Origin of the sequence: Streptomyces bacillaris (genome assembly GCF_003268675.1) — a bacterium.
GTDB lineage: Bacteria > Actinomycetota > Actinomycetes > Streptomycetales > Streptomycetaceae > Streptomyces > Streptomyces bacillaris.
Genome location: NZ_CP029378.1, coordinates 230687 through 456224, shown reverse-complemented (window position 1 = coordinate 456224; position 225538 = coordinate 230687). Strand labels below are relative to the sequence as shown.

Annotated in this window: 198 protein-coding genes and 12 pseudogenes (2 of these 210 cut by a window edge); 107 read left to right on the top strand and 103 right to left on the bottom strand. The window is 72.7% G+C overall.

Features of this window, described 5'->3' with window-relative positions; all coding sequences use genetic code 11:
* The 3 genes from DJ476_RS02045 to DJ476_RS02035 all read right to left on the bottom strand — a co-directional run.
* A protein-coding gene (locus tag DJ476_RS02045) for an MMPL family transporter (protein ID WP_318294297.1) crosses the window boundary here: on the bottom strand, positions 1-1310 show its 5' portion. The gene continues 895 nt to the left of window position 1, outside the view; only the first 1310 of its 2205 coding nucleotides appear in the window; its start codon is at positions 1308-1310; the stop codon falls past the left edge of the window.
* Positions 1311-1578: 268 nt separating this feature from the next.
* Positions 1579-2094: a MarR family winged helix-turn-helix transcriptional regulator gene (locus DJ476_RS02040; protein ID WP_112489657.1), complete on the bottom strand. Its 516-nt coding sequence runs from the start codon at positions 2092-2094 to the stop codon at positions 1579-1581.
* A 112-nt stretch (positions 2095-2206) separates the two neighbouring features.
* Positions 2207-2785: a fasciclin domain-containing protein gene (locus DJ476_RS02035; RefSeq protein ID WP_019764534.1), complete on the bottom strand. Its 579-nt coding sequence runs from the start codon at positions 2783-2785 to the stop codon at positions 2207-2209.
* A 521-nt stretch (positions 2786-3306) separates the two neighbouring features.
* Here DJ476_RS02035 and DJ476_RS02030 point away from each other — a divergent pair.
* Positions 3307-4149: a DUF1206 domain-containing protein gene (locus DJ476_RS02030; RefSeq protein ID WP_112489656.1), complete on the top strand. Its 843-nt coding sequence runs from the start codon at positions 3307-3309 to the stop codon at positions 4147-4149.
* Positions 4150-4197: 48 nt separating this feature from the next.
* On the opposite strand, the gene DJ476_RS02025 is transcribed toward DJ476_RS02030, so the two are convergent.
* Complete coding sequence (locus DJ476_RS02025) at positions 4198-4782, bottom strand: DUF4383 domain-containing protein (RefSeq protein WP_103417729.1); 585 nt, start codon at positions 4780-4782, stop codon at positions 4198-4200.
* A gap of 79 nt (positions 4783-4861) precedes the next feature.
* Positions 4862-5584, bottom strand: a complete 723-nt coding sequence (locus tag DJ476_RS02020; protein ID WP_112489655.1) for an RNA polymerase sigma factor — start codon at positions 5582-5584, stop codon at positions 4862-4864.
* A 179-nt stretch (positions 5585-5763) separates the two neighbouring features.
* Here DJ476_RS02020 and DJ476_RS02015 point away from each other — a divergent pair, with 179 nt between their 5' ends.
* The gene (locus DJ476_RS02015) at positions 5764-6753 is read left to right on the top strand and encodes a MerR family transcriptional regulator (protein ID WP_112489654.1); all 990 of its coding nucleotides are present in this window, start codon (positions 5764-5766) and stop codon (positions 6751-6753) included.
* Here DJ476_RS02015 and DJ476_RS02010 read toward each other — a convergent pair.
* Positions 6740-7750 (bottom strand): helix-turn-helix domain-containing protein, encoded by a 1011-nt coding sequence (locus DJ476_RS02010; protein WP_112489653.1) that lies wholly within the window; start codon positions 7748-7750, stop codon positions 6740-6742. The genes DJ476_RS02015 and DJ476_RS02010 overlap by 14 nt on opposite strands.
* 140 nt (positions 7751-7890) lie before the next feature.
* On the opposite strand from DJ476_RS02010, the gene DJ476_RS02005 reads away from it, so the two are divergent.
* A complete protein-coding gene (locus DJ476_RS02005; protein WP_112489652.1) occupies positions 7891-9027 on the top strand; it encodes a saccharopine dehydrogenase family protein in 1137 nt (378 codons plus the stop codon).
* A gap of 4 nt (positions 9028-9031) precedes the next feature.
* On the opposite strand, the gene DJ476_RS02000 is transcribed toward DJ476_RS02005, so the two are convergent.
* Together DJ476_RS02000 and DJ476_RS01995 are read right to left on the bottom strand one after the other, a co-directional pair.
* Positions 9032-9556 carry a hypothetical protein gene (locus tag DJ476_RS02000; protein WP_112489651.1) on the bottom strand — a complete coding sequence of 175 codons (525 nt, stop codon included), beginning with the start codon at positions 9554-9556 and terminating at the stop codon, positions 9032-9034.
* A gap of 82 nt (positions 9557-9638) precedes the next feature.
* Positions 9639-10843 (bottom strand): annotated as a pseudogene (locus DJ476_RS01995) (cysteine desulfurase-like protein).
* Positions 10844-11470: 627 nt separating this feature from the next.
* Between DJ476_RS01995 and DJ476_RS01990 the strand changes: the two are divergent.
* From DJ476_RS01990 to DJ476_RS01965, 6 genes are read left to right on the top strand one after another with little or no spacing between them, the layout of a single operon-like run.
* On the top strand, positions 11471-12481 hold the full coding sequence (locus tag DJ476_RS01990) for a sterol desaturase family protein (RefSeq protein ID WP_103417722.1): 1011 nt from the start codon (positions 11471-11473) through the stop codon (positions 12479-12481).
* A 10-nt stretch (positions 12482-12491) separates the two neighbouring features.
* Positions 12492-21884, top strand: a complete 9393-nt coding sequence (locus tag DJ476_RS01985; protein WP_112489650.1) for a non-ribosomal peptide synthetase/type I polyketide synthase — start codon at positions 12492-12494, stop codon at positions 21882-21884.
* Entirely contained in the window at positions 21874-23574 is a 1701-nt protein-coding gene (locus DJ476_RS01980; protein WP_112489649.1) for a phytoene desaturase family protein, read from the top strand. Before DJ476_RS01985 ends, DJ476_RS01980 begins: the two co-directional genes overlap by 11 nt.
* Positions 23571-25295 carry a phytoene desaturase family protein gene (locus tag DJ476_RS01975; protein WP_112489648.1) on the top strand — a complete coding sequence of 575 codons (1725 nt, stop codon included), beginning with the start codon at positions 23571-23573 and terminating at the stop codon, positions 25293-25295. Before DJ476_RS01980 ends, DJ476_RS01975 begins: the two co-directional genes overlap by 4 nt.
* The gene (locus DJ476_RS01970; protein WP_070202047.1) at positions 25292-26347 is read left to right on the top strand and encodes an MDR family NADP-dependent oxidoreductase; all 1056 of its coding nucleotides are present in this window, start codon (positions 25292-25294) and stop codon (positions 26345-26347) included. Before DJ476_RS01975 ends, DJ476_RS01970 begins: the two co-directional genes overlap by 4 nt.
* 49 nt (positions 26348-26396) lie before the next feature.
* Entirely contained in the window at positions 26397-27578 is a 1182-nt protein-coding gene (locus tag DJ476_RS01965; protein ID WP_112489647.1) for a cytochrome P450, read from the top strand.
* Between the two features lie 34 nt (positions 27579-27612).
* Here the strand turns inward: DJ476_RS01965 and DJ476_RS01960 are convergent, their stop codons facing one another.
* Together DJ476_RS01960 and DJ476_RS01955 are read right to left on the bottom strand one after the other, a co-directional pair.
* Positions 27613-28332 (bottom strand): hypothetical protein, encoded by a 720-nt coding sequence (locus tag DJ476_RS01960; RefSeq protein WP_112489646.1) that lies wholly within the window; start codon positions 28330-28332, stop codon positions 27613-27615.
* 252 nt (positions 28333-28584) lie between these two features.
* Complete coding sequence (locus tag DJ476_RS01955) at positions 28585-29166, bottom strand: TetR/AcrR family transcriptional regulator (RefSeq protein WP_112489645.1); 582 nt, start codon at positions 29164-29166, stop codon at positions 28585-28587.
* 198 nt (positions 29167-29364) lie between these two features.
* On the opposite strand from DJ476_RS01955, the gene DJ476_RS01950 reads away from it, so the two are divergent.
* The 4 genes from DJ476_RS01950 to DJ476_RS01935 are packed head-to-tail and all read left to right on the top strand — an operon-like array spanning position 29365 to position 34199.
* Positions 29365-29940 carry a 2Fe-2S iron-sulfur cluster-binding protein gene (locus tag DJ476_RS01950; protein ID WP_103417715.1) on the top strand — a complete coding sequence of 192 codons (576 nt, stop codon included), beginning with the start codon at positions 29365-29367 and terminating at the stop codon, positions 29938-29940.
* A complete protein-coding gene (locus DJ476_RS01945) occupies positions 29937-30929 on the top strand; it encodes an FAD binding domain-containing protein (protein ID WP_112489644.1) in 993 nt (330 codons plus the stop codon). Before DJ476_RS01950 ends, DJ476_RS01945 begins: the two co-directional genes overlap by 4 nt.
* Positions 30926-33076 (top strand): xanthine dehydrogenase family protein molybdopterin-binding subunit, encoded by a 2151-nt coding sequence (locus DJ476_RS01940; protein ID WP_112489643.1) that lies wholly within the window; start codon positions 30926-30928, stop codon positions 33074-33076. Before DJ476_RS01945 ends, DJ476_RS01940 begins: the two co-directional genes overlap by 4 nt.
* Positions 33069-34199 (top strand): XdhC family protein, encoded by a 1131-nt coding sequence (locus tag DJ476_RS01935; RefSeq protein WP_112489642.1) that lies wholly within the window; start codon positions 33069-33071, stop codon positions 34197-34199. Before DJ476_RS01940 ends, DJ476_RS01935 begins: the two co-directional genes overlap by 8 nt.
* A gap of 24 nt (positions 34200-34223) precedes the next feature.
* Here DJ476_RS01935 and DJ476_RS01930 read toward each other — a convergent pair whose 3' ends face one another.
* Complete coding sequence (locus tag DJ476_RS01930; RefSeq protein ID WP_103417712.1) at positions 34224-34496, bottom strand: DUF3253 domain-containing protein; 273 nt, start codon at positions 34494-34496, stop codon at positions 34224-34226.
* A gap of 181 nt (positions 34497-34677) precedes the next feature.
* Here DJ476_RS01930 and panD point away from each other — a divergent pair, with 181 nt between their 5' ends.
* Both panD and DJ476_RS01920 read left to right on the top strand, forming a co-directional pair.
* The gene (panD, locus tag DJ476_RS01925) at positions 34678-35103 is read left to right on the top strand and encodes an aspartate 1-decarboxylase (RefSeq protein ID WP_018487362.1); all 426 of its coding nucleotides are present in this window, start codon (positions 34678-34680) and stop codon (positions 35101-35103) included.
* Positions 35104-35152: 49 nt separating this feature from the next.
* Entirely contained in the window at positions 35153-35506 is a 354-nt protein-coding gene (locus DJ476_RS01920; RefSeq protein WP_112489641.1) for a GNAT family N-acetyltransferase, read from the top strand.
* Between the two features lie 42 nt (positions 35507-35548).
* Here DJ476_RS01920 and DJ476_RS35295 read toward each other — a convergent pair whose 3' ends face one another.
* Both DJ476_RS35295 and DJ476_RS35290 read right to left on the bottom strand, forming a co-directional pair.
* On the bottom strand, positions 35549-36304 hold the full coding sequence (locus tag DJ476_RS35295) for a PIG-L family deacetylase (RefSeq protein ID WP_318294861.1): 756 nt from the start codon (positions 36302-36304) through the stop codon (positions 35549-35551).
* Positions 36305-36493: 189 nt separating this feature from the next.
* Positions 36494-36736: pseudogene (locus DJ476_RS35290) on the bottom strand (NUDIX domain-containing protein); the annotation flags it as partial.
* Between the two features lie 302 nt (positions 36737-37038).
* Here DJ476_RS35290 and DJ476_RS01910 point away from each other — a divergent pair.
* The gene (locus tag DJ476_RS01910; protein WP_053558226.1) at positions 37039-37251 is read left to right on the top strand and encodes a hypothetical protein; all 213 of its coding nucleotides are present in this window, start codon (positions 37039-37041) and stop codon (positions 37249-37251) included.
* A gap of 77 nt (positions 37252-37328) precedes the next feature.
* Here the strand turns inward: DJ476_RS01910 and DJ476_RS01905 are convergent, their stop codons facing one another.
* From DJ476_RS01905 to DJ476_RS01885, 5 genes are all read right to left on the bottom strand, one after another.
* Positions 37329-38705, bottom strand: a complete 1377-nt coding sequence (locus tag DJ476_RS01905; RefSeq protein WP_404827445.1) for a type III PLP-dependent enzyme domain-containing protein — start codon at positions 38703-38705, stop codon at positions 37329-37331.
* 79 nt (positions 38706-38784) lie between these two features.
* Positions 38785-39582, bottom strand: a complete 798-nt coding sequence (locus DJ476_RS01900; RefSeq protein WP_112489639.1) for a family 1 encapsulin nanocompartment shell protein — start codon at positions 39580-39582, stop codon at positions 38785-38787.
* On the bottom strand, positions 39582-40655 hold the full coding sequence (locus DJ476_RS01895) for a Dyp-type peroxidase (RefSeq protein WP_112489638.1): 1074 nt from the start codon (positions 40653-40655) through the stop codon (positions 39582-39584). The genes DJ476_RS01900 and DJ476_RS01895 overlap by 1 nt, the downstream gene beginning before the upstream one ends.
* Before the next feature lie 141 nt (positions 40656-40796).
* Entirely contained in the window at positions 40797-42239 is a 1443-nt protein-coding gene (gndA, locus tag DJ476_RS01890; RefSeq protein ID WP_103417707.1) for an NADP-dependent phosphogluconate dehydrogenase, read from the bottom strand.
* Positions 42240-42347: 108 nt separating this feature from the next.
* The gene (locus DJ476_RS01885) at positions 42348-42935 is read right to left on the bottom strand and encodes a DUF5709 domain-containing protein (RefSeq protein WP_103417706.1); all 588 of its coding nucleotides are present in this window, start codon (positions 42933-42935) and stop codon (positions 42348-42350) included.
* 212 nt (positions 42936-43147) lie between these two features.
* On the opposite strand from DJ476_RS01885, the gene DJ476_RS01880 reads away from it, so the two are divergent.
* From DJ476_RS01880 to DJ476_RS01870, 4 genes and pseudogenes are all read left to right on the top strand, one after another.
* Entirely contained in the window at positions 43148-44074 is a 927-nt protein-coding gene (locus tag DJ476_RS01880; RefSeq protein WP_208853467.1) for a hypothetical protein, read from the top strand.
* Positions 44075-44181: 107 nt separating this feature from the next.
* The gene (locus DJ476_RS34360) at positions 44182-44322 is read left to right on the top strand and encodes a hypothetical protein (protein ID WP_162638583.1); all 141 of its coding nucleotides are present in this window, start codon (positions 44182-44184) and stop codon (positions 44320-44322) included.
* A gap of 264 nt (positions 44323-44586) precedes the next feature.
* The gene (locus tag DJ476_RS01875; protein ID WP_112489637.1) at positions 44587-46062 is read left to right on the top strand and encodes a UDP-N-acetylmuramoyl-L-alanyl-D-glutamate--2,6-diaminopimelate ligase; all 1476 of its coding nucleotides are present in this window, start codon (positions 44587-44589) and stop codon (positions 46060-46062) included.
* A 134-nt stretch (positions 46063-46196) separates the two neighbouring features.
* A pseudogene (locus DJ476_RS01870) lies at positions 46197-46593 on the top strand (carboxylesterase family protein); the annotation flags it as partial.
* A gap of 40 nt (positions 46594-46633) precedes the next feature.
* Here DJ476_RS01870 and DJ476_RS01865 read toward each other — a convergent pair.
* From DJ476_RS01865 to DJ476_RS01855, 3 genes are read right to left on the bottom strand one after another with little or no spacing between them, the layout of a single operon-like run.
* Positions 46634-47758 (bottom strand): MerR family transcriptional regulator, encoded by a 1125-nt coding sequence (locus DJ476_RS01865; RefSeq protein ID WP_112492405.1) that lies wholly within the window; start codon positions 47756-47758, stop codon positions 46634-46636.
* Between the two features lie 34 nt (positions 47759-47792).
* Positions 47793-48350, bottom strand: coding sequence for a ferredoxin (locus DJ476_RS01860; protein ID WP_103417703.1), 558 nt, complete (start codon positions 48348-48350; stop codon positions 47793-47795).
* 60 nt (positions 48351-48410) lie between these two features.
* The gene (locus DJ476_RS01855; RefSeq protein ID WP_167480362.1) at positions 48411-49442 is read right to left on the bottom strand and encodes an SCO7460 family lipoprotein; all 1032 of its coding nucleotides are present in this window, start codon (positions 49440-49442) and stop codon (positions 48411-48413) included.
* Between the two features lie 287 nt (positions 49443-49729).
* Here DJ476_RS01855 and DJ476_RS01850 point away from each other — a divergent pair, with 287 nt between their 5' ends.
* From DJ476_RS01850 to DJ476_RS01830, 4 genes and pseudogenes are all read left to right on the top strand, one after another.
* The gene (locus tag DJ476_RS01850) at positions 49730-50896 is read left to right on the top strand and encodes a S1 family peptidase (RefSeq protein WP_112489635.1); all 1167 of its coding nucleotides are present in this window, start codon (positions 49730-49732) and stop codon (positions 50894-50896) included.
* Between the two features lie 451 nt (positions 50897-51347).
* Positions 51348-51961, top strand: a pseudogene (locus DJ476_RS01845) (hypothetical protein).
* Positions 51962-52229: 268 nt separating this feature from the next.
* Positions 52230-53909 (top strand): galactose-binding domain-containing protein, encoded by a 1680-nt coding sequence (locus tag DJ476_RS01835; RefSeq protein ID WP_318294294.1) that lies wholly within the window; start codon positions 52230-52232, stop codon positions 53907-53909.
* Between the two features lie 180 nt (positions 53910-54089).
* Complete coding sequence (locus tag DJ476_RS01830; protein WP_103417698.1) at positions 54090-55061, top strand: alpha/beta fold hydrolase; 972 nt, start codon at positions 54090-54092, stop codon at positions 55059-55061.
* A 78-nt stretch (positions 55062-55139) separates the two neighbouring features.
* On the opposite strand, the gene DJ476_RS01825 is transcribed toward DJ476_RS01830, so the two are convergent.
* Genes DJ476_RS01825 through DJ476_RS01810 form a run of 4 tightly spaced genes read right to left on the bottom strand, consistent with a single transcriptional unit; the run spans position 55140 to position 59732 of the window.
* Positions 55140-56498, bottom strand: coding sequence for a GH1 family beta-glucosidase (locus DJ476_RS01825; protein WP_112489633.1), 1359 nt, complete (start codon positions 56496-56498; stop codon positions 55140-55142).
* 20 nt (positions 56499-56518) lie between these two features.
* On the bottom strand, positions 56519-57358 hold the full coding sequence (locus DJ476_RS01820) for a carbohydrate ABC transporter permease (protein ID WP_103417696.1): 840 nt from the start codon (positions 57356-57358) through the stop codon (positions 56519-56521).
* A gap of 40 nt (positions 57359-57398) precedes the next feature.
* On the bottom strand, positions 57399-58409 hold the full coding sequence (locus tag DJ476_RS01815) for a carbohydrate ABC transporter permease (protein WP_112489632.1): 1011 nt from the start codon (positions 58407-58409) through the stop codon (positions 57399-57401).
* 12 nt (positions 58410-58421) lie between these two features.
* Positions 58422-59732, bottom strand: a complete 1311-nt coding sequence (locus DJ476_RS01810; protein WP_112489631.1) for an ABC transporter substrate-binding protein — start codon at positions 59730-59732, stop codon at positions 58422-58424.
* Between the two features lie 142 nt (positions 59733-59874).
* Here DJ476_RS01810 and DJ476_RS01805 point away from each other — a divergent pair, with 142 nt between their 5' ends.
* Positions 59875-61224: an ROK family transcriptional regulator gene (locus DJ476_RS01805; RefSeq protein ID WP_112489630.1), complete on the top strand. Its 1350-nt coding sequence runs from the start codon at positions 59875-59877 to the stop codon at positions 61222-61224.
* Positions 61225-61311: 87 nt separating this feature from the next.
* On the opposite strand, the gene DJ476_RS01800 is transcribed toward DJ476_RS01805, so the two are convergent.
* Positions 61312-62469: a LacI family DNA-binding transcriptional regulator gene (locus DJ476_RS01800; protein WP_112489629.1), complete on the bottom strand. Its 1158-nt coding sequence runs from the start codon at positions 62467-62469 to the stop codon at positions 61312-61314.
* Between the two features lie 299 nt (positions 62470-62768).
* Here DJ476_RS01800 and DJ476_RS01795 point away from each other — a divergent pair, with 299 nt between their 5' ends.
* Positions 62769-64160, top strand: coding sequence for a transglycosylase family protein (locus tag DJ476_RS01795; RefSeq protein ID WP_112489628.1), 1392 nt, complete (start codon positions 62769-62771; stop codon positions 64158-64160).
* On the opposite strand, the gene DJ476_RS01790 is transcribed toward DJ476_RS01795, so the two are convergent.
* Entirely contained in the window at positions 64130-65380 is a 1251-nt protein-coding gene (locus tag DJ476_RS01790; protein WP_404827443.1) for a DMT family transporter, read from the bottom strand. The two genes, DJ476_RS01795 and DJ476_RS01790, sit on opposite strands and share 31 nt — an antisense overlap.
* A 237-nt stretch (positions 65381-65617) precedes the next feature.
* Between DJ476_RS01790 and DJ476_RS01785 the strand changes: the two genes are divergently transcribed.
* A complete protein-coding gene (locus DJ476_RS01785) occupies positions 65618-66313 on the top strand; it encodes a (2Fe-2S)-binding protein (protein ID WP_103417689.1) in 696 nt (231 codons plus the stop codon).
* A 55-nt stretch (positions 66314-66368) separates the two neighbouring features.
* On the opposite strand, the gene DJ476_RS01780 is transcribed toward DJ476_RS01785, so the two are convergent.
* Positions 66369-66740 carry an STAS domain-containing protein gene (locus DJ476_RS01780; protein WP_381247987.1) on the bottom strand — a complete coding sequence of 124 codons (372 nt, stop codon included), beginning with the start codon at positions 66738-66740 and terminating at the stop codon, positions 66369-66371.
* A gap of 214 nt (positions 66741-66954) precedes the next feature.
* A complete protein-coding gene (locus tag DJ476_RS01775; protein ID WP_103417687.1) occupies positions 66955-67470 on the bottom strand; it encodes a MarR family winged helix-turn-helix transcriptional regulator in 516 nt (171 codons plus the stop codon).
* A gap of 86 nt (positions 67471-67556) precedes the next feature.
* Here DJ476_RS01775 and DJ476_RS01770 point away from each other — a divergent pair, with 86 nt between their 5' ends.
* Positions 67557-68735 carry a PP2C family protein-serine/threonine phosphatase gene (locus tag DJ476_RS01770; protein ID WP_103417686.1) on the top strand — a complete coding sequence of 393 codons (1179 nt, stop codon included), beginning with the start codon at positions 67557-67559 and terminating at the stop codon, positions 68733-68735.
* A gap of 78 nt (positions 68736-68813) precedes the next feature.
* On the opposite strand, the gene DJ476_RS01765 is transcribed toward DJ476_RS01770, so the two are convergent.
* The 5 genes from DJ476_RS01765 to DJ476_RS01745 form a co-directional block, all read right to left on the bottom strand.
* Positions 68814-69269 carry an ATP-binding protein gene (locus tag DJ476_RS01765; protein ID WP_103417765.1) on the bottom strand — a complete coding sequence of 152 codons (456 nt, stop codon included), beginning with the start codon at positions 69267-69269 and terminating at the stop codon, positions 68814-68816.
* 96 nt (positions 69270-69365) lie between these two features.
* Complete coding sequence (locus DJ476_RS01760) at positions 69366-69809, bottom strand: response regulator (RefSeq protein WP_070202113.1); 444 nt, start codon at positions 69807-69809, stop codon at positions 69366-69368.
* A complete protein-coding gene (locus DJ476_RS01755; protein WP_404827581.1) occupies positions 69806-71380 on the bottom strand; it encodes an ATP-binding protein in 1575 nt (524 codons plus the stop codon). The genes DJ476_RS01760 and DJ476_RS01755 overlap by 4 nt, the downstream gene beginning before the upstream one ends.
* A gap of 110 nt (positions 71381-71490) precedes the next feature.
* Entirely contained in the window at positions 71491-72723 is a 1233-nt protein-coding gene (locus DJ476_RS01750) for a PP2C family protein-serine/threonine phosphatase (RefSeq protein WP_112489625.1), read from the bottom strand.
* A 233-nt stretch (positions 72724-72956) separates the two neighbouring features.
* Positions 72957-73853: an RNA polymerase sigma factor SigF gene (locus DJ476_RS01745; RefSeq protein WP_112489624.1), complete on the bottom strand. Its 897-nt coding sequence runs from the start codon at positions 73851-73853 to the stop codon at positions 72957-72959.
* 231 nt (positions 73854-74084) lie between these two features.
* Between DJ476_RS01745 and DJ476_RS01740 the strand changes: the two genes are divergently transcribed.
* Together DJ476_RS01740 and DJ476_RS34355 are read left to right on the top strand one after the other, a co-directional pair.
* Positions 74085-75569, top strand: coding sequence for an SDR family oxidoreductase (locus tag DJ476_RS01740; protein WP_112489623.1), 1485 nt, complete (start codon positions 74085-74087; stop codon positions 75567-75569).
* A gap of 382 nt (positions 75570-75951) precedes the next feature.
* Positions 75952-76128: a hypothetical protein gene (locus tag DJ476_RS34355; protein ID WP_015612873.1), complete on the top strand. Its 177-nt coding sequence runs from the start codon at positions 75952-75954 to the stop codon at positions 76126-76128.
* 15 nt (positions 76129-76143) lie between these two features.
* Here DJ476_RS34355 and DJ476_RS01735 read toward each other — a convergent pair whose 3' ends face one another.
* Genes DJ476_RS01735 through DJ476_RS01725 form a run of 3 tightly spaced genes read right to left on the bottom strand, consistent with a single transcriptional unit; the run spans position 76144 to position 78970 of the window.
* On the bottom strand, positions 76144-77595 hold the full coding sequence (locus DJ476_RS01735; protein ID WP_112489622.1) for a lipase maturation factor family protein: 1452 nt from the start codon (positions 77593-77595) through the stop codon (positions 76144-76146).
* Positions 77596-77624: 29 nt separating this feature from the next.
* Complete coding sequence (locus DJ476_RS01730; protein WP_103417681.1) at positions 77625-78137, bottom strand: DUF1990 family protein; 513 nt, start codon at positions 78135-78137, stop codon at positions 77625-77627.
* Positions 78134-78970, bottom strand: a complete 837-nt coding sequence (locus DJ476_RS01725) for a YndJ family protein (RefSeq protein ID WP_103417680.1) — start codon at positions 78968-78970, stop codon at positions 78134-78136. Before DJ476_RS01725 ends, DJ476_RS01730 begins: the two co-directional genes overlap by 4 nt.
* A gap of 192 nt (positions 78971-79162) precedes the next feature.
* Between DJ476_RS01725 and DJ476_RS01720 the strand changes: the two genes are divergently transcribed.
* From DJ476_RS01720 to DJ476_RS01705, 4 genes are all read left to right on the top strand, one after another.
* Entirely contained in the window at positions 79163-80344 is a 1182-nt protein-coding gene (locus tag DJ476_RS01720) for a DUF6777 domain-containing protein (protein WP_112489621.1), read from the top strand.
* A gap of 98 nt (positions 80345-80442) precedes the next feature.
* Positions 80443-82509, top strand: a complete 2067-nt coding sequence (locus tag DJ476_RS01715; RefSeq protein ID WP_112492403.1) for a SpoIIE family protein phosphatase — start codon at positions 80443-80445, stop codon at positions 82507-82509.
* A 133-nt stretch (positions 82510-82642) separates the two neighbouring features.
* A complete protein-coding gene (locus tag DJ476_RS01710) occupies positions 82643-84025 on the top strand; it encodes a wax ester/triacylglycerol synthase family O-acyltransferase (RefSeq protein ID WP_112489620.1) in 1383 nt (460 codons plus the stop codon).
* 36 nt (positions 84026-84061) lie between these two features.
* Positions 84062-84922, top strand: a complete 861-nt coding sequence (locus tag DJ476_RS01705) for an Fpg/Nei family DNA glycosylase (RefSeq protein WP_103417677.1) — start codon at positions 84062-84064, stop codon at positions 84920-84922.
* A 76-nt stretch (positions 84923-84998) separates the two neighbouring features.
* On the opposite strand, the gene DJ476_RS01700 is transcribed toward DJ476_RS01705, so the two are convergent.
* On the bottom strand, positions 84999-85640 hold the full coding sequence (locus DJ476_RS01700) for a zf-HC2 domain-containing protein (RefSeq protein ID WP_112489619.1): 642 nt from the start codon (positions 85638-85640) through the stop codon (positions 84999-85001).
* Between the two features lie 71 nt (positions 85641-85711).
* Between DJ476_RS01700 and DJ476_RS01695 the strand changes: the two genes are divergently transcribed.
* From DJ476_RS01695 to DJ476_RS01680, 4 genes are all read left to right on the top strand, one after another.
* On the top strand, positions 85712-86464 hold the full coding sequence (locus tag DJ476_RS01695; RefSeq protein ID WP_070202124.1) for a LytR/AlgR family response regulator transcription factor: 753 nt from the start codon (positions 85712-85714) through the stop codon (positions 86462-86464).
* 86 nt (positions 86465-86550) lie between these two features.
* On the top strand, positions 86551-86913 hold the full coding sequence (locus tag DJ476_RS01690; protein ID WP_053558193.1) for a hypothetical protein: 363 nt from the start codon (positions 86551-86553) through the stop codon (positions 86911-86913).
* Positions 86910-88412 (top strand): sodium/solute symporter, encoded by a 1503-nt coding sequence (locus DJ476_RS01685; protein ID WP_103417675.1) that lies wholly within the window; start codon positions 86910-86912, stop codon positions 88410-88412. Before DJ476_RS01690 ends, DJ476_RS01685 begins: the two co-directional genes overlap by 4 nt.
* Positions 88409-89629, top strand: coding sequence for a sensor histidine kinase (locus DJ476_RS01680; protein ID WP_112489618.1), 1221 nt, complete (start codon positions 88409-88411; stop codon positions 89627-89629). Before DJ476_RS01685 ends, DJ476_RS01680 begins: the two co-directional genes overlap by 4 nt.
* 82 nt (positions 89630-89711) lie before the next feature.
* Here DJ476_RS01680 and DJ476_RS01675 read toward each other — a convergent pair whose 3' ends face one another.
* Positions 89712-90233, bottom strand: coding sequence for a hypothetical protein (locus tag DJ476_RS01675; RefSeq protein ID WP_103417673.1), 522 nt, complete (start codon positions 90231-90233; stop codon positions 89712-89714).
* 113 nt (positions 90234-90346) lie between these two features.
* On the opposite strand from DJ476_RS01675, the gene DJ476_RS01670 reads away from it, so the two are divergent.
* Positions 90347-90544, top strand: a complete 198-nt coding sequence (locus tag DJ476_RS01670) for a zf-HC2 domain-containing protein (protein ID WP_018487408.1) — start codon at positions 90347-90349, stop codon at positions 90542-90544.
* Here the strand turns inward: DJ476_RS01670 and DJ476_RS01665 are convergent.
* Complete coding sequence (locus DJ476_RS01665) at positions 90478-91050, bottom strand: sigma-70 family RNA polymerase sigma factor (protein ID WP_103417672.1); 573 nt, start codon at positions 91048-91050, stop codon at positions 90478-90480. The two genes, DJ476_RS01670 and DJ476_RS01665, sit on opposite strands and share 67 nt — an antisense overlap.
* Positions 91051-91329: 279 nt before the next feature.
* On the opposite strand from DJ476_RS01665, the gene DJ476_RS01660 reads away from it, so the two are divergent.
* Positions 91330-92541, top strand: coding sequence for a CapA family protein (locus tag DJ476_RS01660; RefSeq protein WP_112492402.1), 1212 nt, complete (start codon positions 91330-91332; stop codon positions 92539-92541).
* 18 nt (positions 92542-92559) lie between these two features.
* Here the strand turns inward: DJ476_RS01660 and DJ476_RS01655 are convergent, their stop codons facing one another.
* Positions 92560-93021: a universal stress protein gene (locus tag DJ476_RS01655; RefSeq protein ID WP_103417671.1), complete on the bottom strand. Its 462-nt coding sequence runs from the start codon at positions 93019-93021 to the stop codon at positions 92560-92562.
* Between the two features lie 140 nt (positions 93022-93161).
* On the opposite strand from DJ476_RS01655, the gene DJ476_RS01650 reads away from it, so the two are divergent.
* Complete coding sequence (locus DJ476_RS01650; RefSeq protein ID WP_112489617.1) at positions 93162-94013, top strand: polysaccharide deacetylase family protein; 852 nt, start codon at positions 93162-93164, stop codon at positions 94011-94013.
* A gap of 64 nt (positions 94014-94077) precedes the next feature.
* Here the strand turns inward: DJ476_RS01650 and DJ476_RS01645 are convergent, their stop codons facing one another.
* The gene (locus DJ476_RS01645) at positions 94078-94740 is read right to left on the bottom strand and encodes a class F sortase (protein ID WP_112489616.1); all 663 of its coding nucleotides are present in this window, start codon (positions 94738-94740) and stop codon (positions 94078-94080) included.
* A 348-nt stretch (positions 94741-95088) separates the two neighbouring features.
* On the opposite strand from DJ476_RS01645, the gene DJ476_RS01640 reads away from it, so the two are divergent.
* Positions 95089-95568, top strand: a complete 480-nt coding sequence (locus DJ476_RS01640) for a hypothetical protein (protein ID WP_019763728.1) — start codon at positions 95089-95091, stop codon at positions 95566-95568.
* 94 nt (positions 95569-95662) lie between these two features.
* Here the strand turns inward: DJ476_RS01640 and DJ476_RS01635 are convergent, their stop codons facing one another.
* The 3 genes from DJ476_RS01635 to DJ476_RS35285 form a co-directional block, all read right to left on the bottom strand.
* On the bottom strand, positions 95663-96235 hold the full coding sequence (locus DJ476_RS01635; RefSeq protein ID WP_112489615.1) for a hypothetical protein: 573 nt from the start codon (positions 96233-96235) through the stop codon (positions 95663-95665).
* A gap of 194 nt (positions 96236-96429) precedes the next feature.
* Positions 96430-97194 carry a bestrophin-like domain gene (locus DJ476_RS01630; protein WP_112489614.1) on the bottom strand — a complete coding sequence of 255 codons (765 nt, stop codon included), beginning with the start codon at positions 97192-97194 and terminating at the stop codon, positions 96430-96432.
* A gap of 28 nt (positions 97195-97222) precedes the next feature.
* A complete protein-coding gene (locus tag DJ476_RS35285) occupies positions 97223-97357 on the bottom strand; it encodes a hypothetical protein (RefSeq protein ID WP_275428503.1) in 135 nt (44 codons plus the stop codon).
* A gap of 41 nt (positions 97358-97398) precedes the next feature.
* On the opposite strand from DJ476_RS35285, the gene DJ476_RS35075 reads away from it, so the two are divergent.
* The 4 genes from DJ476_RS35075 (at position 97399) to DJ476_RS01610 (ending at position 102283) form a co-directional block, all read left to right on the top strand.
* Entirely contained in the window at positions 97399-97674 is a 276-nt protein-coding gene (locus DJ476_RS35075; RefSeq protein WP_162638581.1) for a hypothetical protein, read from the top strand.
* A 413-nt stretch (positions 97675-98087) separates the two neighbouring features.
* Positions 98088-99056, top strand: a complete 969-nt coding sequence (locus DJ476_RS01620) for an SCO0930 family lipoprotein (protein WP_103417667.1) — start codon at positions 98088-98090, stop codon at positions 99054-99056.
* A 237-nt stretch (positions 99057-99293) separates the two neighbouring features.
* Entirely contained in the window at positions 99294-100112 is an 819-nt protein-coding gene (locus DJ476_RS01615; RefSeq protein WP_103417666.1) for an SAM-dependent methyltransferase, read from the top strand.
* Positions 100109-102283: a putative bifunctional diguanylate cyclase/phosphodiesterase gene (locus DJ476_RS01610; protein WP_053558185.1), complete on the top strand. Its 2175-nt coding sequence runs from the start codon at positions 100109-100111 to the stop codon at positions 102281-102283. The genes DJ476_RS01615 and DJ476_RS01610 overlap by 4 nt, the downstream gene beginning before the upstream one ends.
* An 86-nt stretch (positions 102284-102369) precedes the next feature.
* Here DJ476_RS01610 and DJ476_RS01605 read toward each other — a convergent pair whose 3' ends face one another.
* Positions 102370-103266 carry a LysR family transcriptional regulator gene (locus DJ476_RS01605; protein ID WP_112489613.1) on the bottom strand — a complete coding sequence of 299 codons (897 nt, stop codon included), beginning with the start codon at positions 103264-103266 and terminating at the stop codon, positions 102370-102372.
* A gap of 131 nt (positions 103267-103397) precedes the next feature.
* Between DJ476_RS01605 and DJ476_RS01600 the strand changes: the two genes are divergently transcribed.
* The 3 genes from DJ476_RS01600 to DJ476_RS01590 are packed head-to-tail and all read left to right on the top strand — an operon-like array spanning position 103398 to position 106760.
* Positions 103398-104066: a succinate dehydrogenase cytochrome b subunit gene (locus DJ476_RS01600; protein WP_112489612.1), complete on the top strand. Its 669-nt coding sequence runs from the start codon at positions 103398-103400 to the stop codon at positions 104064-104066.
* Position 104067: 1 nt separating this feature from the next.
* Complete coding sequence (locus DJ476_RS01595; protein WP_103417663.1) at positions 104068-106017, top strand: fumarate reductase/succinate dehydrogenase flavoprotein subunit; 1950 nt, start codon at positions 104068-104070, stop codon at positions 106015-106017.
* A complete protein-coding gene (locus DJ476_RS01590) occupies positions 106014-106760 on the top strand; it encodes a succinate dehydrogenase/fumarate reductase iron-sulfur subunit (protein WP_019766846.1) in 747 nt (248 codons plus the stop codon). Before DJ476_RS01595 ends, DJ476_RS01590 begins: the two co-directional genes overlap by 4 nt.
* 59 nt (positions 106761-106819) lie before the next feature.
* On the opposite strand, the gene uvrA is transcribed toward DJ476_RS01590, so the two are convergent.
* Together uvrA and DJ476_RS01580 are read right to left on the bottom strand one after the other, a co-directional pair.
* Positions 106820-109273: an excinuclease ABC subunit UvrA gene (uvrA, locus tag DJ476_RS01585; RefSeq protein ID WP_112489611.1), complete on the bottom strand. Its 2454-nt coding sequence runs from the start codon at positions 109271-109273 to the stop codon at positions 106820-106822.
* Between the two features lie 40 nt (positions 109274-109313).
* Positions 109314-110537 carry an MFS transporter gene (locus DJ476_RS01580; RefSeq protein WP_103417661.1) on the bottom strand — a complete coding sequence of 408 codons (1224 nt, stop codon included), beginning with the start codon at positions 110535-110537 and terminating at the stop codon, positions 109314-109316.
* A 56-nt stretch (positions 110538-110593) separates the two neighbouring features.
* On the opposite strand from DJ476_RS01580, the gene DJ476_RS01575 reads away from it, so the two are divergent.
* Entirely contained in the window at positions 110594-111163 is a 570-nt protein-coding gene (locus tag DJ476_RS01575; protein WP_206608331.1) for a CGNR zinc finger domain-containing protein, read from the top strand.
* A 35-nt stretch (positions 111164-111198) separates the two neighbouring features.
* Here DJ476_RS01575 and DJ476_RS01570 read toward each other — a convergent pair whose 3' ends face one another.
* The gene (locus DJ476_RS01570) at positions 111199-112209 is read right to left on the bottom strand and encodes an MsnO8 family LLM class oxidoreductase (RefSeq protein ID WP_112489610.1); all 1011 of its coding nucleotides are present in this window, start codon (positions 112207-112209) and stop codon (positions 111199-111201) included.
* 211 nt (positions 112210-112420) lie between these two features.
* On the opposite strand from DJ476_RS01570, the gene DJ476_RS01565 reads away from it, so the two are divergent.
* A complete protein-coding gene (locus DJ476_RS01565; protein ID WP_112489609.1) occupies positions 112421-112909 on the top strand; it encodes a phosphatase domain-containing protein in 489 nt (162 codons plus the stop codon).
* A gap of 22 nt (positions 112910-112931) precedes the next feature.
* Here the strand turns inward: DJ476_RS01565 and DJ476_RS01560 are convergent, their stop codons facing one another.
* Positions 112932-113147: a dodecin gene (locus DJ476_RS01560; RefSeq protein ID WP_019766825.1), complete on the bottom strand. Its 216-nt coding sequence runs from the start codon at positions 113145-113147 to the stop codon at positions 112932-112934.
* A gap of 204 nt (positions 113148-113351) precedes the next feature.
* On the opposite strand from DJ476_RS01560, the gene DJ476_RS01555 reads away from it, so the two are divergent.
* From DJ476_RS01555 to DJ476_RS01545, 3 genes and pseudogenes are all read left to right on the top strand, one after another.
* Positions 113352-114605, top strand: coding sequence for an extracellular solute-binding protein (locus tag DJ476_RS01555; RefSeq protein WP_103417657.1), 1254 nt, complete (start codon positions 113352-113354; stop codon positions 114603-114605).
* A 290-nt stretch (positions 114606-114895) separates the two neighbouring features.
* Entirely contained in the window at positions 114896-115726 is an 831-nt protein-coding gene (locus DJ476_RS01550; RefSeq protein ID WP_070202144.1) for a GNAT family N-acetyltransferase, read from the top strand.
* Positions 115723-116592: pseudogene (locus DJ476_RS01545) on the top strand (lysophospholipid acyltransferase family protein); the annotation flags it as partial. The gene DJ476_RS01550 and the pseudogene DJ476_RS01545, both read left to right, overlap by 4 nt.
* Before the next feature lie 156 nt (positions 116593-116748).
* Here the strand turns inward: DJ476_RS01545 and egtD are convergent.
* From egtD to egtA, 4 genes are read right to left on the bottom strand one after another with little or no spacing between them, the layout of a single operon-like run.
* Positions 116749-117711, bottom strand: coding sequence for an L-histidine N(alpha)-methyltransferase (gene egtD, locus DJ476_RS01540; protein WP_112489608.1), 963 nt, complete (start codon positions 117709-117711; stop codon positions 116749-116751).
* Positions 117708-118463, bottom strand: coding sequence for an ergothioneine biosynthesis protein EgtC (gene egtC / locus DJ476_RS01535; RefSeq protein ID WP_112489607.1), 756 nt, complete (start codon positions 118461-118463; stop codon positions 117708-117710). The genes egtD and egtC overlap by 4 nt, the downstream gene beginning before the upstream one ends.
* Positions 118463-119839, bottom strand: coding sequence for an ergothioneine biosynthesis protein EgtB (gene egtB, locus DJ476_RS01530; RefSeq protein WP_112489606.1), 1377 nt, complete (start codon positions 119837-119839; stop codon positions 118463-118465). The genes egtC and egtB overlap by 1 nt, the downstream gene beginning before the upstream one ends.
* The gene (gene egtA / locus DJ476_RS01525; protein ID WP_112489605.1) at positions 119836-121185 is read right to left on the bottom strand and encodes an ergothioneine biosynthesis glutamate--cysteine ligase EgtA; all 1350 of its coding nucleotides are present in this window, start codon (positions 121183-121185) and stop codon (positions 119836-119838) included. Before egtA ends, egtB begins: the two co-directional genes overlap by 4 nt.
* Before the next feature lie 148 nt (positions 121186-121333).
* On the opposite strand from egtA, the gene DJ476_RS01520 reads away from it, so the two are divergent.
* Positions 121334-122167, top strand: coding sequence for a TIGR02452 family protein (locus DJ476_RS01520; protein ID WP_103417652.1), 834 nt, complete (start codon positions 121334-121336; stop codon positions 122165-122167).
* Between the two features lie 137 nt (positions 122168-122304).
* Here DJ476_RS01520 and DJ476_RS01515 read toward each other — a convergent pair whose 3' ends face one another.
* Positions 122305-122772 carry a type II toxin-antitoxin system PemK/MazF family toxin gene (locus tag DJ476_RS01515; protein WP_112489604.1) on the bottom strand — a complete coding sequence of 156 codons (468 nt, stop codon included), beginning with the start codon at positions 122770-122772 and terminating at the stop codon, positions 122305-122307.
* Positions 122773-122903: 131 nt separating this feature from the next.
* Between DJ476_RS01515 and DJ476_RS01510 the strand changes: the two genes are divergently transcribed.
* On the top strand, positions 122904-123926 hold the full coding sequence (locus DJ476_RS01510; RefSeq protein WP_103417650.1) for a LacI family DNA-binding transcriptional regulator: 1023 nt from the start codon (positions 122904-122906) through the stop codon (positions 123924-123926).
* 54 nt (positions 123927-123980) lie between these two features.
* Entirely contained in the window at positions 123981-124247 is a 267-nt protein-coding gene (locus DJ476_RS01505; protein WP_112489603.1) for a hypothetical protein, read from the top strand.
* A 110-nt stretch (positions 124248-124357) separates the two neighbouring features.
* Here the strand turns inward: DJ476_RS01505 and trxA are convergent, their stop codons facing one another.
* Positions 124358-124759, bottom strand: coding sequence for a thioredoxin (trxA, locus tag DJ476_RS01500; protein ID WP_070202152.1), 402 nt, complete (start codon positions 124757-124759; stop codon positions 124358-124360).
* Between the two features lie 116 nt (positions 124760-124875).
* Between trxA and DJ476_RS01495 the strand changes: the two genes are divergently transcribed.
* Positions 124876-126303, top strand: a complete 1428-nt coding sequence (locus tag DJ476_RS01495; RefSeq protein ID WP_112489602.1) for a dihydrolipoyl dehydrogenase family protein — start codon at positions 124876-124878, stop codon at positions 126301-126303.
* A 10-nt stretch (positions 126304-126313) separates the two neighbouring features.
* On the opposite strand, the gene DJ476_RS01490 is transcribed toward DJ476_RS01495, so the two are convergent.
* Positions 126314-127369, bottom strand: a complete 1056-nt coding sequence (locus DJ476_RS01490; protein ID WP_318294286.1) for an ABC transporter ATP-binding protein — start codon at positions 127367-127369, stop codon at positions 126314-126316.
* Positions 127370-127446: 77 nt separating this feature from the next.
* Between DJ476_RS01490 and DJ476_RS01485 the strand changes: the two genes are divergently transcribed.
* Positions 127447-127743, top strand: coding sequence for a hypothetical protein (locus tag DJ476_RS01485; RefSeq protein WP_208853466.1), 297 nt, complete (start codon positions 127447-127449; stop codon positions 127741-127743).
* 117 nt (positions 127744-127860) lie between these two features.
* Here DJ476_RS01485 and ddaH read toward each other — a convergent pair whose 3' ends face one another.
* Entirely contained in the window at positions 127861-128673 is an 813-nt protein-coding gene (gene ddaH / locus DJ476_RS01480) for a dimethylargininase (protein ID WP_112489601.1), read from the bottom strand.
* A gap of 18 nt (positions 128674-128691) precedes the next feature.
* The gene (locus DJ476_RS01475) at positions 128692-129636 is read right to left on the bottom strand and encodes a methionyl-tRNA formyltransferase (RefSeq protein ID WP_103417645.1); all 945 of its coding nucleotides are present in this window, start codon (positions 129634-129636) and stop codon (positions 128692-128694) included.
* A 214-nt stretch (positions 129637-129850) separates the two neighbouring features.
* Between DJ476_RS01475 and DJ476_RS01470 the strand changes: the two genes are divergently transcribed.
* Both DJ476_RS01470 and DJ476_RS01465 read left to right on the top strand, forming a co-directional pair.
* Positions 129851-131434 carry an amidohydrolase gene (locus DJ476_RS01470; protein WP_112489600.1) on the top strand — a complete coding sequence of 528 codons (1584 nt, stop codon included), beginning with the start codon at positions 129851-129853 and terminating at the stop codon, positions 131432-131434.
* A gap of 250 nt (positions 131435-131684) precedes the next feature.
* Positions 131685-132884: an MraY family glycosyltransferase gene (locus DJ476_RS01465; protein ID WP_103417643.1), complete on the top strand. Its 1200-nt coding sequence runs from the start codon at positions 131685-131687 to the stop codon at positions 132882-132884.
* Between the two features lie 104 nt (positions 132885-132988).
* Here the strand turns inward: DJ476_RS01465 and DJ476_RS01460 are convergent, their stop codons facing one another.
* Entirely contained in the window at positions 132989-133876 is an 888-nt protein-coding gene (locus DJ476_RS01460; protein WP_103417642.1) for a glycosyltransferase family 2 protein, read from the bottom strand.
* Between the two features lie 133 nt (positions 133877-134009).
* On the opposite strand from DJ476_RS01460, the gene DJ476_RS01455 reads away from it, so the two are divergent.
* From DJ476_RS01455 to DJ476_RS01445, 3 genes are all read left to right on the top strand, one after another.
* Positions 134010-136178, top strand: a complete 2169-nt coding sequence (locus tag DJ476_RS01455) for a PI-PLC domain-containing protein (RefSeq protein ID WP_112489599.1) — start codon at positions 134010-134012, stop codon at positions 136176-136178.
* Positions 136179-136330: 152 nt separating this feature from the next.
* On the top strand, positions 136331-137350 hold the full coding sequence (locus DJ476_RS01450; RefSeq protein ID WP_318294285.1) for a metallophosphoesterase family protein: 1020 nt from the start codon (positions 136331-136333) through the stop codon (positions 137348-137350).
* The gene (locus tag DJ476_RS01445; RefSeq protein WP_103417640.1) at positions 137347-138084 is read left to right on the top strand and encodes a 4'-phosphopantetheinyl transferase family protein; all 738 of its coding nucleotides are present in this window, start codon (positions 137347-137349) and stop codon (positions 138082-138084) included. The genes DJ476_RS01450 and DJ476_RS01445 overlap by 4 nt, the downstream gene beginning before the upstream one ends.
* Here the strand turns inward: DJ476_RS01445 and DJ476_RS01440 are convergent.
* Positions 138072-138743, bottom strand: coding sequence for a histidine phosphatase family protein (locus DJ476_RS01440; protein ID WP_112489598.1), 672 nt, complete (start codon positions 138741-138743; stop codon positions 138072-138074). The genes DJ476_RS01445 and DJ476_RS01440 overlap by 13 nt on opposite strands.
* A 265-nt stretch (positions 138744-139008) precedes the next feature.
* Here DJ476_RS01440 and DJ476_RS01435 point away from each other — a divergent pair, with 265 nt between their 5' ends.
* The 4 genes from DJ476_RS01435 to DJ476_RS01420 all read left to right on the top strand — a co-directional run bounded on the left by DJ476_RS01435 (position 139009) and on the right by DJ476_RS01420 (position 141852).
* On the top strand, positions 139009-139239 hold the full coding sequence (locus DJ476_RS01435; protein ID WP_019761602.1) for a CbtB domain-containing protein: 231 nt from the start codon (positions 139009-139011) through the stop codon (positions 139237-139239).
* 71 nt (positions 139240-139310) lie between these two features.
* Positions 139311-140078 (top strand): CbtA family protein, encoded by a 768-nt coding sequence (locus DJ476_RS01430; RefSeq protein WP_112489597.1) that lies wholly within the window; start codon positions 139311-139313, stop codon positions 140076-140078.
* Between the two features lie 198 nt (positions 140079-140276).
* Positions 140277-141086: an SDR family oxidoreductase gene (locus tag DJ476_RS01425; RefSeq protein WP_241565525.1), complete on the top strand. Its 810-nt coding sequence runs from the start codon at positions 140277-140279 to the stop codon at positions 141084-141086.
* A 40-nt stretch (positions 141087-141126) separates the two neighbouring features.
* Positions 141127-141852, top strand: a complete 726-nt coding sequence (locus DJ476_RS01420) for a TetR/AcrR family transcriptional regulator (RefSeq protein ID WP_112489596.1) — start codon at positions 141127-141129, stop codon at positions 141850-141852.
* Between the two features lie 47 nt (positions 141853-141899).
* Here the strand turns inward: DJ476_RS01420 and DJ476_RS01415 are convergent, their stop codons facing one another.
* Positions 141900-142589, bottom strand: coding sequence for a hypothetical protein (locus DJ476_RS01415; protein WP_112489595.1), 690 nt, complete (start codon positions 142587-142589; stop codon positions 141900-141902).
* Between the two features lie 134 nt (positions 142590-142723).
* A complete protein-coding gene (locus DJ476_RS01410; protein WP_103417635.1) occupies positions 142724-143083 on the bottom strand; it encodes a tetratricopeptide repeat protein in 360 nt (119 codons plus the stop codon).
* Positions 143084-143248: 165 nt separating this feature from the next.
* Here DJ476_RS01410 and DJ476_RS01405 point away from each other — a divergent pair, with 165 nt between their 5' ends.
* The gene (locus DJ476_RS01405; RefSeq protein WP_103417634.1) at positions 143249-144214 is read left to right on the top strand and encodes a pirin family protein; all 966 of its coding nucleotides are present in this window, start codon (positions 143249-143251) and stop codon (positions 144212-144214) included.
* Between the two features lie 466 nt (positions 144215-144680).
* Here the strand turns inward: DJ476_RS01405 and DJ476_RS01400 are convergent.
* A pseudogene (locus DJ476_RS01400) lies at positions 144681-145207 on the bottom strand (transposase family protein); the annotation flags it as partial.
* Positions 145208-146048: 841 nt separating this feature from the next.
* Positions 146049-146627, bottom strand: a complete 579-nt coding sequence (locus tag DJ476_RS01390) for a TetR/AcrR family transcriptional regulator (RefSeq protein WP_112489594.1) — start codon at positions 146625-146627, stop codon at positions 146049-146051.
* A gap of 69 nt (positions 146628-146696) precedes the next feature.
* Here DJ476_RS01390 and DJ476_RS01385 point away from each other — a divergent pair, with 69 nt between their 5' ends.
* Positions 146697-147590 (top strand): NADP-dependent oxidoreductase, encoded by an 894-nt coding sequence (locus DJ476_RS01385; RefSeq protein WP_112489593.1) that lies wholly within the window; start codon positions 146697-146699, stop codon positions 147588-147590.
* A gap of 20 nt (positions 147591-147610) precedes the next feature.
* Here DJ476_RS01385 and DJ476_RS01380 read toward each other — a convergent pair.
* Positions 147611-148577: pseudogene (locus tag DJ476_RS01380) on the bottom strand (glutaminase).
* A gap of 211 nt (positions 148578-148788) precedes the next feature.
* Complete coding sequence (locus DJ476_RS01375; RefSeq protein ID WP_103421581.1) at positions 148789-149061, bottom strand: hypothetical protein; 273 nt, start codon at positions 149059-149061, stop codon at positions 148789-148791.
* 139 nt (positions 149062-149200) lie between these two features.
* On the opposite strand from DJ476_RS01375, the gene DJ476_RS01370 reads away from it, so the two are divergent.
* Positions 149201-149890, top strand: coding sequence for a nucleotidyltransferase domain-containing protein (locus DJ476_RS01370; protein WP_112489592.1), 690 nt, complete (start codon positions 149201-149203; stop codon positions 149888-149890).
* Positions 149891-149919: 29 nt separating this feature from the next.
* Here DJ476_RS01370 and DJ476_RS35070 read toward each other — a convergent pair.
* From DJ476_RS35070 to DJ476_RS01350, 3 genes and pseudogenes are all read right to left on the bottom strand, one after another.
* Positions 149920-150812, bottom strand: a pseudogene (locus DJ476_RS35070) (PEP-utilizing enzyme); the annotation flags it as partial.
* Between the two features lie 95 nt (positions 150813-150907).
* Entirely contained in the window at positions 150908-151291 is a 384-nt protein-coding gene (locus tag DJ476_RS01355; protein ID WP_112489590.1) for a hypothetical protein, read from the bottom strand.
* A gap of 89 nt (positions 151292-151380) precedes the next feature.
* The gene (locus DJ476_RS01350) at positions 151381-151884 is read right to left on the bottom strand and encodes an EndoU domain-containing protein (RefSeq protein ID WP_146066269.1); all 504 of its coding nucleotides are present in this window, start codon (positions 151882-151884) and stop codon (positions 151381-151383) included.
* A gap of 1404 nt (positions 151885-153288) precedes the next feature.
* On the opposite strand from DJ476_RS01350, the gene DJ476_RS01345 reads away from it, so the two are divergent.
* The gene (locus tag DJ476_RS01345; protein ID WP_112489589.1) at positions 153289-153675 is read left to right on the top strand and encodes a TOBE domain-containing protein; all 387 of its coding nucleotides are present in this window, start codon (positions 153289-153291) and stop codon (positions 153673-153675) included.
* A 24-nt stretch (positions 153676-153699) separates the two neighbouring features.
* Here the strand turns inward: DJ476_RS01345 and DJ476_RS01340 are convergent, their stop codons facing one another.
* Complete coding sequence (locus DJ476_RS01340) at positions 153700-158121, bottom strand: molybdopterin-dependent oxidoreductase (RefSeq protein WP_112489588.1); 4422 nt, start codon at positions 158119-158121, stop codon at positions 153700-153702.
* Positions 158122-158674: 553 nt separating this feature from the next.
* Here DJ476_RS01340 and DJ476_RS01330 point away from each other — a divergent pair.
* Positions 158675-160288: an alpha/beta hydrolase gene (locus tag DJ476_RS01330; RefSeq protein ID WP_112489586.1), complete on the top strand. Its 1614-nt coding sequence runs from the start codon at positions 158675-158677 to the stop codon at positions 160286-160288.
* 181 nt (positions 160289-160469) lie between these two features.
* Here the strand turns inward: DJ476_RS01330 and DJ476_RS01325 are convergent.
* Positions 160470-160799: pseudogene (locus tag DJ476_RS01325) on the bottom strand (cupin domain-containing protein); the annotation flags it as partial.
* Here DJ476_RS01325 and DJ476_RS01320 point away from each other — a divergent pair.
* From DJ476_RS01320 to DJ476_RS01300, 5 genes and pseudogenes are all read left to right on the top strand, one after another.
* Positions 160796-161143 (top strand): annotated as a pseudogene (locus tag DJ476_RS01320) (ABC transporter substrate-binding protein); the annotation flags it as partial. The pseudogenes DJ476_RS01325 and DJ476_RS01320 sit on opposite strands and share 4 nt — an antisense overlap.
* Positions 161144-161399: 256 nt before the next feature.
* A complete protein-coding gene (ssuE, locus tag DJ476_RS01315) occupies positions 161400-161975 on the top strand; it encodes an NADPH-dependent FMN reductase (protein ID WP_103421574.1) in 576 nt (191 codons plus the stop codon).
* A 112-nt stretch (positions 161976-162087) separates the two neighbouring features.
* A complete protein-coding gene (locus DJ476_RS01310) occupies positions 162088-163707 on the top strand; it encodes an adenosine deaminase family protein (protein WP_103421573.1) in 1620 nt (539 codons plus the stop codon).
* An 81-nt stretch (positions 163708-163788) separates the two neighbouring features.
* Positions 163789-164292, top strand: coding sequence for a nuclear transport factor 2 family protein (locus DJ476_RS01305; RefSeq protein WP_103421572.1), 504 nt, complete (start codon positions 163789-163791; stop codon positions 164290-164292).
* Positions 164289-165461 carry an MFS transporter gene (locus tag DJ476_RS01300; RefSeq protein WP_103421571.1) on the top strand — a complete coding sequence of 391 codons (1173 nt, stop codon included), beginning with the start codon at positions 164289-164291 and terminating at the stop codon, positions 165459-165461. Before DJ476_RS01305 ends, DJ476_RS01300 begins: the two co-directional genes overlap by 4 nt.
* Positions 165462-165696: 235 nt before the next feature.
* Here DJ476_RS01300 and fecE read toward each other — a convergent pair.
* Positions 165697-165783, bottom strand: a pseudogene (gene fecE, locus DJ476_RS35995) (Fe(3+) dicitrate ABC transporter ATP-binding protein FecE); the annotation flags it as partial.
* A gap of 128 nt (positions 165784-165911) precedes the next feature.
* Positions 165912-166055 (bottom strand): annotated as a pseudogene (locus DJ476_RS35990) (ATP-binding cassette domain-containing protein); the annotation flags it as partial.
* A gap of 616 nt (positions 166056-166671) precedes the next feature.
* Here DJ476_RS35990 and DJ476_RS01290 point away from each other — a divergent pair.
* Entirely contained in the window at positions 166672-167115 is a 444-nt protein-coding gene (locus DJ476_RS01290; RefSeq protein ID WP_103421570.1) for a subtilase-type protease inhibitor, read from the top strand.
* On the opposite strand, the gene DJ476_RS01285 is transcribed toward DJ476_RS01290, so the two are convergent.
* The 5 genes from DJ476_RS01285 to rpmG all read right to left on the bottom strand — a co-directional run bounded on the left by DJ476_RS01285 (position 167103) and on the right by rpmG (position 170729).
* Complete coding sequence (locus DJ476_RS01285) at positions 167103-168740, bottom strand: MFS transporter (RefSeq protein WP_112489585.1); 1638 nt, start codon at positions 168738-168740, stop codon at positions 167103-167105. The two genes, DJ476_RS01290 and DJ476_RS01285, sit on opposite strands and share 13 nt — an antisense overlap.
* 66 nt (positions 168741-168806) lie before the next feature.
* Entirely contained in the window at positions 168807-169058 is a 252-nt protein-coding gene (gene rpsR / locus DJ476_RS01280) for a 30S ribosomal protein S18 (RefSeq protein WP_103421569.1), read from the bottom strand.
* A 48-nt stretch (positions 169059-169106) separates the two neighbouring features.
* Positions 169107-170264 carry a CobW family GTP-binding protein gene (locus tag DJ476_RS01275; protein ID WP_112489584.1) on the bottom strand — a complete coding sequence of 386 codons (1158 nt, stop codon included), beginning with the start codon at positions 170262-170264 and terminating at the stop codon, positions 169107-169109.
* Entirely contained in the window at positions 170261-170515 is a 255-nt protein-coding gene (locus DJ476_RS01270; protein ID WP_053558093.1) for a type B 50S ribosomal protein L31, read from the bottom strand. The genes DJ476_RS01275 and DJ476_RS01270 overlap by 4 nt, the downstream gene beginning before the upstream one ends.
* A 49-nt stretch (positions 170516-170564) precedes the next feature.
* Positions 170565-170729: a 50S ribosomal protein L33 gene (gene rpmG, locus DJ476_RS01265; RefSeq protein ID WP_019762863.1), complete on the bottom strand. Its 165-nt coding sequence runs from the start codon at positions 170727-170729 to the stop codon at positions 170565-170567.
* A 69-nt stretch (positions 170730-170798) separates the two neighbouring features.
* Between rpmG and rpmB the strand changes: the two genes are divergently transcribed.
* A complete protein-coding gene (rpmB, locus tag DJ476_RS01260; RefSeq protein ID WP_019762862.1) occupies positions 170799-171035 on the top strand; it encodes a 50S ribosomal protein L28 in 237 nt (78 codons plus the stop codon).
* Positions 171035-171340, top strand: coding sequence for a 30S ribosomal protein S14 (gene rpsN / locus DJ476_RS01255; protein ID WP_028417929.1), 306 nt, complete (start codon positions 171035-171037; stop codon positions 171338-171340). Before rpmB ends, rpsN begins: the two co-directional genes overlap by 1 nt.
* Before the next feature lie 83 nt (positions 171341-171423).
* Here the strand turns inward: rpsN and rpmF are convergent, their stop codons facing one another.
* Both rpmF and DJ476_RS01245 read right to left on the bottom strand, forming a co-directional pair.
* Positions 171424-171594 carry a 50S ribosomal protein L32 gene (rpmF, locus tag DJ476_RS01250; RefSeq protein ID WP_093754369.1) on the bottom strand — a complete coding sequence of 57 codons (171 nt, stop codon included), beginning with the start codon at positions 171592-171594 and terminating at the stop codon, positions 171424-171426.
* 121 nt (positions 171595-171715) lie between these two features.
* Complete coding sequence (locus tag DJ476_RS01245; RefSeq protein ID WP_112489583.1) at positions 171716-172981, bottom strand: hypothetical protein; 1266 nt, start codon at positions 172979-172981, stop codon at positions 171716-171718.
* Positions 172982-173156: 175 nt separating this feature from the next.
* On the opposite strand from DJ476_RS01245, the gene DJ476_RS01240 reads away from it, so the two are divergent.
* The 11 genes from DJ476_RS01240 to DJ476_RS01195 all read left to right on the top strand — a co-directional run bounded on the left by DJ476_RS01240 (position 173157) and on the right by DJ476_RS01195 (position 186680).
* Positions 173157-174140 (top strand): ABC transporter substrate-binding protein, encoded by a 984-nt coding sequence (locus tag DJ476_RS01240; RefSeq protein WP_112489582.1) that lies wholly within the window; start codon positions 173157-173159, stop codon positions 174138-174140.
* Positions 174141-174172: 32 nt separating this feature from the next.
* Positions 174173-175279, top strand: a complete 1107-nt coding sequence (locus tag DJ476_RS01235) for a FecCD family ABC transporter permease (RefSeq protein ID WP_112489581.1) — start codon at positions 174173-174175, stop codon at positions 175277-175279.
* Positions 175276-176331, top strand: a complete 1056-nt coding sequence (locus DJ476_RS01230) for a FecCD family ABC transporter permease (RefSeq protein ID WP_112489580.1) — start codon at positions 175276-175278, stop codon at positions 176329-176331. The genes DJ476_RS01235 and DJ476_RS01230 overlap by 4 nt, the downstream gene beginning before the upstream one ends.
* A gap of 17 nt (positions 176332-176348) precedes the next feature.
* Positions 176349-177272 carry an ABC transporter ATP-binding protein gene (locus DJ476_RS01225; RefSeq protein WP_241565786.1) on the top strand — a complete coding sequence of 308 codons (924 nt, stop codon included), beginning with the start codon at positions 176349-176351 and terminating at the stop codon, positions 177270-177272.
* A gap of 68 nt (positions 177273-177340) precedes the next feature.
* Positions 177341-177475 carry a streptamidine family RiPP gene (gene amiA, locus DJ476_RS35280; protein ID WP_018487574.1) on the top strand — a complete coding sequence of 45 codons (135 nt, stop codon included), beginning with the start codon at positions 177341-177343 and terminating at the stop codon, positions 177473-177475.
* 129 nt (positions 177476-177604) lie between these two features.
* Positions 177605-178489, top strand: a complete 885-nt coding sequence (locus DJ476_RS01220) for a hypothetical protein (RefSeq protein ID WP_112489579.1) — start codon at positions 177605-177607, stop codon at positions 178487-178489.
* The gene (locus DJ476_RS01215; protein ID WP_112489578.1) at positions 178486-180060 is read left to right on the top strand and encodes a CocE/NonD family hydrolase; all 1575 of its coding nucleotides are present in this window, start codon (positions 178486-178488) and stop codon (positions 180058-180060) included. The genes DJ476_RS01220 and DJ476_RS01215 overlap by 4 nt, the downstream gene beginning before the upstream one ends.
* Positions 180057-181424: a YcaO-like family protein gene (locus DJ476_RS01210; RefSeq protein WP_208853465.1), complete on the top strand. Its 1368-nt coding sequence runs from the start codon at positions 180057-180059 to the stop codon at positions 181422-181424. The genes DJ476_RS01215 and DJ476_RS01210 overlap by 4 nt, the downstream gene beginning before the upstream one ends.
* Before the next feature lie 14 nt (positions 181425-181438).
* The gene (locus DJ476_RS01205; protein ID WP_112489576.1) at positions 181439-182839 is read left to right on the top strand and encodes a nitroreductase family protein; all 1401 of its coding nucleotides are present in this window, start codon (positions 181439-181441) and stop codon (positions 182837-182839) included.
* Positions 182836-184575 (top strand): ABC transporter ATP-binding protein/permease, encoded by a 1740-nt coding sequence (locus DJ476_RS01200; RefSeq protein ID WP_112489575.1) that lies wholly within the window; start codon positions 182836-182838, stop codon positions 184573-184575. The genes DJ476_RS01205 and DJ476_RS01200 overlap by 4 nt, the downstream gene beginning before the upstream one ends.
* Entirely contained in the window at positions 184572-186680 is a 2109-nt protein-coding gene (locus DJ476_RS01195; protein WP_112489574.1) for an ABC transporter ATP-binding protein, read from the top strand. The genes DJ476_RS01200 and DJ476_RS01195 overlap by 4 nt, the downstream gene beginning before the upstream one ends.
* On the opposite strand, the gene DJ476_RS01190 is transcribed toward DJ476_RS01195, so the two are convergent.
* The 3 genes from DJ476_RS01190 to DJ476_RS01180 form a co-directional block, all read right to left on the bottom strand.
* Positions 186568-189057, bottom strand: a complete 2490-nt coding sequence (locus DJ476_RS01190) for a SpoIIE family protein phosphatase (protein ID WP_318294278.1) — start codon at positions 189055-189057, stop codon at positions 186568-186570. The two genes, DJ476_RS01195 and DJ476_RS01190, sit on opposite strands and share 113 nt — an antisense overlap.
* A 330-nt stretch (positions 189058-189387) precedes the next feature.
* Positions 189388-190647: a glycoside hydrolase family 26 protein gene (locus DJ476_RS01185; RefSeq protein WP_103421850.1), complete on the bottom strand. Its 1260-nt coding sequence runs from the start codon at positions 190645-190647 to the stop codon at positions 189388-189390.
* Between the two features lie 124 nt (positions 190648-190771).
* Positions 190772-192046, bottom strand: coding sequence for a cytochrome P450 (locus DJ476_RS01180; protein WP_112489573.1), 1275 nt, complete (start codon positions 192044-192046; stop codon positions 190772-190774).
* Between the two features lie 214 nt (positions 192047-192260).
* Between DJ476_RS01180 and DJ476_RS01175 the strand changes: the two genes are divergently transcribed.
* Together DJ476_RS01175 and DJ476_RS01170 are read left to right on the top strand one after the other, a co-directional pair.
* Entirely contained in the window at positions 192261-192731 is a 471-nt protein-coding gene (locus DJ476_RS01175) for a tyrosinase family oxidase copper chaperone (RefSeq protein ID WP_103421848.1), read from the top strand.
* 91 nt (positions 192732-192822) lie between these two features.
* Positions 192823-193686, top strand: coding sequence for a tyrosinase family protein (locus tag DJ476_RS01170; protein ID WP_103421847.1), 864 nt, complete (start codon positions 192823-192825; stop codon positions 193684-193686).
* Between the two features lie 68 nt (positions 193687-193754).
* Here DJ476_RS01170 and DJ476_RS01165 read toward each other — a convergent pair whose 3' ends face one another.
* The 16 genes from DJ476_RS01165 to DJ476_RS01090 all read right to left on the bottom strand — a co-directional run bounded on the left by DJ476_RS01165 (position 193755) and on the right by DJ476_RS01090 (position 209903).
* Positions 193755-194036 (bottom strand): chaplin, encoded by a 282-nt coding sequence (locus DJ476_RS01165; RefSeq protein ID WP_103421846.1) that lies wholly within the window; start codon positions 194034-194036, stop codon positions 193755-193757.
* A 139-nt stretch (positions 194037-194175) separates the two neighbouring features.
* Positions 194176-195324, bottom strand: a complete 1149-nt coding sequence (locus DJ476_RS01160) for a GNAT family N-acetyltransferase (protein WP_103421845.1) — start codon at positions 195322-195324, stop codon at positions 194176-194178.
* Entirely contained in the window at positions 195321-195998 is a 678-nt protein-coding gene (locus tag DJ476_RS01155; RefSeq protein ID WP_019765654.1) for a YveK family protein, read from the bottom strand. The genes DJ476_RS01160 and DJ476_RS01155 overlap by 4 nt, the downstream gene beginning before the upstream one ends.
* Complete coding sequence (locus tag DJ476_RS01150) at positions 195995-197131, bottom strand: glycosyltransferase (protein ID WP_112489572.1); 1137 nt, start codon at positions 197129-197131, stop codon at positions 195995-195997. Before DJ476_RS01150 ends, DJ476_RS01155 begins: the two co-directional genes overlap by 4 nt.
* Positions 197128-197940 carry a polysaccharide deacetylase family protein gene (locus DJ476_RS01145; RefSeq protein ID WP_103421842.1) on the bottom strand — a complete coding sequence of 271 codons (813 nt, stop codon included), beginning with the start codon at positions 197938-197940 and terminating at the stop codon, positions 197128-197130. The genes DJ476_RS01150 and DJ476_RS01145 overlap by 4 nt, the downstream gene beginning before the upstream one ends.
* The gene (gene murJ / locus DJ476_RS01140; RefSeq protein ID WP_112489571.1) at positions 197930-199813 is read right to left on the bottom strand and encodes a murein biosynthesis integral membrane protein MurJ; all 1884 of its coding nucleotides are present in this window, start codon (positions 199811-199813) and stop codon (positions 197930-197932) included. Before murJ ends, DJ476_RS01145 begins: the two co-directional genes overlap by 11 nt.
* Positions 199810-201177 carry an O-antigen ligase family protein gene (locus DJ476_RS01135; protein WP_112489570.1) on the bottom strand — a complete coding sequence of 456 codons (1368 nt, stop codon included), beginning with the start codon at positions 201175-201177 and terminating at the stop codon, positions 199810-199812. The genes murJ and DJ476_RS01135 overlap by 4 nt, the downstream gene beginning before the upstream one ends.
* A 2-nt stretch (positions 201178-201179) precedes the next feature.
* Positions 201180-202661 carry a sugar transferase gene (locus DJ476_RS01130; protein ID WP_103421839.1) on the bottom strand — a complete coding sequence of 494 codons (1482 nt, stop codon included), beginning with the start codon at positions 202659-202661 and terminating at the stop codon, positions 201180-201182.
* The gene (locus tag DJ476_RS01125; RefSeq protein ID WP_167480417.1) at positions 202658-203824 is read right to left on the bottom strand and encodes a glycosyltransferase; all 1167 of its coding nucleotides are present in this window, start codon (positions 203822-203824) and stop codon (positions 202658-202660) included. Before DJ476_RS01125 ends, DJ476_RS01130 begins: the two co-directional genes overlap by 4 nt.
* Before the next feature lie 325 nt (positions 203825-204149).
* Positions 204150-204752 carry a cysteine hydrolase family protein gene (locus tag DJ476_RS01120; RefSeq protein ID WP_112489568.1) on the bottom strand — a complete coding sequence of 201 codons (603 nt, stop codon included), beginning with the start codon at positions 204750-204752 and terminating at the stop codon, positions 204150-204152.
* A gap of 184 nt (positions 204753-204936) precedes the next feature.
* On the bottom strand, positions 204937-205986 hold the full coding sequence (locus DJ476_RS01115; protein ID WP_112489567.1) for a polyprenyl synthetase family protein: 1050 nt from the start codon (positions 205984-205986) through the stop codon (positions 204937-204939).
* Positions 205983-207122 carry a tetratricopeptide repeat protein gene (locus tag DJ476_RS01110; RefSeq protein WP_112489566.1) on the bottom strand — a complete coding sequence of 380 codons (1140 nt, stop codon included), beginning with the start codon at positions 207120-207122 and terminating at the stop codon, positions 205983-205985. Before DJ476_RS01110 ends, DJ476_RS01115 begins: the two co-directional genes overlap by 4 nt.
* Positions 207123-207378: 256 nt before the next feature.
* On the bottom strand, positions 207379-207744 hold the full coding sequence (locus DJ476_RS01105; RefSeq protein ID WP_103420091.1) for a VOC family protein: 366 nt from the start codon (positions 207742-207744) through the stop codon (positions 207379-207381).
* Between the two features lie 106 nt (positions 207745-207850).
* Positions 207851-208534, bottom strand: coding sequence for a TetR/AcrR family transcriptional regulator (locus DJ476_RS01100; RefSeq protein WP_112489565.1), 684 nt, complete (start codon positions 208532-208534; stop codon positions 207851-207853).
* Entirely contained in the window at positions 208531-209211 is a 681-nt protein-coding gene (locus DJ476_RS01095; RefSeq protein WP_053558067.1) for a DUF4166 domain-containing protein, read from the bottom strand. Before DJ476_RS01095 ends, DJ476_RS01100 begins: the two co-directional genes overlap by 4 nt.
* Entirely contained in the window at positions 209208-209903 is a 696-nt protein-coding gene (locus tag DJ476_RS01090) for a hypothetical protein (RefSeq protein ID WP_103420097.1), read from the bottom strand. The genes DJ476_RS01095 and DJ476_RS01090 overlap by 4 nt, the downstream gene beginning before the upstream one ends.
* Before the next feature lie 148 nt (positions 209904-210051).
* Here DJ476_RS01090 and DJ476_RS01085 point away from each other — a divergent pair, with 148 nt between their 5' ends.
* From DJ476_RS01085 to DJ476_RS01075, 3 genes are read left to right on the top strand one after another with little or no spacing between them, the layout of a single operon-like run.
* Entirely contained in the window at positions 210052-210729 is a 678-nt protein-coding gene (locus DJ476_RS01085; RefSeq protein WP_112489564.1) for an ABC transporter permease, read from the top strand.
* Positions 210726-211397 carry an ABC transporter permease gene (locus DJ476_RS01080; RefSeq protein ID WP_070200274.1) on the top strand — a complete coding sequence of 224 codons (672 nt, stop codon included), beginning with the start codon at positions 210726-210728 and terminating at the stop codon, positions 211395-211397. The genes DJ476_RS01085 and DJ476_RS01080 overlap by 4 nt, the downstream gene beginning before the upstream one ends.
* Positions 211394-212374 carry an ABC transporter substrate-binding protein gene (locus DJ476_RS01075; protein ID WP_112489563.1) on the top strand — a complete coding sequence of 327 codons (981 nt, stop codon included), beginning with the start codon at positions 211394-211396 and terminating at the stop codon, positions 212372-212374. The genes DJ476_RS01080 and DJ476_RS01075 overlap by 4 nt, the downstream gene beginning before the upstream one ends.
* A gap of 4 nt (positions 212375-212378) precedes the next feature.
* On the opposite strand, the gene DJ476_RS01070 is transcribed toward DJ476_RS01075, so the two are convergent.
* Positions 212379-213278, bottom strand: coding sequence for a nitroreductase/quinone reductase family protein (locus tag DJ476_RS01070; protein ID WP_112489562.1), 900 nt, complete (start codon positions 213276-213278; stop codon positions 212379-212381).
* A 332-nt stretch (positions 213279-213610) separates the two neighbouring features.
* Here DJ476_RS01070 and DJ476_RS01065 point away from each other — a divergent pair, with 332 nt between their 5' ends.
* Positions 213611-213907, top strand: coding sequence for a DUF2087 domain-containing protein (locus DJ476_RS01065; RefSeq protein WP_112489561.1), 297 nt, complete (start codon positions 213611-213613; stop codon positions 213905-213907).
* Positions 213908-214246: 339 nt separating this feature from the next.
* On the opposite strand, the gene DJ476_RS01060 is transcribed toward DJ476_RS01065, so the two are convergent.
* On the bottom strand, positions 214247-215410 hold the full coding sequence (locus DJ476_RS01060) for a betaine/proline/choline family ABC transporter ATP-binding protein (protein WP_103420106.1): 1164 nt from the start codon (positions 215408-215410) through the stop codon (positions 214247-214249).
* Positions 215411-215574: 164 nt separating this feature from the next.
* Between DJ476_RS01060 and DJ476_RS01055 the strand changes: the two genes are divergently transcribed.
* Positions 215575-216870, top strand: a complete 1296-nt coding sequence (locus DJ476_RS01055) for an alpha/beta fold hydrolase (RefSeq protein ID WP_103420108.1) — start codon at positions 215575-215577, stop codon at positions 216868-216870.
* A 15-nt stretch (positions 216871-216885) separates the two neighbouring features.
* Here the strand turns inward: DJ476_RS01055 and DJ476_RS01050 are convergent, their stop codons facing one another.
* Positions 216886-217461 carry a rhodanese-like domain-containing protein gene (locus tag DJ476_RS01050; RefSeq protein ID WP_112489560.1) on the bottom strand — a complete coding sequence of 192 codons (576 nt, stop codon included), beginning with the start codon at positions 217459-217461 and terminating at the stop codon, positions 216886-216888.
* A 176-nt stretch (positions 217462-217637) separates the two neighbouring features.
* Between DJ476_RS01050 and DJ476_RS01045 the strand changes: the two genes are divergently transcribed.
* The 8 genes from DJ476_RS01045 to DJ476_RS01010 form a co-directional block, all read left to right on the top strand.
* A complete protein-coding gene (locus tag DJ476_RS01045) occupies positions 217638-218372 on the top strand; it encodes a PIG-L deacetylase family protein (protein WP_103420112.1) in 735 nt (244 codons plus the stop codon).
* Between the two features lie 70 nt (positions 218373-218442).
* On the top strand, positions 218443-219042 hold the full coding sequence (locus tag DJ476_RS01040) for a helix-turn-helix domain-containing protein (RefSeq protein WP_070200268.1): 600 nt from the start codon (positions 218443-218445) through the stop codon (positions 219040-219042).
* A gap of 135 nt (positions 219043-219177) precedes the next feature.
* A complete protein-coding gene (locus tag DJ476_RS01035) occupies positions 219178-220143 on the top strand; it encodes an NADPH:quinone oxidoreductase family protein (protein WP_112489559.1) in 966 nt (321 codons plus the stop codon).
* Positions 220140-221330, top strand: a complete 1191-nt coding sequence (locus DJ476_RS01030; protein ID WP_112489558.1) for an acyl-CoA dehydrogenase family protein — start codon at positions 220140-220142, stop codon at positions 221328-221330. Before DJ476_RS01035 ends, DJ476_RS01030 begins: the two co-directional genes overlap by 4 nt.
* Positions 221327-222454, top strand: coding sequence for an acyl-CoA dehydrogenase family protein (locus DJ476_RS01025; protein ID WP_112489557.1), 1128 nt, complete (start codon positions 221327-221329; stop codon positions 222452-222454). The genes DJ476_RS01030 and DJ476_RS01025 overlap by 4 nt, the downstream gene beginning before the upstream one ends.
* A gap of 136 nt (positions 222455-222590) precedes the next feature.
* Positions 222591-223106 carry a hypothetical protein gene (locus DJ476_RS01020; RefSeq protein WP_103420231.1) on the top strand — a complete coding sequence of 172 codons (516 nt, stop codon included), beginning with the start codon at positions 222591-222593 and terminating at the stop codon, positions 223104-223106.
* 158 nt (positions 223107-223264) lie between these two features.
* On the top strand, positions 223265-224881 hold the full coding sequence (locus DJ476_RS01015; protein WP_103420120.1) for an ABC transporter substrate-binding protein: 1617 nt from the start codon (positions 223265-223267) through the stop codon (positions 224879-224881).
* A gap of 23 nt (positions 224882-224904) precedes the next feature.
* Positions 224905-225538, top strand: the 5' portion of a protein-coding gene (locus DJ476_RS01010; RefSeq protein ID WP_112489556.1) for an ABC transporter permease. Its footprint extends 332 nt past the window's final position; the window shows 634 of its 966 coding nt (coding positions 1-634); it begins with the start codon at positions 224905-224907; the stop codon falls past the right edge of the window.

The following is a 225538-nucleotide window of genomic DNA, read 5'->3' as shown; positions in this document are numbered from 1 at the left end:
GCGGCCTCGCTCACCGCGTCCAGCCGGTCGGCCGCCGCGATGATCACCACCGGGTTGCCGGAGCCGCCGGGGAAGTGCTCGCTCAGCGTCTCCTGGGCGGCCACGGACGGGGCGTCGTTGACGAAGATCTCGTCCAGCGGCACGCCCTTGGAGGTGAGCGTGGGGGCGAACGCGGCACAGGCGACCAGGGCGGCGAGCGTGATCGCCCAGACCTTGCGGGGAGACCGGTCGACCAGGGCAGCCACCCTGCTCCAGATCCCGTGGCCGCCGGTTCCGTCCTCGGCCGGCCGGGGCCTGGCGGGCCAGTACGCCTTGCGGCCCAGCAGGACCAGGGCGGCGGGCAGGAAGGTGAGAGCGCTCAGGACCGAGCAGACGATCCCGATCGCACCGACCGGGCCGAGCGCCCGGTTGTTGGTCAGGTCGCTGAGGAGCAGGGCGAGGAGACCCGCGGCCACGGTCGCGGCGCTGGCCGTGATCGGCCCGAAGGACTCCCGCAGCGCGATGCGCATCGCGGCGACCCGGTCGCCCCGGACGGCGAGTTCCTCCCGGAACCGGGCGGTGAGCAGCAGCGCGTAGTCCGTCGCGGCGCCGATCACCAGGATCGACAGGATGCCCTGCACCTGGCCGTCCACCCGCACGATGTCGTGGTCCGCCAGCACATAGACGATCGCGCAGGCCAGACCGAGGGCGAAGACGGCACCGATGATGATGAGGAAGGGCAGCAGCACACTGCGGTAGACCAGTACCAGGATGACGAGCACCGTGATCAGGGCGACGCCGAGGAGCAGCCCGTCGATGCCCGCGAAGGCGTCGGACAGATCGGCCTGACTCGCGGCCGGCCCGGCGAGCTGCACCGTGGTCCCCGGCACCTCCGCACCGGCCTCCTGGACCTTCTCCAACACTGTCGGCAGTTCGTCCCCGAGGCCGGGGCTGAGCTGCACGATGCCCTGGAGCGCGAGGCCGTCCTCGGAGGGCAGCGCGGGGGAGGCCTTCCCGACGACGCCCTCGGTCCCCGCGAGCGAGGCGAGGGCACCGGTGGCGGCCTCCCGCTGGGCCTCGCTCACCGGCGATCCCTTGTCCTCCGACGTCCATACGAGGATCACCGGCACGGTCTCGTTCTGCTGGAACGCCTTCTGCGCGTCGATGACCTGGGTGGATTCGGCGTTCTGGGGCAGGAAGGAGGCCTGGTCGTTGGTGGCGACCTCGCCGAGCTTGCCCGCGTACGGACCGAGCCCACCGCCGATACCGAGCCAGGCGATCAGCAGAACGACGGGGATCAGCCAGCGGGCCGACCGTGCAGGGGTGAACATGCCTCTCCCGGGGGTGCGAGAAGTATCTCAATGACCAACAATCTCAATCGTTGAAATACATTAGCGGACGGCCGCGGGGCACGGTCACGCGGGCCCTCGCCGGGGGAGTGGGGGAGGGTGAGTTGCATACAGGGGTGCTTCTGCGGGGCGTCCCCTCATGGATGCACCCAACGGCCGGGAATCTCGGCGGCGCGCCGTACGAGGCCGAAGGATGTTCCGGGGTGAGGCGTCGTACGGGGGCGAAAATTGCTCAGCAGCCGGTCAGGTCTCAGCGGCCCGCCGGGGGAGCTTCGGACAGCTCCTCGTTCATGGCGGTGAGGAAGCGCAGGACGGTCGTCAGCTCGGCCTCGCTGAAGCGGGCCCGTGCCCGCTCGGTGGCCTCGGCGAGCGGCATGAAGTAGTCGCGGGCGGCCAGCCGGGCGCTCGCCTCGTAGTGGACGTGCACCACCCGGCGGTCGCTGCTCTCGCGGGCCCGCCGGATGTGACCGGCCCGCTCCAGACGGTCGAGGCAGGCGGTCACCGCGCCCGAGGTGAGCCCCAGATGCTCGCGCAGCGCGCCCGGCGTCAGGGGGGCGGGGGCGTCGAGAATGGCCGCCAGCGCACTCACGTCCGTGGGGTGCAACTGTTGGTGCGCGGCGAAGCCGTGGGTCATCCGGTTGATCTCGCCGTTCATCCGGCGGAGCTGGACCGCGAACGCCTGGAGACCGGCGGCGGATCCGGCTTCCGGTGCCGCCGTGGGGTCCGAGGCGCCGTTCCGGGTCTGTCGGCTGTCAGCGCTGGTCACGTACTCAGCGTATAGAACGGCAGCCCATGGCCGGTGCCCGGACCGTCACGCGGTCCGGGCACCGTTCTCCGGGCATCGGTTCTCCGGGCGTCGCCCACGGAACCGGTCGGGGTCACGACGGCGGCATGAGCACCGTGTCGATCAGGTTGACCGTGGCGTTGGCCGTCGGGACGTTACCGCAGACGATCTTCGACGAGTCGTTCACCGTGAAGTCGGAACCGGACCCCTTCACGGTGAGGTCGCTGCCCTGAAGGGTCTTGTACGTACCGTCCTCCAGCTGCTTCGTCGTCAGCTTCTCGCCCACCACGTGGTAGGTCAGCACCTTGGTCAGCTCCTCCTTGTCGTTGAGGAGCGCGTCCAGATCGGCCTTCGGGATCTTCTCGAAGGCGTCGTTCGTCGGCGCGAACACCGTGATGTTCTCGGCGTTGTTGAGGGTGTCCACGAGGCCGGCCTTCTCCACGGCGCTGACCAGGGTGGAGAGTTCGGGGTTGTTGGAGGCGGCGGTGGCGACCGGATCCTTCGCCATGCCCTCAAGGCTGCCCGCGCCCTCCGCCGGTACGGATGCGCAGGCCGGACCGAACGGCTCCGCCGGGGCCTGCGCCTGTGCCTGCGGCGCGAAGAACACCATGGAGGCGGGGAAGGCGAGCGCGGCGGCAGTCGCGGCGGTGCGTTGCAGGCGGGTGATGGTCATGATGTCTCCTCCGGCGGGGTGGGGGTGAGATATTCACGCCGTACGGCCATGGTGAGCCGTAATTCCAGTAGTCCACAGAAGGTGTCCGGGGTCAAATGCGAACCCCCCGGGGAAGGGTAATAGGATGGGTTTTCGGGGTGCCCGGCAAGGGTTTTTGGGAGAATGTCGAACGCTGTCACTCGACCCGGATTCGACGCAGAAACGACGCGGCAGGCGTGCTGGTCCGATGTGGAGGATCCTGAGGTCACGGGCGGTCTCTGTCGTGAGACGGAGCGAGGGGAATGTATTCATCGCGCGTTACTGAGGGTGATGAGTGGGTGAATTATAGCCCTGCGAACTCGGTCATGGGAAATGTCGAGGTCATGCCGCCGGGCCGCTCGTCTCGAAACGATTCATGAGTATTCTCGGCAATGGCATGCGGGCTTTCCGTGCGGTATTTTTCGCCCACCCCACCCGGCCTGTTCCTGCCCCTCCCCACACCGGCAGGAGTTGATCCGCCGGACCGGGGCAACCGGCATGACATGAATACCCGTTCAGTAGCAGCACAGGGGCGCGGCCAGGCACGGCGGGCCGCCAACAGCACCGCGGTGGAGGCCGGGGCCCGGGCCGGTTTCGGGGCTCGTGGCATCATCTACGTCCTCGTGGGCGCCCTCGCCCTGCAGATCGCGTTCTCCGGAGGCGGCGGAAAACAGGCGGACCGGGGCGGTGCGATCGCGGAGATATCGGAGAAGCCCTTCGGCCAGATCGCGCTGTGGCTGCTCGGGATCGGCCTGGTGGGCATGGCGCTCTGGCGGCTGTCCGAGGCCCTCTTCGGCCAGGCCGGCCCCGACGGTGACAAGGCCTCCAAGCGGGCCATGGCGGCAGGACGCTTCGTCTTCTACGGCTTCGCGGCCTACTCCGTCCTCTCCTTCGCCGCGGGGGAATCGGGCAGCGGCGGCGGCTCGTCCGACCAGCAGTCGCAGGACATCACGGCCAGGGTGCTGGGCTGGCCCGGCGGACAGTGGATCGTGGGAATCGGCGGGATCGCGGTCGCCTGCGCGGGGATCTGGATCGCGGTCCGGGCCATCATGCGGAAGTACCGCAAGCACCTGAAGACGACGGAGATGTCGAAGAAGGTACGCCGCGCGCTCGACATCTCCGGAGTGTTCGGCGGTACGGCGCGGGGTGCCGTCTTCGCCACCGCGGGCGGGTTCGCCGTCGCCGCCGCGGTCCAGCACGACCCCGATCAGTCCAAGGGCATGGACGACACCCTGCGCTCCTTCACCGAGACGCCCGTCGGGCCGTGGCTCCTGGTGGTCATCGCCGTCGGCCTGGTCGCCTTCGGTGTCTTCTCCTGGTTCAACGCCCGCTACCGCAAGGTGTGAGCACACACGGACGCCCCGAGGCCGTAGGGCCCCGGGGCTTCGCATCCCTCAGGCCCCGGGCAGCCGGGGCCCGGTCGACCGGGTGGCCGGGCGCGGCCCCGCGCCGCCGGTCAGCCGGGGCGGTCCGTCGGCGGCCGCGCCCCGGCGGCGGGCCGCGTCCTCACGGGCGGCCTGCTCGGGGTGGCGGCGACGCCAGTACGGGTTGTCGTGCGGCAGCCCGCCGGTGACCCGCCCGTACATCCCGAAGGTCAGGATCAGCAGCCCCATCACGAAGCTGAAGATCACGTTGGACATGCCGAAGTCCAGGATGTTGGCGCCCTTGTCCAGGATGAAGATGTGGGCGAACCCGCTGAGCAGGAAGAGCGTGCCGACCGTCATGTTCACCGTCGACGCGACGTTCCCGCCGATCACCGCTCCGGCCATCAGTACCAGGCCGACGACGACGGAGATCAGGCTCAGGAGGCCGTTCGTCGACAGCCCGGCCACCTGTGAGCCGTTCGTGTCGAAGAAGCCCAGCTGGTTGGTGAAGCCGAGGATGCCGAAGACCAGGAGGATGACTCCGCAGAGCCCCGCTCCGATCCGGTAGACGGTCGCGAGCCGGTGGTCCAGGGGGAGTTCGTCGCTCAGTATCATTGCCGTCTCCTGTTCATGGCCCCCCTGTTCAGCGCCGCCCTCCTTCGGTCGGCTCGACCGGAGAGAGCGCGGACCGCCCCTATGCGGCGGAGCTGTCTGCCGCAGGACCGTCCGTCATCGAGCGCCGGATGCGCGCCATCGCACGCCGGGCATGACTCTTCACCGTACCGAGCGGAAGCCCGGTCCGCTCGGCGATCTGGACGTGGGTGAGATCGTCGAAGAACGCCAGGCGGAGGATGTCCCGCTGGACCGGTGGCAGCTTGCGCAGTTCCTGCGAGACCAGCACCCGGTCGAGCGCCGCCTCGGGCGGCTCGGCCGTCCCGGGAGCGTCGGCGGACTCGCGCGCCGCGTGGGCGGCGGCCAGCTCCGTACGCCGGGAACGGGCCGCGTGGGCGTCCGCGATCTTGCGGCGGGCGATGCCGACCAGCCAGCCCGGCAGCGGTCCGCGGAGGGCGTGGTAGCCGTGGCGGCCCCGCCACGCGGCGAGGAAGGTCTGCTGTGCCACGTCCTCGGCCTCCCGGGCGTCTCCCAGGGACCGTGCCGCCAGCGAGTACACCAGCGCGCCCCACCGTCGGTACACGAGAGCGAAACTCTCCTCGTCGCCGCGCACGAACCCCGCGGCCAGCCGCTCCGACTCGGCCCGGTCCGAGGCCCTGCTCGAGGCGCGATCCGAAGCCCGATCCGAGGTGCGGCCCGAGGACCGGTCCGCCGCGCGGGTGGTGGGCGTCGTGACCGACGAGTACGTCGCGGGCATCGTGGCCACCACGGCCGTCGGGTCGACCGGGCTCAGGAGCGCCGTCATGTCTGTCCGTCCTCTCCGCTGCTCCGCCGCAGGTCGGCTGCCGCTCGTACGAGGACGGCAGGCGCGGTGGTCGACCGGACGGGCTGCCTTCCGGGCAGGCCCGTCACCCGTGATCACCAGGCAACCGGGCGACGAAGCTCCGGGCAACATGCATCGTTTCTGCGTCGTATGGTGGCTGTATGGACGACGCGGTCTCCACGCTCACCCAAAGGCCCGCGGTCGGTGGCCTGACCACCGGGGCGGTGGCCCGGCTGCTGGGGGTGGCACCGACGACCCTGCGCTCGTGGGACCGCCGTTACGGGATCGGCCCGGCCTCCCGTGAGGGCGGCCGGCACCGGCGGTGGACGTCGGCCGACATCCGGCTGCTGGAGTGCATGTGCGGCCTGACGAACGCCGGAATGCCCCCGGCCGAGGCCGCCCGCGCGGCCCTGGCGACCACCTCCCGGCCCGCCCCGCCTGCCGCCGGACCGGGTGAGCGGGCGGGAGGGGCGGGGGAGCGGGCCTCCCGCGCCCCCGGGGCGCTGCCGGTCGGCCGGGTCCGCCGCGAGTGCCGGGGGCTGGCCAGGGCGGCCGTCCGGCTGGACGCGCAGGCCATGGACGAACTGCTGACGGCGGCCATCGAGCGGTACGGCCTGCTCGCCGCCTGGGACTCGGTCATCATGCCGACGCTGCACGCCGTCGGCCGCAAGTGGGAGACCGCGGGCGAGCGGTACATCGAGGTCGAGCACCTGCTGTCCTGGCACGTCTCCAGCGCGCTGCGCAGGGCCGCCTCCCAGCGGGCGCCCCGCTCCGGCGCCGGGGTGTCCCTCCTGGCCTGCACCCCGGAGGAGAGCCATACGCTCGCCCTGGAGGCGCTGTCCGCCGCGCTTGCCCAACAGGGCTTGCCCGTCAGGATGTTCGGAGCCGCCCTGCCGGTGGAGGCGATGGAGGAGGCGGTACGGCGTACGGGCCCCGCGGCCGTCGTGCTCTGGGCCCAGTCCCGGGCCACGGCGAGCCGGGCGCTGGTGGCGCGAGTGGAGTCCATCGAGTGGGGTGTACGGGGAGCCCGGCGGCGGCCGGTCGTCCTCGTCGCCGGACCGGGCTGGGCCGGGCAGCTGCCACCAGGAGTCCGCCATCCGTCCGGCCTGGCCGAGGCGTTGGAGGCGCTCGCGGTCATCAGCCGTCGATGAGCCCTCGTACGGACCCGAGTCGGACCTCCGGACCGGGGTTGGTGCTGGACCGGGTATGGGACCGGGCGCGGAAGGTGCGGCGGTAGGCGTCCGGCGGGACGCCGACCGTCCGGTGGAAGTGGCGGCGCAGGGTGGTGGCGGTGCCCATGCCCGTGGCCGTCGCGATGGCGTCCACGGTGTCGTCGGTGGTCTCCAGCAACTCCTGTGCCCGGCGGATCCGTTGGGTGAGCAGCCACTGCAAGGGGGTCGTGCCGGTGGCCGACTTGAAGTGGCGCCCCAGGTGCCGCGAACTCATCCGCGCCTGCCGCGCCAGGTCCTCCACGGTGAGCGGCCGGTCCAGCCGCCGCATCACCCAGGGGAAGAGACCGTCGAGCGGATGGCCGCCCGGCGCGGGCACCGGGGTCGTGACGAACTGCGCCTGCCCGCCGTCCCGGTGGGGCGGCACGACCAGGCGGCGGGCGAGGGTGTTGGCGACCGCCGAGCCGTGGTCGAGGCGGACGAGGTGCAGACACAGGTCCATCGCGGCGGCCTTGCCCGCGGAGGTGAGAACGCCGTCGTCGTCCACGTAGAGGACATCCGGGTCGACCGTCACCCGGGGGTGGCGCTCGGCCAGCACCCGGGTGTGCGCCCAGTGCGTGGTCGCCCGCCTGCCGTCCAGCAGCCCGGCCGCCGCCAGCACGAAGGCGCCCGTACAGAGGGAGGCCACCCGTGCCCCGGCCTCATGGGCCGCGCGGACGGCGTCGACCAGCTCGGCGGGCGGGGCCCGGTCGATGTCGGCCCAGCCGGGGACGATCACGGTGTGGGCGCCCACGAGCCCGTCGAGCCCCCGGTCGGGCTCCAGCCGGAACCGCCCGGCCCGTACGGCGTCCGGCCCGCAGAGCGAGAGCCGGTACCAGGAGTCCGCTCCGTCGGGCGCATGGGACCCGAAGACCTCGCAGGCCAGGGCGAGTTCGAAGTGCAGCATGCCGTCGGTGACGGCGAGCGCGACAGCGGTCATGTCCGAAAGTGTACGGGCCATGGCGTTCCGGACCGTCGCGGTGGACGGGCGGCCCCGGCCAGGATGTCCGTGAGAGCAAGCCGGGGGCGGTGGGAAGCCTCGGCTGCGGACCATCCACGGACGAGGCAAGGGGACAACTCATGGGAACGGACCGGACGGTGGCGGTCTTCGGCGCCTACGGACACACCGGGCGGTTCGTGGTGGCGGAGCTGAGGGCGCGCGGACTCCGCCCCGTCCTCGTCGGCCGCGACCCGGACAAGCTCAAGGCGCTGGCGTACGGAATGGAGCCGTGCGGAACGGGGGCATCAGGGACCACGGTGTACGGAACGGGGCCATCAGGGGCCACGGCGTACGGAACGGAGGAGCGCGCAACCGGAACGTACACAACCCCACCCGACGTCCGTACCGCATCCGCCCACGACCCCGCCTCCATCGACCGTGCCCTCACCGGCGCGGCGGCCGTCATCAACTGCGCAGGCCCTTTCGCCACGACGGCGGCCCCCGTGATCGAGGCGGCACTCCGCGCGGGCATCCCCTATGTGGACGTGGCGGCCGAGATCGAGGCCAACCTCGACACCTTCGCGCACTACGCGGAACGGGCCCGGGAATCAGGGGCGTCGATCGTCCCGGCGATGGCCTTCTTCGGCGGCCTCGGAGACCTGCTGGCCACCGCCGCGATGGGCGACTGGGCCACGGCCGACGAGGCGCACATCGCGTACGGGCTCAGCAGCTGGCACCCCACCGCCGGGACCCGTACGGCGGGCGCGGTCTCCCGGGAGCGGCGGGGCCACGGCCGGCGCATCCGCTACACCGGCGGGCGGCTGGAGCACCGCGACGACGCCCCGCCCACCCTGGAGTGGCGCTTCCCCGAACCGCTGGGACCCCGCACGGTGATCGGGGAGTTCACGATGGCCGACGTCGTCACCGTACCGAGCCATCTGACCGTCCCCGAGGTCCGCACCTATATGACGGCCGAGGCGGCCCGCGACCTCGCCTCTCCGGACACACCGGCACCGGCGGCGGTCGACGAGCGGGGACGCTCCGACCAGACGTTCCTCGTGGACGTGGTCGTCCGCTCGGGCGGAGCCGAACGGCGGGCCGTCGCCCGGGGGCAGGACATCTACGCCGTCACCGCGCCCCTGGTGGTGGAAGCGGTTGAGCGCGTCCTGACGGGACGCACCCGCGGGGTCGGTGTCGCCTCGGCGGGGAAGATGTTCGACGCCCCCGACTTCCTCCGGGCGCTGTCCCCGCACATCACCGTCGAACTGTTCAGCTAGCAGGTCAGGGGCCGAACAGCGGCTCGTAGGGGTGCCCTTCCGACGTGAGGACGAGCACGAACTCCTCGCGCCTTCCCACCGCCACCTCCCGCAGCCGCTCCAGAGCCTCCGCGGCCGACGGAAGGGTGAGACCGAGGGCCTTCGCCGCACGGTCCCGGCGGGCCAGGAGGTCAGGCATGTCGTCCAGGTACTCGGCCGCCGGCTCCCGGCTCTCCTCGGAGGTGAACTCCTGGCAGTCGCGCCACCACGGCGCGACCAGGAGCAGCCGCAGCAGCTCGGGGAGACCGACGGCGATGAGGGCGGCACCTCCCTCGGAGTCGGCGTAGAGGACCGGACGTTCCTCGCCGCCCTCCCCGCAGAAGAAGTACGTGCCCCCGGCGCCGTCACCGGCGAAACCCTCCAGTGCGGCACCCGAGGCGAGGTGGACCTCCTCGCCGTGGTCGCCCCGGTCCAGCTCGAAGTCGCCGGGCCAGGCGAGAAGACGGGCGGCCTCGTCCTGCGCGCGGACGGCGGCGATCAACGATTCCATGAGCCGCACCTTACGACCCAGCGGCACCGCCCCCGCCGCCCCCACCCCCCGACTCCACCGAGGGAACTCCTCGGCCCGCTCCTCAGCCCAGGAACTCCGCCAGCCCCGTCAGTAGCCGCTCGACGTCGTCCGTGTCGTTGTACGGGGACAGCCCCACGCGCAGCCCGCCGTCGTCACCGAGGCCGAGGTGGCGGGAGGCCTCCAGGGCGTAGAAGGAACCGGCCGGGGCGTGGACGCCGGAGCGGGCGAGGAAGCGGTACGCGTCCGAGGCGTCCCGGCCCTCGAAGGTGAGCAGCAGCGTGGGCGTGCGCTCGGCGGCCCGGGAGCGCACCGTCACCCCGCCCAGCTCGCCCAGCGCCTTCTCCAGGGTCTCCAGCAGGGCGCTCTCGTGGGCGCCGATCGCCGTGTAGGCGGAGCGCAGCCGCTCCCGTCGTCCGGCCGCCGCGGGGCCGGAGCCCAGGTCCGCGATGAAGTCGACGGCGGCCCGGGTGGCGGCCAGCACCTCGTAGGGCAGGGTGCCCAGCTCGAAGCGTTCGGGGACGGCGTCGGTGGAGGGCACCAGCTTGTCCGGCCTCAGGGTCTCCAGCAGTTCGGGGCGGGCGGCCAGGACGCCGTGGTGGGGGCCGAAGAACTTGTACGGCGAGCAGACGAAGAAGTCGGCGCCGAGCTGTTCCACGTCCACGAAGTCATGGGCCGTCAGGTGCACCCCGTCCACATGGAAGAGCGCACCGGCCCGGTGGACCAGCTCCGCGATGGCGGGGAGGTCGGGGCGGGTGCCGATGAGGTTGGAGGCCCCGGTCACCGCCACCAGCCGGGTCCGTTCGGTCAGCAGCGCGCCGACGGCCTCGGTGGGCAGCTCTCCGGTGGCCGGGTCGAACTCCGCCCACCGCACCACCGCCCCGGCCCGCCCGGCCGCCTGCACCCAGGGCCGGATGTTGGCGTCATGGTCGAGCCGGCTCACCACCACCTCGTCGCCCGGTGCCCAACTCTGCGACAGCACACGCGATATGTCGTACGTGAGCTGGGTCGAGCTGCGTCCGAAGACGATGCCGCCCGGCTGTGCGCCCAGCAGATCCGCCAGCGCCTGCCGGAAGTCACCGACGATGGTCTCCGCGTGGACCTCCCGGGCAGGGTGGTCCCCCGGATCGACAGCGGCCGGCTCAGCGCCTCGGTGAAGGCCGCGATGACGGGGGCCGGGGTCTGCGTGCCGCCGGGCCCGTCGAAGTGTGCCGTGCCGGCCCGGAGGGCGGGGAACTGCGCGCGCACTGTGCTGACGTCGTACGTCAAGGAGACTCCCTCGCTCGGGGCGCCCGGGCCGGGTCACGGTCGTGGCGCCGACAGTTGCCTCACCGCGACTCCGCCCCGGGGCGGGTGCGCGGTTCGGCGCCGATCATCGCAGGGCGGACCCACCCGGGAAAGGGCTCCGCGCGCTGGTGTATGCGCGGGCGCACCGCCCCCGGCCCGCAGGGCGTAGCCTCTGCCGACCGCGCATGGCCCCACCCGGTCACGCTCCTTCGCGTACGGGCGGGCTTCCCGGCGCATTCGCGCGCGCCGGTCCCGTGACACAGGGATGATCCTATGAGGGAATTCCTCATATAAATTTACCCACCAATGCTTCGTAAGGGATTTCTCGCATTCCGCTTTCAACATCGGTGGTGCGCCCGGCAATTCGGCGTCGAGGTGGTGGTTAAAGGCCCTGGAATCGGAAAGGAATGATCTGGGCCGATGGAGCTGGGGGCGATCGGTTCACGCCATGGCCCGATTCCTTCTGAGTCGGGTGTCCGCAAAGTTCGGTGCATGAGCCTCCGCTCACGCCCCGGGGTGTCCACCACCCCCTCGGGCGCCCTTGAACTGCACCGATGCGATGCGAGCGGTGCTCCTTCTTCAGATCACATCACCTGTGGGGGGTCACGGATGGACGAGTACGGACGGTCCGCCGATGGCGAGATCGATTCGGTTGGCCATGCGGGCAGAGGAAATCCCAGGAACGGCGGGAATGGCGAGAAAGGCGCGGTCGGCGCGGTGGGAATCATCGCGGCCCGTGTCCTTCGTGTGGTCGCCTACCCGCTGCTCCTGCTGGCTGTTGTCTCGGTAGGTGCGGCCGCTCTGGTTCTGCGCTGGGATCCGGCCATCGTGAGCCCGCTTTTCCTCATCGGGACCCTGATGTATCTGGCCCTTCTCGAACAGCTGATTCCCTATGAGCGGAGCTGGCACCCGGGAAAGGACGAGTGGCGCTGGTACGGCGTCTACTTTCTGCTCACCATGGCCGGAAGCGGACTGGCGCAACTTCTGGTCACGGCGGCGGTGGGCTGGATCGCGGCCGACGAGCGCAGCCACCACCTCTGGGCCGAGATCCCCGGCGCCCTGCTGGCCGGATCGCTCGTCAGCTATCTGGTGCACCGGCTCGGCCACACCAGCGCCCTCCTGTGGCGGCTGCACGGAGTCCACCACGTCCCGCAGAAGGTCAATGTCGCCAACAACGGCGTCAACCACGTGCTGGACATCGTGCTCGCCCAGAGCCTCGTGCAGCTGACCCTGGCCCTGGCCGGATTCTCCCGCTCGGCCGTGCTGGTGACCGGTCTCTTCGTCGTGGCCCAGGGCTACTTCGTCCACGCCAACATCGACGTCCGCATCGGCCGGTTCAACCATCTGCTGGCCAGCCCCGAACAGCACCGCCTGCACCACAGCACCGACCTGTCCGAAGCCGGCCACTACGGCTCCGACCTCTCGTGCTGGGACCACCTCTTCGGCAGCTTCACCTGGCACCCCGGCCGTGAACCGGCCGCCGTCGGCCTCCACGACCCGGCCTCCTTCCCCGCCACCGGGGAGATCGTCGCCAGCACCCTGCACCCGTGGCGGCGCCGCCCGCCACCGGGCGACCCGGCCGGACCGGATGCCAACCCCCGAAGCTCCACCACCACGTGAGGAGTCAGACATGGCCGACGCGATCGAGACGAACACCGGCGCGTTACGTCAGAAGGTGGCGATCGTCGGTATGGGCTGCCGCTTCCCCGGCGGAGCCTCGGACCACCGGACGTTCTGGCGGAACCTGATGGCGGGCAAGGACTGCATCACGCCCACCCCGCCCGACCGGTACGACGTCACCGCACTCGGCAGCCGGTTCCGTGACAAACCCGGCCGCCTCGTCGGCGGACGCGGGGGATACATCGACGGCTTCGACGAGTTCGACCCCGCCTTCTTCGGTATCAGCCCCCGTGAGGCCGACCACATGGACCCCCAGCAGCGGAAGCTGCTGGAGGTCGCCTGGGAGACCCTGGAGGACGGCGGCCAGCGCCCCGCAGACCTGGCCGGGGAGAACGTCGCCGTCTACGTCGGCGCGTTCACCCTGGACTACAAGATCCTCCAGTTCGCGGACCTGGGCTTCACCACGCTGGCCGCGCACACCGCGACCGGCACCATGATGACGATGGTGTCGAACCGCATCTCGTACTGCTTCGACTTCCGCGGCCCCAGCCTCTCCGTCGACACCGCGTGCAGTTCCTCCCTGGTCGCCGTCCACCTCGCCTGCCAGGCGCTGGCCAGGGGCGAGACCGACCTCGCGCTGGCCGGCGGCACCCTGCTCAACCTGGCCCCCCAGTACACGATCGCCGAGACGAAGGGCGGCTTCCTCTCGACCGAGGGCCGCTCCCGTACGTTCGACGCGGGCGCCGACGGCTATGTACGGGCCGAGGGCGTCGGCCTGGTGGCGCTGAAGCGGCTGGAGGACGCCGTCCGCGACGGGGACCGCATCCACGCCGTGATCCTCGGCAGCGGGGTCAACCAGGACGGCCACACCAACGGCATCACCGTGCCCAACCCCGACGCGCAGGTCTCCCTCATCCGCCGCGTCTGCGCCGAGGCGGGCATCCAGCCCGGCGAACTCCAGTACATGGAGGCCCACGGCACCTCCACCCCGGTCGGGGACCCGATCGAGGCCAAGGCCCTGGCCCGCGCCCTGGCCATCGGACGCCGGCCGGGCAGCCGCGCGTACGTCGGCTCCGTGAAGACCAACATCGGCCACACCGAGTCCGCCGCCGGGATCGCCGGGCTCATCAAGACCGTCCTGAGCCTGAAGCACCGCCACATCCCGCCCCACATCAACCTGGAGCGCCTCAACCCCGCCATCGACCAGGCCTCCCTGCCGTACGAGATCCCCACCCGGCCCACCCCCTGGCCCGAGCACGACGGGCCCGCCCGGGCGGGCGTCAACTCCTTCGGGTTCGGCGGGACCAACGCCCATGTCGTCCTAGAGGAGGCTCCGCAGCCCGCGCAGGAGACCACGGAGGAGACCGACCCTCCCGCCGAACAGGCCTGGAGCATCCTGCCGCTCAGCGCCCGGCACCCCGACGCCCTCCCGGAGCTGGCCGCCGGGATCCACGCCGAGCTGGCCGGGGAGAACGGGCCGCCCGTGGCCCTGCCCGACCTCGGCCACACCCTGGCCCACCGCCGCCAGCACCTCCCGCACCGGCTCTCCGTCGTCCACACCTCCCGCGCCTCCCTCGACGAGGCGCTCTCCGCCCACGCGCGCGGCGAGAGCCACCCCCGGATCGTCCAGGACCGCGCGCGGGACGCCGAAGCGCGCCGCCTGGTCTGGGTCTTCACCGGCATGGGCCCCCAGTGGTGGGGGATGGGCCGCCAACTCCTGCGCGAGGAGCCCGTCTTCAGGGAAGCCGTCACCGCCTGCGACCGCGCCGTCCGGGAGTTCGCCGACTGGTCCCTGATCGAGGAGCTGACCGCCGACGAGCCCGCCTCCCGCATGGCCCAGACCTGGCTCGCGCAGCCCGCCAACTTCGCCGTACAGGTCGGCCTCGCGGCCCTGTGGAAGACGTACGGCGTGCGCCCGGACGCCGTCGTGGGACACAGCACCGGCGAGATCGCCGCCTTCTACGAAGCGGGCGTCTACTCCCTCCGTGACGCCGCCCGGATCGCCGTGCACCGCAGCCGCCTCCAGCAGACCCTGGCCGGGACGGGCACCATGCTCGCGGTGGCGCTCACGGAGGACGAGGCGGAGCGCCGCGTACGCCCCTACCGGGACCGGGTCTCGATCGCCGCCGTCAACAGCCCGACCTCCCTCACGCTGGCCGGGGACGCGGACGCCCTGGCCCTGCTGGCCGAGGAGCTGCGGGCCGAGCAGCTCTTCGCCAAGTTCCTCACCGTGGAAGTCCCGTACCACAGTGTCGGGATGGAGCGGATCAAGGACGAACTGCTCACGTCATTGGCCCCCTTGGACCCCCGCCCCGCCCGACTCCCGCTCTACCTCACCGGTGCCGAGGGCCTGGCCCGGGGCGGTGAGCTGGACGCCGCCTACTGGTGGCGGAACGTACGGGAACGGGTGCGGTTCCGGGCCGCCGTCGACCGGCTCGCCGCCGACGGCCACCACGTCTTCCTGGAGATCGGCCCGCACCCCGTCCTCGGCCACGCCATCCGCGAGTGCCTGGAGACCGCCGGGGCGTCCGGGGTGACGCTGCCCTCGATCCGCCGCCAGGAGGACGAGAGCGAGCGGTTCGCGCTCTCCCTCGCCTCGCTCCACAACCTGGGCGCCGACATCGACTGGGACGTCCTCCACCCCGCCGGGCGGCCCGTCACCCTGCCCCCGCACCCCTTCCGACGCGACCGGCACTGGACCGAACCCCCGGCTGTCGCACAGGTCCGCCTCGGCCACATCGACCACCCGCTCCTCGGCCGCCGCACCGACCGCACCGAACCGGCCTGGCAGGCCCGCCTGGACACCGAGTCCCTGCCCTACCTGGCCGACCACCGCATCCAGGACACCGTGGTGTTCCCCGCGGCCGGTTACCTCGAGATGGCGACCCAGGCCGTCCTGCGGCTCACCGGCGGGACCTCCGCCGCCCTCGCCGACATCGACCTGCGCAAGGCCCTCTTCCTCCCGGACGGCGAGGACCGGACCGTGGAGGTGGCCCTCTCCCTGGAGGACGCCGGCTTCACCATCGCCTCTCCCGCCACCGGGGACGACGGCGAGCGGACCGTCCACGCGAGCGGGGTCGTCCGCACCGGCCGGCGCCGCAGGACCGGCCCACCGCTCGACGCCGACGCGATCCGCGCCCGTACGGTCCACCGCCTCGAAGGCCCCGAGTGCTACGCCGCACTGGCCGGGCTCGGCTACCACTACGGACCCGCCTTCCGGGCCATCGAGGAGGTGTGGATCGGCCCCGGAGAGGTCCTCGCCCGGATCCGCCCGCCCGCGACGGTCGACGCCGCCGGCCACCACCTCCACCCGGTCCTCCTCGACGCCTGCTTCCAGGCGCTGCTGACCCCGCAGCTCCTCCAGGACCCGGCACCCGGCGCGGGCATCAGGCTGCCGCTCACGCTCGCCGAGGTCGCCCTCGAACCGATCGGGGACCGGCCGCTCTGGGTGCACGCCACCCTGCGCCCCGCCGACGCCGACACCACCCTCGGAGACCTCGCCCTGTACGGGGACGACGGCACACCGCTCGGCCGGATCGAAGGGTTCCGGGCCGCCGACGTGGAGAAGGCGGCCACCGCCGTCGCCCGCACCACCATCGACTCCTGGCTCGCGGAGACCGTCTGGACGGAGTGCCCGCCGCTCGGGGAGGAGGAACCGCTCGCGCCCGGCGTCATAGCGGCCCGCACCCACGGCTGGCTGCTGCTGGCCGACACGCAGGGCGTCGCGGACGCCTTCGCCGCCCTCGCCGAGGCCCGGGGCGAACGCTGCCACCTGGTGCGCCGGGGCGAGGCGTACGCCGGAGCGGGGCCGGACGGCCCGTACACGGTCGACCCCGGGTCCTCCGACGACTTCGAGCGCCTCTTCGCGGAGCTGGACCGGGACGGCCAACCGTTCCGGGGCACCGTCCTGCACCTGTGGAACCTGGACCGCCCCGCGCTCGCCGACTGCGACCGGCAGACCGTACGGGACCACGCGGGCCCCGGCTCGTACTCCCTGATCGCCCTGGCCCGCACCCTGCTCGCCCGGGGCGGAAGCGGCCGGCTGCACATCGTCACCCGGGGCGCCCAGCCCGTCCTGCCCGACGAGCCCGTCGAACCCCTGGGGGCACCCGCCTGGGGCGTCGGCCGGGTCCTGCGCCACCAGGAGCTGACCGACCACCCCGGCAAGCTGATCGACCTCGACCCCGAGCGGCGGCCGGGACCCGGAGGGGCCAGGGCCGAGGCCGAGGCGCTCCTGCGCGAGGCACTGGCCGACGACGAGCAGGAGATCGCCCTGCGCGCGGGCGTACGCCGCACCAGCAGCCTCCGCCCCGCCGAAGGGCTCACCCGGCCCCTCCCGCCCCGGCTGCGGGCCGACGGCAGCTATCTGGTGACCGGTGCCTTCGGGGCGCTCGGCCGACTCCTCTGCCGCACCCTCGTCCGGCGCGGGGCGCGCAGGATCGTCCTGATGGGGCGTACGCCGGTGCCCGCCCGGGAGAAGTGGGGCTCCACCGACCCCGCCACCGCCGAGGGCCGCGCGGTGGCCCTCCTCCGCGAACTGGAGGCGCTCGGCGCCCAGGCCGTCCTGGCCCCGCTCGACATCACCGACGAGGACGCCCTGACCGGCTGGCTGGACGGCTACCGGCGCGCCGGACACCCACCCGTACGCGGGGTGTTCCACCTCGCCGGACAGGTCCGCGACACCCTCGTCACCGACCTGGACCGGCCCGCCTTCGACGCCGTCCACGACCCCAAGACCATCGGCGCCCACCTCCTCCACCGGCATCTGCGCGACGAACCGCTCGACCACTTCGTCCTCTTCGCCTCGGTCGCCTCCCTGCTGACCACCGCCGGACAGACCAACTACGCGGCGGGCAACGCCTTCTTGGACGCCCTCGCCCACCACCGCCGGGCCCAGGGGCTGCCCGCGCTCAGCCTGGACTGGGGCCCCTGGGCCACCGGCATGATCGAGGAACTCGGCCTCGTCGACCACTACCTGAACAGCCGCGGCATGAGCTCCCTCGCCCCCGACGCCGGGATGGCCGTCCTGGAACGCGTCCTCGGCCAGGACCACGCCCAGCTGGTCATCGCCACCGTCGTCGACTGGCCGACCTTCCTGGCCTGGTACCCCTCCCCGCCCCCGCTCGTCACCGCCCTCGCCGCGGCCGCCGCCCCGCCCCCGGACACCGACCGGGGCAGCGGCTTCCTCGACACCTTCCGCACCGCCGACGAGGAGGGGCGCCGCGCCCTGGTGGCCGAACGCTTCGCCGCACTCTCCGCCGCCGTCCTGCGCACCGGCACGGACCGCATCGACCCCGCCGAAGGCCTCGGCCAACTGGGCCTGGACTCACTGCTGGCGATGGAGCTACGGGCCCGCATCCACGCCGAACTCGGCGTGGCCCTGCCCGTGGTCGCCCTCCTAAGCGGAACCCCGGCCGGCGAACTGGCCGCACAGCTCCACGACGGCCTGCTGGAGCTGGCCTCGGCCGAGGACACCGACGCCACGGACCGGGCCGTCACCCTCCACGACGACCCGGCCCGCTACCCGCTCACCCAGAACCAGAAGGCGCTCTGGTTCCTCAAGCACCTCAACCCCGACGGGTACGCCTACAACATCGGCGGGGCCGTCGAGGTGAACGTCGCCCTCGAACCGGACCTGATGTTCGAGGCCGTACGCCGCCTCATCGCCCGCCACCCCGCCCTGCGCACCAACTTCCTGCTGGAGGACGGGCAGGCCGTGCAGCGGGTCTCCGAGGACGTGGTGCCCGACCTCGCCCTCCACGACGTCCAGGGCGAGGAGTGGGAGACCATCCACGCCACCATCGTCGCCGAGTACCGCAAGCCCTACGACCTCGCCCACGACCCGCTGGTCCGCTTCCGGCTCTTCAAGCGCGGCCACGACCGCTGGATCATGATGAAGGCCGTCCACCACATCGTCTCGGACGCCATCTCCACCTTCACCTTCATCGAGGAACTCTTCCAGGTCTACGAAGCACTGCGGCAGGGACAGGAACCCCAACTGCCCCCGGTCGAAGCCCGCTACCTGGACTTCCTCAACCAGCAGAACACCTTCCTCGCCGGGCGTGAGGCCGCCGGAATGCTCGACTACTGGCGCTCCCATCTCCCCGCCGAGGTCCCGCTCCTGGACCTCCCCACCGACAAACCCCGCCCGGCCGTCCAGACCCACAACGGGGCCTCCGAGTTCTTCGCGCTCGACCCCGGACTCAGCGCCCGCGTCCACGCCCTGGCCCGCGCCCACCACGTCACCCCGTTCATGGTGCTGCTCAGCGCCTACTACCTCCTGCTCCACCGCTACTCGGGCCAGGACCACATCGTCGTCGGCTCCCCGGTGACCGGCCGCACCCGCCAGGACTTCGCCTCCGTCTACGGCTACTTCGTCAACCCGCTCCCGCTCCACGCCGACCTCACCGGCGACCCGAGCGTGGCGGACCTCCTGGAGCAGGTCCGCCGGACCGTCCTCGGCGGCCTGGACAACCAGGAGTACCCGTTCGTCCTGCTCGTCGACGAACTGGGGCTCCAGCACGACCCCAGCCGCTCGGCCGTCTTCCAGGCGATGTTCATCCTCCTCACCCACAAGGTCGCCACCGAGCAGTACGGCTACCGGCTGGAGTACATCGAACTCCCCGAGGAGGAGGGTCAGTTCGACATCACCCTCTCCGCCTACGAGGACGAGTCGGACCACCGCTTCCACTGCGTCTTCAAGTACAACACCGACCTCTTCCTCCCGCAGACCGTGCGCCGCATGGCCGCCCACTACACCCGCCTGCTCGACGACATGACCCGGGTGCCCGGCGAACACCCCGCGTCCCGGCTGGAGATGCTCGACGACGGCGAACGCGAACAGCTCGTGGGGGAGTGGAGCCGCCCCGCCCTGCCGTCGGAGACCACGGATTCCCCCTTCACGCCGGTCCACGCGCTGATCGGCGAGGTCGCCGCCGCCCACCCCGCCTCCGTCGCCGTGACCATGCCGCTCCCGGGCGGCGGAGCACGCCGCCTCACCTACGCGGAGCTGGAGCGGCGGGCCGCCGACACGGCCGCCCGGCTGCGCACCCTGGGTGTCGGGGACGGCTCGGTGGTCGTCGTCCGCCTGGACAAGTCGCCCGAGCTGATCGTCACCCTGCTCGCCGTGCTGAAGGCCGGCGGCGCCTATCTGCCGCTCCGCCCCGACCAGCCCGCCGACCGGATCGCCCACCTCGTCCGGACCACCGGAGCCGCCGTCGTCATCGTCTCCGGCGAACCCGCGCGCGAGGAGACGGCGGCGCTCCCGGTCATCACCCTCACCCTCGACGACCTGCACGCCACCGAGCCGCACCCCGACGGGCCCCCGCCGGACCCGGCCCCGGACTCGACCGCGTACGTCATCACCACCTCCGGCTCCACCGGCCGTCCCAAGGCCGTCCGCGTCAGCCACCGCAACCTCGCCTCCGCCTACGAGGCCTGGCGCCAGGAGTACCGCCTGGAGACGGACGTCCGGACGCACCTCCAGATGGCCGAGCCGTCGTTCGACGTGTTCACCGGCGACCTGGTCCGCGCGCTCTGCTCCGGCGGCAGCCTCGTCCTGGCCGACCGGGACCTGCTCTTCGACACCGCCCGGCTCTACCGGACGATGCGTCAGGAGCGGGTCGAATGCGCGGAGTTCGTCCCGGCCGTCGTGCGCGGTCTGATGGACCACTGTGTACGGGAGGGGCTGCGGCTGGACTTCCTGCGGCTGCTGGTGGTCGGCTCGGACGCCTGGAAGGTGGGGGAGTACCAGCGGCTGAGCGAGCTGTGCGGTCCGGCGACCCGGCTCGTCAACTCCTACGGCCTCACCGAGGCCACCATCGACAGCGCCTGCTTCGAAGGCCCCGTCGACGACCTGGAACCCGGTCTCATGGTCCCGATCGGCCGCCCCCTGCCCAACAGCACCCTGCACATCCTGGACGCCCACGGCGAACCCGTCCCGCCCGGCGTCCCCGGCGAACTGTGGATCGGCGGCGACGGCGTCGCCCTCGGCTACGCGGGAGAGCCCGAGCAGACCGCCGACCGCTTCATCACCCGTACGCTGAGCAAACGGCCCGACGCCCGGCCCGAACGGCTCTACCGGACCGGCGACATCGCCCGCTGGGACGCCCACGGCCGCGTCCATCTGCTCGGCCGCACCGACGGCCAGGTCAAACTGCGCGGCCACCGCATCGAGATCGGCGAGATCGAGGCCCACCTCGCCCAGTGGCCCCCGCTCGCCCGCGCCGTCGTCACCGTCACCACGGACACCGGGGGAGAGGCCGTGCTCTGCGCCTACTGCGTACCGGCACCCGGCACCGCGCTCGACCGCCGGGCCCTGCGCCGCCACCTGGCCGGGGCGCTCCCCTCGTACATGATCCCGGCGTACTTCGTCGAACTGCCCGCCCTGCCGCTCACCGCCAACGGCAAGGTCGACACCGCCGCCCTGCCCGCACCCCGGGCCGAGACCGGTGAACAGAGCCACGAGGAGCCGGTGACGCTCTACGAGATCAGCGTGGCCCGGCACTGGAAGACCCTCCTCGGCCTCGAACAGGTGGGCCTGGAGGACGACTTCTTCGAGATCGGCGGCTCCTCCATCAAGCTCATCGAGCTGCTCCACCTGCTGCGCACCGAGTTCGGTGTCAGCGTCCCCGTCAGCCGCCTCTACCAGGTCACCACCCTCCACGGCATGGCCGCCACCGTCCAAGAGGTCCTGCACAGCACCAGCACCGACGAACTGCCCTCCCTCACCTTCAACGCCGGCCAGTCACCGCCCCTCTTCTGCTTCCCGCCCGCGGGCGGCCACGGACTCGTCTACCGGGGGCTGGCCGCCCAGCTCCCCGAGTACGCCGTCATCGGCTTCAACTACCTCCCGGGCGACGACAAGGTGGCCCGCTACGCCGACCTCGTCGAGACCGCCCGCCCCGAAGGCCCCTGCCTGCTCCTCGGCTACTCCCTCGGCGGCAACCTGGCCTTCGAGACCGCCAAGGAGCTGGAGCGGCGCGGACGGCGGGTGGGGCATGTCGTCATCCTCGACTCCCGCCGCATCATGGAGCGTTACGAGCCCGGGGACGAGGGCATCCGCCACTTCGAGACCGAACTCGCCGGCCACCTCCGCAAACACACCGGATCGGAGGCCGTCGCGCAGGAGACCCTCTCGCACGCCGCCGAATACCTCACCTTCTGCGGCCGCACCCCCAACACCGGAACGGTCGACGCACCGGTCAGCGTGATCACCGACCAGGAGAAGGCCGCCCTCTACGCGGCCGGACAGCACGGCACCTGGCACGGCAGCTCCACCGCCACCACCGTCGTCCTGCGCGGCTCCGGCCTCCACGCCGACATGCTCGACCCCAAACACCTCCCCCGCAACGCCGCCCTGATCCGTACCGTGCTGACGGGAGACGCGGCCCATGGCGACTGATACCACCCTCCGCAAGGAGACCGTCGACGACTGGGGCAGCCGCGAGCGCACCCCCGGCACCCCGCCCCGCGTCATCGTCATCGGCGCGGGCGTGGCCGGCCTCTCCACCGGCTGCTACGCGCAGATGAGCGGCGCCAGGACCCGGATCTTCGAGAAACACGTGCTGCCCGGCGGCTGCTGCACCGCCTGGTCGAGGGACGGCTACCTCTTCGACTACTGCATCGAATGGCTCATCGGCACCGCGCCCGGCAACGACGCCCACCAGGTCTGGCGCGAGCTGGGCGCGCTCGACGGCAAGACCGTCACCAACTTCGAACTGTTCAACAAGGTCGAGGACGAGCACGGCCGCTCGGTCACCTTCTACAACGACCCCGACCGGCTGGAGGCCCACCTGCTGGCCCTCTCACCCGCCGACGCCCCCCTGATCCGGGCCTTCACCCGCGACCTGCGGCGGTTCATCGACATCGAGCTGTACCCGTTCCTCACCGCCCCCGCCCTGCGGACCGTACGGGAGCGGGCGGCGACCCTGCGCACGGTGCTGCCGGCCTTCCGGCTCTTCTGGCGCACGGCCGCCACCCCGATGCACGTCTTCGCCGACAAGTTCCAGGACCCGCTGCTGCGCCGGGCCTTCCGCAACATCTTCTTCCAGGACCCGGAGGGCTTCCCGCTGCTGCCGTACCTGTTCAACATGGCGGCGGCCCACCACCTCAACGCCGGTTTCCCGCAAGGCGGTTCGCTCGGGCTCTCGCGCTCGGTCGAGAACCGCTACCTGGGCCTGGGCGGAGAGGTCACCTACCGGGCCCGCACGGAGAAGATCCTCGTCGAGAACGACCGCGCGATCGGCATCGAACTCCGCAACGGCAGAAGGTACTTCGCCGAGCACATCGTCTCCGCCTGCGACGGCCGCACCACCGTCCACGGACTGCTCGACGGCCGGTACACCAGCCCCCGGATCGACAAGCTCTACAACGACCTCATCGAACGCCCCGGCACCCTCTTCCCCGCGGTCGTCTCCGCCTTCGTCGGACTGCGCGGCGACTTCGACCCCGGCGAGGCCCACAGCACCACCCACCTCCTGACCGGCGAGGACGGCGAACGCCTCCCCGGCGCCCTCCAGAACAGCCTGGTCGTCCAGGCCCGCTCCCGCTACTCCGACGGCTTCGCACCCCCGGGCCGCTCCGTCCTGCACTGCACCTACTTCAGCGACTACGCCTACTGGAAGGGGCTGCGCACCCGCAGCCGCCGGGAGTACCGCGGCCGCAAGCACGAGGTGGCCGACTTCGTCCGCACCTTCCTGGAACACCGCCACCCCGGCATCAACGACCGCATCGACCTCGTCGACATCGCATCGCCCGCCACCACCCACCGCTACACCGGCAACCACAACGGCTCGATCCTCGCCTGGAAGGCCTTCTCGGACGCCGACGACGTCGCCGCCCGCCTGGTCGGCAGGGACCGGATGCGGCTCCCCGGCCTGAGGGGCTTCTCCATGGCCGGACAGTGGGTCGGCATGGGCGGCCTGATCCGCGCCGCCTCCACCGGCCGCTTCGCCGTCCAGTACCTCTGCCGCGAACTGGGCCTGGAATTCCGGGCCTGGGAGAGCGAGGGCACCGAGTCCTGGCATCCCGGGATGCTGGGCGAACTGCCCCAGCTCGACCGCTGGTCGGCACGGGAGGAGTCCGGTTCATGACCCACAGGACCACCGGCTCCCCGCAGGGGCCCAGGGAATCGATGATCATCATCGGGGGCGGGCTCGGCGGCCTCTCCACCGGCTGCTACGCCCGGATGAACGGCTACCGCACCCACATCCTGGAGATGCACGAACTGCCCGGCGGCTGCTGCACCGCCTGGGACCGCGGCGGCTTCACCCTGGACGCCTGCGTCAGCTGGCTCCTCGGCAGCGGCCCCGGCAACGAGATGCACCAGATCTGGCTGGAGCTGGGCGCCCTCCAGGGCAAGGAGATCCGCCACTTCGACGTGTTCAACATCGTGCGCGGACAGGACGGGCGGGCCGTCCACTTCTACTCCGACCCGGACCGGCTCGAGGCCCACCTCATCGCACTCTCGCCCGCCGACGCCCGTACCGTACGCAGGTTCTGCAACCAACTGCGCAGCTTCCGCAAGGCCCTTGCCGTTTACCCGTTCCTCAAACCCGTCGGGTTGATGGGCCGGCTGGAGCGGTGGCGGATGCTCGCCTCGTTCCTCCCGTACTTCAACGCCGTACGCACCACGATCACGGTCCTGATGACCGAGTACTCCGCCAAGTTCCAGGACCCGCTGCTGCGGGAGGCGTTCAACTTCATCCTCTACGAGAAGCACCCCAACTTCCCCGTCCTGCCCTTCCACTTCCAGCTCGCCTCGCACGCCAACCTCTCGGCGGGCGTTCCCGAAGGCGGCTCGCTCGGCCTCGCCCGGTCGATCGAGGCCCGCTACCGCCGCCTCGGCGGAGAGATCTCGTACAACACGAAGGTCGAGACGGTGATCGTGGAGGACGACCGCGCGGTCGGCGTCCGGCTCAGCGACGGCAGCGAACTGCGCGCCGACATCGTGGTGTCGGCCTGCGACGGTTACACCACGACCATGAAGTTCCTCAAGGGCGCCTACCTGGGGGAGGAGTACCGCAAGCTCTACACGGAGACCATCCACGAACCCGGCATGGTCTTCCCCGGCTACTTCACCCTCTTCCTCGGCCTCTCCCGACCCTTCCCCGAGGGCGACCCCTGCACGACGTACCTGCTCGACGAGGCCACGGCGGCGAAGCTCACCGGCATCCGCCACGCCAGCATCAACGTCCAGTTCCGCAGCCGCCATTACCCCGAACTCTCCCCGGACGGCACCACCGTCGTCTACGCCACCTACTTCTGCGACATCGCCCCCTGGCGGGCCCTGGACGAAGGCCCCGAACAGGTCACCCGCACCCGGGGCGGCCAAGAGCTGCACACCCTGCCGGTGCGCCACGGCCGCGGCTACTACGCGGCCAAACGGCGGGCGCGCGAGACGCTCGTGGAGTTCCTGGAGGAGCGCTTCCCCGGAATCCGCGACGCCATCGTCGTACGGGACGTCTCCAGCCCCCTCACCCAGGTCCGCTACACCGGCAACTACGACGGTACGGTGCTGGGCTGGCAGCCCTTCGTGGAGAGCGGCGAGAAGCTCGAAGAGCTGATCAAGAAGCACGGTCCCGGACTGCCCGGCCTCGCCAACTTCTACCAGTCAGGCGTCTGGGCCACCACCGGCGGCCTGATCCGGGCCGCCGCCGCCGGGCGCCACGTCATGCAGTTCATCTGCCGCGACGACGGAAAGCCCTTCACCGCGTCGCTCGACCGGACGGCACCCCCGCCGACCCACCGCGTCATCCCCGTACCGACCGGCCGCTCCGCCGCCGCCGCAACGACGACAGGGAAGAGCACATGAAGATCGAGAAATGGGTCGTCCGCGAGCACGTCGAAGGCGTGCCGGACGTCGACCGCGTCTACGAGAAGGTCGTCGAGAACGTCGACGTGACCCTGGCCCCCGACGAGATGCTGCTCCGCACGCTGTACGTCTCCGTCGACCCCTACCTCCAGGGCATCGCCCTCGACACCCCCATCGGCTCCCACATGGGCGCCGACTCGATCATGGAGGTGGTGGCGGCCGGACCGCGCGCCGCCCACGGCGTCGGCGACCTCGTACAGGGCTTCGGCGGCTGGCGCTCCCACGTCGTCTCCACGGGCGCGGCCGAGCCGTGGCAGACCGGCACCTTCCCGATGGTCTTCCCGGCCTACCGCAGGCTCGACCCCGGCTGGTACGACGACGCCCTGCCGCTGGCGACCGCGCTGAGCGTGATGGGCGGCCCCGGCATGACGGCCTGGGGCACCCTCGCCAAGTACATGACGGTGAAGCCGGGGGACACCTTCGTCATCAGCGGGGCCTCCGGCGCGGTCGGCGCCCTCGTCGGCCAGCTCGCCGCGCTCGCCGGCGCCCGGGTCGTCGGCACCACCTCCTCACCGCAGAAGGCGGAGTACCTCCTCGGCCTCGGCTTCGACACGGTCGTGGTCTACCGCCACACCGACGGCGCCGACACCGTCCGCGAGGCGCTGACCCGGGCGGCCCCGGACGGCGTCGACCGCTACTTCGACAACCTCGGCGGAACCGTCACCGACGTGGTCTTCTCCATGCTCAACGTCGGCAGCCAGGTCGCGGTCTGCTGGCAGTGGGCGACCCAGGTCGGCAACGAGGAGACGGGCCCCCGCCTGCTGCCCTACCTGATGTTCCCGCGCGCCACGGTCCGGGGGATCTTCTCGCTGGAGTGGTTCACCGAACAGAACTGGAAGGACCTCCACGCCGACCTCGGCAGCCGGGTCCGCCGGGGCGAGGTCGTCTGCGACCACACCCTCCACCACGGCTTCGACGCCATCCCCGCCGCCTACCGGAGCCTCTACGGCGACCGGGCGGAGAGCCGGGGCAAGGTGCTGGTCGCCCTGTGACCACCGCGACCGCACCCCTCAACCACCTTCTCCGCCCCGGAGGTTGACGATGACCACCACCGACCCGTCCCTGATCCCCCTGCACCGCCTGCGGTTCGAGGAACCGGGCCCGCCCCGCTTGGGGGAGCTGCCCGGCGGAGCCCCCGCCTGGCTGGTGAGCCGGTACGCCGACGTGCGCCAGGTCCTCTCCGACCCGCGCTTCGGCCGGTCCCGGCTGTATGCGGAGGACGCACCCGCCCTCTCCGACGTACCGGACCTCGTCAACAACCCCGACCTCATGTTCAACCAGGACGGCCCCGACCATCTGCGGCTGCGCCGGACCCTGCGCCGGGCGTTCACCCCGAGGGCCGTAGCCCGCTGGCGCCCCTGGATCGCCGCGATCGTGGACGAGCTGCTGGACCGCCTGGAGGAGCGGCCCCGACCGGCCGACGTGGTCGAGGAGTTCACCCTGCCCCTCCCCGTGGCGGTGATCAGCCGGCTGATGGGCCTGGACGGTTCGGCCTGGGACCGGATGCGGCACTGGAGCGAGCACGCCTTCTCGGACGGATCGCACGCGGGGGAGGAGGTGGAGTCGGTGCTGAAGGAGTTCAGCGCGTTCGGCGCGGACCTCCTCGCGACCCGGCGGCACACCCCCGGCGACGACCTGGTCAGCGGTCTGGTCCGGGCGGCCGACGAGGAAGGCGGGGTTCCCGAGGCGCAGTTGGTGAGCCTGGTGTGCGGGCTCGTCGTCGGCGGCCACGACAGCACGATGACCATGCTGGGCAACGGGCTGCTCTACCTCCTGGGCGAACGCCCGGAGAGCTGGCCCCGCATCGGCGCGGACGAGGAGGCGGCCGGCCGGGTCGCGGACCGGCTCATCCACCTCGTCCCGCTGGGCGACGACCGGGGGACGGCCCGCCACGCGGCCGCGGACATCGAGGTGGGCGGGGTGACGATCCCGGCGGGCGCCATCGTCCTGGCGGACTGCGGCGCCGCCAACCGGGACCCGGGCGTCTTCCCCCGCCACACGCTCGACGACCTCTTCGTCCCTCTGGAGGCCCCCACCCTCTCGCTCGGGGCAGGGGCCCACTACTGCCTGGGCGCCTGGCTGGCCCGTACGGAACTCCAGCTCGCCCTGCACCGCCTGGCCGCCCGCTTCCCGGAGCTGCGGCTGGCGGAGCCGGTGGAGCGGGTCACCTGGCGGACCGGGACGACGTCACGGAGCCCGCGGAGGCTGACGGTGAGCTGGTAGGTCCTCCGTACGAGGACGGCTGCGGAGCCGGGGTTCAGCGGACCCGCTCGAAGCTCGGCCCGTAGGTGCCGGCCTTGACGCGCAGCGTCTCGAAACCGCCGTCGCCGCTGTTGCCGTACTTGCTCCAGTACTGGCAGGTCAGCCCGGAGTCGCCGTTGGGGTCGACGGCCTGGGCAACGGGGAACTCCTCGCAGGCGAGCTTGCTCGCCTCGAGCCCCGACTCCTTGCCGTACTGCTCGTACAGCTGGTGGTAGACGGTCTTCGCCACGATCAGCGACTTGAGCGGCTTGGCGTTGTAGAAGGTCATGAAGCTGCCTTCCTTGTACGAGTCGCTGATCTTGACCTCGTACGGAATGACAGCGCCCTCGTAGGTGACGTTGCAGGTGCTGACGGCCCCGGCCTTCTGGGTCACGCCGTCCGGGCAGTCGGCGCTGGTCTTGCCCGGCACCTTGACCCGGCCGAGCACCTGCTCCTGGAGCTTGTGCTCCACCCGCTCGGTGAAGGGGGCGCTGTTGTCCGGCTTGGGCAGGACCTTGAGCTGTCCGTCGGACGAGCTTTCGAGCACGTCCTTCTGCGGGCCGTCCACGGCAACGGGGAGCGTCGCCTGCTGCGGTGCGGCGCTGGTCTCCTGAGCGGCTTCCGGCTTGGAGTCGGCGGCGGGGGTGACGGCGGTGCCGGAGGAGTCCCCGGAGCCACAGCCGACTGCGAGGATGCCGACGGCGGCCAGTCCGATGAGCTTCTTGGTGTAGTGCATAAGGGCAGCCTAAGAGCGGCCTGTGAGTGCTCAGGGGGCCCGGGAGGGCAGCGAGGACGGCTCGGTACACCCGCAAAAAGCGGATATTGCGGAGGGAAACGCACCGCTTCGGGTTGCCTCAGCAGTCCCAGGAGCACCTGATGGTGACTCGGATGAGAAGGGGGCGTAGCGCGACTGTGACGCCGTGCTTCTCCGTCGGCCCTCCCCGGCTGCCCCGGCGGGGCTCTTCGGTCCTCCCGGGGGCACCGGTGCTCAGCGGCCGGGTGCCCCCGCCCGCAGTCCGTCCATCACGAGGTCCAGGAGCCTGGCCGCCCGTGGTTGCCACTCCTCCTGCGGATCGAGCTGCCAGAGGCCCGCGATGGCGAGGAAGAAGTCGTCCGGCGTGACCCCGGGGCGGATGATGCCCGCTTCCTCGTTGGCGCGGAGGAGCGTGCCGGCGGCCTCCGCCACCGGGGCCGGGCCGGGCTTGTCCGGGCTGCCCGGCGCGCTGGTGACCAGTCGGATCGCGTCCGCCAGACCCGCCTTGGTCATGGCGAACCGGGCGAGCCGGTCCATCCACTCGCGCAGCGCCGTCCCGGGGTCGCGGGTGCGCAGCAGTTCGGTGGCCGCGTCCGCCACCTGCTGCATCTCGTAGCGGTAGATCTCCAGGACGAGGGACTCGCGGTTGGGGAAGTTGCGGTAGAACGTGCCCTGCCCGACGCCGGCCTTCCTGGCGATGGTGCTCAGCGGGGCGTCCGGGTGCTCCGTGAGTTCGGCCATGGCGACGTGCAGGATCCGTTCACGATTGCGCACCGCGTCCGAGCGTGCGGGCGCGTCCTTCTTCGGCTGGGACACACATCCTCCTCACGGGTCCGTGGCCGAATCCCGTCCTTGTTAACCGGACAGCTGTCCGTTACGTTGATGAGCGAAGCGGACAGCAGTCCGGTTGGGGGCGACCTTAGCGCGCCCTGCCACCGGCGTGCACCCCGTGGCTCTCCCGGTCCGCTGCCGCTGCGCCGATCTCCTGTCACCGGACACCGAAGAAGGCTGATCATGGCCCCAGCATCCTCGTCGACCAGCAGCTCGATCACCCTGAACATCAACGGCGAGAAGCACCACCTGTCCGTCGACCACCGCACCACCCTGCTCGACGCCCTGCGCGAGCGCCTCGACCTCACCGGTACCAAGAAGGGCTGCGACCAGGGACAGTGCGGCGCCTGCACGGTCCTGGTCGACCGCCGCCGCGTGGTCTCCTGCCTCAACCTGGCGGTGGCGGCCGAGGGCCGCGAGATCACCACCATCGAGGGCGTCGCCGAAGGGGAGGACCTGCACCCCGTCCAGCAGGCCTTCCTCGACCTCGACGGCTACCAGTGCGGCTACTGCACGCCAGGCCAGATCTGCTCCGCCATCGCCGTCATCGAGGAGCACGCGGCCGGCTGGCCGAGCGCCGTCACCGAAGACGTCGGCTCTCCCGTGCTGCCACCCCTGACGCCCGACGAGATCCGCGAGCGGATGAGCGGAAACCTCTGCCGCTGCGGCGCGTACGTCTCGATCGTCCAAGCCGTCTCCCGTGGCGCCGAGGCCCACGGCGAGGCGCGTACGGCAACAGCCGAGGAGGCCGCCGCATGAAAGAATTCGACTACCGGCGCGCCCCCGACGTCACCGGTGCGGTCGGCCTGCTCGCGGGTGAACCGGAAGCACGGTTCCTCGGCGGCGGCACCAACCTGGTCGACCTGATGAAGTCCGGCGTCGAACGGCCCGCCCTGCTCGTCGACGTAAGCGAACTGCCCCTGGACCGGATCGAGTCCACGGCGGACGGCGGCCTGCGCATCGGGGCGACCGTCACCAACAGCGACCTCGCCGCCCACCCCGATGTCCGACGGCGCTTTCCCGCACTGTCCCAGGCCGTCCTCGCCGGGGCGTCCGGACAACTGCGGAACATGGCCACCGTCGGAGGCAATCTGCTCCAGCGCACCCGCTGCGGCTACTTCACCGACGTCAGCGGCCCGTGCAACAAACGCGTCCCCGGCAGCGGCTGCCCGGCCGTCGACGGCGAGCACCACAACCACGCGATCCTCGGCGCCTCCGGCCGGTGCGTGGCCGTGCACCCCTCCGACATGGGAGTGGCTCTCACGGCGTTCGACGCCCGGGTCGCCTACGAGACCCTCGACGGGCCCGGCGAGATGCCCCTCACCGATCTCTACCTTCCCGTGGGCGACACCCCGCACCGCGAAACCGCTCTGCCTCCCGGCGCGTTGATCACCCACGTCACGCTGCCCGCCGCGCCGGTGGCCGCCGAGTCCCGCTACCGCAAGGTTCGCGAGCGTGCCTCATACGCGTTCGCCATCGGCTCTGTGGCCGCCGCGCTGGACATCGGAGACGGGCACGTACGAGAAGCCCGGCTCGCCCTCGGTGCCGTCGCCTCGCACCCCTGGCGCGCCCGCGCGGCCGAAGCCGTCCTGACCGGTGCGCCTGCCGTCGGCGCCACCTTCGCGGCCGCCGCCGACGCCGAACTCGCCGCCGCCCGGCCGCTGCCCGACAACGGATACAAGGTGCCCCTCATGCGCAACCTCATCGTCTCCGTCCTCACCGAACTGGCGGAAGGCGGCGCCCGATGACCACCACCACGCCCGGCCCCCGGGCACTGCACGCGGCCGTCGGCACCGCCCGTACGCGGGTCGAGGGCCGGGAGAAGGTCACCGGAGCCGCACGCTACGCGGGCGAGATCCCCTTCGCCGACCTCGCCCACGGCTGGCTGGTGCTCTCCACCGTCACCCGGGGGCGCATCGTCTCGATCGACACCGCCCCCGTCCTCGCCATGCCGGGCGTCCTCACGGTGCTCCACCACGGCAACGCCCCGCGCCTGCACACCGATTACGTCGGGATGCTGGGCACTCCGCCGGACCCCGCCGCCGCCGTCTTCCAGGGCGACAGGGTGCCGTTCGCCGGCTGGCCGGTCGCGCTGGTCGTCGCCGGAACCCCCGAGCAGGCCAGGGAGGCCGCCGAGGCACTGGTGGTCACCTACGAACAGGAGCCGCACACCACCGTGCTGACCACGGGCGACCCCGCGGCCTATGCGGCTGCGGGCCACATGCCGGCGGAGACCGGGAAGGGCGACCTGGAGGCCGAACTCGCCGCCTCCGCCGTCGTGCTGGACGAGGAGTACACCACTCCCGAGGAACAGCACAGCATGATGGAGCCGCACGCGGCGACCGCGACGTGGGACGGCGGACGGCTGGAGGTCGTCGACTCCAACCAGGGCGCCGGCTGGGTCCGGTCCGAGCTGGCCGCCCTGTTCTCGCTCGACGCGTCCTCGGTGCGGGTCCGCTCCGAACACATCGGCGGAGGCTTCGGCAGCAAGGGACTGCGCGCCCACCAGGTGTCCGCCGTCATGGCGGCCACCGCCCTCCAACGGCCGGTGCGCGTGGTCATGACCAGGCGTCAGACATTCTCGCTCGCCGGGTACCGCAGCCCCACCGTCCAGCGGGTCAGGCTCGGAGCGGACCCTGACGGCAGGCTCCGTGCCCTGGAACACCGCTCGCTCAACCAGACCTCGACCGTGTACGAGTTCGTGGAGCCGAGCGCGGGCGTCGCCCGGGTGCTGTACGACGCCGACGCCCATCACACGGCCAACCGCGTCGTGCGTCTCGACGTGCCGTCCCCCACCTGGATGCGAGCGCCGGGGGAGGCGCCGGGGTCGTTCGCCATCGAGGCGGCCCTCGACGAACTGGCCGAACGCGCCGGAGTCGACCCGGTCGAACTGCGCCTTCGCAACGAGCCCGGGGCCGGCCCCGTCTCCGGCCTCCCCTTCAGCACCAACAACCTGGCCGCCTGCCTCCGGGAAGGCGCCCGCAGGTTCGGCTGGGCGGACCGGGACCCGCGCCCCGGGCTCCGCCGGGACGGCCGCTGGCTGCTCGGCACGGGAATGGCCTCGGCGTCCTTCGGCGCCGGAGCCATGCCCTCGACGGCCCTCGTCACGGCCGAGGCCGACGGCTCCTACACCGTACGGATCGCCGCCGCCGACATCGGCACCGGCGCCCGCACCGCGCTCACCCTGATCGCCGCCGACGCCCTGGAGACCACGCCCGAGCGGGTCCGGGTCAGGATCGGCGACAGCGACTTCGGCCCCGCGATGATCGCCGGCGGATCCATGGGCACGCGCTCCTGGGCCTGGGCGATCACCGAGGCCGCGTCCGAACTCCTGGAACGGCTCGCGGCGGCCCCGGACGTCCCGCCGGAGGGGATCACCGTGCGCTCCGACTCCACCGCGGCCCTCAGCGCCCTGGCACAGAAGGAGCGGCACTCCTTCGGCGCCCAGTTCGCGGAGGTCGCCGTGGACACCGCCACGGGCGAAGTCCGGGTCCGTCGCATGCTGGGCATCTTCGCGGCGGGTCGGATCGTGAACCCCCTCACCGCCCGCAACCAGCTCGTCGGCGGGATGACCTGGGGCATCTCCATGGCCCTGCACGAGGAGGCGGTCCGCGACCGGAACACAGGCCGCCACTACTCTCCCGACCTCGCCGGCTACCACGTGGCCACGCACGCGGACGTCCCGGACATCGAGGCGGACTGGGTGGACGACCATGACTCCGACGATCCCGTCGGCATCAAGGGCGTCGGGGAGATCGGCATCGTGGGCGCGGCCGCCGCCGTCGCCAACGCCGTCTGGCACGCCACCGGCGTACGTCACCGGAACCTGCCGATCCGTCCCGACCGGATCCTCACCGCACCGGCCGCACCGGACGGCGGAGCGGCGGATGCTTGACATCGCCGACGCGCTGCACCACTGGACGGCCGAGGGCCGGGAGTTCGCGGTCGCCACCGTGGTGTCCGTCGACGGCAGCGCCCCGCGCGGGCCCGGCGCCGCCCTGGCCGTCGACAGCGGCGGCGCCGCGATCGGCTCGGTTTCCGGTGGCTGCGTGGAGGGCGCGGTCTACGAGATGTGCGCGCAGGCCCTCAAGGACGGCCGCACCGTGCGTGAACGCTTCGGCTACAGCGACGAGGACGCCTTCGCGGTCGGCCTGACCTGCGGCGGCGTCATCGACGTCCTGGTCACGCCGGTCCGTGCCGGTTCACCGGAACGCGAAGTGCTGCGGTCCGCGCTGGCCAGTGCCGCTTCCGGTGAGGCCGCGGCCCTCGCCCGGGTGGTGGACGGCCCGGCGGAACTGCTCGGGAACGCTCTGCTGATCCGCGCCGACGGCAGTCCCGAGGGCGGGCTCGGCCGCGACGCCGGGCTGGACAGCACGGCGGCCGCCGAGGCGCGGGCGCTCCTGCACACCGGCCGGACCGGCACCGTCACCCTCTCCGAGAACGGCTCCCACTGCCCCGGCGGACTCACCTTGCTGGTCGAATGCAGTGCGCCCCCGCCCCGCATGATCGTCTTCGGTGCCGTGGACTTCGCCGCGGCCCTGGTGAAGGCCGGCAAATTCCTGGGCCATCACGTCACCGTCTGCGACGCCCGGCCCGTCTTCGCCACGGAGGCCCGCTTCCCGGAGGCGGACGAGGTCGTCGTCGACTGGCCGCACCGTTATCTGCGCGGCACCCGCACCGACGGGCGCACGGTGGTGTGCGTCCTCACCCACGAGGCCCGGTTCGACGTGCCGCTGCTCACGGAGGCGCTGCGCAGGCCGGTCGCCTTCGTCGGCGCGATGGGCTCGCGCCGGACCCACGAGGACCGGTTGCGGCGGCTGCGTGAAGCAGGGCTGGCCGAACACCAACTGGCGCGGCTGCGGTCACCCATCGGTCTGGACCTCGGGGCCCGTACACCGGAGGAGACGGCACTCTCCATCGCCGCCGAGATCGTCGCGATCCGGCAGGGCGGGACGGGCCTCCCGCTGACCGGCGGGTCGGAGCCCATCCACCGGGACCTGGACCGGACGGCGGCCTGAGAGGGCTTCCGTCGGAGCACGGCCTCAGCGCACCCGACGCACGCGGATCGGGCCATGCACCTCGTCCGGCTCGACACGGCGTCCGCCCTGGGTGATCTCCACCGCTCCGGCCTCCGTCAGCCGACGTGCCGCCCGGCGGGCGGGTTCCATGAGTGCGCGCCACCCGTCGTCATCCCCGTCGTAGACCGCTCGTGCGGCGTCGGAGGGGCAGATCGTCGCGGTGGGCGCACGCCCGTCCAGCAACTCCAGGATGGCCCGTTCCAGTTGGAGAACCTGCTGATGTCCGCCGGCGTTCATGCCGTCAGTGTCGCATTCGCCCGACCGCTCCTCCTGTTCTCCGAGGCGATCGGCTGTCCCCGGGGAGCGCCCGGCGAAGGAGGACCGCCCGCTGTCCGGACAGGCGACTCGTTGTAGGGTGTAGGGACAGCCCTTGACCTGCAAAAACGCAGGCAGGGAGCCTACCTTCGGGAGTACCTCGATGCTGCGCACCATGTTCAAGTCCAAGATCCACCGCGCCACCGTCACCCAGGCCGATCTGCACTACGTCGGTTCCGTGACCATCGACGCCGACCTGATGGACGCCGCCGACCTGCTGCCCGGCGAACTGGTCCATATCGTTGACATCGACAACGGCGCCCGCCTGGAGACGTACGTCATCGAGGGCGAGCGCGGCTCCGGTGTCATCGGGATCAACGGCGCCGCCGCACACCTCGTGCACCCCGGCGACCTGGTCATCCTGATCAGTTACGCCCAGGTCGAGGACGCGGAGGCCCGCGCGCTCACCCCGAAGGTCGTCCACGTCGACGCGGACAACCGGATCGTGGCGCTCGGCAGCGACGCGTCGGAGCCGGTGCCCGGGAGCCGTACGGAGCGGAGCCCGCAGGCGGTCGCCGCGCGCGGCTGAACCGGTCGGCTCGTACAGGGCGCCACGAGCGAAGAGAGAGCAGAGGCCCATGGCGGAGAACGTGGCAGTGGAGATCAGCGACGACCGGGAGCGCGGCACGCTCACGGCGTACGAGGACGGGAAGGCCGCCGGGACGATCGCGTACTTCGTCATGGAGCCCGCCCCGGGCGCGCTCGTGGCCGTGCACACCGTCGTCCGGCCCGAGCACGAGGGCAAGGGCATCGCCGGGGCGCTCGTCCGGAAGTTTTACGCCCTCGCCGCCGAGGAGGGGGTGCCCGTCGTGCCCCTGTGCCCGTACGCGGCCAAGTGGGCGCAGCGCCACCCGGACGAGGCGCCCGCGGCTCCGGAGGAGCTCGTACGGGAAGCGGAACGGCAGCTCAAGGATCATCCCGAGCTGTTCTGAGGCGTGGGTGAGGGGCCGCCCACACGCCCCGCTCCGCCTGCCTCAGGCCCTCAGCGCGGTGTCCGTCGCGGGCCGGATGGCCAGGTCCCGGCGGATGTACCACTCGGTGCCCAACGCCCGGTGCTGGTCGGCGGGCGACAGTGCGGCGATCCGGCCGGGTGCGGCGCCCCGTACCACCTCGCTGCGGTGGGCCAGGATCGCCGCCAGCTTCCGGGGCAGCCAGGGGGTGACATCGACCGTCGTGGTGATCCATGCGTCGTCGGAGACGTGGAACGCGTCGACGGGCGTGCCCTGTCGGCCCAGGCGCCCGCCCACCACCTCGGCGGCCGAGCGCGGGTGCGTGGCCAGGTAGAGGGCGCTCGGCTGCCAGGGGGCACCCGCCTCGGGGTGGAGCCGGGCGAGTCCTGAGGCCCGGACGGCCAGGGCGGTGACCCGGTGGGCGTGTACGTGGTCGGGGTGGCCGGTCATGCCCCCGTACGGGTCCGGGGCGATCACCACCTGGGGCCGGACGGCGCGGATGTGGGCCACCACGGCACCCACGGCCTCGTCCAGCGGAGCGTCGAGGAACCGGGGGCGACCGGGCGCCGAGTCCGGGATCTTGGCGTCCGCGTAGCCGAGCAGCCGGGGCGGCCCCGTGCCGAGGATCTCCAGCGCCCGCGCCAACTCCTCGGCCCGGTGGGTCCCCTCCGCCCAGGTCGCCGTGACCACCGCCGTCCGCGCTCCGGCCGCCGCGTGCTGCGCGAGTACGCCGCCCGAGAAGATGGACTCGTCGTCCGGGTGCGCGTGCACGGCGAGCACGCTCGGCGGGGGTGGGGCTGCTGCCTCACTCGTCGCGGAAGGTTTCGCGGCGGAGGCATCGGATGATGCGTCGCCCCGTACCTCGGCCGCGTGGCGCAGGACCAGGTCGAGCGTCGAGCGGCTCAGCCGGAGGCGGGGGAGGACCTCCGGAGCGAACCAGTGCAGCATCACCCCCTCCGTCAGCGTGAGCCGCGCGGGGTCCCCGTTCCACCGGCCGGAGTAGACGGCCACCGGAACCGGCGTGCCGTCCGTGCCCGTCGCGATCTCGACGGCGTACGGCTCCAGTACGGCCAGGTCGAGGCCCGCCTCCTCCCGCAGCTCCCGCCGGACCGTCTCCTCCAGCGACCGGTCCTGCGGTTCCCGGCCGCCGCCCAGGAGCGACCAGGCGCCCGGCTCCCAGATCAGGCCCGGCAGATGGTCGCGCAGGTGCATCAGATACTGGCCGGCGTCGTTGCGGATGAGCGCCGAGGCGTTCACCGGCTCGGCGGCCGGGGAGCCGGATACGGGCACGGGCACGGGGGCCTCGGGCGGGCGAGGCGGCTGGTCGGTCACGGGGCGACCGTAGCGCCGGGCGGGAGGCGGGGCGGGGGGTTCGGCGGAGGATCAGCCCGGCGGGTGACGGGCGGGACGGCCCCCGGCCCGTACGTGTGGACTCGGCAGGCGCGGGCAGCCGCACCGGGAGACGGTGGAGGAAAGCTCCATCTGTCCGTTTCATGTCGTTGTGGAGGATCGAAATGACCCACCCGTACCCCGACCCCGTCCCGCCCTCGCCGACGCCTCCGCCCGTGCCGGGTCCGCCCACCCCCGTACCGAGCCCGCCGCCCGTGCCGCCGGGCCCCGCCCCGGTGCCTCCCGGCCCGGCCCCGGACCCGATCCCGCAGCCCCCGGCGCCCGGCCCCGACCCCGTACCGGACCCGGAGCCGCAGCCCGAGCCCGCCGGGTCGTAAGGGGTCGTAGAGGCGAGGGAGCGCAGAACGACGGGGGAGCGGGGACTCCGGGCGTCCAGAGCGTACGGAGTCCCCGCTCAGCCCAGCACCGTCAGCGCGTCCGCGTACGCCAGACCGCTCTCGGCGGCGATCGCGTCCATCGTCTGCGCCTCGCGCACCGTCGCGAACACCGCCTCGCCCTCCGGCGCCGACGAGCGGAAGCCGTAGACCGCCGGGCGCGGCAGGCTGTTGTACGCCCACGGGGTGGAGAAGTAGTACGCCCCCGTGTCGTACAGCACGACGAAGTCGCCCTCGGCCAGCTCCGGCAGCTCCCGGCCGTGCGCCACCACATCGCCCGCGAAGCAGCACGGGCCCGCGATGTCCTGCGCCAGCGGCGGGCCATCCTTCGGGGTGCCGTCGGCCGCGAACGCCCCGATCCGCAGCGGCCAGGAGCCGGGCATGAAGACCGTACGGGTGGCGGTCTGCGCCCCCGCGTGGGTGAGCGCGATCCGGCGGCCGCCCGCGTCCTTCGTGTACTCCACCCGCGCCCCGATGAAGCCGTTCTTCGCCAGCAGCGACCGGCCGAACTCGGTGACCAGCGCGTACCGGCCGGAGAACAGGCCCGGGGCCGCCGCCGTCAGCGCGTCCACGTACGCCGCGTACGTCGGGTGCGTGGTGTCGTCCGTGAAGTTGACCGGCAGCCCGCCGCCGATGTCCAGGCTGGTGATCCGCCGGGTGCCGAGGCGTTCGTTGATCTCCTCGGCCAGCTCGTACGTCCGTGCCACGCCCGCCGCGATCAGCTCCAACGGGCAGCCCTGGGAGCCCACATGGGCGTGCAGCCGGGTCAGCCACGGGCGCGTCTCGAAGGCCCGCACCACCGCCTCGCGGGCGCCCGGGTCGCGGAGCGCCACCCCGAACTTCGAGGTGTCCGTCGCCGTGGACATCGCCCCGATCGAGCCGCCTCCCACCTGCGGGTTGACCCGGAGACCGAGGACGGCGGCGGAGTCCCGGTGGCGGAGCGCGTCGATGCGGCGGAGTTCGTCGAGGCTGTCGGCGTTGACGGCCACCCCGAGGGCGAGCGCCAGGCGGATCTCCTCACGGGTCTTGGCGGGGGAGTCCAGCACGATCGTCCCCGGCGCGAAACCGGCCTCCACGGCGAGCCGCAGCTCACCCGGGCTCGCCACCTCGCACCCCATCCCGCAGTCGGCCAGCAGCCGCAGGACCGGGACGAGGGAAGAGGCCTTGGCGGCGAAGGTGTGCAGCACACCGGGGCTGTGCGCGAACGCCTCCCGCAGCGCCGCGACGGACGACCGCACCCCGTCCGTGTCCACGAACCCGGCCACCGGTCGGGACTCGCCCAGCAGCCCCTGCCGGACGGCCGCCCGGACGGCGGCGTCGAAACGGACGGCGGGGCGTCGAGGGGTGACAGAAACTGACGGTGTCGTACGGGCGGATTGGGTGATGGCTGCCCCCACGGGTCTCCGGCGGTACAGGTCCACGGCCGAGGTTACGAGCAGGCCGCCCTCGCGCGATGAGCGCGACGAGAACGGCCCCTCACGCGATGAGCCCGACCACCGCTTCCGCCCTCAGCATCCGGAACGTGAACGCCTGCTGGAAGTAGAGGTGGACGCTGGTGGCGTCGTGGTCCGCGTACCCGATCGACAGATCCTGGCCCAGGCAGAGTTCGAAGTCCCCGCCCCGGGTGGAGAGCAGCACCCCGCCCTTGACCGCGGGGGCCCACAGGATCTCGTCGTCCACGATGCGGCTCAGATGCGTCTTGACCGGATATCCGTGGTCGGAGGTCTCGGCGGCCTCGGTGAACGCGTCCGCGCCGAGCAGCAGCCGGTACGGTCCGTCGACACCGGCCAGCCGCAGCCGGGTCACCGCCTGGCTGACCGCCGCCGGATAGTCCCGCGCGTCGGCGGGCAGCGGCAGCGGGTCGTGCGAGGAACCGTCCCGCAGGCCGGTGATCCCGGCCGCCGCGTACCCGTCGATGATCGCCATGTCCTCCGCGAACGCGCAGGTGCGCGCCGCGTCCTTGACGGGCTGCCAGTCGCTGTCGGCCGAGCCGCGCTCCACGTCGTCCACCGCCTGGCGGCTCACAGTGAACGGCACCCGCCACTCGATGACCGGCATCGACGTACGCGCCCGGGCCAGCACGTCCGGGGCCGGCGGGTCGATGTCGCGGAGATGGCCGTCCCCCACCGCGGCCAGCGTCGGGCCGTCCGGATCGGAGACGTCGACGACACGGCGGCCCGCCACATGGCGGCGGAAGGTCCGCCGGGCCTCCTCCTCGATCTCGGCCCAGGCGGCGGGGGTGACCGGTGCGAGTTCGCGGTGCAGATTGTTCATCACTGGGCGCTTTCTTGCAGGCTGCCGATGCGCAGCGAACCGTGGTCCGACCCGGCCGCGACGGGCTCCTGCCGGACCGGTGCGGGCACCGGTTCCGGCCGGTCGCCCGGGCGCACCAGGGAGGGCGGGGGCGGCGGGTCGTCGAGGAAGTCGGCGCGGGGTGCGAAGAAGAGGCCCCCGGTGACCGCCGTGGAGAAGTCGAGGATGCGGTCGTGCGTGCCGGGCGGGTCGCCGAGGAACATGTTGCGGAGCATGCGTTCGGTGACGTCGGGGTCGGCCGCGTACCCGATGAAGTACGTACCGAACTCGCCCTGCCCGAAGTTCCCGAACGGCATGTTCGCCCGAAGGATGTCGCGTTCGGTGCCGTCCGGGTCGGTGATCGTGTTGAGCGCCAGATGCGAGTCGGCGGGCTTCTCGTCGTCGGGGAACTCCACGTCGTCGAACTTCGTGCGGCCGATGACGCGTTCCTGCTCCTCCACGGAGAGCGTGTTCCACGAGGTCAGGTCGTGCAGGTACTTCTGTACGACGACATAGCTGCCGCCCTCGAACTCAGGATCGTCGTCCGCCCCGACGAGCGCGGCCGCACGGGCGTCGTCGCCCACCGGATTCTCCGTACCGTCCACGAAGCCGAGCAGATCCCGGTGGTCGAGATAGCGGAAGCCGTGCGTCTCGTCCACGATCCGCAGCGCCCCGCCGAGCTTGTCGAGCAGCTGCGCCGCCCACGCGAAGCAGACGTCCATCCGCTCGGCCCGGATGTGCAGCAGCACGTCGCCCGGGGTCGCCGGGGCGTGGTGGAGGCGGCCGCGCAGCTCCGGGAACGGGTGGAGGTGCGCGGGGCGCGGCCCGTCGAACAGCCGGTCCCAGACGGCGGAGCTGAACCCGGTCACACAGGCCAGACCGGCGTCCGGGTAGCGGAACCCCAGGGAGCGGGCGACGGCCGCGAGGTCCGGCAGCACCTCCCTTACGGCCTCCTCGCCGCCCGGCTCGACCGTGCCGACCAGGAAGAGCGCCGCACTGGTGAGCGGGGCCACGACGGGCTGGACGGAGACGGGGTCGGGGACGGCGTCGGGCATGCGCGCAACTCCAGACATCGGGGCGGGCGGGCCGCGGGAACAGGGCCCTCACTCCACTCAGCCATGCCCGGCGGGTGCTCGCATGCGGGGTGGACCGGGCGGGGGTACGTTCCCCTCCGGCCGGTCCGGGCTCCGTACCCGTCAGCCCGCCCCGGCCTCCGACCGGTCCCCGCCCCACAGCGTGTGGAACGAACCCTCGCGGTCCGTACGCCGGTAGGTGTGCGCCCCGAAGAAGTCCCGCTGCCCCTGCGTGAGCGCCGCCGGCAGCCGGTCCGCGCGCAGACCGTCGTAGTACGCCAGCGCGGCGGCGAAACCGGGCGTCGGCACCCCCTGGCGCACCGCCTCCGCCACCACAGCGCGCCAGTCGTCCTGCGCCGCCCCGGTCTCCCGCCCGAACTCCTCGTCGGAGAGCAGGCTCACGAGTCCGGGCCGGGAATCGTAGGCGGCCCGGATGCGGTCCAGGAACGCCGCCCGGATGATGCAGCCCGCACGCCAGATCGCCGCCACGGAACCGAGGTCGATGCCCCAGTCGTACGCCTCGCTCCCGGCCCGGATCTGGTGGAAGCCCTGGGTGTACGAGACGACCTTCGACGCGTACAGCGCCTGCTCGACCCGGTCCGCGAACGCCGAAGCCTCCGCACCCTCCAGCGGCTCCGCCACCGGCCCCGGCAGCTCCCGCGAGGCCTCGCGCAGGTCGGCGTGGCCGGAGAGGGAGCGCGCGAAGACCGCCTCCGCGATCCCGGAGACGGGAACGCCCAGGTCGAGCGCGATCTGCACGGTCCAGCGCCCGGTGCCCTTCTGCTCCGCCCGGTCCTGCACGATGTCGACGAACGGCCTGCCGGTGGCCGCGTCCGTGTGGGCGAGGACCTCGGCGGTGATCTCGATCAGATACGAGTCCAGCCGCCCGGTGTTCCAGCTCCGGAAGGTCTCCGCGATGTGCGCGGGGGAGTACCCGGCCACCCTGCGCAGCAGGTCGTACGCCTCCGCGATGAGCTGCATGTCCGCGTACTCGATGCCGTTGTGCACCATCTTCACGAAGTGCCCGGCCCCGTCGGGACCGATGTGCGCGGTGCACGGAGTGCCGTCCTTCGCCCGGGCGGCGATCCGCTCCAGCATCGGGCCCAGGGAGGCGTACGACTCGGCGGAGCCGCCCGGCATGATGCTCGGGCCGTGCAGCGCGCCCTCCTCGCCGCCGGAGATGCCCGCCCCGACGAAGTGGATACCGCGTTCGCGCAGCTCCTTCTCCCGGCGGCGGGTGTCCTCGAAGTGGGCGTTGCCGCCGTCGATGATGACGTCGCCGTCCTCCAGCAGGGGCGCGAACTCCTGGATCACCGCGTCCGTGGGGTCCCCCGCCTTCACCATGATCACCAGGCGCCGGGGGCGCTCCAGCGCGGCGACGAACTCCTCGGGGGTGTGCGCGGCGACGAAGGTCCCCTCGTCACCGAACTCCTTCACCAGGGCGTCGGTGCGGGAGGTGGTGCGGTTGTGCACGGCGACGGTGAAGCCGTTGCGGGCGAAGTTGCGGGCCAGATTGCGGCCCATCACCGCGAGTCCGGTGACGCCGATCTGGGCGGTGCCGCTCATCTGTGTGCTCCTGCGGGGCCGGGGGTGTTGGGTCAGGACGGATTCGGGGAGGGGCCAGGGAGAAACGAGGGAGTGGGACAGGGAGTACGGGAGGGAGCGCGGCGGCGTTCACGCGTCCGGGGCGGGAGAGCCGCCGCCGGAAGCATCCTCGGGGCCGGCCCGGTGGGTCTCGCGGGCCTCGCGGGCCGAGGCGCCGTCCACGAACGCGCCGTCCGGCAGCGAGCCGTCCAGCAGGCTCTCGTCGTCCCCGTCCTCCGGGATCACATGCATCGCGGCTTCCTCGGCCGACGCCGCGGCCCCGTCGATGCCGACATCGCTCGCGGTGAGCGTGGCCGGTACCCGGCCGTCCGCCTGCTGGGTCAGCCGCCCGGCACGGGCGACGCCGACCTCGCCGTTCCACAGCTCGCCGTCGCCGCCCGCCAGGTCACCCACCCCGTCTCCGACGAAACCGGGGTTCTCGGGAACCTCCCTGCTCAGCCGGGTGTCGAGGGACTCACCCGTGACGGTCTCGGGAGCCGTGGTGCCGAGTCCCTCCACCACCCAGGGCCGGTCCGGCGGAGAGTAGCCCTCGTCGAGGGGGTCGCCGGTGCCGGAGGGGTCCAGCAGGGTGTCCTCGGCGCCGAGCTGTTCCTCGGGGTCGGAGGCCTCCGGCTCCTGGGGCTGGTAGACGTCGTCCCCCCAGTCGGTGTCGCTCATGGCGCGTCCTTTCCTCGGGAGAACCACTGTCCCCTGTACGCAATTCCACTCCGGTCCCGCTCCGGCCGCAAAGGGAAGATCGGATTCCGATGCTCCGCACCGGTGCGCCGACCGGGTCCGTACGGAGGGCCGGACCGCTGTCGTACGGGGCCGGAGGCCGGAACACAGGGTGCCCGTACCGTCCAACGGGCGCGTGAATAGGGTTGCCTCCCATGATGAACGGACCGCAGCCTCCCGGTGGCGAGCATCCGTACCCCGGGCAGGGGCAGCAGCGGTACGGAGGGGCCGCGCCCCCTCCCTGGGCGGCGCCGACCGTCCCGTCCGGGGTGCCGGCGCACCCGCTGTCGTCGGCCCCACGTCCGCCCCGGCAGGGCGGTGGCCGCCCGACCGCGGTCGTCGCCGTCTGCGCGGTGGCCGCCGTGGTCGCCGCGGCCGTGGTCGCCGGGTTCCTGGTGTTCGGCGGGGGAGACGACGGGAAGCCGGCCGCCGGGCCGACGCCCGCGGACTCCGTCGCCGCCTCCGACGGGCCCGCCGACCCGGAAGGACCGCTCGTGCCCGGCTGGAAGACCGTGGTCAACCCCACGCGCGGTATCGCCTTCGACGTACCGGCCGAGTGGGCGCCGAAGCCGGCCGGCTGGGTCAGCTACGTCGCCGATGACAGCGACCCCGACGAGAAGCCGATCGTCGGCTTCTCGGCCCCGGCGATCCTCAAGGAGAAGCGGTGCCTCTCCGACGACGACCACAACGGCACCCAGGAGGAGACCGCGCTCGCCTCCGTCGGCTCCCGGGGCGAGCGCGAGGCCCGGAACGCGGAGGAAGCCGCCCGGGAGAACGCCCGCCTCTGGGTCTACGGCAGCTACGCCCAGCCGCACGAGGACAAGGTCACCACCGGACCCGCCGAGCCGTTCACCACGAGGTCCGGCCTCACCGGCAGCGTCGCGACGGCCACCTCGTCCGGTCTCGAGGCGAAGGGCCGGTGCGACTTCGACGGCAGGGCGACCGCGTTCGCCTTCAAGGACGGGAAGGGACAGCTCGTGTCCTGGACGTTCGTCGGGGTGCGGGGTGTCACCGACGAAGTGCCTGATCAGACGGTACGGAAGATCCTCTCCACGGTCCGGCTCGTGGAGGCCACCGGCTGATCCGCGCCTCCGGGCGTTCTTCGGGACAGGGGCCCCGACGTGGCCGGATCAGCCCCGTCCGGCTCCGGGCGGACCGGGGCGCGCCGGGCCGGACGTACACTCGGCCCATGGGTCGTAGCGCCGAACCGAGGAAGTGCCCGCAGAGGGCCGCCTCCGCGCTGCCCCCGGTCGTGGCCGTCACCGTCGCACCGGCGCCCGCTGACGCGGCGCCCGGAACGGGCCGTACCGCGCTGCACGGCCACGGCTAGCGGCTTTCGCCGTCTGCGGGGACCCGGGCGGACGCCACGGCTCCGCCGCCCCCTCCCACGTACGACTCCGGCCTCTCCGCACCGGCTCCCCAGCGCCACGCACGCCCGATCACGCCACGCCTCACGCGCGACCGGTCACCTCAGGCCCACGCACGACCGAATACGTCACGCATCACGCATCACGCGGCACACGGCGCACCGCCCGTGTGCCGCTGCCCGGCGACGGCCGCAGGAACGGGCCGAGCCGCACTCGAAGGGACCACCGTGAAGCTGAGCGACCTACTGGCCGGGCAGGACCACCACGTGCTGCAGGGAAGCCCCGAGCGCACGAGGATCACCGCCGGCGCGACGTTCGACGCGGACCGGGTCACCCCCGGCTCCGTCTTCGTCGCGGTGCCCGGCCACGCGGCCGGCGGCCCGGACGCCGTCGCACCGGCCGTCGCCCGCGGCGCTGCTGCCGTGGTCGTCGACGCCCAGGCGCCACCTCTCCCCGCGGCGGCGGGCGGGGTCTGCGCCATCCGGGTGCCGGACGCCCGCAGGGCCGCGGCCGTCATCGCCTCGCGCTACTTCGGTGAGCCGGGCCGCGCGATGGACCTGATCGCCATCACCGGGACCAACGGCAAGACCTCCGTCTCGTACATGGTCGAGTCGGTGCTGCGGCTCGCCGAGGGCGCCCGGACCGGGGTGATCGGGACGGCGGGGAGCCGGATCGGGGACGAACCGATCCCGATGCCGCCGTCTGCGCTCTCCACCCCCGAATCGCCCGACCTCCAGTACCTGCTGAGCCGGATGCGCGACGGTGCGGCCGACGGCGTCGTCCTGGAGGCCACCTCGATGGGCCTGCTGACCCACCGTCTGGACCGGACCTTCATCGACGTGGGGGTCTTCACCAACCTGTCGCAGGACCACCTCGACGACCACGGCACCATGGAGCACTACCGGGACGCCAAGCTCCGCCTCTTCCAGGGGCTGTGCCGACGCGCGGTCGTCAACATGGACGATCCGCTCGGCGCCCGCATCCGGGAGCTGATGCCCGACGCGGTGACGACGTACGCCCTGGACGGCCCCGCGGACTACCGTGCCACCGACCTGGCCGTGGACGCCTCGGGGACCCGGTTCACCCTGCACCACGACGGCCGGAAGTACCCGGCGGCGATCCCGTCCCCGGGCCGGTTCTCGGTCTCCAACGCCCTGGCGACGGTGGCCGCCTGCCATCTGCTCGGCCACGGCCTGGCCGGGCTGGTCGACGCGCTGGAGCGGATGCCGCAGATCCCCGGCCGCTTCGAGCGTCTCCACACCGCCGAGGGCACCTCGGTGATCGTGGACTACGCCCACTCGCCGGACTCCCTCAACAAGGTCCTGACCACGATCCGGGGCTTCGCCCAGGGGCGGGTCATCACGGTCTTCGGCTGCGGCGGCGACCGGGACACCACCAAGCGCGCCGAGATGGGCACCATCGCGGGCACCCACTCCGACCTGTGTGTCCTCACCTCGGACAACCCGCGGTACGAGGACCCCGAGGCGATCCTCGACCAGATCGCGCCGGGGATCGCGGCGACCGGCACGCCCTTCGAGCGGTGCACGGACCGGCGTCTGGCCATCGCCTCCGCCCTCGCCTCGGCGGGACCGGCCGACATCGTGCTCATCGCGGGCAAGGGCAGCGAGCCCCACCAGATCGTCGGTGACGAGCTGCTGCCCTTCAGCGACATGGCGACCGTACGGGAGCTGATCGGCCGGTAGGCACCGCGTATGCATGCCGGTAGCCACCGCGTATGCATGCCGTGCACCCCGCTCACCTGCGGAATGGCGGTGGCGCGGTAGGCGGGCCGACTGACATGCGGCTGGCCGCACGCCCGGGCGCCGGGTGGAGCGGCGACCGTGACGGCACCGCACTCGCCGCCCGGGGGCTCGTCGTCACGCTCAACTACCGCCTCGGCTTCGAGGGGTTCGGCCATGTCCCGGACGACGGCGAGGGCCCCCGCCTGCCCCGACAACCGGGGCCTGCTCGACGAGACCGCCGCCCTGGAATGGGTCCGTGACAACATCGCCTCCTTCGGCGTTTCGCCCGACCGGGTCACCGTGGCCGGGCAGTCCGCGGGCGCCACCTCCGTAGCCTGCCTGATGGTGGCGGACCGGGCGCGCGGGTCGCTGCACCGCGCCATCCTGCACAGCGCCGTCAACGCCTGTGCCCCCGTAGGCCACGTGGCCCGCACCACCGCCGAGGTCGCTGCGGCGGGCGGGGTACCCGCCGCCCGGGCGGGGCTGCTCGCCACCCTGATCCACCGTCACCACCCGTAGTGCAGATGCTGGTTCATGCGACGATCAGGCGCAGGCCCAGCTCCGCCGCCTCGAGAGCGGCGAGACCCCTGTTGCGCTCCGTCCACCGGCCCGAGGAGAGATCCTCGCGCAACCGGTCCACCGCCCGCCGCTCGGCCTCCGGCCCCACCCGGGTCCAGACCGACACCGCCCGGCGCACCTCTTCGTCGAGGTAGGCCTCGGGGCGGCGCCAGTGGGCCTCGAAGAAGCCGTCGGCACAGTCCCACGGGACGAGCACCGGTTCCGCCCGGCCCCCGACCGCACCGGCCAGGTCGGCCAACGAGGGCCAGTCGACGAGCAGTTCGGCGAACTCGGGCAGGTAGTCGCGGGTGAGCCAGAACCGTTCGAGCCCGCCGCCCGTACCGGGGGTACCGGCGTCGTAGGTGAACACCACCACCCGGCGGGCCACGCGCCGCATCTCGCGCAGGCCCGCGATCGGGTCCTGCCAGTGGTGCACCGTGCTGAAGGCCATCGCGGCATCGAAGGACCCGTCCTCGAACGGCAGGCTCTCCGCGGCCGCCGCCACGCACCGCGCCGCACCGGCAGGGCGCTGCGCCCGCATCACCGCCGACGGCTCCACGGCGGTGACCTCCCGGTCCGGGGGCTCGTAGGACCCGGTGCCCGCCCCGACGTTCAGCACCGTACGGGCGTCCCCGAGCGCCTCCCAGACCCGCGCGGCGATCCGGGGTTCCGTACGCCGCGTCGCCGGATAGGCCGACCCGATGGTGTCGTACAACTGTGCTCCGAACACTTTGAGTTGCTCCTCCGGTGTCGTCCTGATCCCCAGGGCCCGTGCCTCCAGCTCCGCGTCGATGGCCCGTACCATGGCCGTCGTACGGTCGCGCTGTTCCATCAGCAGGCCGCGCAGCCGGCGCAGGTGCGCGGCCGCGTCGGTGGCCGGGTCGTCGACCAGCTCCGCGATCTCGCGCAGCCCGAACCCCAGCCGCCGGTAGCCGAGTACCTCCCGCAGCCGCTCCACGTCGGCCGCCGAGTAGGCCCGGTAACCGGCCGTGCTCCGCGCGGACGGCCGTACGAGACCGATCCCGTCGTAATGATGCAACGTGCGGACGCTCACCCCGGCCAGCTCGGCCACGCGCCCCACGGTCAGATGCTCTTCCACGCCCCCGACCCTGAGCCATGACGCCACGTGAGGGTCAACTCCCGGCGCGTCCCATCCTGTTCCGTGAGAGCAGCGGCAGCCGGTCCACCGCCGTGGGGGCGCGCCGCTCGTCGAGCCAGAAGAGGTAGACGCGGAGGTGGGCGGCCAACTCCCCGTCGATGTAAGCCGCGTAGTCGTCCGCCGCGGCCGCCGTACCCTGCCCCGACCGAGCGTCATCGTCCTCCCACGCCGGGCGCCGAGTGGCCAGGTACTCCTTGATCCGGGCGCGGTCGCGCCACCACTCCCGGACGGTCTCCGGCGTCCAGTGGTCGTCCCCGTCACAGCCATAGGCTCTGAATACTTCGGCTTCCGCCGCGTCGACCAGCTGTCGCAGCTCCTGTGCCGTCCGTGGCTGCCGGTACACGTACTCGGTGAAGTGCTCGCCCTCGTAGAGCACCAGTGCCGGGGCGTACATCCGGCCCGTTCCGCAATTGTCCGTACCGGCTCCGTAGAACGGACCGGGCACGTTGAGCCACAGCCGCTCCGCCCACTGCCCCCGGAACACCGCCTGCGCCTCACCCAGCAGGGGCAGCGGATCGAAGTAAGTTGCCACGGACAGAGATTAAGAGACGGCTCCCAGGAGGGCGGGGCCGGGGGCGCCCCGCCCGGCACGCTAGTACGGCGGCAGCCGCAGCGCCCCCGTGCCGTCTCGTACGTCGTGGACGATGCGGAGCTTCTCCACCGGGTTGCCGCGCCCGTCCGTCGTCACCAGGACCGCGTCGTCGCTGTTGATGCAGCGCCCTCGCTCGTCCGGCCGGGGGCAGAAGAGGAGATAGCCGGTCTGCCGGTCGATCCGGCCCGGCTCGAGGCGCCACACCCACTGGTAGTCGCTCACCACCACATCCGGGTAGGTGGACCGCAGTTCGTCCGCCACCGCCTTCTGGACCGTCCTGCCGAACTCCTGGCTCTGCTTGAACGGACGCACGACGCGGGCGCGGCCCGTCGTGTCGACCTGCCCGGCCTCGATCTCGTAACTGGCCGAGTGGTGGGTGTGCTTGGTGAGCGAGCCGACCAGATCGCCCCGGGTCAGCCGCATCAGGCTGGGCCAGGAGTCCTTGCCCCGCTTGCGGTCGGCGGCGACGGCGGGGGAGACGATGTTCACGTACGAGGCCTCCGCCTCGCCCAGCCGGCTGTCCGGGCCGCTCGCCGTGACCCACCGCTGGACGCAGCCGCCGATCTCCGCGAGCACCCGCTCCACCGTGTCATTGGTCAGCTCGGCCACCACATAGGGCGGTGCGCCGGAGATACCGAGGGCGATGACCTCGTAACCGCAGCCGTCGAAGGCGTCCCGCATCGTGCGGAACGCCTCCGCGTCGGTCCGGGCGCGCGCCACCGCCTCCGTCAGCACCCCGGCGCACTCCTTGCCGTCGCAGGTCCCCTTCGAGTCGTCGATGCGCAGCCGCACCACCGCGTCCCGGTCGTCGGCCACCGCGAAGGTCACCTCGGAGCCTCCCGTGCCCGGGAAGAGCGTGCGCGCCCCGATCGCCTTGAGCTGTCCGGGAAGGGTTTTGTCGGCCAACTCCTCCGCCGCCCGGCGGTCCTCGTCGGTGTCCAGCACCCCGCACGCCCCGGCCAGCACCATCAGCGAACCCATCAGCACACAGGCCGCTGCGGCTCTCCACCCCCTGCGGCGTGTTCCGGCCATGATCCGCTCCTCCGAAAGGTCCTGCCGACCGTCGTGTCCCGTGTTCCTGTGACAGTAGGACCGGGCCCGGCGCTCCGGATGAGTACGCCTACTCAAACGCGGTACGGGACGCTCTCCGCGCAGCTCCACCGGCTGCTTCTGTCATTGGCATGGACCTGATGACAGGACTCCGCTACAGTCCGGAACGGCGCCAGTTGAGAGCGCTCTCAATGGCTTGATCCCGGCGCGCTCCCGGATGTACCCCGTTCCACCCCCACGTCGTTGGAACAACAGGAAGGGTCACTCCCTTGAGACACGCAACCGCCCTGCGGACCGCCCTGTCCGCGCTGCTGGTCGTCGGCGCCTGGACCGCCGTCGGCCCGGCGACCGCCTCCGCCGCCCCCGTCGACTCCGCCACCTCGGCCCCCTCCGCCGCGGAACTCCCCGCCTCCGCGGCCCTGCTCTCCGCCATGCAGCGTGACCTCGGCCTGACCGAGGGCCAGGCCCGCACGCGGCTGGCGGAGGAGAAGGCGGCCGCGACCCTGGAGCCGAAGGCCCAGCGCGCCGCGGGCGCCGCCTACGGCGGATCCTGGTTCGACGCGAAGACCGGCAAGCTGACCGTCGCGGTCACGGACGCCGGCAAGGCCGCCGCCGTACGGGCCGCGGGCGCGCAGACCCGGATCGTCGAGCACTCGGCCGCCCAGCTCGACGCCACCATGAAGCGCATCGACGCGCTGAGCGCGCCGAAGGGCGTGGCGAGCTGGCGCGTCGACCCCGAGACCAGCCGGGTCGTCGTGAACGTCGTCGCCTCCGCGCAGGGTGACAACGATGTCCAGGCCTTCGTCGCCAAGGCCCGCAAGGCCGGTCCCGTGACGGTGGAGCGGACGGCCGAGGCCCCGCAGACCTTCGCCGCCGGAACCGTCGGCGGCGACCCGTACTACACCGGCAACGTCCGCTGCTCGATCGGCTTCTCGGTCCACGGCGGCTTCGTCACCGCCGGTCACTGCGGGGGCGTCGGCCAGCAGGTCCGCGGCTGGGACAACTCGTACATCGGCAACTTTCAGGGTTCGTCCTTCCCCGGCAACGACTACGCCTGGGTGAACGTCGGCAGCGGCTGGTGGACCGTCCCCGTCGTCCTCGGCTGGGGCACCGTCCCGGACCAGCTCGTCCGCGGCTCGAACGAGGCCCCGATCGGCGCCTCGATCTGCCGCTCCGGCTCCACCACCCGCTGGCACTGCGGCCGGGTCCTCGCCAAGAACGAGACCGTCAACTACAGCCAGGGTGCCGTGCACCAGATGACCAAGACCAGCGTCTGCGCCCAGGGCGGCGACTCCGGCGGCTCGTTCATCAGCGGCGACCAGGCCCAGGGCGTCACCTCGGGCGGCTGGGGCAACTGCTCCAGCGGCGGTGAGACCTGGTACCAGCCGATCAACGAGATCCTCAACCGGTACGGCCTGAGGCTCCACACCGCGTGATCCGGGGGAGCCAGGCGTCCGGCGGGGCGACCGGCTCCCTACGGTGATGGTGTACGAAGTGCTGTCGTACGAGGTGATGGCGTACGACAGGTGCCCGAGCGGCCCCGCCCATGGGTGGGGCCGCTTCCGTATGCCCGCGTGAGGGGCTGCTTCCGTACGTCAACCCGCAGGTCCGCTTCCGCTTCCACGCCCTCACCCGTTGCCCACCGCTTCCAGCGCATGGCCCCAACCCCCTTGTTCCAGCGCTTCGTTCACCGGCCATTGACACCCTCTCAGCGTCGGCGCAACACTGACACCGTCTTGGAGAGCGCTCTCCCGGCCGGTCTCCGGCGGTGCTCCGGCCCCGCCGATGCCAGGGAGCGGCGCGCCTTCTCCGGCTGCACCGCCCGGCTCAACTCTCCCCCCACCGTGCACCCGATGTGCATGGACGCAGAGCGGCATGGAGGTCCGTATGGCGACAAGATTCAGCAGAACGACCCTGGTGTCCGCACTGATCGTGGCGACCGCCCTGGCCCTGGTGGCCCTGGGGCTGACCGCGATCACGAACGCCGGGGTCACCGCGTCCGGCGCCGCCCCCGCGGCCGGTCCGCCCGCCGCGGCGTCCCACGTCATGCAGGGGCACACGATGGCGGACGCCAAGCCCGTCGCCTTCGGGGGCGACCCCGACGGCGACGGGTACATCCCGGCGAACCCGCCGGTCACCGGGGTGGAACCGTCCCAGGAGATCCCCCCGCACCGCTACTTCCACGAGTTCCAGGCGAACTGTTCGGTCACCCACGCCGCCCCGGACGACCCGATCGTCTACCCGGGCCGGGCCGGCGCTTCGCACGACCATACGTTCATGGGGAACGACACCACGAACGCGAGCAGCACCACGGCTCGCTGAGCGCGGGCGGGACGGCCCACTCCTTCCACTACGACTTCTTCAACGCCTGGGGCGACGCCACGCTGAAGGCCATGGTCGACCACTGTGTCGTCGGCGGTCTCCTGTGCAGCGCCCGTGGCTACGACGAGGCCAACCCGGACCGGGGTGCCGTCCTCGACGAGAACTACGAACTGCCCTGATCGGCTGACCGGTTGACCAGCTGACCGGTTGATTGATCGCCTGACCGGCAGGCGGGGAAGTGCTCTCCCCTCAGGGGTGAACCCTGCCCTGACGGGAGAGCGCTCTCCCGTCATCGCTCACCTTCCCCACCCGCACACCCCCGAGGAGCCCTTCCCCCATGAACCTCCCCCTCTCCGACGGTCGCCGTCGGCCCGTCCTCGCCCCCGCCTCCGCCCACGGCGCCGGGCCACCGCACGCCTCGCCGCCGCGGCCCTCCTCGCCGGGGCCGTGGCCGCCCTCCCCGCCCCCGCGGCCCACGCGGCGGGCAGCGTGGTCGAGGTGACCGGATCCCAGGGCAACTGGCAGTTGACCGTGGACGGTTCGCCGTACACCGTGAAGGGCCTGACCTGGGGCCCGTCCGTCGCGGACGCCGAGCGGTACATGCCCGATGTGAAGTCGATGGGCGTCAACACCATCCGTACATGGGGCACCGACGCCACCACCAGGCCCCTTCTGGACACCGCGGCGGCCCACGGCATCAAGGTGATCGCCGGCTTCTGGCTGCAGCCCGGCGGCGGCCCCGGCAGCGGCGGCTGTGTCAACTACCTGACGGACACCGCCTACAAGAACGACATGCTCGCGGAGTTCCCCCGCTGGGTGGAGACGTACAAGGACCATGAGGGCGTCCTCATGTGGAACGTCGGCAACGAGTCCGTACTCGGCCTGCAGAAATGCTACAGCGGCGAGGCCCTGGAGCAGCAGCGCGACGCGTACACGACGTTCGTCAACGAGATCGCCAAGCGGATCCAGGCGGTCGACCCGAACCACCCGGTCACCTCCACCGACGCCTGGACCGGGGCCTGGCCGTACTACAAGAAGAACGCCCCCGATCTCGACCTCTACGCCGTCAACTCCTACGACGCCGTCTGTGACATCCGCTCCACCTGGGAGCAGGGCGGCTACGACAAGCCCTACATCGTCACCGAGGGCGGGCCAGCCGGTGAGTGGGAGGTGCCGGACGACGTCAACGGCGTACCGGAGGAGCCCGCCGATGTGGCGAAAGCCGCCGGATACCAGCGTGCTTGGGACTGTGTCCAGGGGCACCCGGGGGTCTCGCTCGGGGCGACGCTCTTCCACTACGGCACCGAGTACGACTTCGGGGGCGTCTGGTTCAACCTGTTGCCCGCGGGCCAGAAGCGGCTGTCGTACTACGCGGTGAAGGAGGCGTTCGGGGCTTCCACCTCCGGTGACAACACCCCGCCCGTCATCAGCGGGTTGAGCGTCGACAACGCCACCGCCGTGCCGGCCGGGTGGACGTTCCGGGTGAGCGCCTCCGTCACCGACCCGGACGGTGACGCGCTCAGCCACCAGGTGCTGTTCAGCTCCAAGTACGTGGACGACAGCGGCCACTTGACCGAAGCGGCCTTCACCGACCGCGGCGACGGCACCTTCGACGTGACCGCGCCCGACCGGCTCGGCGTCTGGAAGGTCTACCTCAAGTCGACCGACGGGCGCGGCAACGTCGGCATCGAGACGAAGTCCTTCAAGGTGGTGCCGCCGCCGGTCCAGGGGACCAACCTGGCCCTCGGCAGGCCCGCCACGGCCTCCTCCATCCAGCCGGACAGCATCGGCTGCCCCTGCCCGGCCGCCAACGCCGTCGACGGGTCCTTCGACACCCGCTGGGCCAGTGACTGGTCCGACCAGCAGTGGATCCAGGTCGACCTGGGCGCCACCACCTCCTTCGACCACGTCCAGCTGGCCTGGGAGGCGGCCTACGCCAAGGGCTACACCGTCCAGACCTCGCAGAACGGCCAGGACTGGACCACCGTCCACACCGAGACCGCGGGAAACGGCGGCATCGACGACATCCAGATCTCCGCGAGCGGCCGCTACGTCCGCGTGAACACCTCCGAGCGCGGCACCCCGTGGGGCAATTCGCTCTACGAGTTCGGCGTCTACCGCAACTGACCCGTCCGCGGCCCCGGTTGGCGACGGCACGACCCGCCGCACCGATTCCACCCCGCTGCCGGTGCGGCGGGACGGCCCGCGGCGACCACGGAAATCCTTGGCCGCCGCGGGCTCTCCGTCTGTACCGTGACCCCGGTTTCCAGAAAGATCACTGACTTCCGCCGGACGGGGACGACGACGATGACGACGACCGACAGGATGGCCCCGCGTACGGGCTTGCTCACGGTGGACGGGGCCGCCCTCCACCACGAGGTGCGCGGCGAGGGGCCGTTGCTGGTGATGATGCCGGGCGGCAGCGCCGACGCCGGTATCTACGACGCGATCGCTGCGGCGCTGGCGGACCGGTGGACGGTCGCCACGTTCGACCCGCGCGGCTACTCGCGCAGCCCGCTCGACGGCCCGGTGACGGAGCAACTGCCCGCCACGCACGCCGATGACATCGTCCGGCTGATCGAGCTGCTCTCGCCGGACGGGGCTCCGGCGGCCCTCTTCGGCTCCAGTTCGAGCGCCGTCGTGGCGCTGGACGTGCTCGCCCGCCACCCCGGCCGGGTGAGCCGGGTCGTGGCCCACGAACCGCCCGTGGTGGAGCTGCTGCCCGACCCGGCGGCGGGGCGTGCGCTCTTCGCGGCCGTACGGGAGTCGTTCCGGCGGGACGGGGTCGCGGCGGCCATGACCACGATGGCGGAAGGGCTCACACCGGCCTGGGGAGAGGACCGGGCGGCCCCCGAGCCGGCAGCCGTCGAAGCAGGGTCGGCGGCCCGCGATCCGGAGAGCATCGCTCCCGAACCGGAGCGTGAAGCTCCCGAGCCGGCGGCCCCGGCGTCTTCACCCCAGGAGACGCCCCCAAAGGTGCCCCCGGCGCAGGACGAGGTCTTCCGCCGCATGCACGCCAACCTGCCCGTCTTCCTGGAGCACGTCCTCTGCTCCTTCAGCGGGTACGCCCCCGATCTCGCGGCCCTCAAGGCTTCCGCCGCCCGCCTCGTCGTCGGGGTCGGCCGTGACTCCCGTGCGCTCCTGCCCGCCGTCGCCGCCGAAGCGCTGGCCCGGCGGGTGGACGCCCGGGTGGCCGAGTTCCCCGGCGGGCACATCGGCCTCACCGAGGACCCCCGGGCGTTCGCCGCCCGTCTGCGGGACGTGCTCGTCGCCCCCTGACCCGTAGAGCGGCGAAAGGCCCCCGACCGCAGTGGCGAACCACCACGGCCGGGGGCCTGCGGACGGACTGATGTGCCCTCAGGCATCCAGCCCCGTGCGCCGGTTCGCGTGTTCCCGGATCAGCTCCGCGTACCGCCGCCCGCTGCTCTTGACCGTACGGCGCTGGGTCGCGTAGTCCACGTGGACCAGGCCGAACCGCTTGTCGTAGCCGTACGCCCACTCGAAGTTGTCCAGCAGCGACCAGGCGAAGTACCCCACCAGCGGCGCCCCCTTGGCGACCGCGCGGGCGCAGGCGGCGAGGTGCTCCTCCAGATAGCGCACGCGCTCCGGGTCGTGGACCGAGCCGTCGGCCGCGACGGTGTCCCGGTAGGCCGAGCCGTTCTCGGTGACGTAGACGCGCTCGACGCCGTACTCCTCCGTCAGCCGCAGCAGCAACTGCTCCAGCCCGTCCGCGTACACCTCCCAGTCCATGTACGTGTGGCGTCCGCCGACCGCCGGGACCTGCGTGAACCCCGGCGCGGGGCCCGTCGGGTCGGCGGTGACGATCTGCCGGAAGTAGTAGTTCAGCCCCAGCCAGTCCAGCGGGGCCGCGATGGTCTCCAGGTCCCCCGGCCGCAGCGGGAGTTCGACTCCGTACAGCTCGACCATGTCCTGCGGGTAGCCGCGCCCCAGGACCGGGTCCAGCCACCAGCGGTTGATGTGGCCGTCGGCGCGGCGGGCGGCGGCGAGGTCGGCCTCGGTCGTGGTCGCCGGTTCGGTCGGGCTGAGGTTGTTGACGATGCCGACCCGGGCGTCCGAGGAGGCGGCGCGGACGGCCTGCGCGGCGAGGCCGTGGCCCAGGTGCAGATGGTACGAGGCGCGGACGGCGCCGGTGAGGTCGGTGAGGCCCGGGGCCATCCGGCCCTCCAGATGCCCGATCCACGCCGAGCAGAGCGGCTCGTTGAGCGTCGCCCACTCCTTGACCCGGTCGCCCAGCCGCTCGACGACATGGGCGGCGTACGCGGCGAAGTGCTCGGAGGTCTCCCGTACGGTCCAGCCGCCCCGGTCCTGGAGCACCTGCGGCAGGTCCCAGTGGTAGAGCGTGGCGAACGGGGTGATCCCGGCCTCCAGCAGCCCGTCCACCAGCCGGTCGTAGAAGTCCAGGCCCGCCTTGTTGACCGGCCCGTCGCCGCCCGGCACGACGCGCGGCCAGGCGATCGAGAACCGGTAGGCGTCCGCGCCGACCTGCTTGATCAGGCCGATGTCCTCGGCGGTCCGGTGGTAGTGGTCGCAGGCCACGTCACCGGTGTCGCCGCCGTCCACCTTGCCGGGGGTGTGCGAGAACGTGTCCCAGATGGAGGGGGAGCGGCCGTCCTCGGTGACGGCGCCCTCGATCTGGTACGCGGCGGTGGCGACGCCCCAGGTGAAGTCGGCCGGGAGGGCGCTGAGGTCGGTCACGTGCTGCCTTTCTGCGGGGGTCACTTGACGGCTCCGGCGGTGAGTCCGGCGACGAGGTAGCGCTGGAGCAGCAGGAAGCCGACGACGATGGGGACGCTGACGACGAGCGAGGCGGCCATGACCTGGTTCCAGTAGACGTCGTTCTGTGTCGCGTACCCCTGGAGGCCGACGGAGAGGGTGCGGGTGGCGTCGTTGGTCATGACGGAGGCGAAGAGGACCTCGCCCCAGGCCGTCATGAACGAGTAGACGGAGACGGCGACGATGCCCGGTACGGCTGCCGGTACGACCACCCGGAAGAGGGCGCCGACCGGTCCGCAGCCGTCCACCTTCGCGGCCTCGTCGAGATCCCTCGGGATGGAGTCGAAGTACCCGATCAGCATCCATATGGAGAACGGCAGCGAGAACGTCAGGTACGTGAGGATGAGGCCGCCGCGTGAACCGTAGAGGGCCACGCCCGTGGAGCTGCCGATGTTGACGAAGATGAGGAACAGCGGGAGCAGGAAGAGGATGCCCGGGAACATCTGCGTGGAGAGCACGGTGACGGTGAAGACCCGCTTGCCCCGGAAGGCGTAGCGGCTGACCGCGTACGCGGCGAAGACCGCGATGGTCACCGAGAGGACCGTCGCCGAGACCGCCACGATCAGCGAGTTGACGAAGTACTTGGCGAGGGGGACGGTCTTCCAGATGTCGAAGTAGGGCTGGACGGTCACGGTCGACGGGATCCACTGGAACTTCCCCGACACGTCCTGGAGCGGCTTCAGCGAGCTGCTGACCATCACATAGACCGGCAGCAGGACGAAGCCGGCCAGCAGCGTGAGGACGATACGGCGGGTCCAGAGGAAGGACTGCGGCGCGGCCATGGGGGAGCGGGGCCGGGAAGCTCTGGGGGTCCGCGCGAGGCTAGACATCGGAGCCCTTCCTTCCGCGCGAGGTGAGGAACAGGTAGACCGCCGTCACCAGGAGCAGGAAGAGCAGCAGGAGCACGGACATCGCGGAGCCGGTGCCGAAGTTCCAGGTGACGAAGGAGGACTGGTAGATGTGGATCGAGATGAGGTCCGCGCTCTCCGGTGCCGACTTCCCGAACAGGACGTACGGCGTGTTGAAGTCGTTGAACGTCCAGAGGAAGAGCACCAGGACCAGCACCTGGTTGACCGGGCGCAGCGAGGGCAGGGTGATCCGGCGGATCTGCTGCCAGATCCCGGCGCCGTCGATCGAGGCGGCCTCGTACAGCTCGCGCGGGATGTTCTGCAGGCCCGCCATCAGCATGAGGAAGGCGAACGGCCAGCCCTTCCACACCGAGACGATGATCAGCGTGTAGATGCTGTTGTCACCGATCAGCCAGAAGGACGGCTCGTCGGTGATCCCGAGCTGGTCGTGCAGGACGTGGTTGATCAGGCCGTTGTCCCGCTGGAACATGAACGCCCAGGTGATGACGGCGGCGTAGACCGGCAGCGCGTACGGGACGAGGAAGACCGCCCGCAGGATCCCCCGGCCGCGGAAGCTCTCCTGGAGGAGGATCGCCGCCGCCGTGCCGAGCAGCCAGGCGAAGCCGACCGAGAAGAACGTGAAGACACAGGTGACGAGGAACGAGTGGAGCAGGGCCTCACCGATCGGCGCGTCGAAGTCGACGGCGATGCGGTAGTTGTCGAGGCCGGTCCAGGGCGCCGCGCCCCAGTTGTTGATGAAGAACTGCGTCAGCTGACGGAAGCTCATCACGATCCCGATGACCATCGGGACGATGTGGATGAGGAGTTCCAGCAGGACGGCGGGGAGGAGCAGGAGATAGGGCAGTCCGCCTCGGCGGATCCGGTCGGGGATGCGCGGCAGCCGTCTGCGCGCACCCCCGGTGCCCCGGCTCGTCCCCCCGGTGGCCGGTGTTCCGGCCTCGGGGCTGGTGGCGGTGGCGGTCATGGAGTCAGGGCCTCACTGCTGCATCGTCTGCTGGGCCTTTTCGAGGCGCGCCCGCACGGACTCCTCCGTCACCGGGCGCCCGGCGGCGGCGTCCGCCCACAGCTCCTTGACCGCGGTGCCCACAGCCGTCTCGAACTGCGACTCGTTCGGGACCTGGGGGAGGGGCGCGGCGCTGGTGGCGAGGGTGTCGCGGAGCACCTTGAGGTCGGGGGCGCCGAAGGCCGCGTCGGCCTGGGCGGCCTTGACCGGCGGGATCGCCCCGTAGGTCTTGTTGAGGTGCTTCTGCTGGGCGTCGCTGGTCATGAACTTCACGAACTTCTTGGCGCCGTCGAGGTTCTTGGTGTTCTTGAACACCGCGATGTTGATGCCCGCGACCATGGAGTTGACCTGCTTGCCCGTGCCCGGGGTGCCCGAGGGGACCGGCACCGGGGCCGCGCCCCACTCGTCGGGCTTCATGCCCTGGGCGGCGAAGGTGGAGGCCGCCGCCTGCCAGAGCACCATCGCCGTCTTCCCCTTGGCGAAGTCGGTGAGCGACTGGTTCTGGGCGTACTCCGCGTTGCCCGGGGCGATGATCTTGTCCTTGGCCATGAAGTCGACGTACTGCTTCACGGCGGCGACGGCACCGTCGGAGGTGAAGGTCGCCTTGCCGTCCTGGTCGAAGAAGTCGGCGCCGTGCTGCTGGCCCAGGACGAAGACCTGGTGGATGTTGTTGGAGAGGTTGCCGCCCTCGGCGCCAAGACCCCACTTGTCGCCCTTGGATATCTTCTGCCCGGCCGCGACCAGCTCGTCCCAGGTGGCCGGGGGCTTCTCGATGCCCGCCTCGGCGAACATCTTCTTGTTGTAGTAGAGGGCGTACGCGAGCGAGTACAGCGGTACGGCGGCGGGCGGCTCGCCCTCCTTGCCGGCCGAGGCGACCGCCGAGTCGACGAAGCGGTCCCGGCCGCCGATCTCCTCGAAGCTCTTCTCGTCCCACGGCAGGAGCGCGCCGGTCGCCTGGAGCGAGGCCGACCAGGTGTTGCCGATGTTCAGCACGTCCGGGCCCTGTCCGGAGGCGGTGGCGGCGAGGATCCGGTTGAGGAGGTCGGCCCACGGCACGACCTCCAGCTTCACCTTGATCCCTGTCTCCTTCTCGAACTTCTTCAGCTCGGGAGTGAGGATCTCCTTGTCGGCCTCGATGCTCGGGCCCTGGTTGGAGGCCCAGTACGTGAGGGTCTTCGGGGACTCGTTGGACCCCGTGCCGGTCGACCCGCCGCCACAGCCGGTGGCGGCTGCGGTGATGGCGAGGGCGAGGGTGACGGCGCTTGCGGCTCTGACGTGGCGCATGAAGAGGTGGCCCCTTTCCGGGGGTGGCTGCGTTCGGGAACCGAACGGCCTCCATGACTTAATTTATGACGTGATTTAAGAGGTGAGGGAAGGTCGCGTCAAGGTCTGGGACCAGGTATGTTCCTGGAGGGGAAGGAGCAACATGGCCGAGCGCGACAGACGGACCGTGCGTGACCTGCGGCGGGGCAACCGGGCGAGGGTATTGCAACGGTTGTATTTCGACGGCCCGTTGAGCCGTCAGGAGCTGGGCCCGGCCACCGGGCTGAGTTCGGGTTCCATCAGCAACGTCGTGGCCGAACTCGCCGCCGAGGGGCTCCTCCAGGAGGCCGGCATCGTCGACTCCGACGGTGGCCGCCCCCGTACGCTGTTGCGCGTCGCCCCGGACGGCGGGCTCCTGGTCGGCATCGATATCGGGGAGACCCGGGTCCGCGTCGAGCTTTTCGACCTCTCCCTCACCGAACTGGCCCGCACCGAAAGGCTGCTGGCCCAGCACGGGTACGACGTCGACCGCATCGTCGCCCATGTCCGCACCGGCGTCGCCGATGTCCTGCGCGACGCGGGCGCCGACCCGCGCCGGCTGCTCGGCATCGGCATCGGGGTCCCCGGCATCATCGAGCGCGGGGGACCGGAAGGGCCCGACGGACGGCGCACCGCGGTCGTCCACGGCCAGACCATCGGCTGGCACGCGGTCCCCTTCGAGCAACTGCTCCGCGAGGTCGTCGACGTACCCCCCGAAGTGCCCCTCTTCATCGACAACGGCGCCAAGACGCTCGGCCGGGCCGAGATGTGGTTCGGCGGCGGGCGGGGCGCGGGCACCGCCGCCGTCGCGCTCATCGGCTCCGGCGTCGGCGCCTGCGTCGACCACGGCGACATCCTGGCGGAGGACCGCACGAGCCTCGCGCTCGAATGGGGCCACACCACGGTCCAGTTGCGCGGCCGCCGGTGCCGCTGCGGCTCGATCGGCTGCCTGGAGGCGTACGCCGGTGCGGAGGCCCTGCGCGAACGGTGGCGCGAGGCGGGCGGCCCGCTCCCCGAGGACGCCGACGACGAGACCGCCCTCGCCGCCCTCCTCGCCTCCGCCTACCCGCCCCCCGGCGGACCCGCCCCGGACCAGGTCGCCCTCTCCCTCCTCGACGAGACCGCCGAATGCCTCGGCGCGGCCCTGGCCGACCTGGTCAACCTCTTCCTGCCCGAACGCATCCTGCTCGGCGGCTGGGCGGGCCTGCTGCTCGGCCCCCACCTGCTCCCCGAGATCCGCCGGTACGCGGACGCCTACGCCCTGCGCCACGCGGCGGCCCGCACCACCATCGAGATGGGCCGCCTCGGCCCGGACGCGGTGACCGTCGGCGCCGCCACCCTCCCCCTGGCCGACTTCCTGACCCGCGGCGGCAGCCGCCCGGCCACCGGGGCCCGCCTCCCGGACGGCAGTGGTGCCCCCGCGCGTACGGCCACCGAGACGGTACGGATCCGGAGCCGTACGGCGGCGAGTTGAGTACGGGTCGGGTGTCGTACGGCGGTGGGTCGAGTGCGGGTCCGGTGCCGTACGGCGGCGGGTCGAGCGAGGGTCCGGGCCCCGCCCCTACGCCGACGCCCGTACCACCAGCTCCGGTTCGAAGATGACCGAGGTGGCGGGGGAGGAGGGGGCGGGCGGCCGGTCCAGGAGGAGGCGGAGCATCTCGGCGGCCATCGCCTCCACCGGCTGGCGGACGGTGGTCAGTGGCGGACGGCACGCCAGGGCGGCGCTGCTGTCGTCGAAGCCGACCACCGCGACGTCCTCCGGCACCCGGCGGCCGTGTTCGCGCAGCACATGGCAGGCGCCCGTCGCCATCAGGTCGTTGGCGGCGAACACCCCGTCCAGATCCGGGTGTTCCACCAGCAGCCGTTCCATCGCCACCTCCCCGCTCTCCTGGGTGAACCGCCCTTCGGCGACCGGGATGTACGCGTGCCCGTGGCGCGCCAGCGTGTCCCGGAAGCCGGTCAGCCGCGCCCGGCCCGCCGGCACGTCCAGCGGGCCGCTGATCGTGGCGAGCCGGCGGCACCCCCGGGACAGCAGATGTTCGGCGGCCAGCCGGGCACCGTCCTGGTGGGCGAGGTCGACGTAGCTGATGGGGACCGGCCGGGCGGGGCGCGCGAAGAGCACCGCGGCGAGCCCCGCCTCCGTGAGGAGACCGGGGAGCGGATCCTCGGCGTGGGTGGAGACGACGAGGGCCCCGTCCGCGCTGCCCTGCCGCAGGTACGCGACCACCTCGTCCCGGGCTCGCGAGGTCTCCGCGAACATCAGCACCGGGTGCATCCCGCGCGGCCGCAGATAATCGACGACCCCGGTGACCACCCGGCCGAAGAAGGGGTCCGCGAACACCTGCGCGGTGAAGGAACCCCCGCCCCCGGCCGTCGCACGCGAGCCACCGCCCGCCCGGCCCGCACCCGACCCGGCCGCCGCTTCGGCCCCGACATCCGCCTCCGCTTCGGCCCCGACGTCAGCCTCCGCCTCCGCCTCGACGCCCGCTCCCGACACCACCAGAGCCACGGCGTCGGCGCGCCGGGTGACCAGGGAGCGGGCCGCCCGGTTCGGGGCGTACCCCGTGACCGAGACCGCCTGCCGCACGACCTTCTGGATCGCCGGATCGACGTTGCGCACACCGTTGATGACCCGTGAGACGGTGGCACGCGAGACACCGGCAGCGCGGGCCACGTCCTCCAGGGTGGGTGCTCCGGCCGACCGCCGATCATCCGTCATGAGCGCCTTTATAGCACTGGCGGAGAGCGCTCTCCATTGGCGGCCGCAACTCGGCTCCGAGCATGCGGGGGTGGCGGGCCGTCATATGTCCGCGACTCGGGGCGAAATGGGGTGCCCCGTCCTGAACCAGCCGTGTACGCGGGCCGGTTCATCGCTCATACGATCGACTCACAGGGGCGGAATCCGGCCACACCTCCGACCGCCGCGGCCGAGTATCACGTTTCTCTTGTGATCAGACTTCGCGCCGCCCTACGTTTGCCGCTTGCGACGTGTTCCAACGCCAGTGGGGGAGCCCAGTCATGGCCGCAAACGGTCGGCACCGCAGATATCAGCCCAGCCGGATCAACCGTGCCTCGCTCACGGTGACCGCGGGCGGCGCGGGCATAGCACTCCCGCTCATCACCGCGGCCTCGGCGGGGGCTGCCTCCGGCGAGGTCTGGGAGAAGGTCGCCGCCTGTGAGTCGAGCGGCAATTGGGCCGTCAACACGGGCAACGGGTATTACGGCGGGCTGCAGTTCAGCGGCTCGACCTGGGCGGCCTTCGGCGGTACGGAGTACGCGCCGCGCGCCGACCTCGCCACCCGCGAGCAGCAGATAACCGTCGCCGAGCGGGTGCTCGAAGGGCAGGGCCCCGGTGCGTGGCCGACCTGTTCTGTGAAGGCCGGTCTGACCCGGGGCGGCGAGGCCCCCGACACCACCCCGCAGAGCGCGGGCAGCCGGCCCGTCCAGGCCGCCGCGCCGCAGAGCGCCCCGCCCCGGAAACCGAGGGCGCTGCCCGCCGCGGCGACGCCGACGCATGTGCCGGGGAAGCGCGACTCGTACACCGTCGCCGGCGGCGACTCGCTCTCCGGGATCGCGGACGCCCAGCGGGTCCGGGGCGGCTGGCAGAAGCTCTACGCGGCCAACCGCGCGGTCGTCGGTGACAACCCCGACCTGATCTTCCCCGGCCAGCGGCTGAGCCTCACCCCGCGCGGCGGGGACGGTGCGAGCGCCGGGAAGACCGCGCCGCGCCAGGCGCCCGAGAAGCAGACCGCGCCCCCGCAGGCCGCACCCCAGAAGGCCGCGCCTCCCCAGGCCGAGCAGCGCACGGCCGACCAGCGGGCGGCAGCCCTCGCGAAGGCCGCCGAGCAGAAGAAGGCCGAGCTGCGGGAGGCCGAGCAGCGGAAGGCGGAGCAGCAGAAGAAGGCCGAGGCGGAGAAGGCCGCGCAGAAGAAGGCGGCGGCCGCGCAGGCAGCCGAGGCAGCGAAGAAGGCGGCCCCCGAGCCGCCCAGGCAGGCCCCCGTGAAGCGCTCCGGCATGAGCGCCCCCGTCGCCGCCTCCACCGGCACCGCGTACCGCCAGGCCGGCGGCTGGTCCAGCGGCTATCACACGGGCGTCGACTTCCCGGTGCCGACGGGCACCTCGGTGAAGGCCGTGGCCCCCGGCCGGGTCGTCTCATCCGGCTGGGCGGGGGCGTACGGCTACGAGGTCGTCATCCGCCACGAGGACGGCAAGTACAGCCAGTACGCCCACCTCTCCGCGCTCCATGTGAAGGAGGGGCAGTCGGTCTCCGGCGGGCAGCGGATCGCCCGCTCCGGCTCCACGGGCAACAGCACCGGCCCGCACCTGCACTTCGAGGTCCGCCTCGGCCCCGGCTACGGGTCGGACATCGACCCGCTGGCCTACCTCAGGGCGGGCGGCGTCAGGGTCTGAACGGACCGCTCCGGGCGCGGGGCGGCGGCCGGCTCACCGGGCCGGTCACGGCCCGCCCGGCGCGGACCACCGAACTCCACGCGCGGTACCGCGCCGCCCGGCCGCAGGGGCGCCGGAAGCGGCGGTACGTACGTGGACCCGGTGCCGCCCTGCGTGCCGCCCGGCCGTGCCCTGCTCGCTCGCGCACCGCCGGACCACACATCGGCGGCCACCGCCGCCACCCCTGTCGCGTCCACGCCGCGTGCCCCAGCGGCCACCGCGTCCACGCCCGTCGCCACTCCCGCGCTCCCCGCGCCGACGCCCGTCGCCCCCGCCCCCACCACACCGACGCTCCCCGCCGCCGGGCCCGCACCCGCCGCTACCTCCGGCCGCAGGCGCCCCGCCCGGGCCTGCTCCGCGCTCAGCCGCTCCTTCGTCAGCAGGACCAGGCCGCCCGCCGCCAGGGCCCCGCAGGCGAGCGCGAGGACCGTGCCCGCCGTGCCGTGGCGGAAGTGCTCGCCGAAGAGCGTGAGCCCGATCGCGGCGGCCACCACCGGGTTGACCACCGTCACCGTCGCGAGCGGCGCCGCGAGCCCCGCTCCCCGGTAGGCGGCCTGGGAGAGCAGCAGGCCCGCGGCCGCGAGGGCGGCGATCACGAGCAGGGTCGGCAGACCCGAGCGCACCGCGCCGGAGGTCCACTCGACGGCCACGGTCTTGGTGAAGACCGAGGCCATGCCGAACGCGCCACCGGCCGCGGTGGCCAGCACCGCGCTCCGCAGCACCGGCCGGCTCAGCGCCCGGGCGAGCAGGATGAGCGCGCCCACCGCCCCGAAGGTCACCGTGGCCAGCGCCAGCTGCTCGGGGCCGCGCAGGGTGTGCGGTTCGGTGCTGCCCGTGAGGGCCAGCAGTCCGACCAGGCCGGCCGTCGCCATGAGAGCGCCCCGCCAGGCCCGCGCCCCGGCCCGGCGCCCGACGAAGAGGGCGGCCATCGGCAGCGCGAAGACGATCGTGAGCGCGCCCAGGGGCTGGACCAGGCTGAGGGGACCGTAGGCGAGGGCCACCACGTGCAGGATCGCGCCGACCCCGTTGAGCACCACGGCCACCCACCAGACGCCGTTGCGCACGAGGGCGTGCGGGGAGTTGTCACCGCGCGCGGCCACCCGCTCCTGGATGATCGCCCCGGCCGCGTAGGCGACCGCGGAGACCAGTGACAGCAGCACAGACAGCGCGAGGGGGCTCATGTACACCACGATGTCCTGTAGGGGGTTGCGCGTCATCGTCCTTGAGACGTCAATCCCGCGTACTGCCCCGGTAGTACGGGCGTGGGACCGAGGTCCTCCCCTCGACGGTAGCCCCGCCGGGCCCGGCCGTCAGAAGTTGTGGACCGGCGGATACGGTGAGCGGCGCAGCCGGTACACGCGGTCGCCGGAGAGCCGCACGACGGACAGCCGCGGACCACGGCGAGGGAGGAGCGGGGCATGGACCTGACGCAGGCGGCGACGGTGGGCGGTTTCTTCGCCGTACGGACGGAGCCGGTACCCGGCGGTGCCCACCGGCCGCTGGCGGAGCTGTACGCGGGCGGGACCGGGCCCCTGACCGCGCGGGTCGACAAGGTCGCCGCCCGGCTCTCCGCACCCGAGCGCCGGGTCGCCGCCTCGATCGCCCACCTCGGCCTGGCCGCCAGGCTCTGGTCGCTGGCGCTGGGCCCGGCCGCGCTCTTCGGCCGCTTCCCCGCCCTCGCACCGGAGACCCTGCACTGGGACCCGCAGCGCACCTCGCCCGACGACCTCTGGCTCGCTGACCCAGAGGAACTGCCCGGGACGGCCGACCGGATCCGGGAGCAGGTGCAGTACGGGCACCTCGTGCCGCTGGCCGAGGCCGTCCGGTGGGACGGGAACATCTCGCCGCAGCTGCTGTGGGGCAACGCCGGTTCGGCGCTGGCCGGGGCCGTACGGGAGCTGGTCACCTGGTCGCGCGGGCAGGACCGCCCGGACGTGGCACACCGGGCCCGTGCCCTGGGCGCCGAGCTGTTCGACCACCCCGACCTGTCCGCCACCGGCTCCCCGCACACTCCGGCGTTCCGGCGCCGCAGCTGCTGTCTCTACTGGCGCTGTCCGGGCGGCGGGCTCTGCGGCGACTGCGTCTTCGACCGAGCACCCGGGGCAGTGCGGTAGCCGTCGTGGGGGGCCCGGCCGGACCCCCCACGACGGCTACGCGAGCAGAAGCGGGTCAGGAGGGCAGGGCGGCGTCTATGGCCTCGTCCACGTCACCCAGGACGGGGATCGCGCTGTCGAGCCCGATCATCCCGATGAGCCGCTGGACGAACGGGGAGGGCGCGGCCAGCCGCAGCCGGCCGCCCAGGGCGGTCTGCCCCTGGAGCAGGACGTTGACCGTGGTGGAGTCGGCGAAGCCCACCCCCGAGAGATCCACGACGACGGGACCGGAACCCTCTTCGGCCGCCTTGTCGAGTGCCCGGCCGAGCGGCGGGACGCTGTCGATATCGAGGTCACCCGACACGGTGAGGACCAGAGCACCCCGTTCCTGACGGGAAGTGACGCTGACTGCTCTGTCGTCGTTGGGCGGTGGTTGCACGGAAGGCACCTCGGGCGGGATCGGGCGGACGAAGGACGCCGGTGTGCCGGACGGCTCGGCCTCGTTCCGTCCCTGCTCACGGCGGGGTACAGGGACAACGATAGAAGGAACAGTTGCCATTTGACAACATTCTCCATTGGGTAACAATCTGATCCGCAACGGTTGAAGGACCAGCCGTCTGCGGTGACGCACCGAGAGAAGCGGAAGCAGGGGCCGGATGAGGCTAGGCGCTGTCGGCGACATCTTCACGGAGCAAGGGGTCCGCCGTGCCCGATTCCGGCGAGAGCCGCTCCGAAGCGGCCGCGTGGAAGGCCGCCAGGCCCTCCGCCAGCGCGGCGACCGCGGACGGTTCCATCCGCTCCAGCACGGCGCTCACCTCGCGCGCCCGCAGCTCCCGGTATTCTTCGAGGAGGGTCCGGCCCCGCAGGCTCAGCCGCAGCTCCACCTCACGTCGGCTCGTCCGGCTCTGCGCCCGTTGCACGAGCCCCATCGCCTCCATCCGGTCGCACAGCCGGCTGACCGACGGCGCGCGGGAGCCCAGAGCCTCGCCGAGCGAGCGCAGATTGGTGCCCTCGTGCTTCTCGATCACGAGCAGGGCCCGCAGCTGGGAGGGGGATACGGTGCCCGAAGCGGCTGCCTCCTGACCACGGCCCCAGAGCACTTCCAGCAGCTCCGAGGCGGCGGAGGCGTCGGCGGACACCTCAGCACGGGTGCGCGGGCGGCGAGCACGGTGGGGCATCCGTCCACTCTGTCATCCGTCGGCCCCACTTGTCAGCCCGGCCCAGGCCCCTACCACGTCGCAGGACGAAGAATGCACGAGAGACCGTGAACAGAAGACCGGACATCGAGACCGCCGTCAGGGCCGCCGCTCCCCATGCCCTGCTGGCGACGCTGCGCACCATGCTGGCCGACGCCTACGGTGCCCTGGCGGTGGAACTGCACCTCGCCGACTACGGACTGCGCGTCCTCAAGCGCCTGGACCGGCCCGACGGCGAGGAGGAGCCGCTCTCCCTCCACAACAGTGCCGAGGGCAGGGCCTTCGGCAGCCAGGAGCCCCGCGAACAGCAGGTGCGGCACGGCGACGCGGTCGACCACTACCTCCCGGTGACCGTACGCGGCGAACGCCTCGGCATCCTCACCGTCCGGCTCCCCGCCGAGCGGTCGACCCCGGAGATGGTGGGCGAGCTGACACACGTGGCCGATCTGCTGGGCCACGAGATCCTGGTCGCCGAACGGGACACCGACGTCTACCAGAGCGCCCGGCGCACCACCCGGCTCACGCTCGCCGCCGAGATGCAGTGGCAGCTGCTCCCCGCCCGGGCCTGCACCGCCGCCGAGTTCGCCATCGGCGCCCAGCTGGAACCGGCGTACTCCATCCACGGCGACAACTTCGACTGGGCGGCGGACGGCGACACGCTGACCCTCGCGGTGACCAACGGCATGGGTGAGGGCATACAGGCTTCCCTGCTCACCAACCTCGCCGTCAACGCCCTGCGCAACGCCCGCAGGGCCGGGATAGGCATCGCGGACCAGGCCGCCCTGGCCGACCAGGCGCTGTACGACCAGCACCGCGGAGCGTCGCACGTCTCCACGCTGCTGCTCCGCTTCGAGCTGGCGACCGGCCGCGTCGGCGTCGTCGACGCCGGATCGCCGCAGCTCTGGATACAGAGGGGCCGCACGGTCCGGCGGATGGAGCTGGACGCCCAGCTCCCGCTCGGCATGTTCGAGGAGTCGCAGTACACGGTCCAGGAGTTCCACGTGGAGCCCGGCGACCGGCTGCTGCTGCTCAGCGACGGCGTCTACGAGGCGGTCTCCCCGGCGGGGGAGGCGTACGGCGAACGGGCGCTGGCCCGGTCCATCCAGTCGACGCGCCTGCTCCCCGCCGCCACCGTCCCGCGCGCGATCCTCGGTGAACTGTCCGAGTACCGCGTCACCGAGACGCTGGACGACGCGCTGGTGGTCTGCCTGGACTGGTTCGGCCGCCAGGACGACGACGCAGGCTGAGCCGGAGGCATGATCGCACGGAAGCCCCGGGACACAGCACGTGTCCCGGGGCCTCCTTGAGTGCGCCAGCGGTCCCGGTCAGGTGGAGAGCCGGAACTCCGCGCGTATCCGCTTGCCGACCGGCACCCGCTCCGCCACGACCCGGTCGCACAGGGCCACCACGATCTCCATGCCGTGCCCGCCCAGCCGGGAGGGGTCGGGGCCGTAGAGAACGGGCATCGCCGTACTGCTGTCGTAGACGGTGACGCTGATCCGCTCCGCGTTCCCCTCCAGTTCCAGGAGGTACGGGCCGTGGCTGTAGCGGTCGGCGTTGGTGACCAGTTCGCTCACGGCCAGCATCAGATCGCTGCGGGTGTGCTCACCGATCGGCGCCATGCACTCCGCCGCGAGCCGGGTGAGGAAACGGTCCGCCAGGTTGCGCGCGAGCGCGATACATCCGGGTTGACCGTCGAATACCTCGGCGCTGAGCAGCACGTCGGGAGAGGGCAGGCCCTGGTCCGGTTCCTCGTGGGGCGAGGTGACCTCAGTGTTCATGTGCTCCAGCCAGGCGCCGCCGTGAGACTCGAAACTCACTTCCGCCGTTCGTCTACCCGCGTCGAAGCATTCCACTCCTCGCGGTCCGGACAGATCCTACGCACGTCCGGGCAGTCGCACCACGGTCACGAAGAACTCGTCGATCTGGCGGACCGCCGCGATGAACTGATCCAGATCCACCGGCTTGGTCACGTACGCGTTGGCGTGCAGCTTGTAGCTGCGCAGAATGTCCTCCTCGGCCGAGGAGGTGGTGAGGACCACCACGGGGATCAGGGCCAGCTCGGGGTCGCCCTTGATCTGCTCCAGGACCTGCCGGCCGTCGTACTTGGGCAGGTTGAGGTCGAGGAGCACGAGGTCCGGGCGGGGGGCACCGGCGTGATCGCCCCGCCGGTAGAGGAAGTCCAGCGCCTCCTGGCCGTCCCGCACGACGTGCAGGGTGTTGCGGATCTTGTTGTCCTCGAACGCCTCACGGGTCATGAGCTCGTCGCCGGGATCGTCCTCCACCAGGAGGACCTCGATGGGCTGTACGGGGCTGTTCACGAAGCGTCTCCCGGCTCGCTGGCGGTCGTGGCGGGAGCAGGGGGCTCCGCCAAGAGGTTCTGGGGTGCCTCGGTCACAGCAGGCAGGGTGAAGTGTATGCGGGTGCCTTCGCCCGCCCCGGAGTCGACCCAGATCCGGCCACCGTGGAACTCGATGATCTTCCGGCAGAGCGCGAGGCCGATGCCCGTGCCGTCGTACTCGTCGCGGCCGTGCAGCCGCTGGAAGATGACGAATACCTTGTCCGCGAACTCGGGAGCGATGCCGATCCCGTTGTCCGAGACGGTCAGGTGCCAGTCGTCGCCCTCCCGCACACAGTCGACCGCGATCCGGCACTCCACGTCCGGGCGACGGAACTTCACGGCGTTGCCGACGAGGTTCTGCCAGACCATGGTGAGGGCCGTGGCGTCGCCCACCAGTTCCGGCAGTTCGCGCGGCCGCTCCACCAGGGCCCCCGCCTCCTCGACTGCGGCGGAGAGATTGCCCAGCGCACGGTCCAGGGCCTGCCCCAGGTCGACCGGCTTCCTCCCGTCGTGCACCCGGCCCACCCTGGAGAAGGTCAGCAGGTCGTTGATGAGGACCTGCATCCGCTTGGCGCCGTCCACCGCGAAGGCGATGTACTGCTTGCCCCGGTCGTCCAACTCGTCGCCGTACCGCTTCTCCAGCAGCTGGCAGAAGGAGGCCACCTTGCGCAGTGGCTCCTGCAGGTCGTGCGAGGCGACGTAGGCGAACTGTTCCAGTTCCGAGTTGGAGCGACGCAGCTCCTGCGTCTGAGACGCGAGCAGCGCCTCCCGCCCTTGCGCCCCCTCAAGCTCGTCGACCAACCGATGCCGCATGTTCTCGACGGCCTCGGCGACGGCTTGGACGTCCGAAGGCCCCTGCGCCTCGATCCGACGGTCGAAGGCACCCGACCGAACGCGCTCGGACGCTTCCCGCAGCTTGTTCAGAGGGATGCCCACCACCCGGTGGAGCAGCACGCTGAGCGCCACCACCGTCAGGACGAGGACGGCCACCAGCGCGAACATCACCTGGTCGCGGGTTTCGCGCGCGTCGTCGAGGTCGGCCCTGACGAGGTCCCTTGCTTCGGAGAGGTGGGACTGCTGGGCCCCGTACGCCTCTCGCAGTCCGTCGAACTCGCTCTTGCTGCCCTGCAGCAGGGCGGTGGTGCCAGACTCGGTCGGACCGTCCCGGCGGACAGCCTCCATCAGGGGCTCGGCCCTGTTCGCACGCCACTTCCGGGCGGCGGCCGCGATGGCGTCGAGGTCGGCGGCGAGCCGCGGGTCGTCACCGACCAGTTCCCGGGCCCGGGACAACCGTTCGCGCTCGGCCACCTTGCCCGCCTCGTACGGCTCCAGGAAGGACTCGTCGCCTGTCAGGGCGAAGCCGCGGACTCCCGTCTCCTGGTCCAGCAGTGCGTTCTGCAACTGGAAGGAGACCGACCGGGCGGGCTGTATTCGGTCCACCAGATCGGTCGTGTGGTCGGACATCCGGGACAGCACGAGGCCACCGGTCACCAGGCACCCACAGATCACCACGACGAACCCGCCGAGGATCACATGGACCCAGTTCTGCACCGAAAGCCGTGCGGCCACGCCGACGCGCCTCTCCGGGGCCGCGGTCCCGTCCCAGGGCCCGTGTTGTTCGGCGCGCTCGGACAGTTCTCCGCGCGCAGGTGTTTCCGTACTCATGAAAGTTCCGATCCCCAGCCCAGATGCAGTACGGCCACATCGTCCGCAAGCCCGCCGTAGGGGGCGGCTCCCTCGGCGGCTCCCGCCACCAGTGCGTCGACGAACTGCCGACCTTGCAGATTTCCGAGAGCCCTGGCCATCGCCAGCAGCCCTTCCTCGCCGAGCCGGCTGTCGGGGCCGTCGCGCCCCTCGAAGAGTCCGTCGGTGAAGAGCACCAGGCCGTCACCGGGGACCAGCGGCAGGTCGACCGTCGTCCACCGGCCCATGCCGGGCAGCAGCCCGAGTGCCATGCCGCCCTCCGGCTCCACCCAGTGCACCTCGTCGCCCCTGCGCAGCAGCAGACCGGGGTGGCCCGCCCGGACGATCCTGGCGCCGCGCCCGTCGGGCGTGAAGCTCAGGGAGGTCATCGTGGCGAAGACGTGCGCGTCCGAGCGCTCGGCGACCAGGATCTCCTCCAGCAGCTCGATCTGCTCCAGCTGGGAGGTCCCGCACAGCACGGCCGTGCGCCAGGCCACCCGCAGGCAGACCCCGAGCGCCGCCTCCGCCGCGCCGTGCCCCGAGACGTCGCCGATCACCGCGTGCACCGCGCCGTCGGCCGTCTGCACCACGTCGTAGAAGTCACCGCTCAGCAATCCGTGGACCCGCCCGGGCTCGTACCGGGCGCGAGCGTGGAAGCGCCCGTCGCGCAGGAGCGGGACGGGCAGCAGGCCACGTTCCAGCCGGGCGTTCTCCTGGGCGATCAGCTGGTTGGAACGCAGCGCCGCGGCGGCCCGCTCCACCTCCTTGCGCTGGAGCGCGTAGCGGATCGCCCGGGAGAGGACCTCGGGGTCGAGCCGACCCTTGACCAGGTAGTCCTGGGCGCCCTGGGCGACCGCCCGCAGTCCTGTGCCGGAGTCCTCCAGGCCGGTGAGGACGACGATCGCGGCGTCGCTGTCGGACTCCAGGATCTGGCGTACGGCGTCCAGGCCGTGGACGTCCGGGAGGTGCAGGTCCAGCAGCACGCAGACAGGCGTGGTGCGGGTGCGCAGGAAGGCACGGGCCTCGGCGAGCGTCTTGCGCCAGGTCAGCGCGGAGTCCAGCTCGCTGTCGGTGAGCATCTCCTCGACGAGCATGGCGTCGCCCGCGTCGTCCTCCACCAGGAGGATCGTGGCGTCGAGGTTCCACAGGAGGGAGCCGGGGGAGGAGTCGAAAGGGGTGTCCTGCTGAGTGGGGATGCCGGTGGTGCCCACAGGTGTGAGAGACGTGCCCATGGGTGACTCGGCCAACCCCTCCACCTCCTCGTACGACCGGCATCGGACCGTCCGGCCGACCGTCCGGAAGCATATGTGATCGACGGCCCCGGCCGATGCCGACGGCCGTCCTGCGGAACAGGAACGGACAGGGGGAACGGCCGGGTGCCCGTCTGGGCGCCCGGCCGAACGACTGACGCGGTCCGCGGCTCAGCCGCGGGGCGTGAGCAGCCTCACTCCTCCACGCTCATTCCCTGGCGCAGCCGCTTGACGATCCGGGTCAGCAGCCGCGACACGTGCATCTGCGAGACACCCAGCTCCGCGCCGATCTGCGCCTGCGTCATCTCCGCCCCGAACCGCATCTGCACGATCCGGCGCTCCCGGTCGTCCAGCTGCTCCAGCAGCGGGGCCAGGGTGTGCAGGTTCTCGACGGTCTCCATGGCCGGGTCCGCCTCGCCGAGCACATCGGCGTACGCGCGCTGCTCCTGGCCGGAGTCGCTGTCCGCCGAGGGGGTGTCGAGCGAGCCCGCGGAGTAGCCGTTGGCGGCCACGAGCCCCTCGATGATCTCCTCCTCCGGCAGGTCCAGATGGGCGGCCAGCTCCTTGACCGTGGGGTCGCGGTCCAGCTCGGCGGAGAGCTGCTCCTTCGCCTTGGCCAGCTCGACCCGCAGCTCCTGGAGGCGGCGCGGGACGTGCACGGACCAGGTGGTGTCGCGGAAGAACCGCTTGATCTCGCCCACGATGTAGGGGACGGCGAAGGTGGCGAACTCGACCTCGCGGGAGAGGTCGAATCGGTCGATCGCCTTGATCAGCCCGATCGTCCCGACCTGGATGATGTCCTCGGTGTCGTCACCGCCGCGGTTGCGGAACCGGGAGGCCGCGAACCGGACCAGCGACAGGTTCATCTCGATCAGGGTGTTGCGCGCGTACTGGTACTCGTGCGTGCCCTCCTCCAAAACCTGGAGGCGGTCGAAGAAGACCTTCGACAGAGCCCGCGCGTCCTTGGGGGCGACCTTCCCCGCGTCCTCGACCCAGGGCAGCTCCTCGGAACCGGCGTCCGTCCGCGTGTCCACCAGCTCGTCGCTCAGCGGCGCCGTCGCTCCGGTGGCTCGCACTGACATCGCCGTCATGGTGTCACCCTCCCTGCTGCCCAATGTGTCGGACGGTCGCCTTCCCGGTCATCCGGAAGTCATGCCTCCCTCTTCCGGAAAAGTTCCGGGGAAGGTTTCGGCGCCCGTTCCCCGGAGCCCCCGGCGTCCCGCCCGCACGGAGCAGCCTCGCGCGCATGGCAAACTTGAGCGGGTGTTTCGGCCTGCGGTGATCCCCGACCCGCGGCGAGAAAAGACGGCAGAGGAACGGCAATGACGGTGACAGAGGACAGCCCGGAGTTCGCTCCCGGAATCGACGAGTTCGGTCCCGGAATCGACCCGGAGCGGCTCGCCGTCTGCCTGAGCGTGCTCGACGAGCTCGACCGCATCGAGGTCGACCACCCGGACGCCATCGCCGTCCGCCGGGCCACCGCCGGGATCTACCGCACCGTGAAGCAGCGCCGCCGCCAGGAGCGCCGGGCCGCGAAGACCGCCCACGACCGGGCCGTCACCGAGGCCACCGCGACCGGCTCGGCCGAGCGCATCGACGACGAGACGCAGGGCGTCCTGCCCTCCTCCTCCACCGCCGGGGAGATCGCGGGGATACTCCAGCGCCCCCGCTCCTGCTACATCTGCAAGACCCGTTACGTCGAGGTGGACGCGTTCTACCACCAGCTCTGCCAGTCCTGCGCCAGGGAGAACCGCGCCCGCCGCGACGCCCGCACCGACCTCACCGGGCGCCGGGCGCTGCTCACCGGCGGCCGGGCGAAGATCGGCATGTACATCGCGCTGCGGCTGCTGCGCGACGGCGCCCACACCACGATCACCACCCGCTTCCCCAACGACGCGATCCGCCGCTTCAAGGCGATGGAGGACAGCGACGAGTGGATCCACCGGCTGAAGATCGTCGGCATCGACCTGCGCGACCCGGCCCAGGTCGTCGCACTGGCCGACTCCGTCGCCGCCGAGGGCCCGCTCGACATCCTCATCAACAACGCGGCCCAGACCGTGCGCCGCTCCCCGCAGGCCTACAGCGAGCTGGTCGCCGCCGAGTCCGCCCCGCTGCCGGCGGGCGAGCTGCCCGCCGCCGAGGTCATCGGCACCTTCAACAGCGGTACGGTCGACCGCGTCGCCGCCCTGCCGAGCGCCCGCACGGAGGGTCTGAGCGCCCAGGAGGTCACCGACCTCGCTCTGGTCACCGGCTCCGCATCCCCGGCCCGGATCGCCGCGGGCACCGCGATCGACGCGGGCGGGCTCGTCCCCGACCTGCACCACACCAACAGCTGGATCCAGACGGTGGACGAGGTCGAGCCGATCGAGTTGCTGGAGGTCCAGCTCTGCAACTCCACCGCGCCGTTCATCCTGATCAGCCGCCTCCGCCCGGCGATGGCCGCCACCGCCGCCAAGCACTCCTACATCGTCAACGTCTCCGCGATGGAGGGCGTCTTCAGCCGGGGCTACAAGGGCGCGGGCCACCCGCACACCAACATGGCCAAGGCCGCGCTCAACATGCTCACGCGCACCAGCGCCCAGGAGATGTTCGAGAAGGACGGCATCCTGATGACGGCCGTGGACACCGGCTGGATCACCGACGAGCGCCCGCACCCGGACAAGATGCGGCTGGCGGAGGAGGGCTTCCACGCCCCCCTGGACCTGGTCGACGGCGCGGCCCGGGTCTACGACCCGATCGTGCGCGGCGAAGGCGGCGAGCCGCTCTACGGCTGCTTCCTCAAGGACTACGCCCCCGCGAACTGGTAAACCCGGCCTCCATCGGCGTAACCCGACCGGCTCAACCGGAACCGCACCTTCCGTGCGGCGGCCGCAGACCCGGCCCAGGATGGATCCTGGGCCGGGTTTTCGCGTTCCGAAGTGGCCGAAAGTGACCCACTGCACACGTTCTATCGAGCGCGAAGCCGCTCATTTGGTTACTCTGAGGCGAACGGACGCCATCGAGGAGCCCACAAGAACTCCTCGACCGTCCCGGGACAGGTCTGCAACCCGACCGCCGTCCCGCCCCGACACGGCGCCACCGCGACCGACATATCCCCAGCCCCCGGCCCCACCACAGGGCGGTCGATCTCCGGTGTCGCAGCCGGAGCGTCGGCGACCCCCTGGGTGACGCGACACAGAGGAGTGCGCGGTGACGACACCAGAACTGACGATGCGCGAGAAGCGACCCGCCGAACGGTACGGGGAGCGGACGGCCCGGCCCGAGAAGCTCCGGAACATCGAGGTGTGGGCCCGGTCCGCACCGATCCGGCTGGCCGGTTACGAGGACGACCTGGCCGAGCCCCACATCCTGCCCGGCATCGACTGACCGCCCCGGCACGGATCACGTCCCACGGCCCGTCTCCCGGTCCTCCCGCTCCGGCGGGAGCGGACGGGAGACGGGCCGCAGGAATTCCCGGACATAGGTGCGGTCCCACCAGCGGCCGGTGGCCCGCAGCTCCTGCGGGTCTGTGAAGCGGTAGTGGAAGACCCGGGCGCGGATGTGCGCGGGCGGGCCGTCCGGGAACGGGTTGCGGGCGAGCAGCCGGAGCGTGTCCCGGTCGCCCCGCAGCAGCCGCTCGGTGAACGGCCCGAACCAGGAGCGCGCGTACGCGGGGGAGAGCGCGGCGAACCACATCATCCAGTCCAGCCGCAGGTGGTACGGGGCGAACAGGCGCGGCAGCCGCCGCAGATCGCCCGGCTTGCCGCGGAAGCCGTACTCCCGCCAGTCGGCGTTCTCGTCCGGGACCCGGTCGGCCGTGCCCTCCACCACGACTTCCAGCCGCGTTCTGCTGATCGAGCCGAACGCCCCGTACGTGTTCACCAGGTGCAGTGGGTCGAAGGAGCGGTTCATCACCTGCCGGCGCGAGAGCAGATTGCGCGCGGGGCGGTAGCTGAGGACCACCACCAGGGCCGTCACCGCGATGACGACCACCTCGTACCAGAGCGGTGGCGCGGTGAGCGCGGGCGGCCGCCCGGCGAGCGGGGTCCAGTCGATCACCGAGAGCGCCAGCGCGATGGTCAGCCAGTTCAGCCAGGCGAAGTTGCCCGACGCGACCAGCCAGAGCTGGGTGAGCACCATCAGGGCGGCGGCCCCGCTCGCCACCGGCTGCGGGGTGAAGAGGAGGAAGGGCACCAGCAGCTGGGTGACATGGTTGGCGGCGACCTCGACGCGATGGACCGGCCGGGGCAGACGGTGGAAGAACCAGCTCAGCGGCCCCGGCATCGGCTGGGTCTCATGGTGGAAGTCCAGACAGGTGAGCTTCCGCCAGCACGCGTCCCCGCGCAGCTTGATCAGCCCGGCGCCGAACTCCAGCCGGAACAGCAGCCACCGCAGCAGCCAGAGCACCAGCACGGGCGGCGCGCTGTCCCCCGTACCGAGGAAGACCGCCAGGAACCCCGCCTCCAGGAGCAGCGACTCCCAGCCGAACCCGTACCAGACCTGCCCCACCTGGACGATCGACAGATACAGCACCCACGGGAGCGCCCACAGCAGCATCCCGCCCCAGAGCGGAAGGAGGCCGTCCACCCCGGCGATCAGGGCCACCGAGACCGCGCAGCCGGTCCAGGCGACGGCGGCGAAGAACCGGTCGGAGTAGTGCAGCCGGAACAGCCCCGGCGCCGCCTTCCACGGCGTGCGCCGCAGCAGCTCCGGTACGGGCAGGATGCCGCGCTCACCTATCAGCGCACGGAACTGGAGGACGGCGGCGAGGAAGGCGACCAGGTAGATCACGGCCAGCGTCCGCTGGAAGATCAGCCTGCTCAGCCAGTAGCCCTCGGCGGCGAACCACTCCATCCCTGCCAGTATCGGCCCGGCACCGGCGTTCAGCCCGCCGCGACGAGCCGGCGCAGCGTCCGCCCCAGCCGCCGCGCGTACCAGAGCTGCACGGGCGGTACGAGCGGTCCGGCGAGCCGGGCGTACCAGGCAGCGGGCCGGGAGAAGGCCATGACCGTGAACCAGACGGTGCCGTCGTCCGCCAGCTCCACCACGAAGCACTCCTCGCCCCGCTCCGGGTGGCCGGCGAGGGTGCCGTAACCGAACCCGGTGCGGCCCTCCTCCCCGTACGCCGTCCAGACGACCTCGCACGGGGCGGTGAGCCGTATCGGTCCCACGCCGAGCGACACCCGGACGGAGGCCCCGGGCTCCGCGCGTACGGCCGAGGCGTCGACCCGGGCCCCCGAGGCCCGGTGCGCCCGCCACTCGGTGACCGCCGCGCCCGCCGCCGCGAAGTCGTCCGCGCCCCGGCCGACCCGGGTGCGGTGGTGCAGGTGGTGGTAGCCCCGGGGGAGCGGGCCGAGGCGGGTGGCGCCGGTCTCGGGGTAGGTGAGGGTGCTCATGCGGTCCTGCTTTCCGAAGGGTGGAGGGTGCGGATGCGGTGCCAGGCCAGGAGCGAGCAGAGGGCGAAGCCCAGCGCGTTGCCCAGGCCGTGGGTGGCGGCCATCCAGGTCAGGGAGGGGTGGGGCAGTCCGGTGGCCTCGCCGACCGCCCAGCTCAGGGCGAGCAGCATGGTCGCCACCAGGACGGCGGCCGAGGTGAACAGCAGCAGCCGGGTCGTCCGGTCGCGCCCCTCCGCCCGCCCGAGGCGCCAGGTGAGCAGGCCGACGGTCCACATCCCGGCCGTCAGGACCACGGCCCCGGCCAGCTCCGCCCAGTCCCCGATGAAGTAGCCGACGAGGACGAGCAGGGTGCCCAGCGGCACGCTGAGCGCGGCGAACCGGCCCGCGGGCCCGTCGTCGACCCGGCAGACCAGCCCGGCGACCAGGGCGGCGGCGAATCCGGCGAAGTGGAAGTGCGGCACGGTCAGCGCGAGGATCTCCAGCTCGAAGCCGAACAGCTCGTGGCCCCATCGCTCCGCGACCAGGGCGAGCGCGGCGACGGCCGGGGTGACGAGCGCGGTGAGCAGGGCGATCCCGGCGGGGGAGAGGTCCCGGCCGCGGAGCGCGCGGCGCGGGGCGTGCAGGGCGAGGAGCACGGTGCCGAGTGCGTAGCAGAGGGCCAGTGCGGTGGCGGTGGTGCCGCGCGGCAGCCAGAGGGCCAGCGCGCCGGGGGCGGCGAAGAGGGGCCAGAACCGGCGGATCCGGTCCAGCTCCGCCAGTCCGGCCAGCCGCAGCCCGGCCGGGACGACCAGGAACATGCCCACCATCACGATCGCGTTGACCAGCACGGTCATGACCCCACCCCCAACTTTGAACACGTTCAACTCCCGCGATGAGCCTAAAGGTTTTCTTGAACGCGTTCAAGGCGGTTCTCGCCGGGTGCCGGTGTCCGCTTGCGGGCTGCCGTCCGGTGCGGCACAGATGGTGACGGATCCTTCGGATCCGACCGGATCGGACCATCCGCCACGGACAGGCAGGAGAGCCCCGTGCGCTCATCCAGACGTTTCCGGCGCGGCGCGCTCGTCGCGCTGTCCGCCGGGGTCCTGCTCGCCGTCGTCGGCTGCGAGAGCGCCGTCGACCGCACCACGAAGGGCACCACGGGCACGGCGGAGGCCGAGGACGTCCTCCTCCAGCCGCTCGGCGAGCCGGGCCCCGGGCCGTTCACGGAGTCGACGGCACGGCCGGTGCCCTCGCCCTCGGTCACCCGTTCGCCGCAGGAGGGCGACGGGGCCGCCGCCCGGACGGTCCATCGGGTCTCGGGCGCTCTCCCCGGGCTCTACGGCGGCGTCCGGTCCGAGGCCGCCTGCGACGTCGAGCAGCAGGCGCGACTGCTCACCGCCGACCAGGACCGGGCGCGCGCCTTCGCGGCGGTGGTGGGGGTCGAGGCCGTGCAGGTCCCGGGCTATCTGCGCTCGCTCACCCCGGTGGTCCTGCGCGCCGACACCCAGGTCACCAACCACGGCTTCAGCGCGGGCACCACCACCGCCTTCCAGGCCGTGCTCCAGGCGGGCACCGCCGTCCTGGTCGACAGCCGGGGCCTGCCCCGGGTCCGCTGCACCTGCGGCAATCCGCTGGACCGGCCGGTGGCCGCCAAGGGGAAGGTCACCCACCGGGGCGAGCGCTGGCCCGGCTACGATCCCGCGCGGATCCTGGCGGTCGACCCCGGCGTACAGCCGCTCACCGCCCTGGTCATCGTGGACTCCGCCGACAACGCCTGGATCGAGCGGGCCGTCGGTGACGACGGCGGGCGCGACCGGACCCCGGCCGATCCGCCGCCCTTCGAGCCGAGCCAGGACCTGCTCTTCCCCGCGCCCGCCCGCCCCTCCGACCCCGTACCGCCACCGAGCCCCCCGTCGGTCCCCGCCCCCGCCGAACCGGAGGAGACGGAGTGCCCGGACCTCTCGGCCACCGATGGTCCCGCCGAGCCGCCCCCGGGCTGCCCGCCGCCGATGGAGCCCGAACCCGACCCCGGCACCGAGACGCCGGACGACTTCGGTGAGGCCCCGAGCGTCGAGCCGTGGGGGTGGGAGGAGGAGCCCGGTGTGGTGCCGGAGCCGACCCAGGTCTTCCCCGGCGACCCGGACGGGCCGGGTGAGCCGGACGACTTCGGCGGGCCGGACGAGCCGATGTACGCGGACGCCGATGTCCCTGAGCCCTTCGCCGGCTGACCGGCCGCCCCAGGGGCCTCGCCGGGCCCTGCGGCGCCTGCTCCGGACGGCGTACGGATCGCTCGAAGAATCGGACAAATGGTGGCAGAGTGGCCCCCATGGATGATCGGGTAGCGGGTGCCCTGTCACTCCCGGACGACTGGCCCGCCCACCCGGACCTCAGCCTCGCCCTGAACCGAATGGGCAGCTTCGACTGGGATCTGGAAACCGGCCTCATGCACATGGACCGGGCCGCCCTCGACGTGTTCGACCTGACCGCCGAGGAGTACGACAACCGGCCCGCCTCGCTCGCCCACCGCGTGCCGACCGACGAGGCCCAGCGGCTGGACGGCCTGGTCTCGCAGGCGCTCAAGAGCGGCCGGACCAACTACGGCGCCTACTTCCGCATCCAGCGCCGGGACGGCACCCTGCGCTGGACCCACACCCAGGGCTTCGTCCGCCGCGACGAGAACGGCCGCCCCCACCGGATCATCGGCATCGTCCGCGACGCCACCCAGGAGCTGGCCGACTCCAACGCCCGCCGCGAGCTGGACGAGGAGCGCCGCCACCGCACCAGCCTGGTCGAGGGCACCACTGCCGCGCTGGCCCACGCCCGTACGGTCAAGGACGTCATCGCCGTCCTCAAGAGCTCCCAGGGCCTCGCCCACCTGGGAGCCACCAGCCTGGTCATGGGGCTGCTGGAGTCCGGGCGCATCCACCTGGTGGCCGACGGGCCCGAGGGCGCCTACGTCCCCGGCACCCGGTTCACCCGGGTGGACGAGCAGTACCCGATGAGCGAGGTCGTCCGCAGCCTCACCCCGCGCTTCATCGAGTCCGCCGAGGACTTCGCCACCTCCTACCCCATCCTCTGGCCCAACATCAGCCACCTCGGGATCACCTCCGCCGCCTATATGCCGCTGATCGCCCAGGCCCGCCCGATCGGCGCGCTCGGCCTGCTCTACCGGGACAAGGCCGGCTTCACCCCCGACGAGCGCAACCTCCTCATGGCGCTCGGCACCTCGATCGCCCAGAGCCTCCAGCGCGCGATGCTCTACGAACAGGAGCACGACCTCGCGGAGGGGCTCCAGCAGGCGATGCTGCCGCGCCGGATCCCCGCCGTCCCCGGCGCACAGGTCGCCGTGCGCTACCGCTCGGCCCGGCTCGGCCGGGACATCGGCGGCGACTGGTACGACCTCATCCCGCTGCCCGGCGGCCGGGTCGGGGCGGTCATCGGGGACGTCCAGGGGCACGACACCCACGCCGCCGCCGTCATGGGGCAGCTCCGCATCGTGCTGCGGGCCTACGCCGCCGAGGGGCACAGCCCCGCCACCGTCATGGCCCGTGCCTCCGTCTTCCTCCACGAGCTGGACACCGACCGCTTCGCCACCTGCACCTACGCCGAGGTCGACCTGACCACCGGGGTCGTCCAGGTGGTCCGCGCCGGCCATGTCGACCCGCTGGTACGGGACGTGGACGGGAGCTGCCGCCGGATGCCGGCCGAGGGCGGGCTGCCGCTGGGGCTCTCGGCGGAGTTCGGGCGGCTGGAGTACCCGGTCTCCACGGCCGAGCTGGACCCCGGCCAGACGATGATCCTCTTCACCGACGGGCTGGTCGAGCTGCCCGGCTCCGACCTCGACGAGGGCATGCAGCTGCTCACCACGCTCGTCTCCAACGGCCCCCAGAACCTCCAGAAGCTGGCCGACGACCTGTGCGACGCCGTCGACGTGCGCGGCGGCCAGGACGACGTGGCGCTCCTGCTGCTCCGCCGCCGCGCCGCCCAGGCCCCGCAGCCCGGCGGCAGGCTCCGTCAGCACGTCGCCCAGAACGACCCCGAGGCGCTCAGCTCGGCCCGGCACATGATCCGGGCGGCGGTACGCGCCTGGGGCGCGAAGGAGCGGGCCGACGAGATCGAGCTGGCCGCCGACGAGCTGACCACCAACGCCCTCATGCACACCGACGGCGGGGCCGTGGTGACGATCCGGGTGATGGCCGGGTCCGAGCGGCGGCTCCGCGTCGACGTGGAGGACCGCTCCAGCGCCCTGCCCCGCCGCCGCGACGCGGGCTCCGACGGGGTCTCCGGGCGAGGGCTGATGCTCGTCGACCGGCTGGCCGACGTCTGGGGCGTGGAGTCCCGGGGCAGCGGCAAGTGCGTCTGGTGCGAGTTCCTGATCCCCGAGCGTTCGTGAAACCCGGGCGGCCGGGATGTGCGGAGACCGGTTCCGTAACATTACGTAACAAGTCTGTGCTTGACCGTAACCGACCGCGAACGATTGACTGCGGGGGTACGGCCGCTCCGCCCCCGACGACATGAGGCCCCTGTTGGGTACCGAACTCCTGGCCCCGCTCGATCTGGCCTTCTGGCACCTCGAATCCGACGCCCACCCCATGCACCTGGGCGCCCTCGCCGTCTTCGCCCCGGCCCCCGGGCCCGGCGCTTCCCCGGACCATGTGCTGGAACTGCTCCGCACCCGCGCCGCCGCCATCCCCCGGCTGCGCATGTGCGTACGGGACGTCCTGCTGCCGGTCGGCGGCGCCGCCTGGACCGTCGACAAGGACTTCGACGTCCACCGGCACGTACGCCGCGTCGCGGTGGCGGACGACGACTTCATGGCCGGGGCCACCCGGCTCGCCGGGGAGCTGATGGAACAGCCGCTGGAGCGCGGGCTGCCGCCCTGGCAGCTCTACCTGATCGGCGGCGCCGACGGCGGCCCCTTCGCTGTCCTGGTCAAGCTCCACCACGCGCTGGCCGACGGGATGCGGGCGGTCGCCATCGGCGCCGGGATCTTCGACGAGATCGCCGCCACCACAGCCCGGTCCGTCTCGCGCGGCCGCCCCGCCGTCCCGCCCCGCTCCTGGCTCCCCGACCCCCGCGAGATGGCCGGCATGGCGCTCGGCCGGATCGGCGAGGTCGGCCGGGCCCTGGGCGTCGGCGCCTCCGTCGTCCGCGCGGGCCGCCTCGACCTGCGCTCCACCGCCTTCACCGCACCCTCCAGCGGCACCCGGCGCCTGGCCACCGCGGACCTGGACGCCACGGCCCTCCAGCGCATCCGCCGCGCGGAGGGCGGCACTGCCAATGACATCCTGCTCGCCGTGGTCGCCGGGGCCCTGCGCCGCTGGATGGCCGGGCGCGGCGAGGTCCTCCCCGGCACCGGCCCGCGCGCCCTGGTCCCCGTCTCCCGGCGCCGGCCCGGCGGCGCGATCACCGGGAACCGGCTCTCGGCGTATCTGCTGGACCTCCCCGTCGGCGCGGCCGACCCCCGCGAGCGGCTCCGGGCGGTCCGGGCCGCGATGGACCGCAACAAGGCGGCCGGGCCGCTGAAGGGCGCCGGTGCCGTCGCCGTACTGGCGGACCAACTCCACCCGCTGGCCCACCGGTTCGGCGCGCCCCTGGCCGCCAACGCCGCCCGGATGCTCTTCGACCTGCTCGTCACCAGCGTCCCGCTGCCCCGCTCCGCGCTCTCGCTGGCCGGCTGCCCGCTCAGCGCCCTCTACCCGATGGCCCCGCTGGCCCGGGGCCAGTCGCTGGCCGTCGCCCTGTCGACGTACGGCGGCCGGGTCCATGTGGGCCTGGTGGCGGACGGCAAGGCGCTGCCGGACCTGGACCGGCTGGCCGCGGCGGTGGGGGAGGAGTTCGCGGAGCTGGAGGAGCTGGTGACGGGCGGCCTCCGGTCCGGCGCCCGGGCGCCCGAGTCAGTCACCTGACAGGCAGCCGTACGCCGCCTGCGGCAGGCTGGAACCATGCCCGAACTGCCCGAAGTCGAAGCCCTGCGGGTCTTCCTCGACGACCACCTCGTCGGCAAGGAGATCGCCCGCGTCCTCCCGCTGGCGATCAGCGTCCTGAAGACGTACGACCCGCCGCTGACCGCCCTCGAAGCCACCACCGTCACCTCGGTGGCCCGCCACGGCAAGTTCCTCGACATCGGGGCGGGCGGGCTGCACCTCTGCACCCACCTGGCCCGCGCGGGCTGGCTTCGCTGGAAGGACTCCTTCCCCGCCACCCCGCCGCGCCCCGGCAAGAGCCCGCTCGCCCTGCGGCTGGTCACCGTGGACGGCGACGGCTTCGACCTCACCGAGATGGGCACCAAGAAGAGCCTCTCCGTCCACCTCGTCCGCGACCCCATGGAGGTCCCGGGCATCGCCCGCCTGGGCCCCGACCCGCTCGCCGACGCCTTCGACCGGGGCGCCTTCGCCGCCGTCCTCGCCGGGGCGCGCCGCCAGATCAAGGGCGCCCTGCGCGACCAGGCGCTCATCGCGGGCATCGGCAACGCCTACAGCGACGAGATCCTGCACGTGGCGAAGATGTCCCCGTTCAAGCGGACCGCCGACCTGGACGAGGACGAGATCACCCGCCTGTACTCCGCGATGCGCACGACCCTCGAGGACGCCGTGGCCCGTACCGGCGGAGTGGAGGCCGGAAAGCTCAAGTCCGAGAAGAAGAGCGGGATGCGGGTCCACGGCCGCACCGGGGAGGCCTGCCCGGTCTGCGGCGACACCATCCTGGAGGTCTCCTTCAGCGACTCCTCGCTCCAGTACTGCCCCACCTGCCAGACCGGCGGCAAACCCCTGGCCGACCGGCGGATGTCCAAGTTCCTGAAGTGAGGCCCAGGGTTCCCGAGATGAGGCCAGGGGTTCCTGAAGTGAGGCCTGGGCTTTCCTTCCGTACGGGCTCCGGCCCTCACCGCACCACCGTCACCAGCCGCCGTCCGTCCGTCGTCCGTACCTCGAAGTGGTCGATGCCCTCCGGGCGCAGCGCCGCCCCGCCCGCCACCTCCACCAGGCCACCGGCCCCCGCACCCCCGGCCGACCAGCTGCTCACCGTCTCCTCGCTGCCGTCCCGGCCCACCGCGACCAGCGCGCAGACCCCGACGGCCTCCACCCCCACCGCCTCCAGCGCCACCGCCGTACCCCACTCGCGCCCCGTCGCCGTCACCACCGCGGCCGCCCCCGACCCCGGGTCCGCCCCCACCCACCGCTCCACCACCCCTCTCTCGGCCGGACCGCCCGAGGACCCGGCCGCCACCGCCAACGGGCCCGCCACCGCCAGCACCACGGCCGCCGCCACCAGCGCGATCCGCCGGCGGCCCGCCCGCCGTCGCCGGGCCGCCACCGCCTCGACCAGCCGGTCCGCGAGGCCGGGCGAGGGCCGGACCATCGGACCGGCCACCGCCAGCCGGGCCGCCACCGGGGCCAGCTCACGCGCCCGGGCCCGGCACGGCCCGCACTCCTCCAGATGCTCCTCGAACCGGAAGGCGTCGGCCCTCCCGAGCACGCCCAGCGCGTAGGCCCCCACCCGGATGTGGGGCTCGGTCGTCTGCATGTACTGCGGTACGGGAACAAGCCGGGATTCACTCAAGCCAGAAGGCCCCGGAGCCCCTAAACTCCGGGCTCATGCTGCGCGTACTCGCCGTCGACGACGAACCACCCGCCCTGGAGGAACTGCTCTACCTCCTGCGCGCCGACCCCCGGGTCCGCAGCGCCGAAGGTGCCACCGGGGCGACCGAGGCGCTGCGCCGCATCGGCAGCGCCGTGGACGCGGGCCCCGACGACCCCTCCGCCATCGATGTCGTCTTCCTGGACATCCACATGGCGGGCCTCACCGGCCTGGACGTCGCCCAGCTCCTCGCCGGATTCGCCGCGCCCCCGCTCATCGTCTTCGTCACCGCCCACGAGGGGTTCGCCGTCCACGCCTTCGACCTCAAGGCCGTCGACTACGTGCTCAAACCGGTCCGCCGCGAACGGCTCGCGGAGGCCGTGCGCCGGGTCGCGGAACAGGTGGGGGACCGGTCGGCACCGGTCAACGACACCTCCGCCGACCAGATCCCGGTCGAGCTGGGCGGGGTCATCCGCTTCATCCCGATCGACGAGATCGCCTACGCCGAGGCCCAGGGCGACTACGCCCGGCTGCACACCGCGAACGGCAGCCACCTCGTCCGGATCCCGCTCACTACTCTGGAGGAGCGCTGGCGTTCGCGCGGCTTCGTCCGGATCCACCGCCGTCACCTGGTGGCGCTGGGCCGCATCGACGAGCTGCGGCTCGACGCGGGGAGCATGAGCGTCCGCATCGGGGAGGCCGAGCTGGCCGTCAGCCGCCGCCACACCCGCGCCCTGCGCGACCTGCTGATGCGCCAGGGCGGCCGCTGACCCGAGCCCCGGACCCACCCCGTGACCTGCGGCCTCTTCGGCAAAACCTTCCCAGCACCGGCCACCGCCGCCTAGACTCCGGGCCCATGTCACAGGAGACCGCACCCCGGCGCGAAGTCGTCACGGGAGAGCCCCGCCGGGTGCGGCCGCTGCCCCGCTACCGCACCCAGTCGGAGATCGAGGAGCAGACCGCGCTCGGCGGCGCCTACGTCCGCTCGCTGATGCGCAGCCAGCTCCGCGCCGGGCTCACCGTCTTCGCCGTGCTGGCCCTCGTCGCGGGCACCCTGCCACTTCTCTTCGCCGCGCTGAACAGCTCCGCCCTCGTCTGGGCGGTGCTCGGCTTCGCCACGTACCCGCCGCTCACCCTGGCCGCCTGGTGGTACGTGCGCCGGGCCGAACGGAACGAACGCGACTTCGCCCGGCTGGTGGAGGGCCGCCCCGCACCGTGAGCACCCCCGACCACACGGCGTCCTGGGTGGCGGTCGCCCTCGTCGTCCTCGCCACCGTCCTCGTCGGCGGCTTCGGCCTGCGCATCTCCCGTACGACCTCCGACTTCTACGTCGCCTCCCGGACCGTGCGGCCCCGGCTCAACGCCGCCGCGATCAGCGGGGAGTACCTCTCCGCCGCCTCCTTCCTCGGCGTCGCGGGGCTGGTCCTGCTCCACGGCCCGGACATGCTCTGGTACCCGGTCGGCTACACCGCCGGCTATCTCGTGCTGCTGGTCTTCGTCGCCGCGCCGCTGCGCCGCTCGGGGGCGTACACCCTGCCGGACTTCGCCGAGGGGCGCCTCGAATCCCTCCACGTCCGGCGGGTGGTCAGCATTCTCGTGGTGGGGGCCGGGTGGCTCTACCTCGTTCCGCAGCTCCAGGGCGCCGGGCTGACGCTGAAGATCCTCACCGGGGCGCCCGGCTGGCTCGGTGACGTGCTCGTCGCGACCGTGGTGATGGTCGCCGTCGCGGCGGGCGGGATGCGCTCCATCACCTTCGTCCAGGTCTTCCAGTACTGGCTCAAACTCACCGCGCTGCTGGTCCCCGCCCTCTTCCTCGTCCTCGCCTGGCAGGGCGACGGCCGGCCCCGGGTCAGCTTCGACGACCAGTTCGCCGTCTTCCGCGCCGACCACCCGCTCTACGCCACGTACGGGCTGATCGTGGCGACCTTCCTCGGCACCATGGGGCTGCCGCACGTCGTTGTTCGCTTCTACACCAGCCCCAACGGCCGCGACGCCCGCCGCACCACCGTCGCCGTCCTCGCCCTGGTCGGCCTCTTCTATCTGCTGCCGCCCATCTACGGAGCGCTGGGCCGGCTGTACGCCCCCGAGCTGCGGCACGGCGGGGACGCGGACGCGGCCGTGCTGCTCCTGCCCGCCCGGGTCATCGGCGGGCTCGGCGGCGATCTGCTGGGCGCGCTGATCGCGGGCGGGGCGTTCGCCGCGTTCCTCTCCACCGCCTCCGGGCTCACCATGGCCGTCGCCGGGGTCATCACCCAGGACGTGCTGCCCTCGCGCGGGGTGCGGTACTTCCGGCTCGCCACCGTGCTCGCCATCGCCGTACCGCTCGCCGGTTCGCTGCTGGTGAGCCGGGTGCCGGTGGCCGACGCGGTGGGCATGGCGTTCGCCGTCTCCGCCTCCTCCTTCTGCCCGCTGCTCGTCCTCGGCATCTGGTGGCGCCGCCTCACCCCGCCGGGCGCGATAGCGGGGCTCCTGCTCGGCGGCGGCTCGGCCCTCCTCGCCGTCGCCATCACCGTGAGCGGGGCCGTCACCCCGCCCGGCTGGCCGCACGCGCTGCTGGCCTGGCCCGCCGTCTGGTCCGTTCCCGTGGGGTTCCTCGCGATGATCCTCGTCTCGCTCGCCACGCCGGGGCGGATACCGCCCGGCACCAACGCGGCCATGACCCGCTTCCACCTCCCCGAGGCCCTCACCTCGGCACGGGCCCCCGGGAGAGAGCGATGACCGGGGCCGGGATCGCCGTCCTCGCCGTGCTGGTGGCGCTGCTGTTCGGTACGGGGTTCCTGCTGGGCCGCCGCACCGCCCGGCCGCTCCGCCCCAGCGATGTCGGCACCCCCGTGGAACACGCCACCTTCGAGACCCTGCACACCGCCTCCCTCGCCGCGCCCCCGCTCCGGGCCGGGCTCACCGAGGAGAGTGCCCGGCGCTCGGCCCGTCGGCTGCGCTCCCTGCTCGGCACCGACGCCCTCTGCCTCACCGACCGGGAACGCGTCCTGGTCTGGGACGGCGCCGGACACCACCACGGCAAGGACGTGCTGGGCCATGTCGGGGAGCTGCTGGAGGGCGGGCGCGGCACCGCCTTCGACAGCGGCTGCGCCGACCTCGACTGCCCGTTGCGCTGGGCGGTCGCCGTCCCCCTCACCGTCGAGAACCGGGTGCTCGGCGCACTCGTCGCCTACGCCCCGCGCGAGTCGGCGGTGCTGGCCCGGGCGGCGGGGGAGGTGGCCCGCTGGGTCTGCGTCCAGCTGGAACTGGCCGAGCTGGACCGCTCCCGTACGCAGCTGATCGAGGCCGAGATCAAGGCGCTGCGGGCCCAGATCTCCCCGCACTTCATCTTCAACTCCCTCGCCGCCATCGCCTCGTTCGTCCGCACCGACCCCGAGCAGGCCCGCGAACTGCTCCTGGAGTTCGCCGACTTCACCCGCTACTCCTTCCGGCGGCACGGCGAGTTCACCACCCTGGCCGACGAACTCCACTCCATCGACCAGTACTTGGCGCTCGTCCGGGCCCGCTTCGGCAAGCGCCTCTCGGTCACCCTCCAGGTCGCCCCCGAGGTGCTGCCCGTCGCCCTGCCCTTCCTCTGCCTGCAGCCCCTGGTGGAGAACGCGGTCAAACACGGACTGGAGGGCGCCGTCACCCCGGCGCGCGAGCAGCCCGCGGACACCCCGTTCCGGATCACCATCAGCGCGCTCGACGCCGGATCGGAGGCCGAGGTGGTGATCGAGGACGACGGCGGCGGCATGGACCCCGAACGGCTGCGCCGGATCCTGCGCGGCGAGGCCACCACCCCCTCCACCGGCATCGGCCTGCTCAACGTGGACGAGCGGCTGCGCCAGGTGTACGGGGACGGGTACGGGCTCGTCATCGAGACCGGGGTCGGCGCGGGCATGAAGATCACCCTCCGGCTGCCCAAGTACCGCGCGGGCGTGCACGGCTCATGAGCCCTGCGCCCAGCGCCCTGTCCCGGGCTGCCCCCGGCCCCGCCTGCCCCGCCCTGGTCGTCCCGGCCCGTGCCCGGCCCTCTCAGCACAGATGGACGGCCAGGTGCCCCAGCGGCAGCCCCAGTTGCCACGCCGGGGTCCACACCTGGACCTCCCCCGCGGTGTCGTGCCCGCCCCCGGCCACCGGCTCCCGGGGCGTGGTCACGATCGCGTCCAGGTCGGCGGCGAGCAGCTCGGTCTCCTCCAGCCACCGCCAGGCCGCCCGCGCCAGCGCCAGGTCGGGGTGGCCCGGTCCGGCCCGCCGCTCCGACTCCGCGAGGCGCTCGCAGATCCAGCCCCGCCAGGTGGCCCCGTACGCCGTCAGCAGCCGCAACTCGTCGACGCGCGCCTCGGACAGCACCCCGGGGACCGGGGCGTTCCCCAGGAGGCCGGAGAGGAATATCGTGAGCGCGAGCGCGTCGCGCCCGGCCCGGAACTCCAGCGTCGTCGGTTCCATCAGATCGCCGGTGCGTAACAGCTCGTCCGCGATGTACTCCGTGCACAGCCAGGCCATCGGCACCGGCAGCCCGTCCCCTCCGGTCCCATCCGTATCCTCGGGACGCATCCCGTCTCGCCTCTTTCCCTGCTCGTTACCGGGCTTCACGCAGCATTGAACCGGGGGCGGACGCCCCGCGTGGGCAGAAGCGGAGGATCGCCCAGGAGATGCGAGGCTTGTGAATGACCACCGACCCCGGCGATGACCCGCATGTGCGCCTGCTGCTGGGCGCCTACGTCCTGGACGCGCTGGACCCGGAGGAGACCTGCCGGGTCGCCCGCCACCTCCGGTCCTGCGACTCCTGTGCCCGGGACTACGTGGAGACGGCGGAGGCCTCGCTCCTGCTCGCCCTGCTGCGGGCGGAGGACCTCGGGGAGTAGCCGGGCAGATTGCGGGAGAGCAGCCGCAGGGCGTAGTACGAACGGGACTTGACGGTCCCGGCGGGGATGCCCAGCGTCTCGGCGGTCTCGCCGACGCTCAGCCCCCGGAAGTAGAGCTGCACCAGCACCGCGCGGTGTTCGGGGCTGAGCGTGCGGACCGCCTCGCGGACGTCCAGGGCGCGGACGGCCGAGTCGGCGGTGTCCTGTTCGGCCGGGGTGCTCTCCAGCACCAGGTCGCTGACCTCGGTGGGGCGCGCCTGGCGGGAGCGCCGGGCGTCGATGGCGAGGCGGCGGCCGACGGTGAAGAGCCAGGGGCGCATCGAGTCGTAGGGCGCGTCGAAGGCCTCCGGGTGCTGCCAGGCGCGTACCAGGGTCTCCTGCACCAGGTCCTCGGCCCGCTGCCGGTCCCCGAAGGTCAGGCCGAGCAGGAAGTGGAAGAGGGCGGGGCCGTGTTCCCGCTGCAACTCCGCGATGGCCCGCTCATCGGTCGTCGTCGTGGTCTTCATGAACGTCCGTCCTTTCCCGCGGGAGGCCCCCTGACGGCCTCGCTGCCGCCTGGCGTATCCGAACGCATTCGGCGGCGCAGGAACACCCGGTGCACCGAGGCGTGCGACGAGCGGTCGCTCAGTGCGGCGAATGGTGCGGCGAACGGTCAAGGGGCCGTCGGGGTCGGACGGTACGACCAGTTCAGCTAGATATACGGCAATGATCCTTGCTTCGGCGGTATGACGATCTGTGTAGTCGGACAGTCGTCATAGTCCGAACATGGAGTCGAGCAGATGCAGATGTCGCCGTGCGCCCGACCGGGCGCCGTGGCCGCCCTCGCCCTCCTGCTCGCCGCGGCCACCGGCTGCACCGGGCATCCGCCACCGGCACCCGCCCCGAGCGCGCCCCCGGCCGCGCCGTCCTCCGCCGCACCGGGCGCGGGCGGTCAGGAGACCGACGTACCGCGTCCGTTCACGCTCCTGGCCTCGGGCGATGTCCTGCCGCACTCCTCCGTCATCGACCGGGCGGCGACCGATGCGGGCGGGCAGGGCTACGACTTCGCCCCGATGCTCAAGGGTGTCCGGCCGGTCGTCTCCCGCGCCGACCTGGCCCTCTGCCACATGGAGACGGTGTACGGGAAGGACGGCGGCCCCTACACCGGCTACCCGACCTTCAAGTCACCGCCCGAGGTCGCCACCGCCCTCGCCGCCACCGGGTACGACTCCTGCTCCACCGCCTCCAACCACACCCTGGACGACGGCGCCGCCGGGATCGCCCGCACGCTCGGGGCCCTGGACGCGGCGGGCATCCGGCACGCCGGATCGGCCCGCTCCGCCGCCGAGGCCGCGCAGCCCACGATCCTCTCCGCGGGGTCCGGGAAGCGGGCGGCGAAGGTCGCCCACCTCGCGTACACCTACGGCACCAACAACATCCCGCTGCCCGCCGGGAAGCCGTGGGCGGTCAACCTCATCGACGAACGGAAGATCGTGGCCGAGGCCAGGGCCGCCCGGCGGGCGGGCGCCGACGTCGTCGTGCTCTCCGCGCACTGGGGCACCGAGTGGCAGGACGCGCCGGACGCCCGGCAACTGGAGCTGGCCGACCGCCTCACCGCCTCCCAGGACGCGGGCCGCCCCGACATCGACCTGATCATCGGCACCCACGCCCACGTCCCGCAGGCGTACGAGAAGGTCAACGGCACCTGGGTCATCTACGGCATGGGTGATCAGATCGCCGGGGCGATGATCAACTATCAGGGCGTCCAGGACCCGCGCGGCAACCAGGGCACCCTGGGCCGCTTCACCTTCGCCCCGCCCGTGCGGCCCGGCGAGCGGTGGACGGTCACGAAGGCCGAGTTCGTCCCGCAGTGGTACGACACCACCACCGGCCGCACCGTCAACCTCAACGCCTCCATCAAGGCCGGGGCCGACCACCACCGCCCGGTCCGCGACCGCATCCGGGACGTGACCCTCGGCCGGGGCGCGGAGAAGGACGGGCTGGTGATGGGGGAGTAGCCGGAAGCCGTCGAGGGGTCACGGCACCACGGTGACCGGCCAGCGCCCCGCCTTGACCAGCCGTACGGCCACCGAGCCGATGAACCGGTGCCCCGCCGACTCCGAGGCCCCCACCACCACGGCGTCGGCCGTCAGCTCATCGGCCGCCGACACCAGCCCGTTGTACGGATCACCCCGGAACGTGTGGAACTCCCAGCGCACGTCCCAGGTGTCCTTCAGCCGCTCCGCCGACTCCCGGATCTCCTCGGCCAGCTCCTGCGCCACCTCGCCCGTCGTGTCCCCGATGGGCACGCCCAGCGCGGCGCCCGAGGGGATCACGGGCTGGACGTAGACGAGGGCCAGCCGGGCGTGCTGCCGCCGGGCGAGACCGGCGGCATAGGCGGCGGCGCGCATGGACGAGTCGGAGCCGTCGACCCCCGCGACGATCACCTTGGGCCCGTCCGTGCCCCGTTCGAACCGGTGGGACTGCTGCTCTGTCACGCTCCCGAGGCTAACCGGTGGAGCGAAGGCGCGGACGGAGGCCCGGAGCCTCCGCCGGTCACTGCGGCGAACGGGTACAAATCGGGCGCCCCTCGGTGTCGCCGACCGGGGAGGACGCCCGTCCGTGCGAGCAGTTGGTGATGCGCAGTGATCACCTCCGGCCCGACCGTCGCACTCTGCTGAAGGTCGCCCTCGGCCTCGGGGCCGCCGCCACCGTCCATCTGCTCGCCGCCGATCCGGCCTCCACGCCCACCAGTCCCGCACGGGCCGCCGGCACCCCGCCCGCCGCGGCCGCGGGGCCGCCCGCCGGGCTACCGGGCCGCCCGCCCGCCTACCGCCTCCAGCCCATGACGGCGGCCGCCCCGCCCCGCTTCCGGCCCGCCGCCCCTCCCGTACGCACCCGGCCCTTCGAGAAGCTCCCCGACCTCGGCCGCTCCGTCGTGCTCACCTTCGACGACGGCCCCGACGCGCGCTACACCCCCGACATCCTGGCCACCCTGCGCAAGCACCGGGTCCGCGCGATGTTCTTCGTCTGCGGCGAGATGGCCGACACCCACCGCGACCTGCTGCGCGAGATGGCCGACGACGGACACGTGGTGGGCAACCACTCCTGGTCGCACCCGCTGATCCCGGGGCTCTCGCGCGCCGCGATCCGCGACGAGCTGGGGCGTACCAGCGAGGTCGTGGACGCCACGCTCGGCACCGCGCCGCTCTGGTACCGAGCCCCGTACGGCGCGTGGAACCGCAACTCCTTCGAGATCGGCGCCGACCTCGGCATGGAACCGATGGCCTGGACCGTCGACACCCTCGACTGGAAGACCCCGGGCACGGACACCATCGTCCGCCGCGTGCTCGACGGAGCGGCCCCCGGCGTCGTCGTCCTCTCCCACGACGCGGGCGGCAACCGCTCCCAGAGCGTGGCGGCCCTGCGCCGCTACCTCCCCCGGCTGATCGACAAGGGCTACCGCATCACGGTGCCGCAGCGCGTCTGAAGACCCGCGCGCACGGCAGTGCCCCCGACGGACCAGCGCCGGGGGCACCACACCACCGCAACCGTCAGCGCGTCTCCACCAGCCGGGCGAAGACCACCACGTTCCCCTCGTAGCCGCCCGCCTTCGAGTACGAACCGCCGCAGGTGATCACCCGCAGCTCCGCGTGGCCCGTGTCGCCGTAGACCCGGGCGCCGGGGAAGTCGTTCTTGGAGAAGACCTCCACCCCGTACACCTCGAAGACCCCGATCCGGCCGTCGTACCGCTCGACCTCCACCCGGTGCCCCTTCTGGAGCGAGCCGAGGCCGTAGAAGACCGCGGGGCCGGAGGTGTTGTCGACATGGCCGACGACCACGGAGGTGCCGCGCTCCCCGGGGGAGATGCCGTTCTGGTACCAGCCGGCCAGGTTGGGGTCCTCGGCCGGCGGGGCGTCGATCCAGCCGTCGGCGTCCAGGTTGACGTCGATGATCGGGGCGTCCACGTTGATCGTGGGGATCCGCACCCGGGAGGCGGGGGCGTACGGCAGCGGCTGCACCGGCTCGCCCTCCACCGGCGGCCTCGCGGTGTCACTGCCCAGATCCAGCGAGGCGGCGGCCGCGGGCTGCGGCGGTCCCGCCTCCCCGAACTCCGCCCCGTTGCGCAGCAGAGCGAGGCCCGTGAGCATGACCAGGGCGATGGCACCCCACGGCACGCGTCTGGTCCGCTCGGCGGCAGCGTAGTCCCGGCCCATGGTGCTCCCTTCGTCGCGACGCTTGGAACGTTAGGGGCGGTGCGGCCCGGCGGCGATCAGGGAGAGGCGAACGGGTGGCGGGCCCGGTCCGGGCCTCCGGGGCGCGCGGCCTGGTGCCCCCGGGGTGACTGCCCTTCGGAGTAATGAGCAGATAAAACTTCTGACACCCTGTGACCTGCGGCTCCGTCAGGTCCGGGGGTTTCCGTACGGCGTGTCGCGTCACCGGGGTGGAGCAGTGCCGAAGTGCGAGCCGAAGACGGACTGGTGAGTGTTCGTCATGGGAGGCGTTCACGTCGATCCATCCCGGAGGACAGACCTCCGGGGCGTCCCCCGCTGGAGGTCCACACGATGCGTGCTTCACGCGTTCTCGCGGTCACCGCGACCGCATTCGCGGCCGTCGGGCTCGCCGCACCCATGGCCGCCGCCACCAACGGCCCGGTCAACGTCAGCGTCAACCCGCAGTCGGTCCACCAGGGCGCGACCATGAAGGTCACCGCGCAGGGCTGCGGCCACGGCGGCAAGGTCTGGTCGAACGCCTTCCCGACGACCGAGCTGTCGGCGGGCGGCACCAACTACGCCACCGCCCACATCCGGCACAACACCACGCCGGGGCACTACCACCTCTCCGTGAAGTGCAGCGACAACGACCGGATCGCCACGCACAAGTTCACTGTGCTCGCCGGCAACGGCGCGCAGGGCGGGCTCGGCGGCTCGATGGGCCCGAGCTCCGTGGAGATGCAGGTCGGCGGCGGTCTGGTGGCCGCGGCGGCCGTCGGTGGCGCGGTCTTCCTCGTCCGGCGTCGGCGGACGAGCCATGCGGCGTTCTAGGACGTCCGACCTCCCGCCCGGCCCGATACGCCCGTCGCCCCGAGTCCTGGATCAGGACCCGGGGCGACTGCCGTGCGGCCACATCGCGTGGCCGTCAGTGCCGGCGGCCGGTGGAGCGGCGGCGTGCGAAGTAGAGGGTGCCGGTGGCGGCCGCGAGCACGAGGGCGGCGCCCGCCGCGATCTGCACGGTGTCCGTGGTCCCGGCGCTGCCGCCGAGCCCGCCGCGCACCCCGCTCGGCGCGATGGCCGTGGAGCTGACGGTCGGGGTCGTGGTCGGGGCGGTCGTGGTGGGCGTGGGCGTGGGGGTGACGGTGGCTCCGGCGGTGATGGTGAGGTTCACGTTGCGGGTGGTGCCGGTGGAGCCGCAGGAGAACGTCACCGCGTAGACCGCGCCCCGGCGGGCGTCCGTGTCGACGGTCGCGGTGGCCGTGGTGCTGCCGCTCGGGATCACGGTCGTGTCGAAGATGCCCGAGGTGACGGTCGTCTCGCCGGTGCACCCGCCGCCCCCGAGGGTCACCCGGCCGCCCGGTGCGACGACCGAGGGGGTGATGGTCGGGTTGAACGTGTTGATGGCCCCGTCCGGCGCGGCATGGGCGGCGGGCGGGGCCAGCAGGGTGAGGGCTGCGGTGCCCAGCAGTGCGAGGGGTGCGACACGTATCGCGCGCATGGTGGATCCTCCGGGTTCCCCGAGGGGCAGCTGCGGAATGAATTTCCACATAGCAGGAAAAGTGCACCTCGATGCGCGACACGCTAGGAGCGGGGAGGACCGGCCGCTATCGGGGTCCGGCGAACGGGTCATCCTGTACCCCGGACGGCGGCACCTCCGCCCCCACCGGAGGCGCCGCCGGCCGGGGAGAGGGGTCAGCCGCCGGCCCCCGGGAACAGGTCGAGGAAGGGGGAGGCGGTGGCCGAGATGCCCCGGCCGAACGGTGAGTCGAAGGACCAGATCAGGAAGAGCAGGAACGCGATCAGCGCACTGAAGAGCCCCGCCAGCAGCAGTTCCCGGAAGGTTCTGCGGATCTGCAGGGTGAAGATCAGCCCGACCGTCACCAGCGCCCCGATGATCAGGCCGAACCACACCAGCCCGGGCATCGTCTCGCCCGCGTTCTCCCCCCGTGAGCTGCGGGCGTCGTCCGCCGCCGCCACCTGGTCCACGAGCGGCTGGTACGCCTGCCCCTCGTGCTCGGTCTGCGGCTCGTAGTCGGTGACGTCGGCCCGGACCCGGGCCAGCAGCTCCGTACCCCGTTCGGTGAGGGCGCCCTGTTCGGCCATCACCCGCCACTCCTCACCGACGACATGGGCGACGTACGCCTCCAGGTCCCCGCGGATTTGGTCGCGGACCTCCGCCGGGTAGACGGACGAGCGCTCCCGCACCTCGTGCAGGGCCTGCGCCTCCAGCCGTACGGACTCCTGGGCGGCGCTGCGGCCCTCCCAGACCCCGGCGATGGCCAGGCCCAGCACGATCGCGTAGACCACGCCGATCATCATCGTCATGTACTCGATGACGTCCGGTGTCTCGGACGGATCGTCGTCGGCGGCGACCCGTCGGTTGTTGAGCACGGCGATGGTGAGCACGACCGCACAGGCCGACGCCATGGCAATGCTCAGGACGAGCCATTCGGACATGGATATCTCCTCGTCAGCGGGGACGGTGTCAACGGGACGATCGGGGCCGCAGCACGGCGACGGCGAAGACCGCCGGGGCGGTGATCAGCAGGGTCGTGGACACCAGGGACGGCCCGCTCCGGGGCTCCTTGCGGGTCGTCTTGCGGTACGTGGGAAGCGCCACCGGCCGGGCCTCCGGCGGCTTCGGCGTCACCGATGGGGTGGGTGACGGCTTCGGCGCCGGCGGGGGTGGTGGTGCGGGCGGTGGAGGTGGCGCGGGCACGGGTGCGGCCTTCGGTACGGGGGGCGGTGGAGGCGGAGGCGGCGGCGCCGGTTCCGGGGGCGGCGGAGGCGGTGGAGGGGGCGGTGGCGGTGGTGGTGGAGGCGGTTCCGGAGCGGGTGGTGGCTCCGGGGAGGGAGGCGGCGGAGGTGGCGGTGAGGGTTTCGGAGGCGGCGGGGGTGGCGGCGGAGGAGGGGGTGGCGGGGGCTCCGGCGTGGTGACCACGCAGCCCTTGCTCCCCGCCACCGCGACCGCCGTACTGCCGTCGCCCGGCCCGACGACGGCCACCGCGCAGCTGTCGGCGTGTGCCGACGGCGGTACGGCGACCAGCCAGACGAGTGCGGCGGCTGTCGAGAGCCGCCCGATGCGGGATCCGTACACGACCCGGAGCATGATCCACGCCGCGCGGAGACACGCGCGACTCGGCGCCGATTCGCCTGATGGTGGGACAATCCGCCGTTCATGTTTGCACCAGGTTGACGGTCCGGCCGCCCGTCCCCGTCGTACGCCCGCCGAATTCTTCCCGGCCCGCGTTGAACGCGACCCCCGCCACGCCCCGTACCTAGGGCCATGAACGGCGCGGCTCCACGCCGCATCGGAGCGCACAACAAGACGACGTACTACGGGAGTCGACATGAATACCTGGCGCAACGCCTCGCTCGCGGTCACCGCCGCGGCCCTGTTGACGCTGACGACGGCGTGCGGTCAGGAGCAGGGCACGGCCTCGCCCAACGGCCAGGCGGTGGGCAACGCGGCCCCGGCGCAGCAGCCGGCCGAGAGCGGCTACGGCTCGTCCGGCGGCGGTTACGGCTCCGGGGCGGACGCCCCGGCCCCCAAGGCGGCGGGTCAACTCGGCGTGCAGGACAGCCAGAAGCTCGGGAAGGTGCTCACCGACAGCGAGGGGTTCACGCTCTACCGCTTCGACAAGGACACCGCCAAGCCGCCGAAGTCGAACTGCGACGGCGACTGCGAGAAGGCCTGGCCGGTGGTGCCCGCGGGCGATGCCACGGCCGCCGCCGGGACCGACGCGTCCCTGCTCGGCGAGGTCGTGCGGACCGACGGCTCCAAGCAGCTCACCGTCGACGGCTGGCCGATGTACCGGTACGCGAAGGACACCGCGCCCGGCCAGACCAACGGCCAGGGCGTCGGCGGCACCTGGTTCGCCTCCGCCCCCGACGGGAAGAAGGCGGCGCCCAACGCGGACAGCACCGACGGTGGAGAACAGGCCGAACCGGCCGACGCCGCGGGGCTTTCGGTCCGCAAGGACCCCGAACTCGGTGACATCGTCGTGGACAAGCGCGGTATGACGGTTTACCGCTTCACGCAGGACTCCGCATGGCCGATGAAGACGGCCTGCACCGGAGAGTGCCTGAAGAAGTGGCCGGTAGTCGCCCCCGTGTCCAAAAACTCGGTGGAAGGCGTGACCAAGAAGGGATTTGTCACTTTCGACCGCCCCGACGGCATCAAGCAGCAGACCATCGACTGCTGGCCCCTCTATACGTTCGCCGGGGACGAGAAGCCGGGGGACGTGAACGGGCAGGGAGTCGGCGGCACCTGGTTCGCGGTCTCGCCGGACTCCAAGCTCGTCAAGACCACGAAGTAACCGCCCAGTAGCTCCCAAGTGGCCCCGAACCACCGGGAATCGGTGAGTGACATGCCGGTCCGTCGCTGCATGTGTACGCGCAGCGACGGACCGGCCGTTGTTGCCACCGGAGTGTGACCAATAACGGATCGCTAATTTCCGTTTCCACTCGCTCTCCTGGCGGCCGATCAGTAGCCTCTGGTCAACACTGACCATGAACATGGCCGGATCGCCGTGGCGAACTTGTTGGAGACATCGATGGAGCGTCCCGCCTGGGCACCGCAAGGCATAGATATTTCGGTGCCGAGCGTGTCCCGCATGTACGACTTCTATCTGGGCGGATCGCACAATTTCGAGGTGGACCGGGAAGCCGCGCGGAAGGCCATGGAGTTCCTCCCGGGCCTTCCCAAGATCATGCAGGCCAATCGGGCCTTTATGCGCCGGGCCGTGCGGTACGCCGTCGACCAGGGCATCGACCAGTTCCTGGACATCGGCTCCGGCATCCCGACCTTCGGCAACGTCCACGAGGTCGCCCAGGCCGCCCACCCGGGCGCCAGGGTGGCGTACGTCGACCACGACCCGGTCGCCGTCGCGCACAGCCAGGCGGTGCTGGAGGGCAACGACCGCGCGGTCATCGCCGCCGCCGACCTGCGCCGGCCCAAGGAGATCCTCGCCCACCCCGAGGTCACCGGACTCCTCGACCTGGAGCGGCCGGTGGCGCTGCTGCTGGTCGCGGTGCTCCACTTCATCGAGGACGCCGACGACCCGTACGGCGCCGTCGCGGAGCTGCGCGAGGCACTGGCCCCCGGCAGCCTGGTCATCCTCACCCACGCCGCGTACGACGGGATCCCGCTCTCCCGCGAGGAGGCGGACGGCACGGTCGGCGTCTACCGCAACATCCGCAACCCGCTCATCATGCGCACGCACGAGGAGATCGCCGGGTTCCTCGAGGGGTACGAACTGGTCGAGCCCGGCCTGGTGTCGATGCCCGAGTGGCGGCCGGAGACCCCGCAGTCGCCCGGACAGGAAGACCCGTACGCCTTCTCGGGCTTCGGCGGAGTTGGGCGTAAGGCGTGAGCATTCCCGCCCAGTCCTCCGGCGAGCAGGACGCGGAACCCGACGGTCCCGAGGGCCGGCTCCGGAGATTCGCCACGATCTGGAGCCGGGCCATCTTCCCCCTGACGGCCACCTCCCTGACCCGCCCCGAGTTCGAGCAGCACCTGCTGCCGCTCGCCCGCGAACTCAGCCTCGCCCTGCACGCCCACCCGTTCGACGCCTCGCCCGCCGCCCGGATCGGCGCGGCCCTGGTCGACGCGCACTGCACCGACCCGGACGCCCTCAGCTCCACGCTCGGCGTCGTCGACTCCTACCTCGTGCTCTACTGCGGCGGCAACGGCCCCGGTGAACTCTCCACCGAGGACGCCCGCGCCCGGTGCGCCCGCATCCAGCACACCCTGGCCGCCGGCTTCTCCCAGGCCCTGCGCGAGCGGACCCTCGCCGAGCAGGAGGCCATCGCCCGCTCGGCGCTCACCGCCCGCTCGGACGCCGAACAGGCCCTGCACACCACCGAGGCCCGCTTCCGCGCGGTCTTCAAGGACGCCGCCGTCGGCATCGGCATCGCGGACCTGGACGGCAACATCCTGGAGATCAACGACACGCTCACCAAGATGTTCGGCGGCCTGGAGCACCACGTCCGCAGCCACAAGGTGAACGAGTGGGTCCACCCCGAGGACTCGCCGCAGGTGTGGAAGTACTACAACGAGCTGGTACGGGGGGAGCGCGACCACTACCGGGTCGAGAAGGCGTACTACCGCAACGACGGCACGGTCCTGTGGACCAACCTCACCGTCTCCCTGCTGCGCGACCCCGAGGGCCGCCCGCAGTACCAGCTGGCGCTGATGGAGGACACCACCGAGCGGCGCCTGCTCAACCTGCGGCTGCGGTACGAGGCCACCCACGACGCGCTCACCGGGCTGCCCAACCGGACGCTGTTCTTCGAGCGGCTGGAGAAGGTCCTCGCCGCCAAGGACGGCACCCGCTTCGGCCTCTGCTACCTGGACCTCGACGGCTTCAAGGCCATCAACGACAGCCTCGGCCACGCGGCCGGCGACCGGCTCCTGGTGGAGGTCGCGGACCGGCTGCAGAGCTGCGCCACCGCGCCCGGCGAGATGGTGGCCCGGCTCGGCGGCGACGAGTTCGTGGCCCTCACCACCGGGACGCGGAGCGCGGAGGCGGTGGACGAGCTGGCCGGCCGCATCCTCAACGTGCTCGCCACCCCGATCCGGCTGGACGGCCGCGAACTGACCGTCCGGGGCTCGATCGGCGTCGTCGAGGGCCCCTCCGGGGAGCGCGGCGCGGCGGAGGTGCTGCGCAGCGCCGACATCACCATGTACCGGGCCAAGGCGGCGGGCGGCAACCGCTTCGAGCTGGCCGACGCGGAGGCCGACGCCCGGGCCATCACCCGGCACGGGCTGACCACCGCCCTGCCCGCCGCGCTGGACCGGGGCGAGTTCTTCATCGAGTACCAGCCGCTCGTCCACCTGGGCGACGGGACCGTGCACGGGGCCGAGGCGCTCGTACGGTGGTGCCATCCGCAGCACGGGGTGCTCGGCCCCGACCGGTTCATCCCGCTCGCCGAGCACACCGGGCTCATCGTGCCGCTCGGCCGCTGGGTGCTGGAGGAGTCCGTCCGGCAGGCCAACTTCTGGCAGGAGCGGCACAGTGACGGCGGTCCGCTGCGGATCAACGTCAACCTCTCACCGACCCAGCTGCACCACCCGCGGCTGGTGGCCGAGACCGTCGACGTCCTGGAACGCTCCGGTCTGGAGCCGAGCGCGCTCTGCCTGGAGGTGACCGAGTCGGCCCTCATCGGCGCCGACGACGACCTCCTCAAGCCGCTGCGGCAACTCGCCGAGATGGGCGTCGACATCGCGCTCGACGACTTCGGCACGGGCTACTCGAACCTGGCCAATCTGCGGCGGCTCCCGGTGAGCGTCCTCAAGCTGGACCGCTCCTTCACCCGGGGCATGCAGCAGCACCCGGCCGACCCGGTCGATCTGAAGATCGTCGAGGGGATCGTCTCGCTGGCCCACAGCCTGGAGCTGGCCGTCACGGTGGAGGGCGTGGAGACGGGGGCGCAGGCCGAGCAGCTGCGGAGGCTGGGCTGCGACACGGCCCAGGGCTGGTACTACGCCCGCCCCGGCGCCCCGGACCGCATCCACTCGCTGCTCCTGGCCGACGCGGTGTGACCGGGCGCGCGGCCCGTCCGCCGCGCGCCCCGGTCACCCCGTCCCCGGGGCAGCCTGTTCTCGCACCCTCCGCCGCGCCCCGCGGGTCACCCCGCCTCCGGCCCGTGCTCCAGCAGCATCCGCTGGAGTTCCCGGGCGGCCCGTGGCGGGGCCACGTCGCTGCGGTGGGCAAGGGCGATCGTGCGCCGCAGGCCCGGCCCGGCCAGCGGGGTCTTGCGCAGGTCGTGGCCCGCCCGGCCCGCGGCCATGCTCGGCACCACGGCGATGCCGAGCCCCGCCCGTACGAAACCGAGCACCGCGTCCATCTCGCCGCCCTCCACCGTGAACGAGGGCTCGAACCCCTCCGTCCGGCAGGCGGCGAGCGTCAGCTCCCGCAGGTTGTAGCCGTGCCGGAACATCACCAGCGCCGCCCCCTCGAGATCCGCGATCCGCACCCGGCCGCCCCGCCCCGGCGCCGGCCCGTCGGCGGACGACACCACCACCAGGTCCTCCCGCAGCAGCTCGACCGTGGTCAGCGCGGGCGAGGCGGCCGGCAGCGGCAGCACCACCAGCGCCAGATCGAGCGCCCCGCGCGCCAGCTGCCGTACGAGATCGTGCGAACCGCCCTCCTCCAACAGCAGCCGCACCCCCGGATGGCGGTCGTGGAAGGCCCGCAGCACATCGGGCAGCAGCCCCGTACAGAGGCTCGGTGTCGCCCCGAGCCGCACCCGGCCGCTCCGTAGCTGCACCAGCTCCTGCACCTCGTGGCGGGCGGTCTCCGCGTCCGCCAGGATCCGCCGGGCCAGCGGCAGCAGCGCCTCGCCCGCGTCGGTGAGGGTGATGTTGCCCCGGGCCCGGCTGAACAGCTCGGCGCCCAGCTCGCTCTCCAGCGCCCTGATCTGCTGGGAGAGCGAGGGCTGCGACACATGCACGGCCTCGGCGGCCCGGGTGAAGTGCCGGGTCTCGGCCACGGCCACGAAATAGGTCAGCTGCTGGAAGTGCATAACCCCGACGCTACCGCCTTCGATAGGCAGAGGCTATGAAGATCAGCCAGGCCATCTCTTGGACTGATCGGCCGCCCGCCCCTACCGTCGTGTCCATGGCATTGGCAACGCGGACGGACCGACGGCCGTCGATGACGCGTACGCTCTGGGACTCGACCGTCGGCAAGAAGACCATCATGGCCGTCTCCGGTCTGATCATGCTCGGGTACCTCGTCGCCCACATGGTCGGGAATCTGAAGATCTTCTTCGGACCCGGCACGTTCGACGGCTACGCCCACTGGCTGCGCACCCTGGGCGAACCGGTCCTCCACTACGAGTGGGCGCTGTGGATCGTCCGCGTGGGGCTCGTCGCCGCCGTCGTGCTGCACGGCGTCTCCGCGTACCAGCTCAGCCGCCGCGACATCCGGGCCCGCCCCGCCAAGTACGTCCACAAGCGGCCCCGCGCCAGCTACGCCACCCGGACCATGCGCTGGGGCGGCATCATCCTCGCGCTCTTCATCGTCTGGCACATCCTCGACCTGACCACCGGCACCGTCCACACCAGCTTCGAGGCCGGGCACCCGTACCAGAACGTCATCGACACCTTCTCCACCTGGTACGGCAACGTCATCTACATCGTCGCCGTGCTCGCCATGGGCCTCCATGTCCAGCACGGCTTCTGGAGCGCCGCGCAGACGCTCGGCGTCGGCAACGCGACCCGCGACCGCATCCTGAAGACCCTCGCAGGCGTCCTCGCGGCGGTGCTGACCCTGGGCTTCGTCTCCGTACCCGTCGCCGTCATGACCGGAGTGGTGAGCTGACATGCCCGACTACACCAACTACGCCACCGGCGAGCCCGTCGTCGACACCAAGGCGCCCGAGGGACCCGTCGCGGAGCGCTGGGACACCCGCCGCTTCCAAGCCAAACTCGTGAACCCCGCCAACCGGCGCAAACATACGGTCATCGTGGTCGGCACCGGCCTGGCCGGCGGATCGGCCGGTGCCACCCTGGCCGAACAGGGCTACCACGTCGTCCAGTTCTGCTTCCAGGACTCGCCCCGGCGCGCCCACTCGGTCGCCGCGCAGGGCGGGATCAACGCGGCGAAGAACTACCGCAACGACGGCGACTCCGTCCACCGGCTCTTCTACGACACCGTCAAGGGCGGCGACTTCCGCGCCCGCGAGTCCAACGTCCACCGGCTCGCGCAGATCTCGGTGGAGATCATCGACCAGTGCGTCGCCCAGGGCGTCCCCTTCGCCCGCGAGTACGGCGGCCTCCTCGACAACCGCTCCTTCGGCGGCGTCCAGGTCTCCCGCACGTTCTACGCGCGCGGCCAGACCGGGCAGCAGCTCCTCCTCGGCGCCTACCAGGCGCTCTCCCGGCAGATCGCCACGGGCGGCGTCGAACTCCACGCCCGCACCGAGATGCTGGACCTCATCGTGGTCGACGGCAAGGCGCGCGGGATCGTCGCCCGCGACCTCGTCACCGGGAAGATCGACACCTACTTCGCCGACGCGGTCGTCCTGGCCACCGGTGGTTACGGCAACGTCTTCTACCTGTCGACCAACGCCATGAACTCCAACGCCACCGCCATCTGGCGGGCCCACCGGCGCGGCGCCTACATGGCGAATCCCTGCTTCACCCAGATCCACCCCACCTGCATCCCGCGCACCGGCGACCACCAGTCCAAGCTCACCCTGATGAGCGAGTCGCTCCGCAACGACGGCCGCATCTGGGTCCCCAAGGCCAAGGGCGACACCCGCCCCGCCAACCAGATTCCCGAGGACGAGCGCGACTACTACCTGGAGCGCATCTACCCCTCCTTCGGCAACCTGGTGCCCCGCGACATCGCCTCCCGCGCCGCCAAGAACGTCTGCGACGAAGGACGGGGCGTCGGTCCCGGCGGGCAGGGGGTCTACCTGGACTTCGCGGAGGCCATCCAGCGGATGGGCCGCAAGGCGGTCGAGGCGAAGTACGGCAACCTCTTCGACATGTACCAGCGGATCACCGACGAGGACCCCTACACGGTCCCGATGCGGATCTACCCCGCCGTGCACTACACGATGGGCGGCCTCTGGGTCGACTACGACCTGTCGACCACCATCCCCGGCCTCTTCGCCATCGGTGAGGCCAACTTCTCCGACCACGGGGCCAACCGGCTCGGTGCCTCCGCGCTGATGCAGGGCCTCGCGGACGGGTACTTCGTCCTGCCGTCCACGATCAACGACTACCTCGCCCGCAACCCGCACACCGAGAAGGTCGACGACGGACACCCGGCCGTGGCCGAGGTGGTGGCCGAGACCGAGGACCGGCTCAACCTGCTGCTCTCCGTCGACGGCGACCGCACCCCCGACTCCTTCCACCGCGAGATCGGTGAACTCATGTGGGAGTACTGCGGGATGGCCCGCACCGAGGACGGACTGCGCAAGGCGCTCGCCCGCATCCCGGAGATCCGCGAGGAGTTCTGGCGCCGCATCAAGGTGCCCGGCACCGGCGAACAGTTCAACCAGTCGCTGGAGAAGGCGAATCGCATCGTCGACTACCTGGAACTGGCCGAGCTGATGTGTCTCGACGCCCTGCACCGCGCCGAGTCCTGCGGCGGCCACTTCCGCGAGGAGTCCCAGACCCCGGACGGCGAGGCCGAGCGGCGCGACGAGGAGTTCTCGTACGCCGCCGCCTGGGAGTTCACCGTCACCGGCGGCGCCCCCGTCCTGCACAAGGAAGACCTCGTCTTCGAGTACGTCCACCCCACTCAGCGGAGCTACGCATGAAGCTCACCCTGCGCGTCTGGCGCCAGCAGAATGCCGAGACGCCCGGCGCCATGGCCACCTACGAAGTCGACAACATCTCCGCCGACATGTCGTTCCTGGAGATGCTCGACACCCTCAACGAGGAACTCATCCTCGCCGGGGACGAACCGGTCGCCTTCGACCACGACTGCCGCGAGGGCATCTGCGGCGCGTGCAGCCTCGTCATCAACGGCGACGCCCACGGCCCCGAGCGCACCACCACCTGCCAGCTCCACATGCGGTCCTTCTCCGACGGCGACACGATCGACATCGAGCCGTGGCGCGCCTCCGCCTTCCCGGTCGTCAAGGACCTGGTCGTGGACCGCTCCTCCTTCGACCGGATCATCCAGTCCGGCGGCTACATCTCCGCCCCGACCGGCACGGCCCCGGACGCGCACGCCACCCCGGTGCCCAAGCCGGACGCCGACTTCGCCTTCGAACACGCCGAGTGCATCGGCTGCGGAGCCTGTGTCGCCGCCTGCCCCAACGGCTCCGCGATGCTGTTCACCTCGGCCAAGGTCAACCACCTCAACGTCCTGCCGCAGGGCGCCCCGGAGCGCGAGACCCGGGTGCTGGACATGGTGGCCCAGATGGACGAGGAGGGGTTCGGCGGCTGCACGCTGACCGGCGAGTGCGCGACCGCCTGCCCGAAGGGCATCCCGCTCCCGTCGATCGCGGCGATGAACAAGGAGTGGCTGCGGGCGACCCGTAAAGTCCGCCGCTGACCACGGAGTCGATCCCGTACGGCTCCGATCACGTCCGGAGCCGTACGGGATCGACGACGTCAACCGCCCAGCGCACGCGCCAGATACGGGGCCGTACGGCTGTCCGCCGCACGCGCCACCTCCCGGGGCGCCCCGGCCGCCACGATTCGCCCGCCCCGGTCACCGCCCCCGGGCCCCAGGTCGATCACATGGTCCGCCCCCGCGACCACGGCCATGTCGTGCTCCACGACCACCACCGTGCTCCCCGCGTCGACCAGCCCGTGCAACTGCCGCATCAGCACCTCCACATCGGCCGGATGCAGACCGGTCGTGGGCTCGTCCAGCAGATACAGGGTGTGTCCGCGCCGGGTGCGCTGCAGCTCCGACGCCAGCTTGATCCGCTGCGCCTCGCCGCCGGACAGCTCGGTGGCGGGCTGCCCGAGCCGCAGATAGCCGAGCCCGACATCGAGCAGGGTGGTCAGGGCGCGCTCGGCGGCCGGGGTATCGGCGAAGAACGATGCGGCCGACTCCACGGTCAGATCAAGGACTTGAGCGATCGTCAGCCCGCGCAAGGTGACCTCCAGGGTCTCCGGGTTGTAGCGGGCGCCACGGCAGTCCGGGCAGGGGGCATACGTGCTCGGCAGGAAGAGCAGCTCCACCGAGACGAACCCCTCACCCTGGCAGGTCTCGCACCGCCCGCCGCGTACGTTGAACGAGAACCGCCCCGCCGTGTACCCGCGTTCACGTGCCGTCCCGGTCTGCGCGAACAGCTTCCGTACGGTGTCGAAGAGGCCGGTGTACGTGGCCAGGTTGGACCGGGGCGTCCGGCCGATCGGCTTCTGGTCCACCTGGACGAGCCGGTCCACCGCCTCCACCCCGGTGACGGAAGCGCAGAACCGCTCGCCCGCCCCGGTGGCCTCCTCGCCCGTCTGCCGGTCGGCCAGCACCCCGGCGAGGACCTGGCCGACGAGGGTCGACTTGCCCGAGCCCGAGACCCCGGTCACCGCCGTGAAGACCCCGAGCGGGAAGGCCGCGTCGACCCCGCGCACATTGTGGCGCTCGACCCCGGTGAGCCGGATCCACCCCGTGGGCGTGCGTGGCTCCCGTGCCGGCGCGGGGTCCCGGTCGAACAGGAACCGCCGCGTCGCGGACTCCGGCACCTCGGCCAGCCCCTCCGGCGGCCCGCTGTGCAGCACCCTCCCGCCGTGCTCCCCGGCCAGCGGGCCCACGTCCACCAGCCAGTCCGCCCGCCGCACCACATCGAGGTGGTGCTCCACGACGAAGACGGAGTTCCCTGCCTCCTTGAGCCGGTCGACCACCCCGAGCAGGGACTCCGTATCGGCGGGGTGCAGCCCGGCCGACGGTTCGTCCAGGACGTAGACGACACCGAAGAGCCCGGAGCGCAACTGCGTGGCCAGCCGCAGCCGTTGGAGCTCACCGGAGGAGAGGGTGGGGGCCGTGCGGTCCAGGCTCAGATAGCCGAGCCCGAGTTCGGTCACCGTTCCGATCCGGGCCAGCAGATCGGCGCCGAGCACCCGGGCCGTCTCCTCCCCGCCCGCAGGCTCGGCCCCCGCCCCGCCGCCGTGCGCCCCGCCGTGGGCCCCGGCCAGCACCTCGGCCAGGTCCGACAGGGGGAGTGCGGCCAGCTCCGCGATGGTCCGCCCGCCGAAGGTCACCGCCATCGCCTCCGGACGCAGCCTGCTCCCGCCGCAGACCGGGCACGGCACACTGGTGAGGAAGCGCTCGGCCTTCGCCCGCAGGGTGCGGCTCTTGGTATCGGCGAAGGTGTGCAGCACATAGCGCCGGGCGCTCATGTACGTTCCCTGGTACGGGCGTTGGATGCGGCCCGCCTCCCGTACCGGATGCACCGTCACCACCGGCTGCTCGTCGGTGAACAGGATCCACTCCCGGTCCTTCGCGTCCAGCTCGCGCCACGGCCGGTCGACGTCGTACCCGAGGGTGTCGAGCACATCGCGCAGGTTCTTCCCCTGCCACGCCCCCGGCCAGGCCGCGATCGCCCCCTCCCGGATCGACAGCGAGGGGTCGGGGACCAGCAGCCCTTCGTCCGTACGGTGGATGCGCCCGAGCCCGTGGCACTCGGGGCAGGCCCCGGCCGCCGTGTTGGGGGAGAAGGCGTCGGAGTCCAGCCGCTCGGCCCCCGGCGGATACTCCCCGGCCCGTGAGAACAGCATCCGCAGCGAGTTGGAGAGCGTGGTCACCGTCCCCACGGACGACCGGGCCCCGGGGGCGGAGCGCCGCTGCTCCAGCGATACGGCGGGCGGCAGGCCGGTGATCTCCCCGACGGCGGGGGCGCCCACCTGGTGGATGAGCCGGCGGGCGTAGGGGGCGACGGACTCGAAGTAGCGGCGCTGGGCCTCGGCGTAGATCGTGCCGAACGCCAGCGACGACTTGCCGGACCCGGAGACCCCGGTGAAGACCGTCAGGGTGTCGCGCGGGATGTCGACGTTCACGTCCTGGAGGTTGTGCTCGCGCGCGCCGCGCACCCGGACGTACGGATCGTGGGGGGAGTGCATGGGGCGGGGCTCCGTACGTGAGGGGACAAACGGTTCGATTCTAGGCGCGGGCGGTTGTGCGGGCCGGTCGGCCACCTGGGCGCAGGGCGAACCAGGCCGGTACGGCGAGGGCCGCCGTGCCCGCCGCCACCAGGAGCGCACCGGTCAGGGACCGGTCCGCCAGGGGCCCGGCGACGGCGGCCCCCACGGCGAACCCGGTGATCTTCAGGCTGGCGCCCGTCGTGAAGACCTGGGTGCGCAGCCCCTCCGGTGCCTCCCGGTGGCGTACCGCGAACAGGGCGGTGAGCTGGGGCCCTTCCGCCAGCCCCACGACGCCCACCGCGACGACGAGCGCCACCGGCTCTCCCGCGGCGGCCAGGCCCAGGGCGGCGGCCTGGAGGAGCGGGGCGGCCCACAGGACGGTGTCGGGGGCGACCGCGTGCGGGTACCGGGCGAGGACGGCGTTGGCCAGCAGCGCGGAGAGCGCCGCGCAGGAGAGCAGCGCCGCACCGAAACCGGCTCCGCCCGCGGCCCGTTCGCCCAGCAGCGGGAGGCAGGCGGTCATCATGCCCTGGGCCGCGCAGGAGAGCACCGAGGTGAGCGTCGCCCGGGCCAGGGACCGGCTCCCGGCGATGGCCCGGACACCCGAGGCGACGACCCTGGTCAGCGGTGCGGCCCGTGACATCGCAGGAGGCCCCGAAACTGAGGCCGGGGCCGGTCCGGAGACCGGAGGCAGACGCCAGGCGGCGGGAGCGGCCGCCGCGATGAGCACCGCCGAGACCACCACGGCCGTCGGCGCCCCCACCGCCTCGGCCACACCGCCCGCGAGGGCCGGACCGGCGAGGCCCGCCACGCCGAAGGTCATGGCGTCGAGCGCGTTCGCCCGGGGCAGCCGGCCGGCCGGGACGGTCCGGGGCAGTTGGGCCGTCCAGCCGCCCGACAGCGCGGGTCCCAGCAGCCCGGTCACCACCGCGACCAGGAGGGTGACGGCGACCGGGACGCGGCCGAGCCCGCCGAGGACGACCGCCAGCCCCGCCGCGTACAGCACGAGCGCCCCGGCCAGCAGGCGGCCCGGCCGGGGCGAACGGTCGAGCAGCGCCCCGAGCACCGGCCCGCCGATCGCGGCGGAGACGGTGACGGCCGCGAGCAGCGAGGACGCCCCCGTGGCCGAGCCGGTGAGGGCGAGCGCGGCAAGCAGGAGCGCGGGCCCCGCCATGTCGTCCCCGGTACGGGCCGCGAGCGCGCCCACCAGGTAGGAGCGGGAGGAGGAGTAACGGTCTGCCATGGGCGGGACGGTACGGAGGTAACGTAAAACTTCGCAATATGCGTTACATTCGGCGAATGCCCTCCACCGCCGACGACTGGTCCACCCGGCACTCCGTGCTGACCAACGCCCGCCGCGCCGCCGCCCTGGTGAACGCCCTCACCGACGACGATCCGGACCCCGGCGAGGTGGCCGGGGTCCTGTACGCGTACGGGGAGAGCGGTACCATCGACCTCACCCCGCAGGACCTCGCGGAGATGCGCACGGCCGCCGCCCGGCTGCGCGATGTCTTCGCCGCCACCGACGCCGACGGCGCGGCCACCGCCCTCAACCGCCTCCTGCGCGAGCACACAGGCCCGCTCAGGCTGACCGCCCACGGCGGCGACAGCCCCTGGCACCCCCACATCGACCACGACGACGACGCGCCCTGGGGCGCCTGGCTGCTGGCCTCGTCCTGCCTGGCGCTGACCGTGCTGGTCTGGGACCGTCAGCGTCCGCCCGGGCGGATCTGTGCCTCACCGAGCTGCCCCGACGTCTTCATCAACCAGGGCAGCGGCCCGGACCGCCGCTACTGCTCACGCCGGTGCGCCACCCGCGAACGCGTCGCGGCCCACCGGCGGCAGCAGGCGGAAGCGGCCCCGCGCTAGCTCGGCGCACGCGCCGGAGCGGGGCCCGTACGCGCTCAGTGCCTCAGCCCCGCGATCCCGGCCAGCCGTCGCAGCGAATCCACCAGAGCCTCACGGTCGTACGTACTCGTCGTCACGAGCACCTCGTCCGCCCCGGTCTCCTCGATCGCCCGTTCCAACTGCTCGGTGACCTGCTCCTCCGTGCCATGGATGTGGCCGTCGAGCCCGCGTTCGTACAGCTCCCGCTCCTTCGCCGTCATCGTGCGGCGCTCGATCTCCTCGGCGGGGGCCAGCGGGGGGAAGCTGCCGTGGGTGCGGGCGTACGCCATGGCCCAGGCCTCCGGGACCAGCAGGCGCCGGGCCGCCTCCGCCGAGCCCGCGACGGCGACCGTGCCGGAGACGATCACCTCGGGGCGCTCCGCGCGGGCCGAGGGGCGGAAGTCCCTGCGGTACACCTCGATGGCGCGGAGCACCTTCCCCCGGCCGCGCAGATCACCGATGACGAGAGGGAGTCCGGCGGCGGCCGCCACCGCCGCGCCCTCGCCGATCGCCAGGACGTAGGCGGGGATGCGCAGGCCCTCCGCCGGGCGGGCGTGCACCTGGGGATGGGCCTGCTGGGTGCCGTCGATCCAGCCGAGCAGTTCGGCGAGGCGGCCGGGGAAGTCCTCCGCGTCCTCCTTGCCATGGCCGAGCGCCCGGCGTACGCCGTCGGTGAAGCCCACCGAACGGCCGAGCCCCATGTCGATCCGGCCGGGGAAGAGGGAGGCGAGCACGCCGAACTGCTCGGCCACGACCAGCGGCTGGTGGTTGGGAAGCATCACCCCGCCGGTGCCCACCCGGATGGCGGAGGTCGCGGCGGCGACGGCGGCGGCCAGCACGGTCGGGGCCGACCCCGCGACGCCCGGCACGCTGTGGTGCTCGGAGACCCAGAAGCGGTGGTAGCCGAGGGATTCCACCTCCCGCGCCAGCACCACGGTGCCGCGCAGCGCCTGGGGGCCGTCGTGACCCTCGCGGGTGCGCGAGCGGTCCAGGAACGAGAAGCGGGGGGAGGCGATCGGAGAACTCACACCCTGTTCAACGCCCCCGCCCGGCGAGGATTCCCGCGGCCGGAACGGCGGAGGGGACGGACGGTGACCGGAACGGGGGAAGGGGTGACGGCCGGAACAGCGGATGGCACGACGGCCGGAACGGCGGAAGGGGCAGCGCCGGGGCCCGGTGGGTGCCGGTGCCGGAGCGCTTCGGTACGCGGTCGGCGCCGAGCCTTCCTAAGCTGGCCGGATGAACGACGACGCCCGGCCGCTGGCCGTGTTCGACCTCGACGGCACGCTCGCCGACACGGCCCACCGGCAGCACTTCCTGGAGGGCCCGAAGCGCGACTGGGCCGCCTTCTTCGCCGCCGCCCCGGCCGATCCACCGCTGGCCGAAGGGGTGGCGCTCGTGCTGGCGAGCGCCGAGGAGTGCGAGACCGTCTATCTGACCGGGCGGCCCGAGCGCTGCCGCCGGGACACCGTGGAGTGGCTGGGCCGTCAGGGGCTGCCCGACGGGCAGCTGTTCATGCGGCGCAACGACGACCGGCGCCCGGCCCGCCGGACGAAGCTGGACATCCTGCGGCGGCTGGGCCGGTCGCGTGAGGTGCGCATGCTGGTCGACGACGACGAGCTGGTCTGCGATGCGGCCGAAGTGGCCGGATTCCCTGTGGTGCGGGCCCGCTGGTTCGACCCCTCGCAGGCGCTGAAGGACGCCCAGGAGCGGGACGGACGGACCTGACCAAGGGGTGACCGAGAGGTGATCAGGGGTTTTCGTCGAGACGGAAGCCCACCTTCAAGCCGACTTGGTAGTGCGCGATTCGGCCATCCTCGATATGGCCGCGAACTTGGTTAATCTCGAACCAGTCGAGATTGTGCAACGTTTCCGCGGCTCTTGCGATGCCGTTCCGGATCGCCGCGTCGACGCCCTCCTCGGAGGTTCCTACGATCTCGGTGACCCGATAGGTGTGGTTGGACATGTTTTGTCTCCTCTCTGCTGACCACGGTGCCTCAATCCCGGGTCTCGCGCGAGGGGGCGACCGGGGGCGAATCGGGACGAGCACGCGCCTTGACCTACTGAATGGTCCATACCAAAATTCAGCCAAACACCCGTGCGAGCGTCGCCCGCAATCCCCCCACACCGGGTCCTGATTTCGTCGTGCCGTTTCGCAGAAGGTGACCACGTGAAGAACCGCATACTCGTCGGAGCCGTCGCGCTCGTCTCATCCGTCACGCTCAGCGGATGTGGGTACTTCTCCGGTTCGGGTGGCGGAGACCGTACGGTGACGGTCTGGCTGATGAAGGACAGCGTCTCGCAGGGATTCCTGGAGAAGTTCACCAGCTCGTACGAGAAGGAGAACCCCTCCGTCAAGCTGGAGTTCAAGATCCAGGAGTGGAGCGGCATCGGCCCCAAGGTCCTGGCCGCCCTGGAGAGCGACGACGCCCCGGACGTGATCGAGGTCGGCAACACGCAGGTGGCGCAGTACGCGGAGAGCGGCAACCTGCGTGACCTCACCCTGGAGTCGATGCGCGACCTGGGCAGCGAGGACTGGCTGCCCGGCCTCGCCCAGCCCGGCCAGATCAGCGGGGTCCAGTACGGCATCCCCTGGTACGCGGCCAACCGCGTGGTGATCTACAACAAGGACATCTTCAAGGCCGCGGGCATCGACGACGTCCCCAAGACCCGCGCCGAGTGGATCGAGGACACCGAGAAGCTCAACACGCAGGGCAACCAGGGCATTTATCTGGCCGGTCAGAACTGGTACGTGCTGGCCGGATTCATCTGGGACGAGGGCGGCGAACTCGCGGAGGGCGGCGGCGGTGACTGGCGGGGCACGCTGGACACCCCGGAAGCGCTCGCCGGAATGAACTTCTACAAGGAACTCCAGGCGCTCGGCGACGGGCCCATGGACTCCGACGAAGAGAAGCCCCCGCAGAACGACGTATTCGCCAAGGGGAACGTCGCCCAGATCATCTCGCTCCCCGGAAGCGCCGCGCTCGTCGAGCAGCAGAACCCCGAACTCAAGGGAAAGCTCGGCTACTTCCCCATTCCCGGTAAGTCCGCCAAGGCCCCGGGCTCCGTCTTCACCGGCGGCTCGGACCTCATCGTGCCGAAGAAGGCCGACCAGCGCAGCGCCGGTATCGCCGTCGTCAAGGCGCTGGCGAGCGAGAAGTGGCAGACCGAGCTGGCCCGCACCATGAGCTACGTGCCCAACAAGCCCAGCCTGGCCCATGTCGTCGAGGGCGAGGAGGGCACCGCCGCGATGGCCGAAGGCGCGAGCCAGGGCCGCGCCACCCCGAACTCCTCGCAGTGGGCCAAGGTCGAGGCGGAGAACCCGATCAAGCCGTACATGACGGCGGTGCTCACGGGCGGCGACCCGGAGCAGGAGGCGAAGAAGGCGTCGGAGCGCATCACGGCGATGCTCGCCGGCAGCTGAGGGGGTGCGGGGCCCGCCCGGTAGGCATCGGTCCGTGTGGGCCGGTATCGGTCGGTGTCGCCGGTGCCAGTCGGTACCCATCGGTGCCGCGGTGTCGGTCGGCAGGTCCGCAACCGCCCCCGCGCCCCGGTCCGCCCGGCCGCGTCCCTCGGGATTCAGCCGTCGCACATCCCCGCGCTCCACAGCGGTCACGTCGAATCCAGCCGGTGACGGAAGAAGTAAGGGGCCGGGCCTTCGCCGCTCGCGAAGGCCCGGCAGCCGACTTCGCTGATCCGTCCCCGGAGACTGCCATGACCGTGCTGCCCACCGCCCCGCCCGCCGCGACGCCCACCCGGCCCGTCCCCCCGGCACCGGCCCCCGCCGCTCCCCGTTCCCCGGAACCGGCCGCCGCCTACCGGGTCTCCCTCGCCACCGGCCAGGAGGACGTGCGCGCCGCCCAGCGCCTGCGCCACCAGGTCTTCGCCGGTGAGCTGGGCGCCCGCCTCGAAGGGCCCGAACCCGGCCTCGACAGCGACGCGTTCGACGCGTACTGCGACCACCTCCTGGTCCGCGAGACCGCCACGGACGAGGTCGTCGCCACCTACCGCCTCCTCCCGCCCGACCGCGCCCGGATAGCCGGCCGGCTCTACGCGGAGAGCGAGTTCGACCTCAGCCGTCTCGCCCCCATCCGCGACGACCTCGTCGAGGTCGGCCGCTCCTGCGTCCACCCCGCCCACCGCGACGGCGCCGTCATCGCCCTCGTCTGGGCCGGACTCGCCCGCTACATGCAGCGCTCCGGCCACACCTGGCTCGCCGGCTGCTGCTCCCTGCCGCTGGCCGACGGCGGCGCCCTCGCCGCCCGCAGCTGGAACACCGTACGCACCGCGCACCTCGCCCCCGAGGAGCACTGGGTCACCCCGCACCGCCTCTGGGACGCCTCGGCGCACCCCGACGCGGGCAACGGCTCCCGGGCGGACCTGCCCCCGCTGCTCCGCGGCTATCTGCGGCTCGGCGCCTGGGTCTGCGGAGCACCGGCGTACGACCCCGAGTTCAACGTGGCCGACCTCTACGTCCTGCTCTCGCTGCGCCGGACCGACCCGCGCTACCTCCGCCACTTCCTCTCCCTCGTACCGCAGGCATGAGCACCTCCCGTACCGAGGACAAGGCCGCTCCCCGTCCGGCGGGCACCAGCGCCTGGCTGCCCGTCGCTTCCTGCACCCCGGCCTCCTGCGCCCGGCACACCGGTGCGGCCCGGCCCCCGCTCCGCGCCGCGCTGCGGCTTCTCGCCGGCTGTGGGTGGGTGCTGCTGGGAGTGGTCTGCGCCGCGCCGGTCCGGTTGCTCCCCAGGGGGTCGCGGATGTGGCTGCTGCGGTCCTGGGCGCGAGGCATACCGCGGGCCTTCGGCGTACGGGTGACGGTCCGCGCGCATCCGTACGCCCGAGGCACCGGCGGCGGCGAACTGGTCGTCGCCAACCACATCTCCTGGCTGGACATCCCGCTCGTCGCCGCCGTGCTGCCCGGCCGGATGCTCGCCAAGACCGAGGTCCGAGACTGGCCGCTGCTCGGCCGGCTCGCCGGGTTCGGCGCCACGCTCTTCATCGACCGGGACCGGCTGCGCGCGCTGCCCGGGGCGGTGGGCACGGTCGCCACCGCCCTGCGCTCCGGCTCCCGGGTCGTGGTCTTCCCCGAGGGCAGCACCTGGTGCGGACGGGGGAGGGGCGGGGCGTTCCGGCCGGCCGTGTTCCAGGCGGCGATCGACGCGGAGGTCTCCGTACGGCCGGTCCGCATCACGTACGGCACCGGGGGAGCGGGCGCGGCCGCGTTCGTCGGGGACGACCCGCTCACCGCCTCCCTCTGGCGGGTGGTGCGGGCGGCCGGGCTGACCGCCGAGGTCCGCGTCCTTCCCTCCATCCCGGCTCGGGCCTACGCCTCCGTCTCCGCGCACGGGGAGCCCGGCCGCCGCGAACTGGCCCGTGCTGCCCGGGCCGCCGTGCTGGGCAGCGACCGTACGACGACGCGGCGGACAGGGGTGACAGCACGCACGGCGACAACGGCCCCGGGAGTGACGACGGCCCGGGGAGCGGCAAAGGCCCCGGCCCCACCGCCCTCCCCGTACCCGTACAGGCTCCAGCAGCAGCCACCGCCACCGCCCGGCCGCCGACCCTCAGACCGCCGTGGCCAGCGACAGGGCGAACCGCCCCTCCGCATCCGTCCACCACTGAGCGAGGCGGAGCCCGGCCGCGGCCAGCTCCTCGCGCACGTCCTCCTGGCGGAACTTGGCCGACACCTCCGTACGCACCTCCTCACCGGCCTCGAACGGCACCACCAGATCCAGCTCCCGGATCTTCACGTTGAGCGCCCGGCGGGCCCGCAGCCGCATCTCGATCCAGCGCTGCTCCGGGTTCCACACGGTGACATGGTCGAAGGCGTCGAGCGGGAAGTCGGCGCCCAGCTCCCGGTTGACGACGCTCAGCACATTCTTGTTGAAGGCCGCCGTCACGCCCGCCGCGTCGTCGTACGCCGCGACCAGCGTCTCCTCGTCCTTCACCAGGTCCGTGCCCAGGAGCAGCGCGTCGCCGGGGGAGAGCAGCGAGCGCACCGAGTGCAGGAATCCCGCCCGCTCCTCGGGGAGCAGATTGCCGATCGTGCCGCCGAGGAAGGCGACGAGCCGGGGCCCCGGGGTGCCGGGCAGGGCGAGGCCGCCGGTGAAGTCCGCGATCAGGGCGTGGACCGACAGGTCGGGGTGGTCGACGAGCAGCGACTCGGCCGCCCCGGTCAGCGCGCTCTCGCTCACGTCCACCGGAACGTAACTCTCCAGCCCGGTCAGGGCCTCCAGCAGATGGCGGGTCTTCTCCGACGAGCCCGAGCCCAGCTCGATCACCGTCCGGGCCCCCGAGACGGCGGCGATCTCCTCGGAGCGCTCCTCCAGGATCTCCCGCTCGGCGCGGGTCGGGTAGTACTCGGGCAGCCGGGTGATCTTCTCGAACAGCTCGCTGCCGCGCGCGTCGTAGAACCACTTGGGCGGCAGCGTCTTGGGATGGCGGGTCAGCCCGCTGAGGACATCGGCGCGCAGCGCCGCGTCCGTGGCGTCCTCCGGCAGGGTGCGGGTCAGCAGGAATGGGCTCACGCTGCGGGCTCCTTGAGCGGTGTGGGGGTGACGTCTGCGGAGGTCGCGACCAGCAGGGTGCGGTCGGGGACCTCGCGCCAGCGGGGATCGTCGTCGTACGGCTCCGAGGCCACGGCCGTCGAGCGGCCCGGGTCGTGGAGGTGCCAGAGGGTGTCGCCCCAGGCGGTGGCCACGATGGTGGTGCCGTCCGTGACCAGCAGGTTCAGCCGTGCGCCCGGCGCCACCTCCGCGACCTCCCGGACGGTCTCCGCGACCGCGCCCGGCAGATCGTCCCCGGCGGCGACGCGGTGCAGGACCAGCGCCCAGACCAGCGCGGAGTCGTTGCGGGCGGCCAGCGACAGCAGCTCCCGCGCGGGGAGCGCGGCGGCCGGCCCCGCGAGCGAGCCGGGCCAGCCCGGCACCGCGCCGTTGTGGCTGAACAGCAGCCGCCCGGAGGTGTACGGCGCGGCCGCGGCCTCCCCGTCCGCACCCGGCTCGGTGGCGTCCCGTACGGCGGCGAGCAGCGCGGTGGTCCGCACCACCCGGGCCAGGTCGGCGAAGGTCTCGTCGTGCCAGATCGGCCCCTGACGGCGGTAGCGGCCGGGGACCGGGTCGCCGTCCGCGTACCAGCCGACGCCGAAGCCGTCCGCGTTGACCGTCCCGTACCGCTGGCGGCGCGGTGCCCAGGACTGGCGCACCAGGGAGTGCGGTGGCGCGGAGAGTACGGTCCCGAGGGCCACTGGATCGCCCACATAGGCGATATGACGGCACATCAGGCGTCCCTCGCGGTGCGGAACCCGGAGAAGATCTGCCGCCGCACCGGCAGGTCCCAGTTGCGGAACGTGCCCCGGCAGGCGACCTGGTCCACGGCGAACGAGCCGCCGCGCAGCACCTTGTGGCCCGGGCCGAAGAACACCTCCGAGTACTCCCGGTAGGGGAAGGCCACGAACCCCGGGTAGGGCAGGAAGTCGCTCGACGTCCACTCCCACACATCGCCGATCAGCTGACCCGCGCCGGACGGCGCCCGGCCCGCCGCATACGCACCGGCCCGCGCAGGACGCAGATGGCGCTGGCCCAGATTGGCCTGCTCGGGCGTCGGGTCCGTGTCGCCCCAGGGGTAGCGGAGCGAACGCCCGGTGGCGGGGTCGTGCCGGGCGGCCTTCTCCCACTCGGCCTCGGTGGGCAGCCGCCGCCCCGCCCAGCGGGCGTACGCATCCGCCTCGTACCAGCTGACGTGCAGCACCGGCTCGTCGTCCGGCACCGGCTCGGTCACCCCGAACCTGCGGCGCAGCCACTGCCCGCCGTCCCGGTGCCAGAACAGCGGTGCGTCCAGGCCGTGTTCACGGACCATGTCCCAGCCCTCGGGCGCCCACCAGCGGGGGTCGGTGTACCCGCCGTCCGCCATGAACCGGCGGTACGCCCCGCAGGTGACGGGGGCGGTGTCCAGGTGGAACGCGGCCACCTCCCTTTGGTGCGCGGGCCGTTCGTTGTCGAGCGCCCACGGCTCGGCGGAGGTCCCCATGGTGAACGGCCCGCCAGGGACGAGCACTTCGGCAGGCAAAGAGGTGGCATCGGTGGGCTCGGGCGGGGCGGGCGCGGTCAAGGCAACCGGCCCCGAGCGGAGCTGATGAGTGATCAACATGGTCTCGTCGTGCTGCTGCTCGTGCTGGGCGATCATCCCGAAGGCGAACCCGGCCCGCTCCAGCGGCCGTCCGTCCTCGTGCAGCGGGGCGGCCTCCAGGATGTCCAGGGCCCGGCCGCGTACATCCGCGGCGTACGTCCGTGCCTCGGCGGGCGCCAGCAGGGGCAGCGAGGGCCGGGCGGCGCGCGGGTGCTCGAAGGCGTCGTACAGCCCGTCGATCTCCGGGCGCAGCGCCTCCCGCCCGCCCACCGCGCGGAGCAGCCACTGCTCCTCCTGGTTGCCGATGTGGGCCAGGTCCCAGACGAGCGGGGACATCAACGGGGAGTGCTGGGCGGTGAGTTCGGCTTCGTCCACGCTGTCGGTGAGGGCGGTGGTACGGGCCCGGGCGGTCAGCAGCGCGTCCAGCGCGCGTCGGCGCAGCACCTCGGGGTCATGGCCGCCGGGGGAGGGCGGGAAGCCGTCCGGGGCGGTGGCGGACGAGGCGGAGGGGGTGCGGTCGTCGGTCATGCGGAGGCCACCCTTCCCGGGGACGGCGGTGCGGTCGGCGCGCCGGCGGCGCCGGAGAGGAGGACCGGCTCGGCGAGGGCGCCCGGTCGGAGCAGATCGTCGGCCGGACATCTGCCCCGGGCCACGTACCGGTCGTGGAAGGCCGCCACGGTGTCCCGTACGGCAGTACTCGCCCCCATGCGGTCCAGTGCGTCGAGGGCCGTCTCGAAGCAGTGGACGGCCACCGCCCGCAGCTCCGGATCGGCCAGGCCCTCGCGGGCCGCCGTCGTCCACAGCGCGTTGCGCGGCGCGGCGGCGGAACCGGCCGACTCCGCCAGGGGTTTCACCGCCCGGTACACCGTCTCGGCGGCCTCCGGGTCGTCGAACAGGGCGGTGGCGACGGCGAGCGGCACCAGCCACCCGTCCGGGCCGCTCTGCGCGTCGATCATGCGCAGTTCGAGGTGGCCACGCGGCCGGACCGGCGGGAAGAGGGTGGTCATGTGGTAGTCGAGATCGGCCCGCAGCGGCGGGCGGGGCGCCCCGGTGCGGATCCACTCCCGGAAGGTGAGCCCCTCGGGCACGTACCAGGGGCCGTCCTCCCGGCGTACGCACATCACGGTCGTGTCCAGCACATGCGCCGCCCACGCCTCGCGCGGCGGGAGCCCGCCGCCCGGTGCCAGGGTGCGTACGGGGTCGAGATCGGCCCACAGCGCCTGGCGGGTGGACTTCCAGCCGGTCCGGCGCCCCTGCCGGAAGGGCGAGTTGGCGAACGCCGCCACCAGGACGGCACCGAGGAGATGGGTGAGCTGCCAGCGCCTGCCGTAACCGCGCGGCCCCGGCTCCTCCTCGCCCGCGTCCAGACAGACCTGCACGGAGGCGGAGGTGCACATCATCGCCCGCCCGGCCGGGCCCGCCCGGTCGAGAGCCGCCTCCATGGCGTCGTAACGCGGCTCGCGGAGCCTGCGGTGCGGGGTCTGCCACGGATCCACGCCGAACCCGACCGGGGCGAGCCCGGCCCGGCCGAGCGAACCCCGGACGGCGGCCAGATCCGCCGCGGTCGTCTCGATGCACTCCATCAGGGAGCCGGCCGGCTGGGAGCTGAGCTCCAGCTGCCCGCCCGGCTCGAAGGTCAGCGCGGCGCTCAGGGGCAGCTCGCGGAGGGCCGCGACCGCGTCGTCCAGCCGCTCCTGGGCCACCGGCACGGTCGGATGTTCCTGGTCATGGATGAGCCATTCGAGTTCCACCCCCACGATGCGCGGGGGGCCCGTCTTGAAACAGATGCCGCGCAGTAAATCCTGCGCCGTGCCCTCGTCGAGAGGGGAGGATTCCGGGCGCGGTCCGGGGCCGCCAGGGGTGTCCGGGGACATGAGGCGCCTCCTTCTCAGTTGCGTACCTACCACCCAAACCCGTACCCAGGGATCGCACAAGAGTGCCCCCGAGCCACCGGAAATGCGGTTGCCGCCACACCGCTCCCACGACCAGCATGCACCGTATGCACCACAGGGGGGAGCGCCGGTGAGCGCGCGGCTGCGCGGTATCGCGCGGGAGACCGAAGCCGTCGTCGAAGCCGGGCACTATCACAACGCCGCAGGTCGGACCGTGTCCATCGAGCGCGCTGTGGCAGCCGCCCGCTCCGGCACCCGGCTGTACGGCCCCGAGCCGGTGCCCGTCCCCGCCCTGGACACCGACCGGACACCCCGCTTCGAGGTCACCGGCGAGAGCAGCCTCCGGGCGGCCCGGCGGATGGCCGACGAAGCCCCCGGAAAGGTCGCGGTGCTCAGCTACGCCTCCGCTCGCAACCCCGGCGGCGGCTATCTGAACGGCGCCCAGGCCCAGGAAGAGGCCCTCTGCCGTGGCTCGGCCCTCCACACCACCCTGCTGCGCGCCCCCGCGTACTACGCGCACCACCGCGCCGAACGCAGCGCCTTCTACACCGACCGGGTGATCCACTCGCCCGGCGTCCCCGTCTTCCGCGACGACCGGGGCCGCTTCCTCGACACCCCGTACGAGGCCGGATTCCTGACCTCCCCGGCGCCCAACGCCGGAGTGATCCGGCGGCAGACCCCCGAGGAGGCCCACCGCGTCCCCGCCGCCCTGGCCGCCCGCGCCGAACGGGTCCTGGAGGTGGCCGCCGCCGAGGGCTACCGCAGGCTCGTGCTGGGCGCCTGGGGCTGCGGGGTCTTCCGGAACGACCCGGGCCAGGTGGCGGGGGCGTTCGGGGCGCTGCTCGGCGAGGGCGGCCGGTTCGGCGGCCACTTCGAGCACATCGTGTTCGGCATCCTGGACCGCACCCCCGACTCCCCGGCCCGGGCGGCCTTCACCCGGACCTTCGGGGGCGGGGGAGGGTAGCGGGGGCGGGAGCCGTCGGGCCCGCCCTCAGCTCCCGCGCCCCCGCCGCCAGTCTCTGCCCCCGCCGTCAGCTCCCGCCCCCGCTGCCAGCCTCTGCCCCCGCCGTCAGCTCTCCCGCCCCCGCCCCCGCCGTACCACTAGCTCCAGCCGTACCGCTCCCGCAGCCGCCCGGTGACGGTGTCGAACCGATCGCGGTCCAGCGCGCACGCCTCGCGCCGCATCCCGTCCTCGTGGACCCGCAGCACCCGGTCCAGATCGACCCAGGACGGCCGTCCGGAGCTGTCCCAGGGACCGGCGCCCAGCGCCACCCACTCGTGGTCCATGTCGTGCTGCTTGCTGGAGAGCTGGACGGCGAGCAGGGTGCCCGTCGCCTCCCGGGCGACGACGAGAACCGGCCGGTCCTTGCCGCGCCCGTCGCTCTCCTCGAACGGCACCCAGGTCCAGACGATCTCGCCCGGGTCCGGGTCGCCGTCGCGGTCGGGGGCGTACGAGGTGCGGACCGGGCCCACCGCGTGGGGATCGGCCTGGACGGTGGCGGTCGGACCGGTGCTGCCGGGGACTACGGACGGGCTGTCGATGCGCTCTGCGCTGTGGTGGAACGTCATCGCCACACCGTATGACCTGCGGGGCCCCGGCCGGGGAGCGGGGGCGTCCGGCGGGGCCCGGGCGAGCCGCCGCACGAGCGTGCCCCCGGGGCACCGGCCGGTCGGGCGGATCTGGAAGACTGCCGCTCGCCATGAGCCAGTTACCCAAGCAGCCCACCGAAGTCTCCGTACCGACCAGCGCCGATGTCGCGCGCCTCGCCGGAGTGTCCCGGGCCACCGTGTCGTACGTCCTGAACAACAACGCCGCCGTCCGGATCAGCGAACCCACCCGGCACCGCGTCAGGGAGGCCGCCACCCAGCTCGGTTACGTCCCGCACGCCGCCGCCCGCAGCCTGCGCGCCGGACACAGCCGCCTGGTCCTGCTGCCCTCCGGGCACATACCCTCCGGCCCCCTCCACCAGTACTTCTTCCAGGAACTCCAGGCGGGGCTGCGCCGCCTGGACTACACCGTCGTCCAGTACGGCAGCGCCGGCCTCGCGGACGGCGAGGCGGTACGGGCCTGGGCCGAACTGCGGCCCGTCGCCGTCGTCGTACCGCCGGGCATCACCCTCACCCCGCACGGCACGGACGTCCTCACCCGTTCCGGCGCCAAAGCGGTGATCACCCTGGGCCCGGAGCCGGTGGCGGGCGCCCACGGGCTGGTCATGGACCAGCGGCGGGTCGGCGCCAGCGCGGTCGCCCATCTGCTGGCGCGCGGCCGCCGCCGCATCGGGGTGGTGATGCCCCGGGAGCCGGGCCTCACGCCGTTCTCCGAACCCCGCCTCGCCGGAGCCCTGCAGACGGCCGAACCGGCCGGGGCTTTGGTGTGCCCCCTGCCGCTCGGCTACGAGGAGGAGTCGGCGGCGGAACTGGCGGGCCGCTGGCGGGAGTTGGGTCTGGACGCGGTGTTCGCGTACAACGACGAGTACGCCATGCTGCTGATGCGCGCGCTCCAGGACGCGGGCGTCGCGATACCCGGCGACACGGCGGTGATCGGGGCGGATGATCTCCTGCTCGGCAGGCTGCTGCGGCCCCGGCTGAGCACGGTCCGGATGGAGCTGGCCATGGACCAGCCGCTGGCCGAGACGATCGACCGGCTCGTCCACCACCCGGGCGCCGCCCCCGTCCACCAGGACCTGCTGCGCACCGGCGCCGTGCACCGCGACTCCAGCTGACCGCCCCGGCGCGACGACATGCGCGGCCCGCGGCGGATGTCTAGCGTCGGGACCATGAGCCACCCGCAGAGTTACGAACTCCTCCTGATCCCCGACCACAGCAGCACGCGGACCGGAGCCCCCGGACGGCCGCTCCGCTCGGCGGTCGTCTCCGCCACCGGCGAGACGGGGGCCTCGGGCTACCCCCGGTACACGGGCGAGGGCATGGAGGCGGACATCGACCCGGAGACCCGCACGGTGGAGGCCGTGCTGGTCGACGGCGAGGAACTGGACCCGGGCATGTCGGTGCACGTGGCCGACGGAATGCGCCCGACAGGCTGAATCCGCCGGAGGCCGGGACGCATCCGCCGGCGGCCGGACGCGCCGAAATCCGTAGGCCCGGCACCCCGGGCCCGTACGGCGGCAAACTGCGATGAGAGGGGTGGCGGGGCCTACTGAGGCTCGGACTGCCCCTGCTGCCCCGCCTCCGCCGCCCGCTTCTGCTCCTCGACGGACTTGCGGACCTCGTCCATGTCCAGGTTCCGGGCCTGGCCGATGACGTCCTCCAGGGCGGCCTCCGGCAGAGCACCGGGCTGCGAGAAGACGGCCACGTTGTCCCGGACGATCATCAGCGTCGGGATCGACCGGATGTCGAAGGCGGCGGCCAGCTCCTGCTGCGCCTCCGTGTCGACCTTGGCGAAGACGAGGTCCGGGTGGCGCTCGGACGCCGAGTCGTAGACCGGCGCGAACTGTCGGCAGGGGCCGCACCAGGAAGCCCAGAAGTCGATCAGGACGAAGTCGTTGTCGCTGACGACCTGATCGAAGTTTTCCTTGGTCAGCTCTACGGTGCTCATACTCCTGCTACCTCTTCCTGTGCCGGGTTCGGTCCGTCCGGCACAACGGTGACGGCACGTGCGCTATTCCGCCTGCCCATGTGGCCGGGGCGCACACCCGCGACGACACTGTTTCCATGAATGCTTCCGAGTACGACGTGGTGGTCATCGGCGCAGGTCCGGTGGGGGAGAACGTGGCCGACCGGGCCCGCGCGGCGGGGTTGAGCGCGGCCGTGGTGGAGTCCGAGCTGATCGGCGGCGAATGCTCGTACTGGGCCTGCATGCCGAGCAAGGCCCTGCTGCGCCCCGTGGTCGCCCGCGCCGACGCCCGCCGCGTCCCGGGCCTCAGCAGCGCCGTACAGGGCCCCCTCGACGTCCCGGCGGTCCTCGCCCACCGGGACGAGATGACGAGCCACTGGAAGGACGACGGACAGGTCGGCTGGCTGGAAGGCATCGGAGCCGACATCCACCGGGGTACGGGCCGCCTCACCGGCCCCCGCGAGGTCACCGTCACCGCCCCCGACGGCATCGAGCACCACCTCACCGCCCGCCACGCCGTCGCCGTGTGCACCGGTACGAGGGCCGTCGTCCCCGACCTCCCCGGCATCGTGGAGGCCCGCCCCTGGACCAGTCGTGAGGCCACCAGCGCCGAGAAGGTGCCCGGCCGGCTCGCGGTCGTCGGCGGGGGAGTGGTCGGCGTGGAGATGGCCACCGTCTGGCAGGCGCTGGGGGCCCAGGTGACCCTGCTGATCCGGGGCGGCGGCCTGCTCCCGAAGATGGAGCCCTTCGCGGGCGAGCTGGTGGCCGAGGCGCTGACGGAGGCGGGCGCCACGATCCGTACCGGAGTCTCCGTCACCGCCGTCGAGCGCCCCGCACCGGACGGCCCGGTGACGGCCGTCCTGGACGACGGCACCCGCATCGAGGCCGACGAGATCCTCTTCGCCACCGGCCGGGCCCCGCGCACGGACGACCTCGGCCTGGAGACGGTCGGCCTGGAGCCCGGCTCCTGGCTCACGGTGGACGACAGCTGCCGTGTCGAGGGAACCGACTGGCTGTACGCGGTCGGGGACGTCAACCACCGCGCCCTCCTCACCCACCAGGGCAAGTACCAGGCCCGCATCGCGGGCGCCGCCATCGCCGCCCGCGCCCGGCGGACCCCGCCCCTGGACACGGCCCCCTGGGGCCCCCACGCCGCCACCGCCGACCACCGGGCCGTCCCCCAGGTCGTCTTCACCGACCCCGAGGCCGCCTCCGTCGGCCTCACCCTCGCCGAGGCCGAACACGCGGGCCACCGCGTCCGCGCCGTCGACTACGACCTCGCCTCGGTCGCCGGCGCAAGCCTCTACGCCGACGGCTACAAGGGCCGGGCCCGCATGATCGTGGACCTGGACCGCGAGATCCTCCTCGGCGTCACCTTCGTCGGCCCCGGCATCGGCGAACTCCTGCACTCCGCCACGGTCGCGGTGGCCGGCGAGGTCCCCATCGCCCGCCTGTGGCACGCCGTCCCGGCGTACCCGACGATCAGCGAGCTGTGGCTGCGGCTGCTGGAGACGTACCGGGGGTGAGCGCGAACGGTTACGGGCCGACGGACGGCCGGCCCGGTGGCCGGACGCCTGCGCCGTCCTCCTGGGGACGACGGCGCTGCTGACCGACCGTCGCGATCCTCAGCGCCGCGACCAGATCCCGGTAGGGGTCGTCGGAGGTGAGCAGTTCGTCATGGGTTCCGGAGGCGCGGCAGAGGCCGTTCTCCATCACCATGATCCGGTCGGCCTCCACCACCGTGGACAGCCTGTGCGCGATGGTGGCCACGGCTCCGTGCTCCGCGACCTTGACGATGGCGTCGTGGATCGCGGACTCGCTGAGGCCGTCCAGCTGTGCGGTCGCCTCGTCCAGCAGCAGGGTCTCCGGCCGACCCGCCAGGGCCCGCGCCAGGGCGATGCGCTGTCGCTCGCCGCCGGAGATCTCGGTGTCGGACACGGTGCTGTCGAGGCCCTCCTCCAGTTCACGCACCCGCTCGTCGAGCCGTACGGCCCGCAGCACCGACCAGAGGTCGTCCTCGCTCGCCTCCTGGTGGTTGTAGAGCAGGTTCTCCCGCAGGGTGCCGGGCACCAGGGGGGTGTCCTGCTCGACGTAGACGATCCGCCTGCGCAGTTCGTCGAGGTCGTAGTGGTCGAGCGGGACACCGTCGAGGCGGACCGTTCCCCCGGTCGGGTGCAGGAAGCGCAGCATCAGCGAGAACATCGTGGTCTTCCCCGCGCCCGACGGGCCGACGACAGCGGTGTGGCCGCGGCGGGCGATGGAGAGGGAGACCCCGTTCAAGGCGGTGCCGGCGTCCGGTCCGTACCGGGCGACGACGTCGTGGAACGTGAGGACGGGGGAGGCCGGCGCCCGCTCCGGAGCCGGAGCGGCTTCGTCCGGGGCGGGAACGACGGCGGGGCGCCGCTCCTCGGGCAGGTCCTGGATCTCCTTGATGCGCGCGGCCGCCGCCAGACCGGACTGGAGCAGCGAGACCGTCTGGGTCAACTGGGTCACCGGCTCCACGATCCAGAACGCGTAGAGGAGGAAGGCGACCAGGCCGGAGACCGGCAGCATCCCCTCGCTGACCCGCCAGGCACCCACCGAGAGGATCATCAGGATCGCACCCTCGAAACCGACGCCCGCCAGCGTCCGGGTCAGCGACTCGATGCGGATCGCGCGTACCCGCTGACGTGCCGCAGGGCGGTTGGGCCGCGGAGAACGCCGACTTCCTCTTCGGCTTCGAGGACTACTCGGGCGCGACGACCGACCCGACCGAGGCGACGTCCGGTGTGGGTCGGCAGGACGGAGGACAGCCGCAGGACGGAGAACGGCCGGCGGGCGGCGAGGCGCAGGAGCAGACCTGGGAGGAGCCGGACATCCCCTGGCTCACCTGCACGGACATCACCGGCGGACCTGCCCGCACCTACGCCGAGTGGGCCCGCGACGAGCGGTTCGTCCCCCATACGCCATGGCGTGGAGGGCGGTGAGAGCCCGTCAGGAAACCTGTATCCCCAGACTCGTATCCCCGCAGGGTGGGACCATCCCGCACCGCCCGGCCTCTCGGGCGGGCTCATGACCCGCCCGAGAGGCGTACGGCGTCGGGGTCAGCCCGCCGCCCGCAGCTCCAGCGTGCAGCACTTCACGCTGCCGCCCGCCTTGAGGAGTTCGGAGAGGTCCACGCCGATCGGGTTGAAGCCGCGGTCGCGGAGCTGGTCCGTGAGGGCGGTGGCGTTCTGGGGGAGGACCACGTTCAGGCCGTCCGACGTGGCGTTGAGGCCGAACACCGCGGCGTCCTCGGCCGAGGCGATCACGGCGTCCGGGAAGAGGCGGCGCAGGACGGCGAGGCTGCCGGGGGAGAAGGCGCCCGGGTAGTAGGCGACCGTCTTCTCGTCGAGCACCGTGAGGGCGGTGTCCAGGTGGTAGTAGTCGGGGTCCACCAGGGTCAGCCCGATCACCGGGCGGCCGAAGAACTCCTGGGCCTCGTCGTGCGAGCGCGGGTCGCTGCGGAAGCCGGTCCCGGCCAGCAGCAGGTCGCCCACCAGGAGGTAGTCGCCCTCGCCCTCGTTGACGACGCTCGCGGTGCGCAGGTCGGGGAAGCCGTTGTCGCGCAGCCAGTCGTGGTACGCCGGGCCCTCGGCGATGCGCTCGGCGTTTCGGAAGCGGGCGACCAGGGCGCGTCCGTCGACGACCGTGGCGCCGTTGGCGGCGAAGACCATGTCGGGGAGTCCGCGGACGGGCTCGATGGTGTCGACGGTGTGCCCGAGGTTCAGGTAGACCTCGCGCAGCCGCTCCCACTGGGCGATGGCCAGCGGAGTGTCGACGGGCTTCTTCGGGTCCATCCACGGGTTGATGGAGTAGACCACGTCGAAGTAGGTGGGCCGGCACATGAGGTAGTGCCGGGCACGTGCGGTACGCATGGGTGTGGGTCCCGATCGTCAGGGGCGGCCGGTGAGGTAGCCGCCCATCGAGGTGAAGTACTCGGTCGCGGGAAGTTCGCGGCCGTCCCCGGTCCGTACGCGGGTGATGGCCAGACCGTGGTTGCGGCCGGTTCGGGCATCGGCTCCGGCGACGATCACGACGCCCTCGCCCTCGCGGTAGAAGATCCGGCCCGGGGTGCCGCCGTAACGGCCCTGGGACACGACAGCGGAGAGGACTTCGAGCCGCTGCCCCTTGTGGAAGGTGAAGGCGCTCGGGTACGGCGCGGACTGGGCGCGGATCAGACGCTCCAGGTCCTCGGCCGGCCAGTTCCAGTCGATACGGATGTCCTCCTCGGCCCGCTTGTGGAAGAAGCTGGCCCTGGATCGGTCCTGCGGGGTGAACTCGGTCCGCCCCGAGGCGATCAGGCCCAGTGCCTCGGTGGTGACCGGGGCGATGAGATCGACCGTACGGTGGAAGAGGTCGGTGGACGTGTCCGTCGGCCCAACGGGGACCGACCTCTGGACGACGATGTCGCCCGCGTCCAGCTCCTCGTCCATCAGATGGGCCGTGACGCCGACCTCCGGCTCGCCGTTGATGAGCGCCCAGATCAGCGGCGAGAAGCCCGCGTAGGCGGGCAGCAGGGAGTCGTGGATGTTGAGCGTGCCGTGGACGGGGAGGTTGTAGATCTCCGGCGGGATCCAGGTCCGCCAGTTGTTGGCCACGATGATGTCCGGGGCCACCTCCTTGAGCCGGTCCAGCAGCTCGTCGTCCGGCCGGTTGCGGATGATCACGGGGATGCCGTGCTTCTCCGCCAGATCGGCCACGGAGTCGCTCCAGATCTTCTCGTAGGCGTGCTCGCTCCTCGGGTGCGTCACGACCGTCACCACGTCGTGCTCGGAGTCCAGCAGCGCCTGCAGCGTGCGGTGCCCCCAGGTCTGGTAACCGAACATGACGACCCGCATGGAGGTGCCTCCTTGGATGAGCGATGGACCGGCGATTCAGTAAAGCAAGGCTTACCTAAGACCACAACGTCCCATGATTCACAGTGGTGTTGGCGGATCAGGTCGGCTTGAAACGCACCCTGACATCGACAGGGAGGGGGTGGGGGGTTAGCTTGGGCCGGCCCGCTCCCCGGCTGCGAGCCGTGGATCCGACCGCGACGGGGAGGGACCTCCCATGCTCTGTACGAGGCTGACGAACGCCCGCATCCTGACCATGGACCCGCACCACCCCGTCGCCCGTGACCTGGGCATCTGGCAGGGCCGGATCGTCGGCCTGGACGGTGCGGTGACCGCCCTCCCGGCCCGCGAGGTGGTCGATCTCCAGGGCGCCACCGTGCTGCCCGGCTTCATCGACAGCCATGTCCACCTGGCCTGGGCCGGGTTGAAGGCCCGTACGCCCAGCATCGCCCCGTGCGCCCGGATCGAGGACATCCTCGCCGTCGTGGACCGGGCCGCCCGCAGACCCGCACCGCCCGGAGCCTGGCTGGATCTCGCCGGTTACGACCAGCGGGCGCTGGGCCGCCACCTGACCGCCGCCGAGCTGGACCGGGTCAGCCACGGCCGCAGGATCCTCCTGATGCACGACTCCGGACACGCCTGCGTCGTCAACTCGGCCGTCCTGGACCTGCTGCCGGACGGAGTGGAGCACCAGGAGGGTTTCCTCGCCGAGAGCGCCATGACCGCCGCCCGCCGGCTGCGGCTGCCTTACGGGCAGGAGGAGTTGGCCGACGCGATCGAGCACGCCGCCCGGGAGTGCCTGGCCGAGGGGATCACGGCCTGCGTCGAGGCAGGCATAGGCGGCGGGCTGCTCGGCCACAGCCCTGTCGAGCTGGGCGCCTACCAACTCCTCCGCGACCGGGGCCGACTGCCTCTGCGCGTCCAGCTCATGGCGTCCGGCGACACCCTCCGTACCCGCGCCGCCCACCCCGACGACGGCTTCACCCAGGCCATGGACCTCGGCGTGCGCACCGGCTTCGGCGACGACTGGCTCTCCCTGGGCGCCCTGAAGATCTACACCGACGGCGGCATGATGGCCCGCACGGCCGCGCTCACCTCCCCGTACGAGGGAACGGGCGACAACACCGGACAGTTCCAGGACGACCCCGAGCGGCTCACCCGCCTCATCGTCGACGGCCACCTCGCCGGCTGGCAGCTCGCCGTCCACGCGATCGGGGACCGCGCCGCCGACCTCGCCCTCGACGCCCTGGAGCACGCCCAGAAGCTGAGGCCCCGGCCGGACGCCCGCCACCGCATCGAACACGCCGGGCTGATCCGCCCCGACCAGTTGCCCCGCCTCGCCGCGCTCGGGGTGAGCGCGGTCGTCCAGCCCGCCTTCCTGCGCCACTTCGGTGACGACTACGCGACGGTGATGGGGGAGCGGCGGGCCGGCTGGATGTACCGGGGCCGGGGCTTCCTGGACCACGGCGTCACCCTCGTCGGCAGCTCCGACCGCCCCGTCGCGGACGGATCGCCGCTGCGCGCCATCCAGTTCATGGTCGAACGCGCCTCCCTGACGGGCCGGACCATCGGCGGCGACGAGGCCATCGGAGTCGAGGAGGCCCTGCGCGCCTACACGGTCGCCGGTGCCCACGCCTCCCACCGGGACGGTGCGGCGGGCACCCTCTCCCCGGGCAAGCGCGCCGACCTGGTGGTCCTCGGGGACGACCCGCACCGGGTGGACCCCAGCCGGATCGGTGACATCGAGATCGTGACGACGTACGTGGACGGCCGCGACACACGGGAGGTGGCCGCGGCCTGAGGGGTCTGGGGGGGAGAGGCCGGGCGGAGCCGCTGCCCGCACGCCCGGGTCAGTAGATCAGGGAATCAACGCCTTTTTCGTGTTATTCGGGGTGAATGGGGACATCGGCCCCGTAGGTTGGGGAGAACCGCCACTCCACTGGCGTCCTACGTCCCCCGACACCGCAACCGGACGAGCGCCGGACCGCCGTGTTCCACGGTCGCCCGGCGCCCCGTGCGCCGCTGTTCACGAACGAGGAAAGGCAGGGCAGGTGAACGTGCTTGGGATCATCGCCTCCGGTGCGGCCGCGCTGTTCATCACGGTCGTACTCGCCAAGGGCGTCCGCCGTACGGCGCTCCGCGCCGGAGCCGCCCACGAGCCGGGCGCGCGCCCCTCACGCGCCGGGGTGGTGCGCAGACTCGGCGGTACGACGGTGGTCCTCGGCGTCGGCGCGGCTGCCGCCGCCGGTACGGGGCTCGGCGCGGCGGGCGGGTCCGGACGGGCCGTCACCGGGCTGCTGGCCGGGGCCGCGATCGTCGCCGCCCTCGGACTCGTCCACGATGTGCGGCCGCTCGGCGTGCCCCTGCGGGTGGCGGTCCAGACGGCCGCCGCCACGCTCGCCGTCTGCCTCGCCGGTCTTTCGCCGGTGGCGGGCGTCCTGGCCGTGATCGGGATCGTCGCCGTCACCCAGGCCTTCGCCCTGCTCGACACCTCCGACGGAGTCCTGGCGACGGTCGGCACCGTCACCGCCGCCGGGCTGCTCACCTGCGCGGCCCTCGACGGCCGGGCCGGACTCGCCCTGCCGCCCGCCGTCCTGCTCGCCGGGCTCATCGGTTTCCTGCTCCACAACTGGCACCCCGCCCGCATCCGTCCCGGCGCGTGCGGGTCGCTCTTCACCGGCTTCGTCCTGGCCTCCTCCGGCGCACTGGTCCTCGCGGAGGCGCCGCCGGAGCGCGCCGCGTGGATCGCGCTGCCCGTGCTGGCCACCGTCGCTCTAGCGGACGCCGCCCTCGTCCTGGTGTCGCGCCGCCGGGCCGTGCGCCCCCTGCTCCAGGACTGCGGCGACCACATCACGCACCGCCTGCGCCGCCTCCGCGTCACCGTGCCCGGAGTGGCCGTCGTCCTCGGCCTGTGGGCGGGCGCGGCGGCGCTGACCAGCACGCTGGTGTACGCGGAGGTGCTGCACCCCGCCTTCGCCCTCGTACCGGTGACCGGCAGCGCGGCGGCCGTCGTCGCGCTGCTGAGGATCCCGGCGTACGTGGCTCCGCCGGTCACGGCCACCCGCCGCCCGCTCACCGGAACCGTCCGCACCGGCACCTCACTCCGGCCCGGGCCCAAGCCCGTACCCGCCGCGCCCGAAAGCCCCGCCCCAGTGGCCGCCGAGCCGGCCCGGACCACCCCCGGCCGCCCCACCGTGCCCCCGCCACCCACCGGCCGCCCCGCCGTGGGCCTCACCGCCGACCGCAGCTGAAGCTGACCGACGCGCCACGAACCAACGACTGCGGAGGACCGGCCACAGACCGCCCGACCACAGACCGTCAGCCGCAAGCCGGGATGCCGCACCCGTCACCCCGGTCACCCTCGCCACCGGCCGATCGTCGCCCGGGCCGCCGTCCGCGCGTACGGGGATACCATCAGCAAAGGCGCCCACGGCCAGGTGTGGCGCAGGCAGTACACCCACCACTGGCGCGGCGGCAGCTCCCGTGCGGAGGTCACCCGGCGCAGCGCCTCCCGCACCCCGATCCCCGGCTCCAGCGAACCGGGGGTGTCCGGCCCCTCCGCGCAGACGCCGACCGGTGACGGGGCGACGAAGGCGTCCACCCCGGCCCGCCGGGCGCGGTACCCGTGGTCGTAGTCGCCCATCCGGTGGCGGAACACCTTGTCGGGGTCCCCGACCAGGTCGTGTGCGGCCCGGGAGAGCAGCACCACGCGGCCGTCGTACGTGTCGCACGGCTCGGGGCGCTCCCCGCCGGGCTCCACGAGCGTGAGCGAACGTCCGCGCCGCCCCGAGTAGACCGTGGTCCCGTCCGGCCCCCGGACCGCCCCGACGACGACCGACCCGTCCCCGACCGTATCCGCTGCCCCCAGCAGCGTGGTGAGGGCGTCCGGGAACAGTTCGACCCCGTCGTCCAGCCATAGCTGGTGCGTCCACCGATGGCTCGGCCCGCCCGGTCGGCCGCGGTGCGAGCCGCCCCCTCCGCCGCCGCTGCGGCTGTTGCGGCTGGCGATGCGGAGCGCCTGGTTACGGGGGATGTCCGCGTCCACCGACATGACCTCGACCGACGGGTGGAGCAGGCGGACGGCCTCCGGAGTACCGTCGGTGGAGCCCGCGTCCACCAAGTGCACGCCCAGCGTGGCGTGGGCCGGAAGCCCGTGCTGGGCGTGCAGGGCCGCGAGCGCCGACAGCGTCCTCGTACGCCGGTTGTGACTGGTCATCAGCACGGCCAGGTGGACGGAGTGCACGGCGGGGCTCCTCACTGCACAAGTCCCATCATTCATGCATGAAAGCTGATAATCCGCATAGGCTGAGTGAGTGAGCGCTACACCGATACCGCTGGTCCCGCCGGAGAACCTGCTTCCCCCGGAGCCCGGTCCCATGGCTCCGGGCCGAACCCGCCGGGCGGTGCGGGTGGCGGCGTTCGTCCTCGCCGTGCTCGGCGTGATGACGGTGGCGCTCACCTCGACGGTCCGGGCCACCGTCCTGTCGCCGGGGTACTACCAGTCCGTCCTGGACGAGGAGTCGGCGTACGACCGTCTCTACAGCGAGGTGCTCGTCGACCCGGCGATCGCCCCCGTCACCCGCGACCTCCTCGCCCATCTGCCGGTCCCCGAGGCGCTCGTGACCTCCAACGTCAAGGTCGTCCTGCCCCCGGCCACGGTCCGCTCGCTCACCGACCAGCAGATCCACGCCCTCACCGACTACCTGCGCGGCGACACCGAGGAACTGCGACTGGCCGTGGACCTCGACCCGGTGCTGCGGAACCTGGCCGAACTCGCCCGTATCTACTTCGGTGACCTGGTCGCCAGCCTGCAGGACCAGGACCAGCCGGACTTCGCCCGCTTCACCGACGACCTCACCGCCGCGCTCGAAGCCCTTAGGGAGGGCCGCGCGCCCACCCTGCCCGCCCTGCCGCTCACCGACGACCAGGCCGCCCGCGCCACCGACGCCCTGCTCAGGCTGGTGCCCGAGGGAGAGCGGGCGGAGCTGCGCCCCGAGGTGGCCGTGGCCCTCGGCAGGGGCGACGTATCGACAGCCCTGGCCACGACCGCGGCAGCCGCACTGGCCGACGGGTCACGGACGGCGGCGGCCGATCTCCGTACCACCCTCCGAGGAGGTACGTGGGATCTCACCGCGACCCTGACGGCCGCGGGCAACGATCTCGAAGCCCTGGAACAGGCCCGTGAGCGGGTGCAGCGGCTGACCCAGCTCCAGATCCTCGCCACCGTCCTGGCCCTGGTCTCCCTCGCGGCCCTCTGGGGGACCGGCCCCGGCGCCCCCGCCCGGCGGCTCATGGGGCTGGGGCAGGCGATCGCCGGCGGCGGAATCCTCGCGGCGGCGGCCGTCCTGCTGGTCCGCCCGGTCACCGGGGGCCGGTTCCTCACCGTCCCGCCCTCCTGGCCGCCGAGCGTCACCGCGCTCGTCCAGGACCTCCAGCGCAACGCCGTCGACCAGGCGGTGGCCACCGGACTGACCGCCGCCCTCACGGCCCTCGTCGGCGGGGCGCTGCTCACCGCCACCGGCTGGGCCTTCCTCGTGCGCCCGCGCACGCTCCCGACACCCACCGCCGTACGGGGCGTGGCCGCGGGCGTCACCTGCGCCGCGCTGGCGGGCGCCCTGCTCGTCCCGCCCGTACTCGGCCCGTCCGCGCCCCGCCGCTGCCAGGGCAGTACCGAACTCTGTGACCTGAGGTACGACGAAGTCGCCCACCTCACCGCCCACAACGCCATGTCGACCACCGCCGACCGGTTCATCGGCCCCCTTCAGGACCCCGACATCACCACCCAGCTCGACACCGGGGTCCGCGCGCTCCAACTGGACACGTACCACTGGGAGAGCCCGCAGGACATCGCCGCCCGGCTCGACGACCCCGAATTCACACCGGAGCAGCGCCGGCTCATCTCCGCCGCGATCGACCGGGCCAACCCGCCGCGCGAAGGGCTCTGGCTCTGCCACAGCGTCTGCCGGGCCGGGGCGATCGAGCTGGTCCCCACCCTGGAGGACATCGGTGCCTGGCTGCGTGCCAACCCCGCCGAGATCGTCACTCTGATCATCCAGGACGACATCAGTGCCGAGGAGACCGAGGAGGCCTTCCACGAGGCCGGGCTCGACGAACTGCTCCACGCCCCCTCCGAGGACCCCGATGAGCCGTGGCCGACGCTGAAGGAGATGATCGACAGTGACCGGCGTCTGGTGGTGTTCGCGGAGAAGGCGGACGGCCCGGCGCCCTGGTACCGCAACTTCTACCGGTACGGGATGGAGACCCCGTTCGCCTTCCGCAGCCCCGACGAGATGAGCTGCGCACCCCACCGGGGCGGCACCGGCAAACGCCTCTTCCTCCTCAACCACTTCGTCACCGACGGGGGCGGCAGCCGACTGGACGCGGGCCGGATCAACGCCCGGGACTGGCTGCTGGACCGGGCCCGCTCCTGCGAGGCCGAGCGTGGCGGCCCGGTGAACTTCGTCGCCGTCGACTACACGACCGTGGGTGACGCCCTCGGGGCGGTGGAGGAACTGAACACCCGCCGCGCGCGGGAAGCGCGTTGACCGTGCGTCACCTGGAGGGGACAGGACGGGGCAGGCTCGCGGACGAACCCCGGGGCGGGTGTCAGAGGCTCATGAGAGGCTGAGTTTCCGAGCTTCTCCGCGCCGTGCGGACGGAGCCGTACAACGGCCGACAGAACGGGGAACCAGCGCACATGACCGCTTCCAGCGACCCCGCACCGCAGGAACCCGTGTCGCAGGAGACCGGCCCGCAGGAGACCGGCCCGCAGGAGACCGGCCCGCAGGAGACCGGCCCGCAGGGGGCCGGCCCGCAGGAGACCGGCTCGCAGGGGGCCGGACGTCTGCTGGCGGTGAGCGACCTCCATGCGGCGGTCACCGACAACCGGCCCATCGTGGAGTCCCTCCGCCCCACCTCCGACGCGGACTGGCTCATCGTCGCGGGCGACGTCGCGGAGCGTCCCGAGGACATACGGTGGGCCCTGGGCCTGCTCGCCGCCCGGTTCGCCAAGGTGATCTGGACCCCTGGCAACCACGAGCTGTGGACCCTGGACAAGGACCCGGTCCAGCTGCGCGGCCAGGCCCGCTACGACCACCTCGTCGAACTCTGCCGCGAACTCGGCGTGCTGACCCCCGAGGACCCGTTCCCGCTCTGGCAGGGCCCGGACGGGCCGGTGGCGATCGCCCCGCTCTTCCTCCTGTACGACTACACCTTCCGCGCTCCGGGGACGCACACGAAGGAGGAGTCGCTGGCCGTCGCCCACAAGTCCGGCATCGTCTGCAACGACGAGTACCTCCTCCACCCCGACCCGTACCCCACCCGTGACGACTGGTGCCGGGCCAGGGTCGCGGAGACCGAGCGCAGGCTCGCCGCCCACGACCCGGAGATCCCGCTCGTCCTCGCCGGGCACTGGCCGCTGGTCCGGGAGCCCACGTCGATCATGTGGTATCCGGAGTTCGCCCAGTGGTGCGGCACCGAACTGACCGCCGACTGGCACCGCCGCTTCAACGTCACGGCAGTCGTCTACGGGCACCTCCACATACCCCGTACGACCTGGTACGACGGCATCCGCTTCGAGGAGGTCTCGATCGGCTACCCGAGGGAGTGGCGCGAGCGGGGCCACCCTCGCGGCCTGCTGCGCCAGATCCTCCCGTACGAACCGGAGTCCGCGGCCCCGGCCCGTACCGACACCGCCACCTCCGGAGGGACTCTGTGATCGAGCGGCTGCTGCCCGCGTACGTCTCCTGCGCGGCGACGCGCGAGGTCAGCGTGGCGGACGGGAACCTGTTCCCCGAGGAGGAGGAGCTGATCGCGAGGGCGGTGCCCAAACGCCGGAACGACTTCGCGACCGCGCGGGCCTGCGCGCGGCGGGCCATGGGCAGGCTGGGCCTGGAACCCGTGGCCGTGCTCCACGGCAAGCGCGGTATGCCGCTGTGGCCCGAGGGGATCGTCGGCAGCCTCACACACTGCGAGGGGTACCGGGCGGCGGCGCTGGCGCGCGCGGGGGACGTGCTGTCGCTCGGCATCGACGCCGAGCCGCACGCCCCGCTGCCCGACGGCGTGGCGGAGCTGGTGGTGCTTCCCTCGGAGCGGGAACGGTTCGCGGCGGCGGGTGGCGAGGCGGGCGACATCCACTGGGACCGGCTGCTGTTCAGCGCCAAGGAGAGCGTCTTCAAGACCTGGTATCCGCTCACCCTCACCGAGCTGGACTTCGAGGAGGCGGATCTGACGTTCCACCGGGAGTCTCCGGAGGGCCGGGAGGGCGAGCGGGCGGGTGTGGGGTCGTCAGGCCGGGCGGTCGAGGGCACGTTCAGCGCGCGGCTGCTGCGCACCGACCCGGCCGTGCCGCCGGTGCTGGAAGGGCGGTGGCGGATCGAGGCCGGCATCGTCGCCACGGCGCTGCTGCTGCGGCCCGACCGGCAGGAAGGGGCCGCCCCTCAGAGCCCCTGAAGGGCGGTGAGCGGGCGCCCCAGCCGGACGTTCCACCGCCCCGACCGGCCGCTCAGCTCCGTCAGGGCCAGCGGCGCCACGTCCAGCCGCCAGAACGCCTCCAGGGGCAGGGCCAGACCGTGCACGACCGCCGCTCGTACGACGGCGGGCTCGACGACCGAGAGAACGCTCACGGCCCGGCGGTCGGCCCGGCGTTGGTCGTCGGCGGTGGTTCCGCCGCCGGCCGTGTGCCCGCCCGGGTCACCCGTCCCGTGCGCGGCCTTGTCTTCACCGCCGACCCCGTCCAGCCAGCCGCCCACCCGCTCCACCAGCCCCCGCAGTGACTCGCCTCCGTGCGGAGCCGCCGAGGGGTCACCGATCCAGGCGGCCACGGCGGCGGGTTCGGCCGCGCCCACCTCGTCGAGGCGGCGGCCGCTCCACCGCCCGAGGTCCCAGCCGGTGAGCGCCGGTTCGGGGCGGGCGGCCAGACCGAGCGCGGTGGCGGTCTCCCGGCACCGCTGCGAAGGGCCGCTCAGCACCAGGCCAGCCCCGGGCACGGCGGAGGCCGCCGCCCGCGCGGCCCGCTCCCCGGCCCGGTCCAGCGGGGCGTCACCGTCGAAACGGGCCTCTCGGAGCGCCGCGTTCATCGCCGGTGAGACCAAGGACACCCGTACTGTCATGTTCCTGCCTCAACTCGTTCCGCGGCGGCCCCAACACCCTTGACGGGCGGGCGATTCGGGGCCCGAACCTCTGCACATTGCACCATGGCGGAGCCTGCGTGCAGGCGGTATGGTCACGTCGACCTTGACGACGGTGTGACGGAAGCCCGGTGAGAATCCGGCACGGTCGCGCCACTGTGTACCCGTACCTGTGCGGGAAGTCAGACCCAGCACCTTCGTCCGGCGCACCACGACAGGGACGCGTGTTCCCACAGGAGGTTCTGCCATGGCGCAGTCTGCCGCTCCCGCAACCGGAGCCCCCACGACAGGGGCCCCCGCGATCACCCCCATCTCGGCGAAGGCCATAGCCCCCTGGGCCGTCTTCGTCGGCATTCTGGCGCTCGTACTGCTGTACTTCGTCGGCGCCGAACAGGGCGCCACCGCCCTGATCTCGGGCGAAGGCGTCCACGAATGGGTCCACGACGGCCGTCACCTGCTCGGTTTCCCCTGCCACTGACCCGCCTGCGTGCGGTCCCCGGCAGGCAAGTGATCAAGGAAACCAGAGAAACAGGAAACAGGGAAAGTCTCGTGAACTCCATATCTGTCAGAGCTCTGCTCGTGCGCGGCATGATCGCGGGCGTGATCGCGGGTGCGCTGGCCCTCGCCGTCGCGTACTTCCTCGGTGAGTCCCAGGTGGACGCCGCCATCGCGCTCGAAGAGGCGCACAGCCACGCCGCCCACGGTGGCGGCGAGGAGGAAGAGGAACTCGTCAGCCGCACCATGCAGGCCACCGGTGGCCTCGCCACCGCGCTCCTGGTCTTCGGTGTCGCGGCGGGCGGGATCGCCTCCCTCGTCGTCGCCTATGTGCTGGGCCGTATCGGCAGCTTCGGTCCGCGGGCCACGGCCGCGCTGATCGCGGGAGCGGCTCTGCTCACCGTCTATGTCGTGCCGTTCCTCAAGTACCCGGCGAACCCGCCGGCCGTCGGCAACCCCGACACCATCGGGAAGCGCACCACCCTCTTCTTCCTGATGGTCGCCCTCAGTCTGCTGCTGGCCGTCGCCGCCGTGATCATCGGCAAGCGGCTCGCCCCCGCCCTGGGCAACTGGAACGCGACCATCGCGGCCGCCGCCGGCTTCGTCGTGGTGATCGGCCTGGCCTATGCCTTCCTGCCCTCGTTCGACGAGGTCGTCGAGGACTTCCCGGCCAGCCTCCTGTGGAAGTTCCGGCTCTCCACGCTCGCCGTCCAGACCGCGTTCTGGACCGGCTTCGGGCTGATCTTCGGCTATCTCGCCGAGCGGCTCTTCGTCTCCGCCCCCCGTGTCGACGAGCCCCGCACGGCGACGCCGGTGGGCTGACCGCCGCGCTCCGCACAGAAGCAGAACCCGCCGGGTGTGTCCGGCGGGTTCTGCCGTTTCCGGGGCCGGGTAGCGACTGGGTAGCGGTGTTACGGGCATGGAGACCGAAAGAGGGTAGCGACGTTACTCGTTCGATGTTAGCGTTGATGTCGTCGGGTTGCGCGGAACCACCGTGCCCCCTTCGTCAGGAGCGACGCCATGACCGAACAGCCCGCGTCCGTAAGCGAATTCGCAAGCCGGTCCGTACGTGAGTCGGCGGCCGGGCAGGTTTCCGCTGCCGCGCCCCGCCGCGTGGCCGTGGTCACCGGGGGATCCCGGGGCGTCGGCCGGGAGAGTGCCGAGCGGCTCGCCGCCGACGGCCTCGCGGTGGTCGTCACCTACGCGGGCCACCGGGCCGAGGCGGAGGCGGCCGTCGCCGCCATCACCGCCGCGGGCGGCGAGGCTTTCGCCCACCGTGCGGACGTGGCGGACGAGGCCGCCGTCGCCGGGCTCTTCGACGCCGCGGAGGAGGCGTACGGAGGGGTCGACGTGGTCGTGCACGCCGCGGGCGTGATGGCTCTCGCCCCGCTGGCCGAACTCGACCTCGACGCGCTCGACCGGATGTACCGCACCAACGTGCGCGGCACCTTCGTCGTCGACCAGCAGGCCGCGCGACGGCTGCGCGACGGCGGGGCCGTCATCAACTTCTCCAGCTCCGTGCTGTCGCTCGCCCTCCCCGGCTACACCGCCTACGCCGCCACCAAGGGGGCCGTCGAGGCGATGACCCTGATCCTCGCCCGCGAGCTGCGCGGGCGGGACATCACGGTCAACGCCATCGCCCCGGGGCCGACCGCCACCGCCCTCTTCCTGGACGGCAAGGACGAGGAGACCGTCGCGCGGATGGCGGCCCAGCCCCCGCTGGAGCGGCTGGGTACCCCGCAGGACATAGCCGAGGTGGTCTCCTTCCTCGCCGGTCCTGCCCGCTGGGTCAACGGTCAGGTCCTGCGGGCCAACGGAGGCATCGTCTGAGCCCCGCCGCTCACCCTCCCGGCTTGATAGCGTCCGTCCGATGAGCACGACGAACACGCGGACCCGCATCCTCGAGGTCGCCACCGAGCTGGTCGCCAGCTCGCCCGACGGCGACATCTCCACGCGCGCCGTCTGCGAGGCGGCCCAGGTCGGGGCCCCGGCTCTCTACCGCCACTTCGGGGACAAGGAGGGCCTCCTGTCCGCCGTCGTCGACCATGGCTTCGAGCGGTACCTCGCGACGAAACGTGAGCGCGACGAGAGCGCGGACCCCGTGGAGGACCTGCGCCGGGGGTGGGACAGCCATGTCGAGTTCGCCGTCCGCAATCCCAACCTCTACCGCCTGATGAACTCACCGGCGATGCGGACGCCTCCCGCCGCGGCGCTGGAGTCGCACCGCATCCTGACCCGGGATCTGGAACGGGCGGCCGCCCAAGGCCGGATACGCGTCGCACCCGAGCTGGCCGCCCAGATGGTCATGTCGGCCAATGTGGGGGTGGCGCTGATGCTGGTCGCCCGCCCCGCGAGCTTCGATGACGCCGATATGTCCCGCCGGGTGCGCGACGCCGTGCACGCCTCCATCCTCACCCCCGACGCGGCGCCGGCCGAGCCCGTGGTGGCCGAGCCGGGGGCGGCCGAAGTCCCCTCGGCCGCCGCCCGGTTGAGCGCCCTGCTGCGTGAGGCCCAGGGGCCGGGGCTCAGCACGGCCGAGGCCGCGCTGATGAAGGAGTGGCTCGACCGCGTGGCGAACGCCCGCCCGGGGGAGTGAGCCCACACCCTCGGGTCCGGGTCCGGAGGCGGGGCGAGGGGGTGCGGTCAGGGCGTTGACGGTACGGGGGAGGGGGCGTCGCGGTCGCGCAGCGCGTCCTCCACGAGGCGGGCGGTGTTCTCGACGAGGTCCTGGAGGCCCTCGCGTACGTCGTGGGCCTTGCTTCCGTACGGGCCGTACGCGGTCACCGTGAGCAGGAGGTCGCCGTTCCACAGAAGAAGAGCGCGGCCGGGGCGGCCCTGGTCGTCGACCGGTTTCGCGTACGCGGTCTCGTGGACCCGCTCCGGTCCGCGTCCGTGCACCCGGTCGAGATCGTGCTTGACGCGGTAAGCGCGGTGGGCGGGCGCGCTCTCCTCGTACACGTCGGCGGTCGTGTAGAGCTTCCACGACGCCCCGTCCGGGCCCGTGAGACCGGCCAGGCAGCCAGTCTGTCGATAGCGGGGCCGGGCGCCGCCCTCTCCGATGTCCTCCCTGACGTCGGGGTCGGCGGAGTCGGTGGTCGAGCCGACGGTGAACCCCTTCGCGAGCGGCTCGCCCGTGAGCAGTGCGCAGGGGGTGCCGGTCCAGCTGTGCGCCCCCGGGGCGCGGGAGGCGAGGGTCCCGGAGGATCCGGCTGCTCCGTCCCCGTCCTGGCCGCCGGAGCAGCCGGATACGGCCACGGTCACCGTCGTCACCGCCGATGCGATCAGCGCGGCCACCCGCGTCCGGCGTAACTCCGCATCCCTGGATCTGCGCATGTCCCCCACCCCTTCGTCCCGGAAAGCTCATTATCGGGTGCTCGTACCAGCGGGTAAAGCAGGACAGGGCCGCACGGGGCAGGGCCGCACCGGAGCGGTGCGGCCCTCGTCCCTCGGTACGGGTCGTCCCCGGTTCAGGCTCCGTTCTCCGGCTGCCCGAAGTCGCCGGAGAGCGCGGCGGCCAGCCGCAGATGCGTGGCCGCCTCGGCCTGCCGTCCCTGGCGCTCCAGGGTCCGGCCCAGCATGAGGCGCGCGTAGCTCTCCACCGGGTCGCGTTCCAGGACCGCCCGCAGCTCCTCCTCGGCCCGCGCGAGCCGGGCGGAGTGGTAGTAGGAGCGGGCCAGCAGCAGCCGCGGCGCGACCTGCTCCGGCGCCTCCTCGACGAGCCCGCCCAGGATCCGGGCGGCCGTGAGGTACTCCTTGGCCTCGAAGAACAGCTGCGCCCGGTCCCACCGGTCGGCGGCCGTGCCGAACTCGTAGTAGGTGTCGTTCACGTGCGCTCCTCCTCATCGGGCGGTCCGCCCGCTCGGTGCAAGCCCCCGAACCGCCGTCCCGCTGTACGTTCAGCCGTGACAACACTCCATAATGGTTGAACATTCCACTAAAGCTCCGGCGTGGGTGCCGACGCTCCATGCCCGTACGGGAATAGGTTGAGCGCCATGAGCAATCTCGATCGCCAGGCCACTCCCTCCGTCTGCGGAGGGCGCGGCTTCGTCGTCGCCGAGCCGGTCCGTGAACTCCTTACTCCCCGCCGCGTACCGCTCGGCGAGTCCACCGAGGTGCGCCGGCTGCTGCCCAACCTGGGCCGTCGCATGGTGGGCGCGTGGGCCTTCGTCGACCACTACGGGCCGGACGACATCGCGGACGAGCCCGGCATGCAGGTCCCGCCGCATCCGCACATGGGCCTCCAGACCGTCAGCTGGCTCCACGACGGAGAGGTCCTGCACCGCGACAGCCTGGGCAGCCTGCAGACCGTACGCCCCCGTGAACTGGGCCTCATGACCTCCGGCCGGGCCATCAGCCACTCCGAGGAGAGCCCCAAGCAGCACGCCAGGTTCCTCCACGGTGCCCAGCTCTGGGTGGCCCTCCCCGACGAACACCGCCATGTCGAGCCGCACTTCCAGCACCACACCGACCTCCCCGCCGTCACCGCCCCCGGCCTCACCGCCACCGTGATCCTGGGCGAACTGGACGGCGCGGCCTCCCCCGGCACCGCCTACACGCCGATCGTCGGCGCCGACCTCGCCCTCACCGAAGGCGCGGAGACCCGCCTCCCGCTGGACCCGGACTTCGAGTACGCGGTCCTGGCGATGTCGGGAGAGGCCGAGGTCGACGGCGTGCCCGTGCTGCCCGGCTCGATGCTCTACCTCGGCTGCGGCCGCCGGGAGCTGCCGCTGCGCGCCCTCTCCGACGCGGGGCTGATGCTCCTGGGCGGCGAGCCGTTCGAGGAGGAGATCGTGATGTTCTGGAACTTCATCGGCCGCTCCGGTGAGGAGATCGTACAGGCGCGAAAGGACTGGGAGGAGGGCTCGCGGTTCGGCGAGGTGCAGGGCTACGACGGTGCTCGCCTGTCCGCCCCGGAACTGCCCACGACCCCGCTGAAGCCACGCGGACGAGTGCGTTGACCTGCGGAAACCTATAGACGGGCTGGTCGTGCTTCCACTGGCGGTCGCCATTCTGGGGCCCCGATCCGCATTCTGTCCGGGGCTCGGGGCTCGGGGCTCGGGGCTCTATTGGATGTGAGAGGAGGCACGTCGAGTCTCGTGTTCGAGCTTGTGTGTCAGGGTTCGATCGGATCGATGCTGACCTCTTGCTGACTTTCTTGATTGCCTGTCAGGTGGTGGCAGCCGTCTGCCGCCCGTATGCCGGAAGCCGTTCCCGGACGGATCCGTCGAAGCGTGACTGCGTGCCGCAGAGCCCGGGCGTGAACTCGTCCGGCCGACTTCCGAGCCACCCTCGCCGAAGCCGGGAAGTACCGCATCGGCTGGCTCCGACGGATGCTCACCGACGAGATACGCGCTTGCGGGCCTGGAGCCCCCATCGGTGTCGGCACGGCGCAGGCACTTCACTGAGCGCTTTCAGCGTTGCCTCGCCCGTGTAGGCGTGGTCGGCGAGGACGGGGACACCCTGGCGTTCGCAGATCCGGATCATCCGGTGGGTACGGCCGCGGTGAGATCATGAGTGCGGCCCGGCAGGGCGGGCGAGATCCACAGCAGCTCGCCGGCCGGATCGGTGAGGACCTGGACGTTCACGCCGTGCCGGCGGTGCTTGGCCGAGCAGTCCGCCCGGCTGTCGCCGAAGCGGTCGCACTCGGCGAGGGTCCCGTCCAGCAGGACGAAGTCCGGATCGTGCTCGCGCAGCGTCTTCAGCAGGCCGGGGGCCTGTTCGGCGAGCAGTCTGGTCACGCTGGTGACGTAGGCGTGGACGGTGCCGACGGTCCCGCACCCGGCCGCGATCCGGGCGAGGGTGTCGTGGCGGCGCAGGTACACCAGAGCGACGAGCGCGCGCTGGTGCGGTGGGAGCTTGCAGTGGCGGTCACCCTCGCGGGTGACGACGAGCATGGTGACCCACTCGACCAGGTCGTGAGGGAGGTCGAGTGCGGCAGTATGGGGAACCAACAGGGTTCCTGTGCCGGTGGGTCGAGACGTCGAACACCTCTCTCAACGGCACGGGAGCTTTGTGCGTCGCGGTTCTCACCTCGACCTGACCGGCGTCACCCGATCAGTGGCCACGCTGAAAACGCTCAACGATGTAGCTCGGGCGTCGGACACCGACGTCGGTCCCATGCGCAGCATCCGCGTGTACGGTCCCGATCGCTCCGGCACGCTCGGCCCCTTCCCTCGCCTGAGGAACATCCTGGCCGCCAGGTCTGCGGTACTGCCCCAGACCACTGGTGCGGGGTCCTTGCTCACCCTTTTGCACGCCGCACGAGCGGTCACCTCGAACCTCACGGGCTTCTCGTCGACGGTCAACGCCCCCGCCTCAGTCATGAAGCCTGCGGACCGGTAAGTCACCGGCGACGGTGAAGGCGCTGTGGGAGCTGGACGCGCCGGTGTGGCTGGTCCACGGCAGCAAGCGGAACACCGCGTTGCCGGGGGAGCCGTACATGGCGACGGCCCCGGCGACTCGATCGCCTTCAGGAAGAGACTCGTCGGCAGGAGCGCCGCTGCCTCGGTGCTGGACACCTTCTCGAAGACGTGGGCCGGCTTCAACTGTCCGACGCCAACTAAGGCGTTTGGCCTCTCGACGCCCTCCAAGTCGGTACTGTCCGGCATGGCACCCACCCGGGCGGGGCAGGTCCCGCGCTACTGCTCGGTCAGCTCGCCGTCGAGCGAGAGCGCCGACCGCAGCGCACTGAAGGTGTCCGCCGTCGGAGCCTTCCACGTCATGTGCGCCTGCCACTGGGTGCGACCTGGTGGGCTGACCGGACCAGGGTGGGCCGTGTCACCGACGGGCGGCTCAGGCGAGGCGTGAGGCGCTCCAGGCCGCCTCGATCATCCGGAAGACCTCGTCCACCGCGTCCCCCGGCTCGGCCGCCTCGCAGGCCAGTGCGTAGGCGTCGATCGCGAACCGCGCGATGGTCCGGCAGGCCGTCGACGTCTCCGGTACGCCGAGGTCGGCGGCGATGGCGGCGGCCAGCGAGTCCGCGTGGCGCAGCCGCATCGACTCCTCGTAATTCCGCAGTGCCGGTGAGGACTCGATCAGACTTCGGACCGGGGCGGCCTCGGGTGCCGTGCAGTGGCGCACCAGGGCGTGGATCTCCTGGCGTAGCGCCGGGATCAGCGGTTCGCCCGGCGCCCGGTCGGCGACCGCCCGCACGAGGCCGCGCTCGAACCCCTGATCACGCTCGAAGACCAGCGCCTCCTTCGCGGGGAAGTGGGAGAAGAGCGTGGTGACGGCCACATCGGCCTCGGCGGCCACATCCCGGATGCCCACGTCGTCGTAGCCGCGTTCCAGGAAGAGACGCAGAGCGGTGTCGGCGATCTTCTGGCGGGTTGCGGCCTTCTTGCGCTCGCGGCGCCCGGACGGCTCGATCATGCGCTGACACTACCAAATACAAAACAACAACAGATTCAAAATCCTAACGGTTAGTGTTACGGTCGCGGCATGAAGAAGGTGAGCTTCGCCGAGTTCGGCGGCCCCGACGTCCTCCGCCTCATCGATGCCGAGGAGCCCCACGCGGGCCCCGGCGAGATACGCATCTCCGTACGAGCCGCAGGGGTGAACCCGGTCGACTGGCGCATCCGCGAAGGCCAGGTCCTCGGAGCGCATCCGACCGAACTGCCGTCAGGGGTGGGCCTCGACGCCGCCGGAGTGGTGGACGAGGTCGGCGGGGGCGTCGACGGGGTGGAGATCGGCGCCCCCGTGTTCGGCGAAGGGTCCAGTACGTACGCCGAGTACGCCGTGCTGACGGCCTGGGCCCGGATGCCGGAGGGCCTGACGTTCGAGGAGGCGGCGGGGTATCCGTCGGTGATGGAGACCGCGCTGCGCGTCATCCGCGAGGTCGGCGTACGGCCCGGCCAGACCCTGCTCGTCAGCGGCGCGTCCGGCGGAGTCGGTTCAGCGGTCCTGCAGATCGCGCGCGAGCGGGGCATCAAGGTCATCGGCACGGCCGGCGCCGCCAACCAGGACTACCTGCGCGGCCTGGGCGCACTCGCCACGACGTACGGCGAGGGCTGGGCCGAGCGGGTGCGCGGTCTCGGCCGCGTCGACGCGGCGCTCGACCTGGCGGGCTCCGGTGTGATCCGCGAGCTCGTCGAACTGACCGGAGACCCGGAGAAGGTGGTCACCATCGCGGACCTGGACGCGCCGCAGTCCGGCGTCCGCTTCTCCGGCGAGGCGGGCAGCGTGCCGGACGCGCTGGCCGAGGCCGCAGCGCTCATCTCGCGCGGCAGGCTGCACATCCCGGTCGAGAAGTCCTACGCACTGACGGAGGCCGCTGCCGCGCATGCCGACAGCCGAACGGGCCACACCCGGGGCCGCCGCGTCATCGTCATCTGATGTGGCCGGAGGCCGGCGCGTCAGAAGACGGACAGACCCGTGAGCGTGGTGAACCGGTCGAGCGCCGCCACGCCCGCCACCGAGTTGCCGCGCCGGTCGAGCCCCGGGCTTCACACGCACAGGGTGCACTCCCCGGGCACGATGGCGATGATCCCGCCGCCGACGCCGCTCTTGCCCGGCAGTCCCACCCGGTAGGCGAACTCTCCGGCCGCGTCGTACGTGCCGCAGGTGAGCATGACCGCGTTGACCTGCTTCGCCTGGCTGCGGGTCAGCAGCTCGGACCCGTCGGCCCGGACGCCGTGCCGGGCGAGGAACCCCGCGGAGAGGGCCAGGTCAGCGCAGGACGCCTCGATCGAGCACTGGCGGAAGTAGGCGGCGAGCAGTTCGGGCACCGGGAGGGTGACGTTGCCGTAGGAGGCCATGAAGTGGGCCAGCGCGGCGGTGCGGTCGCCGTGGGCCGCCTCGGATGCGGCGACGTCCGGGACGAAGTCGACAGCGGTGTTGCCGCTCTCCGCACGCAGCAGCTCCCGCACCCGGCCGGCGGCGTCCCCGGTCAGCGCCTGCAACCGGTCGGTCACCACCAGGGCGCCCGCGTTGATGAACGGGTTGCGGGGGATGCCGTTCTCGTACTCCAGCTGCACCAGGGAGTGGAAGGGGTTGCCCGACGGCTCGCGGCCCACGCCCCGCCATATCCGCTCGCCGTCCAGGGAGAGCGCCAGAGCCAGGGCGAAGACCTTGGAGATGGACTGCGTCGAGAACGGCTGCCGCCAGTCCCCGACCCCGTACACGGTCCCGTCCGGCTCCGCCACGGCCATCCCGAACCGCCGGGGGTCGGCCCCGGCGAGCATCGGTATGTAGTCGGCGGGGGCCGTGGTCGTCGCGGACAGCCATCTCCTCGGCTATGCGGCTGATGACGGCGCTGAAGCGGTGCGCACCGGTACGCGGGGCGGCATTGCTCGCCGGGATGGCGGCGGAGGTGTGGGACACGGCGATTCCTGACGGGGAGCGGAGCGGAGCGGGGCCCGGCGGCCGGAGCGGGACCGGGGAGAGCGCCCACAGTCTGCCCGCCCACCGGAAGCAGCCCAAATGTCCCGCACGCCTCGGCACCGTGCCCTGGCTTCACGCCCCACGCCCCGGCGCCCCGTGCGCCCCGCACGGCTCGCCTCGGGGCTCACCCGTGAAAGCCCGGGCTCAGGGCTCACATGCTCGCGAAGATCGCGCCCAGGACCATGCCGCCGACCAGTCCGACAGCGCTGACCACGATGGCGATCGTGGCGAGCCGCTCGTGCCGGACGGTCTTGGCGATGATGGCCATGATCAGCCCGCCCAGCGCGAAGACGATCGGCAGGAAGACGAACCCGATCACGCCCAGGACGATCGCGATGATGCTGAAGACGTTGCCGGAGGCACCGGCCTTGGGCGCGCCGTAGTGCTGCTGTCCGGTCGGCTGGTTGCCGTACTGCGTGGTCATCTTCCGCTCCTTCGGGTCGGTCGCTCCGAGAACCGGTCGCGAAGGGGCCGGCCTGACGTTCGGGTGCCCCCAAGTCCTCTGCGCACACGCCTGTTTGCTCGCGGAGGCAGTCCGAAGCGGACGTTGATAGCTTGCAGCGATGAGTGAGCGACGACCGCCGGGCGGCGAAACAGGAGGGCCTCCTCGTGCCCACGAGCAACTTCCGGACGGCGGTGCGGAACTGTCGCCCCGCGAGATCGAGGCCCTCGACTCCCGGTGGGCGTCCGCCTGGACTCCGGACGAGGTGGCGCGGCGGCTGGCCGGGGTCCGGGCCCCGTGGTACGTGGCCGCCGGCTGGGCGCTGGACCTGTTCCGCGGCGGGCAGCCCCGGGCGCACGGGGACATCGAGATCGCGGTCCCGGCCGGGCGGTTCCCCGAGGTGCGCCGCCGCTTCCCCGGCTACGTCTTCGACGCGGCGGGCAGCGGCCGGATCTGGGAGGACGCCGCGCCGGACGTGCTGGCCGCCGTGCACCAGACGTGGCTCCGCGATCCGGCCACCGGCGACTATCTGCTGGACGTGTTCCGCGAGCCGCACGACGGCAACATCTGGATCTGCCGCCGCGACAGGAGCATCCGGCTTCCGTACGGCGAGATCGTCCACCACACCCGGGACGGCATCCCGTACCTGGCGCCCGCACTGGCCCTGCTGTTCAAGGCCAAGCACGTCCGCCCGAAGGACCAGGCGGACTTCGACGCGACGCTCCCGCACCTGAGACCGGAGCAACGAGCTTCCCTGGCCCGGCTGTTGGACCGTGTCCACCCGGGCCACCCCTGGTCGGCGAGCCTGTAGTCGGCACGCCGAGCGCTTCCTCCTCTCCGTCACTCCAGGATCTCGACGTACCCGTCCGTTCCGTGCACGCGGACGCGCTGTCCCGTCCCGGGTGAACCGGGTGGCCCGGTCCACGCCGGCGACGGCGGGCAGTGCGTACTCGCGGGCGATCACCGCGCCATGGGTCATCAGGCCGCCCACCTCCGTCACCAACCCCGCGACGCCGAGGAACAGCGGGGACCAACTGGGCTCGGTGAACCGCGTGACCAGGATGTCGCCCTCTTCCAGCTCGGCGTCGGCCAGGTCGAGAATGACGCGCGCCCGCCCCTCGACGCTCCCGGTGGAGACCGCGAGACCGGCCGATGCTTCCTCCGGTATGTCGTCACGCCGGTAGGACCCGGTGACGGCCTCGCCGTCCGTGGTCAGCACCCGGGGCGGGGTGAGCGCCCCGTACGACCGGAACTCTTCCTTGCGCCGCGCGATGAGCCGATCGTCAGCCCGGCGCGATCGGACGACGTCCTCCAGCTCCTGGAAGGCGGTGGAAGACGTCCTCCCGCTCGGCGAGCACACCGTCCCGATCGAGCCGCCCGGCCTCCTCCAACAGGCCCTGCTTGTAGAGGAAGTAGCGGCAGACGATGCCGTACTTCGGACACTCGCGGTATCCGGCGAAGGCCCGTACCCGGCCGATCATCCGCTTGGTCTCGTCGGCCTTCCGCTCTCCGTCCGGCAGGGCCCGCAACCGGGACAGCACGTCCTGTTCGGGCCGGAGCGGCCGCTGCCGGCCCTGCTCGAAGCGGCGTTCGGCGGTGCTGGGCCCGAGGGTTCGGGCGCTGCCGAGGATCAGCGGGACCAGCCTGGCGGGACGCCGGCTCCATCGGGGCCGCGTGATGTCGATCTCGCCGACGCAGCGCATGCCGGAGCGGGCGAGGTACGACTTCAGTGCCGGAATAGCTGGGGGCATGGGGGTCCGCGCGGTGCTCGTGTGCTGGTCCCGGCCCCGTCGAGCCAGGCCGGGACTGCTCACTCTCGTCGGTTCCTTCAGCAGGCCGGAACCGAGGACTGGTTGGTCACGAAGGACGAGTGCACGTAGGCCCAGACCGGCGCTGATCCGCCGGAGTAGTTCACGTAGGCCTTGAACCACCGGTTGCTGGAGTAGTTGCCGGTTGCCCACCCCGCGTCCTTGTAGCAGGACACCCATGATGCTTGCCCGTTCGGGTTCCGCCACCCGTCGGAAGTCACCCATCCGATGAAGGACCACGACTCTGCGTACGGCGCCGAGCGCGCCGCCGCTCCGGCCTGCACCGTCATCGTGGGATAGGCGCTGCTGGCGGCCTGGGCAGTCGGCGCGATCGAGAGTGCGGCTCCTGACGTCAGGAAGAGTGCTCCAACGGGCACGCCCACGCGCTTGAAGAGGAGTTTCATACCCCGTCCTTTCGGTTGGGCAGCGAGTTTTCCCGCAGCCGGAACCTCACCGTAGGAGGGCTGTGGCGATGCTGTGGCGATGCTCTCCATCAGGAACCAAGGGGGTAAGCCGAGATGATCCCTTCTCCATACGGCTCAACGACGACACGGAGAGCCAGCCCTTCGTAATGCCCGTCAACTCGAAAACGGGCCGGTATGGCCCATTCGACGTCCGGAAGACGGTGCCAAGGATTGAATAGAGTCCCAGGCTCGCCACTGAAGTCATCCTCACCGCGGCTCCACCGGGAAGATGGATCGGCGGCAACCGCTTGAGCGGCTGTAAAGATCTTTTCGTCTGACCAGTCCTCCGGGAAAACACTTTTGCCGAGTTTCCGGGCAGCAGCCCTGCCTGAATGCAACTCGGCAATGTGATCCATCCGGTATGGAGATAGATAGCTGCCGTCCCGGCGTTGCTCCGCACTGATTTCGAGTTCATTCTCACCTGCTACGGATACGTCTTCCCATCCGCCGTACCTTCCAGGTAGAGCGTCACGCCCGGCCATCTCGTGATCATAAAAGTTCCGAGGGTTGTACGGTTCCGGATCGGTGCTCAAGGAATCTCCAGAAGGCTGCGGCGGTACCTTGGGTGAGAATATATGCTGAGAGGCATGGAGGCAGGAAATTCCGGTCGACGCTCACAGGGACCGAAGGAGTCAGGAGCCGCCGCAGCGGGAAACCGCCTGCGGGTTCTGCTGGCTGAGCATCGCGAGTACCGGCAGCGCTGGTGGGCTCACGCGCGCCGTCGGCATGGGAATGACATCAGCTACTCCGGGGTCGCCCAGGTGATCGCGTTGCACCTCTGGGACACGGGGCTGCGTGCCGACACGGACCGAGAGCTGCCCAGAAAGCTACGCGACCGTGTTCGGCAGGCTCTGCTCGGGAGCCAGCTCACTCACGAGACGATCACCTGGTTCTTGGAGTCATTTGAATTCTCCGCAGAGGATGCCAGGGAAGTCTGGGATGCCTTCTCTGGGAGTAGCGTCATAGACCTGAAAGGAGGTGGCATAGCGTTCACCTTGCGGAATCCTCCTGTAGCGATGATTCAACCCCAGGGGCATCGCACGACGGCACTGTTCTCTCGCTATTATATTTCCGCCGACCGATCCCTTCGGAGAATAGAAAACAGTCATGTCATTGTTGCCGTACAGGATGGATTGGAGTCTTTTGCGTATAGCCCTCGCGATACGGTGACGAGTGTGGAGTCGGTAGTCGGTGGGACATTCTATCGATTTCATCCCAGCAGTCCCGGGTATATCGGAATTGAGTTAAAGCTCGACCGACGCCTGACTGAGGATGAGTATTCCTCTCTGCAATACGCGACGCTCCATCGGACAACACCTGACCCTTGCGTTCACGTACGCCGGGCCGCGCGGAAGCGCATCGACAACGTCGACATGCGAGTTATATTCGAAGCGACGGCACCGCGCAGGGCATGGTGGTGCGTATGGGATGACTACAGTGGACCCGAGCCTGTCCGGAAGGTTCCCGTCAGCATCTCACCCAATAGGGAAATGCACCAATTTATCCCATACATGGAGCAAGCGGTAGTCGGGTTTCAGTGGGAATGGTGACTCTCATGTGCGAATCGGCTTCGAGAGCTGGGTCCTCAAGAGAGCCGGGCGGCGACGAGCCCGTACCGGCCCCCGAACTGCCCCCGGTCGCGCTGAAACGCGTGGACGGGTGCGCTGACGACAGGCCGGTTCCGGCAGCCCGGTTCGCACGGCCTCGCTCGCACCGCCGTACTCCGGTGTTCGGGCTACGGAGGTCGGGCTCCGGCGTGGCTCGACTGCCTGCCTGGGCCGCCCCCTGACTGAGCTGCGAGGACAAGGGGGCCAAGTGGCTGGCGCCTGCGACCTGGCATCGGAGGGTCGCGTTCCGTGTCGGTCAACGTCGGAGGCGCGGCAGGCCGCGACGGTGTGCCGCTCCCTCCGCACCCGATATCTGTGAGGCGTTTCCCCATGAGCCTGAGCATCCGCAACCAGCTTCCCGGTACCGTCACCTCCGTCACGGCCGGTGAGGCCATGTCCACGGTGAAGGTCCGCCTGCAGGGTGGCCAGGACATCACCGCCGCGATCACCACCGACGCCGTCAAGGCGCTCGTGAAGTCCACCGAGGTCTCCCTCGCGACCGGTCCCGTCGAGGGCATCTCCATCCGTAACCAGCTCGCGGGCACCGTCACCGACGTGGCGACGGGTGGTGCCATGGGTTCCGTGAAGGTCTCCGTCGAGGGCGGCGAGCTGACCGCCGCGATCACCAAGGACGCCGTCGAGGCACTCGGCCTCACCTCCGGGTCCTCCGTCGTCGCCCTGATCAAGTCGACCGAGGTCTCCCTCGCCACCGCCTGATTCAGCGGCCGGCACGGACGTAACTCAGTAGATGTCACGGACGTAGCGCCTGTCCTCGGCCAACTGCCTGACATAGGCGGCCGCCGCGTCCGTGTCCAGGCCGCCGTGTGCGGCGACGATCTCCCGCAGGGCGCGGTCGACGTCCTTGGCCATCCGGCCGGCGTCGCCGCAGACGTACAGGTGGGCGCCGTCCTCCAGCCACCGCCACAGCCGTGGGCCGTGCTCGCGCATCCGGTCCTGGACGTAGACCTTGTTGCGCTGGTCGCGCGAGAAGGCGAGATCGAGGCGGTCCAGGTGGCCCGTGGAGGCGAAGCCCTCCAGTTCCTGGCGGTAGTAGAAGTCGGTAGCCTCGCGCTGCTCGCCGAAGAAGAGCCAGTTGGGGCCCGTGTGCCCCCTGGCCCGGCGGTCCTCCAGGAAACCGATGAACGGCGCGACGCCGGTGCCGGGGCCGATCATGATCATCGGGGTGGTGGGCCCCTGCGGCGGGCGGAAGTGCGGCGAGCGCTGGACGAACACCTGGACCGGGCCGTCGTCGGCGCAGTCCGCCAGATAGGTGGAGCAGACCCCCTTGCGGTCCCGGCCCAGGTCATTGGTGTAGCGGACGACCGAGACCGTCAGGCGCACCTCGGTGGGGTGGGCCAGGGGGCTGGAGGAGATGGAGTACAGGCGGGGCTGGAGCCGTTTGAGGACCCCGGCCCACTCGGCCGCCGAGGCCCGTACGGGATGGGCGCCCACCACGTCGGCCGCCTGCCGGCCCCAGCTCCACTTGGCCAGCTCGCCCTTGTTGTCTGGGCGCAGGAGTTGCTGGAGGTAGCGGTCCCCGGTGCGTGCGACGACGAACCTGAGCAGGTCCGGGGTGATGCGGGCCAGGTCGAACCGGGTCCGCAGGGCTTCGTGGAGCGGCATGTCGGTGCCGTCGGGGAGGGCGATGCTCCCCTCGGGGTCCAGACCGGTGAGGGCGAGCCATTCCGCCACCAGCGCGGAGCCGTTGGCCGGCCATATGCCGAGCGCGTCCCCGGCCTCGTACGCGAGTTCCCCGCCCCGGGTGTCGAAGGCGAACTGCCGGACCTCCTTCTGTGATCCGGGCAGACTGAGCAGCCGGTTCCCCACCAGCAGGGTGGCGAAGGGGGAGGCCTTGGAGTGGCCGGGGGACGGGGTGGGTGCCACCGTGGACGCTGCCCGAGGTGCCCGTGCCGTCGGTGGTGCGTGCGGTGTGGGCGGTGCCTGAGATGTCGGCGGTATCTGCGGTACCTGCATCTGCGGTGTTGCGGCGCTGCCCCTGTCGGTCCCGTCGGCCGCCTCGGTCCCGGCCGGTGTCGGAACCGTCGTGGCGAGGGCCGCCGTGACCTGGTCGAGCCATTGCGCGGCGGTCTCCTCGTAGTCGGGTTCGCAGTCGGTACGCGGGTGGATACGGGTGGCGCCGAGTTCCGCGAGGCGTTCGTCCAGGCGGCGGCCGTGGCCGCAGAAGTCGTCGTAACTGGAGTCCCCGAAGGCCAGGACGGAGTAGCGCAGGCCCTCCAGCCGGGGCGCGTCGGGGGCGGAGAGGGCCTGCCAGAATCCGGCACCGTTGTCCGGGCTGTCACCGTCGCCGAAGGTGCTGGTGACGACGAGCAGGTCGGTGTCGGCGGTGAACCGGCCCGGCGTGGCGTCGGCCATGGCGAGCAGCACCGGGGTCCGCCCCGCCCGGGTGAGACCGGCGGCCGTGGCGGCGGCGAACTCCTCCGCGGTGCCGGTCTGCGAGGCCCACAGGACGATCAACTGCCGGGGCACGACGGCGTCATGGGCCGGGGCGGAAGCGAGGCCCGGTGAGGCGGGAGCGAGCGGTACGGGAGTAGGGGTGGCAGAAGGAGACGAGGGCGCGGCGCGGGAGAACATCCCCGCCAGCACCCCGTCCACCCACAGCGCCGTCGCCGGGTCGAGGGGCGCGGTCGCGGGCAGTACGGGGACCCCGCCCGGCGGTGCCTGGGCGAGACCGGCCAGGAAACCGGAGAGATACTGCCGCTCCGGCTCCCGCAACGTCGGCCCGGGAAGCCCGGGAAGCCCGGGGAGGCTGGGGAGTCCGGGAAGGCCGGGGAGTCTGGTGAGGTCGGCGGGACCGGGCAGGCCGAAGAGGGTGGCGAGAGCCGAGACGAGGGCGGGGAGAGGGACGGATGCGGAGGTGTCGGCTCCCTCCACTCCTCCCCGTACGCCGGTCGGCTCATCAACTGAATTATCGGCCTGCTCACCGGCCGCCGAACCCTTCTGCGGCCGCCGGCCCGGCAGCACGTCCGCCTCCTCGCGCTGTGGTGCGGCCACCACCCGCAGCGCCACGGCACAGGCCTTGAACTCGGGCTGGAACGAGATCGGATCGACCGCGTCGCTGGTGACCGCGTTGATGCTGAGGTACTCCCCGAACAGGTCGTTCCAGTGGAACGGGGCGAAGCAGTTCCCCGGGCGCACCCGGTCGGTGACCACGGCGGGCAGTACGGCCCGGCCGCGCCGGGATGCCACCTCCACCGGGTCGCCGTCCCGGGCTCCCAGGGCGGCCGCGTCGTCCGGATGGAGTTCGACGAACGGGCCCGGGTTGAGCTTGTTCAGTTTCGCGACCTTGCCGGTCTTCGTGAGGGTGTGCCACTGGTGCTGCACACGTCCGGTGTTGAGGACGAACGGGTAGTCGTCGTCGGGGAGTTCGGCGGCGGGCAACTGCGGACGGGCGTAGAACCGGGCCTTTCCGGAGGGGGTGGGGAACGCCAGCCGGGGGCGGCTTCCGTCCGCGCGTACCAACAGCTCGTGGCTCCGGCCGTCGTTGAGATAGCGGACCGGGTTGCGGCTCCCGCCCTCCGGGGAGGCGGCAGGCCACTGCACCGGACTCCCGCGCAGCCGCCGGTAGGTGACGCCCCGCAGGTCCCAGCCGGTCTGCGGGTTCCAGGCGCGCTTCAGCTCCTCGAAGACCTCCTCGGAGCTCGTGTACGTGAAGGCGTCGGCGTACCCCATTTCGCAGGCCACCCGGGCGATCAGCTGCCAGTCCGGCAGCGCCTGGCCGGGCGGGTCGACGACGCCCTGGACGAGGGTGAGGTTCCGCTCCGAGTTGACCATCACGCCGTCGGACTCCGCCCACAGCGTGGCGGGCAGGACCACATCGGCGTAGGCGTTCGTCTCCGTCTCCGCGAACACGTCCTGGGTGACGACCAGTTCGGCCGCCTCCAGACCGGCGATGACGGTCCGGCGGTTGGCGACCGAGGCGACCGGATTGGTGCAGATGATCCAGCACGCCTTGATGGTCCCGGCCGCCAACTCCTCGAACATCTCGACCGTGCCGCGCCCGCTGTCGGTGCGCAGCGTGCCCGACGGCACGCCCCACAGCTCCTCGACGAAGGCCCGCTCCTCCGCCACGAGGACCGACCGCTGGCCGGGCAGCCCCGGGCCCATGTATCCCATCTCGCGTCCGCCCATCGCGTTCGGCTGGCCGGTCAGGGAGAGGGGCCCGGAGCCGGGGCGGCAGATCGCCCCGGTGGCGAGGTGCAGATTGACCAGGGCGTTGGTGTTCCAGGTGCCGTGGGTGGACTGGTTGAGCCCCATCGTCCAGCAGCTCATCCACTCGCCCGCCTCGCCGATCCACTGCGCGGCCCGCCGGATGTCCGCCTCGGGCAGGCCCGTGATCTCCGCGACCCGCGCAGGGGTGTACTCCGCGAGGAAGGCGGGCATCTCCTCCCACCCCTCGGTGAACTCCGCGATGAACGCCTCGTCGGTGTGCCCGTTCTCCACGAGGAGATGGAGGATGCCGTTGAGCAGCGTGAGGTCCGTGCCCGGCCTGATCGGGAGGAAGAGGTCGGCCTTCTCGGCGGTGGCGTTGCGCCGCGGGTCGACGACGATCAGCTTCGCCCCGGCCGACCGGACCCGGTCCATCATCCGGAGGAAGAGGATCGGGTGGCAGTCGGCCATGTTCGCGCCGATGACGAAGAACGTGTCGGCCCGGTCGAAGTCCTCGTACGAGCCGGGGGGACCGTCCGCGCCCAGCGACAGCTTGTAACCGGAGCCCGCACTCGCCATGCACAGCCGGGAGTTGGACTCGATCCGGCTCGTCCGTACGAAGCCCTTGGCGAGCTTGTTCGCCAGGTACTGCGCCTCCAGGGACATCTGCCCGGAGACGTAGAGAGCGAGCGCGTCCGGTCCGTGCTCGTCCACGATCGCGCGCAGCCGTCCGGCCACGGCCGTGATCGCCGTCTCCACGTCCGCCTCCACCGGATCGGCGCCCCGCTCCGCGCGGACCAGGGCCTTCGCCATCCGCCCCGGAGCGGCCATCATGTCGGCGCCGGTCGCCCCCTTCGTACAGAGCCGCCCGGAGTTCGCCGGATGGCTCCGGTCACCGGAGACCTTCTTGACGACGCGCCTGCCGCTGGTGGCGTCACGACCGATGTCCAGCAGGACCCCGCAGCCGACGCCGCAGTACGAGCAGACCGTCCGCACGCCCGCCGCCCCCAACCCCGGTCCCGACGTCGTGCCCGGTCTCGACGCCGACGCCGTGCCAGCCCCCGACGCGCCGGACCCCGGCCCCGGCCCCGTGCCCGTCCCCGACGTGCCTGCCCCCGGCTCCGCCTCCGCGCCCGACGCCGTCAACGAGACTCCCTTCCCTCTCTCCCGACCGCTCTCCCCGCCCTCTCCGGCGAACACCGGGTGAGGTGTGGCCGTGAGGTGCGGCAGAGGTGGGAGGCTCCCACGCCCAAGAACCTAGGAAGACCGCATTACCGGCCTGTCACACCCCGAGGACGGTGCAGGTAAACCCGGCCGCACGCCACACCCGCCCCCGCTGTGAGCACCACCCGTGCCGGACGCCGGGAACGGGGCCTCCGCCCCCTACAACTCGGGTATCACGCAGGCCCGTTGCGTCATTCCCAAGGTGGAGGGAAGTGCGGCCCGGCGAGGGATCCGCAGAGGCGGCCCGCTCCTGAATGATCTTCTCTGTCCCATCCTGTGACCCGGAAGGACCGATATCGTGCGCAGACGACGTCTCGCGCCCCTCATGGCCGTGAGCATCACCGCCATGCTGGCTCCCGCACTCGCCACCACCCCGGCCACCGCGGCCCCGGCCTCCGCCCCGTCGGCCACCGCCTCCCCGGCCACGGCCACGTCCACGGGCGCGCTGGACCGGTACACCCGGCAGAAGCCGAAGTGGAAGCGGTGCGAAGCCTCCGCCCCGGCGGAGTTCCAGTGCGCCACCATCCAGGTCCCGCTGGACTACCGGGCCCCCGGCGGCAAGCGGCTCGACCTGGCCATATCCCGGATCAAGAGCACCGCGCCCGGCAAACGCCACGGCGTCCTGCTCTCCAACCCCGGCGGCCCCGGCGGTCCGGGCATCTACATGCCGCTGGCGCTGCAGGAGGAACTGCCCGCGTCCGTGACGCAGAAGTACGACCTCATAGGCTTCGACCCGCGCGGAGTGGGCCAGAGCTCCCCGGTGAGCTGCAACCTCACCCTGGAGGAAGAGGACTGGCTCCGCCCGTACAAGAAGGAGACGTTCACCAAGGACGTCGCCTGGGCGCGCAAGGTCGCGGAGAAGTGCCGGGCGAAGTCGGGCAGCGTCCTCCCGCACATCACCACGCGCAACACCGCCCGCGACCTGGACGTGCTCCGGGCGGTCCTCGGTGAGAAGAAGCTCTCGTATCTCGGCTACTCGTACGGCACCTACCTGGGCGCCGTCTACACCCAGCTCTTCCCCGGCCGCGTCGACCGGTTCGTCCTGGACAGCGCGGTCGACCCGGCACGCGCCTGGCGCGGCATGGTCCAGTGGTGGGCGGAGGGCGCCGAGCCCGCCTTCGACCGGTGGACCGAGTGGGCCGCCGCGCGCTCGGAGACGTACGGCCTCGGGAACACCCCGAAGAAGGTCGACCGGACCTTCTGGGAGCTGATCGCGCGCGCCGACCGGAAGCCCATCGAGTTCGACGGGATGAAGCTCACCGGCGACGACATCCGCGGCGGCATGCGCGGGGCGGTGTTCAGTCCGAAGTCCGCGACCGAGGCGTTCGTGGAGCTGAAGAAGGCCGCGGACGGTCAGCCCGCCTCCGCGGCGAAGGCCACGGCCCTCACTGGGGCCATGGAGTCGGCGCGCAAGGGCGCCGGAGTCCCGGACGACAACATGACGGCCAGCTTCTGGGCCGTGGTGTGCGGGGACAACTCCGCCGCGTGGCCCCGGAACCCCGAGCGCTACCGGCAGGACGCCATCGCCGACAAGGGCCGCTACCCGCTCTTCGGTGACTTCGCCTCCAGCATCAAGCCGTGCGCCTTCTGGAACACGTCCGTGGAGCCGGCCACCAAGGTGAACAACAAGGTCGGCTCCCTCATCGTCCAGAACGAGTGGGACTCCCAGACCCCGCTGCCCAGCGCCCAGGCCCTGCACACCGTCATGAAGCGCTCGAAGATGGTCACCGTCCTCGGCGGCGAGGGCCACGGCGTCTACCCGAGCGGCAACCCCTGCACGGACGGCACGGTCACCGGCTACCTCCTCACCGGCAAGCTCCCGGCCAAGGACGTCGCCTGCCGCGCCACCGCCGAGTCGAACGCGGAGGCCCGGAAGGACCAGCAGCGGGACACCGTCCCCGGCTCACCGCTCCCGCAGCGAGCCCCGGACCGCTTCTGAACGCTGACGTGGGACAGCGCCGGTGGGCCCGGTCGTAGCGATCGGGGCCCGGAGAGGGCGCTGAAGGCGGGGCAGGATCTCTTCCGAGGTCTGCCCCGCCTGCTCCGTGACCAGGTCCCGAGGATCTCCTCCGGGGCCTGCCCCGCCTTGTCCGCGACCAGGGCCTGTACAGGGCGGAGCGTCACCTCTCGTGACCGCCCCCGTCCGCCGGGAGCGCGTACAGGCGGGGGAGGTTGACCACGATCGCCTCCTGGGTCGAGCGGGCGACGACGACCACGGCCTCTTCGGAGGGATCGGGGTTCTCCTCGCGGTGGGGAACGAACGGCGGGACGAAGATGTAGTCGCCCGGGGACGCCCGCAGCCGCACCTCCTGCGGCTCGTCGCCGGAATCGTCGAGGAACACGAACTCCGGGTGCCCGCTCACCACATGGATGGCCGTCTCGGAGGCGCCGTGGTGGTGGTCGGAGGAGGAGGTGGCGGGCGCCACGTGGGTCTGGCCCATCCACGTTCTTCGCCAAGGATCTGACGTTCTCCCTGTACGGGACCACCGGCCGCGACTCCGCCGTCCAGACCCTCACCGCGCACTTCGGCCCCAACGGCCCGCTCAACCTCTCCACCCCGTACGAGCCGGCCGGCTTCGAGGACGCCGTGGCCAAGGTCCGCCAGACCCCGCTGGACTCGCCCGACTACGCCGCCACCCTCCAGGCCGCGACCCGGGCCGGACTCCAGAGCAAGGCGCTGGTGTTCACGTACGCCTCACCCAACCTCTTCGCCAAGACGAAGGCGCTCTCCGCGCTCCCGAAGAACCCCGGGCACATCGACTGGACCGGAGTGAAGCTCTCCGGCGCCAACTGACCTGCCCGCAGCACCGATCACTCCTTCCCGCACACTCCATCCGCCCGTCCGCCCATCGCACAGAGAGGGGGCAGCCCCATGACGACGACCGAGCCACAGGTCACCTCTGCCCGCCGTCGCGGGGTCGCCGTGGCCAGGACACGGCACGCGGGCGCCCGTGTCCTGGCCGTCCTCGCCTGGTGAGCCGGGGCGCCCGCTCCTGAACTGCCGTAACACCCCAGCCGTTCGCGAAGACCGCATCCCGAAAGGTCACCCCATGGCCATCGTTCTCTCCGTCTCCGGAAGCCCCTCCGCCACCTCCCGTACCGCGCGCCTCCTGCTCCACCTCGACGACCGGCTCCGGGACCAGGGCCACGACGTGGTCTCCCTGGACGTACGAACCCTGCCCGCCGACGCCCTGCTCGGCGCCGACTTCGCGCACCCGGCCATCGTCGAGGCCACCGCGCTGTTCGAGCGGGTGGACGGGGTGGTCATCGGCACTCCGATCTACAAGGCCGCCTACTCGGGGCTGCTCAAGTCACTGCTGGACCTGCTCCCGCAGTACGCGCTCTCCGGCAAGACCGTGCTGCCGCTCGCCACGGGTGGCAGCATGGCCCATGTCCTCGCCATCGACTACGCGTTGCGCCCGGTGCTGACCTCGATGGGGGCCGCCCACGTCGTGCCGGGCTGGTTCACGCTGGACAAGGACATCACCGTCCGTCCCGACGGCACGGTCGCTCTGGCCCCGGCCGCAGCCGCGGCGGTGGGTGAGGCCGTGTACCGGTTCTCCGCGGTCCTCGGGGAACGGCCGGTACTCCTGGACGGCGTCGCGGCACTGGCACCCAGCACCTGATCAGGCCGCTACCACGGGAATGAGACAGTCTTCCCACCCGATCGAGTGGATCTTGTTGCCGCACCCTGCCTTCGGAGGAGGGAACGCGACCACCCGAAGCCATCATTTGGCGGTGATCTTCTCGAACCGGACGGTACGACGCCGTCCCAAGTCCCTTGTCCCGGCCGGGATCGGCGCACTCGCTCTCCTCGCGGTGCTCCCCGCGATCCCGGCCACCGCCGCACCCGCGCAGGAGCCGGTCGCCCCGGCGGCCGGGCCCGTGCCGCACCGCCCGCTCACCCCGGCCGAGCGCCGGACCTCCGCCCAACTCGACGCCCTGCAAGGCGATCCCGCCCGGCTGAAGGGCTTCTTCGCCGCGCTGCCCAAGGGGGCCGACCTGCACAACCACCTGTCGGGAGCAGTCACCACCGAGTATCTGATCCAGCTCGCGGGCGAGAACGGGCTCTGCATCGACGCGACGGACACCGCCGTACAGCCGCCCTGCGGACCCGGTACGCGGCCGGCCGCCGACGCCCGTACGGACGCCGAGTTCCGCCAACGCATCGTCCGCGCCTGGTCGATGCAGGACTTCCCCGCCGACCAGTCCGGCCACGACCACTTCTTCGACACCTTCGGCAAGTTCGGGGAGGCGACCCGCGACCGGGGCAAGCTCCTCGCCAACGTTGCCGACACCGTGGTGGAACAGAACCAGTTCTATCTGGAGACCCTGGTCACCCCCGCCTCCGACAGCGCGCGCAAGCTCGCCGAGTCCGTGGGCTACGACGCCGACCTCGCCGCCTTCCACCGCAAGCTCGTCGCGGGCGGAAAGCTCGACAAGGTCGTCACCGAGGCCGTCCGTGAGGCCGACGCCGCCGACGCCCAGTTCCGCGAGGCCGCGCGGTGCGACACCCGCCGCCCCGCCCCGGGCTGCCGGCTGCCCGTACGGTGGATCTCCCAGGTCTCCCGGGGCAGTTCGCCGGAACGGGTCTTCACCCAGATGGCCGTCGGCCTCCGACTCGCGGAGCGCGACCCGCGGTTCGTCGCGGTCAACCTCGTCCAGCCGGAGGACGGGGAGAGCGCGCTGCGCAACTACAGCCTCCAGATGCGGATGCTCCAGTACCTGCGCACCCAGTACCCGGACGTCCGGCTCACCCTGCACGCCGGTGAGCTGACGCCCGGCCTGGTCAAGCCCGAGGACCTCACCTTCCACATCCGCGAGGCCGTGCTCGTCGCCGGGGCCGAACGCATCGGCCACGGCGTCGACCTGGTCCACGAGGACGACTGGCGCGGGCTCGCCCGGACGATGGCCGAGCGGCGCGTCGCCGTCGAGGTGCCGTTCAGCAGCAACAAGCAGATCCTGGGCGTGGCCGGCGACGACCACCCCTTCAACACCTACCGCCGCTACGGCGTCCCCGTGGTCCTGGCCACCGACGACCCCGGCGTCTCGCGCATCGACATCAGCCACGAGTACCAGTACGCCCGGGAGACCTACGGACTGAGCTACCCCGAGCTGAAGGACCTGGCCCGCGCCTCGCTGGAGTACGCCTTCGTCGACGGGGACGGCCTCTGGGCCACCGGGCCCGGCCGCACCGCCTACCGTCCGGTGCCCGCCTGCGCCGGATCCCGGCCGGGCTTCGCCCCGCCCGCCCCGGCCTGCGCCCGCCACCTGGACGGGAATCCGAAGGCGGCGATCCAGTGGCGCCAGGAAGCCGCGTTCGCCGGTTTCGAACGGCGGTACGGCGGATCGCGCTGATCCGGCACCGCCGATGACCTGGGGGCGGGCGGGCCGCGGCCATGAACTGCGGCCCGCCCACCCCACGGCTACGCTCGAAAAATGGGAGACAGCGGAGACCGCGCCGGGCCGCCCCCGGACAGCCGTGACGACGACGGCCGAGCCCACGGCAGCGGTGACGACAGCCGCGACGGCGGGCCAGGCACCGTTCCCGACGACCGCGCAGACGATCACGCCCACCTCGCCTCCGTCGTGGACGCCTGGGCCGCCGCGATCGTCGCCAACGACGCCGACCGGATCGCCGCCTACATGGCCGACGAGTGGGTCATCGTCTCCGAGTCCGGCATCACCGACCGCGACACCTTCCTGGCCTTCGTCGCCTCCGGCGACCTGACCCACTCCGCGATGCGGGCCGTCACCCCGCCGAGGATCCGCGTCCACGGGGACACCGCCCTGGTCACCGTACGGATCACGAACACCGCCCACTACGGCGGCCGCCGCTTCGACGCCGACGAATGGACCACGGACGTCTTCGTCCGGCGGGACGGCCACTGGCGGTGCGTGCTCAGCCACATCACCCCCGCCGCACCTCCCCAGGGTTCATGAGCCGCCTGGGCTACCCGGCGGCAGCCGCCGTCTTCGCGGTCGGCATGGCCGGCACCACCCTGCCCACCCCGCTCTACGGCCTCTACCGCGAGCAGCTCGGGTTCTCCGAGCTGATGGTGACGGTCGTCTTCGCCGTCTACGCCCTGGCTGTCATCGCCACCCTGCTCCTCGCCGGGAACGTCTCCGACGAGGCGGGGCGGCGGCCCGTGCTCCTGGCCGCCCTGGGCTTCTCGGCGGCCAGCGCCCTCTGCTTCCTCTTCGAGGGCGGGCTCCCCGCCCTCTTCGCGGGCCGCCTCCTGTCGGGGTTCGCCGCCGGGCTGCTGAGCGGCGCCGCCACCGTCACAGTGCTGGAACTCGCACCACCGGGGCGCGCGGCGAGAGCCGGGCTCGCCGCCACCGCCGCCAACATGGGCGGCCTGGGGTGCGGGCCGCTCCTGGCGGGGCTGCTCGCCCAGTACGCGCCCTGGCCCCTGCGGCTGCCCTTCCTGGCGCATCTGGCGCTGATCGCCGCGGCCGCCCTGCTGACCTGGCTGCTGCCCGAGACGGTCACCTCCGGCGTACGGCGCTTCCGGCTGCGGCCGCAGGGGATCGCGGTGCCGCCCCAGGTGCGCGGGGTCTTCGCCCCCTCCGCGCTGGCCGCCTTCGCCGGGTTCGCCCTGCTGGGCCTCTTCACGGCCGTCGCCCCGGCCTTCGTGGCCGAGACGCTCGACGTGCACAACCTGGCCCTGACCGGGCTCGTCGTCTTCACCGTCTTCCTCGCCTCGACGGCCGGGCAGGCGCTCATGGGGCAGGTGGGGGAGCGGCGGGCCCTGCCGGGCGGGTGCTTCGTCCTGGTCGCCGGACTGGTGCTGGTGGCGGCCTCGTTGCTGCTCGCCTCGCTGCCCCTGCTCATCGCCGGGGCGCTCTGCGGGGGCCTCGGGCAGGGGCTCGCGTTCCGGGGCGCGGTGACCGCGATCAGCGGAGCGGCACCGGCCGAGCACCGGGCCGCCACGGTCTCCGCGTTCTTCGTCGTCGCCTACCTGGGCATCTCGCTGCCGGTCGTGGGCGTGGGCGCCCTGACCCTGTGGCTGGGGCTGCGCGACGCGGGCCTGGTCTTCTCCGGCTGCGTGCTGGCCCTGGCCCTGGGCGTCGGCCTGAACCTGGCCCGGAGGACTCCGTCCGTACGGTGACGGGGCATCCGTACGGTGACGACGGCATCCGTCCCGCCGAGAGCAGGACGCCCCGGTCCGCCACGGCGGCGGCCTGGTCCAGGTCGTGCAGGACGACCCCGACGGTCACGCCGTGGGCGTCGGCCAGATCGCGTACGAGATCGAGGACCTCCACCTGATAGCGCAGGTCCAGGTAGGTGGTCGGCTCGTCGAGCAGCAGGACGTCGGTGTCCTGGGCGAGACAGCAGGCGAACCAGACCCGCTGCAACTGGCCGCCGGCGAGGCTCTCGACGCCCCGGTCCGCGAGGTCGGTGAGGTGGGTGACGGCGAGCGCGCGGTCGATCGACCGGGCACCGTCGGGGTCCGTGCCGCGCAGCCGCCCACGGTAGGGGGGCGGCCGAATCCCACCACGTCCCGCACGCTGAGCCCGGCCGGGGCGGTGCGGCTCTGGGCGAGCAGGGTGATGCGGCGGGCGAAGTCGTTGCGTGACAGGGCGAGGGCGTCGACCGGGTCGGAACCGTCCGGGGCGGAGACCGTCACCGTGCCGGTGCGCGCCTTGTGGAGCCGGGCGACGGCGCGCAGCAGGGTGGACTTCCCGCTGCCGTTCGGCCCGATGAGGGCCGTGACCCGACCGCGCTCCAGCCGGAGATCGGCCCCGTGGACGACATCGGCCCGGTCGTACGCGACGGTCAGGCCGCGGGCGTCGAGGCCGCTGGGGCCGGGGATGCCGGAGGGGCCGACGGGGCTGCTGTCGGGGGCCGCGGCGGCGTCCGGCGCGGTGGGCCGGAGCGGCGGGCTGTCTTCACGGTCGTGGGCAGGAGCGATGACGTTGCTGAGGGTAGCCTAACCTAAATTCGACACCCGACCCGGTATACGGAATGTTCGGCTCCGAGGTCTGCGGAGTGGGGGCGAGGTCCGCCCTCAGGTCCTCCCGGAAGTGGCCGCAGGGGGTGCGAATGGGCCCGTAAGGCACTGCTTTCCGGTCGAAGCGGCTTCCGGGGGTTTCCGGCCGCTCCGGAATCACCGCAGGTCAGAGGGTCGTTCTTCGTTGAACCGTCGAAGGCTGTCCATATGCTGGACGGCCTCCGCGCCCCGCGCGAGCTGCCCGAACGACCATCCGGTCGGTTCGAACGAACGTCTGCGGCTGGAAGCGGGCTGTCGATGTGCGCCTACTTTCCGCATGCGTAAGACTCCTGACCGCAATCAGCACCCGAGCGAGGAGTTTTCACTCATGCGACACAACCGTCACGCAATCTTTGCAACCGTCGCCGCCGGCGCACTGGCCCTCAGCGGTCTCGCCGCCACCTCCGCCCACGCGGCACCGGCGAAGCCCGCGAGCCTCTACGCACCCTCCGCCCTCGTCCTCACCGTGGCCCAGGGCGAGGACCCGCTCACCGCGACGGTCAAGCGGGCGGTCACGCTCACCTGCGCCCCCGGTGCCGAGGGCACCCACCCGGCCCCCGAGGCCGCCTGTGCCGAACTGGAGTCGGTGGGCGGCCAGTTCACCGCGCTCGCCCGGACCTCGCCGGACCGCATGTGCACCCGGCAGTGGGACCCGGTCGTGATCACCGCCCACGGTGTCTGGCACGGCCAGCGCGTCGCGTTCTCGACCACGTACGGCAACGCCTGCGAGCTGGCCGGGAGCATGCACGAGAGCGCCGTCTACTCCTTCTGAGCCCGGCCGGCCCCCTCCGGGGAATCCTGTGTCACCCGGGTGCCCGGGTGACACAGCGCGAAGAGGAACGCGACGGCCAGACAGATCGCCATCCCGTAGAACACCCACTGGTTGGCCTGGGCGAAGTCCATCCGGATCGCCTGCATGGAGTCCTTCACCGCATCGGCCACCGGCCCGGACCCGGAGGGCCCCCGGGTGTCCGCCTGGCCGGTCACCGCCTGCGCGACCGACTCCGCGGCATCGCCCGCCGCACCCTCCGGCACCCCCTTGTCCCGCAGCGTGCCTTCCACGTTGGTGATCGTCCGGTGCGTCAACACCGTGCCGAACACGGCCAGTCCGATGCTCGCCGCGAAGTTCCGCACCGTCTGGGTGATCCCGGTGACCTCCCCGTACGAAGCACCGATCGCCCGGTTCACGGCGTCCGTCGAGGCCGGTGCCAGCAGGAACCCGATCCCCGCACCGGCCAACGCCGCGTACAGCCACTGGTCGTGCATGGAGAGCGTCGTCAACTTCCCCGCCCACAGGGCGAATCCGACCGCCCCGAGCGCGGTGCCCAGCTTCAGTGCCGGGCGGGCACCGCGCTTGTCCAGGATCCGGCCGCCCCACTGCGAGGCGATACCGAAACCGACGAAGAAGTAGAGGAGGTAGAGCGCCGCCTGGTTCGGCGAGGCGCTCAACGAGACCTGTGCGTAGACGGAGGCGAAGAAGAAGACCGGGACGAACGCCATCATCGAGAAGAACAGCACCGCGGTGTCGATCTGGAACGCCCGGTCCCGGAAGACCTGGAGCTCGATGAGCGGGATCCGGGCCCGCAGTTCGAACCAGCAGAAGAACGCCAGCACCAGCACCCCGACCACGATGCACGCCCAGGTGGCGACGGCGTCCCACCCCCAGGTGGACGCCTGCTGGAGGCCCAGCACCGTCAGTCCCATCCCGACCGCCACCAGCACCGCACCCGGCAGATCCAGGGGTTCGCGCTTCGACCGGTCCGGGATGCGCGCCAGCAGCGTCAGCACGATGGCGATGACGGCGACGGGCACGTTGACCCAGAAGATCGCGCGCCAGGTCCAGGAGGTGAGCCAGCCGCCGAGCAGCGGCCCGACCGCCGTCAGGGCTCCGGAGAGCCCGAAGAACAGCGCAAGCGCCCGCCCCCGCCGCTCCACCGGGAACACCGCGATGACCACGGCCAGCGCGGCCGGGAACATCAGCGCCGCGCCGATGCCCTGCACGGCACGGAAGCCGATCAGCCAGGCCTGGGCGAAGTCCCCGGCCGGCACGGCACCGCACAGCGCGGAGGAGATGACGAAGACGAGGGTGCCGATCAGCATCACCCGGCGATGCCCGTAGATGTCGGACAACCGCCCGCCCAGCGCGAAGAACGCGGCCAGCGTGAGCAGATAGGCGTTGACCACCCACTGCATCTGCGTGGAGGTGAGGCCCAGTTCGTGAATGATGTCGGGAGCGGCGATGGCGACGATCGTCTGGTCGATGAACGTCATCGACACGGCGAACAGCATGGCCGCGAGAGCGAGGCTCTGATTCGGGCATCCGGCCCGGCGGCCCGAGGCCGCCGGGCCTGACGACGCCGACTCCGGGCCGTCCCCCTTGGAGGTGTCTGTGCCCATACGTTCATGGTGCTCGGCCTGCCACGGCACTGCATCCCGAGCCGCCCCCGCCCCCGTGGCGCCGGGCTACTTCCCGGAACCGGCGCCGGTTCCGTACGGCAGCAGCGCCATCTCCCGGGCGTTCTTGATGGCCGCGGCGAGCTGCCGCTGCTGCTGGGCGCTCACCCGGCTCACCCTGCGGCTGCGGATCTTGCCGCGGTCGGAGATGAACTTCCGCAGCAGATCGGTGTCCTTGTAGTCGATGTACGTGATCCCCGCCGCGTCCAGAGGGTTGGGGCGGGCCTTGAGCGGCTTACGGGGGTCCTGCTTGCGTGCCATCGTGCGTCCTTGCATGGGTAGTTGGATGTACGGGGGTGGCTACCCGGTTCAGACCGGGTCGAGGAGCGCGTCGAAGGCGGCCGGCAGGTTCTTCCACGCCTCCCGGCCCGCCCGGTACTCCTCGTCCGTGAGCAGGCACGACTCCAGCAGCCCGGTCAGCCCGTCGCGGTCGAGGCCGGGGGAGACGAAGACCAGGTGCTGGCAGCGGTCGCCGTGCTCGGTGTGCCAGTCCAGCGCGGCGGCGGCCCGCCGGTAGGGCTCCACCATGGCCCAGGCCGCGTCCGGGAGGGAGGCGAGCCAGGGGCCGGTGTTCTCCACACAGAGCGCGCCGCCCGCCGCCTCCCAGGAGAGCAGCGTGTCGGGCCGGTCCGCCAGCCAGAACCGCCCCCGGCTGCGGGCCGCCGCACAGCACAGGTCCTCCAGCGCGTCGTACAGCCGCTCGGGATGGAAGGGACGGTGGCGCCGCCAGACGAGCGTGGAGACCCCGGCCTCCTCCGCCTCCTGGGGCAGCAGCGCACAGGCCGGATGCTGGCCGGCGGCTGCCGCGCCCACATCGAACCCGGCGACCGCGAGCCGGGCCAACTCCGCCGGATCGGAGTGGACCTGACGTGCCATCGGGTTGAGCTGACGGATCAGCGCGCGGTCCTCGTCGTCGGCGGCCGGGCTGTCGACGAGGGCCAGGACCGGGGCGTACTCCACCTGCCGGGCCCAGGTGTCCCCGACGGTCCGCTGGTCGGCGGGTGCGGCCGCGAGGCCGGCCTCCGCCAGGTCGTCGCCGTTGGCGAGGCACGGCAGGACGAGGGTGGGGTCGATCGCGGTGATGACGTTGGTGACCTCGAAGCCGTCGGCCCCGTGGACCGCGATGACTTCGGCCATCGACTTCGGCTCGACGGAGTCCCACAGCTCCAGGACGGCGAGCCGGGTCAGCCCGCCGTCCGCCAGCCGCCGCAGCTCGGGGACCAGGTCCTCCCGCAGCGCACAGCACGCGCAGTCGTTGACCAGGGGCGTTTCGCCCGTGGACAGCTCGCCGGTGGCGTCCCGCAGGATCCGGCGTACCGTGCCGCCGGTCGCCGTCGTCAGGTCGTGGTGGAGCGCGACGCTGTGCGGGACCGTGGCGAGCAGCCCCTCCACCACCTCGCGGCGGGCCTCGGAGTGCAGCCCGCAGACGATGACGACGGGCAGCTTCCGGCGCGCTTCCTCCGTCACCGGGCCTCACCGCGTCCGTAGCGGCGCTCGAAGCGCTCGACCCGGCCCGCGGTGTCCAGGACACGTGCGGTACCGGTGTAGAAGGGGTGGCTCGCGGAGGAGATCTCCACGTCGACCACCGGGTAGGTGTTGCCGTCCTCCCACTCCACGGTCCTGTCGCTGGTCAGGGTGGAGCGGGTGAGGAAGGCGAAGTCGGCGGCCTTGTCGCGGAAGACGACGGGGCCGTAGGCGGGGTGGATTCCGGGCTTCATGAGGGGTTCCTAGCGGTCGGGGGCTGCTGCGGGGCGGGGGCCGGGGGCCTCAGCGCTCCTCGCGGAAGTCGACATGCCGACGGGCGACCGGGTCGTACTTGCGCAGCACCATCCGGTCGGGGTTGTTGCGGCGGTTCTTACGGGTGACATAGGTGTAGCCGGTCCCCGCGGTGGAGCGGAGCTTGATGACCGGGCGTACGTCGTTGCGAGCCATGGGCGCTACTATATGGCAATGGTTTCCATTTTCAATAATGGATGCATCGATGAGAGGCAGGTAACGTCCGTGTCCGCCCACTGCCAACTGACCGGCTCGCAGCCGGGATTCGGCAACTCCATCTCCCACTCGCACCGCCGTACGTCACGCCGGTTCGACCCGAATGTCCAGCGCAAGCGGTACTGGCTCCCCAGTGAGGGGCGCCATGTGCGGCTGACGCTCAGCGCCCGCGCGATCAAGACGATCGACGTCATCGGCATCGAGGCCGCGGTCGCGCGCATCCGCGCCCGGGGAGGGAAGGTCTGATGGCCAAGAAGAGCAAGATCGCGCAGAACGAGAAGCGCAAGGCGACCGTCGAGCGGTACGCGGCCCGCCGGGCCGAGCTGAAGGAGGTCATCCGCCGCCCGGCTACTCCGGCGGCCGAACGCGCTGCGGCGGTCGAGGAGTTGCGGCGCCAGCCGCGCGACGCGAGCGCCACGAGGGTGCGCAACCGCGACAGTGTCGACGGCCGGCCCCGCGGCTATCTGCGGACCTTCGGCCTCTCCCGGGTCCGGATGCGCGAACAGGCGCACGCCGGATTCCTGCCCGGCGTGACCAAGTCCTCCTGGTGACACCGGCCTGAGTGCACGAAGGGCGGGTGGTGGCGCGGCGATCGAGCCGCGCCACCACCCGCCCCTCCTTCTCGTGCGCGGGTTCAGCTCTCCGGTCGCAGCAGGCCGCGCTCGTACGCCTTCACCAGCCGCTGCGGCACCTGGTGCACCACGCCGTCGACGGTCACCGGCACCAGCTGGGGCGTGGTGGCCTTCCACTGGGCGCGGCGGTGGCGGGTGTTGCTGCGGGACATCTTCCGCTTCGGAACTGCCATGGGTCTTCATCTCCTGGGGATGGTGGGGGCCGGTCGGTGGCGTCGACCGTATATGGAAATGACTGTCGTTTCCAAGTTGTAATGCGGGGGGCTGCTCGGCGGCGGTGTGGAGGGCCGCGGCTCACCGCCCCACCGGGTCGGCGTGCGCGCCGTCGCCGGGGGTGATCAGTGCCAGATGCCCGCCGTCGTCGAGCGGGGTGGGCAGGGTGAGGGTGGTGACCCGCTCCGCCCGGTCGGCGTCGAAGACATGGACCTCGCCGTGGCCGCCCCGGCTGACCGCGACCAGCCCGGCGCCGGGGGAGGCGGCGATCGCCCGCCGCTGGACGCCGTCCCACGGCGTGCCGCCGCGCCGGGGCGCCCCCGCCATCGCGGGCAGCGGGAGGCGCGCGGCGATGTGCGGCCGGGTGCCGGGAGCGGTGGGCGCGGCGAGCAGGATCAGCTCGTCGCCGTCCGGGTGGACGCGCGAGTACGCGATGTGCCGGGCGGTCACCGCGAGCCGGAACACCAGCCCGGGCCCCAGCTCCAGCCGTCCCGTGATGCCGGTGTCGAGCCCGTGCCACCAGGCGTCGTTGGTCCACTCCGGCCACTGCCCCGGCGCGGAGGGCCCGCCGCGTACGCAGGACCAGAGCGTGCGCCGTACGGGATCGAGCCGCAGGTAGTAGCCCCGCCCGCCGGTCCGCCCGTCGGCGCCCCAGGGCAGGGGCGGCTCCGGCGCGACCCGCTCGCCCTCGTGCCGCACCCGGTGCACGCCCGAGCCCGCCGCCGCGAACACCCGCCCGGTGACAGGGTCGTGGGCGTCCCCGTGCCCGTCCGCGTCCGGCAGCCCGATGCGCCGGACAGGCTCCACCGGCGGGCAGGAAGGGGGTGCGGCCATCAGGTCGCGGTGCCGGTGGACCAGGAGTTCGCCGGGCTCCCGGTGGCGCAGCACCACGAGCGGCGACGGCCCGCCCAGGACCGTCACGCCCGGCTCCCCGGTCCGCCCCCGTACGCGCACGGCGACGGCCCCGTCCGGTGCGTCCAGGTCGACGGCCGTCAGCAGCCCGGTCCAGGCCTCCTCGTTCCGCCCGAGACCGGTGGTCACCGCCAGGCGGCGCCCGTCCGGTGCGGCCGCCAGATGCTCGGCGGGCACGGCGACCGGTATCCGCCGCCGGACCAGGGGCAGGCCCGCGTCGGGGCCGTACGGATCGAGGACCAGCAGCTCGCCCGCCCGGTCGTCCACGCAGGCGACCAGATCGTCCGGCAGTGCGAGAAAGCCCGCGTGCTCGGCCGGGTGTCGGTGGTCGAGCGCCGCCACCTCCTCACCGCCCGGCAGGTCCAACAGGCTGACGCGCCCCGCGACTTGGTCGGCGACCAGCAGGCGGGGGTGGGGATGGGGCGGTTGAGGCATGGCGGTCTCCTGGGGTGGTCGGCGGAATTCGGTCATGAGGGCGGGAGGTCTTGGCCCGCTTTATTGGAAATGATAATCATGTGTAAGGTTCCGGTCTGTGGCGGGGACGGTTCCCGGGGCTCCGCCGCGGCACCTGACTCCTCCCCGGGGCCGTACAGAATCTGAGAGACAGCCGATGCCACGCACCGCACTGAGAGTCCGCCGCTGGGCCGCGATCGCCGTACTGGGAGGGCTGCTGGCCGGTTGCGGCACGACCGACGAGCCGTCCGGGTCCGCCGCCGAACCGGCGGCCGGGGCCAAGGCCCGTACGAGCACCGAGGTACGGCCCATCGAGGCCGCCACCCGGATCACCGACGCCAAGGGCGTCACCGTCTCGCTGGAGAAGCCCCCGCAGAAGATCGTCTGCCTGGTCGCCCTCTGCGACGACATCCTGGTCGAGCTGGGCATGGTCCCCACCGCCACCAACTCCGCCGTCCTCGCCCACCCCGATTTCCTGGGCAAGGAGAAGGCCGCGAAGGTCCCCGTCGTGCCCGGCGGCTTCCTCAGCCCCGAGGTCGAGGCGATCCTCTCCCACCGGCCCGACCTGGTGATCGGCCTGGAGGACACCCACGGCAAGCTCGCCCCCGCGCTGAAGGGTGCCACCACCTTCTGGCCCGTCCAGCCCGGCTCCTGGCAGGACAGCGTCGGCTACCTGCGCGACCTGGCCGCGCTCACCGGCCGTACGGAACAGGGCGAGAAGGCCGAGAGGACGTTCCGTACCCGGCTGGCCGAGGCCGAGGAGAACCGGAGCGACAAGACGTCACTGATCATCTTCGGCAGCGACGAGAACTTCGGCGTCGCCACCCCGGAGACCGATGTGGCCGCCGGACTCTTCCCGAAGATCTCCCACTACCCCTGGAAGAGCAGGGGAGTCGACGGCTCCTACAGCCTGGAGGAGATCCTCGCGCGGGATGTCGACGTCCTCTTCGTGGAAACGCTCTCCTTCGGTGCGCCGGACGGCAAGCTCTCCGACAAGCTCGCCAAGAACCCGCTCTGGTCGCGCATCCCGGCGGTGAAGAACGGCAAGGTCATCGAGGTCGACTCCGAGGTCTGGGCCAAGGGCCGCGGCACCCGGTCCATGGGCATCGTCCTCGACGAGGCGACGGCCGCACTGCGGTGAACGGCCTTCCGGAAGAGGGCGGTTGCGCTGCGGTGAGGCGGCTGCGTGTGGTGCCGGTCGCACTGACGGTCGTGGCGGTGGTGAGCGCGGTGTGCGCGCTGAGCCTCGGTACGCCGTACGTTCCCCCCGCCCGGCTCCCCGCCACCCTCGGCTCCGACGGCCTCGCGGGGATCGTCGTCACCGAACTGCGGCTCCCCCGCATGGTGTTGGCACTGGTCGCCGGTGCCTGTCTGGGCGCGGCGGGGCTGGTGCTCCAGGAGGCGCTGCGCAATCCGCTCGCCGTCCCGGAGATGCTCGGCGTCTCCTCCGGTGCCGCGCTCGGTGTGGCGGCACCGCTGGTGCTGGCCCTCTCCGTGCCGCTCGGCCTCCAGCCCTTCCTGGCCTTGGCCGGGGCGGCGCTCGGCGGACTGCTGACGCTGGTCGCCGCCGGGTTCGGCCGCAGCCCGTCGTCCGTGCTGCTCACCGGGGCCGCCGTCGCCGCCGCGCTCCAGGCGGGGCTGCTGGTGCTCATGGTGATGGCCGACCAACTGGACCTCCAGCTCATCTACCGCTATCTGCTGGGCAGCCTCTCCGCTCGCACCTGGGACGACGTCACCGGACTGCTGCCCTGGCTGGCCGTCGCCGTCCCCGCGCTGGTGCTCTGTGTGCCGGTGCTCGGCGTGCTGCGGCTCGGTGACGACGACGCCCGCGCCCTCGGCGTACGCGTCGAACGCGCCCGGGTCGCCGCGCTCGGTATCGCCGTCGTCCTGATCGCGCCTGTGGTGGCGGTCTGCGGCCCGGTGGCCTGGGTCGGCTTCCTCGCCCCCCACCTCGCCCGACGGCTGAAGCCGGACGGCGGGGCGGCGGGGTGGCTCGTGCGCTCCGCCCTGTGCGGGGCGGTTGTGGTGCTCTGCGCGGACCAGCCCGCCCGGCTGGCGCTCGCCCCGGTCGAGACGCCCGTCGGGGCATGGACGGCCCTGGTCGGGGTGCCGGTCGGGGTGGTGCTGCTGAAGCGGGGGCGGCGTGCGGCGCGTGGGCGCGACCGGGGGCCCGCGTCCGCCGGGCCGGCATCCGATGCGTCCCTGCCCGTGCCTGGGCAGGCCGGAGGGCCCGTGCGGGGCGCGGAGTCCATACCTCTTCTGCGGAAGGCGGAGCGATGAGCGTGTCGGAAGCGGCGCCCGGAACGGCCCGGCAGGCCTGGCGCTCACCGGGCGTGCGGCTGGGCGCCCTGGTGGTTCTCGTGGCCGCCGTAGCCTGTGCGGACCTGTTCGCGGGGCGGGGTGTGGCGGCAGGGGGAGTACGGGCCGTGCTCCTGGGCGGCGGAGACCCCATGGCCCAGCACATCGTCCTCCAACTCCGTTTGCCCCGGCTGCTGGTGGCCCTGGTCGCCGGGGCGAGCCTGGGCGTCGCCGGGCTCGTCCTTCAGTCGGCCCTGCGCAATCCGCTGGCCGGACCCGAGGTCACCGGGGTCACCCCCGGAGCGGTCCTCGGCGCGGTCGCCGCCACCGGTCTCGGCCTGGCCGGCTGGGACTCCCCGGCGGCGGTCGTCGTGGCGGCCTGCCTCGGCGGGTTCGCGGGGGCGGGGCTGCTGTGGCTGCTCGCGGGGCGGGAGAAGGGCGACCCCGAGCAGACCGCCGTGTACGGGGTGCTGGTGTCGGCGGTCCTCGCCGGGCTCACCGCCGTGGTCCTCCTGGTGGCCCCGGGCGAACTGGGCAGCGTCGTCCAGTGGTTGATCGGTTCCACCGAGGGCCGGGTCTGGGAGCACTGGCATCTGCTGTGGCCGTGGGCGGCGGTGTGGGGAGCGGCGGCCTGGCTGCTCGCGGCCCCGCTCACCCTGCTGCGCTGCGGCGACGAACAGGCATCCGCCGCCGGGCTGGACGCCGGGCGGGGCCGGGCCGCCGCGCTCGTGTGTGCGGTGGCCCTGACGGCGGGGGCGGTCTCGGCCGTGGGGGCGCTCGGCTTCGTGGGCCTGCTGGTGCCGCATCTGGCGCTGGCCGTCTTCGGCGCCGACCTGCGCATCACCCTTCCCGGCGCCGCGCTGCTCGGCGCGGTGGTGGTGTGCGGGGCGGACGCCGCGGCCCAACTGCTCTCCCGGCTCCTGGTGGTGGCGCTCGACGCGGACCGGCTGACCCTGCCGGTCGGCGCGCTGACCACCTTCGTCGGGGCCGGGCTGCTGCTGGTCGTGGCGCGGCGACGGGCGGACGAACGATGACAGGGAGGAGGCCGGACATGGCCGCACGGACGAGAGACATGACGGTGGACGCGAACGACGACGCGGGGACGAACGGGAAGGCGGATCCACCGGACGGGCCGGACCGGACCGTGGAGGTGCCCGCCGCGGTCCGGGCGGAGGGGCTCGGCTTCGGCTATCCGGGGCGCGAGGTGCTGCGCGGGGTCGACCTGAGCATCGGCGCCGGTGAACTCGTGGCCCTCATCGGCCTCAACGGCTGCGGCAAGAGCACCTTCCTCAAGCTGGCCGCCGGACTGCTCACCCCCGGCGCGGGCCGGGTCCTGCTCGACGGCGACGACGTGGCGCGCCTGCCCCGGCGGGCCGCCGCCCGCCGGGTCGCGCTGCTGCACCAGTCGGCACCGGCCGTACCGGCGCTGACCGTGAGGCAGTTGGTGCGCCAGGGCCGGTATGCCACCCGGGGACCGCTCGGGATGCTGCGGGACGGCGACGACGAGGTGGTGAACCGGGCCCTCGCCGATGTCGGCGTGACCGACTGGGCGGACCGCCCGGTGGACGCGCTGTCGGGCGGCGAGCGCCAACGGGTGCGCCTCGCCATGGCGTTGGCCCAGGACGCCCCGCTTCTCTTCCTGGACGAGCCCACCACCTATCTCGATCTGCGGCACCAGCTGGAGGTGCTCCAGACCGTCGTACGGCTGCGCGCCGAGCGGCGGCTCACCGTGGTGATGGTGCTTCATGACCTCAACCACGCGGCGCGGTTCGCGGACCGGATCGTCGCGCTGCGGGAGGGGCGCATCGCCGCCGACGGCCCGCCGGCGGAGGTGGTCACGGAGCGCCTGCTGGCCGAAGTCCTGGGCGTGCAGGGGCGAGTGGGGATCGATGCCGAGGGCGGCTGGCCCGTCTGTTACCCAGATCACCCTCTCGACCCGCCTCAGCTATTGCGGAATGAAAATCATATTCATTAGTGTCTGTGGTGCGGCAAGGAACAACGTCGCGACCATCATCCGATCCATCGATATGGAGGATTCAACTCATGGAGCAGAACAAGGTGTTCAGCCCGATCGCTGACCAGGGCCAGCTCGCCCACCTCTCCGCCACCCACTCGAACGCCCTCGTCGAGAACCCGTTCGACGACGCGGTCGAGGCCGACACCGCGGACGAGAAGTAAGCGGCACCTGCCGCTGAGGCAGGCTCCCGCTCCTCGCGTGGCGGGCCCGTCCGGTCAATCCCCGGACGGGCCCGTCCCGTTACGACCCGCCCGCTCGCTCCCGTACCAGCACGCTCCTCGGAGGCCCCCGTGAACCCCAGTCGACTCGCTCCCGGTGCCGGGATCGTCACCGTTCCCGGTGACCGGCCCGTGCTCCGCACCGCCGACGGGGAGTTCCTCCGCATCGACACCGGCCGCGTCGGCGGTGCGGAGCTGGTCGACCGGCTGACGGCGGGGGAGGGGGCGTACGCGGACTCCGTATCCGCCCCCGAAGCCGTCTCCACCTGCACCTCCGCCTCCACCGAACTCGACCGGCTGGTAGCGGCGTTCGAGGAGGCCGGGCACGCAGTGACCGAACCCCGCCGCCCGCCGCTCACCGGGCGGACCGTCCACCTCCTGGGTGACCCCGTACTCACCGAACCGCTCTCCCGGTTCGCCGCGGCGGAAGGCGCCGAGGTCCACCCCGCCACCGCCGACGGTCTGACCGGACTCGCGGGGCGGCGGGACACCGCCGTGGTCTGGTGCCTCGACTCGCCCGTAACCGAAGGGCTCTGGGCCGACGCGGACCGGCTGCCCGCGCGGCACACCGCCTGGCTCCGCTGCCACCGTGAGGGCGCCCACGCCTGGATCGAGCCCCTCGCCTGCGCCCCGGGCGACGTCACCTCCGCCCATGTACGGCTGCGCAGACTCGCGGCGACCGCCGCCCACCGCGAACTCGCCGCCTACTGGACCGGCCACCGCACTCCCGACACCGGCCCGCACCCCACCGAGGCGTCGGCCGCGCTGATCGCCGCGCTGCTCACCGCCGACCTGATCGCCTGGGCGGGCGACGGAAGCGGCCGGGGAACCGCCCTGCCCGCCCGCCGCCGACTGCGCCGGATCGACCTGCGGGACCTGACCGTCACCGAACACCCCGTGCTCCCGGTGCCGGACGTTGCTCCGCTGCCCGCCCCCGTAACGGGCGGGAAGGCATGAACACCGGCCACCGCGCGGGCGCGCACACGAACACCGCCACCGTGCACATCCCCGCCCCCGACGGCACCCCGCTCGCCACCGACCTCTGCCTACCGGACACGCCCGGCCCCCACCCCGCCGTCGTGATCCGCACCCCCTACGGCCGTACCGCCCACCACGCCGAGCTGCGCGGCTGGGCGGCCCACGGGTTCGCCGCCCTCGCCCAGGACGTACGCGGCCGGTACGGCTCGCCCGGTCCCTGGCACCCCTACCGGGACCACGAGGAGAGCGACGGCGCCGCGACCGTGGTGTGGGTGCGCGAGCAGGGGTGGAGCGGTGGCGGCCCGGTCGTCGCGGTGGGCTCCTCCTACGCCGCCCACTGCGCCCTGGTCACCGCGCTCGGTGCCCCCGGCGACGGCCGCCCGGACGCCGTCATCGCCGCCGTCCCCGCCCTCGGCCTCGTCGAGACCGCCCGCGAGCCCGCAGGACCCGAACGCCTCGGGGCCCGCGCCGGCTGGTGGGCCGCCCACGGCGACCGCCCCGACTCGGCCCCGGACGCCCTGGCCTCCGCCCTCACCGACGACCCCCGGCTGCTGGAACACCTCCCGCTCACCCGGCTCCCCGACCGCCTGGGCCGCCCCCTGCCCTCCTGGCCCGGACTCTGGGACGACTGCGTACGCGGCAGGATCGTCGCGCGCGGCTCCGCCTCCCGCCTCCCGCTCCTCGCCGTCGGCGGCACCCGCGACCCCTTCGCCGAGGACACCATGGCGCTGTGGCGCGGCTGGGGCGGGCCGGCCCGGCTGCTGCTCGGCCCCTGGGGCCACCGCCTCACCGCCGACCGGCCCGAGATCGCCGCCGACCGCATCAACCTCGGTGCTCTGTACGTACGCTGGGCCCGCGCCGCTCTCGCCGGACGGCTGGATACCGAGCGGCGCGGCGTCATCTCCCTCGGTGGCAGCGGTCGTTGGCACCGCATTCACGAGGCCGGCCCACGCCCCCCGGAGAGCGCCTCGACCCGGACCGCCACCTGGGCCCTCGACGCGCCCACCGGTCTCCGGCCGCTGCACGGAACCGAGTTCACCGCAGACCCGGCCCACCCGGTCCGCTCCGACGACCTGACCGTCCCGGCCCCCACCGAGGGCGCTCCCGCCGACCGCTGCCTCCTCCTCTCTCCGCCCCTGCCCCGGCCGCTCGACCTGGCCGGACCCGCCACCGCCCGGTTCCACGCCACCGCCGACACCCCCGCCGCCGACTGGGCCGTCCGCCTCACCGCGCTCGACCCGGCCGGCCGCGCGGACCCGCTCGCCTTCGGCATCGTCCGGCGCACCGACCCCCCCGGGCGCACGGCCGAGATCACCGTGCCGCTCGGCACCCTGGGCCGCAGGCTGCCCGCCGGGACCCGGCTGCGCGCGGAGATCGCCGGACACCACTTCCCCGCCCACGCCCGCAACCCGCACACGGGCGAGAACCCGGTGACCGCCACCCGCCTCGCCCCCTCCCGCAGAGCCGTCACGGCCCGGGGGAGCGCCCTGCACCTGACCGTCGTCGCCCGACGCCATTACGTCGAGCCCGTACCGGAGATATGCCGTTGACCAGCACCCTGCCCGTCGAAGCCCTGGTCGATCCCGTCTGCGGGCTGATCCGCGGCGTCGAGCCCGTCGAGCACCCGACGGGAGCGCCGCCGCGCTACACCGCGATGACCGCCGAGGTCTCCGACGCCAGGCGCCTCGGTGCCTGGCCCGCCGACCGGGTCTCGCTCGGCACCACCTTCGGGGACCCCCGAGGCGCCTGGATCGCCGCCGTCGCGGAGGCCGTCGAGCGCTACTGCGGCAACCGCCTCCCGCCGCCCGGCCACCCCGACGCACCCCGCCGGGCCACGGCCGCCGAACTGGAGGCGGAGGGTGTGCGGGTGTACGGACCCGGGGCGCTGCCCCGCTACGCCTCCTGGCAGTACGGGCGCCCCCGCTTCCCGTACGCCGAACTCACCCCCGAGACACCGGCGCTGTGGACCCGGGCCACCGAGAACGGCGAGTCCTGCTGGGCGCCCGTCGCCCTCACCCACCTCAACTGGCGCCAGGGCGAGCTGCGTTCGCTGCCGCGCACCCACCATCTCAACTACGCGGGCATCGCCACCGGCCAGGGCCTCGACGACGCCGTGGAGCGAGGGCTGCTCGAAGTCGTCGAGCGCGACGCCCTGGAGCTGTGGTGGCACCTGGACGGCCCCACCCGGGGCATCGACCCGGCGAGCGTCCCCGGCCTCACCGAGGACCTGGCCGGAGCCGAACTCGACGTCCACATCGTGGAGATGCCCTCCGAGTTCGCCCCCTGCGTGGCCGCCCTGGTCCACGACCCCCGGCGCGGCATCCACGCCGCCGGGTTCGCCTGCCGGTACGACCCGGCGGAGGCGGCCCGCAAGGCGGTGCTGGAGGCCGTGCACACCTGGGTGTTCACACAAGGCGCGGTGGATGCCGACGGTTGGGTCCACCGCTCGGTGGAGGCCGGTCTCTTCGCCCGGGGCCTCTACCTGGACCACCGGGCCGACCGCCGCTATCTCGACGACTGCGGACCGGAGTTCGCCGCCGTACGGGATCTGGGCGCCCATGTGCAGGTGTGGCTGGACGACCGGATGGCCCCGCTGGCCCGGCGCTTCACCGAACCGGCCGCGGGTGTCGTCCCCGTCACCGAGCTCGCGCCCGGCAGCCGCTCCGCCCTGGACGCCGCGCTCGCCGCCGGCGGCCACCGCGTGATCACGGCCGACCTGACCACCGAGGACATCGCGGAGACCCCGCTGCGCGTTGCCCGCGTCCTGGTCTCCGGCCTGATCCCCAACGCCCCTGCCGCCTTCGCCTACCTGGGCTGCCCGCGCTTCGCCGAAGCCGCGCTCGCCCGGGGCTGGCGCACCCGACCCCCCACCGGACCGGCGGACTTCACCCTCGCACCGCCGCCGCACATGTGAAGGAGCGCCCCCTCATGACCCAGGCTCCTCCGGCAGCCTCCGCGCCCCTGCGCCGCGCCCTGGCCGAGGCCAGATCGCCCCGGGTGCCGCGCACGGTTCCGTATGCGCCGGAGCGCGCCTTCCCCTGGGAGGGTCCGGGGCTGCCCCTGGACGGGCCCGGGGGAGCGGTGGATCTGGACCGAGCCCTGCGCCTGTCGCTCGCGGCGCCCCGGGAGGCGGGTGGCCGGTTGCGGCCCGCTGCCTCGGCGGGCGCGCTCCATCCTGTACGGGCCCACCTGCTCATCGGCCCCGGCTGCTCCCTGCCACCCGGCCGGTACGCCTACGACCCGCGCACCCACCGCGCCCACCCGCGCGGCCCGGCTCCCGCCGACGCGCCCCCGGGAGCCGTGGCCGTCCTCACCGTCGTCGCCTCCCGCACTGTCGCGCACTACGGACACCGCGCCTGGCCGCTGCTCCTGCTCGACGCGGGCCACGCGGCGGCCGCCCTGGCGCTCGCCGCCGCCCCGGGCGGTGTACGGGTGTCGCTCGACGCGGACGGTACGGAGCTCGCGGCGGCGGCCGGGCTGCCCAAGGCGGCCGAGTGGGAGGTCCGATGGCCCGGCACCGAACCCGAACTCCCGCTCGTAGCCCTGTGGCTGTCCCCGGGCGGGACGCCCGCGCGCGAACGCGACCCGCTGGCCGCCTGGTCCGCCCACCCCCGCTCCCGGACCGCCGCCCCGCTGCCGCAACCGGATGCCGGGACCGCACCGACAGGTGAACTCGCCTGCGCACAGCACCTGTTGGACCGCCTGACGCGAGCGAGTCGCCCCACCTGGCACCCCGCCCACCGCCCCGGCCCGGTGACCGACGACACGCTCCGTACGCGAAGGAGCGCGGACCCCGCCGACCTGACGCCCCCGCCTGCCCCGGAGTTGCTCGCCCAGGTCCTGGCGACCGCGCAGGCCGCCCGGCCGGACGGCCCCGCGTGGGTCGCGGCGGTCGGTGGCGACGCCCCGGGACTCCGTACGCCCGCCGACCTCCTCGCCTCGGGCGACGCCCGCCCCACCCTCGCCCGCTGGGCGGCGGGCCAGCGCTGGATCGGCACGGCGGGCGCGGTGCTCCTCGCCCACGGCTGCCCCGCCGACGCCCCACCGGCCCTGGTCCGCGGCAGCCACCTGGCCGCCGGGTACGCCGCCGGTGCCGCCCAGGCCCACGCCACCGCGCTCGGGCTCCGTTCCCGCCCCATCGGCTCCTGGCAACAGGCCGACCTGGGCGCCGCACTCGGTGACGCCCCCGGCCAGGACTGGATCATCCACGGCCTGGCCCTGGCCGCACCTCCAGCCCCTCCGGCACCCCTGGAATCCCCGGCGCCCCCGTACCAGCGCACACCCCGCCCCGCCCCACCGACCCCGTCGGGCAAGGAAGAACGCCCATGATGCTCCACCCCGAACTCCTGCGCGCCGCCCGGACCGCCCGCCGTCCTCTCGGCCTGGCCACCGTGCTGCTCGCCGCCGTCACCCTCACCCACCTCGCCCAGGCCGTCCTGCTCGCCGTCGTCCTCTCCCGGATCGCCCACGGCGACACGGCCGCCCTCGCACCGCTGCTCCTCGCCGTGCTCGCCGTCGTCCTCATCCGTGCCGCGCTCGGCCGCGCCCAGCGGCTGACCGCCGTCACGGCGGGCGCCACCGTCCGCATCCGGCTCCGCGACACCCTGCTGGCCCGCCTCGGCGGACTCGGCCCCACCGCGATCACCGGTGCGCGGGCGGGAGCCGTACGCGCCACGCTCGTGGACGGGGTCGAGGGCGTGGACGCGTACGTCTCCCGCTACCTCCCCCAGGCGCTCATCACCGCCGCCGTCCCCCCGCTGCTGCTCGTCGCCGTCGCGCTGATCGAGCCGTACGCGGCCCTCGCCCTGGCTCTCGCCCTGGTACTCGCGCTCTTCGGGCCGCGCTGGTGGGACCGGCTGCTCGCCCGGCGCGGCAAGGAGCACTGGGACTCCTACGAGGCCCTGGCCGCCGACTACTTGGAGGCTCTCCAGGGCATGGCCACCCTGCGCGCGGCCGGTGCCGTCGGCCGTGTACGGGAGCGGCTGGAGAAGCGTTCGGCGGCGCTGCACCGGGCCACCGTCGCCAAGCTCCGGGTCTCGCTCGTCGACACCGGCCTCACCGACCTCGCCGTCCAGGGCGGCACCGCGGCCGCCGTCCTCGTGGCGTGCTCCTCGGCGGCCACCGGACGCACCGCCGCCACCGGCACGTACCTCCTGCTGATGCTCGCCTCCGAGTGCTTCCGCCCCATCCGGGACCTCTCCCGCGAATGGCACGCGGGCTATCTCGGGGTCTCCGCCGCCGACGGGATCGCCGCCCTGCGCACCGCCGAACCCGCCGTCGCGGACCGGGGCACGGTGGAGGCCCGCTGGGACACCGCCCCCGAAATCCGTTTCCTGAACGTCCACTTCACCCATCCGGGCGCCGACCGCCCCGCCCTGGACGGCGTCACCTTCACCGCACCCGCCGGACGCACGACGGCGATCGTCGGCCCCTCCGGCGCCGGGAAGTCCACTCTGCTGAGCCTGCTCCTGCGCCAGCGCGACCCGGACCGGGGCCGCGTCACGATCGCCGGAACCGCCACCGCCGCCTACAGCCTCGCCTCGCTGCGCCGGGGGATCGCCGTCGTCTCGCAGGAGACGTACCTCTTCCACGCCACCATCGCGGAGAACCTCCGCATCGCCCGCCCCGCCGCCACCGACGGACAACTGCGCGCCGCCGCCCGGTCGGCGGGCATCCACCAGGAGATCACCGCGTTCCCGCAGGGGTACGACACCCTCGTCGGCGAACGCGGCGCCACGCTCTCCGGCGGCCAGCGCCAACGGCTCGCCCTCGCCCGCGCCCTGCTGGCCGACGCGCCGGTCCTGATCCTGGACGAGGCCACCAGCGCGGTGGACGAACGCGGCGAGGCCCGGATCGTACGGGAGCTGGTGGCCGCGAGCCGGGGCCGAACCTGCCTGGTCGTCGCCCATCGGCTCGACGCCGTACGCCATGCCGACCACATCGTCGTCCTCGACGGCGGCCGGGTCGAGGCATCCGGCGACCACAGCGGGCTGCTCGCGGCCGGCGGGGTCTACGCCTCCCTCGTAGCAGCCGGCCACCCCGCCCAGGAGGACCACGCCGCATGACCACCCCCGAGAACGCCCCCGCCGTCGCTTCCGGGACAGCCACCGCACCCGCGTCGGCCCCCGCCGTCGCTTCCGGGAAAGCAGCCGCACCCGGGCCGTCACCCGTCGGCGCTGCGGAGAAGGCCGCCGTACCCGTGTCGGCACCCCCCGGCGCACCGGCCGCAGCTCCGGAGAACGCCGATGCCTCCGCCTCCGTCCCCACATCCGGGCAAGCCGCCGCACCCGCCCCCGAGGCCACCCCCACCCCCGAGACCACCCCCGCCCCAACCCCCGACACCGGCGCCCTCCGCTCCCTCCTCCCCGTCCTCGGCGCCCACCGCGTCACCGTCCTGCGCACCTGCGTGGCCGCCCTCGTCGACCAAGCGGCCCTCGTCGCCCTGGTCACCCTCGCCGCGCACACCGTGGGCACGGCGGTCATCGAGCACAGGGCGCCCTCGGCCGCGACCGTGGGGATGCTCGTCGGGCTCGTCCTGCTCCGGGCCCTCGCCACCTGGCGGGAGATGGACCTCTCGCACGACCTCGCCTACCGGGTCCTGGCCGAGCTGCGGGTCCGGGTCTTCGACGGGCTCGCCCGGTCCGCCCCCGCGCGGATCGCCGGGCGGCGGAGCGGAGACCTCGCCTCGACCGCGCTCGGTGACGTGGAGGCGCTGGAGTTCTTCTACGCCCACGCCATCGCCCAACTCCTCGCCTCCGGGCTCGTCTTCGCCGCAGCCGCCACCCTGCTGGGCATCCTCGGGCCGTGGCTGCTGCTCGCCGTCGTGCCCGTCGCCCTGCTGCTCCTCTGGTCGCCCCTGCTGGAGGCGCGGGGCCGGGCCGAGCGCGGTGCGCGGACCCGGGCCGAGCTGGCCGACCTCTCCGCCGAGAGCACGGAGGCCGTCGACGGGCTCCGCGAGCTGCTGGCGGCGGGTGCCCTGGACCGGACCCGGGCCCGGCTGCGCTCCGGCGGACGGCGGCTGGCCCGCGCCCAACGGGCCGAGCAGTCCTGGGAGACGGGGGCCGGGGCCGCCCGCGATCTGCTGGTCGTCGCCGCCGTCATCGGGGTGGTCGCGGCCGCCGCCCACGCGGCGGGCGGCGGGCGGCTCGACGGGGCCTGGGCCCCGGCGGCCATGGCCCTCGCCCTCGGCGCGCTCGCCCCGGTGGCCGAATCGGCGGCCGCGCTGGGCCGGGCGGGCAGTCTGCGGGCCGCCGCCGCCCGGGTCCGCGCGGCCGTGGACGCACCCGCGGGCGCTCCCGCTCCCGCCGTGCCGGTGCCCGTTCCACCGGGGCCGCTGGGGCTGCGGCTGCGCGGCGTACGGTTCGGCTACGGCGCCGCCCCCGTCCTGGACGGGCTCGACCTCACCGTCCGGCCGGGCGAGACGGTGGCCCTCGTCGGAGCCTCGGGCGCGGGCAAGACGAGCTGCGCCCACCTCCTGGCCCGCTACTGGGACCCGCAGGAGGGCACGGTGGAGCTGGTGCCGGGGGACCCCGCCCACCCCGTCGACCTGCGGGACCTCACCGAGGACGACCTGCGGGCGGCCGTCTGCGTGGTCGGCCAGGAGGCGCCGCTCTTCCACGGCACCCTCGCCGAGAACCTCCGCCTCGCCGCCCCCGACGCCACCGACCGGGAACTGGCCGCCGCCGTCCGCACCTGCGGCCTCATCCCCGTCGTCGACGCCCTGCCCCAAGGCCTGGACACGCCGGTCGGGGAGCGCGGGGCCACCCTCTCCGGCGGCCAGCGGGCCCGGGTCGCCCTGGCCCGGGGGCTCCTCGGCCGCCCCCGCGTCCTGGTCCTGGACGAGACGACGGCCCACCTCGACCACCGGGGCGACGCCGAACTGGCCCGGGCGCTCGCGGCGGACCTCCGGGCCCGTACCCGTACGACGCTGATCATCGCCCACCGGCCCGCCACCGTCCGCCGGGCCGACCGCATCGCCGTGCTGGAGGGCGGACGCATCGTCGAGGAGGGCACCTGGTCCGAGCTGGCCGGCCCCGGCACCGCGTTCAGCAGGCTGTTCAGCCGGGCGGCGGGGGAGATCCCGGACCGGACGGCGGGGGAGAGGCAGGAGGCAGAGGAGAGCCCGGAGGAACCGGCAGCGGCGACGGCAGACTCTGCTCCGCCCAGATGATCTTCCCCCGGTGGGTGTACCGGGTGCCCCAGCGGCGGGCGAGCTGCGCGACGAGGAAGAGGCCGCGGCCACCCTCGTCCGTCGTCCGGGCGTGCCGCAGCCGCGGGGTGGTGCTGCTCGCGTCGGAGACCTCGCAGGTCAGCACGGACTGGAGCAGCAGCCGCAGCCGTACGGGACCGGAGGCGTACCGGATCGCGTTGGTCACCAGCTCGCTGACGATCAGCTCGGTCGTCATCGTCAGCTCGTCCAGCCCCCAGGTCTCGAGCTGCCGGGCCACCTTGCTCCGGATCGTCCCGACGGCGGCCGGGTCCAGCGGCACGTCCCACGAGGCCAGCCGGTCGGGGCTGAGCGCATGGGTACGGGCGAGGAGCAGGGCGATGTCGTCCGGCTGCGGGACGGGCAGCAACTCCTTGACCACCACCGCGCACAGCTCGTCCAGCGGCAGCCCCTCCCGGGAGATCGCCCGCCCCAGCCGGACCTTGCCCTGTTCGGTGTCCTTGTCGGTGCCCTCGATGAGGCCGTCGGTGTAGAGGCCGAGCAGGCTCCCCTCGGGCAGCTCGACCTCCAGGGACTCGAAGGGGAGCCCGCCGAGCCCCAGCGGCGGACCGGAGGGGAGGTCGGGGAAGCTGACCTCGCCCTGCGGGGTGACGACCACCGGCGGCGGATGCCCGGCCCGCGCCATCGTGCAGCACCGGCTCGCCGGATCGTAGACGGCGTAGAGGCAGGTGGCGCCCAGGACCGTCGTCCCGCCCCGGTCCGCCTTCCCGGCCGCCGGCTCCTCCTCGCTCAGCCGCATCACGAGGTCGTCCAGCCGGGCCAGCAGCTCGTCGGGGGCGAGGTCCATGTCGGCCAGGGTCTGGACGGCGGTCCGCAGCCGGCCCATCGTCGCCGCCGCGCTGATCCCGTGCCCCACCACATCACCGATGACCAGACCGACCCGGGCCCCGGACAGCGGGATCACGTCGAACCAGTCGCCGCCCACCCCGTCCTTCGCGTCCGCCGGGAGGTAGGAGGACGCCACGTCCAGCGCCGTCCCGCCGCGCAGGGTGTGCGGCAGCAGGCTCTCCTGGAGCACCAGGGCGGCGGTGTGCTCCCGGGTGTAGCGGCGGGCGTTGTCCACACAGACCGCGGCCCGCGCCACCAGCTCCCGGGCGGGCGCCACATCGTCCTCGTCGAACGGCACCGGGTTCTGCGACCGCATGAACGTGGTCAGCCCGAGGACGGTGTCCCGCGCCCGCATCGGCACGGAGATGAGCGAGTGCAGCCCGAAATCGCGGATCCGGGCGGCCCGGTCCGGCTGCTCCACGGCCCACCCGTGGCTGTCCGGATCGAGCTGCGGCAGGAGGACCGGGTCACCGTCGAGAAGGAAGTGCGCGTCGTGCGGCGGCGGTACGAAGTCGACGCTCTCCCCGACCCGTACGACCGCCTCCGGACATCCCTCGCGGACGGAACTCATCCCCATCCGGCGCATGGACGGCCTGCCGCCGCGCACCCCCGGTCCGTGCAGCGGCACGCCCGGCCGCTCCCGGCCGAGCGGGGTCTCCAGCAGGTCGACGAAGACGAAGTCCGCGAACCGGGGCACCGCGAAATCGGCCAGCTCCTGGGCGGTGCGCTGGACGTCCAGGGTGGAGCCGATACTGGCCCCCGCCTCGTTCACCAGCGCCAGCAGCCTGCGCGCGTTCCACCGGTCGGTCACGTCCTGGACCATGTAGCCGATGCCGATCCCGTTCTCCTGGGCGTCCACCAGCGGGAAGAACGAGCTGGAGTAGGCGCGCCTGCGGTTCGGGTCGGACCAGCTCCACCCCAGGTACTCGTAGTCCGTGACCGGCACCCCGGTCGCCAGGACCTGCCGCATCAGCCGCTCGATGGGCGCCGCGAGCAGTCCGGGCAGCACATCGGCGGGCCGCCGCCCCAGGCGCTGCTCCCGGGGGACCCCGCCGAACCGCTCCAGGGTGTCGTTGAGCCAGATGTAGCGCAGCTCCGGATCCATCACCGCCATGCCCACCGGCGACCGGGTGAGGAACCCCTCCAGCACCGACCCCTCCACCGTCCACTGCGGGGTGCGCTCCCGCCCGGAGAGGAGAAAGCCTTCGCGCCCGGCGATCAGGAAGGAGGCGGAGACCTGTACGTCGACCTCGACCCGCCTCTCGTCCCGGGCGCACAGGGCGAGCAGACCGCTCCACCCCGACCCGCCACGCGCCCGGGCGGCGACCGCCGCCGTACGCCGGGGATCGGGGTCCCCGGCCAGCAGCAGCGCGGCGGGGCGGCCGATCATCTCGGCCGCCGCGTACCCGAGCAGCGCCTCCGCGCCACGGGTCCAGCCGATGACCGTGCCGTCCCCGGCGACCACCGCCACCGCGTCGTCGCTCAGCCGCACGGGGCCCCGCGGATCCGCGGAGGGCAGCGGGCCGGGCCCCGCCGGGGGCCCTCGTCGGCGGATGCCATGCACCTCACCACCATCTGTAGGTTTCCATGGTCGCGCGTCCGTCCCGAGTGCGCACCGGGCCGTCTGCCGACCGGGTTCCGCACGGGGTCCTTTTCGCCCGTTCGGCGGCGTCACGCGGCGGGGCGCGCCCCCGTTGGGGGAGTGACGAGCGGTTGCTCTGTCCCCCTGCCCCCGCGCTGGACCGTGTGGGTGGACGGCTCCGGCCCCCGAGAGGAGGCCGGAGCCGTTTTCATGGGCGTGGTGGGCGTCCCCCGGGCACGGTCAGAATCGGAAGCAGAACTTCCGGTCCTTGAGCCACTGGCTCAGCCAGTCCCCGAACGGCACGGTGACGCACCACTCGCGGCCCGTCGGCGGCTCGGGAGCCACAGGTGTCGGCGGAGCCGTCGGCGTGGGCGGCACGGTCGGCGGGGCGGGCGGCGTCGGGTCGACCGGGGGCACCGTCGGCGTCGGAGCCGGGACCGTCGGCGTGGGCGTCGGGGTCGGGCTCGGGGCGGGCCGCACCGGCGCGGCCATCTCCGCCAGCTTCGTCCGGTACACCTGGGTGGAGCGGGGGTTGCTCCGGCACTGCCACACCCCGTGCGGGCAGTAGTCGGTGATCGTCTGGTACACCGGCTGGTGCCGGTCGATCCAGTCGAGCATCCGCCGCATGTACTCCGGGTTGTCACCGTTGCGGAAGAGCCCCCACTCCGGGAAGGAGATCGGCTTGCCGCGCTCGGCCGCGAAGTCCACGTGCTTCTGCAGCCCGTACGGATCGTTGACCTGGTCGTCGAAGGTCCGGCCCGGCGGCTGGTCGTAGGAGTCCATGCCGATGATGTCGACCACGTCGTCACCGGGGTAGCACGCGGTCCAGGGCACCGCGTCCAGGCCCCGGCTGGGCGTGAAGTCGAAACGGAACTCCTGCCCGGGCACCTCCCGCATCGCCGCCACGATCCGCTGCCAGTACCTCTTCCACGAGGCAGGATCGGGGCCGCAGCGGTGGGTGTAGGTGGTGCCGTTCATCTCCCAGCCGAGCACGATCACCGTGTCCGGCACGCCCAGCGAGACCAGCCGCTCCGCCAGCCTGGTGAAGTGCTGGTCGAAGTCGCCCGCCGCGCCCGCCCGGAGCAGCCGGCGGACCCGGGCGTCCGGGACGCGCTGCTCGTTCCGCTCCAGCATGGGGACGTTGAGGACGAACATCCGGTCCTCGTCCGCCTTGCGCCACTTAGCCCAGGACTCCAGGAACTCGGGGGCGCCCTCGATGTTCACCCACAGGTCGCCCGGCAGGTAGGTGTGGCCCACCCGCAGCTCGGCGCCGCCGAGCCAGCGGGACAGCTCGTCCATCCTGCGCACTCCGGCGGGCCCGTAGTCCAGATAGGCGCCGTGGGCCGTGGTGCCGGGGCCCCGGCTGCCCTGCGGCCCCGGGGAGGCGCTGTCCACGGAGTCGGTGCCCGGTGGCGGCTGGCCCGCGATGCCCCCGCCTGCCAGCAGGCTGAGAACGGCCGCGGCGATACATGTGGTGATGAGTCGGCGCTTGGCCGGCATGACTCCTCCTGGCTGAAAGGAAATTCCGGCCGGTACGGCCCGGTGCGACGAGGGTTTCACCATCCTGCATGACGTGCGAACAGAATGGTCCATTTATCGCATTTCGCCGTCGTGAAAGGTCCGATCAGGTGACCGTCGGGCCCATGGAGAGAGGCAGGGAACCGACCCGGTTGTCGAAATTCGAATCCACCAGTCTCGGTTCGCCGGTCCGCCGGATGACGGTCCGTCGGGTGAGCAGTTCCCGGAACAGGGCCGTCATTTCGAGCCTGGCCAGATGGACGCCGAGGCAATGGTGCGGGCCCCCGCCCCCGTAACCGAGGTGCGGATTCGGCGACCGGGTGATGTCGAAGAGATCCGGACGGGTGAAAACCGCTTCATCGCGATTGGCGGAGGCGTAGAGCAGTGCGACTTTCTCGCCGGGGAGAAAGGTCCGGCCGCCCAGCTCGAATTCCGAAACGACGGTCCTGCGGAACTGGATGATGGGCGTCGAATGGCGGACGATTTCCTCCACCGCACCGCCGATGTACCGCTCGAAGTCCGACCGGAGCAGCTCCCGCTGCTCCGGATGCCGGTCCAGCAGCGACACCCCGTGCGCGATCGCGTTACGGGTGGTCTCGACCCCGGCCACCAGCAGCAGCGAGAAGAAGGCGCCCAGCTCCCGCGAGGAGAGCCCCTCACCGTCGACGTCCGCCCGCACCAGCGCCGAGACCAGGTCGTCCTGCGGACGGCGGCGGCGCTCCCGGGCCAGCCGTGCCATGACGAGCTGCATCATGGCGAGCGAGGCGGTCCCCCGGCCGGGGATCCGCAGCCGGCCCCGGCGCTCGACGCCCACCTGCTCCGAGGCGTGGTCGATCTGGGCGGCGATCCGCGGCCGGTGCTCGGCCGGGATGCCCATCAGGTCGCAGATCACCTCCAGGGGCAGCCGCGAGGCCGCCGACGGCATGAAGTCGCCCGGCCGCTCGGCGATCATCTCGTCCACCAGGCGCCCGGCGAGACGGCCGATGTTCTCCTCGGTGGCGGCCAGCAGCCGGGGCGTGAAGCGCCGCGAGATGATCCGGCGCAGCGCCGCGTGCTCGGCCCCGTCCATGTTCACCATCGAGTTCCCGAAGAGCGCCTTCGCCCACCCGGCCGGCTCCGGGGTGGTGGCCCCCGGAGCACTCGCGAAGACCTTCGGGGTGCGGCTCGCGGTCATCACGTCCGCGTGGCGCACCAGGGCGTAGAACGGCTTTCCGGAGGTACGGGCGGTGCCCGGCCGGGGCGTGAACAGTACGGGCGCCTCCAGCTCCCGCAGCCGGGCGAAGGCGGCCAGCCGCTCCGGGCGCGGCAGCTGCCAGAAGGCCGGGTCGGCGAGATCACGGTGTGCCGCACGGTCGTCGGACACCTGATCGGTAACGGTCATCCCCATCCACCTCCACGAGTTCGCCAGGCCATCGTCGGCTCCGGCGCGCGGGGCGGACCGCGCGACGCGTGCCTCCGGCGCGGATGGCCGTGCACGGTCACGCGTTTGACGGAACGCGGACGACGCAGCGGCCGGGAGAACCGATTCGCCGCCCCCTCGTTGCCACCATCGCGAGCAACAGCACCTCGGACGAGCCAACGAGAGGCAGTCATCCATGAGCCGAACCACCGATGCGGGCGACGCACCGCGCGGTCCGTCGCGCCGGATCCTCCTGCGGACCGGCTTCACCGCCGTCGTGGCCGCGGGCACCGCCGCGGTCCTCATCCCGCTCCACGACCACCGCCAGGACGCCGCCCCCGCCCCCGTACAGGGCCCCGGCCACGCTGCCGCCGGGGCCGCCGGGGCCGAGGAGTTCGCCGAGATGTACCGGGGCCGGGAGATCCGCGGCGGCGTGAGCGTCCTGGTCCCGGCCGCCGGACCGGGCGGCGGGGCGCACCACGCCGAGCCGGTGGCCGAGATCCGCATCGACGGCCGCCCGCTGCACGTCATGCGCCGCGCGGACGGCACCTACCTCAGCGATGTCACGCACTACGAGTCGTTCCCCACGCTCCGCGAGACGGCCCGCGCCGCCGTGGACGAGCTGGGCACCGCCCGCCTGGCGCTGCCCGCGTCGCACCACCGGTGAGCGGCACACCGCACGCAGGGACCGCGCCCCACGGGGGCGCCGGACGGCAAGTGAACGTCGCACCGCATGTGAACCAGGAGGACCAGAACCGGTGTACACCCGCAAGAACCAGCGCGACCTTACGCGGACCGAGAAGCGCCGCCTCGTCGACGCGATCCTGAAGATCAAGCGCTCGGGCCGCTACGACGACTTCGTCGTCATGCACCGCGAGTACTACGTCATGGACACCGAGAACCGGTCGCGCCCCGCCCATATGACGCCCTCGTTCTTCCCCTGGCACCGCCGCTACCTGCTGGAGTTCGAACGGGCCCTCCAGGCCGTCGACCCCGGGGTGAGCGTGCCCTACTGGGACTGGACCCAGGACCGCTCGACCACCTCGTCGCTCTGGGCGGAGGACTTCCTCGGCGGCAACGGCAGGCCCGGGGACCGCCGCGTCATGACCGGCCCGTTCGCCTACGACGCGGGCAACTGGAAGGTGGGCGCCGGGATCACCGACCAGAACTGGCTGACCCGCAACTTCGGCCGGCCCGGCCGCGACCCGGTCTCCCTGCCCACCGCCGACGACGTGGCCCGGGCCCTCAAGGACCCCGTCTACGACACCGAACCCTGGAACAGCGTCAGCACCGAGGGGTTCCGCAACCGCATCGAGGGCTGGGGCATCCACCGGGTGCGCCCGGTCGCCAACCACAACCGGGTCCACCAGTGGGTCGGCGGCCCGATGGCCGGGGCCGCCTCCCCGGAGGACCCGGTGTTCTGGCTCCACCACTCCTTCATCGACCTGCTCTGGGACCGCTGGCGGAAGGCGCACCCCAAGTCGGCCTATGTGCCGGGCCGCAAGCCCGACGCGCCGGGCCGCGAGCGCCGCCACGTCTTCGGGCTGGACGATCCGATGCCTCCGTGGAACGTGACCCCGCGCGCGCTCCTCGACCACAGCAAGGTCTACCGCTACGCCTGAGCGCGCACAGCGCAACGGCCGGCCCCTCCGGGAGGAGGGAGCCGGCCGTTGCGCTGTGGAGCGGGGGATCAGCGGCCGTAGCCGTAGTCACCGTTGTCGTCGTGGCCCTCGGAGGCGTTGACGCAGGTGTTGCCGAACGCCGGGTTGAGCACGCCGACCAGGTTGACGGTGTTGCCGCAGACGTTGACCGGGATGTGGATCGGGAGCTGCAGGATGTTGCCCGAGGCGACACCGGGGGACCCGATGGCCGCGGCCTGCGCACCCGAGTCGGCAACGGCCAGGCCGGCGCCGCCGGCGACCAGGGCACCGGTGCCCGCCATCACTGCGGCGACCTTCGTCATACGCGACATGAGAACTCCTTGTGAGAAAGGGGGGTTGCTGCGGAGCACGAGGCCCGCACGCTCTGACAACGCGGCAGGCGCCGGACGGTAACGGATCATCACCCGGGCGGAATCTCCCGGGCCGTCCTGCGGCCTGTCGCCGCCCGCCTCACCGCCCGATGACCGGAAGCGTGGTAAGGCGCTCGTGCCAGTCCCGGGCCGCGGGGAACCGCGCCTTCACGGTCTCCACCGCCCGCTCCCGTACCGCCACCTGCGACTCCCGCAGCCGCAGCAGCGGCTCCAGGCCCGGCCGGGCCAGCAGCAGCCGCTGGTTGACCACCGTCACCGGCTGCCAGTGGTTCTTGTACTGCTCCGCGCCGCGCAGCAGGCTCAGCACCTCCCGGCCGGTGTCCGACGCCTGCTGGGACACCTCGCGCAGCAGCATGGTCGACACATCGACCTTCCGCTCCCGCAGCGCCGGGTCCGCCCCGTACAGATAGCCGCCCGCCAGCCGCGCGGACTGGAGCGACAGATTGGCGGCCACGACCTCGCCGCCGATACGGAACTCGGTGACGGCGGCCGAACCGTCGCCGACCATCCGGCCCACCGACCGGACCAGATGGTCGGAGAACCGGGCCCGCAGATGCTCCGGGTTGACCCCCCGGTCGCGCCACTGGAGTTCGTGGAGGCGAAGCAGGGTGCCGACGGCCGCCGGGACCCCGTCCTGCGGAATCCTGCGGGCCTCCACCCCCAGCGCCTCGATCCGGCGCAGCTTGGCCCGCAGCCGCTGGCCCCGCGAGCCGGTGAGCCGCGCCACCAGGTCGCCGAGCGGACGCGCGGGCAGCTCCATGCACGTCGAGTCCGTCAGCCGGCTCCGGGCACCCGGCCACCGGCCGAACAGCAGCTGCGCCGACGCGTCCGGGCGGACCTCCCGCAGATCGACCACGCAGTGCCGGGCCGCGCGGTCCAGACCGCGCTGGAGCGCCCCGACCGCGTACCCGGCCTCCTCCTCGTCCACCAGGATGTCGAAGAAGTCGGAGATCGCCCCGCCCATCGGCACCAGCAGCGGCATCGGGCGGTGCGCCAGCATCAGCGGGGCCGCCCCGATCAGCCGCCCCGACCGGCGCACCAGCAGGACCCGCAGCCGCCCCTCCTGGCCGTAGGAGATCCACCACGAGTGGAGCCAGGCATGGCTCTGGAAAGGGGTGGCGGTGGCGCAGCGCCGGTGCAGCGCGTCCCACTCCCCGGCGAGCGCGCCGAACTCCCGGAAGTCCCGGCAGAGCGTCACCGAGAGACGGCCCGCACGGCCGGCCGTCATCGCACCAGCTCCCGTTCCTCCGCGGGGGCGTGGCCCTCGGCGGCGGCCGGCGCGGGCACCGGGGCGGAGACGGCCCGCTCGGTACGCCGGGGCCGTACCAGCAGCACGAGCCCGCCGAGCAGCCCGCCCGCGGCCGCCCCCACGGCGGTGCCCAGCGGCACCGACGGCGAGACCGGCTGGTCCGGCTTCATGGCGTGGGTGAACTTGATCAGCTTCACCCCGGTGTCCTTGGAGACATGGCCGCTGCTCACGATGACCGCCTCGATCACCGCGTTGGCGATGTCGGCCGCCTTGCCCGGCTTGTCCGACGTGCCCGTCACCGCGATCATCGGCGAGTCGGGGGAGGTCTCGGAGCGCACCTGGGAGCGGAGCGCGCGCATCGGCTCACCGGCCGCGCCCTGCGCGTAGGAGAGCGTCGCGTCGCTGGTGACGAGACGCCCGTAGGACTGCGCGAAGCCGAGCGCGGCCGCCGGGTTCGTCTCGTCCTCCGCGACCGCCATGGCGTAGCTGGTGGATTCGTACTGGGGGGTCGCCAGCAGCCCGTACGAGAGCCCGGACGCGGCGCCCAGCACCACACAGACGGGCAGGGGCCACCACTGGGGCAGCCGGGTCAGGGCGGTGCGCAGCCGACGGCGCGTGACGACGGGTCGCTGCTGCTCGGGAGAGTCGGTCATGAAGGGGTTCTCCGGTTCGGTGGGGCGGTGTCGAGGGCGTACGCGTACACATCCATCAGGCGCTCGCTGCTGCGCCGGATGTCGTAGTGGCCGACGGCCCGGGGCGGCGGCCGGCGGTCGGGACAGGCCTGTATCCGCTGCCGCAGCACGGCGGTCAGCTCGTCGGGGCTCCCGGCGATCCGGGTGGCCCCCGGGGCGTGGGCGGCGGACAGGTCGTCGATGGCCGGGCAGGCGTCGTGGAGCACGGGCAGTCCGGCGGCGAGCGCCTCCACGGCGGCCAGCCCGAACGACTCCTCACGGGACGTCGACACGAAGGTGTCCACGGCGCTCAGCAGCGCGGGCACCCCGGGGACCGGACCACCCCCCTCCGCCCCGCACTCCCCGAGCAGCCGGATGCGGTCGGCGGCCCCGAGCCGGGCCGCCAGCGCCCGCAGCGCCGGTGCCTCCGGCCCGTCCCCGGCCAGCAGCAGCCACACCCCCGGCAGCGCGGCGACCGCCCGTACGGCCACGTCGAAGCGCTTGCCCGGCACCAGCCGCCCCACCCCGCCGACCACGAACGCGCCCTCGGGGATCCCCAGCGCCGCCCGCACGGCGAGCCGCCGGTCCGGGTCGAAGCGGAACCGGTCCGCGTCGATCCCGTTGGGCACCAGCCGGATCCGCTCGGCGGGCACCCCCCAGTCCCGCAGCCGCCCGGCCACGGTGGAGGAGACGGCGACCGTGGCCGCGCCCAGCCGCTCGGTGGAGAGGTACAGGGCGCGGATGCCCCGGGTCAGCGGGCGGCCCTCGATCTCGGCGCGCCCCAGGGAGTGTTCGGTCGCCACGGCCGCCCGCACCCCCGCGAGGCGCGCCGCGACCCTCCCGTACACACAGGCCCGGTAGAGATGGGTGTGGACCAGGTCGTATCGGCCGTCGCGGATCAGCCGGGTCAGCCGGCCGACCGCCGACAGGTCCCGGTTGCCGCGCATCCCCAGGTGGACGACGCGTACGCCGTCGGCCCGCAGCCCGTCCGCCACCGGGCCCGGGTTGGTGAGCGTCACCACGTCGCACTCCACCGGCAGATGGCGCAGCAGCAGCCGCAACTGCTGCTCGGCGCCGCCCACCCCGAGCCCGGTGATGATGTGCAGCGCCCTCACCGGGTGCCTCCCGCCCGCACCGGGGAGGCGGTCCGGGAGCGGGAGCCGGGGACCGCGCCGTGCCGCAGCCCGTGGCGCAGGTCCTTGGCCCAGAGCCGGACGCCCCGGTCGGCCTGGCTGATGTGGGTACGGGGAAGGGCGAACCGGCTGACCAGCGGACCGGGGGCCAGCGCGCAGCCGTACCCGTACCCGGCGGAACCGACGGCCTCCATCACCCGCCGGTCGAGCGTCCCGTACGGATAGCAGAAGCCCTCCGGCAGCTCGCCGGTCAGGTCACCGATCAACTCCCGGCTGCGGACGGTCTCGTGGCGCAGCTCCTCGTCCGTCAGCGCGGTGAGGTCCCGGTGGAGCAGACCGTGCGAACCGACCTCCACCCCGGCCCGGGCGAGGTGCCGGATCCCGTCGTGGGTCAGCAGCGGCTTGCGCGGCCCCAGTGGGTCCCACTCGTTCACGCCCCCGGGCCGCCCCGGGAGGACGAAGACGGTCGCGGTGCAGCCGTGGCCGCGCAGCACCGGCAGGGCTTCGTGGAGGAAGTCCGCGTACCCGTCGTCGAAGGTCAGCCCCACCAGCCCGCGCCGCCCCTCCGCATGGGCCCGCATCAGCTCCGCCACCCCCACCCCGCGCAGTCCCCGGCTCCGCAGCCACGCCAGCTGTTCGGCGAGCCGGCGGGGGGAGACGGTGATGCCGTACGGGTCGTCGTCGGTGTCGGTCACCGAGTGGTACGTGAGGATCCACGGCTGACGGCGGGTGTGCGGGCGGAGCCGGGACGAGGGAGCGTCGGCGCAGGGCGCCGAGGGGTCAGCGGCCATCAGTGAACCTCCGTCGGATGAGTGCCAGCAGGGAGACGACCTCGGGCGAGCGCAGGGCCAGCCCGGTCAGGAAGAAGACGGCGGGGACGAGGACACACCCGGCGGCCAGGCTCAGCACCGCGTCGGGCACCATCGGGGCGGCGGCCCATCCCGCCGCCCCGGCCACCAGGGCGGCGCCCGTGAGGCGGCCGAGCGACACCGTGACCGCCCGCGCCCGGATCGGGACCACCCGGGTGCCGAGCCCCATCAGCAGGAGCAGCGCGGTGGTGCTGATCCCGAGGGCGTTGGCGGTGGCGATGCCGTCGACGCCGAAGCGGTACGTCAGCGCGTAACCGGCGCCCATCGTGACCAGGAGCCCGGTGCCCATGGCGAACGCCGGGAACCAGGTGGGCCGGGTCGACGAGAAGAACGGGCGGCTCAGCGCGCCCACGAGACAGTGGCCGAGCAGCCCCGCCGCGTAGACCCGCATCACCTGGGCGGTGGCCTCGGTGTCGGAGACGTCGAACGCGCCGCGCTGAAAGAGGACTTCGATGATCTGGGGCGCGTAACCGAGCACCACCGCCGTGCCGAGCAGCACCACCATGCCCGCCAGCGCGAGATCCCGCTCGACCCGCCGCCGCGCCTTCTCCCGCTGCCCGTCGGCCATCGCCCGCGCGACGACCGGGAAGGTCACCGTGCAGATCATCAGCGAGAGCACCATCGGCATCTGCGCGACCTTCTGCGCGTAGTTCAGATGCGAGATCGCGCCCGCCGGGAGCGTGGAGGCGAGGAACCGCTCGACCAGTACCTGGGACTGGCGGCTCACCACGAACACCACGATCGGGGCGAGGACCGTCATGCCCAGGAGCGGCGCGGTCCGCACGGCCCGCCGCCCGAGCCGTACCGGGCGCCGGAGGCGTGGCCGGGCCAGGGGCAACAGCTTCAGGAAGGTGGGGAGCTGGGTGAGGATCATCAGCAGACTGCCGACGGCCACACCCGCCGCCGCGGCCCGGACGCCCCACACGGCGTGCAGCGCCAGCGTCATGCCGATGATGCCGATGTTGTACGCGACATAGACCCCGGCGGGCGGCAGGAAGCTGCGGTGGGCGCGCAGGGCGGCGCTGAAGTAGCCGGTGATGCCGAAGGTGAGCACGGTGACGGCGGTCAGCCGGGTGCAGTCCACCGCGAGCCCGGGATCGGCGAGCCCGGGCGCGAGGACGCCGACCACCCAGGGGGCGCCCACCATCAGCAGGGCGGCCCCGGCCGTGAGCAGGAGACAGAGCCGGGGCAGGGTGACCGCCACGAGTTCCCGTACGGGGTCGGGTCCGGGCTCCCCGGTGGGCTCGGCCTTCCCGTCGTTGGACTCCCCGGTGGCTCCGGCGGACCCGGTGCCGGGCTCCGTGGTGGCCTGGTCGGCGGCGCGGCGGGTGAGGGCGAGGCTGAAGGCCGGGACGAGGAGCAGCGCCATCCCGTCCTCGATGAGGAGCGTGGCCGCCATCTCCGGCACGGTCCAGGCGATCAGGAACGCGTCGCTGGCGTCGCTCGCGCCGAAGTACCGGGCGATCGCCTGGTCCCGCACCAGCCCGAGCGCGGCCCCGAGCACGGTGAGCACCGCCGTGGCGGCCGCCGCCCGGGCGAGGAACGAGCCGAGACCCGGTGCCTCACCGCCGTCGGCGGGGTCCGGAGCGGGGTCGACGGCCGTGGTCCCGCGTCCGCCGGGGCCGGAGCCGGGGGGCTGGCCGGGGGCCGGGAGCAGCGGAGGGGCGGGCTCGGCGTGGGCCAGGGCCTCCGACGGGGGGAGGGCCTCCTCTGCCTGCGGGAGAGCCCCGGCCTGCGGGAGGGCCTCGGTCTGGGGGAGAGCCTCCGCCCCCGTCCCCGTACCGGTCTCGCTCACGCGGTGCCCGCCTTCTCCGGCTCGGCCAGCGCCCACCAGGCGGCGAGCCCGAGGATGACGCCGCCCAGCACGGTGGTGGGCCCGCCGATGTCGGAGTACAGGAAGTTGACGCACTGCCAGGTCATCAGGGCGACCGCCACCAGACCGCAGTCCATGGCCGCTTCACCGCGCGACCGGGCGCGCCGCAGTCTCCGTACGGCACCGACCAGGATCGCCGCCCAGCTGCCCACCACGGCGGTCAGACCGATCAGGCCCTGCTCGCTGAGGATGAGCAGATACATGTTGTGCGGGGAGAGCAGCGCCTGCCGCCGGAACTCCTGGCCCGCGCCCGCCGTGTCGCTGCCGGAGGAGAGGCCGACCGAGGCGTGGGCGTCCCGGTGAGCGGGGAACCCCTTGAGGCCGACGCCGGTCGCGGGCTGCTCGCGCCACATGGAGCCCGCCGCGCTCCACATGGCGTACCGGTCGCTCACCGAACGGTCCGGCGCCCGGGTCACCTGGGTCACGGACGCGGCCCGCTCGGCGATCGGCTGCGAGCCGATGCCGAACCCGCCGACCAGGACGACGGCCGAGGCGCCGAGCACCGCCAGCGAGGTCAGCGCCTGCCGGCGGCCGGCCAGGGCCAGCGACACGAGCAGGGCCGCCGCGGTGGCGAGCCACACGCCCCGGCTGAAGGAGAGTGTCAGCGGCACGATCAGCCCGACGGCGACGACCGCCGCGCACGGCCGCAGCCAGGCGGGAGCGGTGCGCGGGGTGCGCAGGGCACACGCGGCGGCGGCCAGGAGCCCGTAGGCGACGACCGTGGCCATGCCCATGATGTCGCTGGGCCCGAAGGTGCCGACCGCGCGGATCTCCTCGCCCATGTACGAGGCGCCGGTCCCGGTGACGTACTGCTCGACCCCCACCGCGCCCTGCACGAGCGCCAGGACCACCAGCGCCCCGGCGACGATCCGGAAACCGTGGGCGTCCTTGAGGAGCAGGCAGACGGCGGCCGGGACCAGGACGAAGACCTGGAGGTAGCGGACCAGGCCCGGCAGGGCCGCGGCCGGATCGGCGGCGGTCACCGTCGCCACCGCGAAGCCCACGGCGGGCAGCCCCAGCACCAGGGCGGCGGCCCCGCTCAGCGGGCGCTGCCGGAGGTACAGCAGGCGCCCCGCACAGACCAGCACCGCGATGCCGGAGGCGATGTCGGCCGGTCCGACCGACGGGCCGCCGCCGACGCCCAGGCCGTACGGCAGGGCGGGCAGCAGGACGGTCGCGATGAGCGGCAGCAGCGGCCAGTGCCGGAGCCACCCGGCGCGGCGGGGGCGCGCGACGGTACGGGAAGGGGCGCCGGGCGCCGGGGCGGTGAGCGTGGTGGTGGTCATCGTCAGCTGCCTCCCAGCCGGAAGAAGGAGCCCGCGGTCCGCACGAGCACGCACGCGTCCTGCCACAGGGACCAGGTCTCGATGTACCGGTTGTCGAACCGGGCCCGCTCCTCGATCGAGGTGTCACCGCGCAACCCGTTCACCTGCGCGAGCCCCGTGATGCCCACCGGCATCCGGTGCCGGTCCTGGTAGCCGGGGTGCGTACGGCTGAACCGGTCGACGAAGAAGGGACGTTCGGGGCGGGGGCCGACCAGGCTCATATCGCCGCGCAGCACGTTCCACAGCTGCGGCAGCTCGTCCAGCGAGGTGCGGCGCAGCAGCCGGCCGACCCGGCTCATCCGCCCGTCCGAGGCCACGTTCCACCGGGTCGCGGACTCCTGGGCGTCGGCGGGCCGCAGCGTACGGAACTTCAGCAGGACGAACGGACGCCCGTGCCGCCCCACCCGCTCCTGCCGGAAGATGACCCCGGGCCCGTCCGAGACCCGCACGGCCAGCGCGCACACCGCCATCAGCGGGGCGACCAGCACCAGCCCGACCGCCGCGAGCACGGCATCCATCACCCGCTTCGCCGCATGGCCCACGGGCCGGTGCGTGCCGTCCTGGAGCGGATGGGCGGCGAACCCCCACAGATGGTCCGGGCGGCCCCCGGCGGGGCGGGTGGCGACGGCCGTGTCGCCGGTGACCAGCCAGACCCGGCAGCCGTACCCGGTGAGCAGGGCGAACAGGGCCGGACCGTCGGGCGTGGTCTCCGGCGGGGCGGTGAAGACGGCGTGCCGCACACTGTTCTGCACCACGGCCCGCCCCACCTCCTGCGGGGAGACCAGGACCGGCAGCGGAGCACCGTCCGGCCGCGCCGGGACCTCCTCGTCCGGGGCGGGGGAGGGGGCGACCCGGCCGACCGGGCGCAGCCCGTACTCGGGGTGGTCGCACAGCGCGGCCGTCACCTGGCGGGCCACCGTGCCCTGGCCCACGACCAGCGTCGACAGGGGGTGCCGGACCGCCGCCCGGTGCCGGAGCCGGTGCACCACCGCACGGCCGCAGGCGCAGAACACGGTCTGCGCCGCCGCCGCGTACGCGAGGACCGCCCAGCCGAACGCGTGGGCGGGGGCCCAGGCGTCGACGACCTCCATGGTCACGTACCACTGGAGCAGCGCGAGACCGAGGAGCGCGGGGACTTCGGAGAGCACCGAGGGGGAGAGCGCGAGCCGGTAGAGCCCCCGGTACGCGTGGAGCAGCACCTGCGCCACCGCCTGCGTGGCGATCACGGCCCAGGGCGCTCCGGCCGGGGCGCACAGGGCGAAGGTGACGGCCAGCGCGGCCACATCGGCGCCGAGCAGCTGCGCGGCGGGCCCGAGCCGCACGGCGGAGCGCCCGCCGCCCAGCTCCCGGGTGCCGCCGTCGCCTCTTCGCGGCGGATGAACCGTGTGGGCCTGTACGGCTGTTGCCTGGCCGGCGCCGGGAACCGGCGCACTCTCCATCGTCATCGCTCGGTGCGCTTCCTCATCGTGGGGCCGGACAGGGAGACAATTTCCTGGTAGAGACCGGCAACCGCCCCCGCGGTCCGTCGGACGTCGAACGCCGCCCGGGCATGGCGCAGGGCCCGGCGGGACACCGCCTCGCGCAGCTCCGGATCGGTGAGGAGCGCGGTGAGCGAGGCCGCCAGCGCCACGGGGTCCTCGGGCGGTACGAGAAGGTGGTCCTCGTCGCCCGGCGGGACGCTCTCGCGCGCCCCGCCGACCTCGCTCAGCACCACGGGCCGGCCGCAGGCCATGGCCTCCAGCGGGGCCAGCGCCATGCCTTCCCAGCGGGACGGCAGGACGACGACGTCCGCCGCGTGGATCCAGGGCCGTACGTCGGCGCTCGCCCCGGTGAACAGGACACCGGCCGGGGCCGCGCCCTCCAGACCGGCCCGGTCGGGGCCGTCGCCCACCAGGACCAGCCGCGCACCGGGGACGTCGACGCGCCGCCAGGCGTCGAGCAGCACGTCCTGGCCCTTCTGCCGGGTCAGGCGGCCGACGCAGACGACGAGGAGGGCCTCGGGGGCGACGGCGTCGAGTAAGGGCAAGGAGGCCCGGGCCGTGGTGCGGTCGGCCGGTCCGCCGGGACGGAAGCGGTCGAGGTCGATGCCGTTGTGGATCACCGACCAGCGGGCGGCGATGCCCGCCTCCTGCCCGGTGCGCCGCTCGGACTCGCTGACACAGAGGATGTGATCGGCCCACCGCGCCCCGAACCGCTCCCAGCCCAGGGCCAGTTCGGCGGTGCGCCCGGCCACCGCCTCGAAGGACCAGGCGTGCGGCTGGAACACCGTGGGCACCTTGCCCCGGACGGCGATCCGGCCCGCCAGACCGGCCTTGGCGCTGTGCGCGTGCACCACGTGCGGGGCGCAGTCGCGGACGATCCGCCGCGCGGCGGCCACCTCACCGGCCAGCCGCGGGCCCGGCGCCCGGGTGGCGGACCAGCCGCGGACCCGGGCCCCGGCGGCGGCCGCCCCGGCGGCCAGCGGACTCCCGGGCGGGCAGGCCACCACGGGCCGCAGCCCGGCCCCGACCTGGGCCCTGACGAGATCGGTGACGACCCTGGCCACTCCACCGTCCACGGGCTGAACCAAATGAAGGACCGTCAATTGTCTTTCTTCGGCACGACGCATGTGCAGCACGTACGGCTCTCTTCGCTCAATCCGGTGAGTAAAGCCGAAGTGCACTTTGGCAGACATGTGGCGAAATCGTGCGCGTGACTCGCTCATACGACCACGTGAGGATTACGCGCACGATTCCGCTGATCAGGTGGCCCGCGAGGCCGCTCCGCGTGGCCGGGAAGACGTCGGATTCCTGCGGTGAAAGGGCGGCGGGGGAGGGACTTGGCAAGAATTCCCGAGAACGGCGGGGAAATTGCTCCGGTCAGGTGTCACCCTGTTCGCGCACTTCGGGAGAGGCCGGTTGCCGTAGTGGATGGCATCGCCATCCGTTTGACGGTCAGGCAGTTCTATTGTCGGCAAAGGGCTCCGCACGGGTGGCCGGGAACCGTACGTCCTCGGTGCGGGCGACGACCTCCACCTCGTCCCCCAGGGCCCATTCGGCCACCCGGGACGCCATGGCCGCCGGAACGGCCTCGCTGATTCCCGGCGCGGCGGGAATGTCGTACGTGGCGTGGGCGTCGTGCGGCAGCACCACCCGGTACCCCAGCTCCAGCGCCCGGCGGGCGGTCGCGAGGACGCACATCTCCGACATCACCCCGCACACCGCGAGCGAACCGACCCCGGCGGCCGTCAGTTCGTCCGCCAGTGAGGTTCCCTCGAAGCCGTCGTCCTCGCTCTTGCGGATCACCTTCTCCGCCGGGCCACCGTGCACCGGAAGGTGCAACTCCCAGCCGGGGGTGTGCGGCTCGTCCGGCTCCCCGGCCGGTCCGTCGTTCTGCAGATGGACGACGAGCGCCCCGGCCGCCCGGGCCCGGCGGACCAGGCCGCCCACCCGGTCCAGCAGCCGGGGCGCGTCGGGCACCGGGTGGTCGCCCGCCACGAAGGCCGACTGGAGGTCCACCACGATCAGAGCCTGTACGGGGGCGGGGAGGGGGTTCATACGGGGTCCGGCCTTTCGTGGTGGTCCGTGGTGCTCCAGCAGGGGGCTCCTGGTGTGCCGTTCATCCTTTCAGCCGGGGGCGGGGCTCCGGGGGCCGCCCGGTGGTCCCGGCCGCGAGGGGGGAGAGGGAGACGGCGGTGGGCCCCGGGAGGCATCCCCGGGCCCACCGCCCGCCGGGCCCGGGTCACCCCGTGCGGTCGACCAGGAACGGGATCAGGGTGAGCAGGTCACCCCGCGCGCCCTCGGCGAGATCCACCCCGTCCAGACAGGCGCTGGCGGCCCGCAGATGGTCCCGGGCCTCGGTGACCGTGGCCCGGCGCCCGCCCGCCTCGTCGACGAGCCCGGCCGCCCGGTGCAGCCCCGCCTCGTCGAGCGGGCCCGGCCCGGTGAGTACGGCCTCCAGCCGCTGGGCCGCCGGGTGGTCGGAGGCGAGGGCCGCCAGGACCGGAAAGGTCTTCTTGAGCCGGCGCAGATCGCTGTGGACCGGCTTCCCCGTGAGCTGCGGATCGCCCCAGATGCCCAGCAGGTCGTCCACCGCCTGGAACGCCACCCCCAGATGCCGCCCCGCCCGGTCCAGCGCGTCGGCCGTCGCCGCCGGAGCCCCGGCCAGCACCGCGCCCAGGGCGGCCGAGCAGCCGAGCAGGGAGCCGGTCTTCTGCGCGGCCATCGCGCGGTACTCGTGCGGCAGGACCGCCTCGGGCCCCGTCCACGGCCGGGACTCGAAGAGCAGGTCCTGCGCCTGACCGTGCACCAGATCGCCCAGCGCCCCCGACAGCCGCCGCACCGCCGCCGGGCCGGTGGGCGCGGGGACCTCCGTCAGGGTCCGGACGGCCAGGGCGAAGAGCGCGTCCCCCGCCAGGACCGCGGGCCCGGTGCCGTACGCCTTCCACACCGTCGGGCGGCGGCGCCGGGTCTCGTCGCCGTCCATGATGTCGTCGTGGATGAGGGAGAAGGTGTGGACCAGCTCGACGGCGACCGCCCCGGTGACCCCGTCGAGGCCGCTGCCCCCGGCGGCCTCGGCCCCCAGCACGGCGAGCGCCTGGCGGACCCCCTTGCCCTGCGAACCGGGGACCGGGGAGCCGTCGACCCCGCTCCACCCCAGCGAGAAGGCGGCGGTCTCGGCGTGCCAGGGGTGGAGCCGGCGCACCGACTCGACCAGGGCGGGCCGGACGAGCTCACGGCACCGGTCGAGTATCTCGGGGGCGGCCGCCTGACGGGTCGTGGACAACGTCATCGGACCGGGGCCTCCTCGCGGGCGGCGGAGGAGGCGGGAGCGGGGAACCCTGAGGTGTCGGGTGAGCCGGAGGCGGCCGGGGCGGGGCCGCCGTCCCCGTCGTCCCCCGCGCGCTCCACCCCCAGCTCCGTGTACGCCCTCTCCACCATCTCCCGGGCGTTGAGCAGCCCGATCCGGCTGAGCCTGCCGCGCAGTTCGTCCAGGTCGGCGGCGGTGGCCGCGCGGTCCCGGCCGAGCCGGGCCCGTGCCTTGACCAGGCCGAGGGCCGCCAGCGCCTCGCCCCGGGGCTCGGTCATCGCGCGGAACTCCCCGAGCGCCTGCTCGTAGACCTCGCGGGCCTCCTCGTACTGCCCGGCGCGGAAGAGGACGTTGGCCCGCATCTTGTGGTTGTAGGCGAGTGCGCTGGAGAGCTTCATCTCCCGGCAGGTGACCTCGGCCTCGGAGAGCAGGGCGAGTGCGCGTTCGGTCCCGCCGTCCCGGAGGGAAACGATGTCAGCGATGCCGCGCAGGGCCCAGGCCCGGCCCCGCCGGTCGTCCGCGCCGCCCGCGAGCGCTGCCGCCTCCTCGAACATGGCCAGGGCCGAGTCGAGCCGGCCGGTGTTGCGGTGGATCTGCGCGATCCCCTCCAGCGCCCACACCGTATGGCGTGCCTCGCCCCGGGCGCGGGCCTCGGAGAGAAGCTGCTCGTGCAGGGTGGCGACGGTCTCGTAGTCGCCCTGGATGCGCCCGGTCTCGGCCAGTCCGGCGAGCGAGTAGCCGCGCGCCACCACGTCCCCGCCCTGCTTGCCCAGCTCGGCGGCGAGCCCCAGCAGCCGGAACGCGAGGCGCAGCGAACCCCGTTGACGCGCCAGCGTGCCCCCGCTCCACAGCGCCCAGGCCATCGCCCCGGTCGCCCCGGCCGAGCGCGCGGCCCGGTAGCTGGCCTTCCACGCCCGGTCCGCCTCCTCCACCTGGCCCAGCCGACGGTGTGACTCGGCCACGGCGAGCCCGGTCCGGGCCACCTCCTCCTGGGAGCCGGACAGCTCGGCCTGTTTCAGATGCCGTACGCCTTCGGCCAGGACATCGGTGAGGGAGGCGTTCACCGACATCTTGGTGAGCGCGCCCTGGTACTCGGGCGCCAGTGCCTTGGTCTGCATGGGTGCCTTCCGCGCGGTGGCCGGGCTGCCGGTGGCCGCTATGCCCCATGTTTATACATGGAGTGTATAGTCGGCCGGTTCTCCGGGCCCGGTACAGGTGGGGGCGGACGCCACCCTGCCTGGGGCGGCGAACCGTTCTGTCAGTGATCAAGACGGCGGCGGGGCGCCTGGGGTTGCTCGCACCGCGCAGAACGTTCCCGGAACCTTCCCGGCACGTTCCATCGGTGTTCCGGCCGTGGCCGGGGACCCGGAACTGTCAGCGGACGCCCGGCGGTTCGTGCAGGCCGAAGGGGGAGCCCTGGTCGTCGCGGCAGAGCCGGAACCGCCCGAACCGCGCGGCCGACTCGTCGTCCTCGCCGGGGTCACCGCCCTGCACGCTGCCGCCCAGCTCGCGCACCTGCGCCACCGCGGCCGCCATGTCGTCGACCCGGAAGAAGAGGTACGGCCCCGCCCCCGGATCGCCGCCGTGGACGCCGCCCTGTCCGCTGGGCGTCCCGATCGCGTAGCCGCCCTCGCCCGAGGGGCCCGGCTCGAACTGCCAGCCGAACAGCGCGCCGTAGAACGTCCGGGCCTTCTCCGGATCGTCCACCCCGAGTTCGAAGAACGAGATCTCACCGGCCATCGCGGGCACCTGCCGTCCTTCTGCCGTATCCGGTGGGGCGTGTGTGTCCCTTCTTCCACCGTACGGCGGTGGATCGGCCCGCGCAGTGCGCCCCGGGTCCCTACCCCTACCCCTGCCCCTTGCCCGTGCGCCGGAGCCGGTGGCGTACCGCGCGCCGTGCCACCGGGCCCAGCTCGTCCAGGACGGCCGCCAGCTCGGCGAGCTGCTCCAGGGCGTCGAACGCCAGCACCGCGCCCTCCGGGTCGACCCCCTCGTACAGCTCCAGGCCGACGAACGACCCGGCCACCGCACGTGCGAGCCCCACCGGATCGGTGAACTCGCCCAGCGGGGAGCCCGCCAGGACGCGTACGAGCACCTTCTCGATCTCGGCGGTCCACAGGTCGAGCCCGGCCGCGGTGGCGGGCGCCAGCCGGGGCTGGGTCTGGGCGCCGGCCAGGAGCTGCGCGAGGAACGCGACCTGGCCGCCCGCCCGCTCCTGCTCGTGCAACTCCCGGCCACACATCACCAGTTCGGCGAGGGTGGTGACGGCGGCGAGCCGGTCGCGGTGGAGGGCCACGCGCTGCTCGGCGCCGTACCGGCAGGCCGCCGCGAGCAGCTCGTCGACGGAGCCGAAGTGGTAGAAGACCAGCGCCTGGTTGACCCCGGCGGCCGCCGCCACCGAGCGGGCGGAGGTCTTGGCGATGCCCTGCTCGGCGAGCGTGCGCAGGGCGCCCTCCAGGAGCTTGACCCGGGTGTCCGCCCCGGTCGGCTTCTTCGTATCGGGAGTGGTCCCGGCTCCGTCGCCGCTCATGCCCGGGCCTCCTCGCGTACGGGGCGGAGCCCGGCGCGTACACCGTGGCGCAGCGCGTCCACGTAACGGGCGCGGAACGTTCCCTCGTAGCCGAAGAGCGGCCCGAAGTGCCGGTTCACCACCCGGACCCGGATGCGGAAGCGCCCCGTCGCGTCGTCGAAGGACTCGCGCACCTCGGCCTCGCCGCCGATCAGCTCCGGGACCCGCAGGTCGAAGGGGCCCTCGCGGAAGCGGTGTTCCCCCGAGCGGATCAGCAGCGAGCCGTCGGGCTCGGCGGAGAGCCGCAGGTCGGTGGCGAGGTGCTGGTGGGTGCCGAGGTAGTCGAGGACGCAGGACCGCTCGGGGCTGTGCACCATCGTGGCGTCGAAGCGGCGCGGCCCGCGGGGGAGCGCGAACGTGCGGACGAAGGTCACGGTCTCGCGGCCGTACGCATCGACGTACGGGATGTTCTCGATGGTGAACGGCACATCGCGGCCGGTCCGGGGCACCAGGATGTTCCGGGTGGCGCCGAGCGCGAGGAACGGCTTCACGAAGGCGCGGCCGTGCCAGATCCGGTCCATGGAGCCGCGCCCGATGCACGCCTCCCCGCTCTCCAGGCCGACCGAGAAGCGCCGTCGCAGCTGGGGGTGGAGCCGGTCGAAGTCGTCGCCCATCGCGCGGCGGAAGATCGAGGTCACGGGCGCTCCAGTCGGGTGAGGAGGGAAGGGGGTGCGGCGGCCGTCCGGCCGGGCGGTCTGCGCAGACAGCGGCGGGCGGCCGGGGTGACGGGCAGCGGCGGCAGGAGCAGCGCGGCGAGCGCGGCCGGGAGGACGGCGGCCGGACCGATCGGCAGGGCGGCCACCACCAGCGCCACGCGCGCCAGCGCCTCGGAGAGGGCGTACGCGAGGGAGCGCGCCGGGGTGATGCCGCGCTCGCACCAGAGCCGCAGCCGGTCGAAGGACCAGGCGGTGGCCCACCCCATCAGGGGCCGGAACACCAGGCGGTCCGCGAGCGCCCCGAAGCGGCCCCACCGGGTCCGGTAGTCGTACCCGGTGAGAAAGCGGATGCCGTCGGGCGTGGGTACGTAACGCCAGTAGCCGCTGCCCTCGGCGAGCAGGGAGAGCCGCTGCGGGGAGGCGAAGCGCAGGGCGGAGACCCGCTCGCCGTCCGCCCGGTGCCGCTCACCCGCGTTGGTGCCGGTCCCCGCCACGGTGACGAAGGGCAGCACCCGGGTCGCGTACCGGAACCGCTGCCCCTCCCCGGGGCCGCCCGGGAGCGGGCTGATCTCGGTGAACCGCAGGTCCCACCGCTGGTGGAGCGCGGGCTCCTGGGTCCGCTCCCACAGCAGCTCCGGATCGGTGCGGATCAGCGCCTCTATGTACAGCCCCATGCCTGCCCCCGATGGCCACGATGGGTTGAGCGAGTGCTCAACCGCTTGGTGACCGGGACGCTACCAGGTGGTTGAGCACTCGCTCAACCACCCCCCGGACGGGCGAACAGGAGGAGCGGCGAACCCCCGGCCACGCTGGAATGGGCGGGTGACGGCACCCCCGGACGACTGCCTCGCACGCAACGAGTGGATCTGCGGCGCCTACCTCTCCAGCCGCCGGGAGATCCTCTGGGACGCTGCCCTCCAGCACGTCCAGCTCACCGTGCTCGCCGTGCTCATCGGGCTCGCTCTCGCCGTCCCGCTCGCCCTCGCCGCCCGCCGCTGGCGCTGGGCCGCCGGTCCGGTGCTGGGGCTGACGACGGTCCTCTACACCATCCCGTCGCTGGCCATGTTCTCGCTGCTGCTGCCCCTGTACGGACTCTCCGCCGCGCTCGTCGTCGCCGGGCTCGTCCTCTACTCACTGACCCTGCTGGTCCGCAACATCCTCGCCGGGCTCCGGGCCGTCCCCGAGGAGACCCGGCAGGCCGCGCGGGGCATGGGGTACGGACCGCTGCGGCTGCTCCTCGCCGTGGAGTTCCCGCTCGCGCTCCCCGCCGCCATGGCCGGACTGCGGATCGCCACCGTCTCGGCCGTCTCGCTCGTCACCGTGGGCGCGATCGTCGGCTACGGAGGGCTCGGCAACCTCATCTACTCCGGCATGAACACCTACTTCAAGGCCCAGGTGCTCACCGCCTCCGTGCTCTGCGTCGTCATCGCCGTCGCCGCCGACCTGCTCCTCCTGGGAGCGCAGCGGCTGCTGACCCCCTGGACACGGAGGCAGGCATGAACACGCTCTCCGAGACCTGGTCCTGGCTCACCACCGCCACCCACTGGTCGGGCCCCGACGGGATCTGGAGCCGGCTCGGCGAACACCTCTTCCTCACCGTCGTCTGCCTGCTCATCAGCTGCCTGATCGCCCTGCCCGTGGCCCTCGTCCTCGGCCATCTCGGCAAGGGCGGCGCGCTCGCCGTCAACCTCTCCAACATCGGCCGGGCCGTCCCCACCTTCGCCGTCCTCGTCCTGCTGCTGCTCACCCCCATCGGCACGTACGGCCAGTGGTCGACGATCATCGCCCTCGTCCTCTTCGCCGTACCGCCGCTGCTCACCAACGCGTACGTCGGGATGCGTGAGGTGGACCGCGATGTCGTGCGGGCCGCCCGGGGGATGGGCATGACCGGGCGCCAGCTGCTGTGGAGCGTGGAGCTGCCGCTCGCCCTGCCGCTGATCCTCACCGGTGTCCGGATCGCCGCCGTGCAACTGGTCGCCACCGCCACCCTCGCCGCCCTGGCCGGGGGCGGTGGGCTCGGCCGGATCATCACCGCGGGGTTCAACCTCGCCTCCACCCCGCAGGTGGTGGCCGGGGCGATCCTGGTCGCGGTCTTCGCCCTGCTCGTCGAGAGCCTCTTCGAGGCGGGGCAGCGGCTGGCACCCCGCCGGGGCAGGGAGGCCGTATGACCCCGAGTCGCGCCTTGCCCCCGGGCCGCGCCTTCGCCCGGCGGGCGGTCGCCGGGCTCGTCCTCCTGACCGCCACCGCCTGTGCCACGGGCCCCAGCCTGGAGAACCAGGGCGAGGTCACCGCGCCGCCCGGCGACAGCAGGGAACTGACCATCGGCTCGGCCGGATTCACCGAGAGCGACCTGCTGGCCCAGCTGTACGCCCTGCTCCTGGAGCACGCCGGATACTCGGCCGACATCATCTCCGTGACCAACCGGGAGATCTACGAACCCGCCCTGGAGAGCGGCCAGATCGATGTCGTACCGGAGTACGCGGCGACCTTCGCCGACTGGCTGAACGCCAAGGTCAACGGCGCCGACGCCACCCCCGTCGGATCGCCCGACCTCGCCGCCACCATGAAGGCGCTCCGGGCGCTCGCCGCCCCGCGCGGGCTCACCGTGCTCGACCCCGGCCGGGCCGTCGACCAGAACGCCTTCGCCGTCGCCGCCTCCTACGCGAAGAAGCACGGCCTCAAGACACTGAGCGACCTCGGCGCGGCGAAGCTCCCGGTGCGCCTCGCGGCGGGCGACGAATGCGTACAACGCCCTTACTGCGCACCCGGGTTGCGGAAGACGTACGGCATCGACATCGTCGCCGTCGACCCCAAGGGCGTCGGCACCACCCAGGCCAAGCAGGCCGTCCAGAACGGCCAGGACCAGTTGGTGCTGACCACCACGACCGATGCCACGCTCGACCAGTTCGGGCTGGTGCTGCTGGCGGACGACAAGAAGCTCCAGAACGCGGACTACGTCGTCCCCGTCGTCAACCGGGCCCGCGCCGGGAGCGACCGGGTGCGCGACGCCCTCGGCCGGCTCAACACCGTCCTGACCACGGCCGACCTGGCGTCCATGAACCAACAGGTCGACAGCTGGCGCAGGCTGCCCGAGGACGTCGCGCGAAACTACCTGGAGTCGAAGAAGCTCATCCCGGAGGAGTGAGCACTCAAGGCGTCGGCGGCCAGGGAACGTCCGCCAGCAGGGGCAGGATCTCGGCCTCCTCATAGGCGAGATGGGCGGTCAACTGCTCGGTCATCCGAGCCAGTTCGGCGCGGAAGTCGTCCGGCTCCGCGACGGCGACACCCGCCAGCAGCGCCGCCAGTGCCGACTGCACGGCGGCGATGGACCGGTGCTCCTCCCGGAGCCGCTCGAAGACCGGGCGCAGGTGGGGGTGGTACCCCTCCATCGCCGGGAACATATGGCCGTCCTCGGTGGTGTGGTGGAACTCCAGGGCCTGGCAGAACGCCAGACACCGTTGCCGGATCTGGAGGCCGAGGCCGGGAGGGGGCGGGGTACCGGCTCCCCGGTGGGCGGCGGCCCGGGCGGCGAAGTGCCCTTCCGTCTCCGCGTGCACTTGTGCCAGTTGGCCGCGCAGCCAGGTGTGTACCTCGGTGAGTTTGTCGGCCAGCGAGGTGATGGCGGGGGCCGGTGTTTGAGGGTCGGGAAGTTCCAGGGCGACGACCGGCAGCGTACGGTCGGTGGCTGCCTGGTACTCGGCGTAGCCGGGGGCCTCGGCCACCACCCGGGCGAACAGTTCGTCGCGCCGGGAGCCTTCGGCGGGCACGGCGATGGTCTCGAACTCCTGGTCTCCCAGCTCCACGTGGACCGACGGGTGGGCGAGGAGGTTGTGGTACCAGTCGGGGTGGTGCGGGGCGCCGAGGTTGGAGCCGACGACCAACAGGCGCTCGCCGTCCCGGACATGGCCGAGCGGAGTGGTGTGCGGGCGTCCGGTGCGGGCGCCCGTGGTGGTCAGCAGGAGGAGGTCGGAGCCGGCGAAGGGGCCGCCGACCTTGCCCGCGTTGGCGCGGAACTCGTCGATGACGGACTGCTGGAAGGCAGAGGGCATGGGTGTTCTGGGTCTTCCGTGAGAGGTGGAGAGGGAAAGAGAGAGCGGGACGCGGGCGCGGTGCGCGGATGCGGCAGGAAGCGGCGGCGCGCGGTCGCGAAGGCGTCGGAGAAGCGTCAGAAGACGCGGGCGGTGAGTGAACTCATCACGTCGTCCCTGGAAGAAGGTGCCGGCCCGACTGCCGGCCGGCCCAGATCTCTTTGGCCGGCGTCACGCTGCACGCGGACCATGAGAACAGGAGCGCCCGGGGCTGTCAACGCGGGTCTGCCGACCGGGCCCGGCGACCGGGAAAACGCGTTGCCCGGTCGCCGGGCGGCTGCGAGGGTCGGGGCATGTCCCTCCACGAGACCCTCCCGCCGCAGTCCTCCGTCCGCCGTACGCACCAGGTCAGCGCCCTCTTCTCGCACGGCCGCCTGACCACGATCCCGCGCAGACGGGCCCGGCTGGAGCAGCTGCTGACGCACCTCGCCGAGACGCTGTTCGAGCGCGACCGCCCGTACACCGAGCGGGAGGTCAACGAGGCCCTGCTCACCGTCCACGAGGACTGCTCGGCGCTGCGGCGCCATCTTGTCGAGGGCGGGCTGCTGGTCCGCCCCCGGGACGGCAGCAGCTACCGGCGCGTGAGGTGACGTCCTGCCCCTGTGGGCCGGGATGAGATCCTGGGCCCATGGGGATATTGCGCAAGGCGTGCACGCGGTGCACGCGACGGGGGCGGCTGCGGCGAGGCATATGCCGCCGGTGCCGGCTGAAGGAACACGGAGCCGAGGCGGCCGACACGGGCACCGACGTGGCGGAGGTCGTGGTGGAGACCGGGGCGCTCGGGATGATAGGCCGTGCGTTCGGCGCGCTCGTGCGCGCTCTGCTCAACTGACCGCCCCCTCAGGGGAGATGAGAGGGGCGGCCGGACCGTGGAGCCGACTCCGCACCGGCCGCCCGCTGCTCATCCACGGGCCCCACCGGCCGCCCCCTCACGCGTCCGCCACCGAGTCGAAGTCCACCTCCTCGCGCCCCACGCCCTGCGCGTCCGCGTCCACCGACCGGCGCAGCGCCTCATGGAGCTTCGCGGGCGTCAGGACCCCCAGGAACCGGGCCCCGTCCAGCACCGCCACCCACCCCGCGTCGTGCTGGAGCATCTCGCTGAACGCCTGCTTCAGCGGGGCGCCCACCGGCACCCACGCCTCCATCCGGCGGGCCAGCGAGCCCACCGTCCCCCGCCCCTCGGCCGACCGCAGCGCGTCCGCCGCTACCCAGCCGTGCAGCTCGCCCGTCGCGCCCAGCACCACCGCCCACCGGGCCCCCGCCGCCCGCAGCCGGTCCGCGGCCACCGCTGCCGGCTCGTCCAGCCGGGCCACCGGCGGCTCCTCCAGGTCCTCCGCCTCGATCGCGGTCACCGACAGCCGCTTCAGCCCCCGGTCCGAGCCCACGAACTGCGCCACGTACGGGGTCGCCGGGGTGCCGAGCACGGCGGCCGGGGTGTCCAGCTGCTCGACGCGCCCCTCCCCGTACACCGCGATGCGGTCGCCCATCCGGACCGCCTCCTCGATGTCGTGCGTGACCATCAGGACCGTCTTGCGCACCCGCTCCTGGAGGGCCAGGAACTCGTTCTGCAGCCGCTCCCGCACCACCGGGTCCACCGCCCCGAACGGCTCGTCCATCAGCAGCACCGGCGGATCGGCGGCCAGCGCCCGCGCCACGCCCACCCGCTGGCGCTGGCCGCCCGAGAGCTGCGCCGGATAGCGCGGGCCGTACGTCTTGGGGTCCAGCCCCACCAGGTCCAGCAGCTCCGCCGCCCGCTCCCGGGCCCGCGCCCGCTTCCAGCCGACCAGCGCGGGGACGGTCGCGGTGTTGTCCAGGACCGTGCGGTGCGGGAAGAGACCCACCTGCTGGATCACATAGCCGATGCGGCGGCGCAGCCGTACCGGGTCGACCCCGGCGATGTCCTCGCCGTCCACCAGGATCCGGCCCGAGGTCGGCTCGATCAGCCGGTTCACCATCATCATCGTGGTCGTCTTGCCGCACCCCGACGGCCCGACGAGCGTCATCAGCTCGCCCTCCGCCACCTCGAAGGAGAGCCCGTCGACCGCCGTCGTACCGTCCGGATAGACCTTGCCGACCTGCTCGAACCGGATCATGTCCGCACAGTAGGAGCGCCCCGGGCGCGGCGCACACGGGCCGGGACCGTCCGGGGCACCCGCCCGCCACATCGCCGTACCCGCCCCTTCGCCGTACACGGCACGGCATGTGCTGAAGTGGGTCTTCGACCAGGACCGGCCCGGCCCCCGACCCAGGAGCATCCGTGACCAGCTACCGCCAGCCCGGCGTCGTCCTCACCGACCGGCGCTTCACCGTCCCCCTCGACCACAGCGACCCCGGCGGGGAGCGGATCGAGGTGTACGGGCGCGAGGCCGTGGCCGCCGGGCGGGCCGGTGAGGCGCTGCCCTGGCTGGTCTATCTGGAGGGCGGCCCCGGCTTCGGCGCCCGCCGGTTCACCGGCACGGAAGCCTGGCTCGGCCGGGCCCTGCGCGAGTTCCGGGTGCTCCTGCTCGACCAGCGCGGCACCGGCCTGTCCACCCCCGCCAACCGGCAGACCCTCCCGCTCCGCGGCGGCCCCCGCGAACAGGCCGACTACCTGGCCCACTTCCGCTCCGACGCCATCGTCCGCGACTGCGAGGCCATCCGGCAGCAGGTCACCGGCGGCGCCCCCTGGACCGTCCTCGGCCAGTCCTTCGGCGGGTTCTGCGCGGTCCGCTATCTCTCCTCGGCGCCCGAGGGGCTCGCGGCGGTCCTCATCACCGGCGGGCTGCCCTCGCTGGACGCGCACGCGGACGACGTCTACCGGGCCGCGTACCCCCGTATCGAACGGAAGGTCGCCGCCCACTACGCCCGCTACCCGCAGGACGTGGACCGGGCCCGCGCCATCGCCGGACACCTCGCCGAGCACCGCCCGGAGAGCGCCGGCCACCGGCTGACCCCCGAACTCTTCCAGTCGCTCGGCATCCTGCTCGGCACCGGAAACGGCAGCCACCAGCTCCACTACCTGCTGGAGAACGCCTTCGTCCGCACCCCGCACGGCACCGAACTCTCCGACACCTTCCAGGAGGGACTGCGCTCCGCCACCTCCTTCGCCGGGCACCCGCTCTACGCCCTGCTCCACGAGGCGATCTACGGACAGGGACCCCGCGCCACGGCCTGGGCCGCCGACCGCGTACGAGCCGAGTTCCCGCAGTTCGACGCGGCCACGGCCCTGGCGGGGAACGGGCCGCTCCTCTTCACCGGGGAGACCATCCACCCCTGGCACTTCGAGGCCGACCCGGCGCTGCGCCCGCTGCGCGAGACCGCCGAACTCCTCGCGCGGCGGACCGACTGGCCCGTCCTCTACGACCCCGAGCGGCTCGCCGCCAACGAGGTGCCCGTCGCCGCGGCCGTCTACCACGACGACATGTACGTCGACACCCGGCACTCGCTGCGCACCGCCGCCGCGATCCGGGGGCTCCGCACCTGGGTGACGAACGAGTACGAGCACGACGGCGTGCGCGCCGGCGGACCGCGCGTCCTCGACCGGCTGCTGGCGCTGGTCAGGGGCGAGGCCTGAGCGGAGCCCCGGCCATCAGCGCTGCAGCGCCTCCAGCGTGGCGTCCAGGTCCGTGGTGCCGGAGCGCGAGGCCCGGTTGTACGGCAGCTTCGACAGGGCGGAGGCCATGCCGCAGGTGTTGGTGACGGCCGAGAAGACCAGGCCCGAACCGACACCGGCGGAGAGCCAGCGCGCGGCCGGGAAGCGGATGCCCGCCACCAGCCCGGCCACCACCAGCGAACCGGCCGCCAGCCGCACCTGCCGCTCCATCGGCCAGACCGCGCGGGCGCCCTCCGGCCGGTCCAGGCCACGGCCGTCGCCCTCCCAGGCGGAGGTGCCGCCGGTCAGCGTCAGGGCCTCGATGTCCGCGCCCGCCAGGATCTCGCAGGCCCGGGTGGAGCGGACCCCGGAGGCGCACACCACCAGCAGCGAACCACGGGCCGAGGCCGACTTGAGGGCGGGCAGGGCCTCGGGCAGCTTGTCGAGCGGGATGTTCAGGGCGCCGGGCACATGGCCGGCGGCGTACTCGCCGGGAGCCCGTACGTCGATGACGGTGAACTCCTCCAGACGGGCTGCGGCCTGGGCGGGGGAGAGGGAGGCGGGGCTGGTCACGGGTGGGGATTCCTTTCGACGGCCGGGCGGACGGCGGGAGGGCTGGGACTCTACACGTGTCCCCAGCACCGGCCACTACGTTTCTCCAGCACCGTACGGCCGGCCCGCATTCCCCTCCCCTACCCGGAGACCCGCCGGTCACGGCCCCCTCGCATGATCGTCGGTAGCCTGCCGGTATGACCCAGCAGCGACTCGAACCCCTGCCCACCGACTGGAGCCGCGCCCTCGCGGTGGTCGCCCATCCCGACGACCTGGAGTACGGAGCGGCCGCCGCCGTCGCCGCGTGGACCGACGGCGGCCGCGAGGTCGTCTACCTCCTCGCCACCCGGGGCGAGGCCGGGATCGACAGCCTGCCGCCCGCCGAGTGCGCCCCGCTGCGCGAACGGGAGCAGCGGGCGAGCGCCGCCGTCGTCGGAGTCCGCACGGTCGAGTTCCTCGACCACCGGGACGGGGTGATCGAGTACGGCACCGCGCTGCGCCGCGACATCGCCGCCGCCATCCGCCGCCACCGCCCCGAACTCGTCGTCACCCTCAACCACCGCGACACCTGGGGCGGGGTCGCCTGGAACACCCCCGACCACCGGGCGGTCGGCCGGGCCACGCTGGACGCGGTGGCCGACGCGGGCAACCGGTGGATCTTCCCGGAGCTGACCGAACAGGGGTTGGAGCCGTGGGGCGGGGTGCGCTGGAGCGCCGTGGCGGGCAGCGACCGGCCCACGCACGCGGTGGACGCGACGGCCGGGTTCGAGCGCTCCGTGCGGTCGCTGCTCGAACACCGCACCTACATCGAGGCGCTGACCGAGGAGGCGCCGGAGAAGTACTGCCGCTCCTTCCTGGAGGGCATGGTGCGCGCCGAGGCCGAGCGGTTCGGCGGCCGGCCGGCCGTCACCTTCGAGGTCTTCGCCCACTGACCGGGCCGGGCCGAAGCCGCCATGAGTGGGCGGGATTGACAAAGCCAGTTGCCGATTCTGCAATGGCCCCATGAAGGAACACGACCGGGACGACCCCGAACTCGACGCCGTGCTCACCGGGGTCGGCCCCCGGCTGCGCCGCCTGCGCAAGGACCGCGGGGTCACCCTCTCCGCGCTCTCCGCCGCCACCGGAATCTCCGTCTCCACGCTCTCCCGGCTGGAGTCCGGCGGCCGTCGCCCCAGCCTGGAGCTGCTGCTCCCGATCGCCCGCGCACATGAGGTCCCGCTCGACGACCTGGTGGGCGCCCCGCCCGTGGGGGACCCCCGGGTGCGTGCCAAGCCGATCGTGCGGCACGGGCGGACGATGGTGCCGCTGACCGCCCGGCCCGGCGGACTCCAGGCGTACAAGATGGTGCAGGAGGCGGGGAGTGGCGAGGAGCCTGAGCAGCGGACGCACGAGGGGTACGAGTGGCTCTTCGTGCTCTCCGGGAAGCTGCGGCTGCTCCTGGCCGAGCACGATCTCGTGCTGGAGCCGGGCGAGGCCGCCGAGTTCGACACCCGGCTGCCGCACTGGTTCGGGCCCGCGGAGGACAAGCCGGTGGAGTTCCTGAGCCTGTTCGGGCCGCAGGGGGAGCGGATGCACGTACGGGCGAAGCCGAAGCGGGGGTGAGGGTGCTGCCGTCGGCCGTGCCGAGGTGTTCCCAGGGAGGCAAGCGACCGCTTAGTATGCCCAGCGGCAGTGGTAGTGCCGACAGCGGCAGCGGTTGCTGCCGACAAGTGCCGACAGTGTTGTGGAGGCCCCCTCATGCAGGCATGGCGAGTGCACCGGAACGGCGAGCCGGGCGAGGTGATGAGCCTGGAGGAGACGGACCGGCCCACCCCCGGTGACGGGCAGGTGCTCGTCCGGGTGAGCGCGGCGAACGTCAACTTCCCCGACGCCCTGCTCTGCCGGGGCCAGTACCAGGTGCGGCCCCCGCTGCCGTTCACCCCGGGCGTCGAGGTGTGCGGCACCACGGAGGACGGGCGGCGCGTCCTCGCCACCCCGGCCCTGCCGTACGGCGGTTTCGCCGAGTACGTCGTCGCGGACGAGGCGGCCCTGCTGCCCGCCCCCGACGCGCTGGACGACGCCGAGGCGGCCGCGCTCCACATCGGCTACCAGACCGGCTGGTTCGGCCTCCACCGCCGCGCCCGCCTCCAGCCCGGGGAGACCCTGCTCGTCCACGCGGCGGCCGGCGGGGTCGGCAGTGCGGCCGTCCAGCTCGGCAAGGCGGCGGGCGCCACCGTCATCGGGGTCGTCGGCGGACCGGAGAAGGCGGCCGTCGCCCGCGAACTGGGCTGCGACCTGGTCATCGACCGCCGCAGCGAGGACATCGTGGCTGCCGTGAAAGAGGCCACCGGCGGGCGCGGCGCCGACGTCGTCTACGACCCGGTCGGCGGCGACGCGTACGCCAAGTCCGTCAAGTGCATCGCCTTCGAGGGCCGGGTCCTCGTCGTCGGCTTCGCCAGTGGCAACATCCCCGCCCCCGCGCTCAACCACGCCCTCGTGAAGAACTACTCGATCGTCGGGCTGCACTGGGGCCTCTACAACACCCACGACCCGGCCGCCGTCCGCGCCTGCCACGACGAGCTGACGAAGCTGGCCGCGCAGGGCATCGTGAAGCCACTGGTCAGCGAGCGTGTCGCGATGACCGGGGCCGCCGACGCCGTGCAACGCGTGGCGGACGGCACCAGCACCGGCCGGATCGTCGTCCTGCCGGGAGGCGCCCGATGAGCCCCGCCGTCGACGCCGCCGAACTCCGCCGCCGCACCCGCGACCTGCTCGCCGCCCACCCGCCCGCCACCACCGACCGCACCGACTTCCTCAAGGCCCGGTTCGACGCGGGCCTCGCCTGGGTCCACTACCCGGAGGGGCTCGGCGGGCTCGATGCGCCCCGCTCCCTCCAGCAGGCCGTCGACGCCGAACTGGCCGCCGCCGACGCCCCCGACAACGACCCGCGCCGCATCGGCATCGGGCTCGGCATGGCCGCCCCCACCATCCTCGGCTTCGGCACCGACGAGCAGAAGCGGCGCTTCCTGCGCCCCCTGTGGGTGGGGGAGGAGGTCTGGTGCCAGCTCTTCAGCGAGCCCGGCGCCGGCTCCGACCTCGCCGCCCTCGCCACCCGGGCGGTCCGCGACGGCGACGACTGGGTGGTGGACGGGCAGAAGGTCTGGACGTCCAGTGCCCATGCGGCCCGCTGGGCGATCCTCATCGCCCGCACCGACCCGGACCTTCCCAAGCACCGGGGCATCAGCTACTTCATCTGCGACGTGACCGACCCGGGCGTCGACGTCCGGCCGCTGCGCCAGATCACCGGCGAGGCCGAGTTCAACGAGGTCTTCCTCTCCGGCGTCCGCATCCCCGACAGCCACCGGCTCGGCCCGGTAGGGGAGGGCTGGAAGGTCGCCCAGACCACGCTGATGAACGAGCGCGTCTCCATCGGCGGCTCCCGCATCCCCCGCGAGGGCGGCATGATCGGCCCCGTCTCGCGGACCTGGCGCGAGCGCCCCGAACTGCGCACCCACGACACCCACCAACGCCTGCTCACCCTCTGGGTGGAGGCCGAGGTCGCCCGGCTCACCGGGGAGCGGCTGCGCCAGCAGCTCGTCGCCGGACAGCCCGGCCCCGAGGGCTCTGGCATGAAGCTCGCCTTCGCCCGCCTCAACCAGCAGATCAGTGGCCTGGAGGTCGAACTGCTCGGTGACGAAGGGCTGTTGTACGGCGACTGGACCATGGTCCGCCCGGAGCTGGTCGACTTCACCGGCCGGGACGCGGGCTACCGCTACCTCCGCTCCAAGGGCAACTCCATCGAGGGCGGTACCAGCGAGGTCCTGCTGAACATCGTGGCCGAGCGCGTCCTCGGGCTGCCCGCCGAACCCCGTAACGACAAGGACGTCGCCTGGAAGGACCTGAGCCGATGACCGCGCGCACCGAGCCGCAGCCCCAGCCCGCCACCCCCGATCTGCTCTACTCCCAGGACGAGGAGGACCTGCGCTCCGCCGTCCGCGCTCTCCTCGCCGACCGGGCCGCCGCGCCGACAGTGATCGCGGCGACCGAGGCGGACACGCCGTACGACCCCCGCCTCTGGGAGGCCCTCGCCACCGGCATCGGTGCCGCCGGGCTCCTCGTCCCCGAGAAGCTCGGCGGCCAGGGCGCGTCCCACCGGGAGGCCGCCGTGGTCCTGGAGGAGCTGGGGCGCAGCGTCGCCCCGGCTCCGTATCTGACCAGCTCCGTCGTGGCCACCGAGACCCTGCTCGCCCTCGCCGGGGACGGCGGACCGGCCGCAGCCCTCCTGGGCGAGCTGGCCTCCGGGGCCCGTACGGCCGTGCTCGCCGTCCCCTTCGCCACCCCGCCCGCGGACCCGGCGGCCGCCCTCGCCACGCTCGACGGTACGGTCCGGGGGATCGCGGACGCGGCCGTGGCCGATGTGCTGCTGGTCCCGACCGCCGAAGGGCTGTACGCGGTCGAGGCCACGGCCCCCGGAGCGGCGGTGGAGCCCCTCGTACCGCTCGACCTCACCCGCCCTCTCGCCACCCTCACCCTCTCCGTCGCGACCGGCACCCTGCTGGCCGCGCCGGAAGCGAGCGCCACCGCCGTGGAACGAGGCCTGCTCGCCGGGGCCGGGCTGCTCGCCTCCGAGCAGCTCGGGATCGCGGAGTGGTGTCTGACCGAGACCGTGCGGTACACCCGCGAACGGCACCAGTTCAACCGGCCCGTGGGCTCGTTCCAGGCGCTCAAGCACCGGATGGCACAGCTCTGGCTGGAGGTCGTCTCGGCCCGCGCCGCCGCCCGCAACGCCGCCGACGCCCTCGCCACCGGCAGCCCCGACGCCCCGCTCGCGGTCGCGGTGGCGCAGGCGTACTGCTCGGGCGTCGCGGTCCACGCGGCCGAGGAGTGCGTCCAGCTCCACGGTGGCATCGGCATGACCTGGGAGCACCCGGCGCACCTGTATCTGAAGCGGGCCAAGGCGGACTCCATCGCCTACGGCTCGGCGGGCACCCACCGGGAGGCCGTCGCGGAGCTGGTGGAGCTGCCCGCGCCGTAGGGCGTGATCGCCTCCGCCCACTCGTCCGATCCGGTGGTGTGCGCGTGCGAGGCGACCCGTTCCGCCCCGGTGGGCGTTGGTCCGTGGGGCGCGCGTGCGCTCGGCGGACACGACCGGCAAGGGTGTGAGGCAGGCGATGACGAACATGGATCGCAGGGGCGTTCTGCGGCTGACTTCGGCGGCGACCATCGCCGGGGGACTGGTCGCCGGGGCGGGCGGGGCCGCCCACGCGGCGCCCAGGGTGGCCCGCCGGATCACCCTGACCGGCAGGCGCACGGGCGCGAACATCCCGGAGGTCCTCACGGTCGGCGTCCCGTACTTCGTCCGGTACGAGCTGTCGGACGAACAGGGCGACAGCGTGGGCACCGAGAACGCGCACTGCCTGCCGGTCGTCGTCGGGCTGGACGGCTCGTCCGTCCTGGCGACGCTGGTCCTGAGCCTCGACGACGGCCTGATCACGGCTGCCACGGCCTTCCAGCGGCCGCTTCCCGCCGTGACCGAGTCCCCGGTGAACGCCCAGCCGTGGTCCCACGTCTTCGCGATCACCGGAGGGACGGGGACCTATGAGGGCGCGGCCGGCTCGATCAGGATCGACCACCTGACGAGGGACGAGGACGTGCTCACCATCGACCTGGCCGAAGCCTCGCTATAGCCGGGCGAGGCCGGCCTCCGAAAAGCCATCCCCTGTCGCACCGGCCCTGGTGCACCCCGTCTCGTCTGTCGAGGCGGGGTGTACCAGGGCCTTTTACATCCTGTTTAATTGCATACCGTTCGCAAAAACAGTCGATCTTGAACAGGGATGTGCAGAGTATGACGGCCCGATCGATACGCGGGGCGGTCGCCGCCACGCTGGTGACCGCACTGTCCCTGACCGCGGCAGCCTGCTCCAACCCGGACAGCCCCAAGAGCGGCTCCGGGACCGCGACCACCTCGGCCGTGGTCGGCATCGCCTACGAGCCCGACAGCCTGAGCCCCCTGCTCGGCTACGGCAAGGACGGCAACTCGAAGATCTTCGACGGGCTGCTCACGCTGGACGCCGACATGAAGCTCCAGCCGGCCCTCGCGGTCGCCCTCCCCGAGGTCAGTGCCGACGGGCTGACGTACACGTACAAGCTGCGCCAGGGCGTGAAGTTCAGCGACGGCAAGCCGTTCGGCGCCAAGGACGTCGTCTTCACCTACCGGACCATCCTGGACGCGAAGACCAACAACCCCTCCCGCACCGAGCTGGACGCCGTCAAGGACGTCACCGCGAAGGGCGAGGACACCGTCGTCTTCACGCTCAAGTACCCCTACGCGCCCTTCGCCCAGCGCACCGTCCTGCCCATCGCCCCCGAGCACATCGCGGGCAAGCAGGACGTCAACACCGGCGCCTTCACCACCCGGCCCGTCGGCACCGGACCGTACGTCCTCACCAACTGGTCCAAGGGCGAGAAGCTCAGCTTCACCGCCAACCCCCACTACTGGGGCGGCGAACCCGAGGTGAAGAAGTTCACCATGGCGATCATCAAGGACGACGACGTGCGCGCCACCCGGCTGCGCTCCGGCGACCTCGACGGCGCGATCCTGCCGCCCAACCTCGCCAAGGGCTTCGCGGGCGACAAGGGCAAGAAGACCTACGCGGCCAACAGCTACGACTACCGCACGGTGACGCTCCCCACCAACAACAAGGTCGCGGGCGACATCGCCGTGCGCCGCGCCCTCGATGTCGCCGTCGACCGCCAGACCATGGTCGACGCCATCCTCAACGGCAGCGGCAAGCCCGCCTACGGGCCCGTCCCCACCGACAGCGAGTGGTTCACCCAGGGCACCGAGCGCAAGCACGACCTCGCCGCCGCCCAGAAGATCCTGGACGAGGCCGGGTGGAAGCCGGGCAAGGACGGCATCCGGGTGAAGGACGGCGTCCGCGCCACCTTCCCGCTCTGGTACCTCAGCGGCGACAAGCTCCGTCAGGAGCACGCTCTCGCCTACGCCTCCGACGCCAAGAAGGCGGGCATCGACATCCGCACCGAGGCCGGGACCTGGGAGGTCATCGAGCCTCGGATGAAGCACGACGCCGTGCTCGCGGGCGGCGGCTCCCCGGCCGACCCCGACTTCGACCAGTACACCCTGCTGAAGTCCTCCCTCGCGGGTGACGGCTTCAACAACATGGCCTGGTACGACAACAAGGCCGTCGACGCGGCGATCGAGGCGGGCCGCAAGAGCGGGGACAAGGCCGAGCGGAAGAAGGCGTACGACACCGTCCAGCGCGAGCTGGTGAAGAACCCGGGCTACACCTTCCTCACCCACATCGACCACCTCTACGTCGTCGACGACCGCTTCGGCCCCCTCACCACCCAGGTCGAGCCGCACGACCACGGCCTGGCCTCCGGCCCCTGGTGGAACGTCGAGAAGTGGAAGACCGAGAACACCGGAGACACGAAGAAGTGAAGCCCCGCCTCCCCTGGGGGCCGATGGCACGGATGACGGGACGGCGGGCCCTGTTCGCCGTCCCGGTCCTCCTCACCGTCACCTTCGGCGTCTTCGCCGTCGCGGCCGCGTCCCCCTTCGACCAGGTCAAGGCGTACGCGGGCACCGCCGGGCTGACCGCATCGCAGGAGAACCTGGACCAGCTCCGGGCCAACCTCGGTGTGGACCAGCCGCTCGTCGCCCGCTGGTGGAACTGGCTGACCTCGGCCCTCCAGGGCGACCTGGGGGACTCCAGCGTGATGCGCCAGCCGGTGGCCGACGTGATCGTCGAACGCATGGGCTGGTCCGCCCTGCTCGCCACCTCCGCCTTCCTCATCGCCATCCTCCTCGGCACCGCGCTCGGCGTCCTCGCCGCGCGCAGGCCCGGCGGCTGGCTCGACCGGGCCGTCAGCTCAGCCGCGTACACCCTGGAAGCCGCCCCCGCCTTCTGGCTCGGCCTCCTCGCCATCTGGCTCTTCGCCCTGAAGCTGGGCGTCCTCCCGGCCGGCGGGCTCACCGACGCGGGCAGCGACGTGGTCACCTTCGGCCAGGTCGCCTCCCACCTGGTGCTGCCCGCGGCCGTCCTCGGCATCTCCCAGCTGCCGTGGTTCTTCCTGTACGTACGCCAAGGGGTCATAG

What these genes read in the sequence shown, in the direction of transcription:
- DJ476_RS01405 (WP_103417634.1), top strand. Translation starts at nt 143,249, where the DNA reads ATGAGCAATCTCGATCGCCAGGCCACTCCCTCCGTCTGCGGAGGGCGC.
- DJ476_RS02030 (WP_112489656.1), top strand. Translation starts at nt 3,307, where the DNA reads ATGAATACCCGTTCAGTAGCAGCACAGGGGCGCGGCCAGGCACGGCGG.
- DJ476_RS01815 (WP_112489632.1), bottom strand. Translation starts at nt 58,409, where the DNA reads ATGACCGCCACCGCCACCAGCCCCGAGGCCGGAACACCGGCCACCGGG.
- DJ476_RS02025 (WP_103417729.1), bottom strand. Translation starts at nt 4,782, where the DNA reads ATGATACTGAGCGACGAACTCCCCCTGGACCACCGGCTCGCGACCGTC.
- DJ476_RS01040 (WP_070200268.1), top strand. Translation starts at nt 218,443, where the DNA reads ATGAAGGAACACGACCGGGACGACCCCGAACTCGACGCCGTGCTCACC.
- DJ476_RS01165 (WP_103421846.1), bottom strand. Translation starts at nt 194,036, where the DNA reads ATGTCGCGTATGACGAAGGTCGCCGCAGTGATGGCGGGCACCGGTGCC.
- DJ476_RS01515 (WP_112489604.1), bottom strand. Translation starts at nt 122,772, where the DNA reads ATGACGTTCCACCACAGCGCAGAGCGCATCGACAGCCCGTCCGTAGTC.
- DJ476_RS01355 (WP_112489590.1), bottom strand. Translation starts at nt 151,291, where the DNA reads ATGAAACTCCTCTTCAAGCGCGTGGGCGTGCCCGTTGGAGCACTCTTC.
- DJ476_RS01330 (WP_112489586.1), top strand. Translation starts at nt 158,675, where the DNA reads ATGGCCGTGAGCATCACCGCCATGCTGGCTCCCGCACTCGCCACCACC.
- DJ476_RS01370 (WP_112489592.1), top strand. Translation starts at nt 149,201, where the DNA reads ATGAGTGAGCGACGACCGCCGGGCGGCGAAACAGGAGGGCCTCCTCGT.
- DJ476_RS01200 (WP_112489575.1), top strand. Translation starts at nt 182,836, where the DNA reads ATGATGCTCCACCCCGAACTCCTGCGCGCCGCCCGGACCGCCCGCCGT.
- DJ476_RS01175 (WP_103421848.1), top strand. Translation starts at nt 192,261, where the DNA reads ATGAGCCGAACCACCGATGCGGGCGACGCACCGCGCGGTCCGTCGCGC.
- DJ476_RS34360 (WP_162638583.1), top strand. Translation starts at nt 44,182, where the DNA reads ATGGGTCGTAGCGCCGAACCGAGGAAGTGCCCGCAGAGGGCCGCCTCC.
- DJ476_RS01645 (WP_112489616.1), bottom strand. Translation starts at nt 94,740, where the DNA reads ATGGGCCGGGACTACGCTGCCGCCGAGCGGACCAGACGCGTGCCGTGG.
- DJ476_RS01110 (WP_112489566.1), bottom strand. Translation starts at nt 207,122, where the DNA reads ATGCAGACCAAGGCACTGGCGCCCGAGTACCAGGGCGCGCTCACCAAG.
- DJ476_RS01590 (WP_019766846.1), top strand. Translation starts at nt 106,014, where the DNA reads ATGAAGCTCACCCTGCGCGTCTGGCGCCAGCAGAATGCCGAGACGCCC.
- DJ476_RS01270 (WP_053558093.1), bottom strand. Translation starts at nt 170,515, where the DNA reads ATGAAGCCCGGAATCCACCCCGCCTACGGCCCCGTCGTCTTCCGCGAC.
- egtB (WP_112489606.1), bottom strand. Translation starts at nt 119,839, where the DNA reads ATGACCGACGACCGCACCCCCTCCGCCTCGTCCGCCACCGCCCCGGAC.
- DJ476_RS01945 (WP_112489644.1), top strand. Translation starts at nt 29,937, where the DNA reads ATGAAAGAATTCGACTACCGGCGCGCCCCCGACGTCACCGGTGCGGTC.
- DJ476_RS01665 (WP_103417672.1), bottom strand. Translation starts at nt 91,050, where the DNA reads ATGAAGACCACGACGACGACCGATGAGCGGGCCATCGCGGAGTTGCAG.
- DJ476_RS01700 (WP_112489619.1), bottom strand. Translation starts at nt 85,640, where the DNA reads ATGCAGACGACCGAGCCCCACATCCGGGTGGGGGCCTACGCGCTGGGC.
- DJ476_RS01920 (WP_112489641.1), top strand. Translation starts at nt 35,153, where the DNA reads ATGGCGGAGAACGTGGCAGTGGAGATCAGCGACGACCGGGAGCGCGGC.
- DJ476_RS01090 (WP_103420097.1), bottom strand. Translation starts at nt 209,903, where the DNA reads ATGGGGCTGTACATAGAGGCGCTGATCCGCACCGATCCGGAGCTGCTG.
- DJ476_RS01900 (WP_112489639.1), bottom strand. Translation starts at nt 39,582, where the DNA reads ATGAACAATCTGCACCGCGAACTCGCACCGGTCACCCCCGCCGCCTGG.
- DJ476_RS01475 (WP_103417645.1), bottom strand. Translation starts at nt 129,636, where the DNA reads ATGCGGGTCGTCATGTTCGGTTACCAGACCTGGGGGCACCGCACGCTG.
- DJ476_RS01135 (WP_112489570.1), bottom strand. Translation starts at nt 201,177, where the DNA reads ATGACCACCACCACGCTCACCGCCCCGGCGCCCGGCGCCCCTTCCCGT.
- DJ476_RS01450 (WP_318294285.1), top strand. Translation starts at nt 136,331, where the DNA reads ATGACCGCTTCCAGCGACCCCGCACCGCAGGAACCCGTGTCGCAGGAG.
- DJ476_RS01390 (WP_112489594.1), bottom strand. Translation starts at nt 146,627, where the DNA reads ATGATCGAGCCGTCCGGGCGCCGCGAGCGCAAGAAGGCCGCAACCCGC.
- DJ476_RS01950 (WP_103417715.1), top strand. Translation starts at nt 29,365, where the DNA reads ATGGCCCCAGCATCCTCGTCGACCAGCAGCTCGATCACCCTGAACATC.
- DJ476_RS01240 (WP_112489582.1), top strand. Translation starts at nt 173,157, where the DNA reads ATGCCACGCACCGCACTGAGAGTCCGCCGCTGGGCCGCGATCGCCGTA.
- egtC (WP_112489607.1), bottom strand. Translation starts at nt 118,463, where the DNA reads ATGTGCCGTCATATCGCCTATGTGGGCGATCCAGTGGCCCTCGGGACC.
- DJ476_RS01070 (WP_112489562.1), bottom strand. Translation starts at nt 213,278, where the DNA reads ATGCCCTCTGCCTTCCAGCAGTCCGTCATCGACGAGTTCCGCGCCAAC.
- DJ476_RS01635 (WP_112489615.1), bottom strand. Translation starts at nt 96,235, where the DNA reads ATGCGCGCGATACGTGTCGCACCCCTCGCACTGCTGGGCACCGCAGCC.
- DJ476_RS01065 (WP_112489561.1), top strand. Translation starts at nt 213,611, where the DNA reads ATGTCCCTCCACGAGACCCTCCCGCCGCAGTCCTCCGTCCGCCGTACG.
- DJ476_RS01800 (WP_112489629.1), bottom strand. Translation starts at nt 62,469, where the DNA reads ATGACGGATGATCGGCGGTCGGCCGGAGCACCCACCCTGGAGGACGTG.
- DJ476_RS01765 (WP_103417765.1), bottom strand. Translation starts at nt 69,269, where the DNA reads ATGAACACTGAGGTCACCTCGCCCCACGAGGAACCGGACCAGGGCCTG.
- DJ476_RS01155 (WP_019765654.1), bottom strand. Translation starts at nt 195,998, where the DNA reads ATGACCGACTCTCCCGAGCAGCAGCGACCCGTCGTCACGCGCCGTCGG.
- DJ476_RS01630 (WP_112489614.1), bottom strand. Translation starts at nt 97,194, where the DNA reads ATGTCCGAATGGCTCGTCCTGAGCATTGCCATGGCGTCGGCCTGTGCG.
- DJ476_RS01385 (WP_112489593.1), top strand. Translation starts at nt 146,697, where the DNA reads ATGAAGAAGGTGAGCTTCGCCGAGTTCGGCGGCCCCGACGTCCTCCGC.
- DJ476_RS01565 (WP_112489609.1), top strand. Translation starts at nt 112,421, where the DNA reads ATGAACGACGACGCCCGGCCGCTGGCCGTGTTCGACCTCGACGGCACG.
- DJ476_RS01035 (WP_112489559.1), top strand. Translation starts at nt 219,178, where the DNA reads ATGCAGGCATGGCGAGTGCACCGGAACGGCGAGCCGGGCGAGGTGATG.
- DJ476_RS01745 (WP_112489624.1), bottom strand. Translation starts at nt 73,853, where the DNA reads ATGACGGCGATGTCAGTGCGAGCCACCGGAGCGACGGCGCCGCTGAGC.
- egtA (WP_112489605.1), bottom strand. Translation starts at nt 121,185, where the DNA reads ATGTCCCCGGACACCCCTGGCGGCCCCGGACCGCGCCCGGAATCCTCC.
- DJ476_RS01725 (WP_103417680.1), bottom strand. Translation starts at nt 78,970, where the DNA reads ATGACCGTGCTGGTCAACGCGATCGTGATGGTGGGCATGTTCCTGGTC.
- DJ476_RS01455 (WP_112489599.1), top strand. Translation starts at nt 134,010, where the DNA reads ATGGCTCCGGGCCGAACCCGCCGGGCGGTGCGGGTGGCGGCGTTCGTC.
- DJ476_RS01345 (WP_112489589.1), top strand. Translation starts at nt 153,289, where the DNA reads ATGAGCCTGAGCATCCGCAACCAGCTTCCCGGTACCGTCACCTCCGTC.
- DJ476_RS01180 (WP_112489573.1), bottom strand. Translation starts at nt 192,046, where the DNA reads ATGACCGTTACCGATCAGGTGTCCGACGACCGTGCGGCACACCGTGAT.
- DJ476_RS01715 (WP_112492403.1), top strand. Translation starts at nt 80,443, where the DNA reads ATGGATGATCGGGTAGCGGGTGCCCTGTCACTCCCGGACGACTGGCCC.
- DJ476_RS01680 (WP_112489618.1), top strand. Translation starts at nt 88,409, where the DNA reads ATGACCGGGGCCGGGATCGCCGTCCTCGCCGTGCTGGTGGCGCTGCTG.
- DJ476_RS01120 (WP_112489568.1), bottom strand. Translation starts at nt 204,752, where the DNA reads ATGAACCCCCTCCCCGCCCCCGTACAGGCTCTGATCGTGGTGGACCTC.
- rpmF (WP_093754369.1), bottom strand. Translation starts at nt 171,594, where the DNA reads ATGGCAGTTCCGAAGCGGAAGATGTCCCGCAGCAACACCCGCCACCGC.
- DJ476_RS01305 (WP_103421572.1), top strand. Translation starts at nt 163,789, where the DNA reads ATGGGAGACAGCGGAGACCGCGCCGGGCCGCCCCCGGACAGCCGTGAC.
- DJ476_RS01605 (WP_112489613.1), bottom strand. Translation starts at nt 103,266, where the DNA reads ATGCACTTCCAGCAGCTGACCTATTTCGTGGCCGTGGCCGAGACCCGG.
- DJ476_RS01230 (WP_112489580.1), top strand. Translation starts at nt 175,276, where the DNA reads ATGAGCGTGTCGGAAGCGGCGCCCGGAACGGCCCGGCAGGCCTGGCGC.
- DJ476_RS01940 (WP_112489643.1), top strand. Translation starts at nt 30,926, where the DNA reads ATGACCACCACCACGCCCGGCCCCCGGGCACTGCACGCGGCCGTCGGC.
- DJ476_RS01930 (WP_103417712.1), bottom strand. Translation starts at nt 34,496, where the DNA reads ATGAACGCCGGCGGACATCAGCAGGTTCTCCAACTGGAACGGGCCATC.
- DJ476_RS02000 (WP_112489651.1), bottom strand. Translation starts at nt 9,556, where the DNA reads ATGGAATCGTTGATCGCCGCCGTCCGCGCGCAGGACGAGGCCGCCCGT.
- DJ476_RS01510 (WP_103417650.1), top strand. Translation starts at nt 122,904, where the DNA reads ATGAGCCAGTTACCCAAGCAGCCCACCGAAGTCTCCGTACCGACCAGC.
- DJ476_RS01640 (WP_019763728.1), top strand. Translation starts at nt 95,089, where the DNA reads ATGCGTGCTTCACGCGTTCTCGCGGTCACCGCGACCGCATTCGCGGCC.
- DJ476_RS01805 (WP_112489630.1), top strand. Translation starts at nt 59,875, where the DNA reads ATGGCCGAGCGCGACAGACGGACCGTGCGTGACCTGCGGCGGGGCAAC.
- DJ476_RS01970 (WP_070202047.1), top strand. Translation starts at nt 25,292, where the DNA reads ATGAAGATCGAGAAATGGGTCGTCCGCGAGCACGTCGAAGGCGTGCCG.
- trxA (WP_070202152.1), bottom strand. Translation starts at nt 124,759, where the DNA reads ATGAGCACCGTAGAGCTGACCAAGGAAAACTTCGATCAGGTCGTCAGC.
- DJ476_RS02020 (WP_112489655.1), bottom strand. Translation starts at nt 5,584, where the DNA reads ATGACGGCGCTCCTGAGCCCGGTCGACCCGACGGCCGTGGTGGCCACG.
- DJ476_RS01960 (WP_112489646.1), bottom strand. Translation starts at nt 28,332, where the DNA reads ATGCACTACACCAAGAAGCTCATCGGACTGGCCGCCGTCGGCATCCTC.
- DJ476_RS01735 (WP_112489622.1), bottom strand. Translation starts at nt 77,595, where the DNA reads ATGGAGTGGTTCGCCGCCGAGGGCTACTGGCTGAGCAGGCTGATCTTC.
- DJ476_RS01205 (WP_112489576.1), top strand. Translation starts at nt 181,439, where the DNA reads ATGACCCAGGCTCCTCCGGCAGCCTCCGCGCCCCTGCGCCGCGCCCTG.
- DJ476_RS01985 (WP_112489650.1), top strand. Translation starts at nt 12,492, where the DNA reads ATGGCCGACGCGATCGAGACGAACACCGGCGCGTTACGTCAGAAGGTG.
- DJ476_RS01690 (WP_053558193.1), top strand. Translation starts at nt 86,551, where the DNA reads ATGTCACAGGAGACCGCACCCCGGCGCGAAGTCGTCACGGGAGAGCCC.
- DJ476_RS01885 (WP_103417706.1), bottom strand. Translation starts at nt 42,935, where the DNA reads ATGAGCGACACCGACTGGGGGGACGACGTCTACCAGCCCCAGGAGCCG.
- DJ476_RS01495 (WP_112489602.1), top strand. Translation starts at nt 124,876, where the DNA reads ATGAATGCTTCCGAGTACGACGTGGTGGTCATCGGCGCAGGTCCGGTG.
- DJ476_RS02035 (WP_019764534.1), bottom strand. Translation starts at nt 2,785, where the DNA reads ATGACCATCACCCGCCTGCAACGCACCGCCGCGACTGCCGCCGCGCTC.
- DJ476_RS01965 (WP_112489647.1), top strand. Translation starts at nt 26,397, where the DNA reads ATGACCACCACCGACCCGTCCCTGATCCCCCTGCACCGCCTGCGGTTC.
- DJ476_RS01435 (WP_019761602.1), top strand. Translation starts at nt 139,009, where the DNA reads ATGGCGCAGTCTGCCGCTCCCGCAACCGGAGCCCCCACGACAGGGGCC.
- DJ476_RS01470 (WP_112489600.1), top strand. Translation starts at nt 129,851, where the DNA reads ATGCTCTGTACGAGGCTGACGAACGCCCGCATCCTGACCATGGACCCG.
- DJ476_RS01100 (WP_112489565.1), bottom strand. Translation starts at nt 208,534, where the DNA reads ATGAGCGGCGACGGAGCCGGGACCACTCCCGATACGAAGAAGCCGACC.
- DJ476_RS01105 (WP_103420091.1), bottom strand. Translation starts at nt 207,744, where the DNA reads ATGGCCGGTGAGATCTCGTTCTTCGAACTCGGGGTGGACGATCCGGAG.
- DJ476_RS01195 (WP_112489574.1), top strand. Translation starts at nt 184,572, where the DNA reads ATGACCACCCCCGAGAACGCCCCCGCCGTCGCTTCCGGGACAGCCACC.
- DJ476_RS01650 (WP_112489617.1), top strand. Translation starts at nt 93,162, where the DNA reads ATGCGCAGTGATCACCTCCGGCCCGACCGTCGCACTCTGCTGAAGGTC.
- DJ476_RS01550 (WP_070202144.1), top strand. Translation starts at nt 114,896, where the DNA reads ATGACCGTGCTGCCCACCGCCCCGCCCGCCGCGACGCCCACCCGGCCC.
- rpmG (WP_019762863.1), bottom strand. Translation starts at nt 170,729, where the DNA reads ATGGCTCGCAACGACGTACGCCCGGTCATCAAGCTCCGCTCCACCGCG.
- DJ476_RS01855 (WP_167480362.1), bottom strand. Translation starts at nt 49,442, where the DNA reads ATGGCCGGAACACGCCGCAGGGGGTGGAGAGCCGCAGCGGCCTGTGTG.
- DJ476_RS01130 (WP_103421839.1), bottom strand. Translation starts at nt 202,661, where the DNA reads ATGACGATGGAGAGTGCGCCGGTTCCCGGCGCCGGCCAGGCAACAGCC.
- DJ476_RS01620 (WP_103417667.1), top strand. Translation starts at nt 98,088, where the DNA reads ATGAATACCTGGCGCAACGCCTCGCTCGCGGTCACCGCCGCGGCCCTG.
- DJ476_RS01580 (WP_103417661.1), bottom strand. Translation starts at nt 110,537, where the DNA reads ATGGCAGACCGTTACTCCTCCTCCCGCTCCTACCTGGTGGGCGCGCTC.
- DJ476_RS01820 (WP_103417696.1), bottom strand. Translation starts at nt 57,358, where the DNA reads ATGGCCGCGCCGCAGTCCTTCCTCTGGACCCGCCGTATCGTCCTCACG.
- amiA (WP_018487574.1), top strand. Translation starts at nt 177,341, where the DNA reads ATGGAGCAGAACAAGGTGTTCAGCCCGATCGCTGACCAGGGCCAGCTC.
- DJ476_RS01185 (WP_103421850.1), bottom strand. Translation starts at nt 190,647, where the DNA reads ATGCCGGCCAAGCGCCGACTCATCACCACATGTATCGCCGCGGCCGTT.
- DJ476_RS01505 (WP_112489603.1), top strand. Translation starts at nt 123,981, where the DNA reads ATGAGCCACCCGCAGAGTTACGAACTCCTCCTGATCCCCGACCACAGC.
- DJ476_RS01030 (WP_112489558.1), top strand. Translation starts at nt 220,140, where the DNA reads ATGAGCCCCGCCGTCGACGCCGCCGAACTCCGCCGCCGCACCCGCGAC.
- DJ476_RS01285 (WP_112489585.1), bottom strand. Translation starts at nt 168,740, where the DNA reads ATGGGCACAGACACCTCCAAGGGGGACGGCCCGGAGTCGGCGTCGTCA.
- DJ476_RS01080 (WP_070200274.1), top strand. Translation starts at nt 210,726, where the DNA reads ATGAACACGCTCTCCGAGACCTGGTCCTGGCTCACCACCGCCACCCAC.
- DJ476_RS01785 (WP_103417689.1), top strand. Translation starts at nt 65,618, where the DNA reads ATGGACCTGACGCAGGCGGCGACGGTGGGCGGTTTCTTCGCCGTACGG.
- DJ476_RS01795 (WP_112489628.1), top strand. Translation starts at nt 62,769, where the DNA reads ATGGCCGCAAACGGTCGGCACCGCAGATATCAGCCCAGCCGGATCAAC.
- DJ476_RS01025 (WP_112489557.1), top strand. Translation starts at nt 221,327, where the DNA reads ATGACCGCGCGCACCGAGCCGCAGCCCCAGCCCGCCACCCCCGATCTG.
- DJ476_RS01730 (WP_103417681.1), bottom strand. Translation starts at nt 78,137, where the DNA reads ATGAGCACCCTCACCTACCCCGAGACCGGCGCCACCCGCCTCGGCCCG.
- DJ476_RS01125 (WP_167480417.1), bottom strand. Translation starts at nt 203,824, where the DNA reads ATGCGTCGTGCCGAAGAAAGACAATTGACGGTCCTTCATTTGGTTCAG.
- DJ476_RS02015 (WP_112489654.1), top strand. Translation starts at nt 5,764, where the DNA reads ATGGACGACGCGGTCTCCACGCTCACCCAAAGGCCCGCGGTCGGTGGC.
- DJ476_RS01045 (WP_103420112.1), top strand. Translation starts at nt 217,638, where the DNA reads ATGACCCAGCAGCGACTCGAACCCCTGCCCACCGACTGGAGCCGCGCC.
- rpsR (WP_103421569.1), bottom strand. Translation starts at nt 169,058, where the DNA reads ATGGCACGCAAGCAGGACCCCCGTAAGCCGCTCAAGGCCCGCCCCAAC.
- DJ476_RS01990 (WP_103417722.1), top strand. Translation starts at nt 11,471, where the DNA reads ATGGACGAGTACGGACGGTCCGCCGATGGCGAGATCGATTCGGTTGGC.
- DJ476_RS01215 (WP_112489578.1), top strand. Translation starts at nt 178,486, where the DNA reads ATGAACACCGGCCACCGCGCGGGCGCGCACACGAACACCGCCACCGTG.
- DJ476_RS01910 (WP_053558226.1), top strand. Translation starts at nt 37,039, where the DNA reads ATGACCCACCCGTACCCCGACCCCGTCCCGCCCTCGCCGACGCCTCCG.
- uvrA (WP_112489611.1), bottom strand. Translation starts at nt 109,273, where the DNA reads ATGCACTCCCCCCACGATCCGTACGTCCGGGTGCGCGGCGCGCGCGAG.
- DJ476_RS01600 (WP_112489612.1), top strand. Translation starts at nt 103,398, where the DNA reads ATGACGCGTACGCTCTGGGACTCGACCGTCGGCAAGAAGACCATCATG.
- DJ476_RS01015 (WP_103420120.1), top strand. Translation starts at nt 223,265, where the DNA reads ATGACGGCCCGATCGATACGCGGGGCGGTCGCCGCCACGCTGGTGACC.
- DJ476_RS01300 (WP_103421571.1), top strand. Translation starts at nt 164,289, where the DNA reads ATGAGCCGCCTGGGCTACCCGGCGGCAGCCGCCGTCTTCGCGGTCGGC.
- DJ476_RS01705 (WP_103417677.1), top strand. Translation starts at nt 84,062, where the DNA reads ATGCCCGAACTGCCCGAAGTCGAAGCCCTGCGGGTCTTCCTCGACGAC.
- DJ476_RS01145 (WP_103421842.1), bottom strand. Translation starts at nt 197,940, where the DNA reads ATGGCCGCTGACCCCTCGGCGCCCTGCGCCGACGCTCCCTCGTCCCGG.
- DJ476_RS01020 (WP_103420231.1), top strand. Translation starts at nt 222,591, where the DNA reads ATGACGAACATGGATCGCAGGGGCGTTCTGCGGCTGACTTCGGCGGCG.
- DJ476_RS01695 (WP_070202124.1), top strand. Translation starts at nt 85,712, where the DNA reads ATGCTGCGCGTACTCGCCGTCGACGACGAACCACCCGCCCTGGAGGAA.
- rpsN (WP_028417929.1), top strand. Translation starts at nt 171,035, where the DNA reads ATGGCCAAGAAGAGCAAGATCGCGCAGAACGAGAAGCGCAAGGCGACC.
- panD (WP_018487362.1), top strand. Translation starts at nt 34,678, where the DNA reads ATGCTGCGCACCATGTTCAAGTCCAAGATCCACCGCGCCACCGTCACC.
- DJ476_RS01575 (WP_206608331.1), top strand. Translation starts at nt 110,594, where the DNA reads ATGCCCTCCACCGCCGACGACTGGTCCACCCGGCACTCCGTGCTGACC.
- DJ476_RS01425 (WP_241565525.1), top strand. Translation starts at nt 140,277, where the DNA reads ATGACCGAACAGCCCGCGTCCGTAAGCGAATTCGCAAGCCGGTCCGTA.
- DJ476_RS01440 (WP_112489598.1), bottom strand. Translation starts at nt 138,743, where the DNA reads ATGACAGTACGGGTGTCCTTGGTCTCACCGGCGATGAACGCGGCGCTC.
- DJ476_RS01670 (WP_018487408.1), top strand. Translation starts at nt 90,347, where the DNA reads ATGACCACCGACCCCGGCGATGACCCGCATGTGCGCCTGCTGCTGGGC.
- DJ476_RS01595 (WP_103417663.1), top strand. Translation starts at nt 104,068, where the DNA reads ATGCCCGACTACACCAACTACGCCACCGGCGAGCCCGTCGTCGACACC.
- DJ476_RS01490 (WP_318294286.1), bottom strand. Translation starts at nt 127,369, where the DNA reads ATGATCCTCTCGGTGGGTGCCTGGCGGGTCAGCGAGGGGATGCTGCCG.
- DJ476_RS01245 (WP_112489583.1), bottom strand. Translation starts at nt 172,981, where the DNA reads ATGCCTCAACCGCCCCATCCCCACCCCCGCCTGCTGGTCGCCGACCAA.
- DJ476_RS01935 (WP_112489642.1), top strand. Translation starts at nt 33,069, where the DNA reads ATGCTTGACATCGCCGACGCGCTGCACCACTGGACGGCCGAGGGCCGG.
- ddaH (WP_112489601.1), bottom strand. Translation starts at nt 128,673, where the DNA reads ATGCGTACCGCACGTGCCCGGCACTACCTCATGTGCCGGCCCACCTAC.
- DJ476_RS01980 (WP_112489649.1), top strand. Translation starts at nt 21,874, where the DNA reads ATGGCGACTGATACCACCCTCCGCAAGGAGACCGTCGACGACTGGGGC.
- DJ476_RS01790 (WP_404827443.1), bottom strand. Translation starts at nt 65,380, where the DNA reads ATGAGCCCCCTCGCGCTGTCTGTGCTGCTGTCACTGGTCTCCGCGGTC.
- DJ476_RS01880 (WP_208853467.1), top strand. Translation starts at nt 43,148, where the DNA reads ATGATGAACGGACCGCAGCCTCCCGGTGGCGAGCATCCGTACCCCGGG.
- DJ476_RS01075 (WP_112489563.1), top strand. Translation starts at nt 211,394, where the DNA reads ATGACCCCGAGTCGCGCCTTGCCCCCGGGCCGCGCCTTCGCCCGGCGG.
- DJ476_RS01895 (WP_112489638.1), bottom strand. Translation starts at nt 40,655, where the DNA reads ATGCCCGACGCCGTCCCCGACCCCGTCTCCGTCCAGCCCGTCGTGGCC.
- DJ476_RS01660 (WP_112492402.1), top strand. Translation starts at nt 91,330, where the DNA reads ATGTCGCCGTGCGCCCGACCGGGCGCCGTGGCCGCCCTCGCCCTCCTG.
- DJ476_RS02005 (WP_112489652.1), top strand. Translation starts at nt 7,891, where the DNA reads ATGGGAACGGACCGGACGGTGGCGGTCTTCGGCGCCTACGGACACACC.
- DJ476_RS01615 (WP_103417666.1), top strand. Translation starts at nt 99,294, where the DNA reads ATGGAGCGTCCCGCCTGGGCACCGCAAGGCATAGATATTTCGGTGCCG.
- gndA (WP_103417707.1), bottom strand. Translation starts at nt 42,239, where the DNA reads ATGAGCGGCACCGCCCAGATCGGCGTCACCGGACTCGCGGTGATGGGC.
- DJ476_RS01060 (WP_103420106.1), bottom strand. Translation starts at nt 215,410, where the DNA reads ATGATCCGGTTCGAGCAGGTCGGCAAGGTCTATCCGGACGGTACGACG.
- DJ476_RS01675 (WP_103417673.1), bottom strand. Translation starts at nt 90,233, where the DNA reads ATGCGTCCCGAGGATACGGATGGGACCGGAGGGGACGGGCTGCCGGTG.
- DJ476_RS02010 (WP_112489653.1), bottom strand. Translation starts at nt 7,750, where the DNA reads ATGACCGCTGTCGCGCTCGCCGTCACCGACGGCATGCTGCACTTCGAA.
- DJ476_RS01775 (WP_103417687.1), bottom strand. Translation starts at nt 67,470, where the DNA reads ATGCCCCACCGTGCTCGCCGCCCGCGCACCCGTGCTGAGGTGTCCGCC.
- ssuE (WP_103421574.1), top strand. Translation starts at nt 161,400, where the DNA reads ATGGCCATCGTTCTCTCCGTCTCCGGAAGCCCCTCCGCCACCTCCCGT.
- DJ476_RS01375 (WP_103421581.1), bottom strand. Translation starts at nt 149,061, where the DNA reads ATGACCACGCAGTACGGCAACCAGCCGACCGGACAGCAGCACTACGGC.
- DJ476_RS01810 (WP_112489631.1), bottom strand. Translation starts at nt 59,732, where the DNA reads ATGCGCCACGTCAGAGCCGCAAGCGCCGTCACCCTCGCCCTCGCCATC.
- DJ476_RS01160 (WP_103421845.1), bottom strand. Translation starts at nt 195,324, where the DNA reads ATGACGGCCGGCCGTGCGGGCCGTCTCTCGGTGACGCTCTGCCGGGAC.
- DJ476_RS01560 (WP_019766825.1), bottom strand. Translation starts at nt 113,147, where the DNA reads ATGTCCAACCACACCTATCGGGTCACCGAGATCGTAGGAACCTCCGAG.
- DJ476_RS01420 (WP_112489596.1), top strand. Translation starts at nt 141,127, where the DNA reads ATGAGCACGACGAACACGCGGACCCGCATCCTCGAGGTCGCCACCGAG.
- DJ476_RS01830 (WP_103417698.1), top strand. Translation starts at nt 54,090, where the DNA reads ATGACGACGACCGACAGGATGGCCCCGCGTACGGGCTTGCTCACGGTG.
- DJ476_RS01115 (WP_112489567.1), bottom strand. Translation starts at nt 205,986, where the DNA reads ATGACGTTGTCCACGACCCGTCAGGCGGCCGCCCCCGAGATACTCGAC.
- DJ476_RS01415 (WP_112489595.1), bottom strand. Translation starts at nt 142,589, where the DNA reads ATGCGCAGATCCAGGGATGCGGAGTTACGCCGGACGCGGGTGGCCGCG.
- DJ476_RS01290 (WP_103421570.1), top strand. Translation starts at nt 166,672, where the DNA reads ATGCGACACAACCGTCACGCAATCTTTGCAACCGTCGCCGCCGGCGCA.
- DJ476_RS01975 (WP_112489648.1), top strand. Translation starts at nt 23,571, where the DNA reads ATGACCCACAGGACCACCGGCTCCCCGCAGGGGCCCAGGGAATCGATG.
- DJ476_RS01225 (WP_241565786.1), top strand. Translation starts at nt 176,349, where the DNA reads ATGGCCGCACGGACGAGAGACATGACGGTGGACGCGAACGACGACGCG.
- DJ476_RS01740 (WP_112489623.1), top strand. Translation starts at nt 74,085, where the DNA reads ATGACGGTGACAGAGGACAGCCCGGAGTTCGCTCCCGGAATCGACGAG.